This window comes from Chryseobacterium oleae (assembly GCF_900115055.1).
Taxonomy (GTDB): domain Bacteria; phylum Bacteroidota; class Bacteroidia; order Flavobacteriales; family Weeksellaceae; genus Chryseobacterium; species Chryseobacterium oleae.
Genome location: NZ_FOVD01000008.1, coordinates 1 through 227220, shown reverse-complemented (window position 1 = coordinate 227220; position 227220 = coordinate 1). Strand labels below are relative to the sequence as shown.

Here is a 227220-nt window from a genome sequence, read left to right as displayed (position 1 = left end):
CCTATAAAAACAAAAACCAAAGCAAAAAGAAATTTGCTCTGGTTTAATTATTTATTTTTGTCCTTTAATATGTATCGCTATTTCAGGACTAGTCATATTTATTTCTTTTTTTAGATTTTTTAGATTTTCCTTCGTTGTCTATATACAGACCGCACATATTTGTACAATCTTCATAAAAGGTACTTTTCATTTTACTCGTCCAAACTACTTGATCATTGACAGATTCTTCTCTATACTCTGCCTCTGGCAAGCTACCTCTTACATAAACTTCTTTTTTTAATTTAAAATAATATGATTCTCCTTTTTTTAATTTATAATTAAATTTTCCATTTTTTGAACAGAGTTTAGGCATGATAAACATGCCTTTTCCCAGTTTGCTTTTTATATAAATAAGATAACAAGGTTTTAGAGAATCTATATTTTCAACTTTTGCAATTATATTCACTTCACCCTCTTGTTGAATATTTTTATTTGTAGCAAATAAAAATAAACAGTATAAAATTATTATTGATAGTATTTTCATTGTTGTTTAGTTGTAAAGCTACCTAAAGAAGTTTTTACTCCTGTTTTAGTATTGGTCATGATTATTTCTTCAGTAATAGACTTAGGTTTATTTCCTTCACCCATATTTCTTACTCTGATATGGCTTGATACTTTCACAGTTCCGTCTCCATCATTATGTCTCGGATCTAGTTCATTAGCTTTTTTATGAGCAGCCATATATCCTTTGTCATTATTTCCAGGTGTTCCAGCTGGACTGCCTGGGCTATTAAGTATACCCATATAAGCTTCAAGACCCTCATGTAAAGTTCCAACGCCTTTTGGTAAACCTAATGCTTCATCTATCTTTTCATTAACCATTGGATTTACTACATTTGTCCCTATCATTTTTCCATTGCCGGCCATTTTACTTCCGCCATAAGCTCCTCCAGCATAGTAAGTTTCACCATCAAGTCTGTAATCACCATCAGTTTTCAAAACAACTATATTACAATTATCTTCTGTTGCTTTCAAAAATGTCGAAGATGCATCTGTTAATGTTGCTCCTTTTACGGCTTCTGCCATAACCTTACCATTTTTATCCATTGTTAAATTTAATTGACCTTCTACAGATGCTTGCAATAATTCAAGAGCCTTATCTTTATAGTCACCTGTTATAATTACGTCATTTCCTTGTCTTCCGTCAGGATCAATAAAACGTATAGGATTATTAAACGCATAATTATAAGGGCTGTGTCTAGTCATCTTCTCCGCCAACGGATCCACCACACCCCACCTTCCCAAGTCTGACATATAGAACCTCGCTCCATAATCATACATCCCCGTTTCCTGAAGTTCCTTCCCATTGTATTTATAACTGTAATACCCTCCAAGTTTGGAATTACCAAGCATGCCTTCTATATGATTGAGACCAAATGGATAATAGTTGTTGGTATCCGTCACTTCAAGAGCTCCTGCGCTGTTTTTGGCAAAACTTACTCTGGCATTTCCTAAATGATCTCTGTACTGGTAAATATAACGGTTTTCTGTGAAACTGTAAAATCCTTCTGCTGTGGGTACAAAATCCAGTTTCCATTCCGGAGTTCCTCCAAGACCGGGAAATGTTTTTCCTACATTTTCATAGGCCTGCTCTTCAAAAGCAGACTCTGTTCTGCAGCCCAGGCAGGGTTGAAGCCCTCCTCCCGTATCGATGTAGCTGTACTGGAACCCATCCAGATAATCTGTCATTCGTGTGGTGGTCACAGCTCCCCTTCCATCCATTGTACTGGTATAGATTTTTTTCAGTTTGGTTCCGTCTGCACGGTATAGATAGCTGAGATTAGAAATAAAGCTGACACCACCCGTGGTCTGCGCAATATCATAGACATTCGGTAGGTTCAGATAATTGTACGTGATCGTTTGAATGCCTTTATCTTTCATATTGATCATATTCCCGTTCAGGTCATAATCAATGGTATTGTTTCCTCCTTCATATCCTGTATCATTTAAAGAGCTTTCGATAACCTTATTCAAACGGTTTCCGGTATATTTATACTCAAGATCATCCACCTGTGTAGAAGTAGAGCCCAAAACAGGAATGGCATTTCTTTTTAAGAAGGCAATATTTCCGTTTAAATCATAGGTTAAACGTTCATCAAAATTCTTATTATGGGGATTGGTGTTCTCTGGTTCTGCGTATTCGGCATCGGTTAAACGGTTCAGTTTGTCATAGGTGTAGTTGTATCTTTTCAGATTGTTAACCGTTGACATATTCCAGTCTATTTCAGCAATATTTCCATTGAATTTCCCTAATGAAACATCGGTGTAAACAGGATCTGTATATTTTACTTTATATCCAAACAGCTTTCCATTCAGCGTAGCAGGATCATTGATCTGGGTCATCCAGCCTCTGATGTTGTATTTGTAATCGATACTTTGAAGCGGCGAACCCATACTAACTCCTCCCACTTTCTTGTTTTCAAGCTGGGAAAGCTCATTGTACTTGTTCTGAGCCAGAATTTCTTCAGGATTCCCATCTACCTGCTGCTTATGCACCAAAAGTCTGTTCTGGTGATCATAGGTGAAGTTTTCAGTGATGACTCTTTCCGTATCCGTCTCTAACCTTTTGTGTCTGGTAATAACCGTCTGCGGTGTTCCTGTAAAGTCCAGCTTAGATTCTGTTTTAGTGTAGCCACCTAAATGGTTAATGGAATGGGTACCAATTGGCCGGCCTTTGGTGTCGTAATAGGTATAATTCCTGGTCCATCCATAATCACTGGCTTCTGTATTTTTTATATAGCTGGCAGTGGGTAATCCTTTTGTACTGGTCGTTGAATTTTGGGTATTTTCCTGCAAAACACTATCTCCAAGTATCTGTGATGGAATATCTGGTGCTCCTGTAGGATAGGTATCATAATAATTAAGACTCAGAAGATTAGATACTTTGTCATATTGAGGATAGCCTTGGGCAACAGAATAGTACACGCCCATCCCGCTGTAATTCACCACAACGGAAGAGCTTCTGGTTTCATTGTTACTCCCTTTGGTATCTGCATAGTTTTGTTCTTCCAGACGGGAACTTCCCATAGCAAGGGATATTCCAGTCATGATAATTCTTCCAAACTGGTCATATTTCGTGTACAGCCAATGACCTTTCGCATTTAAATTGGCGTCCTGAGTTGCTACCAATCTGTCCTGTTTATCATACACCATAAACTCCCGGCCTTTTCCCGGTAGTTTCTTCTCAACAAGTCTTCCTCTTCCATCATAGCAGTATTGGTAGCACAATTCATCCTGCTTTACTGTATTCGCAACAAGATCACCACGGATGCTTGCCAATGGTGGAATCACAATTGCAAGTTGGTCATATTCATTGTAAACATAATACGTGTCAGCATATTCATCATTGGCAATAACTCTTCTTACCAATACGGTTTGGCCCTTTCCATTTTTGAATTCTATAGTTTCATTCAGGTCTTCATCCTTAACAGAGTTTTTGTACAATTGCCCATCGGTATACAGCCAGTTTTCTTCCAACCGGGACTTTGTTGCCCCATTTTCCCATGAGGTAACGGTGATGAACTTTTTAACCCTATCAGCTACAGTAACCACATCGTATCCAAATTTCACAGGCTTGGTGTTCCAGGCATTTCCTACCTGCTTCTGTTCAAGAATCCTGTTAATAGGAGAACTTTCCAATACTTTTTCTGCGTAGATCTTTTCTAATCCGTAAGGTGTATTGGTAGCATTAGCTAATGGTGTTGGTACAATTGCTCCATTTAGGGTTCCTGACTGTGGAACAGGTAAATAGTCTTTTAATTGTCTTCCAAACTGATCGTATTCTATATGGGTAACGACATCTCGCCCTAAAGGAGAAGCTTTTACGCTAACCACCTGTTTGGGTCTTCCAAGCAGATCAATATACTGAACGGTTTCAGAACTTTTTGTAGGCTGACCAGTCGCATTATAATCGAGATAGGTTTTAGTTTGTACATAATTTTCTGTATTGGGAAGTGGTGTAAGTTGAGCCTGTGCTGAATGAGCGAGCAGCAGCAGTCCAATTGGAATGATTATTTTTTTCATGCTTGTGTTTAGTTTTTATAATTGTATTTGTATTCTTTCACGATCCTGTATACACCATTTTTATCCAACTGTTTGACTTCTTTCAGTCGATTAGCAGGATCATAGATGTAAACTTCTCTGATTCCAGATGGAGGTATGATATTCTTAACACCAATTAATGGACTATAAGTATACGTGCTGATCTGATATCCTGATAGAGCAGAACTGGTTCTGAACACGTTTAAAGCTTCGATCAAAGCCTGTTCGGAAGTATCAGTCCCCAAATGAGCATCATTGTCTGAGGCATTGACGATATTATCAATTAACGATTGAGGAATATCTGAAAGTTTTGCACCCTCAATTTTTGCAATAGGCTGGGTTTTGCTGTAGCCCCAGATGATGGTTGTGGAAATCCCCCCCTTTGTCGTGTATTGTTGTAAGTTCCCGGTTAGTTCATCATATTTATCATATGTTAATTCAACTGATGGCAAATTCTGTAAATTATAAGAAATCACAGAACTTGGAAGCTTATTTAGCTGGTTATCATATCTGGTTTCGGTTTTAGAAAGAAGCTTTCCTGCATCAGAGATATCTTTCCTTTTGATTGTACTACTTTCAAGCGGAATACCGATCATATTAGCATTAATCAGTTTTTGATTATTTTTATCTAAGGCATACAGATAAGATGTTTCATAAACATATCCATCATTAGATGTCGTTTTTTCGTTATTTACCCTATAGTTTGTATCATTTTTGATAACTTCAGATATCGTCTCCGTTACCCCCGAATCAGAGAAGTTTTTTGATTTTATTTTCTGATTCTTTATCCATGAAGTATTCAAATAAAAATTTCCTCCTACTCCAGTTGGAGCTGACAGATACATTAGTGAATAATATTCTTTAAATCCATATTCGAAAGTTTCTTCAACAAGTTTCTTATTAGAAGAACTGTAAATTTCTTTTTTATCAATAAGTCCACTTCTCATTATGTTGAAGTGAGGCCAAAAATCTCGAATAGGATCTATAGTAGGTTGAGTTGGATACGTATCTGCCGCTTTAAAATAATATTTTGTGTAACCATTCCCGTCAGAAACTTTCACATTTTTATATACCATTACGGGGTTTATCGGATCAAGCTCATCAGTACTCCCATCTTGGGTATAATAACCGCTAGAAGCTGTTGGTTCATCAAATTTGTTATATTCATATTCTTCCATTTTCGATGGAACTGAAGGAAAATCGGTAGAATCTCCATCAAAATACTTGATATTTTTTATTCTTAATAATCTGTTTTTTGTAGGTAACAAAACAATAGTCTTAATAGGAGGTGTATCATAGTAGCGGGCAATAAAGTTGACTGGGCCGTCAAAGGGGGCTGAGGGATCGTAATTTACTAAGGAAACATAATATTCACCAGCCGGATATGTTCTTTTCAACATAGATTGGGTATTTCCATCTATTGCGTAGGGCATGTTCTCGTAAACATTCCCCGTCTTTCTATAAAAACCTAATACCCAGGGTGATGTATTCCCAAGTAGGAAAGTTGGTATATCTATGATTACTTCTGTATCTTGGGTAAGTGTAAAATAGTATTTTTTATCCGGGGCATTGAATTGGTCAAATGATACATTGGCCAAGTCTAACATCGGCGATGGATATGTCTCCACAATATTAGTAGCATAGGAAAGAACAAGGTCAAAATTATATTCAACAGTTCCTTTTGTTGGTAATTTCACTTTTTTTAGTACATCCCAAGATATTACAGGAGTCCCTTCAGAGATAGGACTTGACACTTCGGCATAGTCAAATTTAAATTTTTCGATTTCATTTTCACTCACATCTACTTGTTTAAAAGATCTTAATCTTCGATAGGGAAAGAAATCATACTCAAATCTATATTTTTTGATAAACCGATCATTATTATTTTTTAAAACAATATTATTGATACTGAATTTATCATTCTTTTTATTTAAAGATTCATCCTTATCATAATTAAACTCTATAATGCCCCTGTCTTTAATCTCTATACGTTTGATTTTATTGGTTTCTGATTCTGAAATAGCATTTCCAGTACCTAACATATATTTGATATCTTTCAGATAGACATACTTTACCAGTTCATTATTGTTCTCATCCGATATTGAAGTCAGATAAAATGTACTTCTATATTTTCGGTCACCCCTCATTGAGCCGCCTAGTGGCTGATCGTAAGCCCAAACATTCATCATAGAAATATCGTAATCTTTAAAATAATATTTAATACCTTCCTCACTGGTTATAGTAAAGGAGTCAAAAATTAAGGTAGATGTGTTATTGGTCCTGGTATATTCTACTTTTGAAGTATAAGGACTCAATTTTAAAATTTTAAAAGTATTATTTACAGTATTCCTTTCTACTCTAAATTTTCCTGACTCTCCCCCAATGTTAAAATTATATATATCATTGAATTCATTTTTAATATAATAAAACATAGATGCATCATCGAACGATTCATCAAAATCATTCATAACTTCCCTTGAAATAGCTCCTTGCCCCAATAACGACCATCCTGTTCCCACTTCCCCTGCCCAACTATCATTGGAAACATTTCCTGCATGATAATTTAGCTGTAAATTAATATTGACAAACTTACTGTTTGTAGGTACGCTAATTAAAGGATAGGAAATATTGGGAATTCCTGTCTGATAAGAGACTGGAATATTATCATATGTTGCTAATGAAGATACGGAAGGAACAGGTTGCGTAATTCCTACATTAGAACTTGGGGTTTGGCTATAACATACATTTTCAACTAAAAAAAAGATGAGTATAAAAAAGATTTTTTTCATGATTGTGTTATTTCTTGATTAGTTTGGCACTTGCCGTTTTATGAGTATCCGTTTTTATCGTAACCAGATAAGCCCCCTGAATCAGATTCTGAGTATTGATCTTCGTCACTTTATTCTTTGTTTTCAAGCTCTGAAGCTGTCTTCCTCCCATGTCATACAGAATAATATCAGCTTCTTTAAAATCAAAACCTATTTCTACGTAAGCATAATCTGAAACCGGATTCGGATAAATTTTAATGTCTTGTTTTTCGATCAGTTTATTGATCTGGCTGTCTCCAAGCTTTACAATTTTCCAGTTCTCTTTTCCAAGCTCTTCCGCACTGGTTCCTGCCAGGATGATGGAGCCATCTCTGTTTAATTTGATATCTGAAAGTCTTTCCTCTTTCTTTCGGGATTCTCCTTTTACATATTTTCTCCACGCTTCATTGCCGTCCTGATTCAGATACAGCATCCAGAACGTTTCATCATCTGTTTGTATTTTTCCTTCTGCCTGAGTATAGCCTCCTAAAAGAATTCCCTTTGAGGATTTATCATCTGCTGAATGAAGGACACTCATTCCCATTAAAATATCGCGATTCTTGAAATTGTAAGATTTTTGCCAGATTTCATCGCCTCTTTCATTTAAAGAGATCAACCATAAATCTGTTCCTTCTTCAATTCCTACCGTTTTATTCCCTGACCTTTCGGATCTGGATTCTCCACCGATTACATATCCTGCAGATGTCAACGCCAATGTTCTGATATGATCATCGCCTTTCCCCCCGTAATTCTTTTCCCATTCTACTTTTCCAGTTTTATCCAGTTTAACAATCCAGTAGTCACCTTCGCCGAAGTTTTCTGTAGACTTCGCGTTACGGGATACTGGATATGAGATTGCTGAAGACGACTTATCTGTAGAACCCGAAACCCGGATCTCGGAACTCCTCGAGTAAATTCCCAACAAGGTTCCTCCATCCCTTGTCGGAATCATTTTCTCCACTTCATCCAGGCCTTTTCCGCCCAGAACAGTTTCAGAAAGTATTTTTCCGTTTTTATCCAATCTGGAAATCCAAACGTCTTTTGATCCATAACCTTTAGATGAGTTTTGAACATTTCCGGCTACAAAGAATCCGAGGTCTGTTGTTTGAATAACAGATCGTGCTTCCTCATCAGAAGAACTTCCCAATGTTTTTTGCCAAAGCTCATCTCCGAATTCATTGATTCTGATCAGCCAGATATCAGATCCACCTTTGGAATCTTCTTTTTTATCTAATCCTTTTCCAGAATAAGAAGTTCCGGCCAGAAGAAACCCTCCTTCCTGAGTAGCTACAGAAGCTGAAAGATAATCATGGTTCTGTCCTGAGAAATATTTCTCCCAAACCTGTTCACCTTGTTGATTTAATTTAATTAAGTGAAAATCGTAACCGTTATTCTGCTTACTGCCTTCAGCCTGAAGCTTATTGCTTTGGATACTGCTTCCCGAAATAAGATATTGCTGATCAATAGTCGTGGTCACCTGGCTTAGAAAATTCTGCGTAGAAGACCTGATGTCTTTCTGCCACAATACTTCCTGGGCAGACAGCCCCAGAAGCGTGCACAAGGTCAATGCACCGGAATAGAATCTCTTCATCTATCTGTGTTTTAAGTTAATATTAGTTTTATAAATAACGCGGCAAATTTAACACTTTTTAACACATCTACAAGTCTCTTTAATAAGATTTAATGAGAAGTTTATCACTTACTAATGCATTTCCAGTTTTCCCATTACAAAAGTATCCCGGGACAGCGACAGAACGTGACGTATATAAATTTTACAGGTTGTTATTTTGCTTTACTATCAAAGAAATTAAATATCGAAAAAAAATTATAGAAAATGCTTGTCCATGACAGAACTGACAAGAAAAGAGCAGATATATAGAATCCAAATCTGGTAAAAATATTAATGTTATTATGCCCGATACGTTCCAAACAACCTATCCCAAACAGAAGTATAAAAACCAAAGTTTTTGTTTCCATCCAAATGATGCTGATTGTGAAACTTGGTTGTTCCTACAAAGAAACGGTCAAACGATGCAGGAAAGAATTCCCGGTTCAGATGGCCTATCGTTCCCCAGATAAGATTGATGAGTACATAAAGACTTATAGAAAGTATAGAAAAATCATAGCTCATTAATAATGCTAAAATCATGAATCCAAAGCCGATGGTTTCGAAAGGATGCAATACAAAAAGGCTTAGAAAATTAGTACTGACATGTTCATGATGCCTGCCATGCAAAATTTTATATACAAAAGGCAGATGAGCGGCATAATGAAAAAAGTACATCAGAAGATCCATTAAGAGAACTAGAGCAATGGTTTCCAGAACAACAGAAACCGCAGATGGATCAGGGTCAAGGATAATCCAATGGGTTTTCCATAGAAATGCTCCCAACAGCATGACTAAACTGTTACAGAAAACCGTAAGAAGGCTGAGATAGAAATCCGATTGAGTAATAGGATGGTTTTGCTGTTGCAGTATGTCTTTGCGGCATGTTTTTTCAATAAACTGATATAATCCTATTGAAAATAAACACAGAAAAACATTGGATAGAATGCTGAATATGATCCATTGCAGCCAAGAGAACTGCCAGAATATTTTTACATAATCAGAAAAATGAAACCAATCAAAATGCATACACTTGTTATCTGTCAACCTGATAAATGTATGAATTTCATAGTAAAGAATCTAATGAAGACAGAATAAATACCCCATGAAACCTTTTAAACACTTAAAACTCTGCTTGAAAATATCCTGAAAAGAGTAGTTTCACATCCATCAAAAAAACTTAAGTGAACTTCTTATTCTCAATACATTCAACTTCAAAATAACTTAAGTGTTAAAACCTTTTGCAACTGAATCGTGAGCACTTTCTTTACCACGGATTTCACGGATTACACAGTTGATTGAGCATATTTACGGTGCTCTTGTGCGTGATTTTTTTCAACTTCATTCAACTAAAATGTAGAAAGACTTTTGCTGCTTTTTTGGTTACATAAAAATCATTTCTGCCTCGTCTTCCGTCTTAATTCCCTTACGCGCAAAGTCAGCTGTTTACGCAGATCATTATGATATTGTCTGTAGTTTTTAATGCTTCTTTCCAATTGTCTTTTATTGGCCAGATAATCTTCATACAACTCTCCCAATTCCGAGATCTTCGAAATCATGTCAGAAGGCTGGATATCCGAAGCCCCGGCTGTTTTCTTCAGGAGACCGCGGTAATACTCCATCCGGTCTGTGAGGCTGCTGTGAAATTTAGGTTCTATTCCCTGCATGGCTGTTGGTTTATGTATTAAAGCTTAAAAAGACATTCACTTTCCGATGGCTGCTGAAGGCGTATCGCTTTGAAATAAAATCTTAAGACCCTTGTCCAAAACCTCCTTGCCGGCCGATTTTGAATAAATACTGTTCAGGGCAGATGAAATCAAAGTTTCTTCTGAATCTCCTAATGCAAGCAGTGGAAGCGCGGTAAATTCGTTAGCTGCAATCTGTGGAGGAATTCCGTTGCTGTAAGCTCCTTCCCCATTGGCATTAAAAACTTTATAGATCACCGGATGAAGCTGCCAGGAGATCTTTTTGGGCTTCCGTTTATCTTCCACCATAAATCCGGCCATATCTTTGCCCAGTGTCACATCACCTACCTGAACGACCTGTAGATAAGGTTTAAGATTGTTGATCACAATTTCTGATGCAGAAGCCGTACTGTTTGAACTTAAGACATAGACTTTATTCAGTCCCAGGGCGTTCGCTCGAAGGGTGTTGAAATCAAGGGCTGCAGGATCATAAGCAATCTGCTGGGCAAATGTTCTTTTTACTTCGCCTCCGTTTTTGTTTCCTTTATATACAATGAATGGTGATGTTGCTGTAATATTTGACGGAATCAGGGAACAGAGCGCCGCAGCTGAAGATACGGAACCGCCGTAATTGTAACGGAGATCCAAAATCAGTTCCTGTACTCCGGAAGCTTTGAATAAAGCGAATTTCTGATTCAGTACTGATGTCATTCCATCCGGAAAATCGTAGACGTAGAGATAGCCTGTCTTTTTCCCGTTCTTTTCAAATATTTTTGATTCCAAAGGTTGTTCAAAAGAGTATCCGTAATACACTTTGATGTTCTTTTCATCCGCAACCGATCCGTTTTTCCAGTTTCCTACCGTGAGATCTATTACGGTTTGGTCTTTAATCGATGAGGTTAGTTGTTCTGCATTTGATGCCGTAATCGCCTGGCCATTGATTTTTGTAATCATCATTCCTCTCTGCAACCCAGAATTGAACGCCGGAGAGTTTTTCATCACCAGCTTAACGGTGGTCACTATATTTCCATTGGGGAGCTGTATCACTGCATAATCAAAACCATACATATTCCGGACAGACCGCGGATAAGAAGAAGGGGCCTGAGGATCTACCGCAAATGAAAAACGGTCCTGAGGTGACAACAGGCTTTTAAAAAAATCTTTCACCGGAAGATGGTAATCCGGTTTCGCAGGCATCTGATCTGCCCAATAGTAGTACCGCCTCATGCTGTCCTGTACCCAAAGGTTGACAGATTCGGTGCTTCCTTCCGGAAAATTGGGACCGCCCTCATCATCATGGTTGCATGATAAGACCAATAGTAAAACTGCCACAAGCAGCAATAGATGAGAATAAATATGTTTCTTCATAGAGACGGGCTGGTATTACAGATAATCTGCTACATCGATATCTCCTTTGACCGTAAAGACACCATTTTCCATTTTTTCCTGAATCACGATCAGATTCGCTCCCATGTCCTGTTTTATTTTAACTTTGATGATTTCAGATCCGACATAAGGAGTGGTAGTTCCGGATTGATACAATTCAAGATAAACCGGAGCTGTATTACTGAAATAGTTATATATTTTTACCTCCGTAAAGCTCTTCTTTCCGATGTTGTCAAATTCTGCCAGCACTACTCCATTTTCTCTTCTCAGAATTCCTTTCACATGGGCTAATGGGGTTCCGGAATATTCACCCAGGTTTGGAAAAATGAATTCAAATCCTACTTTTCCCAGATTAACCTGTGGTTTTACGGCTGAAGCCTGAAGAAAAATCCCCGGAAGATTGAAAAAGTTCAGGGTTTTGTAATCGTCGATATTATTGTAGGTCATATTATAATGGGCTACCTCAGCGCCCGTTTCATTGTTGTAGATTCCAAGTCTGTCTGTTTCGCCTTCATCTAAGACAAAATCAATTCTGGTTTCTATTTTATTGGTGTAAGACGTACTTCCGTTGATGGATACCGGAGTTCCGTTCAGTCTCAGCTGAAGAATGTCCGGTTTAGAATATCCTTTGATCGTAACCTGAGCAGGTTTCTGCGATTTATCAAACGGCTGCATCACGCTGCTGTCTGCACAGGAAACCAATAGAGTAAAAAATAAAAGTGCAATGAACTTATTCATTTATATCAATTTAAATTATAACCGGACTTAGAAATATTGCCCCGCCCGTTGACTAGCGGGACAATAGGATAATTATAAAAAAACTAAGTCAGATATGTTTATGGTCAAAAAAAGTCTCTGCGGGGAAGCTTCAAATCATTTTTGACCGATTAAAGTTTTCATGTCAATTCCTGCAGAATGCTCTGTAGGTGGGTGGATAGCTGCTGTGTGATTATTTTTTAATAAACTTCAGTCTTTCCGTTGTTTTTCCGTCAGAAACTTCAGCGATGTACATTCCTGCCTGTAGTGATGCTACATTCACAGATTTGTTATAAGGTACTGAAAGCACTTTCTGTCCGGCTACACTGTAAATATTCACCTCCGTCTTATTTCCATTAAAGTCTGGATTCAGTTGAAGCTGAAGGAATTCCTTTACCGGGTTTTCCGTTATTTTAGTTAGATTTTCTTTCTTCTTTAGATCCTTAGTTCCCAAAAATGTTGAAGCATAAATCGCCATTTCATCGATGTTAATATTCTGCAGATTGTTTCCTGTCGTTTTTCTGTTAGACCATAAAGCGATGTAGATCTTTTTACCGGCAAAAGCAGAAATATCTATCAAGTTTTCTTTAAACTGAGTAAGATCAGTTGGAAAAGGGTTGCTGAGCGTTCCTGCGATAATTCTGTATGGACTTGGAATATCATTTCCACTTCCATCCACAGTCATTGCCTGAAAGTCTGCCAATGTAGGAACGGGTTTCTGAGGGGTGCTTACATAAATATACACATCACGTCCGAAATTAAGGTGTGTGGTTCTCTGTCTTCCTATATACGCTGCCAGATTGATGGTTCCGGATGCTCCTTCCAGATTGATCTGCGGAGAAATGATCCAGTCGTTTTCAGTAGCAAGGCTTGGAACTGTACCTGAAGGAACCAGACTTGTCGAATAGCGAAGCGTTCCTGAAGTTCCATACGTAAGAGCGGTACCGTTTAAATAAATATTTTGTCCCTGTACCCATCCGTTTCCGTTGTTGTTAAGGTCATGAGTAGTCCATCCCTGAAGATCAGCAGGTGTATTAAAAGAATTGCTCCATACCTGAATCTGCGCTGCTGCAGCCTGAGATACCAATACAATAGATAATAAAAATAGTTTTTTCATAATACAGATTATTAGAGATTTAAAAAAAAGCAGGGAAAGACATGGGAAGCTTCCCCTGCATTTAATGTTTTATTCTACAATAGAGAAGTCATATTTAGTCCATGTTCCCTGGAAGTTTCCGCTATTTCTAGGAGATACGTTCCATGGTCCTTCGTTGAAGAACGGCTGGCTCATCCCCCAAGATGAAGCGGTAGTTCCTGTTAATAGGTTGGCAGCAGGAATTCCTGATGTACCTGCACCTGTAACAGAAGTTGTAAATCCGTGTACCTGGATCGAGCTTAGGTTAGAAGCTGAAGTAAGTTCAGAACCTGTACCTTCTACTTTAATTCCAACAGGATATCCTGTAACTACGGCGTTGTTCAATGTTAATTTTCCGTTTCTTCTGATGTGGATACCATTTTCATAATAAGATCCTGATGGTGTACCTGTAGTATATAACACATTAGTACGAGATCCTACAATTGTCAGATTGTTGATTACCGGATTGGTGATCAATGTTGTAGCAGTACCTGTTGCGTTATTATCCAGCTCAATACCGTTAGTATCAGAAACACCACCACTTAAACTGTGGGTAGAGTTTGTATCTGCTAAAGCAAGTGCGTTGGTAATTGTTCCTGTGTACCCGTTGTCAAAGTCAAAGTTGTCATCATCTGCAGCAAAAGAAACAAGGTTAGAAGCATTTACTGTACCTCCGAAGAATTCGAAAGAGTCATCTTTACCATAAGAAACCTGGATATGATCTAAAGTAGTACCGTTTCCAACACCTCCTAAAGTAAGACCGTTGATCTCATTTCCTGAGTTAGGCGCTAAAAGATCGAATCCTGCAAATTCAATACGAACATATTTCAATGTACCTCCGTTGTGAGCTGCATCGGAACCTCCGTAATAAAAATCTGAACCTGTTAATCCTTCAATCGTCTTAGTATCAGGTGTATTGGTAGGTGCATTACCTAAAACAATCACCCCACCGAAATCTCCAGGAGCAGCCGTTGTGTTTTCGTCTCCGTCTAACAGTTTATAACTTGTAAAAATAATCGGCTGAGATTCTGTACCGGTAGCATTGATTTTACCTGTTTTAGAGATTACTAAAACTCCTGTAGCGGTATTGGATGTGTTTGGTTTTGCCTTAATGAAAGTTCCTGGCAGAATAGTTAATTTAGCACCGTTCTTCACAGTTACGATACCGTCAAGTTCTACAACACCACTCCATTCTGTATCTGAAACAATATCACCGCTTACAGTAGTTACAGGAAGAGAAGAAGCTGTAAGATACTCAGCAGAAGCAGGCTTCATTTCAAAAGGAGTAGAAGAATCTGCAAGGTTATCATTTTGACAAGCAGTAAGAGATAATGCTGCAAAAGCAATTAAAGTTAGTTTTTTCATTGTTATAATTTTTAGTAGACCCGTTCATATTATTTTTATGACCGAATTTTTAATATTTAGGAACATCCGCCTCTATATTCCTGCGATTTGGTTGTATGATTACCCTGCATTTCAGGAGGAGCTGTCCTGCCGGGTTTCCCTGCTTATCCGCTGCTGTCCGGGAAAAAATAGCAGCGGCCGGTTTTTGTCTGATCCTGTACTGCTGTGCGCATCATCAGTATTGATCCGGATCGTCTTCAGGTTTCCGAAAACCTGTGCATTACATCAATGAGCTCTTTTATTCTGTTCTTTATAATCTTTTAAAACGTATAGTTCACACTTAGTCCGAATATCCTTCCGCTGTAAGCACGGAATGTGATCTTATCGATATTCTTGTCATATTTGTCTGTAGCTCCCGGAAGAAGCTGCCACGCCTCACGATCCGTTGATATGGTACTTCCTCCAGATCCGTTGGGCACTGAATAAGAATTGAAATTGTTATAAAACTCCTTCACCCTGTTGAAAAGGTTTCTTACATTGAATTTAACTTCGAGATTTCTGTTTCTTAAGAATTTATAGGAAAGCTGGGCATCTGCTACTGCATAAGGACGCTGTATTTCCTCTCCGTTATAATCATAACCTACTGTGATATACTGATCACCCTTGGCGTTGTATAAAAAACTGGCACCAAAACGGCTTCCGTCGTAGGTCATCCCTAAATTATAGGCATAAGGAGTCTGTCCGTATAATGGTCTCTCCACTTCATATGTTTCACCGTTCTCCCCTGTTTTATACTGATCTTTAAAAGCGATTACCTTTGTAGTATTGTAGGTGAAGTTTCCACTTACAAAAAGTTTTTCCAGCAGAGATCCTTCGGCAATAAATCCGAGATTTTTCCTTACCTCCACTTCTAATCCTTTCAGCTTTGCATTCTTAGAGTTCCCATTGTACAGAAAGAGGTTTCCTTCATTTGAGAGGCGGCCTTCACGCTCAATAGGCCTGTCGATATCCTTATAATACAATCCGGCAGAAAATATTTCTCCCAGACCGGGAAACCATTCAAATTTAAAATCATAGTTATTGACTACTGATGAGGTCATTTCTGTATTATAGATCAAACCGTTGGCTACCGGATCAAAATATGGCAACCCTGTTCTTTCATTAAACTGAGGACGAATTACGGTTTTATTATAAGCCAACCTTACATTGATCTTATTGGTAGGACTGTAGGTAAAATTGACAGAGGGCATCCACTGCCATGCCTTATCATCAATAGGCGCTTTTTTAACGTTTTGATTATCCGAATCGTCCATTTGCTGAGAAATAAGGTCATACTTAAAATATTCCGCACGAACTCCCCAAACCAATCTGAATTGATTCTTCCATCTGTTGTCAAACATGACATAAAATGCATTTTGGGTTACCTTCCCTTCATACTTGTCATTTTTGTACATCGGTTTTGTTTGCCAGCCAATTCCTCCCGGAACATATTTAGAACCGTCAAACCATTGATGCAAAGAACCATACAACGACATGAATCCTTTTTCACTGCTGGGAACATCCCTGTTTTCATCCACCCTAAGAAAGAATTTCTGCTGTTGGTTGGTATTATTCTTTATCACCCCGGCGTAACCTGCTTTAATGTCGGTTTTAAAATTTCCCGTATCTAAATTCCATTTCAGGGAAGTTCCGTAGTTATAATCCGTTTCTTTATTGGCGATATATCCTCTGTAAAAATTAGATGCTGAGTTGTATACCATATGATAGGTAAGAATCTCACTCCCCACGAAATCGTATTGGCTCAGATACTGTGTGTAGTCTTTGGTATCAGATTTCACGCCTGTTCTTGCAGCAAACCAGTTGATATCTACATTTCCGATTTTGTGATTTCCTTCCAGCTTATTCTGCAAAAGCGTCTGATAAATAGGATAATTGGTATTGTCAGTATACGGTTTGTCCAGAGCTTTGATCTGTGCAGGATCATTATTGGGAATAATCCCGTTGTAGAAATAATTGTAGGATGCTTCCGCATTGGCGGCCATTCCGCTTCCTCCTGTATATTCGTTCCAGCCCGTCACTCTTGTCAGTGTATTATCATAGATATGGGTGTATGAATTACGGAAGGAAATTCTGTTTTTCCCCAGCTGTAATCCGAAATTCAACATTCCTGCCAGCGTGGAATTATAGTTATAGGAAGCTCCTTTGTTTTTAAAATTATAAAATACGATAGGATCTGTTCCATTCGCCTGCCAGTTAGGATCATAAGGTGCTGTGGTATCCAGCCAGTTTCCTCTTCCCGTATGGTCAATATCCAGTGTATTCTGCTCGTTTCTTACCGTAAACGCTCCGGCAAATCCCCACTTGTTGTTATTCTTAAGGGTAAAAGTTCTTCCCAGTGCCAACTGCAGATTGGATCCCATATCCGCTTTCGTTTTGAAGGTGCTGAAGTTGTCATTGGTAAATCTTTTCGACTGTTCAAAAAATAATGGATTGTTCCAGTCCGTTGGTTCAAGGCCTTTAGGAAAATCTCTTGTACCGTCATCATAGCCGAAATAATCATATTTTCCCTGCTTTCGGGTCAGAAATTCTTTGAACGCCGACTGATCATTATAGGAAGTTCCTACACTTACCGTTGTAAAGTTTTCATTGGGAATATCTTTGGTTCTTACTTCTACATAACCGCCTGCAAAACTGGCATTCATATCCGGCGTTGCCGTTTTGCTCACTACGATACTTTCCACCATCGATGTGGGAATAATATCAAATGAAAAGTTCTGGTTATAAGCTTCAGTACTCGGAAGATTGATTCCATCCATTGCGGCTGTATTCCAACGCTCTCCCATGGAACGTACCACTACATATTTGTTGTCGATCGTCGTAATTCCGGTTACTCTTTTCAATGTTCCTCCAACGTCATTATCAGGCGTTTTTGCAATCTGTTCGGCAGAGATTCCGTCACTCATCTGAGCTGCTTTTTTCTGTTGAGCCAATAGACCTGCCTGAGTATCTGCTTTTCGGGTGGCCGTAAGAACGACTTCTTTAATATCTGTTATTTTATCTGATGCCTGCTTCATCGCAAATGATACCGTACTGGTTTCATTGGTATTCACTGAAAGCTTTTCTACCCTCAATGGGCTGTATTTTGAAGCTTTTACAGTAAGGGTATAAACTCCAGAAGGAACATCTACAACAAAATCACCGTTGTTATCCGTTAAGATGGTCTTTTTTGCTACCGTAACTTCAGCTCCGGCAACCGGATTTCCCACCTCATCCACTATTTTTCCTGAAATTTTTCCATCTCCTGTTACCGAGATGCCGTTTCCTTCATATTTTATTGAAATCAGGTCTCCACGAAGGCGGAATGCTACCGGAAGCCCGTTTGTAATATCTTTAAGACAGTTATTTACAGAAGTATTTTCACATTTTACGCCTTTCACTTTCAGTTCCTTAATATCCATTTTAGAATAGGCCAGCCTCATTCCCGTTTTTCCGGCAAAATCTTCCAGTACCTCAATGAGAGGTCTGCTTGCCGGGACAGCGAATGATACTTTCTGGACCAGTTCCTGTGCTTCGGCTGCTACCGTAAAAAATACTGCCGCAACGGTAAGACCGCATTTCAATCTTTTCATATGTTCAAGTTCTCTTATTAAAAGTTTTATTTTGTAGGGTTAATTCTGTAGGATAATTTTATTTTTTTAAGGTGTAGATATGATCTTCTTTATGCACTTCCAGTCCCAGTATAAAGGCCAGTGCTTCCATATTTTCATCTGCTGTACCGCCTGTAAAATCTGCTGTGATTCTTTTCTCTGCCGTTTCTTTCGGGTACACAATCTTAATTTTATAGTTAGCCTGCATGACATCCGCTACTTCTTTAAATGAAACATCGTTGAAGCTCAGTGACAATAATTTTGCGTTCTGCATTCCGGATTTTTTTTCTGTGGTTAATGATAATACCGCAGCGGTATGAGGGATCCCGAAATTCGTCCATTTCTGATTAGGCTTCAGGTAAGAAACTTCTGTTCCTACTGAGGATACAGCCACTTTTCCTTCGTAAAGGTGTACAGATTTATCTTTCCCGGACTGAGAGATTTTAAAAACAGTTCCCAATACTTTGGTACTGAAACCGTCTGCACGAACAATAAACGGATGTGTTTTTGATTTCGCCACGGAAAAAATGGCATCTCCTTTCAAATCCACAATTCTCGTGGAAGCAGGGAATGACTGGTCTACCGTAAGTTCGGCCCCTTTCAGTAATGTAACTACAGAACCGTCTGCCAGAAAGACTTTCCGGTTTCCGGTTTCTGCAGTATAAGTATCCGGCTTAAAGAAAGTAGTATAGGTAAGGATTCCTCCAACTGACAACAGAAGTATCACTGCGGCAGCAGCGGTATAAGCGTATTTTTTTAATGGATAGATCGGGGTCGTTTTTACCGGTTTGATAAAATAAAGTTCCAGCGCAGACAAGACTCTTTCTTTAGATTCTTTCATATGGATCTCATCAAGATCTCTTTCTGACTGGTTTTTCCATTGACTTAATAATTCATCTTCTTTTTCTGAGATTTTTTCTTCGGAAACTTCCCTCTGCCAGAGCTTAAAAACGAAGGCGGCAGTATTTTTATATTTTTGGCTTTTCATAAAATATTTCATGGTATTCACAGATACTTCTATCTATAAGACTGTGAAAATGAAAAACTTCCCCAGGCCGTTCTTAATATTGTATTCACATTAAAACCAGCTTGTTAATAATTTTAAGCCATTTATTTATTTTCTCAACATTTGATTCACATTTAAGGGATATTTTTCAGAAATAATTAATCTTAGGATCCCCAAAGTTCATAAAAAGTTAATTTTCCTTTAGGTAATTTTGCGGTAACGATATGAAACCAACAGACTATACGATATTAAAGAAAATAAAATCAGGCGACCGTCCTGCATTCATGCTGCTTTACGAGCGGTATTGGGATAGTCTTTACCGTTTTGTTTTCACGAGAACGAGAGATAAGGAGATGTCTGAGGAACTGCTGCAGAACCTCTGGATCAAGATCCTTGAAGATACCGCTGCCATACAGACCGATGAATCAGAAAGTGCCAAAGGCTACCTGCTCCGCTATCTTCATTACAGAATTATTGATCATTATAACAGCTCTAAAAAGGTACCGTCTACCATTAGCATAGATGAGTATGATCCTACCGGTGAGATCGATATATCGGACACGGAATATTTTGAGATTCTGGAGGAAAATGAGATCTCTGCTTTATTATTGATGATCGATGAGGTCGTTTCACAGCTTCCCAGTACGGAGCAAAGTGTGTATGACATGAGAATCAGAAGAAATATGTCTGTTGACGAAACGGCAGAAGCTCTGGGAATAAGCAACAAAACCGTAAGCAATAAATTAAGCAAAGCTTTAGGGGAAATAAGGGATCAGCTGAACCCGGAATACCAGTCTTCTAAAAAACTGGTATCTATCCTAATGTTGATGGAAATTCTGACGACGTATTAATAGGATCGGTTATTCGTACACAACATAATTGACCTTATCTACGCCTGTGTTGCCTGATTTCTCATGATAAGCATATACAGTAAGTTCATAATTTCCGGGCGTATTTAACAGGTCACTTCCTTCAAACAGATTGGTAGAGACTAGTGATAAAGTAACATCTTTGATATATTGGCCGTCTTTTTTAAGAATTCCTTTGACTTCAATTTCGTCGGAGTTCCAGACACCATTTTTATCAATAACACAGCCACACATCATGACGATATTGGCCTGAAACGGAAAGGGTTTTCCTTTAATGCTGTTTAATGAAATATACTGATGGGTTCTCGGTTTCAGGATATCAATGATAAATCCTGGGATTTCTAAAATAATCCCGTCACCCAGAATATGTTTTCCGGGAATCAGCCATAGCTCGGTAGTTACAGTAGCCTGCGCCTGCTTATTATTAAATGGAGAGACTACTTCAATACTAACAAAGGTTGGTTCATTAATATCTAAAGACACAAGAAAGCCTGCCGTTTGTGGATCAGTGATGGAAGTACCCCTTGTTTTGGCTCCTTTCATGATCAGATCTGTATTTCCGGTACTTCCGGTGGTATTTCCTTCAGCTAAAATCTGCTGATTGACTTTATTCCGGACAATAATATGGGCGCCTCCCAAAGAGCTTCCGATAAATTTTGCATCTCTTGCTTTTGCCCTGATCATGATCTTGGTCTCTGCCGCAGAAACCGTCAGACCCGACATAAGAAAAGCTGCGATAAATAGGAGTGTTTTCATACAATATTGTTTTTTAAGTATTCTTTTTTAAATCTGTCATGAAAAGAGTCGTCTTTCAATCGGGCATCTATACCATCCAGATAAGCCAGAATTCCCAGGTCATTGGAAAGCACTTGTAAAATCGCTTTTTCACAACTGTCCCAGACCTGCTCCAGCTGCGGAAGCATTTTGACTGCCTTTTCTGTAAGTGAGACCATCTGTTTCCGTTTATCTGTACTATCTTTTTTGATGACCAGATAATCTTTGTCCGCCATTTTTTTTACAATAGCGACTACCGAAGGATGGGAATATCCCAAGGGCTCTGCAATATCTACAATAGACATTTCTTTATTTTTTTGAAGCAGCATAAAAATAAGATACCAGTTAGGCTCTACATCAATATTCATTTCTTTGTAAAATTTCCGGACATCATGGGACATCCGGTCGCTTATTCTTTTCAATCTACTGTCCAGCGCTTTATATCCTAATTCTTTAATAAAATCCTGATTCATTTCCTACTGATTTAATAACAAATATATAAATATAAAGTCAACTATATAGTTAACTTTATATTTATATTGAATGAGCTCGTGAAAATTTTAAGAATCTGATTGATTTAAAGCATTCTTCCTGTATTCTTTAGGCGTCATGTTTCTATATTTCTTGAAAAGCTTAGACAGATGGCTTTCATCACTGAACTGAAGTTCGTAAGCAATTTCGCTCAACCGGGCACTGCTGTATTTCAGATAGGTTTCCACCAGTTTGAGACGATAATCCAACAGATAATCCTGATAGGAAACTCCGGTATGCTGCTTAAAATATTCCCCAAAATAATTCCTTGAAATTCCAAAATGGTCAGCGATCACCTGAATTCTGGTCTTCTCCTTATCTATTACATGCTCCTGAATATAGGTAATGATTTTCATGATGGAAAAAGCTTTTCTGTTCTCCTTCAAATCAGAGGTTTCACTTTCAATGATGTTTCTGGCGATAAGATTCAGCAGAATTGAAATACAGTTCCGGATGATCAGATAGTCGTTGGTTTTATTCCTGTACTCTCTTGCAATCTGTAGGATAAGGGCTTCGGCAAAACATTCATCATCCTTATTCCGGAAAACACATCCTGCCCTTGCATGATAATTATTGCTGATATATTGAAGTTTATAAAGATTTTCGCAGCTTTCTATACGGTCGGCTTCCAGTCTTATTTTATCAATAAACTCAATCGGGCACTGTATTGCAACGAGTTCTGCATTTTCACTTTTAAATTGATACAGCTGATTTTGGGGAATAATAAACAACTTAGATTCCTTGAAAGTAATAGTCCGCTCGTCATAAGTAAGCGCTCCATGCCCGTTCAGAACATACACCAAAGAAAGGAATGTCTTCGTTTTGATTGAAATTTCTTCATGACAAATCTTGATTTCATTAACATCAATACGTTCAACGGGTAAGGTTTTCATACGCCAGTACTTATTTTTCCTCCAAAAGTACAATTTTACCAGTATAATAAGCGGGTAATTTTGTAGAAAAAAATATGAACATCTATCCCAAACGGTGGCAGGCACTCGGTTATCTGACCGCGGGCGCTTTTCTTTCGCCCCTGGATTATTTTATTGTCAATATGGCGCTTCCTTCCATGAAAAAAGCTTTCAACGCCAGTGATTACCAGCTTCAGCTGGTCGTCGCGATTTATGGATTGACTTATGCAGCTTTGGTAGTATGCGGAGGCCGACTGGGAGATCTATATGGCCGGAAGAAGATATTCATCCTCGGATTGTACATTTTTTTACTTTCTTCTCTTGCCTGTGCTTTTTCTCCTGATATTACATTTCTCATTATTGCCCGTCTCTTCCAGGGAGTTGGTGCTTCTTTTCTGGCCCCTCAGGTTCTGGCTTCCATAAGGGTTTTGTTCAGTAGTCATGAGCAGCCGAAAGCAGTCAGCCTATTCAGTTCCGTATTCGGGCTTGCCTCTGTTGCAGGGCAATTGCTGGGTGGCTTTCTGCTTCATCTTCACTGGACCACATTTTCATGGGAAATGGTATTTCTGGTGAATGTCCCTGTCACCATATTGTGTATCATTGGTATTCACTTTACCATGGACAATAATTATGAAGAAAAAAGACAAAATATTGATTTTATAGGAGCTTTCCTGCTGATTATTTCCTTATTGATGCTCATCTGCCCTATTATCTTCGGGCGAAAATACCATTGGGCATGGTGGATTTTTGCGATTCTGTTATCCGGACTTTTACTGTTGCTGGTATTTTACAGATATGAAGCTAAATCATTGCGTAAGAATAAGCCGGTACTGATAGATCCCAGTCTTTTGCAGCATCGCCCATTCGTTCTCTGTCTTCTGATTATTTTCTTTTACAATTTCACATCAGGATTGTTTATCTGCTATCCGTACTATCTGCAGCAATTTTTGCATCAAGATCCGATAGAAACAGGTTTGGCTATTATTCCCTACGGGATTGCTTTCTTCCTTGGACCGTTGCTTGTTCCGAGAATAAACCTTTCTTCAGATACCATGATCTATATAGGTTTGAGTCTACTGATTACAGGATTTTCTCTGACTTCCCTATTTATTAATTTTCAAGAAAAGCCCTCTTTTGGAACAGATATTAGTCTGTTTTTGGCAGGATTGGGCCATGGTATTATTATGCCAGTGATGATGCGGAAGGCCATTGCTTTGATCAGTAAAGAAAAAGCGGGACAGGCATCAGGTCTGATCAGTATCAGCATACAGATCGGAAGTGTAACAGGAGGAACTATTATTGGAACGGTCTTTTTCAGTGCCATAGAATATTGGGGATTTCCAAAAGCTTTTGCATTGGCTGTTTTTATGATTGGGGCGGTTCAGATTGTTGGAGTTTTCATCAATAAAACCCTGCTGAAACACAGTAAAGATTAATTCCGGGTTACGGGATTCGGGGTGAGAGAGTTTGAGAGTAAATGAGTTACTAATTCGGAATTGTTGAGCTAGAATCTGACGCTTGGCATCTTGTGTCCTGAATCTGCCAGTCACCATTCACGTGCTAGGCAAAATTCATTATTGACATTTTTAAAAGTCTCGTGTCTGAAATCTGATGTCTGGTATCTTGGTTCTTGGCTCTTGAATCTATTATTCACCTCAATCTTAATTTAAACCTTTGCGTGATATCCTGGTTCTTACCATTAATACAAAACATATATATTTAAACTTATGAACAATACAGAAAAAGTCATTAAAGAAATTAAAGAATTCCATACGGATATTGAAGCATGGTTTCGTGGAAAAGAAGATCAGAAAAGCCTTTATAAAAAGCTTTTGGATGGTTTTAATCCGGATTTCAAAATGGTGAATGGCAATAATAATACGATCACCTTAACTGCATTTTCAGAATGGCTTCCGGGGGCTTATGGCCAATTTCCGGACCGAAGCATCGTTCTTGAAAATATAGAGGTGCATATTACAGAAAGTCATGGATTAGCTTCCTATGTTGAGACTCAGACGACTGGAAGTACGGTAACACGTAGGAAATCATCGGCGGTTTTTTTGATTGACAAAGAAAGAGCATCGTGGCTTCATCTTGTTGAGAAATGGATTTGATGTTTTATTGTTGGGTGTTTTTTAGGTTTTGGCTAAAGCCTTACTAATACCGCTAAATTGAAAGCGGGCTAAAGCCCGCTCCTATTGAATATCTTAGTCTTTGTGAAAAATCTCGTCTTTGATCTTAAATGGTGTATTGGTAAATCCGAAAAAATAAATATTGTAACTCCTTATCATTAGGATTGGGCTAAAGCCAATGTGATGCCTGCAAATTAAAAGCGGGCTAAAGCCCGCTCCTATTGATGTTTACGATAAATCTGTTACCGGTTATCTGTTATCTGCAACCTAATACCTGTTTCCTGCTACCTAAAAAATTCACCCACTTATTTTATACACACACCGCTGCCCTCCAGACAAAATATGATTGATCCTTTCCACCTGATAATTTTTACCGATCAGATTTTGGAAATTAGAGAGCTCAGCGCGACAAAAACCCTGGCATTCAGTAGCGGCAGCACAGATCGGGCAGTGATTTTCGATCAGGAAATAATCATTTCCTTCTTTGGTCCATTCTGCCATGTATCCTTCTTCGCTACGGACTTTTACCAGCACATCCAGACGTTGCTCCAAAGATTCTGCTTTCACTAAAGCCTTTTCATAGCGTTCGTAGGTGTTTTTTTCTCTGTCATTAATCAGAAGATTCAAGGCATTTTCTCCAAGAAGATTTTTTACGGACCGGAGGATCTGAACCGTTACATCCGCATGAGAATCAGGAAACTGAGAAAGCCCTTTTTCTGTAAGTGTGTAGTATGTAGATGGCCGTCCCACGCCCTCACTTTTGGTGACGGATCTGATAAGACCTTCCTCGGCCAGATTCAGTAAATGCTTCCGTGCTCCTTCTTTGGTAATAGAGAGTTCTTTAGAGATTAAAAGGGATGTTGTTTCTCCTCTCATCTTTAAAAACATCAGGATACGGTCTGCTGCCGGCTTCTTCATTTGACAATATTTGAGTTGTTTTATTTGCTACAACAAATATAGTCATTTTCTATAATTTATCATTTTAGATATCAAATACATATAAATCAACCCATTGCATTCAATTCAAATGAACACATAAAACAACCAATAAGTTGTTTTATTAAAATATATGTTTACCTTTGAAACACATTAATCAAAAAAATAAAAGAAATGAACTCATTTACATTACCTCAGCTTCCTTATGCTTATGATGCACTGGAACCAATTATAGATAAAGAAACCATGACGATCCATCATCAACGCCATCACCAGGCGTATGTTGATCAATTGAATGCAGCCTTAAAAGCATCTGAAGAAACCTCTACCGATCTGGACTCCATCCTTCAGAGAATAAGCGAATACAGTCCTGCAGTAAGAAATAACGGAGGTGGTCATTACAATCACTCTTTATTCTGGGAAATTCTTTCTCCTCAGCCAAAATTAAACCCTGAAGGAAAATTGGCGGAAGCTATCAATACAACTTTTGGAAGCCTTAACGATTTCAAAGCTGAAATGAAAAAAGGAGGACTAGGACAGTTCGGATCCGGATGGGTTTGGCTATTTGTGAAATTCAATGGTTCACTGGCTATCGCCTCAACACCTAATCAGGACAATCCTATGATGGATACTCAACCTGTCAACAGAGGTTTTCCGATCCTGGGAATCGATGTTTGGGAGCATGCCTACTATCTGGCTTATCAGAATAAAAGAGCAGATTATTTAGATTCTTTCTGGTCGGTTCTCGATTGGTCGGTTGTAGAAAAAAAATATGAAGAAGCACTTTCGAAAATCAGATAAATCAAGTTTAATATGACCTGAATTCGGGTTAGGAAATTAAGATTTGGAGATTGGAAGCTGAAAGAAGGAGGCTGGAAGATACTATAAGGATGATCTTTTCTTATAGTCATCTTAAGTTCTTTTGGGCTTAATAACTTCCCTATTTCAACTTTAAATTCCTTATCTTAACAAAAGAATCAATTATGGACCAGAAAATTTTCATCAATAAAGCAGAAGCCTCAGGAATTATTGCGCTTGATCTTTTAAATTATAAACCAACTACAGAAATCGTAGAACTGGATATCAGGGACCATCTTTTTATGGGAATGATTGTGAAGGAGAAAGAATTTAAAGAATCAATTGCCGCCGTAGATTTTTCTGTGTACAATGAAAAAGCTGTAGGGATCATCTGCTCGACGGATGCTATTATTCCGCCTTGGGCGTATATGATGTTAATGGAAAAATTATCTCCATATGCTGTTTATGCAGATTTAAACAGTGGGGAAACGATTCTGCTGGATCTCTGGAAACGCCGCCTCATGTATGCAGATCTGAAATGTTATAAAAATCAGAAAGTAGTCGTAAGGGCAAGAGCCGATCATGATCCGTCACTCTATTTATTGGCAGCGGGACTCCTGAGACCTTTAGTTAAAACCTTAATGTACGGCGAGATAGGCATACCGAAAGTAATTTTTAAAAGTTAATTCTTCATGAAAGCAATTATATTTAACGGCTCACTGGAAAGAAGATCAGAATCCACATCGGGCCGGATTTCGCAATATTTCGTAGAAAAGCTTGAGCAAACAGGTTTCAGTAGTGAAATTTTCACACTGGCTGATTCAGGGATTCCTCTATTTGATGTTACACTTACTAAAACGCCGCTGGCAGTAGAGCGTATGACCCAGCTGTTTCTGGAAGCAGATATCCACTTCTGGCTTGCCCCACTCTATCATGGAAGTATTCCCGGAGTGATGAAAAACTGCCTCGACTGGCTGGAAGTTACCTCAGGACATTATCAGCCTTACCTTACGGATAAAACGGTTGGATTGGTTTGCTGGGCAGATGGGCTTCATGCGATGCAGGGCATCAATACTATGGATGTTGTTGCTAAATCTCTTCGGGCATGGCCGTTACCTTTCAGCGTTCCGGTTATCAGAACCGCATTATTTGATCCGGAAGATCCACAGAAAATATCTTCCCTGTACGCCGATAAGTTTGATAAACTAATCAGCATCGCTACCACAAAAAGGATAGAGAGGATATAATAAAACTAATAAGATAAGAACTATCAAAATTGACTGATTACAATGAAGGATGAAATTACAATTACAGTAAAAGATCAGGACGGAAATATCCATCAACTGATCTGCCCGCTGGAAATGGGCCTTAGCCTTAAAGACATCTGTAAAGCTTATGATCTGCCTATGGAAGCTATGTGCGGAGGAATGGTGATGTGTGCAACCTGTCACTGCTATATTCTGACTGAAACGGCAGTGCTACCGGAAAAAGGAGATATGGAAGAAGCCCTTTTATCGGAACTTTTCACCACCACTCCAACCAGCAGACTGGCCTGTCAGATTCAGCTCACCGCTGCAATGGATGGGCTTTCCATAGAAATTGCACAAAATTAATGCAATAAAATATAAAGAAGACTGCTTGAGCAACGATCTGATCGATGCTTAAAGCCAACTGTTTTTTTCATTTAAGTTATGTTTAGACGGAGGGATTTCCAGGGCCGTAAACCGAAGGAAATCCCTTTTTTTTCAAACCTCCTGTAAAATCAAAATATTTATGGCTATTACAATAACAGATGACTGTATCAACTGCGGAGCCTGCGAACCCGAATGCCCTAACTCAGCAATTTACGAAGGGGCCATCGACTGGCGATGGCAGGATAAAACAAAACTTTCGGGAAAAGTAGTTTTTCCGGATGGAACAAATGTAAATGCTGATGACTATCAACAGGCTTATTCAGACGACGTCTATTATATTGTACCTGGAAAATGTACCGAATGTAAAGGTTTTCATGAAGAGCCCCAGTGCAAAACAGTTTGTCCGGTAGACTGTTGTATAGACGATCCTGAGCACCGTGAAACTGACGAAATTTTACTAGATCGTCAGCAATTTTTGCACAAAGAATAGAGGTCTTTTTACAGAAGAATTTTATAACACCAACAACAAACCAATACAGTGAATATCAATTTATTAAATATTTTTATGTTAACAAAATAAATGAAAATACACTCCAATGTGTTAACAAGTTTTTAATGGTCTTTTTTTCATATACCTGGTAAAGTTCTTTTAATTGCAGTATTATTTAGAACAACTAAAAGCTTAACACAGTATGAAAAAACAACTACTCCTGATCAGTTCTCTTACTATTTTTCTGGTCAATGCACAGAATAATGATGCACTGAAAAAAGAATTTGAAAGGCAGAATAAAGAAAATACCCAAAGATTTGATTCATTTATTACAAAACAATACGGGTCACGCGAAAAGACACCAGAGGTTCAGAAAGAAATTGAAGAAAAAAGAAGCCGTTTAGGTGGTTTTCTGCCAGACGGAAAGCCATTTTTTCTTCAGACCCATGATATGGACCAAATCAAGAACTCCAACTCTGATTTTCTCCAGAACGGAACCGTAAATGGTCTGACAGGAACTTTTAATGGAGAAAATATTAAGTTTACCATTTTTGATGGTGGTGATATAGCCAATTCCGGCAGAGTATTTGCAGATCATGCATTTTTCAACAATCTTCCCAACAGAGTTAGCAACAAAGAAGCTTCTACGATGAATTATGGTGGCCATGCCACTTCCGTGGCAGGTTTCATTGGAGCAAGACCTCATATACAATCTGTAACGTTTAGTAACGGAAGTACCAGAACAATCAATTTTCAGGGAATTGCCAAGAATTCCACTATAGATTCCTACGCCTTCTTAACGACTACCTTGCCAGGGGATACTTCTTCAAGTACTGTTTTTCAAAAAATTTTAACTGCACAGCCTAAAATATCCAATCATTCTTATGGAACGAATCCCGGTTGGGACCTGCGAAATATCAATGGAGCTAATTCATGGTTATGGAATGGTTCTTTTACAAGCCCTGCCACTTCTTATGATGTTCAAGGAACCTATTATACCTCTGATCAAAATTATGATCAGATTGTATATACCAATCCCTCGTACATCATTGTAAAATCAGCTGGAAACAGCTATGGATTCGGACCTACCTATCCTGGAACTTCAGCATTTCTAAAATACTATACAAATAATAATACACCCGTTCAATTTGCAGCTACGGATACACTACCATCATCCAATTGTGCATTGGGATATGACTGCATTGGCATTGGTTCGTTAGCCAAAAACATTATTGTGGTAGGTGCTACTGATATCATAACGACCAACGACGGAAGGTATATGGCTTCGGCAGACGTCATTCATTCAAGTTACAGCAGTGCCGGACCAAGAGATGATGGAGGAATAAAACCAGACATTACCGCGGTTGGCACTGCTGTTGGCAGCGCTGTAACAGCAGAAAATCTGACCGGAAGCCAAGGGATTATGGTTAACAGCGGAACTTCGTTTTCAGGACCAGTAGTAACAGGTATTATTGGGCTTTGGACACAAATTAACAAACAGCTCTTCGGGGGTGCTGAACTTAATGCTGCCTCTGCTAAGACCTTAATGATACATTCTGCACTGGAAGCTGGAAATATCGGGCCTGATCCGCATTTTGGATGGGGATTTATTGATGCCAAAAAAGGAGCAGAATTATTGGTTGGCAAATCAAACAATTCTATTCTGTTCAATGATGAAACCCTAACCAGCGGCACACCTAATAAAAAGAGAGTTATTGCTTCCGGAAGCGAACCCCTGAAAGTAACTATTTCATGGATTGATCCTGCTTATGCAGTTCCGGCTAATCTCACCTATGAGGCAGCTCACAATGACAGAAATTCAAAATTAGTCAATGATCTGGATCTAAGAATCATTGATACTACGACCAATATGGCCTATGAACCCTGGAAATTAAACGCTTTAAGCCCTATGACTCCGGCTACAAAAGGAGATAATACAGTAGATAACGTAGAGCAGGTGATCATCCCTACACCAGTTGCCGGGCGGGAATACAGAATTGAAATCACCAATAAAGGTAGCCTGGTGAATGGTACCGGGGCCAATGCTCCGCAGAATTATTCTATTCTTACTTCAGGATATACGCAGGTTCTGAGCACAGGGGAAGCGACCAGGCAGCAAGATGATATTGCGGTGGTGCCAGCGGTGACTAAAGATATTGTTACCCTATTAAAAGCTCCGAAAAAATCAATTTATACTGTTTATGATATGTCTGGAAAAAAACTGCAAAACGGCATTATCCATAATGATCGGGAGTCTTTGGATTTGTCATCTTATGCCAAGGGCATTTATATCATTGAAATTAAAAACGATAAAATACATATTTCTAAAAAAGTGATTAAAGACTAGTGTGAAATGCTGCAGGTAATATATTTTAAAAATCTTACCTGCAGTTATTTAAAAGCCGTAAAAAGCTTTTTGCCTGTGAAACATTTTTAATGTCATCAGCTAATAATTAATAATACAATATTATGAAAGCAAAATTAAGGATCCTAGGTATTTTGTGTACCACATTAACCTGTTCAACGGCGTACGCTCAGGTCGGTATCCAGACAGAAACGCCCAAAAGAACGCTTCATGTCAACGGATCATTACAGGTCACCAACGAAGTCAACGTAGGGGGTACCGCCAACACAGCAGGTTCTGCGGGAACTTCAGGGCAGGTGCTTACTTCTAAGGGAAGCGGTGTTCCTCCTGAATGGCAGGCTACAGACGCACTGAAAGGATCTGTAGCTAACTCCATCTATATACAAGGAACTACGGCACTCAACGTACCAAGAAATACAGTGGCAGATGTACCAGGAGTAACGACAACGATAACAGTTCCGGCCGGTAAAACACAGCTAGCGTTATTCTTAATCTTAGGATATGCTCACAGAACGGTAACCCTAAATGATGCTGCTACCCAAGGAGTATTCACTCTGCTTCAAAATGGAACAAAAATTTCTTCCGCATATACTTCTTCTGTATCCTCTCCTTCCAGAATTGTTAATGTCAATCCTAATGGAACTTTTAATAGTGCACCTCCAAATACACAGGCACTAGCTAATTTACCCATTCCGGTAAGCTTTTTCAAAGCCGTTCCCCTAACTGCAGGTACCTATACCTTCAAAGTACAATACAGTTCATGGTTTGGAGATCAAACCGTCAATTATAATCCTAGCGATTATATTGGCTATAATAATGACAATGAAGCCATGCTTACTAAAATGCAGGTATTTATATTTAATAATTAATTGATACTAAAAGACTAGTGAAAGTTTAAAAAAAACAAAAATATCATAACATTAATTTTATATAACAGACAGGAGGTATTATTTTCCTTTCATCGTAAGTTTAGAATTTAATTTTTTTCATATTCCAACCTCCTGTTCTGTTTATCATTTTATAAGACTAAAAGCTTAGCGGGCCTTGATCTCATCATATATTTTCCGTGTAAAAGGAGTTGCCAGATGCAGTTCAGTTCCAAAATTCAGAACGGCACCACCTAATAATTCCAGTTCATTATTTTCTTTTCCGGAATTGACATCGAGTTGCAAAGAAGTAGGTGTTTCAAAAGGAAATGTAGCTGCTTTGTCAAATGTTTTCTGAATAATATCTTCATCCAGAACGATTCCCTTTTTATCAGCAATCGTTTTTATTTCTTTCATGATCTCTGCCGCTTCATGTCTTTGCTCATCATCCTTGCCTACAGTTCCGATAGAAGAATTATGCTTTGCTGTTACCAACCCGAAACTGGCAATGAAAATATATTTGGTCCAGATGTCCGTTAGTGAATTATCTTTAAAAACAAAGTCGATTTTACTTTCTTTCAGGAGATCAACGATCCAGTTTACATCCTCTGAAAAATGTTGCGGATCTCTACCTACGATCATCTTTCCTGTTTTTCCTTTGTGTTCTACCACTCCTTTCTCCTTAATATGGGATGCTACATAGAGACATGTAGGAAGAATAATATTATCGGGAAGTATTTTTCTTATCCTTTCGTAAATATCTGCCCCGTTCATCATAGGAAGCAATATGGTATCCTTACTGATGACATTTTTGAGCTGAAGGCAGATATTTTCCAGATCATATTCCTTTACACAAATCAACACCAAATCCGGATCTTGTACATCTGTGACATTCTGCTCTATAGCATCAGGATGTGTATGGTTTACAGAATGTTCGGGTGAAAGAAGAACTAAACCGTTTTCCTTTACTTTTTGATACGTTTCTCCTCTTGCTATAAAAGTGACTTTATAATTTTTGGAAACTTCATTTTCCTGATTGATCTTAAAACCGAAATATCCTCCTACTCCGCCCAATCCGGCCACTACAATATGTTTCTTAGTCATAAATTTATTTTTAACAAAGATGGCTTTCAAATTTGAATAGATCACTTGACAAATGCGAAGAAATTGGATTTCAGACTAAGGCTGAGATTGAGGTGGAAGATAGATTCAAGAGCCAAGAGCCAAGATACCAGACATCAGATTTCAGACACGAGATATGAGATTTTTAAAAATGTCAATGGTGATTGGTAGATTCAAGACACAAGATGCCAGACGTCAGATACTAGCTCAACAATTCCGAATCAGCAACTCATTTACTCTAAAATCCTCCGAATCTCAAAACCATACGGCTACATTTTATTGATGTCCCGTCTTATTCGGCTCAGTGAACTGTCTTTAATTCCCAGATAAGAAGCAATAACTTTCAATGGTACATGCTGGAAAATATCCGGATGTTTTTTCATCAGATTAAAATACCGCGTAGAAGCTTTCTGGCTTGCCATTTCAATCAACCGATCGTGGATGCCGTAATAATTCAGAACGAAAAGAAGTCTGCTAAATTCTCTGAATTCCGGAATGTTATGAAAATTATGCTGTACATTTTCCAGGCCTGTTTCCCAGAAAGAACAGGCCGTTATGGTTTGGTAGGTTTCTTTTGCTGGCTGTTGTCTGAAAAACGACAGAAAATCATTGACGAAGCAGGGAGCCGCATAAATATTGGTGGTAATTTCTTCATTGTCCTCATTCAGAATAAAGGAACGGACATAGCCTTTCTCCAGAAAAAATGTTCTGGTACTCACCTCATCTTTACGCAACAGAACTTCATTCGCTTTTAATTCAAAATGACTGAAGGTTTCTGTAATTTTTCCCACCACTTCTTCCTGGATGTCAAATAGAGAGTGGAAATAATGATTAATTGAGGACTTATTCATGATCATAAAGTATCGCAACAAAAATCAAAATTAAGCAAAATCCGGACACTTTCCTTTATTAATCGGTTTTATCGATAATGACCATCGAAACAATATGAGCAACCGCTTAAAAAAAATGAAGAGATTTGTATTTTCAAAGAATTCATCATTTCAAAAATTATCTATATTGAAAACTCAGCTCGTCATTGCAGTTCTTTTTCCCGGAGATATGGGAACCCAAATAGCCAAAGCACTTGTACATCATCACTTTAAAGTCATCACTGCAGGGGAAGGAAGATCGGCGCGGACCCTAGATAATATAAGAAATTCAGGAATTACGGATACCTACTGTCTTCAGGATACTGTTGAGCAGGCGGATGTTATTCTCTCGCTTACCAGTCCGGAAGGAAGTCTGAAAATGGCGGAACAGATGATTTCATGTCTGAAAACAACCCCAAACCGTCCTCTTTATGTGGATTTAAATTCCAATACGCCTGACATTGCCTTATCCATGGAAAAACTATTTTCGGCCATAGATGTTCCTTTTGTCAACGGAGCTGTAATGGGTGCTTCTAAGGATGTTCCTGATCATGCGGTTGTAGTCGTGAGCGGTATTTACAGACATCTGTTTATCAATTTATTTGCGTCCGTTTTTAAAATTAAGGATGCCGGTGAAAAAACAGAGGCTGCATCAGCGTACAAACTTTTATTTTCGATGGTGAATAAAGGAATGAATGCTCTTTTTTTTGAAACCATGACTGCCGCAGCTCATTTCGGAATTCTTGATGAACTGAATGAGAGTCTTCAGGAATTTCTTCCCGGAACCTATCAGGATCTCATTAAAACAACCCCTACCTATCCGCAACATATCATGAGAAGGATTGATGAAATGAAAGGTCTGGCTGACATGCTGAAAAGTGAAGGCCTCCCCCATATCATTGCTTCCGGAACTGCCGAAACCTTTGAAAGGGTTTCCCTGTCACGTATTTTTGAGAATGAAAGTCCTGAAGGAGTGATAGAAACCTTACAGAATTTTAAAAAATGAAATGCTTAAAATTCTTCCCAGCCTTCATTCTGTGGATCATACTTTGCAAATTCTCCGGTATCAGTAAATTCAGATGCCGTCATCCCTACTTCAAAAATGGAGCTTTCACTTAAATTCGCATTGAAATACAGCCCTTTATCCGTCAGTAAAACATTTCCAAAATCTTCGTCCGGATGACTGAAATGAAGTCCGAAATCATCTTCTTTTTCAAATTCAAATTTGTACTTTAAAAGACGTTCTTTTAACCCTGCCACCTGTTTTTCTGTAAAAGAGGCAAGATTTTCTTCACGGTCAAAAAAGCTGTCGTCATTGGCTGCCTGCTCTTTTTCTTTTGTTTCAACGGTGAATAACTGGATACTGTAGCTCATAAGGAGGATGTGATTATTAATGGGCCAATATAATACTTTTATAGGTATCCAGGCGGTCTGTTTCCCGATACATATTACAAAGGAGCAAAAGTTCATCTGTATGATACTCTTCAGCCTTTTCCCGGAGCCTTCCTGAAATATTTCCGGGAGTATCGAGAATAATATGGTCCAGGATTTTAAAAAATTCTTCCTCATTTTCAGTTCCCAGGATTCTCTTTTCAATGGTTTCGGTGGGGAGAAGAGCTTCAGGAGCCTGAATATGTCGTGCCTGCAGAAACTGATAGGCCATTCCGTAGGCATTATACCGGGCAGATTTCAGATCTTCCGCTACGGATACTGCAACAGCGACCTGCAAGGAAAGAGCCGGACTGTATTGACTTCTGTCAAATTCTCTTAAATAGGTTTCTGTACTTTCCAAAGCCTGACTATTTCGCATAAAGTCTGCATAGGAATACCCTACTCCATGTTTTGCGGCTTCTCTAGCGGATTGAATCCCGGAACCAAGCCAAAGGATTTCGGGAAGTCGGACAACATCTGTGGGCTGAGCAATAAGCCCATCATAGATTCCTTTTCTTTCTGTGATATATTGGATAATTTCTTCAAGTTTGGTTTCCTGACTGGATAAAATAACAGGTCTGTGATTATTAAGAGCGGAAACTGCATCTTTTAAACCTCCCGGCGCTTTGCCTAAACCGAGAATAAAACGGTCAGGATACAGACTACCCAGCATTTTGGCCCATTCTGCGATTTTATAGGCCGAATAATTCTTCATCATAATGCCACCCGTTCCTACTTTGATGCGTTTTGTCTTACTTAATAACACCGCAGAAAGGATCTCCGGACTTGAGCTTCCATAGGCTTCTACGCCATGATGTTCGGAATAGATGATGCTATGAAAACCTGTTTCATCTGCAAATATGGCAAGATCAATACTGTTCTTTAAGGCTTGTAAAGAACTTCCCCCTTTAATAGTTGGAGACTGATCCAGAATGCCTAATTTTAATTTCATAGCGGCTGTTTACTTTACTGTAAAACTAAAATAATTTATTGATTAAAAGGATCATATTTTTGAAGTTAATGCCGTGATCCGTGCCCTTGAATATTCGATTTGTTCTTTCTCTTTATCCTGATCAGGTTTATTTTTCAGATACAGATTATAATACGTGATGGCATTTCTGGGCTGTTTCAGGTTGAAATCATAAAGAAGTCCCAGACGGTAATAGATTGTATTGCTATTCTTAAACGTAAGCCCTCTTTTGTAAGCTTCCAAAGCATTTGAAAATTGCTCTTTCTGCTCGTAAATACCACCCAAAGCAGTATAATAAAGTGCTGTATGATTAGATATCCCTTCTTCTATAGTCTTTTTCGCATATTCAGTCGCCTTGTCATATTCCTTTAGCTCACGGTAGCTCAACGCCATATAGTACAAAGTTCCTTCATTCTGAATGCCTAGATCTTCCAGTGTTTTAAAGACAGCTGCACATTTCTGATATTCCTTCAAATAAAAATAGGCCTGTCCCATCTCATTGATCACATTGGGATCCGCTTTCTCTTTCATCAGTTTCTCGCCGGTTTCAATGACCTCTTTATATTTTCCCAGTTGATTGGCCAAAGGAAGCTTGGCTAACTGCAAAGTAAAATTACCCTCATCAGCATCTATTGCTGTCTTAAGAACATCATAGGCCTGTTGATACCGCTTCAGTTCACGATAAGCAGTAGAAAGGTCATAAGCAACATCCGGGTCTGTTCTGTTTAAGATATTGGCTTTTTTAAGGTAGGCTAATCTTGCTTCAGGAGTATCTCCAAATCCTGCCAGTTGTCTGTAAGCATTGAAATTAAGGCTGTCCAACTGGATAATGTTTAAGAGATAAGTTTTAGCTTTGGTTCCGTTTCCTCTTCTGGAATTGATATTCGCTAAACTGAATAAAACAGGAATATTATTGGGCTCAGCAGCATTTACTTTGATATAATTTTTCTCTGCTTCCTGGAGTTTTCCGGACATCATATGACAATAAGCCATTTGAGTTAATGCTTTGATATCCTTTGTATCTTCCGGATAGATGCTCTGCAGATATTGTGCAGCATCAGCATAACGCTGAGACTCATAATATTCAAGAAGTTTTTCTTTATCAATACCCTGAGCAATAAAGGTTGAAATGCCAAAAATAATAAGACAGATACAAAGCCGGATTTTCATACTTGTGATTTGTAACTAAATTATCAGTTATTTAAATATTTTCCAAATTTTAAACCCAATTATTCACATCATGAAGATTTACATTTAAAAACAGACACAAGATTTCAGACATCAGATTTCAGACGATGAATTCGTTAAATTAAATGACTACAAACAAACAACCAGCAACCCAATTCACACCCCTAAAACTCAAAACTCATCATTCATAACTTATAACTCTCTAAAACCCGTACAGAATTATTCTGTTCAATTACAGTTTTTTCGTAATTTCCTTTTTTAAAATACCGAACTGCCATTCTATGAACAATGAATTCTACTGTCAATTTATCAAGCCAGATCTATCTCTGAACAGCTTTGTAGAAAATATCGGTATGTTTCATAATCCGACAGATACAGCTAAAGAAGTCGTCGTAATGCCCGACGGAAGAGTTGATCTCTTTTTTATACGATCCGGACCTAATGATCCTTTCCAAGTTTTTCTTATCGGCCTCGAAACGGCTCCGGAACAGAGAGAAACTCCACCGGGAACCATAGCCTATGTGGTCAGTTTCAGACCTATAGCTGTTGAATATATTTTAAAAACCTCCATTGCGGATCTTCTCAATACGGCAAGAGTTCTTCCGGAAAACTTTTGGAATCTCACGGCAGAAGATCTCAAAAACCTTAAGACATTCACTAAAAAAATATCCCAAATCGTAACAGATCTTCTCCCCGAAACCGTTGATGAAAGAAAACGTAAGCTTTTCGACCTTATCTATTCATCAAACGGCGAGATGAGTGTAAAGGAACTTTCGGAACAGACTGGTTGGAGCAGCAGACAGATTAACCGTTATTTCAATCAGCAGTTTGGCCTTTCGTTAAAGGCTTATTCTACTATTCTCCGTTTCAGAGCATCATTGGAGCATATTGCTGAGGGTAAACTGTTTCCGGAACTTAATTTTGCAGATCAGACCCATTTCATTAAAGAAATCAAAAAATTTTCCGGCGTGGCTCCGAAAGAATTATCCAAAAACAAAAATGACCGATTTATACTATTATCTGTCTTGAAACAGAAATAATTTTGCATCAGTAAAACAAATTACAATGCTCATAGAAAATAAATCAATCGCTATAGTAGGCGGCGGTCCCGGAGGGTTGACGCTGGCCAGACTTTTACAGCTTAAAGGTGCTGACGTAAAAGTATATGAAAGAGACCTCAATAGAAATGCGAGAGTACAGGGCTCTCCTCTCGATATGCATGAAGGTTCGGGAATGGATGCCCTGCGAGGAGCAGACCTGCTGGAAGAATTCAAACAAAATTACCGTCCCGGTGCAGACAAAACACTGATTGTAAATGAACATGCAGAAATAATTTACAGTGACCATGAAACAAAACCTGATGAAGATTTCGGGAATCAGCATTTCCGTCCTGAAATAGACCGTGGACCGCTGAGAAATATGCTTCTCGACTCTTTACAACCTGAAACTGTGGTATGGGATAGTCATTTTCTTTCAATGGAAGCACAAAACGGAGGCTGGCTCCTGCATTTTAAAAACGGTTCTTCAGCGTATGCAGATATTTTGATTGCTGCGGATGGTGCCAATTCAAAGATCCGTCCTTACCTGACAGACCTTAAGCCTATCTATTCGGGAATTTTAATGCTGGAAGGGAATGTTTCCAACGCTGAAAAATCTGCTCCTCATGTCAAAGAACTGATTAAAGACGGGAAAATAATGGCTTTCGGAAACAATAAAAATCTTCTGTTGGGTCAGAAAGGAAGCGGTGATCTTGGATTTTATGCCAGTTTCAGAACAGATGAAAACTGGGCGAAGGAAAGCAGACTTGATTTTTCTGATCAAAAACAGATCCTGGAATGGTTTAAAAACGAATATCCTGAATGGAACAGCATCTGGTACGAGCTTTTCGAAAATGCTTCGGTTCCTTTTATTCCGCGACCTATCTATTCAATGCCATTGGATCAGACATGGGAAACTCAGCCTAATCTGACTTTGCTTGGTGATGCCGCTCATGTGATGCCGCCCTTTGCCGGAGAAGGTGCCAATATGGCGATGCTGGATGCTTTAGAACTCAGTCAGTATCTAACGTCTGATCAGTTCAGCACGTTGCAGGAAGCTATCTCCCATTATGAACATCAGATGCAAAAAAGAGCTGCCGAAGCCACCAGAGAATCTTTGGAAAACGGTGATAAGATGCATTCTGAAACCGCACTGGCTACGATGCTGGAATTTTTCACCAGTCATTAAGTTTTAACACAAAATAATCCGAAATGTTTTTGCCCGTCTCTGAATTTTCAATAATTTAAAGGATCAAAAGATCGAGTCATGGAAATCACCTCTGTACAGTCATTTATTGATTATTATGAAAAAGTGCGGGCAAGAACGCTTCGGCTCATTGAAGTTGTTCCGCCGGAGCAACTTGATTTTTCCTATAAACCGGAAAAATTTACCATCGGAGATCAGATCCGGCATATTGCTGCGATAGAAAGGTATATGTACGGGGAAACCATTTCAGGAAGAAAAAGTGCTTACCAGGGTTGCGGAAAGGAGCTGGCAGACGGCTATGACAATATCCTTGCTTTCTTTAATGAAATGCACCGACAGACGATAGAAATCATCAGCAGACTTTCTGATGAAGACCTGAACCGGAAATGTCTGACACCTCCGGGGAATGAAATTTCCATCTGGAAATGGTTAAGAGCTATGATAGAACATGAGATCCACCACAGAGGCGAACTGTATATTTATCTTAATCTACTGGATGTGAAAACTCCGCAGATCTATGGCTTTTCGGCTGAAGAGGTGCAGGATATGAGTGTGAAGTTGTAGCTACAGGTTGCTGGTTATCAGTTGCTAGTTTCCAGTTAAAGTAATGCTGTTGGTTGTTGGTTCTTAGTAAATAAGTTAGCCCGACCATTGTTTAAATGCTTAGATAAGCAGATCGTTTTTTGGATAAACGCAAGGACGCAAGGCTTTTTCAAATGTGAATATGTAAGGCGCAAGAAAATCAAAGATTTTCAGCAAGGTTCAAGGTCTCATGTCTGAAATCTGATGCCTTATATCTTAGCTTTTGGTTCTTGGTTCTCAAATCTATCATTCACCATTGACAATCTAAGTCTAAACCTTGATCGTAGCCTTGGTCTGAAATCTGATGTCTAGCATCTGGTATCTCTTTAATCATAAAAATCCAGTTCATCAAAATCCTTGATCTCCGAAAGGGTCATCAGTTTTGTGGTTTTTAGTTTTTTCCAGCTGTCTTCAAATACTTCGTCACCGCCTTCCGCGCCTTCATTCACATTGGTTTTGTCAAGCTGTTTTCCCGTTAAAAAATTAATACTGGTTGTACTGTTCACTCTTGGACCTGTATTGGAGCTGCCATCATAACCTATCAGTTCAAAATCTGAGCTTCCATATCTGAAAGTATAGGTCCAGTAGCCATATCTGCCGTGGGCATAATGAATGTACAACTTTCCTTTTTCGGCATAAACATCCAGTTCGGGTGCGTAATAAACGCCTCCTTCTTCGTTTTCTGAGGAGAAGCAGGTTTCATTTTTGGAGGCGATTTCATAACCCTGTCCTTTTTTGAAAAGAACGATAATTCCGCGGCGGTTGCGGTCGAGTTTTCCGCGATATTCGTCGGTAATGATATTAGCCGGATCTACTTTTTTGATGATGAGAATACAGTCTTCTGCCCCATCTTTATTTAAGTCTCCGAAAGATTTATCAAAAATTTTATAGCCTTCCGGTACAAATTCGGAGGGATCTTTTTTCGTTTCAACAACGGGTTCAGCTTTTTCAGAATTGGCAGCAGCTGTAGTATTTGAGAGCGTTTTATCAGGAGATTGAGGCTTTTTTTCCTCTTTTGCGCATCCGCAGATCAGGATAAGTGATAAAGGAAGCCAGGTGAATTTGAGAAAGCTAGGTATATTTTTTTTCATAAGTGATTGGGTTAGCCATAGAGACAGAACCCAAATGTAAGCATTTCAGTAAATTCCTTCAAAATACTTTTTTGAATCAGTTAAAACGAAATCCCGCCCGGAATTCTAAAGGAGCCATTCTGGTTTTCTTTTTAAATAAGGTACTGAAAGACTGGGCATGCTCAAACCCTAAGCTGTAAGCGATTTCACTTACTGACAATTCAGTTGCAGACAACTTTTCTTTGGCTTTACTGATCAGCTTTTCATGGATATGCTGCTGGGTATTCTGGCCTGTCTGAATCCGGAGAAGATCACTCAGATAATTGGGTGAAAGGTTCATGGCTTCTGCGATGAGATGTACCGTTAAAAGCCCTTTTTCTGCAGACTGTTCCTGATCAAAATAATCATTCAGAAACTTCTCAAATCTGGCCAGAAGCTGCTGATTGCCATTTTTTCGGGTAATAAACTGCCGTTCGTAGAAACGATTGGAATAATTTAGCAACAAATCAATTTGTGACAGAATAATTTCCTGGGTATGTTGATCGATATGCTGGCATTCTTTATCAATTTTATGAAGAATCTCAATCAGGTTAGTTTCTTCATCTTCAGATAAATGCAAAGCCTCATTCACTGCATAGGAAAAGAATCCGTAGCCGGAAATAGTTTGGGCTAAAGTATGTCTCAATATAAAGTCTTCATGAAAGATCAACAGATATCCTGCCCCACACTCTATGCTGTCCAAGTCGAGATACTGCACCTGATTAGGCGCAGTAAAACTCAGAACTCCTTTATCGTAATCATAATGCTGCTGACCATACCTTACTTTTCCTTTTGATTCCCGTTTCAGGGCAACACAGTAAAACCTGTTGACAAAACCTTTCCAGACTTCGTCTTCCAGAAATATGCTTTCTGACAAATTGATCACACTTACCAGCGGATGTTTGGGCTCCGGCAGCGACAGTAAACGGTGAAAAGCGGAAACAGAGTGAATGGTATTCATAGCTTATGATGTATGTTTAATCTAAAAGCCCCATGCTGAACTCATCATACGGAGCGCCTGTATCTGTTCCCAAAGGTACGATACTTTCCAGTTTCAAAATATCGGCTTCGCTCAACTGAATTCCAGCCGCTTCAATATTCTGTTCCACATATTTTCTGCGCTTGGTTCCAGGAATCGGGACGATGCCTTTACTGATGATCCAGGCCAGAGCCAGCTGTGAAGAAGTGATATTCTTTTCTGCAGCCATGTTTTCCACAGCTTTTACAAGTTCGATATTCTTATCAAAATATCCTTCCTGAAAACGTGGAATTCCTCTTCGGAAGTCATGCTCCGGAAGATCATCGATGGAACGGATCTGGCCTGACAAAAATCCACGACCTAATGGTGAATACGCTACAAAACCTATTCCCAGCTCTCTCAGTGTTGCCAAAACTCCTTTCTCCTCCGCCGTTCTTTCAAATAAAGAATATTCACTCTGTACTGCGGTAACAGGATGAACGGCATGTGCTCTTCTTACCGTTTCGGAAGATACTTCAGACAAGCCGATATATCCTATTTTCCCTTCTTTAACAAGATCGCTCATGGCACCAACGGTTTCTTCAATCGGTGTATTTTTGTCAAGGCGATGCATATAATACAAATCGATATAGTCTGTCTTTAAATTTTTAAGGGATCTTTCCACGGCTTTTTTTACGTAATCTTTTGTTCCGTTGATGGCCCAGGTTACTTTATCCGAATCATCTATTTCCCATCCGAATTTCGTTGCGATAATGTACTGATCCCGGTTAGTTCCGATTGCTTTGGCGATAAGCTGCTCATTTTTAAATGGTCCGTAAAGATCGGCGGTATCCAGAAAGTTTCCGCCTAATTCAAGGGAACGGTGGATGGTGGCAATGGCTTCGTTTTCGTCTGCTTCGCCATACATATTGGCATCTTCAAAACCGGTCATTCCCATGCAGCCCAGCCCGATATTGGGTATGATCAGACCCTGACTTCCTAATTTTACCTGATTCAATTTCATATTGTTGATTTTTATTGATACAAAATTCAGCATAAATCAGGAGGCTGATGTTTGCAGAATCACGAATCTTGTATGTAAATCACGGAATTGTATTTTTCTTAAACCTAAACCTTTTATGCTATGATCATTTACATTATTTCATCTTGAAAAGCCTATCATTTAAAACGAAAAGAACATTCCGATAAAAAGTTTTACATATATTTGAAAACAGACGGAAGCACCGATCAGCTTCCCGATGATCTTAATTCTAACGATTAAAAAATTAGACATGAAAAAAGTAACAGGAATTGGAGGTATCCTTTTCAAATCAAAAGATCCGGGCGCAATGAACGAATGGTATAAAACCCATCTTGGCCTTGAAACAAGCCCGTATGGAACCAGTTTTGAGTGGCGTGAAAGTGAAGATCCCAACAAAAAAGGGTTGACTCAATGGGCTCCTTTTGCCGAAAATACAAAATACTTCGAACCTTCTGATAAAGATTTTATGATCAACTACAGAGTGGAAAACCTTGAAGCTTTGGTAGAGGAATTGAAAAAGGAAAATGTTACAATCCTGGACAGTATTGAAACTTATGACTATGGAAAATTCCTTCACATCCTGGATCTTGAAGGCAATAAGATCCAACTGTGGGAGCCTATTGATTAGTAAGCCTATAAAAACAGAAAGAGTCCGGCAATACGCCGGACTCTTTCTTCACAAAAGGTACCATGAAATCTGTCTCCAGTTCAGGACAGGTGATTAATCTGCCTTTTCAACCTGAAGCATCTCATTTTTATTTCTTAATCAGCTTGGTGCTGTAAGTTTCAGTCTCGCTGGTAATTGAAATGATGTACACTCCTTTAACCAATGCTGCCACATTAATTTTTTGTCCTTCCAGTTTCCCTTCCAGTGCTAATCTTCCGTCTGCACTGTAAATCTTATAATCTGCTTTTCCTTTGATGTTTTTTACTTCTACATAGGTATCGGCAGGATTCGGATAAATGGACAGTTCTGATTTTGTAGTCTTGGTTTCGTTCACAGCCAGTCCGCTTGTGATCTTCACAGGAAGATCCATAACACCGCCTGCTCCACTTGCAATTTCACCACATGCACTGGCTAATGCTCCTGTTCCGTATTTAGCAACCACTCTCATTCTTAATAATTTATCTCCGGCATACGCTGTAGCAGGTACTGTGAAAATAATATCTCCATAATTGATAGATGAGGCACCTGCAGGAGAGTTTCCGGCAGTTTGTCCTACCCTTTCAGAATCTTCAAATGTTCCGTTTCTGTTATAATCTATCCATACAGAAATGTTTACAGGTCTGTTAGATCCATATCCGGGTGATGAACGTATTGTGGGCTTAAAAGTATATTGAGTGCCTTTAGTAAGGTTAACCGTTTTTGTCAGGTCCTCGCTAAGATCTTTATATGTTCTGTAGTTAGAATCATCGTAATCTACATTAGCTACCCTCACTCTTCTTATAGCAGAATAATTTGATATTCCTGAATTAAGGATACAATAATCTACTCCCGTTGTTAGACCTTTAGTTTTAAAAGCATACGTAGCAGAGAAAGTACCCGGCATGTTATTGACAACCGCTGCCACCTGTACTTCATAATTCTTTTCATCTTCCAGATTGCTCAACACTACAGAACCCGTTGGACTTGTTGTATTTTGCCAGTTGGTTTCACCCTGTTTTCTGTAATTGACAGAATAGGTATTGGCTCCAGGTACGCTGTTCCATGATATTCTGGCTGTTGTTTTGAAAACTTCCCTGCCTATAGAAGAAACTCCCGTAGGGGCTGCTGCAGCTGATGTAGGTGCTGCTCCCACATTAACGGCAGGAGATACTGCATAAAACACATTCCCCAATGCAGATATTCTAAGCTTAACCGCACCGGTAAGGTTGGCTGGCATCTGTACTGCATAGCTTCCTGTATTAGGTACTGAAGCGGCTAGATCTGTCCACGTGATCCCGTTATCTGCAGTATAATCTATTTTTACATTGGCCACATTGTAAGGCGCATTGTTTGTATTGGCAGCATCCCAATTAATGGTATTGGATGCATTGTTATACAGTAAAGTAGCCGCGGTCAATCCATTAAACTTAAATGGCCCTTCACTTCCTACTGTCAATGTTACATCTGAAGAGGAATGCATTGGGCGCTGAGGATTTTCATCCCTTACGGTCACTGCATATTTAAGTGTTCTCGGAATGTAAGAAACTGTTTCCCAGTCCTGTTTATTGGTTAATGAACCGTTCATTACCGTTTCCAGTTTAGGGAAATATCTTCTTCCGCTGGCTGTTCCTGTGTAAGATCTGGTCAAAGCGCCCTGTTCATTATACCCCCAACCGGTATCTCCGGAAATGGTAGTTCCGCCACCTACACTATCATTTTGTTCCCAGGTATACTTTATCGGATCATTCTGAGCATCTACCGCATTAGCTTCAAGATAGTAAGCTGTTCCTTTAGGGATGGTATAAGATGCAATCGGAGAAATAGCTGGTGCTGTATTATTGTCAATTTCCACTGATGTACCACATCCTGCTTTCCCTTCCATATTGGTCAGGATCTGGTCGATACTTTTATAATGGAAATACGGATTACTCACCATTTGAACATTATCGTTGGTAATTCCCGCATAGGCCATAATGGTGGTTCCTCCTCCCGGCTCCACATTGGCCCCAGAATCTTCAGAGTTGTGTGAAAACGTATGATTTCCCCCAAACTGATGTCCCATTTCATGGGCTACATAATCTATGTCGAATGAATCTCCCTGAGGAATCGCATCGGATGGAGAAGTAAATCCTGCGCCTTTATAATTTGAAGGAACTCCATCATTGTCAAGCGCTGTATCATCGCTGCATACACATCCTATACATCCTGCCATACCGCCACCGCCGGAAGCTCCAAAAAGGTGACCGATGTCAAACAGCCCGCTACCTACATTGGTGGTAAGCGTAGTCATTAATTCTCCACTCCATAAAGCGTCATCAACGCCTGGCCCTGAATCAGAATAAGGATCAGTGGCAGCGTTAGTATAAATAATTCCCGGTAAGTCCTGAACTATAAGGTGAATTCCAAAATCTTTTTCAAAGATCCCGTTCACACGGCTCATTGTATTGTTCATTGCGGCCAATGCTCCGGCCGGAGTTCCGCCATGGAACTGGGTATATTCTCCTGTAACGGAAAGTGCCAGTCTGTAGGTTCTGTATTTTGTGCTTGAAGGTCTGCTGGTAATCCCTACGTTAGAGAGATTTTTTTTTCCGTTAGCCTCCAGTGCTTTTATTTCTTTTACATCCTTTTCATCCATTCCGCATTCAAAGCCATGCTCTCCTGCTGTTTTCTTTGTTTTATAGAAAACCCCATATGTTTTTTTATCTGAGGAAATAGGTTCTATAAACTGGAATACACCATCTTTGATAATCATAGACTGCATATCTGTAGGAGATGTACTGAATCTGATGTATTTGGAAGGATCATCTATACCCGCTCCTACATAGGAACCCAGCTGGTATTTCTCAACCAGGGATTTTGCCATCACCGGATTGCTGTATACCGCAAATTTTTCGATTTTTCCTTCCGCTGTAGGCAGAGAGATAATCACAGGTTTTGCATTCTTTCCTGTTTCCACGGCATCTTTCAGAAGGTTTCTAAGGGACGTAAGATCTACTCGGTACGCCTGCTTTACTTCAACATCTTTTCTGATTTCGGATCCTTTCTGTCCTACCGGCTCCCATCTCTGGCCGTAAACAGCTGTAAATCCGACAGCTAAAACACTAACTAATAAAATTTTCTTTTTCATAAAACGGATTAATATAAATAGTTGGTTCATTAATCAAAGCAACATCAACGAATGATTATTATTAATTTAAAACAAGCCTGTCCAAATTATAGGTGTGTATTATTAATCAAATTCACTAAATCACGAAACTTCGATTAAAAAAATAAATCTATCATTATTGAATTGAAACCTTGATAAATTCACATACTACTCAGATACTTCCGGAGCATAAAGCACTTATTTACAAATGATTAAAAATCATCAAGATTTGATTGTATTTAACATAATCAATAGGATTTAAAGGAAAAGGCTTACAATAATTACGAAAAAGAAGACAAAGATTAAGAATGTCTGAAACTGAGTTAGTTTGAGAATTTCGGGATGCGAGTTGTTTTGGTTATGAGGTTTTTTCAGTTGCTGATTGACAGTTGCTGGTTGAAATACGTTGTCGATTCCTGGTTTGTAATCATTAATATTCTTAACCTTAAACCTCTCTTAATTCTCCCTCTAATTTCCAATCATTAGTTATCATAAAATAAAAAAGCTACCTGACAGAGTCGGGCAGCAATTCCTAATTTTTATTAATGAGAACAATTCAAAAATCATCCTACTCAAAATTCCTACATATTCAATTGAAAACCAAAAATTGACACTCTACTTGTATACGACCACAAAAACAAACAGCAAAAATTAAATAAAATTAAAAAAGCATATCAATTTTGGCAGTTGCCTATCATCATCGCAGTATTACAGCTTCATAAACTTTATTTTTCATGCATTAGTTTTCTAAAAACCAACGAGATACAACCTTTAAAAACGGACTTATCATTGTATTAAAAATTAATCATATTTTGATAATTAATGAAAAAAAATCACAATGTAGTACCCATGTAGTATAATATTTTTTCTATTTTCTTAATAAAAAGCGCAAATTTGAAACTACAAACAACAAGTGATGAAATTGGTTTTCAGTTATGATGGAAAAAAATATTTCGAGGGCTGTCTGATATGATCAGGCAGTTTTTTTTGTCCAAAAATGTGATGGCTAAAGAAGGAAGCGATAAGATTACGAGGTACGGTTTCGGGGTTTCAGTGTCGGAGGGTTTTAGGGTAAATAAGTTGCAGGTTGTCGGTTGCTCGTTCGGAATTGTTGAGCTAGTATCTGATGTCTGGTATCTTGAACTTTGAATCTACCAATCACCACTGACATTTCTAACCTGAACCTAAAAATCTCATGTTTAGCATCTGAAATCTGATGTCTAGTATCTTGGTTCTTGGTTCTTGAATCTATCATTCTCTCTCAAGCCTGATCTCGTCCCGCGAAACCAGAAACCCATCTCACACCAAACTATCAAAAAACTGATAGGTATCTGTCTCTGTAGGAATATTCAGTTTTTTTCTGAGTCTGTACTTTTTCTGCTGAACAGATCTCGGTTGCACAGAAGTGTAGCTGGCAATCTCTTTAGAAGTAAAATGAAGTTTCAGCATGGCACAGAAAATCAGGTCAGAATTTTCAAGATCAGGGTTTAAGGTCAGTACCTTTTCAATGAAACCAGGATAAGCTTGTCTGAAAATGTCCAGAAATGAAGGATCGTTCTTCCTTGCCAATTCTAAAACTTCTTCCTGGCTGTTGTCATGCATCTGATTTTTCAGCTGCTCTGCTTCGCGTTTAAGTATTTTTCTTTTTTCCTTCAGCTGCTTGATGGTTTTCCACAGGTACATGGCTACCAGCGACAGAATAAATACGGACACAATGCACAAAAGCAATACTTTACTTCTATGCTGCTCGGAATCTGTCTCCGTTTCGGTGATAAAACCTTCCATATCATGATTGATGGCTTCCAGCAAAGCCGTATCAGATTTATTTCTTTCTTCCGTATAAGCTTGTAAATATATAAGTGCCTTTTCTTTATCTCCCATACTCTCATACAGGGATTTGAGATCTGTATAAACATATTTGGTGTACTGGGCAAAGACATATTTTGTTTTCTTATTGATTTCCAATGCCTTCAGCAGAGATACTTCTGCTTTATCATACTGTTTGGTGATCATATAATACTCGCCAAGAACAGTATTGGCATTAAGAGCCACACCGTCTGTCCTGCCCTGCCGGTTGGATTTTTCTGCTATTGCAGAGAGATAAAACCGTGCTGAATCCATATTCTTAAATCCATACAGATATAGATCTCCAAGAGCACATTCTGCCCTTCCCGAATGATCTAATTTTCCTGCTTTATGAAAATATTCCAACGCTGGGTCGTACATCTTTTTCCGGTAAAAATAATCTCCGCGCTTGTAGTAAATTTTAAAGAGAACATCATTACGGAATTGAGAATCTTTAGTATCTTTTATATAATTCATTGCCAATGTATTATATTCAAAAGATTTGTCCAGCCGTTTAAGATGCAGCTGAAAATTACTAAAGTCATTATAGAATTTGGCTCTGTGAATATTACTTTTAGAGTATTTAAGAATTTTTTCTGCTTTATTGAAGAAAAACTCTGCTCTTTTGTAGTTTTCAAGGGGTAGATTTACATTACCGAGATTCAGGAAGCACAGTGCTTTTCCTTCTGCATAGCCAGCATTTTCAGCTTTTTGATAATAGTCTTTATTCAGTTTTACCAAAGCATCATAATCTCCGGAAAGACGCAGCTGTTCATTCTGTTTCAGTAAGGGTGTATCGAAATCCTTTTCATACCGATGGGAATCCTTACTGCACGAAAGCAGGATGAAAAGTAGTGCGAAAATAAGACAGCGTATCATGATACGTTTTTGTATAAAGTTATTTCAATCAATAAAGGTATAAAACCATTTCCCCGGCTCCAAAATAAAACAGGGGTTTTAAACAGCATCTAAAAATTCATAAATATCCCGATCTCTTTCCATATTCAGTTTTTTTCTAAGTCTATATTTTTTCTGCTGAACAGATTTATGCTGAACACAGGTATAGTTTGCTATTTCTTTGGACGTAAAGTGAAGTTTCAGCATCGCACAGAAAACCAGGTCAGAATTTTCAAGATCGGGATTCATAACGAGTATATTTTCAGTGAAACCGGGATATGCCTTTTTAAAAGTATCTAAAAATCCGGGATCGTTTTTTCTTGCCAGCTCAACCACTTCTTTCTGGGTTGTGTCATTCATCAGACTTTTCAACTTTTCAGCTTCATATTTAAGCATTTCCCTTTTATCTTTCAGCTGTCTGATGATCTTCCACAAATACATACCAATCGGAAAAATTACCAGCAAAGAAACAATGCACAGCAAAAGTACCTTATTCATATGACGTTGGGCGTCTTTTTCAACACCTGAGATAAAGTCCTCCATATCATGATTAATGGCTTTGAGAACTGCAGTATCAGACTTGTCTTTTTCCTTTGCATACGCCTGCAGATAGGAATAGGCTTTTTCTTTATCCCCTTTTTCTTCGTATAAATTTTTGAGATCTATATAGACATATTGCCTATATTTTGAGAAAATATGCTTTATCTTTTTATTAATTTCAAGAGCGTGGAGCAATACTTTTTCGGCATTATCATATTCCTTTGTCATGATATAATACTCTCCGAGAACAGTATTGGCATTCAATGAAATAGCATCAGATCTTCCGCGGGCATTAGCAGCATCGGCTGCTCTTTTAAGATAGATATGAGCTGAATCCAGTTTTCCCAGTTCATACAGATAAATATCCCCGATCGCACAGTCCGCCCGTCCCAAATCATCAAGAGTTCCTGCTTTACGAAAATAATGTATAGCATCCCGGTATTTATTTTTTTGGAGAAGATAAGCAGCCCTCTTATAATAAATCTTATACAAAACCTCCTTCTGAAAAGGAGACACAGGAATTCCCTTTATATAATTCAGAGCTTTTTCATTGTACTCAAATGCTTTATCCAGCCGTTTAAGTTCAAGCTGAAAACTACCATAATCATTATAAAATTTAGCTTTAAGGATATTACTTTTGGAAGTACTGACCATACTCTCCGCTTTATTAAAGAGAACCTGTGCGTTTTCATAATTCTGGAGAGGTATATTGACATTCGCTAAGTTGATGAAACAAAGTGCCATTCCCTCTTTATATCCTAATCTGGCTGCCTTTTTATAGTATTCTTTATTGATCCTTACCAATGAATTATAGTCACCGGAAATATGAAATTTTTCATTCTGATTCATTAAAGGAATATCAAAGTCTTTTTCATATTGGTTACGAAAACTCTTTGTGCATGACGTTAAAATAAAGAACAAAACGAAAATAAAACAGCGTGTCATGTCTATTTCTATATTTAATGTAAGAGCAATTTTTAAAGTTTAATTATCAGAAGAATCCCCGAGATGATCAAAGAACTCGTAGATATCCTGATCTCCTTCAATATTCAGTTTTTTCCTGAGCCTGTATTTTTTCTGCTGAATAGATTTATGCTGAACAAAAGTATAATCCGCTATTTCTTTGGACGTAAAATGCAATTTCAACAGGCCACAGAAAGCCAGTTCAGAATTCTCAAGATCAGGGTTAATGGTCAGTAGCCGACTGATAAACTCAGGATGCAGTTCTTTAAATTTCATGAGGAATGAAGAATCATTATTTTTAGCAAGATCCGTTACTTCCTGAAGTTTTTTCTCATATACGCGGTTTTTCAGCGTATCAGTTTCTGATTTTAGACTTTTCTTCCTGTGTTTTAAATGCTGAATATTTTTCCATACAGACATTCCCGATACAGAAAGGATAATAAGGGACAGAATGCCTATAATCCATAAATTATTTTCACGTTTATCCGATTCCTTTTTAGCTTCGGATATAAAGCTGTCTGTAGTTGTATTGATGGCTGCAAATCTGGCTTCAGCAAGTCTGCCATCTTCTTCAAGGTATTTATTGAGATAGAAATAAGCCTTTTCACTGTCTTTTTTCTTTTTGTAAAGGTCTGCAAGAGCTTTGTATACGTCTTTTATGTGAAAAGAATAGGTAAGCCTGGTTTTTATACTGAGTTCCAGTGCATTTTTCAGCATTTTCTCAGCTTCGTCGTAATGGTTGATTTCATTATTGTAATATCCGACAGTATAATAGATCCAAAGTCTTTCAATATCAGGTGTTTTATGACGGTTCATCATGTCTTCTGCCCGCAATGCATATATTCCCGCTGAGTCCAATTTATTGGTATAGAGATGATACTGGGCAATCATACAGTTGGAATATGCGGATTTCTCCAAAGCATTTCCTTTATGAAAATTTTTTAGTGAATTTCCAAACTGCCCTTTCCATGCAAAATAGGTTCCCCGGTTGATATAAATTCGCGGCATCAGCTTCTTTTTAAGTTCTGATTCCGGTGCTTTTTTCAAAGAATGGAGTGCCGAATCACTGTAGATGACCGCTTTATCATACTGCTTGAGATGGGAATAATAATGGGCGTAACTGTCATAAAATTTAGCCCTGTGAAAGCTATTTTCTGATTTCTTTAGACTTTCTCCGGCTTTATCCAGAAGGATGTGAGCTCTTTCATAGTCTCCTTCTGTAGAATTGACATTGGCCACATTGAGAAAGCAAAGTCCTTTCCCTTCTTCATAGCCCATTCTGCCTGCTTTTTTAAAATACTCACCATTCAGCTGAACGAGTGCTTCAAATTCACCTGAAGCATTCATTTCATTATTCTGTGTGATCAAAGGCTGATCAAAGTCTTCTGTATGGTTGTAGGTAGAAGTCTGGTTGCATGAAATAATAGTAAATAATATAATCATCCGTAGGGTGCGGACTATCAATTTTTTCATAGTAGGATGGTATTCATATACAATTTATCCGTTATTTTTCCAGGATTATGCCTTTCTATGCAACTTGTAGTTTTTTCAATGTTCAATGACCAGCATTAAACATATTAATGGTTTATTCGTTTTTTCGTTATAAATATACGCAAATTTAAGCTTTTAATTAAATAAAAAACAGAAAACAAAAATACTAATTAGAAGTATTCTTATTAAATATGTTAATTAAAAAAGAGAATAATTTGTTTTTTATTAAAAAGAATGATTTTATTTTAAAAATATTTTCTCAAATTTAATACATACTACGAAAAAAATAATTCAAATTTTCAATCTACATGAATATTAAATACCGTGTTCTCTTACCTCACGAAAGTAAAAATTACAAAATCATCCGGCTGGAAAGTCTGGAAAAATTTCCGGAATCATTCGGGGCTGTTTATCAGGAAGCGTTACAGATTGAAAAATTCAGAATGGAATCTGATATAGAAGATCAGACTCAGGGTAGATTCATGATGGGCGCATTTTCTGACGATGGGCTGATCGGAATCTGTGCATTTGTAAAAGAGGAAGATCATACAGGAAGTATCTATCAGATGTATGTGAAAGAGCATTTTCAGGGGAAAAATATCGGTTGGGGATTAATTCAGGCTGTGATTGGAGAAGCTGCTGAAAGATTTCCCGACATCACTATTTTCTTAGAAGTTACCGATAAAAATGAAAAAGCCTATAATCTGTACAGAAAAATAGGGTTTACAGACGTCATTGAAACCGGAGAAAAAGAAAATCCTGGCAATACCCAACTTTATCTTCACACAGCAAACAAGCCAGACTAAATGGGTCAATAAAATTAAAGTTACAAGCCTAAAGGTTACTGTTAATATCCATGGCAAGGTGTAAAATTTTGCCATGGATTCCACCCAATGTAAGGATAAAAAAAGTCCACCGAATCTCCGATTCGGTGGACTTTCAATTTATTTATCAATTATTTAAACAACAGGAGTTTCCTTTACGGTTGTTTTTTTATTTAACTGGGTTTTGTAGAACTTCAGCATGAAATTGTAAATCACCAGTTCCTGCTTTCTGTGCTGGGAAACAAGCAGTCTGTTAAAGAACATATGGATTAAGCTCCCCACATAACTGTTGCGGTCTTCCCTGCCCTTTTCACTTAAAAGATTATCAAGTGAGAAAGAATTCAGGAATGAATCAAACAGTCTGTAAACATTGGCTAATTCATTATTTTCCAAACCGATAGAACTATGAATAGCCTGTTCGGAAGACTTATATTTTGTCGCTATTACTTTTGTCAGGGCTTTGTTGGAATTAAATTCCTGATTGAACTGGCTGCTTAACTGAGTGAAAAATTCCATTTTCCCATCCAGCGTATACGCGAACTTGTCCAACAGTTTATCTATGAAAACAGTTCCTGCCAGCCATCGGTCTTCAAACCCGACTTCTTCCAGCTCCCTCAACAGAAGCATGATCATGGCACTTTCTTTACCGAAATAGGTTTCAGAGAATTCAATGCCGGCATAGTCATATCTTTCAAGTTCTCTTTTGTAGGTAGTGATCTCAAATGATTTGATGATATCCTGCTCTATGTATGTTCCCATCGCTTCACGGATATGGGCAAACAGATCGTTGTAAACTTCATAATTTTTGATGAAATACCTCAGCCTGATGTGGGTTCCGTTTTCGTTATACCGTATAAAGAAGAAGTTGTTGATCAGATCTTTTTCAAACAATTTTCCATTAAGCTCAAAAAGTTCATTTTTGAGAAGAGAATCCATCTGTTGTTCGCCCGTGTAGATATTCATGTATAAACATTCAGACAGCGGAGACAACTTGGAACGGTTGTCGGAAAGGTCTTTAAACTCAAAATTCTGTTTTTCATCCTGTATGATCACAGGAATCAGGAGTTCAGAATAAAAAGGTTTTTTATCCTTACTCATAACGTTGGAGTTTTCTGTAACCAAATCTTCAATCAGGGTAACTTTCTCCTTTTTCGTAATCATAGAAACGAAAAGGCGGATGAAAACTTCAGAAGAAAGGTCAAAAAGAAGCTTGTTGTCTCCTTCCACCAGATAAACGCTATCCGGAATTTTCCATTCTTCCTTGAATGTTTTGAATTCTGAGAAAAGGTTTTCCTCTTTTGCCTTTAAAAAGGTAAGATCGGTCTGGTTCAGATTCCAGGCAGCTTCTTTGACGATTACTCTTTCAATTTTAACACGAGGGGTAAATTTGGCAAAGGAATCGATAAAGCCCCATGAAAAACTGATCGAGCAATCCCATTGTACCTGAATCAGCGAAAGGAATCTGTAAATATGAGACAAGTTCTGCAGCTGGAAATTATGGGAATTACTCAAACGCGGAACGATGATCTTTCCGGTATTTTTATTTCTTAAAATCACCTCTTCACTTCGTATGGAAATGGTAATATCAGACAGTTTTATAGTGTTCTTGCCCGTATCTGACGGAGCCGGAATATTGATCAGGATCTCGTCTTTCAGATAGTTTTCCCTCACTACTAGATTTCCATGCCTTAAACTTGGAAGATCTACAATTTCAGCATATTCCACCGATTCATGCAGATTTTCATATTCTATTTCTACGATTTTTTCGGCCAGCTTCTGCAGTTTTTCAGAGCCGTGGGTAAATCTCCCCATATTATTGACCGCACTGGACCCGAATGCCCCATGAATAGCCGTTACCGTTTGACCCTGCTGATCTTTAAACAGCGTCATATTACAGTTCAGCGTCTGGCTGAAAACCCTTGAATAGGAAGGTTTGAATTTTGCACATTCTTCTTTCTTCAGGACAACCTCAGTTTTCCCGAATTGTAAAGCATTTTGGTATTTACTGAACAGGTATTGATCTACTTCTGTAAATCTATAATCCTTTCCGCCTCCGGTCTGAAAAAGAATTCCATCCAGAAACGGTGTGGAGATGCTGCTTACACGATCTGTAAAGATCCCCAGCTCCGGATCGATCACATGTAAAAGCGGAAGTTCCGATTCTCCGTATTTATCTTTAAATTCATCGATAAACTGAGTCAGTGAAGGATCTTTCTCTTTCCTTCTGGAATTCAGATAGGAAAGTGAAAAGAGTGTATTTTTTACATTATGAAAGACTTTGCTGCCAATCTCTGCCTCACCGTCTCTGAAGCTGGTGACATCAATATTCTGCATCTCATTCAGAAGCAGATTCTCCAGCTTTTCTGATGATCCGGCTTCTGATTCTTTGATCCCGTTTTTAAGATCACTCTGAAGCTGAATTACTTCTTCAACAATCTGCTTGACCGTTTTTTCCTTTCCTTTTATTGAAATAACTTCTCCGTTATCTTTAAATTTCTTCAATTTTTCTATGAATGCCTCTACATAATGATTGGTGGCTGGTGACGGGAAAATGTCCATCAGCAGGGCATTATTTTCAATCAGTTCATCAAGATATTCCTCTACTTCTTCCTTCTCGTAGCCTTCTTCCTGGAGCTTTGCAGACAGATCTTCAAAATAGATTCCTTGTCCGCTTTCTGAAAAGATATATTCCAGAACATCGTTGGAAGCGACTGATGACAGTCTGTAATTCATAGAATAAGGCTTGATATACAGCTCGTTATATCGTATATCGTCAGCAATCTTGAAAGCTGTTTGATTGGGATACAGAAAACTGTACTTCCACAGATTTTTGCTGCTGCTGATTTCTCTACTTAATTCATAGATGTAGCTCAGGCTTATTCTCATACGGATTTCGCTCTCCTCTATCTGCACGGAAAAGGCATCACCTCCTTCTTTCAAATCACAAACCCCATAAGTAGAAAACAGTCCGAACGGTGTCGATCTGGAGCAATAGCGTACATAATATTTTACATAGCTGAAAAACATTTTCTCCGGAAGATCTTTGGTCTCTATGGCTTTTGTAATTTCCTCAAATAAATTTTTTGTAGCATACAGAAGTGCCAGCCTGAAGTGTCCTGTAAAGGTTTTCTCTACAAATTTCAACCCTTCTGTGGCTATATCTTTAATCTCACTGATAGGTTTAAGATCATCAACAGACCCGATGGGCGTCCTGAGGATCATTTTATCTATAAATTCAATGTTCATGGTCTAGTAAAAATAGTTTTTCTAATGGGTTTTTATAGTCTTTATGGGTTAAGGCATAGAGTTGTAGCAGCAGTCCTGTGCGCCCTTCCAGAATGGTATCCTGCTCTATCCAGCCTTCACTGCCCAGCCATGTTCTCATCCCGGTTTCCGGATGGCTGCCAATGCTAAGGGTATCCTGGATCCAGAAATCTGTAGCTTTTTTAAAGGCTTCATTTCCGGTAACTCTGTACAAATAATGATACATCATAATCAATCCCGAACTGCCGTGGCATAAGAACACATCTACAACGCCTGTTTTTCCGTATTCTCTTTCCGTGGTTTTCAGGAGTATTTTTTCAGCTTCGGAAACACTTTCTTCGTTTCCCAGTGCCTTTCCGTAATGGAGCATCGCAATCCCTACACTCAGATCCCCATAGCACCAGGCCAGACGACTGCTGTCGGTGGCTATGCGTTCTCCGTCACGTACAGTGATAAAATTCGGGAAGCTTGAACCGTCGTAATCTCCCTGTACCGATCTGATGAAATTGTAGGACTTATCCAACATTTCTTTAATGATTTCCTTTTCAATACCAGCCGTATACACATTGCTGAGCAGACTTATGATACTTGGAATCCCATGAGCAAAACCAAATGAAAAGCCTTCCACTTTGCTGTAAAGTCCCTTTGAGATCCAGGCAATTTTATCTTCGTCAACTGGTACTGACAGAGATTTCAGTAGGTGAACGACCGTGATGATTCTGTCTTTTATCTTATGTTTAAAATCATCGTCCGTGCTGAAGGAATACAGCTCAAGGCATAAGAACAGAACGCCCATAAAACCATGGAGATAATCGAAATTTCTTTTTCCGGCATAGTATTCCAGAAGATCATCGGCATATTCAGGGAATTCTTCGAAAGATTCCTCTATAGGCTCATCAAAATATTCGTTTTTGGTAAGATAAAAGATCAGATAATAGATGCCTACAGAACCGGAGCATAAAGAAAACACCTTGTCTTCCTGCAACCCGTTGAGGGATTTATCCAGATAATGTTCAAATTTATCAAATGCTTCACTGTCATTAAACAGCTTATGCTTTTCAAAATAATACAGGGCCAGTCCGGGATATCCGGTGAAAATGCCCAGATCTACAATATCTTCTTTGATCTCTTTTTCACAAATTCCGATCAGTGTATTAAGTTCATCTCGTTTTTCCATGCAGCATTTTTTTTCTGATCAGATAAGCAATATAATAAATCACCAACAGCACAATAAACAGGATCATTGTTCCGAAAGCCACTTCCATGGTAGATTCGGAGTTTCTGTAGATTTCTATCAGTGAAACAGTTTCATAGTCTAAGTACATCAATAAGTTTACCGTGATAAAACTTATCAAAAAAAGGGTTATTATACGTTTGGTTTTCATAGTTTTTTGTTGATATAATTAATAGCTTCTTGCAGCTGAATGTCCTCACCTTTCATTAAAGAAGCTGAATTTTCCTGAACCAGAATATCAGGTCTGATTCCCGTTCTCTGAGTGGCACTGTAATCAGGCAGGAGTACCCCTATTCCGCTCATCCGGATCTTTGTTTTTCCGGGCAGCTTGATCACCATCACATTTCCGTTGGTTCCTGCTGTATAATCACCTAAAGTAACTGAATTTTTTATTGATTTCATAGCCAGAAGCATGCTTTCGCCCTGACTTTGGGTATATTCGTTGATCAAAATTACCACCGGTGCCGTGTATGCGTCTTTTTTAGCATCAGGAGTATGCATTTCGTTTTCTATGGTCCTCATCATTCCGGGATAAGTGACATCTGCCCGGTATAAATTCATGGTTTGAAAAGGTCTGGTATCGAAATACTTCAGAAAATCTACTGCTATTTCATTAGGATAAGCCCGCAAATCAAAAATGATGGCTCTAGCGTGTCTTATTTTCTCAAAAGAAACTCTGAAATTTCCGGAAAAGATATCATTGATCCTGATGTACCCGATATTCCTGTCTATGATTTTTGACACCGCCTTTCCGGCATTGCTTTTATACTGTTTTTCTTCAGTTTCTCTTGCGGTATTGATATGCGTTAAATGTTCCTGAATGGTCATCATTCTGTTTTGCCTTATAATCCCGAGCTGAGCTGTTTTCTTTTTGGAAAGCAACAGTAAACGGTTGATATCACGGCTTAACACAATGTCATTGGAACCTGAAGTTTTTTCTTTTAAAGTGTCCTGAACCGAAGTAATATTCTTCCCGTTAATGGTGAGTATTTCGTCACCTTTCTTGAGTGCACTCTGAACGGAATTTACAATAAAACCTTTTACAAAAGTTCTTCCGTCTATGGTTTTTAAAACAGCATTGCCAACATATTTTCCGTCGTATTCATCAGAATCTCCCATTTTGACAGCAACGTGGCTGTCTTTTAACCGGGAACCAAAGATCTGAACCGCTGCATAATACTTTTGCTCATTGTCTGCATTGATAAACAGGGGCAGTATTTCAAAAAAGACATGATTCCAGTTTTCGGAAATAGTTTGAAAATAAGGATAATAATACCGGGTAATGTTCCATAGCTTGCATAAGGAAAGGAAACGTTGTGCAGGTGTCGTTTTTGATTCGTCATAAAACAGAGAATCATCTTCAAAACTTAATTCCCCATTGTCTTCGGCTGTTACGAGTCTTTCTCCGGAATTCCGGTAAGATGCAGCAATAAAGTCTATTAAATTTCTTTTATTTTCCGGGTTAATGATTTCAGAATTTTCAATCCAGTTTTTATCCGGTAGAAAACCGATATAGGATGGATGGACGTCAGACTGATTATTTGCGGGTAATTGAAGGTCCCGGGAGATTAAAATATTTAGATCTGCCTTGCCCGTCATGATTTTCTCATATGCTTTGATAAGCGAGGCATCGGACGACCGGATGAGATCGCGGTCGGATGAATGGTATTTTATAAGACCCCAGACTTTACACAGTTCCAAAAGCTCTTTCTCTTTTCCTGCAACAGAATCGCTTTCCACACTCTGAATGGTATTGTAGAAAAGAGTCGTGCCTTCTTTGGGTGCATTTCTTTTACTGAAAAAAAAGATCCCGATCAAAACCGAAACAAGAATTCCGAAAAAAAATTTGAGTTTCATAAAATTAACAGCTAAGAAGTTCCTGGCAGTATATCCATATAAAAACACAGATGATCTGTTAATTAAAACAAATCATCTGCAGCCAATAATTAGCTATTTTTTACCACTTAGTACTGTGGAAGAAACCACACCATGTACAAGCTTTTCTGAAAGTTGTAGAACCTCCGTCAAAACACTTGTCATTAAATGTTGGTGTATCAAAATCTTTAGAAACTTCAAGATCTGCTACCCCTCCTTTTACAGAGCTCTGCTCTACCTTTGTCAACTCATTGATAACTTTCTTATCAAATTTAAGTTTTGTTAATTTTTTCATGGTTGTTAATTATTTTAATTGCAAAACAAAAATAAAAAAATATTTTACATACAAAACAAAAAATCACGAAACAGGGATGAATACAGTTTATTCCGGTTCAATACAAGTCTCTTCTTATAGGCTGTATCATAAAGTGTTCTATATCAAAAATCACCCGCTATAAGCCACAGCAAAGGGAAAAACAATAAATCGTAAAAATACTTACATAATAAAAATGACAGAATTTATTCCTGAAAAAAAATTAAAAAAAAATTAAAATCTGAACTGAAGTAAGGTGATAATCGGTTTTTTTGTCAGTTTTTCAGCTCAGCTGACTCCCATTATTTCACCGAATCCGTAGACGGGCACTCAAAAATTTCTTCAATCATGCCGGTTTTTAGTTTTGGCTTTACATGAAAAATCCGTCAAATTGTGATTTGACGGATTTGGGATCTTATTGAAATACTCTACTTAAAGAAGGATGTATTTTTACTGTGTCACCTTAATCATAGCTCTGGTAATCTGATCTTCTTTTTCTTTTGAATAGGTAGAATCAAAAGGCTGCATCACATCAAACAGATATTGATAAAAAGGGGTAATTTTCTGTACATTTTCAGATTCCTTCGTCGCTTTTTCTTTGCCCATCTGCTGCAATTCTTTGATAAAAATGTTGAATTTTTTATCGATGGGTTCTATAGATTTCACCAGGTAGGCATAGGCCTTCTCATTCTGTCCCAGTTTTTCATAGGCATCTGTAACGGCTGCTACCACCATAGAATATTCCATCGGCTTCACTCTCATCTGCCTGGCGGACTGCTTCTGAAATGTGGGAGAAAGACTTAGGTAATAATCATATTCTTCGAAAATTTCTTTCTTAAGAATTTCAGCCAGCTGAAGCCCTTTTTTCTCCTGCCCTGCTATAATATATCCTGTCACCATAGAACTCAGCGAACGCGGATCATTGTATTTTTCTGCCGGAATTTCTTTTGAAACCAAGTCTAATATCTCCAGCGCTTTTCCTTTTTGTCCGTTTAATGCCAATGCTGAAGCGGCTCTTCCTGCTGCCATTCTGTAAACCATGATATTGGATGTGGCAGCTTCATCGTAATGAATACTGAGGTCTCTAAAATTCCCCCATCTGAAGTTTTTCACTGTATTGTAAAGGGCATTCACATCTATCCTTCCCATATCACCGTCCGTATTTGGAGTTGTACGAATAGGCACCAACTTGTAGCTGAAACCTTCAAACTGCAGATATTCATCCAGATAGAAAATATTCTCGCTGTCATAGACTCCTCCTGATGAAAAGTTGATAGGACGTTTCCAGTCGAAATTAGCCAGCATATCCATCATCATCAGGTTGTTTTTGTAAAGGGTATTTCCTTTATAAGTAATCATGATCTGGTTGACGACGTTCGGAAGATCGGCTTGAGTGATAATTCCTGCCTTTAATGCATTTTCCTTATTCACCGGAAGGATGAATTTATTGACCGGAAGGATATTGTATTCCTCAAATTTTTCCTCACCAAAGTACATTTTTAAAAGATGATCTTTTTCAGGCGATTTAAATTTTAAAAAGCTCATGGCTTCTTTCAACGTCATAGAATCCTGGGTAAGGTATTTTCTAAAGGCCCCGAATTCTGTATCCGGAACACCCTGTTCTTTTAACATAGAGAAAACGCCTTCCCAATCCTCTTTTTTCATCATATAGATCTGGTCGTTCACCCCATCTCTGTAATCTTCGTGAGTCAGTTGGGTAGGAATTCCTGTTGCATTATAAGTCTTTCTTTTCACCTGATCAATATACCATGGAGTCGCTAAAAGCGTAAAGTTGACCGTTTTCACATCATCCCGGAAACGTTCTGTCTCCTGGATAGCCCACACCGGGAACGTATCGTTGTCTCCATAGATGAAGATAATATCATCTTTAGAAACTGATTTTAGGAATGAATAGGCATAATCCCTCGCCGCTGATTTTTTGCTTCGGTCATGCGGTACATAGTTCTGGAAGCCCATCATCAAAGGAACTCCCAATAATACGACACCTAAAACAAGATTAATGGAATTAGATTTTACTTTGGACTGGATCAACCATAAAATAGCACCAGCTCCAAGCCCGATCCAGATGGCAAATGCATAGAACGAACCTACCATTGCATAATCTCTTTCTCTTACTTCAAAAGGCTTAACACCCGTATAAAAAACAATACCAAAACTGGTTAAAACAAATAGTGAAAGAAGTGCGTAGAATCTTCCGAAGTCTCTGTTCAGTTGGAAGAAAAATCCGATGAGTCCTAATATCAAGGGTAAAAAGAAGAACTTCACCGTGCTGTCATTTTTAAATTTAGCCGGCATTTTGTCCTGATTTCCAAGCAAAGCATTGTCTATAAAAGAAATTCCCGAGATCCAGTTCCCTCTCGTGTTTTCCATTTTCCCTTCAAGGTCGTTCTGTCTTCCCACAAAGTTCCACATCAGATATCTTACGAAATAATACCCGTTCTGAAAGGTGATGAAATACTCCATATTCTGGGCCAGAGAAGGTTTCTGAACATTGATCAGGTTGTAAGGCTTTACTTTCAGATAATCTGCTGCTGTGATGGATTTATCTTCGTATTTAGATCTCAATTCATCAAAAATCTGTTTCGCCTGAGGATTGTCTGCTACGTCTTCATTATCGTAATTGAAGGTGAAATCCGGAGCTCCGTACATCGCAATGTAGTTGGCCATCACATCCTTATCCTGATTGAACATTCTCGGCAGTAAGCTTACCTGAGATTTACTGAAAACATAATTGAAACGGTCTCCGGTTTTTCTGTAGGTTCCGGTTTTTTCATCCTTTTCATACGTTTCGCCGGTTTTTACAGTTTTAAAACTTCCGTCTTCGTTCTTCTCCATCCCGTTGGCATCAAGGAAAGCCGTATAATTTTGGCCGTAAATGGTTGGCCAGTCACCATATTGTTCTCTGTTGTAATAGTCCAACATACCGATCGCTGTATCCGGATCATTAAGGTTCATAGGAGGATTGGCATTGGCTCTTACGGGAATGACCATCCAGCATGAGAAACCAATAACCATATACACCACTGATAAAGCAATTGTCTGGTACACATTCTTTTTAGCTTTCCTTGCATATTTAATCAGGAAATAAGAGATGACAGCCATAAGAACAAATGCAGCCACCGTTCCGGAGTGGAAAGGCAGTCCCAGTCCGTTCACAAAGAATATTTCAAGTCTTCCGAACATGGTCATGATCAGCGGGAAGATAATTTTGAAAACAATGATCAAAATTCCCAGCGTGATCGCGTTGGCCCAGATAAAGTTTTTCCAGGTGAACTTGTAATTTCTGGCATAATACACCAGACATACGGCAGGAACCGCAAGCATACACATCATGTGAACCCCAACGGAAAGGCCCAGTATAAAGAAAATAAGGATAACCCATCTTTCATTATCAGCTGCTTTGTACTCATTTTCCCATTTCGTCACGAGCCAAACCAACAGGGCGATAAACATGGAAGCCATAGAATACACCTCCCCTTCTACCGCAGAAAACCAGAATGAATCTGAGAAGGTAAAGCACAATGCGCCTACCGCTCCGGCAAAAAGAATGGAAATTTCCTGATGTTTGGTTATTTCTTCAAAGTCTTTATTTAAAAGTCTTCTTAAAAAATGGGTAATGGTCCAAAACAGAAACAGAATCGTAAATGAGCTGAACAATGAAGACATCGAATTGATCACTATGGCATAATTCTCTTCATTTCCCAGAGCAAATATACTGGCTACAGCTCCTACAATCTGGAATAAAGCCGCTCCGGGAGCATGCGTTACTTCAAGTTTTGAGGCGGAGGAAATATACTCGCCGCAGTCCCAGAAACTGAGATAATGCTCCATCGTGGAGAAATACGTAATCAGGGCAATGGTGAACATTACCCATCCTAAAACGGTGTTCCATTTTTTAAAAGACCAGTTCTTCATATACTATGTAATTTCAATACATAGTAAGACAACCCAGACAGGTGAATTATTACATTACTATTAAAAAAATTCTATTCCACTTTAAATTTTTCGTTTTTACAGTCTAAAATCAGTTTAGAATTAATGAAAAGCTGATTCCCTATCATTCCCTGCATACCAGAGGTTTTCATGAGAAGATTTTGCATCTGCGAAGTTCCCTCCACATAGGTTACTTCGGAAAGTTTCAGTTCACGGGTGCCAATTTTGATGCTTTGATCAGCGGGAGCAGAAATTACAGTCAATACATTTCCCCAGGAATTTCCTTTTTCTTCTTTAATTTTCCCGTTCGGAGTTCTGTATTTTTCCCATTCTTCTTTATTGGTAAGAAGTTCATAGCCGCTGGTTCCTGAGTCATAAAGCAGTTTTAATTTCTTGTCTCCAATTGTTCCGGGAATCAGGATTTTTCGCTTTTTAAATTCTAATGATTCAAAACCAGTTTCATCAATATTTTCGATAAATGAACAGGTTATGTTCCTGAAATCCAGAATGACAATTCTCTTTTCAAACAGATCGGTTCCAATGGTTCCAATGATAGGGTTCGTTTTAGCATCGTTAAAGTCCACAGCATGACCATAATCCAATAATTCAAAATCAGAAGCAACCTTCATATTTCCTATGCTGAACTGTATTGAAACCTGATTTTCTGCATTCTTAATCTGAATCTGATCCGGAAATTTTGCACCGATGGATTCCAGTGATTTTTTATAAAACAACGTTGTTGGAGAACCGGAATCGAGTTGCATGTAAAAGGTCTTTTCAATTCCTTTAAAACTGACGGGTACAAGAACTGCCGCGTGAGCATTCCCTTCTGTAGCCTTCCACTTCAGATTGATATGTTCTGCAATTCCTGAAACCTTCAGATTATTTTCCGGCGGAGTGAATTTTTTATCAAAATAGAAGTATCCACCCAATAATGACAACGCGATCAAAAGCGCAATTGATAACAGAATTTTCTTAAAGATTTTCATGTTGAAATTTTTCTGCAAGATTCAGCATTCTGAGCTGATTTTCCTGCAAAAAGAAGACGACATCTTTACGTCATCTTCATGCAACCCATCATAAAAAGCTGTTTTTCAACTTAATACATAAGTCACCATTTTTATTCAGGCACATTCCATTTCTGATGATAATGAGCAACTTGACACAGAGAAATGCAATTAAAAAGATGAGGAAAAGAGGTATTTTCAGGGATAATTCCTTTTGTATAAACGGACTTACAATCATTAAAACGGAAACAATAACCGCCAGAATAATCTGAATACTCACTATATTTTTCCCCAGTTCTTTATTGACAGGATCCTTGGTTTTATAGGTTAAAATCAATGGAAATATCACTCCGCCATAAGGAATGATGAGACCGGATAAAGCAACAAGATTAATCAACTTTGCCCGGTCAATGTTGGGTGTTTCTTCATTGGAGAAGATCAGAGTTTCGGGTTCTGTTTCCAAAGCCTTAGCAAGGGCTTTCAGGGTAAATCCTTTGAGAATGCTCCCCGCTTCAATCCGCTGAACCGTCCGTAAGGAAAGACCTGACCTTTCAGCAAGCTCAGCCTGGGTCATATTTTTTTTCTCCCTTAAAATTTTAACCGCATTTTTCATTTTATATGGTATGAACCGGCTTCATTCTATGAACTTCTTAATACACTTATTTCTTCTACCAGTTTCGGGTACATTGTTTGTAAATCAGCACCACCTTTTGGTTCGCGATTCATACTGCGATCCATGCCGTCGTAGTCGTTTTCAGGGTATAATTCATACACCGTATCTTTTATGATAGATTCTTCATCTTCATGGTTTTGGGCATACGCATCATCCGCAACATAAAGCAGCCCTTCCGCCCAGCATTCTCCAATATTAAAGCTGTATTTTCCACTTACAAATGACTGAATATCCGCTTTTATATCTTCAAAAAACGCCTTACCCTTTAAGATCAGCCAGCATCTGAAATAGATAAAACCATCATCCGAAAGATAATCATCAAAGACATAGACTCCATTTTCCTTCTTAAAATCACATTCAAGGATAATTGAAAGTTCTGCTATTTCAGCGGTATACAATTCACTTAGTTTTTCCTGAAGTGCTTTTTCAAAAAGGATCATTCTGTCCTTTCCAAACTTGGATAAATAATCGGTCAGGTTTTCAATATGTTCCTCAATATCATATTCGCTCCAGTGGGCTTTTTTATATTTGTTGGATTTCTCAATCGCTTCCCAAAAATAAATATCTGCCTTTTCATTATCCGAAAGTTCAACCTTCTGAGGAATGGAATCATTTTCCTGAATTTCAGTGTAGCCCTTTTTAATTTTCTGATGAATCAGCTTTTCAGATTCCAGAATACATTCTTTTTCGTCGGCATATTCTTTAACTGTTTCCCGGCCTTTGGTTCCGGTTTTCCCAAAAGATATTTTCTGTACATTTCCGGAACACTCAATATTCCAAAATTTGTCGGATAGTTCTTTCTGGTTGATAAAGTTTCTTTTCATAGGAGATTGTGGTGGTATTTTTATTAAAAGAAAGTGAAACTACGAAAAAACATCGGAACCGGAAAGGAAGAATGGCCTGATGATGGAGGTTTTTAATGAAATGTTAACCACAGATGGCACGGATTTTCACAGATGATTACGTTGATTCTTTCTGGTTTTTGGGTTGTATTTTTTTTATAAACGCAAAGTTTTAATGTAAAAATGTATAGTTTCAAAGTGGACAAAGAAAGGTGACTGCGTCACTGAATAAGCGAGTGCTTTATCCATATGCTTCATCGAATCAATTAAAATTGATTCTACTCTTTGCATTCCTAAAAATATGAAGTATGATATTCAAACTTTGTGTTAAAAATGACACTGAGGTTATTTACAGAGATTTACTGCCCATTAAGCCTTTTTAAACGCAAAGTTTTAATCTAAAAATGCATAGTTTCAAGGAAAGCAAAGAAGGGTGACTGCGTCACTGAATAAGCGAGCGTTTTATCCATATGCTTCATCGAATCAATTTTAATTAGTTTTCCTCTTTGCATTCCTAAAAATATAAAGTAGGATATTCAAACTTTGCGTTAAAAATCATGCTAAGATTATTTATAGAAATCTATTGCCCATTAAAGCATTTTTAAAACGCAAAGCTTTAATACTAAATATATAAGTTTCAAGGAAAGCAAAGAAGGGTGACTGCGTCACTGAATAAGCGAGCGTTTTATCCATATGCTTCATCGAATCAATTTTAATTAGTTTTCCTCTTTGCATTCCTAAAAATATAAAGTAGGATATTCAAACTTTGCGTTTAAAATCATGCTAAGATTATTTATAGAAATCTATTGCCCATTAAAGCATTTTTAAACGCAAAGCTTTAATACTAAATATATAAGTTTCAAGGAAGGCAAAGAAGTGTGACTGCGTCACTGAATAAGCGAACGTTTTCACACGCTTCATCGAATCAATTTTAATTGATTCTCCCCTTAGCATTCCTAATAACATACAGCATGATATTAAAACTTTGCGTTTAAAAAAGATCAAGCTATTATTCTTTTTATCTAATGAATCTCTATCTTAAAATAAGTCTAATACTAGAACTAATACGTATTATTCAATCCTCCGTCCAATGGAATACTGGTCCCGGTAAGATAAGACGAATATTCTGACGCCAGAAAAGCTGCCAGATGCCCATATTCTTCGGTTTTTCCAAGCCTTTTCATGGGAATTTTATTTTCCCTTCCTTTTTTGATTTCTTCCTGAGATTTCCCGGTCTGCTGGGACTCATGACTGATCAGATTCTGAATACGCTCCGTATCAAAATATCCGGTTAAAATATTATTAACCGTGATCTGATGTTGCGCTATTTCATTCGATAATGTTTTGGCCCATGCAATCACTGCCGAACGGATGGAATTTGAAAGGGATAAATTATTGATCGGTTCCTTTACAGACAGTGAAGACACATTGATAATACGCCCGTTCTTCTGTTGAATCATATGGGGTAAGGCGAGCAGCGTTGTTTCACAAACTGTTTTAAAAAGAAGATCAAATGCTTTCTGATAATCATCCACGCCTTTATCTACAGCCAAGCCCGGTTCCGGACCGTTGGTATTATTAACCAGAATGTCTACAGAATGACTTTCAAAATAATCAGAAATAATGGTTTTGTAGTCCTCAAAATTGGAGAAATCCGCCACGAGATACTGATGCTTCTGATCAGAATTAATGACCGGTAGTGATGCTACCACGTTCTTAAGTTTTGTTTCATTACGAGCCATTACGGTAACATTGGCTCCACATTTGGCGAGCTCCAAAGCTATTCCTAAACCGATTCCCTGCGTAGCTGCTCCTACTAAAGCATTCTTTGAAAAAAGCTGAATATTCATGAATTGATGGTATTATTGATTGATTACAGATAAATGTAGCAAAAAAGCTTTACATTCAGGTCAATGAGCCATTAATAATTGTCGGATTCTGAGCTTTAGTTACTGAGGAAGTGCAGGAGGAAGTACTCTTTCCGGTTTTGTAGATAAAGTCCGCAGGAATGCTTCCAGTTGAGCAATTTCTATATCCGTAAGATCCAGTAATCTCACAAAAGTTGATTTTTCTGAGGAAAGTGTAATGCCCTGATGAACTGTTGAGCGTTTTTGGGAATGCTCCGGATTTCCTCTGTTGTAAAACTGAATCACTTCTGTAAGTGTGGTCATAGAACCATTGTGCATCCACGGCCCTGTTCTAGAGACTTCACGCAGACCCGGCACCCGGAATTTCCCGACATCTTCAGTTTTTTTGGTCACAAGATAGCGGCCGAGATCTTCTTCTTTTGAACCTAATAAAGAAGTCCCGACATTTTCAAACTGATTATTGGAAAAGTACCCTGAACTGTGACAATTCATGCACTGCGCCTTGGTCCTGAAAAGATGCAGCCCCATCAACTCATCATCAGAATAAAGCTCTGCTTTTCCATCAATAAACTGATCAAATTTGGAGGTTCCGCTTTTTATTGTTCTTTCAAAAGCTGCTATGGCTTTGGAAATCCTGTCCTTTGATACTTTTTTATCACCAAAAGCTTTTTCAAATAATAATTCATAACCCTTGATTTTGGCTATTTTTCCAGCGGCAAGATCGATATGACCGCTCATTTCCCTTTCATCCCGGATAGGCATTTCCGACTGTTCTTCGAGAGAGGCGGCACGTCCGTCCCAGAAAAGAGGTTTTGCATATGCTACATTCAGAATACTCATGGCATTTCGGATTCCAAGCTGTCTGTCGTGCCCGAAAGAAAAGGTTCTGTTGTCGCACCATCCCAGTTCCGGATCATGGCAGGATGCACAGGCAATCTGGTTAGATTTGGAAAGTCGTGGATCGAAAAAAAGCGTTTTTCCCAGGACTGCTTTGTCTTCAGAATAGGGATTATCAGCGGGAAACTGAATGTCAGGAAGATGGCCTATTTCAGCAAAATAGGGTTTTGCATCCGGATCTAAGATGGGTTTTGGCCACTTTGAAGCATCTCCGGAGGAATATAATTTCCTCAGCTCGGCCAGAAATGAAGCTTTCTCCCGGATTTCCTTCTGAACACTGTTGCTGAAACAGTTATTCAAAAGGGAAACCGTAAGAAATGCAATTAATATCCAGCTTAGGACACTTTTCATGAGCCATGGAGTTTCCGCAAAAATAGGGAAACTGGGTGAGATGGCAGGTATCAGTTTTAGATTTCAGATTTCAGATATCAGACATGAGACACAAGACTCTTAAGTTAAGATTGAAATTGATGTTGGATGATATCAATGGTGAATTTTGCTTCGCAAGTGAATGGTGAATTTTAAAAGGCAAGATGCTAGATGTCAGACACCAGAAATGAGACTTTGATACAGAGGTCAATAGTATAGGAATGGTGGCTGAGGCACTCTAAGTCACCATCACCTATAAACCCAATTTACTCTCAAACCCTCCGACTCTCCAACCCATAAGCCGAATTCAGGTTATTTAACAACCGTTGCTTCCAGTTCTACTTTTAACGTTTCGAATAATCCGGTTACTTCCAGCATCGTTACGGCCTGCTCGATGTTATGCTTTGCAATCCATTCCTGAAGGATCGGGAAATGGGGCCAAAGCTCTTTTGTGGAAGTCGTGTAAATATTTAATCGAACAATTCCCTTACATTCATAATCTGCAGTTCTGATCACTTCTTCCAGATTGGCTATAGCCTGTTCCAGCTGGGATTTCATGTCTTTGTCGCTGGAAGTTCCGTCCTGATCAATGGCGGCCTGACCGGAACAATATAAGGTTCCTGATACGTTTTTCACTTCTACTGCCTGGGAATAGCTTCTTTCTTCCTGCCATTTCCAAGGATTTACGGTTCTTTTTTCTAATGTAGTCATTGAATTTTGTTTTCTGTTTACTTTACAAAATTGCTCAATAGGTACAATAAATCCGTGTGATCCTGATCACGATTATGAAGTGAGGAAAATCACCAATCTAAAGGGAAAGACGACTTAATGTTTCTCTGGAAACGCCCAGATAGGCGGCAAGAAGTGACTTGGGAACACGCTGGATCAGGGAAGGATATTTTTCAACCAATTGCTGATACCGCTCTTTGATTCCCACAGTCATTGATGAGATGATACGCTGCTGAGCGGAAATAAATCCCATATAGGCCTTTTCGAGAAAGAAATGTTCCAGCTGTGGAAATGCTTCACACAGTTTTCTGTAATCTTCGAGGCGGAGACAAAGCACTTCAGTATCTTCTATGCATTCCAGCGACATGGATGCTTTCGTTTGTTTATAATACGCCTGAAAATCAGTTTCCCACCAATCTTCCATCGCAAAACCTACAATATGTTCTTTTGCGGTGTCATCCGTATACACGAGCTTTAACAAACCTTTGATCACAAAATAATTACACAGCACCAGCTCCCCTTCCTGAATGAGAAACTGATGTTTTTTATATTTTTTATAGGTAAAAAATGATGAAATATGTTCAAACTCTTCATCACTCAATGGAACGATTTTCTCGATATGGATTCTTAACTTCTCAAACATACTCTATTTCTGATGTATAAAAGTAATATTTTTCTACGCATTGTTGATACACCTTGTTAATTAGGATATCTATCATATAATTCTACCATAAAAACTTCCCATCCAATAAATAGATTTTCACAGGTTCAAAAGGGACAGGTTTCAATATTTATTTACCTTTGCAAACCGCTACTTTATTATGGATACAGATGCAATTTTGTCACAGTTAACAGCACATTTCAAAGAAATTATTCCATTGGAAGAAAAAGATATTGAAATCATTATTCCTTCATTAGAAATTGTACAGCTGAAAAAAAAAGACTTTCTGCTGAGCGAAGGACAGGTTTCAAAGCATATGCGTTTCATAGTGAAAGGGAGCCTTTACGCCTATTATATTGATGAAAAAGGCCGAGAAAATACGACACAGCTGGGTATTGAAAACTGGTGGGTCAATGATCTCTACAGTTATCTGAGCGGGCAGCCTTCCAGAATGTTTATTCAGGCCAATGAAGAAACTATCGTGATAAAGATCAGCAAAGAAAATCTTGAAATGCTGTATGAAAAAGTTCCCGCCCTCTCTGATTTCTGGCGTCTGAAAATGCAAACTGCTTACGTGACCCTGCAGGAAAGGACGTTCGAGCATTCAAGGGTTGATGCGTATACCAAATACCGGAATTTTGTTTCTGCCTACCGTAATATCGAGCAGCGTTTCCCTCAGTTTATGATCGCTTCCTACCTGGGAATTACCGTTGAATACCTGAGTTATTTGCGAAAAAAACACCTCTCTGACGTTTCTTAAGATTTCTTAAGTTGATTCCGTTCTCACCTGAATAATTTTGCTCAAAGAAAAACAAACGAGTAAAATTATGAAGGCAAAATATGCAGTAGTACTGGTTCTTGCAGCGGTATCGTCCCGTCTGGATGCTCAGAAAATTTCCTATACTCCCGATATTGTTTTAGGGCACCGTTCCTATACCTATATGCACAATATCAATTATCAGCTGAACGACCGGCTGAAGATCAATAATCTTACTTTATTTGACACAGAATATAAGAAAGATAAGGATAATATCTTCTTTATCCGGAATACTTTATCGTACAGTCTCACCAAAAGTTTCAATCTGAATGCTGCTTTCGGAATGAAAAATCCCGGTGCCTTTTTCAGTGTCTACGCGCAATATAAGATTGCCGGTCCCTCCTATTCTTTTTCCTATTCTCTTGGAACTACCTATCAGAAAGGGTTTTCTCTTGAGCAGTCTATATCATTGGAATATGCTCCTTATCTGAAAGAGAACGTTCAGGGGTATTTCAGTGTGCTGGCGATCGGAAATATAGATGACAGCGGCTATCCCAGAGGGCTGCAGTTCGTCAGAATCGGCTTGAAGCAGGATAAAATGATGTATGGCATTGCCTCTAATTTTGACCAGTTTAATAATGCCAAAAAGACTCTGGAAAATATCGGAGCATTCGTGAAATATAATTTTTAGCAATACCTGACGACTGAAAGTCAGGAGCCGGAAGAGGAAGTGATTGAACATCCTTTCTGTATCCTTGTCAAGATTTAGAACCTTGACAAGGACGGGGAGAATAATAATAATAATAATAATAATAATAATAATAGCAACATGAACAGAAACATTGATTTAGGACTTTTTATCACCAGAATAGCTATCGGATTTCCCATGCTGATTTATGGAATCAGTAAACTGATACACGGAGTCGGATTTATAGAAAATATGATGGTACAGAAAGGACTTCCAGATTTCTTTGCCTATGGAGTATTTGTGGGTGAGATCATCGCACCCGTCATGATTATTTTGGGATTCAGAACCAGACTGGCGGGGATAGCTTTTGCAGCAAATTGTTTTACAGCGATTATCCTTGCACAGACCGGAAGCATATTTAAGCTTAATGAATTCGGAGGCTGGGCGCCTGAGCTTTTGGTGATTTATATGCTGGTAGGATTAAGCTTCTTTTTTACAGGAGCAGGGAAATATGCCGTTTCTACGGGAAGTAAGTGGGATTAAAAGTATTGAACAGGTCAGCAATACGGAAACCCGTAATCCAGTTCAGACAGAAGCAGTTAGATTTGTTTTACATTAAATTTTAGTACAATGAATATAACAGCAGACATTAAGCCCGGTCCAAAACCTAACAAGGAAGATGGAACACCAGACGAAAGAAGAAGGGTTACTCCTGAAAACCAGCCAAAGCATCCGGCTTTAAAACCGCACGTGCATGAACCTGGTAAAAAAAAGTAAATTCTATGAAGAGACTGTCCTATGGCAGTCTTTTTCCGTCAAAATGCAGCCTCTTCTTTAGTTATTTTTGAATTTCCATATACAGTGCTCTATAAGCTTCCACAAGCGCCTCTAAAGTAAATCCGCGGTTCAGACCGCTGGTATTGGGCAAAACCCAAACGATGGAACCACAGAAATCTTCAGGCTGTGGACCCCATGAAATCTGCTTTTTTTTGGAGAAAGCCTGGTAAGCCGCTTTACCTAGAAATACAATATATCTGGGATGAAATTCTGTTATTTTGGTTTTAAAAAATTCTAAGGAACTGTCAAATTCATCTTTTGAAAGCTCATCAGCACGGGAAGTTGCCCTTGCTACGGCGGTGGTGAGACCCAATCCGAAATCTAAAATATCTCTGTCATTCTCCGCTTCAATCTGGTAGGGTGTAAAGCCTGACTGGTGCATTACTTTCCAAAAACGGTTGCTTCTTCCTGAAAAATGATGGCCGTCTTCAACAGACTTCAATCCGGGATTAATTCCGCAAAAAATAACGGTAAGGTCTTTGGCAATGATATCTTTTAACATAAATATGATTCTATTGTTTGCATAAGTCCAAATTTTCAAAGGTTATCCTAAAAACTCATCACAGACAGCAAGATAATATTTATTTTAAAATATACCGTGATCATCTCTGTTGTCACTGATTATCAATTAAAAAAAAATTAAAAGAACAACTATGGCATGAATATTATTGTATATCTCATAAATACACCAGGATGGAAAATATGTTACAAAATATCGACCTGATCCATCGGTACCTGTCAGTCAGTATAGCAGATCAGTTTCATATCCATGTAGATTTGGAGGGTGAATATATCTTTACACAGAATATTGTTTCTAAAAAGACCATCATTGCCACTACGTTTACAGATAAAATACTGTCTGACCGTCAGTTGAAATTATTTCTATCAGCTTTGATTGTTGAAATTAATAATGGAAAATGTACGGTTGAACTTATCAGGGAAAGGATCAGACATTTTGAAGAATTACGACGAAGACCTGTCAGAAGGATTATTTAGAAAAAAATCCCTACAATGATGTAAGGATTTTTTTTATTATAATTTCAATTGATTATTTCAAATATTTAGCCACTTTATCTTCCAGGTCATCCAGATTAAACGGTTTTGCCACATAATCATCGGCCTGAGCTTCTTCAGCCAGTCTCACGATATCATTATTGGCCGTCACATAGATGACAGGAATAGATTTGAACTCATCATGACTTTTTAAAAGTTTGGTAGCTTCTACCCCGCCGATTTTTGGGATCCAGTTGTCCATAAGAATAACATCCGGCTGAAACTGGGCCACTTTTTCCAATATGTCATGAGATGTTTCTGAAATTTCGACCTGATAACCATTCTCTTCGAAAATGATGGTAATAACTTCTAAAATAGTTGTATCATCATCAAAAATCAAAATTTTCTTTGTACTCATAGTAGTTCTATTTAAATCTTTAGTTTATTTAATTTCTCTTTTACAGCTGATTGATATAGTCCGCCAAATTATCCGGTTTAATAATCAGGTCATAATCCACTTCCTGTACCGCATGTTTGGGCATATAATCTACTTCAGCGGTTTCCGGTTCCTGAATCCAGACTTTTCCTTTGTTCTTTTTAATAAATCCCAGACCCTCCACTCCATCAGCATTGGCTCCTGAAAGCAAAACGCCGACAAGGTTTTCTCCATACACTTCCGCCGCAGACTTGAAGGTCACATCAATAGAGGGGCGGGAATAATTCATCTTTTCGGAGAAATCCAGCGACATCATTTTTTTATCTTCAAATAATAAATGATAATCTGCAGGGACTATATATATTTTATTAATTTCAATTTCTGTTTTGTCATCCACCTCGATCACTTCCATGGGTACAAACTGCTGCAGTAAGGTCTGTAAAACATTGGTTGAAGATGCTTTACGGTGTACCACCAGCAATATGGGGAAACTCAATTCGGTTTTTATTTTTTTCAGCATTTCCAGAATGACCTGCAGGCTTCCTGCTGATCCTCCTATCACTACCAGTTCTGTCTTTGTGTTTTTAGGTTCCATGGTCAATGTATTAGATGTACTCTGTTTTTTTCCAGATTCGCTGGTCATCGACCTGGTGGTATACTTTATCCAGTTTTGAAAATCTCAGGGTTTCCTTTGATCCCAACGCCAGATACCCCAAATTTTCAAGGCTGTTATCAAAAAGTTTAAAAACGCGCTCCTGCAGTTCCCGGTCAAAATAGATCAGTACATTTCTGCAGATGATCAGCTGAAAACTGTTGAAAGAACTATCTGAAACCAGATTATGAGTAGATAATATCAACTTTTCCTGTAAACTTTTATCAAACTTTACACTGTCATAATTGGCCGTATAATAATCTGAAAAATCCTTTTTCCCACCGGACAACATATAGTTCTCCGAATACAGCTTCATCTGCTGCAACGGAAAAACGCCTGCCCTTGCGGTTTCCAAAACGGTAGGATTCAGGTCTGTTCCGTAGATCAGTGATTTATGGTAAAGATTGGCTTCTTTAAGCAAAATAGCCATTGAATAGGCTTCTTCACCCGTAGAACATCCCGCCACCCATATTCTGATCAGCGGATAGGTTCCTAATTGCGGCAAAATCTTTTCTCTGAGCTTTTTAAAGAACAGCGGATCCCGGAACATTTCGGTCACGTTCACCGTGATTTCTTCTACAAAACGTTTCAGGTATTCAGGATCATTGAGAACGGTATACCGCAGCTCCGCAAAACTGGTGAACCTGTCGATCAGACAAATCCTGTTGACCCTGCGTTTAAAAGAAGCCCTGCTATACTCGGAAAAATCATACCCATACATCTCATACACATCTTTTATCAAGTATTCTACCTCTTCATCTTTTACGATACTTGGTTCCAGCATTTAAGACAGTTTTTCGATGGCAATCATTAACTGGTCTACATCCACAGGTTTTGAGACATAGTCCTGAGCTCCCACATCCAGGCATTTCTGACGGTCTTCCGGCATGGCCTGAGCTGTAACGGAAATCACAGGAATCTGGCTTATAGACGGTGTGCTTCTAATCATTTTGATGGCTTCATATCCATCCATTTCAGGCATCATCATATCCATAAGGACAATGTCTATTGCCTTTTCTTTTAATATTTGAATGGCTTCCTGAGCCATTGTACAGCTTTCAATCTGATATCCTCTTGATTTCAGCGTCAGCTTCAGTGCAAATATATTACGTGGATCATCGTCCACAATCAAAATCTTCTTATTCATCATTTAACTTTCATATAACCAGACGCGCAGTAAGGACAATAACTGATCGATATCCACCGGTTTTGAGATATAATCTGAAGCACCTGCCACGATGCATTTTTCACGGTCCCCAATCATGGATTTCGCCGTCACTGCGATGATAGGAAGCCTTGTAAACATCGGCATCTTTCTGATTTCTCTTATGGTTTCATAGCCGTCCATTTCAGGCATCATCATGTCCATTAAAATTACGTCTATGTCTTTATGTTCTTTAATCTGCTCTAAGGCGTGTTTTCCATCCATTGCCACTACGACTTCCACTTTATATTTCTCCAGCGCTTTCGTCAGAGAGAAAATATTTCGGACATCATCATCGGTAATCAATATTTTTTTTCCGCTCAATACTTCTGTCAGCGATCCTAAAACTTTGTTTCTTACCGTTTCAATAGAGTTGTTTTTTTCTTCCACCAAATGTAAGAATAAACCTACTTCATCTAAAATTCTTTCGTAAGAATGAGCGGTTTTTACAACGATTGAATCTGCGTATTGCTTGATCTTAAGTTCTTCAGATTTGGATAAACTGTGTTCCGTAAAAATAATGATTGGCAGGTTTTCCAGTCCTTCGTGGCTCTTGATGGATTCAATTACCTTATATTCGCTGCTTCGTGAATCTCCGATATCTAAAATCACACAGTCGATCTGATCTGAGGTCAATGCTCTCACACTGTCTTCCACATTATTTTCTACAGATAAGGAGATATTGAAATTACTCAGATAGTATGATAAAGCTTTGGCATGCTTGGCATTATGCTCTACGATCAAAACTTTTTGTGGAGACATCAGAAGCGCGTCTTCAATTTTCTTGAAAACATCTGTCATTTTATCTAAAGCGAGCGGCTTGTTGATGAAGTCAATAGCTCCTTTCATCAAGCTTTCTTTTTCAAGCTGCAGGACAGACATCATGTGCACAGGAATATGTTTCGTCGCAGAATTGGATTTAAGCTCATCCATTACCTTCCAGCCGTCTTTTACAGGCAGCTGAACATCCAGTAAAATCGCCTGTGGATGGTACTGAACCGCTGCAGACAAGGCGTAATCTCCTCTTACGACCACAACTCCCTTATAATTGTTCATACGGGTGTATTTCAGCAGTGCTTTCGCAAAATTGATATCATCTTCTACAATTAAGATCACTTTATCCTCGGCAGTGATTCCATCGCGGTCATCATCTACATCTTCAGGAATTTCAAGGTTTTCCAAATGCAATGCTGTTGAAGCTTCCGTATCTTCCAGGATATTCTGAATTTCTTCCACATCTTCACGAATGGTCTCTACGAGATGCTGGTCGTTTTCCGGCTGAATGACTTCAGAAACTGCTGTTATAGGAATGATCAGGCTAAATTCACTTCCTTCATCCACTTTACTTTTCAGGGTCAGTTCTCCTCCGAGTAATCTGGCAATTTCACGGCTGATGGACAGTCCTAATCCGGTACCGCCAAATCTGCGTCGTGTAGAACCATCCGCCTGCTGGAATGCTTCAAAAATAATCGCCTGCTTCTCTTCCGGAATCCCGATTCCCGTATCTTTTACACTGAAAACAATGAAGTCTTTGTTTTCCGTATCTTTTCTGATGTTTAAGCTGATGCTTCCTTCTGTTGTAAATTTTATGGCATTGGATAAAAGGTTACGCAATACCTGATCTACACGAAGCCTGTCGGTTTCAATGGTTTTTTGTACCTCTTCATCCACATGAATATCAAATTTGATCTGCTTCTCCTGAATAATTGGATTAAACAGACTTCTCAGATCTCTGATGACATCATTCACGACGACATCCTGGTATTCCAGGGTCATTTTCCCGGATTCTATTTTGGCCAGATCTAAAATCTCATCAATAAGCGTCAACAGACTGCTTCCTGAGCTCTGGATCACTTTTGCAGATTCTACCTGATCTTCATTCAGATTTTCATCCGGATTTTCAGCCATCAGTCTTGAAAGAAGAAGGATAGAATTCAGGGGTGTTCTCAGTTCGTGGGACATATTGGCCAGAAACTCAGATTTATATTTGGTGCTTAAAGCCAGCTCTTCCACTTTTTTCTGAATTTCACCGTTTCTCTGGGCGATCATGTGATTTCTTTCCTCAAGAAGTCTTGAACGTTCTTCCAGTTCGGCATTGGCCTGCATCAGCTCTTCCTGCTGTACTTTCAGCTCTTCTTCGGAGGCCTGTAATTTTTGGGTCTGTGCTTCCAGTTCCGTATTCAGGTTTTCCAGTTCGGAATGCTGTACCTGCAGTTCTTCTGACTGCGCCTGTGTTTCTTCCAGTAACTGCTGCTCCTTTTCACGCCCTTTTGCTGCATTTAAAGCAATCCCGATATTTCTACTGCACTCTTCGAAATAGTCCAGTCTGTCCTGATCGAAATCTGAACCGGATCCCAATTCGAGTATGCCGATGCAGTGTCCGTCAGCATGGATCGGAAGTAATAAAATTCCGTTTATTTTTATTCTGCTGCTGGCGAAACTTGCCACAAAATCCTCTTCAAGAAGATTGTTGTACACCTGCATTTTTTCATTGGTATAGGCCTGGCCTACCATTCCTTCTCCCGGTTCGAAAGTTTTCTTCATGGTGTTTTCCAGACCAAAAGCCGTACTCAGCTTAAGGGTTCCTTCATCAAACAGATACAAAGCTCCGTTGATGCATTTCCCGTATTCCACAAGCTGGTTTAGTGAGGCGTCGGAAACTTCCTTCACTGATTTATTTCCAACTAAAGATTCGTTTAGTAAAGCAAGACCTTTCTGGCGCCAGTCGCTTTTATTAATCTTATCAAAAGACTTCTTCAGCGAGTCCGTCATGTGATTCAAGGAATCTACTAGATCTCCTAAGTCATCTTCTGAATTATCAACCACTTTCTGACTGTAATCACCATTGGCTACTCTATTTGCAATTTGCTGAATCGCACTTACACGTCTGCTTATTTCAAGGTCTTTTGCACGTAATTCACTTTCTAATTTATCTCTTCGGATAAGGTCTGCTCTCAGTTTAATATAGAAGAAAATAGTAACCACCACCGCTGCTATTGCTGAAACAATAATGAACATCACCGTAGTGCTGGATGAACGGTTGAGATCCTTATTTTTAATTTCAAGCTGAGCTTCTTCGTACTGAACGAAATCACGGACGATCTGACGGCATTTATCCATATAGCTTTTGCTCATCAGAATCTGCTGCTGCGTCATCACAACACCATTTCGTCTGTTCTGAACAAACTGCTTTAAATTCTCAACATTGCTGTTCACATTTTTTTCCAAAGCATCCAAACGATCAAGCTGTTTTCTGTCTTTAATATCTAAAGCCTTTACACGTTCAAACGCCTTTGTATACTCTCCTAAACTACGGTTATAAGGTTCCAGAAAGTTTTCCCTTCCTGTAAGCTGATAGCCTCTGTTTCCGGTTTCGGCATCGAGTAAAGCAACCAGAACATCTTTCACGGCAGTGATGGATCTTCTGCTTTGAGAAAGGCTTTCCCGGTGATCCATCTGTTTCTGGATACTCATATAAGATGCCACTGAACTGGCAATCAGGATCAGTAAAGATAATGCGACCCCAAACTGAAGGTTTCTGATTATTTTTTTCGGCATGAGATTAATTTAAAGGTAAGGTGAAATAGAATGTGGAGCCTTCTTCCAGTTTGCTGGATACTCCAATAGTTCCATGGTGCTGTTTGATAATCTCGGAACAGATAAACAGCCCGATTCCCATTCCCTGGAACTGCAGTGATGACTCTTCTACACGGTAAAATTTTCGGAATACAGCATCCTGCTTAAAGTCCGGAATTCCTATTCCAAAATCGGTGACACTTACTTTGACTTCCTGCTTTTCTTCATCTACAAATGTGGTGACAATGACCTGGTTGTTCTGAGGAGAATATTTAATGGCGTTGGTCAGGAAATTGATAAGGACCTGTTCTATGCGTATCTCATCCAAAGGAATCAGGATTTCAGGTTTTATTCCGTGTCGTTTTATTTTGACTTTATTTTCGTCATGAGTTTGTATGATGGTTTCCACCGCACTGCTGATCAGGTTTTCAAGACTGGTGGGCTTTCTGTTGATCTTCAGCTTTCCGTTTTCTATTTTGGAGACATCAAGCAGATCGGTGATCAGGGTATTCAGTTTTTCTATCTGATCCTGAACTTTGCCCATAAAGCCGGCTTCAGCGCTTTGCTTATCCAGTTTTAATTTACGGTCCAGCAGTTGAACATAGGCTTTTATACTGGTTAAAGGCGTTTTCAGTTCGTGGCTGGCAATACTCAGGAATTCATCCTTTTCTTTTTCCACTTTTTTCTGGTCGTCGATATCGGTAAAGGTTCCTACCCAGTTTTTGACTCCATTTTCATCGTTTACAGGCGTCACCCTTAAAAGGTGGTAACGGTAGTCTCCTGAATCTATATTTTTTATTCTGACTTCAAGCTCAAGCGCTCTATTCTTTTTTCTGCAACGCTCAAATTCTTCTCTGATATTGAGATCATCAGGATGAACTTCCGGAAAATCCAGATCCGACTCTGAGTACTGGTACCATTTAAGGTTCACAAATTCTATTTCTCCCTCTTCATTAAGCGTAAATGCGATTTGCGGCAGAGATTCCAGCATTAACTGAAAATGATCGATCTGCGACTTCATAGTCACCTGAGATTCTCTTCTTCCTTTGACTTCCAACTCCAGACTCTGCTGGGTCTTTTTCATGGCAAGGCTCTGCTCCTGAAGATTGTAAAACGTTTTCACCTTAAGCAGTAATATTTCGGGATCCACAGGTTTTGTGACGTAATCCTTTCCTCCTGAGGCATAACCGCGGGTGATAAATTTTTTCTCCGTATTGACTGCGGATAAAAATATAATGGGAACTTCTTTTGTTTTGCTGTAGTCGGCTAAGGTTTCAGCCACTTCAAACCCATCCATACCGGGCATCTGCACATCCAAAATAATCAATGCATAATTATTTTTTATGGCTTTTCCTAATGCTTCTTCTCCGGAATCGGCCGTATCTACCTGAAAATCTTTAGATTCCAGTAGTTTTTTCAGTGAGTAAAGATTACTTTGGTTGTCATCAACAATTAAGATCATAAGATGAATCAGTACTTGGTGGTTTGTTTATATTTAGTCCCGCCAAAAATACTCACAAAATTCCGAAAAACATTGATATTTTAATCATTTTATGGCCACATACCACACATATACACTTATAAATCAATTTTTAAAAGAAATATTTACATATATTTTATTATAACCAAAAAAAGCATTAATCCATTAGATAAATGACACTAAACAGACAGTTTATGTACCCAAAAAAACTATGATTGTGAGAATTCCAACCATTCCTGTAATAAGTCTTTGATGTCTTTTAAGGGAAAAGCAGTCGGCTGGCCATCAATTATAAAATCAGGATAAGCAATTTGTAAATCCATATGCTCCAGCACCGTTGAATCATAAGGTTCCAAGGTGGGATCGGGAATATGATCGAGATGGAAATTGATTTCCTTCAAAAGGAATTCAGTTCTGGAAATATCCAAATAACATAAAAACTGTAACAGATTATTTTCATCAACGATTCCGTTTTTTCGGACACAATCATAGCCGACATCACCGCCTGCCGTTACTTTCAGGAACTCCAGCCCGTATTGATCTTTTTTACTCATGGCTTCTTTTTATTCTGTGTTTAGTGAAAACCAATGTTTTTATTTTCTTAACCTGAGTTCGGGATAAGACATTTGCTTTTATAATGAGTTGGCTATCCGGTGAACCCTGTCAAGGTTTTGAACCTTGACAGGCTTAAATCAGTTTCTCTATTCTAGCTTCCAGCCATCTGACCGAACTGAAATTATAATGTTTGTAAAACCTTTGCAGCTTTTTCGTTTTTGGGATTGATCTCCAGAACTTTCTGGTAATTCTGTTTGGCTTTATCTTTTTGTCCGGCCTTCTGGTAAGCTTCTCCCAAACTGTCGTAAACATTTTCACTTTTAGGATACAGTGCAGCATTCACTCTAAAAATATCTATCGCTTTTGTAAAGTCTTTATTCTGCAGCATGGTGTAGCCTACTCCGTTTAGATAACCCTCTGAGAGAAGATCATTACCGGCATCTTCAGTTTTGGCTTTCTGATAAGCTTCCAGGCCTTTATCATAATTTCCGTCCAGTACCCATTCCAAAGGTGTTTTATCATCCGGTCCCATTTGTGCCTCTGTTGATCTTATTTTTCCGTTGGAAAACACCTGTACGATATCTGTTTTTCCGGTATCCTTATTTTTCACAAATTTTGCCGTCAAATCCCAGTCCCGAAATGCATATTTATTTTCCCCTACTTTAATCATTTCTACCGGAGTGTCTGTATTGGTGACTGTCATCAGCTTTCCGTTTTCACGATAGACTCTGGAAAAACCATATTTCCCGTTTTTGTAGCGTCCTACACTTTTGAAATCATCCTGATTTAAAGGCAGTATTTTCCGAACCGGCGCATTAAATAAAGGCCATTGATAGACTTCTGCCACCGAACGTACGAGTTCTTCTACAAAATCAGGTTTATTGGTATTCGTTAGTACGACAATTCCGTCACCGCTTGTTTTACTGGCTATAAACCTGCTGGAGAATCCTTCGTTCCAGCCGCCATGGTGAAAGTACATATGGCCTCTTCGGTCTTCCAGAAAGATTCCCAAACCCATAAACGGATCGATAAAAGAAGTGGTAAACTGTTCAGCAGTCTTTTGCGAAATAACCTTGCTGCTTTTCCCGCTCAGGGTATTCTGAACATCAATGACGAATTTAGCCAGATCTTCAGGTGTGGTCCATAAACCGGCGGCGGCCTGCTCCGGATAGGTATGAGATTTCCCCGAAACTCTTACTCCTTCCTGATTGTATGCCGTAGCCGCAAATTGAGACTGTGCATCGGATAAAGGCTGTGAAAAAGTACTGTTCTTCATATCCAGTGGCATGAGAACCTTTTCCTTCATAATGGTGGTAAAATCTTTTCCTTCCAAGTCTATAAGCATCTGCTGCAGAACACAATATCCACCGCCCGCATACCGGAAAGGGGTTCCCGGAACTTTATCTACGAAAACGGCAGGAGTATTCGCTGGAGTCTGTCCGTTTAAAACCTGAACTAAAGTAGGAATAGGTTTTCCGGCTTCATATCCGGGGAATCCACTTACTGTAAAACCGGCTGTATGACTGACTATATTTTTAAAAGTGACTTTTTTCTCTTTGGTGAATTCATTTTCCGGAACTTTCCAGGATTTCAGGTAGGAATTGACATCAGTATCGGGATTTATTTTTCCTGCTTCTACTTCTGTCAATGCCGCATACACACTTACCGGCTTACTCATAGATGCCGCCTGAAACAGTGTTTTGGAATTGACCGGAGTTTTAGATTCCACATCCGAAAAACCATAACTCTTCGCCCAGATCACTTTTGAGTTTTTGATAACGGCAATGCTCACTCCCGGAATATTGTAATGCTTCATTCTGGATTCCAGTGTCCACATAGGTTCCCCCTGAAAACGAACGGCGGGTATCAGTCCTGCTTCTACTTTGGCAATTTCGGTATTCAACTGGGATTTTGTTTGTGCAGATACCGGAACATACATCATTCCGATCAGGGCTGCAACGTATAAGGGAGTTTTTGGTTTCATTTTCTCTTTTGAAATTTAGTTTGTCAAAAATACTTAAGTTTTGTTACGTATAGGCCGAATTTATCCGACTTTTTTTAATCAGAAGGATATTGCTTATATGACATTCTTTATCCCTTATTCATTACATCAGCGCGTACTTTTTTCCTGTACATTCTGACATTTACTTTAAGCATCTGTTGAATAATTACTTATGCCGCTAAAATCTTTTGTCTTTATTTATGATCTTGCTTATTTTTAATCCTTATGTTTACTGATAAAACACAGCATACCAAATACTTTCTTTAAAAATAAGAAATCACAAAAATGTAACCCCATGAAGCAATTATACATCATACTGATGCTTTTAACCTGTTTTATTACGACAGATGCTCAGCAAAAGTCATTTTCAGATTATGAACATCAACTGGATACTGCTTTAAAGAATTACAGCAAAAGTCCCAACTATCAATACCTTAAGGATCTGGTAACCTATTTTAAAGCGGCTAAAAAATTAAATGCAAAACACCTTACCAAAGATGTAGTGGGTATTGCTGTATTTTTAGATAATGGGAACAGCCATCTGGATTTATTTCCTGCCGTGTACACTTATGATAACGATAAAGTAGATATTTCAGCTCTCCGGTCAAGCATTACCAAAATGCCCAGTGATGAGATGAAAGAATATGCAGATGCCTTTTTGAATAATCGGAGAGACATAGGAAAATCAAAGATCTTTCAATCATTGCTGACAGATCACCCAAAAGCTGAAAGTACTTATACTGAACTGCCAAACGAGTATAAGGTAGTGAGTCCAGCCGATGTTTCGTTTGTTCGTGGGAATGATGACTGGATGTACGCCATTAGCTTTGGAAGCGAGGGTATTATTATCTATGCTTTTAAATTAAGTTTAGCTGACGAAGAGATTTCAGGAAAAAAAGTAGTGGAAAAAATCAGACAGGAGAAAGAAGACGAGCTTACCACTTTACTAGAAAAGTATCCGTACGCCCATTATTCTGATGACCACGGAATTTATTCATACATCAAACGTCTCAGAGAAAGCACTCCCTTCAGTAAGGATAAAGAATTTTTAAAGAATACTGAAAGCTATGAACAACGAATTAAGCGGGACAGTTTGATCAACCATATTGGTATGTTCAACTATCTCTTAAAACTTAAATTCCCCAAAGAATTGCTGGAAGACGGTGCTGAGAATATTGATATCTATGGCCTTAAACACTTTTCTGCTCATACGTTAGGGGACTATTATTTTTTCAAACAGGATTACAATAAAGCCATTGAATATTACAGAAAAGCGGTTTTTGATTTTCCAAATTCAAGTGATTCCCGGGTTTGCAGGGATGTGGAAAACTCCCTTTTATCTATCTCAAAGTCATACAGACAATTGAATAAAATGAATGATGCCTATGCTTCGTTATTGGGAGCGATCTATTCCTGTGGTAATATATCAGATACAGAAGAAAAACAGTTTAATAACTATATCGCAACCGATACAGCCGATAGAGATCAGTTGAAAAAAGACATAGATCAGTCTCTCCTCACCATTAAGAACTTAAAGAATAATTATTATTCATTTACTTTCAGAAATAAGACAAGCTTTTTCTATGGAAAGGACGAATTTGTAAAAAATATAACCCGTCATATGACCACAACCCATTTTTACCAATCATTGAAATAATCATTGCATCATCGCATACTGTTTCGGGTTCATTCCCATATGTTCTTTGAAGATTTTTGAAAAATGGCTCAGGTTGGTAAAACCTAGTTTATAGCCGACTTCTGAAACGGAATATTTTTTCTCTTTCAGCAGAACAATAGCTTCTTTCATCCTGAATCCCTGATAATAGCTGAAAATACTGTCACCAAAGATCTGTTTAAATAGCCGTTTCAATTTTGTAGGGCTCATTCCTGCCTCTGCTGACAGTTTTCCGATAACAGGAGGAATGTCGAGGTTTTGAAGGACTTGATCCCTTATTTTGTAAAGAATTTCTATATCATGACTGTTTAGGGCATAGATGCGTTTTTCGTTTCGCTTTTCCAGTTCCATCAGTAGCCTGCAGATCATTTCCTCTGCTTTAATTCTCATAAAAAACAGTTCAAAAGTTTCCCCAACTGATTCTGAAATAATCTCATCTACCACTTTCTGCAAAGAAGGATAAATGAGCTGCTCAAAAAGGTAAGGTTGCGTATTTTGCAGAAGACTTTGTAAAACCGGTGATTGGTGTGGTGTGCTCAACAATTGGCTCAGATAATCTGCCTCTACTTCAATATTAATGGTAGATGTATTGGAATGGATGGAAATAATTTCATCCGTATTAATGCGGCTGGTTGCAATTAAAACGGACGGCATTCCTCCCGGATGTTTTTCAACAGACCATGATTCTGCTTTCGGGAAAATATTCTGAAACTTAAAAAATATCACTTTTCTGGCTGCATCCCGCTCCGGATTCTCCAACACCACGTCATCATTCAGCTCATAATTACTGATCAGCATCCTGATGTGTGTATTGAAAACAAATCCGGTACAATACCCACTTCCTAATCCGGAAGGGATTTCTAATCTTCTGTTCTTTAATTTTGTTCCCAGTACATGAGCCAACTTTTGAAGAATGACCGGGATGGTTTGATCCTTATTTTCCATAAAAGTCTTTTACAGCTATTTTTAAGTCTAATGTAATTATTTTATTTCTAAAATGACCTTCAATTTTGTATTGATATTAAACAACACAAAAAATTATGTTACTTAAGAATAAAAAAACAGCGATCATTGGTGCGGGACCTGCGGGTCTTACATTAGCCAGATTATTACAACAAAATGGTGCAGATGTTACCGTTTACGAAAGAGATCAAGATCCGCAAGCCAGAATTTGGGGCGGCACATTAGATCTTCATAAAGGTTCAGGTCAGGAAGCTATGAAAAACGCAGGACTGCTCGACATCTACTACGCGTTAGCATTACCAATGGGGATCATTATGACGGATGAAAAAGGAGAAACTTTGTTCACGAAAGAATCTACTCCCGAAAATCAGTATGACAATCCTGAAATCAACAGAAATGTTTTGAGGAATATGTTGTTAGAGAGCTTAACCGCTGATACTGTGGTCTGGGACAGAAAATGTACCGGACTTGAAGCCTTAGACGGACAATGGCTACTGTATTTTGAAAATGGAGTCCAGAAAACTGCAGATGTTGTCATCGGGGCCAATGGCGGAATGTCTGCCATACGATCTTTTGTTACAGACACGCAGGTCGAAGATACCGGAACCATGATCATCCAGGGAAATATTCCTGATCCGGAGCTACATACTCCTGAATTTTATGAATGGTGCGATGGAAAAAGGCTGATGGCTGCCCATAAAGGCAATTTACTGGTAGCCAATCCCAACAATAACGGAGTATTGACCTACGGTGTCATTTTTAGAAAACCCGAAGAATGGACAAATCATAACGAACATAACTTTCGGGATGCGAACCTCATCCGTACCTTTCTTTTGGAAAGATTCGCTGAATGGGATGATAGATTTAAAAAGTTATTCCTTTCCACATTATCCTTTAGCTGTCTTCCGACAAGAAAATTTCCACTGGACCGACCGTGGAAATATGACCGTCCTTTGCCTATAACGCTTATCGGAGATGCCGCTCATCTGATGCCTCCTTTTGCAGGTCAGGGCGTCAATACCGGTTTACTGGATGCATTAATCCTGTCTGAAAAACTCACTCATGAATCCTATGAATCGCTGGACGCTGCTATCAAAAGCTATGAAGCTGAAATGTTTATCTATGCCAGAGAAGCACAACTTGCCTCAAGCACAAACGAAATTGAGATGCGCCAGCCGGATTTTTCTTTTAAGCAGCTGATTCATTAGAGAAATTATAAAAAGGTAAGCGTCTTGGCGCGAAGTCTTCGACTTCGCGCCAAGACGCTCTATAAAAATTTAAAGATTACTTTTTTAAGAATATCTCAGATGCCGTGATCATATATCCATCATCTGAAAGGTCTTCCAGCAGTATATTTGGAGTAAATCCCTCTCCTACTTTGGCATATTCTTTTTTATTACGGTCTACGATATTTCCTGTTGTTAAAATAAGAAACGCTCCGTCAGAAAGCTTATATTCCTGATTTCCGGAGGTTAGTCCCATTGTATTCTGGCCGATAACTGTTGTATTCTTTTGTCCGGCAAATGCAACCGTGCAGAATTCGCCAGAGCTTGATGTTTTTTTGTTGACCATTACCACAATTGGTTTTGTAATGCGCTGAGGAATTTTTTTGATGTTAAAATGATGGGCAAGTTGCTTCCCTTCATACAGGTTTCCTTTGCTGTCGTAGTCAAAGAACGCATATTTACCTTCTGCATCTACGGTTCCAATTACGTTTTTCTTGTCCAGCATCGGTGACAGAGCAGCGAACATGGGATAAAACATGCCTCCTCCATTGTCTCTGAGATCCAGAATCCAACCTTTGGGGTTTTGTGCATTCAGCTCTTCGATTTTTTTATAAAAAGTGTTGACAAATTCATCCCATTCTGCAAAATGATAACAGGCAATCCCGGGAAGTTTGATATAAGCAATCTGGTTTTCCGTGATTTTTGTTTCAATAGCAGGGAATTCCTGTCCTGTAGCTCTGTAACCCAATGTATAGGCTTTAACCATTTCCGGCGGAAAAAAATTGGAATGGGCATCTTTCAGAGCACCGAGTATATTTTTAATCAGCGGATAAGTCTCTTTAACCGTTTGAAGATGTTCTGCTTTTTTGCGAGAATCCGTATAAAGAGAGTCCCAGTTGATCCTGTGTTTGTTGACCGATTTGGCCTTCATCAGATCAAGTGCACTGACTATATAGTTTTTTACGCTGTCAGACTGCGCATTGGTATTAATCCCTGTAAACATCAGAAAACCGGTGATCAGAAAGTAAAATCGTTTCATTATGTATTGATTCATTGGAATCTGGTAAAGATAATCTTTTTAGTAAAAAATAAGCTGTGCAGAGTCGGACTTTGCACAGCTTGCTCTTTTAACGCTCCCTTGTTATCATTATAAGCTAAACAAATCTTTTATCTACAGATTAAGTATCTAATTTTGACTTATATCTATTTTCCTAAAAATATCTTGCAGACATCTCAACACTGAACAAAATACTTCTTTAGAAACTGTTGATACACCACACATTTCAACTTCGGAATCGAATTCTAATCTGGCACATATTTCCGGATTACGCCTTTGAAGTCGCTTAGGGATTGCAAATTTTGAAGGGCCGCTGAGGAGTATAATTTATTTCCAATTTATTTGTAATAAATCACCAAATATTTCCCTTAAGTAAGAAATAAAATTTTCAGGTAAATTTACTTCTTCAATATCTATTAGTATCTCGCTATCCTGAATGATAAGTCTTAGTTTTTTATTATCAATACTTATTTCGCTACAACAATTAAAGCATGAATCACCGTTACATTCAACATATATACCATTAATTTTTGCATTTGGATCATCATTTTTACCTAATTTATACGGCTTTTGGAAAATTATATATTTTTCATAATCAAATTCATCTTCAGCAAGACCCACTAAATAATAATTGTCTTTTTTTTCAATTGATGCGTGCGCAAATTTTGCTTTAATTTCTACTTTGTACATATTTTAATGATGTTTTGGATGTAATTTTTTATTTTTACTTGTACTATCTACTACTTTCTTATTCTTTTGCCATTGAACTATCTGCATTTTACCATTGTCATCCATCCAAGTATAAGAAACAATCCCGCCTGTACCATTTGTAGCAGAACGCATTTTTCCTTTGCACGAACAGCAAGGAGGATATTGCCCAATTATATCTAAACGTTGTCCTTTAGATAATGGAATGTTTTTAGTAATTCTTGCTTCAGTATGAGTTGCAAGAGAGGATTTGGGAAAACCTAATGCTCTCTCTTCTACAGTCATTCCCCCACTTTTCATGGAACCTTTATCGATAAGCTTGCCATTTTCATCATATAAGAAAAACTTTGCTGAGTGTTGCCCTTTACCTGAACCAAAATGTAAACCTAAATTATCAACCCAGATATTGCTATCACTAACATAATTATAAAGATTAAGAATGTCGCCAGCTAACCTAATGGGATCTTGGCTTATATAATTACCACTCGTATTATCATAATACCGAAAACGGTTATAAACCAACCCTGTTTCTACATCCACATACTGTCCCTGATACAAAAACGGAACAAATTCATTATCCCCTTTTCGCAGAGAACCATATACATCCAATTCCCTTTCCCAGACAAGAATACCTTCATGATCATAAGCATGCGTTGGTGTTCCCAAATAATCGCTGATGACGCTAAACTCTTCTTCTCCAACAATTTTTCCACAAGGCACAAAGCTTCCCTCCTGATAGAGCCAAGTTATTACATTTTCTGCAGATTCAGAAGCTTCCTCTACATTATTTTCTTGATCAATACTCAGCTTTGGTGGGAATTCTCCGTCATACTGCCATTCATGTAAAGGGACATCTTCATCCCATACCCAGCGGGTCACTTTATTTTTATACTGTTTGGCAATACGCCGTCCCAGAGGATCATATGCAAAACTGACTTCTCCTCCCTGTGGCAATATCACTTTAGCAAGCATTCCGTTTCCTTTCCATTCATACTGCCAGCCGACGCCACTTCCCATCAGGCTGATTCCGTATTTATGCTCTACTGTGGAAGAGGAAATAGCTGCCCGTTGCGTACTTTTTCTGAATTCTTTAAAAATCAGGTTTCCTTCTGCATCGTAGTAATAATTATACCGTATATCGTTCAGCAGTTTTCCTCCCGGTCCATAACTTCGGTCAGTTTGATTAGGGGTTTCAAAGAGGTTACCAATAGCATCCGGAGCTTTATAAATCGTATCCGTCTCCTTACCACTTTGATAGGTACCACTTACCAGATTATCCCAGGAGTCATAATTGAAACTGGCGTTGGTTCCTGTAATTTCGTTGACTGTTTTCAGTAAACGATTCGCAGTTCCCCACGTATACCTTGTTCGGCTTTTTTCAATATTATGACTGTTGATGCTTCGACGAATGACCCGCCCTTGCTGATCATGCTCAGTAATCTGGCTGATACCACCAGTAAGATCGCGCTGTATTTCCAATCCTGTGACATCATATTGCCATTGACCTTTCCAGCTTCCGCTTTCTATTGTATCTAGCTGTCCAAAATGATTATATTGACTGGTAATACTGGCTCCCAATGAACTTTCTGTCAATAAGGAATCATTTTGCCTGTCAACTGTTTTACTAACCCAATGTTGGCCTTGCTGTTCTTTAATGATACGGCCATCTTTTCCACGCTGTATTTTTATACTGATATCCTGATTGAGTCCACCGATTAAAAATCCGTCTTTATTGTAGCTGTAGCCAGTAAATGAAAGGTCACTATGTTGTTCGGCAATGATATTTCTAATGCCGTCATAGTCATATTCTGTCCAGCGGTTGTCAGGGCGGACTACTTTTTTCACTCTGCCTATTGCATCCCGTTCGTACTGGCGGTGCAATCCGTCAAATCCCCACTCACTGATCACATCACCTACTCCGTCCAGCGCAAAGCGATATACTTCACCTTTTTCATTGCTGATGCTTTTCAGCTGCAATTCCGTATCATATCCGAATTTTACTGTACGATTGTTCTGTGTCCGGCTCAGTAAAATTCCTAAACTGCCGTATCTGAACCGTACATCATGTAAGTCATCCTTCGCATGAATGATATTGTATGAGGTGTCATATTCGAAGTAATGTTCGTTTCCGTCAGGTTCTTTTAAGTAGATCACGTTTCCGGCATCATCATATTTAAAGAACGTTAAATTTCCCCTTGGGTCACGCTCGCTTATTACATTTCCCAGTTCATCATAATCCCATTTGCTGTAAGTTTCATTGGGATAAATCATCTGCACCAGCTGATGCGACTCGTCATAGAAAAAATGAACCGCACGGTTTTTGTCATCCGTTATTTTTCTAAGGTGCATATCTTTATACTGATAATGCAGCTTTTCCCCGGAAGGAAGCTTCTTTTGAACAATCCGGTTCAATTCGTCATAGGTCCATTCTATTTCTGCACCTCCGGGACTTGTTATTTTAACTAAATTAAAAGCATCATCATATTGAAACTGACTCTGCCCGTTATTTTCGTTTTCAATTGTTTTCAGTAAACCATTTTCAGTGTACAGATATTTCTGGGTAAAACCTTCCGCATTGATTATTAATTCAAGCTCCTGATACTGATTGTATTTCTGATGAGTAACGCCCCCGTTTTCGTCTATTATTTTATAGATCAGTTTACTCTCATCATAAAAGTATTCTGATGTAAAACCTAAACTGTTTTTGGTAATGGTCTGTCCCGGATGATACTCTGTAAAATATTCCAGTACGCCGCCATCGCCCCAGGTATGGACACATTTGGCATCATCACCTGCTCCTTCGTATTCCCAGTAAAAATTCTGTCCGGTCTGATTGGTCAGCTGAACCAATAAATGCCCCTGATAACGGAAATACTTTTCTGCACCAATCACGTCTTTATTGTGCACCATATTTCCCAGATCGTCATAACTGTACTGGATATAGGTGATCTCCCGGTTTTCAGCAATGGTATACAGACGGGTAATGCGGTGATCAGAATCGGTTTCTACCTTTATGATTTTGCCTGTGCTGTCTGTTATCTTCTTTAAACATCCGTTGGAATGATAATCAAAACTTATTTCAAATCCATCTGCGGTGGCTATTGAAGAAAGCATTCGGTAGCCTTCCTGATTCAGCGCTCCGTTGAATCTGTACTGTAATTTATTGGAATCTGTTAATACATATCCTTTTTCATCTTTGCTAAAGGTGAGCTGTTCTTTTCTGTTAAAATATTTTTCGCCTAAATCGAGCAACGGAACTACGGTTTCCCGTCCGTCTGACAAACGTACTGAAGCATAATCATTCTGCAAGTCAAAAAGCCCCATATTGTAGCTGTGATGCCAGTTAAAGCCCAAAGGTCCGTTTACCTCAGCATCGCTGTAGTAAGTACGCTGCCATACAAATGGAATAGGTCCCGGCAACTCAATATCGGTGTTGGTGGAATATACTCTTCCGGTAGCGGCATCTACAGGTTCACCGAACAGGCGGCATTTTACCGGCTGTAATACTTTAGCCAGCTTAGGTTTATTAGGCTGAACTCTGTGAATGAAATCCTGTAATTTGTTGCCTGCTTTTTTCCATAATTTCCCCATTCCTTTTAAACCGAGACTCATGGCCAGCTGGAAAAGGTCAATAGTAGGCGGACCACCTGCTAAAACAGGCTTTCCGGCTGAAGTGATGATCAGCAGCATGGAAGTAGGTGCCATTAAAGCCACCTTTGGTTTTGGTTTTGTAATACGGAACGGTGCCGGAATCCCGATCAGGTTACATGATAAAGCAAGGTGAAACTGGGTGCTGCACGGTCCGCCATCTGCTAGAACGGTGCTGCTTCCCAAAAACATTTCTGAGCTTGCAATAGGTTTTACGATCGGAAACGGGATATGTAAAAAGATCCCGGGTAAATGCTGAATTCCCGTACCTGCATTGGCGACCCACTGCCCGTGAACCTGAACGGATGGCTTCATTCCATTGACGATAGCTGTACAAACGGAAGCTAAGCTTGTTGGTGGTTCAGAACCATCTGCGGGAGGAGCCGGAGGTTCGGGCAAAATGCTTGAAATGGCATTCATGATGGCACTCATGATATCGAAAACCATCCCGATATGCGGTACCGGCAACAAAGGCATTGGCGGAAAAATGGTTTCGTGGAAATCTATCCCGATCGCGAGATCAAAGTACTTTCCTACAGGCATCCCGGGCATGGCAGGAAGAATACTGGCCATATCTTTCTGCAAATGATCCAGTTTGTTTTTGGCTTCTCCAAACAATTCACCGAAGCCTCTTCGCGGGGCGGGTGATGTGGCTACTTTTCCTATTAAATCAGACATAGGTTAGTTTTTAAGTTTTGATAATTGCTTTTTCCAAACAGACTGGTCCATTTTTAACGATGCTGAATCCACTCCAGCCTGCGCCAATAAAATTTCCCAGTCATCACCTAACCAATCTGCCAACTGCAGTTTTATTTCGTTTACTTCTGCGGGTGTTTTGATCTGTCCGCCTAAATAAAGTGCCATAAAAGCTGCATGTAAAAAAGTAGACTGTCTTCTTACACTGATATCTAAATATGCTCCTGCCGCCAAAGAAAACAGTACATTTTCAAAGGCTTTCTGCACATTGTTTTTTTCGTAATAAATATGAGCGATAAGCCTGTTCGCCTCCATGATATAATAGACATCCTGACGTTCGGAGGCTTTTTCCGATAACTCCTCATAAATCAATAAAGCTGGATCCGTCTTTTTGTTTCCGTATAATAATGCGGCCTTTAAAAGCATGCATGATTTCCAGACCGGATATCCCGTAGCATCATCTTCCTGCATCGCTTTTGAGGATTCTTCCAAGGCTTTATCTGTATATTCTTCACTTTTTTTTGTATTCTGTATAGCAAAATAGGCTTGTGATGCGACCAGTAAGCCGGCTATTTTAGAAGATACCGTTCCAATCTCATCTGTGATATTCAAAAGACGTTTTACTTCTACATCTGTGCGGTTCTGCATTTTCTTGGTGGTAGAATCCATGACCACAATAACCTGTTTTCTGAATCTGGCATCCGGATCTACCGTATTATAGCTGTCACTTGCTTTGTACATCTCATTTTTAATAGCTTCTGCCATTTTGAGCTTTGGATGCAGATAGTGATAAAGCGATTCACCGTTCTTTTTACCCTGCAGTTCCACGCGTCTTTCTTCCGCAAGATCCATAGTTACGAGCCGGAGGTCATCTGGTACCGTTTCGATGACCTGCTGAAACCAGTGGGCTATATTTTTTTTGGAATGGGCCGAAAGAGGAAAATACAGACAGAAATAAAAATCTTCGCTCTGATCTGTTATACTCATCTTAAAGCGTTCCAGCTCACTAAACAGACTGGAAATATTGGGTGGAAGCTTATCATCCGGAACGAATGCTTCCCTGATCATATTATTTTCCCAAAGCGCTCTGTGAAGGTCTTTATTTTTATCCGGATGGGGTGTAAACCAGGTGAAAAATTCATTCCATAACTGTTCTTCAAATAATTCCCTGTTGCCATTATATTCCGTTTCGAAACGAAAAAAAATATCATTGGCTTCTCCCACAGGAGACTGCTCGATCTGCATAAACTTATCGATGATCTCGACATCTGCATACTGTGCCACCCAAACCGCCAGTTTCCAGGATTGTTTTTTTTCGGCAGCATACCAGAGATCACGGAGTTTATAATATTCCTGTGCTATTGAAGATGTTTCCATAGTTAAGAATTCAGTTTAACCAAACCTCCTGTAATGATCGTCTCTCCATCTCCATTCATTGAAACCTTGGCTCCACTGATGCTTGTCTCTTTTCCTGTGATCTGGACTTCTTTGCTTCCGGATGCAGTAACTGTAACTCCGCTTACGGCTGCTACATTTTCTTTCGAACTCAGTTCTACTCCCGCTTTACCGCTTCCCATAGAAACAATGGTTTCGCCTACCACATGAATATTTTTAGCATGAATCGTAATGGTTTCATCTTCAATGACAATGGATGATTTTCCGTTGTCCAAAGAAATTTTCTTACTGGCTACAGCAGAAATGGTATTGGTTCCGTCCACCGTTATGATGTTTCCGCCTGATTTATCTTTAATGGTGATTGCACCGGCATCATCAAGGCTTACGATATGTCCGCTTTTACTGCTGAGGCTTTTGATATTATTGCCCTGTCCGCCTCCGCCTCCGGCACCACCGTGAAACATTCCGCCCATGACAAAAGGACGGTCGGGATGCTGGTGAACAAAATTGACCATAATTTGGTCATCTACTTCCGGAATGGCCATAAATCCACGGTTTTTACTTACTTTATCGCTGCTTCCTCCATCGGGAGTCATGACTCGGATAAATTCTGTGGTATCGGGACCATTCTGCCAGTCGAACTGTACTTGCACCCTTCCTTGATTTAATGGATCTGTATTGGAAATAATCTTTGCAAATTGCGGTTCCGCTTTAGGATAATTAAACTGAGGTCTCGGCATAAAACCGGTATCTGCAGCAATGGCGTCAAAAGATCCTGTATAATATCCTCTTGCATCGACTTCATGTCTTACTTCCGTCATCATAAGTTTTGTAAAATAGGAGGTCTCATTGGTATCCGGTTTACGCATTTCGATGTCTGCTGTACATCCCGGGTATAAAAAGGGTACGGAAGTGGTTCCCGAAGTGGTAAATACATCCACTGAATTGCTTCCGGCGGCGCCTTTTTGGGAAACATCAATATCCATCACTTTTGAAGCCTTTATAGGCGCTATACTTAATGATGGAGTGATGAATGTCTTTTCTGAAATTTCGTAAGCACGCCTCGCAATATCTGAGGTATGGTTTATTTTGGAAGCTCCTGCAGTCAGTTTTTCGTTTTTACTGCTGTTATAACCATAAAATGAGGGTTTAACATGTTGAGCTAACATCTTAATTTTCACATCGGCTACATTGCTGCCATAAGTAAGCTTTACCGGTTTTTGCTGAGGGGGCAGTTTTCCAAAATGCAGAACTTCCCCATCATAGAAAAACTGTTCTCCATAGGCTTCTGCCATTCTTGCCAGATAATTGTAATGGGTTTCATGATACTGGGAACTGTAAGAAATATTTCCATACTGTGCGTCTACCCGGACATCAAATTTACTGGCTCCTAAACCTTCTTTAATGACCTGATACGCAATATTATTAAGACTTATTTCCTGCTTACCTCCAAAACTCTGGGTATGCGGAGCGGAATCCAGCAGAATCGTTGGGCTGTAGCCTGTAAGGATGACATTTCCCAGGCTCCCGTTATCCTGATCGAATCCTACTTCGGTAATGACTCCAACAAAGTTTCTTTCCGGACCTTCTTCTACATCTTTGTATTTGAAGACCACCGTGATTCTTTTTCCCAGAAAGCTCTGGGCTTCTTCCAGGTTATGGTTTTCGGCGCTTCCGAGGGTATCGTGGGCAAGTGTCAGATTAAATTCGTGGTGTTTAACGGCACTTTGGGTCAGCTTAAAATGCTTGAAAAATTTGATTGGTTTTCCTTCAACAAAAATTTCAAGTTTCACAACTCTGTTGATTCCTGCAACAGCACTTTCAGGGATGGCCTGGGCATTGAAGATATTAGAGGTCGGCTGCTTTGCCCATACTTTATTTTCTATAACTGTAGGAGCATTTTGTAATAAAGGCTGATTCATAAAACTCTGAGCGGTATCGCTTACCGTTTTGATCTGCGATATGGCTTTTTGTGAATCTTTATTTTTTACAACTTCCTGAATGTTGTCGGCTATATCTATTTTAGCTGAATCTATTCCCTTCTTGGGCAGATTCTTTCCTTCTTGAAACATAGTATACTTTTTTTCGGTAGTGTGGATGTGAAAAGGAATTTCTTCCTTCATAGAAATGAGACCATTCTACTCATATGAACAACCAGTACTCGGCATCGGTCCCCTTTGCAAGTACAGCTTTAATTGTTCTGAGATGGTTCTATCAGAGCTTTTCGCGAATAAACTCTGCCTTAACTACTTATTAGTAATAGCTTTCGATCAATTCGGATTTTTCCCATAAGTTTTTTCTGTGGTTTGGTTTTGAAATTTATCACATAAAAAAATCACAGGCAAATGAATTAGCCGTTTTTTAGAAAATTGTAGTAGTTCTACGATTGAAATCATGTAGAAAATACGGGATCAATATGGGACAATAAAACACTATAAACTAGCAAATTACAAATACAAAAAAATAATAGAAATGCGTTGTCTTATAGTAAATATATGAGTGCTTTCAATACCACTTTCTCTATTTGCATTTCGTTATTATCTGTTCTTTAGTCAGGTTTATTTTGTTACCGCCAGCGGACAATGTATCTACCTTATTTTGTTTAATGGGACCTGAAAAATCACAGTAATTTTCTAACCCGTTATTATCTATCATATAAAGATGATTTATTTTCCTGATGTTGGGTATGCTTATTTTTCCATTGTAATACGCATTTTCGTTCAATGCAAATAAACCGCTTACGGTTTCAAGTTTTTCCAGATTAATTTCCTTTAAAGGCAATGAGTATTCCACCGAGAAATTTTTCACATTCTTCAGATTTTTAAAATTGTCTACTCTTTCAAGGCTGGTATTGATAATCTGAATGGTTTTGGTCTTCTCTATTTTATGAAAAGCATCCAGTTTTTGTAATCCCGAATTTCCCGAAATAAAAATACTCCCAACCTCAGTTAAATGATTAAATCCTGTTATTTCAGTAAGTTTTACATCATTAAAATCATTATTTCCAAAAACCAAGTCACCACTTATGACAGCTAATTTTTCAAATGTACTGATCGTGCTTAATCCACAGCCGGATATAACAAGATCTCCGTTAACCTTTTCCAGGTTCTCCAATCCCTTGACAGACTTTAAATTTTCTAATCTGGTAATAAGCAGTCCGCCATTAATCATCCTTATACTTTTTAAAGCATCTAGATTGATTTCTTCTTTAGAATATTCCGAAGAATTTACATCACAAATATTCATACTTCCATTAATAAAAGTATAGTTGTTTTTCCCAAATTCATCAATGTCCTTCTGAGTAATTAAATTGACAGTTCCCTGATAAACTTTATCATCTTTGCCGGGAATCAGATCTATTTTCACTTTTGTCTGTTCACTTTTGTTCTGTTCTGTTTTTTGAGAACATGAAGTTTGAAAGATGATACAGGTAAGGATAATTACGAAGGATTTGATGGTCATTTTTAGAAATTAAGTTGTGAAAATTGGTGATATTATTTAATGCTGCGATTCAAAATAAGTAACTCTTTATTTTTCGTTTTCCGGTCATCCGATGAATAAAAAATAACGGCATAACTACCTTCTCCTGTTCTGTTGATACTGGAAATCACCAGATCTTTCTTGTCCATGGGTAACACCTCATTGGTCAATATATTTCTATAGCCTTTTTCATTTTTGCTGTAGAATAATTCCAACAATTTATCATTTTTTATTGTGAGCCAGCCGTTTCCGAATTCTCCGTTGAAGTTCGCTGTAAAAGTATGTTCAGCAATTTTTACAGGCTGCCAGGTATTAAAAAATTCATCACCGATATCCGCTATATCTGTAGTGGTACAGTGAAGATCCGAAGTGATGACCTCCACCGATATTTTCCCCTCTTCTTCACAAAGAATGTATGAATTCTCCTCAAAGGATAGACTTAGTATTTCCCAAAACCATTCTTTGTTGGGATTGATAAGCCTTTCACGTATTACAGCTCCCAATTCATCAATCTGTCTGTGCAACCAACCTTTTTTATCATTGGCTAATAAATGGATCTCCCCATTATTGATGAATATTTTATTATTCCTCGGAAGGTCTATTTTGATATTGTGCTTCTTTTTGATCGCATCGTTTTTAAATTCAATGGAAAGCATTTTATCCGGCTTTGTTTCCGACCAGATATCCGCCTCATGAAAAATGGAAAACTGATTGGTCGTACCTATAAATTTTCCGGTAAAAGGTCTGTTTCCCTTTGGTAATTCTGTATTATCGCGGTTAAAAACGGAAACACTGATTTCCAGTTCTTTATCGGGATGATAAGGAACAAACGAAACATAATTTTCCTGATCCGGACTTAAAAACAATGTGGGTAAAATTCCATTATCTTCTGCAAAACTTTCTGAATTTCCGTCTGTATCAATAATCGTGTAAACTAATTTATAAGTTCCTCTTTTATCATAAACGTAGTTGGCTGAAAGCGTTTTATCTCCGAAAGAAATACTTCCATGTGTAGAAACACCGGCTTCTGACACCAATGTGGTCAGTATTCCAAAATCTGTTTTTTTAATCGTTGATTGGTACGGATGTATCTGGTCTGGGGTTTTCATATTTTTGTGATGTATCTTTTTATGGCTGCTTTAGTGTGGCATAAAGATAGCATCTTTGAAATTATGATTACCTCATCCATTTTTATAGATCAGACTCAAAATTTATTGGTAAAATATTCTGAGGGTCTATAGCGTCACAAAGACAAAGAGTGCGACTGCGCCGCTGATGAAGTTATATAACCTTAGTTCGGGATAAGAAGTTAAGATTAAATCGCCTGGTGTCTAAGTTTCGGCTAAAGCCTTTTGAAATGCATATATCTTGTAGGCGGGCTGAAGCCCGCCCCTATTGAATATACAGGAACCCATCCTAAAATACCCAGCGTATCAAGCTGTTGAGTCTTAACACAAGGAAAAAAGTAGGAGGTCCAGAATTAAGGCTTTTGAAATTATCTGGATGTAAAAGGTAGTTCCTCGCCTGAATCACAAAAAACGCATCCCAAAACGCTATGAGCTACTAAATTCCCAGAAAAAGTCTGAAATCAAATATCTGAAAAATATCTTAACCCAACCTCAGTTTATGTGGATTAGAAGATCGCTTCCTCAAATCAAATTCCAATGACCTGAATGATGCTAATCATTCAATCAGAAAGAGAATCCAAAGAAGGTAAAGTAAATTTTTGCGCCGTTCAGAGGACGTGTAGTCAGAAAACCTCTCCATAAGGTTACAATTTCCTTAAAATCGTTCAGAGGTATACTGCTTACATAGCCCTGACGATCATAAAAATCTACCAGATGATTACACATGATGATATCTACTGTCGTAGTATCACTCTCAATTTCCAAGGTAGGATCCGCCAAAGCAGCATTAATATCCGGCAGCAATGAATCGTTGATTTGTGAGACTGAGTCCCAACAGATTAAAAAACAGGTTAAACAATAATGATTGGTATCTATGATTTTACTGTTTTTCTTTCCCCGGAATCCTTCCCAGCTCATTGTTTTATTTTCGAACGTAAGCGCATATTTATTGATAACATTATGATCCATCACAGGGCGTTTTTTGCTTTTGTATCTGTACAGGTTTGCATAAGAATTAATCAGCTTTTCAGCCAGCTTAAACATTCCGTGATCTGTCTTTTGCTGATGAATACATCTGAATTGATTTCAGGGGCAGGCGACAGTTTCAGTTCTACTTTCTGGCTGGAATGTTTGATGATCTCCACAATTGCATTTTTATTGATGATAAATTTACGGTTGATTTTGAAGAAAAGCTGTGGGTTCAGTTTATGGATGACATCTTTAATCGTATCATCATAAATATAGGTCTGGTTGTCCGTTGTTGTCAGAAAAAGGTATTTTCCGGAAGCGAAAAAATAGGCTGTATGGTCTTCATCAATTGATTTCAGTTTATTCCCGTCACGCACCATAAAACGTTTCATCACATCAGGGCTATCCGCCTGACGTAATGAAGACATTGATTTCAGGACAGGTTCGGGGTCGTAATTGGACCTGATGGAAATGAATTTCTGTAATGCTTTATGCAAATCCTCTTCTTCAAAGGGTTTCAGAAGGTAATCTATCGTGAAATGCCTGAATACTCTCATGGCATATTCGTCAAAAGCGGTTATGAAAATAATGGGCGTGAACAGTTCCACAGATTCAAAAATCTCCAGACTCATTCCGTCTCCGAGATGAATATCCATAAAGATAAGATCCGCTGAATGGTTTTCGAAGAAGTCTATGGCCTGTTTTTTTGAACGCAGAATCACCATCTCCGTCACAGGGACGATGCTTTGCTGGTCCAACAGGTTTCTGAGATAATTCACAGCCAGCAATTCGTCTTCTATAATGGCAATTTTCATAACATTACAAAAGTACAAAAAAACCGCTAAAACTATTACGTTCAAGCGGTTTCAGAGGTTGTTTATATGAATGCTTATAAAAGAGGGTTATTCTTCTTGGCACTCATTGGAAATTCTATGGTATATCTCACATCATTCTGCTGAAGAATATAGTCTGTACCATTCACATTATGAATGATTTTTTTCTGATCTGCTCTTCTTAAATCCATCCAGCGGTGGCCTTCCAGAGCAAATTCTCTGAACCTTTCCTCAAGAATAAAACTCATAAAATCTGAAGTGTTCATTGGGTTGATCTGGTTTTGAACGGTGATATATCCGTCAGGTGTGTATCTGTTCTTCAGGACTTTAAGGATTGCTTCTTTAGCCTCACTCAGTCTGTTCAATTTTAATAATGCCTCAGACTGTATAAAATACATCTCCGCTGTTCTGAAAGACACTCTGAAATCTGTAGTTCCTCCTTTGATCACTTTGTATTTGCTTCCGTTCTTTTCAAAATAAAGACTAAATCTTTTATCTGTTGTGGTATTATATTTTGAAGTCAGTTCCGGGGACGCATAAGATACGTTCTGCACGGCAATATTCAGGGCATTATCCAAAGCTAAAATAGATTCTACCGAAGCATAATGATTAGGCGCAGTAGGTGTTGTGTTTAGATTGCTTAATTCTCCTTTCACTGCAATCACCTGTTGTGCATAGCTTAAGGCCTTGTTCCAGTCGTTTTGATAAAGAGCGGTTCTCGCCTGAAATGCCTTCAGGGCTATCTTTGAGAATCTGTAATTGATTCCGGCCGGCTGCTTCTCCTCTACCATCAGTCCTTCTGCCTTTGCCATATCTGCATGCACCTGATCGTATACTGCCTGTACAGAAGAAGGTTTCAATACCTGCTCAAGATCAATTTCAAGGCTGATCGGCACTCCTCTGTCTGTTGCAGCTGTTGCACTGTTATAAGGCTTCCCGTACAAATTAACCAAATCAAAATATAAGTAGGCACGAAGCGCATAAGCTTCTGCCAGAATCTGATTCTTTTCAGGAGAATCTGCCATGGTCTTGCTTCCTTCGTTGATCACCTGATTCAGATAAAAGTTTACGGAATAAAAAGTTACCCATGGGAACTCAGCTGTGGCCTGATCGTTGTTTGAATCTTTCCACATCGCTATTTCGCGGTAGACATTAAATTCATTCAGGGTTTCATCTATCGTAAGCTCATCTGTTCTCAGAGCGGTCAAAGATTTGTGCACCGGATATTGAGAATAGGCTGATGTAAGCACTTTGCGGTAATCCTCTACGTTCATCGGGATAATTTTCCCTTCAGGCTGAATATCTAAAAAACGGTCACATCCGATACTGGAAAAGCTTAAGGCTGCGATCGCAATGAATGTTGTAATTTTTCTCATTTTTTTTCAAGTTTTAAAAAGAAACATTAAATCCTACTGTCACGGATTTGGCAATGGGCTGTGCATAAATATTACCATAGGTTTCCGGATCAAAATAGCCTTTGTACCCGTTACTGAACACAAACAGGTTACGTCCTTCAACACTCAGTCTCAGACTGCTGATTCCCATAGGGCTGGTAAATTCTTTAGGCAGTGTATATCCTAAACGGATGCTGCTGATTCTTACATAGCTGATCTCCTTTGCCCATACATCAAGCAGGCTGTAAGCATTGGAACGGTTGTCCGCGAACCATTTATTGGCCATCCATCCCGAATTGCTTTCCATATCGGCACTGGTGATTCCCGGAAGTGTAGTTCCTGCTTCGTAGATATCTTTGGTATAATTTCTTCCTCTGTCCAGATCCATTCCACGGTAAGAAGGAGTTCTCATTACCGTCTGTTTAAAATTGAAAGCGGCAGAAACCGTCAGATCAAAGCTGTGTATTTTGAATGTATTGATGATACCTCCGGTAAATTTTGGATCTCTGTCTCCTACATACGTGAAGAGATTTCTCAGCTCCTCGTTGGAAAGTTTAGTATCCACAAGCTGCCCCGGAAGGAAGTCTGCATATACATCGTACAGTTTGAAGAATTCTTCGGCCTTTACCTTTTCATTTCCTTTCCAGAACATCGGATTTCCGTTTTCATCCATTCCGGCTGTTTTTAAAGCAAAAACAGCATTCACAGGAAGGCCTTCTCTTGAAGGAAGCAACGCGTTGTTACGAGGCTGCTCGCTCAATACATTGCTCTTGTTGTGCGCAAAGTTGATGGTCGTATTCCATTTGAAATTTTCCTTATCGATGTTTCTTGTCGATAGCGCCAGTTCGAAACCTTTGTTGGTCAAGCTTCCCCAGTTCATCATCGTATATTCAAACCCGGTTTCGAGTGGCGTTTCTTTCATACTGATCATATCTGTTCCTTTTCTGTTGTAGATATCCGCGGTAAGATTCACACGGTTTTTCAGCATTCCCAGATCAAGACCAAAGTTAACGTTGGTTGTTTTTTCCCAACGAAGTTTATCGTTTGGAGGACTGATTACGTTAATGATATTCTCTTTATTTCCCGGAAGAATAGTAGTCTCCTTGTATTCCCCGATAAAGAACGGTGACGTGTTACGGTCTATATTTCCCTGCAGACCATAAGAAGCTCTTAGTCTAAGGTTAGAAATAGCCGTAAGGTCCTTCATGAAGTTTTCCTTCGTTACCAGCCATGAACCTGAAACAGCCCATATCGGCAGGTATTTGTATTTTTTATTCACCCCGAATAAATTGGTTCCGTCATATCTCACACTTCCGAAGAACGTATATTTCTGATCGAAAGTATAAGAAGCCGTTGCAAACATGGATGCATAGGCATTTTCAACAGGTGCCATTTCACGGTAGGTTTCATATTTCTTATCTCCGGCAAAATTTGAACTTGGGAAAACGATAGGTGTCCCGGTTCTTGTCATGCTGTTATACCCGAAAGCTCTGGTCAGTGTTGTATTGTCATTCGTTCTTCGGATTTCTGATCCGGCCATCAAATCAATTTCATGTTTTGAATTGATTTTTGTACTGTAGGCTGCCTGTAATTTCCAGTTGTACTGGAAAAATTCATTATCCCAGTTTTGTTTTACCCCTCCGGCAGGAAGGAAATAACGGAATGCTCCATCTTTATAATAACGCGTTCCTTCTTTCATTTTTCGGGTAGAATACGTATTTTCAGCGGCAAATTTTTCTGTCTTGTTGCTGTCATACTGCATCCCGAACTGAGACGTAATCTTCAGATCTTTGGTAATTTTATACTCTAAATCCAATATCCCTTTTATTGAACGGTTCTTTAGGGTATAGTTTGTATTTTCTCTTTCCTCTAAGAAGTTGAAAGGCACATAGGCATCTCTCAAACCATCGATATCCTGATCATATCTGTACGTTCCGTCTGCATTGTACGGACTCAGATAAGGATTGGCATTTCTTGAATAATTGATAGGGTTAATAGAAGCATCAGCATCCGTTACAAACGATGTACGTTCACTGTTGGTCCCGAAAATAGAGATTCCTGCATTTAACTTATCACTTAGTTTATAATTGTTTTTTAACGTCAGGTTATAACGTTCGAAACCTGTCCCGATCGTTGTTCCCTGCTCGTCATAATATCCCAAAGAGAAATAGTAGTCTGAACGGTCACTTCCTCCGGAAACACTTAATCCATACTGCTTATTAATGGCATTTCTGTACAATAATTTCCCCCAGTCTGTGCTATTGTTTCTTAAGCCATCCAACTGCTGGCGCGTCATTGAATTCAACGCGCCCAGACCTCCGCTTCTGTACGCATCCAGCTGTCCGTTTTTCGTTAGAATTCTCATCACTTCCCCTTTGTCTGCACGGTAGGTTAAATCTGCACGGCTGGCAAGCATTAATTCCATATCCACTTTTTCAGAGGCATTCAGAAGATTAAGCTTGTCAAAATCCGGGCGGGAGGTTACAAAAGTATCTGCTGAGAAATTGATTCTCATACTTCCTTTTTTTCCTTTTTTGGTAGTAATAGAGATCACCCCGTTAGCAGCTCTGGCTCCATAAATAGCAGTCGCCGCAGCATCTTTTAAAATGGTGATATCCTCAATATCATTAGGGTTTAAACCTGCAATAGAAAAATTCTGGAGCTGGTCTATATCGTCTTTATCGCTGAAGTTGGGAACGTCATTTCCCTCTAAAGGAAGACCATCCACTACCCAAAGCGGATCCTGCGGACCTGAAAGAGAAGCCGTACCTCTTATTCTGATTTTTGCAGGGCTTCCGGGAGCTCCGGTTTCGGGCGTCACCACTACTCCGGCGATCTGTCCCGCCATCATCTGGTCTACACTGGCAACACCAGCCTGGTTGATATTATCCATTTTCACCGTAGTAACGGCTGAAGTCTGCTTACGTTTTTCAATTTTCTGATATCCGGTAATGATGACCTCCTGGATTTTATTTTTGTCTGAAACCTCAGGAATCAGTCTTACCGTATAATTGGTCTGCCCTTCACTGATCTGAATTACCCTGGACTCATAGCCCGGATAACTCACCAGCACAGATTTGGTGTCTGCAGGAATTTCCAGTATAAATTTTCCGTTACTGTCGGTTACTGTTCCTACAGATACACTTTCAATAATGCCTACCAGATCTGTTTTTGTAGAAACGGACTGGGTTTCTATCTTCACCGTAGCTCCGGAAATCACTGTCGCTGTATTTCCGTCTTCTATTTTTCCGGTAATGGTTTTCTTTTCCTGGGCCAATGCTATCTGAGCCGCCAAAAGAGGTAAAAGTATTAGAGTTTTTTTCATAGCTGATTATTTATTTAAAGCCTCTTTTATTCGGATGATCAAGTCTGCATAATGAGCCCTGGAAGCTTCATCTCCTTTATTCTTACTTTTATTTAATAGGTTCAATATTTTCTGTAGTTCTGCCCTTTTGTAGGTAGTAACTTCAGATACTCTTTTCATGGATGAGTAGTTGATATTCCTCAGACCGTGGTCTTCTTCATGGAAATTACAGATCATCGGAATGTTCAGTGTATTTTCCACCTTTAAGGCTTTCACTGCCGTTTTTTCAAATAATTTATTCACGGAAACAATCAAGGCATCTACATAGTTTTTCTGCGTCATCTTTTCAAGAATCGTCAGGCTTCCTTTTTTACTGAAAACCGATCCACGAAGCTGGTCGAATAAATCTTCCACGGTGTAGATCTCTTCCTTCGAACCTGAAACTTCATTTTTCAACTGGTTTTCAATCATTCTCAGAAGTCTGTCATCCATCAGCAGGGAATAGATATTGGCATACTGCATTCCTCTTGCTAAGGTGTACGGCGTCTGCTCAAATGGCCCCATCGGGGAGTTTTTCACAGAATACGTTTTCTCAGTAATCGGGTTGAAAAACAACCACTCCGGAAGATTGATTGAGTTTTTAACCAAATAATCAACCGCTCTTTTCTGAATTTCTGCAGGTACCGCTTCATAAGCTTTTTTCTTGCTGCCGAACACTGTATTATCCAGATAAATTCCTCCTACATTCGCCATCACATGACCTGTGTACAGATCCCACTGCCCGATAGCACCCATATACAGCTTTCCTGCATCCGTGTACGTTTTTCCGTCCTCATAGGTCCACTTCAGAAGGTTGTCTGCAACGATTCTTAAGTTTTTCATTCCGTACTCGCTGGCCTTCATCGCATCATCTCCCAAATCTTCAGACTGCGAACGCGGATCGATGGTTTCCAGATAACTTTGCTGCTCGCCATAGAAATACAATGGATCATTTTCATGCTTTTCTATTAAATCTCTCAGCGCTTTTTTCTCTGATACTGCATCAGGATACCAACGGTAACCCCATTCAATAGCATGTTTATCGTAAATTCCGATCTTTGGAGTGATCGCGGTTACTCCGTCTTCCGGCTGTGCAACGTAATTGTATCGCGCATAATCCATAATGGAAGGCGCAGTACCACCCATTTTATCTGTAAACTCCTTTGAACGAAGAGATTCTACAGGAAAAGCAAAGGAAGATCCCATATTGTGTTTCAGTCCGAAAGTATGCCCCACTTCATGTGACGATACAAAACGGATCGCCTCGCCCATATGCTCGTCGCTGAATACATTTCCGCGCGCTTTTTCATCTATCGGTCCCGTCTGAATTCTCATCCATTCCTGAAGAGAAGTCATCACATTGTGCCACCAGATAATATCCGATTCAATGATTTCACCGCTTCTCGGATCTACTACAGAAGGTCCCATCGCATTCGATTTTGGGGAAGCCACGTAGGTAATCACGGAATATCTTACATCATCAATATCAAAGTCTTTATCGTTTTCATCAGGCATTTTTGCAATCACTGCATTTTTAAAGCCTGCCTTTTCAAAAGCGGCCTGCCAGTCGAAAACACCTGCAATAATCTTCTCACGCCACTGGATAGGCGTCGCAGGGTCTATATAATAAATAATCGGCTTTTTGGGTTCTACCATTTCGCCTCTCAAATACTTTTCTTTATCTTCATCTTTAGGTTCCAGACGCCATCTGGTGATGAACTGTTTTTCATCCATTTTCTGCTGACGGTCGTTGAATGCCCAATGTTTTTCACTGAAAAATCCAACTCTTGCATCTCCAATTCTCGGCTGCATCGGTTCTTTGGAAAGCAACACCAGATTGGTAGTTACGCCCAGAGTTACCGGCAGATCCACTCCTCCTTCATTCACGGATGTGGTCAGCTGGGATTTGACAACCAGGTTCTGAGGAAAGGTTTTTACGCCTTCGATGTAGGAAAGATTGGACTTCACAGATCCTCCAAGGCCTACATTAGCCAAAACATCATTAAAGCTTTTCTGATTTCCGTCAAAAATCTTATTCACTTTAATGGCTACAGACGTAGAGTCGCTGTTCTGGGCTTCAATATCAAAAACCTCAATCACAGATTCTGAAAAATTGTCTTTCACAGATTTTGTGATCACATCATTTTTAGGCGATGATACCTGCGGAACCACAGTTTTTACCCACACCTTTTTGGCTACTGCATCGCGGTGAAAGGAAATGACTTTGTTTTCGTAGTTCATTCCTTTGTTTAGTCCCGCTTCATTCACCTGCATCGGTACCTGAGACAGTTTATTAACCACCAAAAACTGACGTCCCATCAGGCTGTCCGGGATTTCAAAATACACATCGGTCTTTACCTGAATGGTGTTGAAAAGGCCTTTTTTATAAGTTCCTTTTTTAATCAGATCATCAATTTTCTTTGCTTTTTTTGATGAAGTATCTGTTTTCTCCGATTTTTCTTTATCTGTTTTTAATGTGTCTTTTTTCTGTGCCAGTACTGCCGGTGAGGCTAATGCCAGTCCTAAGTACAATGCAAGTCTGTAGTTCTTCATTACCATAGTCCGATTCATTCCAAATTATTAGATATCTCAGTTTCAGCCCGCAAAACTATACGGAAAGAAATAATATCAACAGCGTTAGGGAGTGAGAGGACGTATTTCGGGAGTGAATGGATTTCATTTTTTATTCTAATAAAGGCAAAATGCATATGAAATATTCACCATCTACGGAAATATTAACAGAATTCTTTTTAAAAAAATCATAAACCTGATTCAAATAATCAATTCCGAATTTGGCACCCTGTACATCTTCATCTGTTTTGGGCTGCCAGGTATTCTTTACAATGATTCCTTCGTCTTCCACGGTGATGAGAATGTCCAACGGATGATCTATGGTTGCAATATTGTGCTTAATAGCGTTTTCCACCACCAACTGAAGAGACAGATATGGAATCCGTTTTTCTAAACTTTTGGGATTATGGATGATCAGATCAAAGGTCAGTTCTTCATCAAACCTGCTTTTCAGAAGCTCCATATACTGCTGGATGAACTTAATTTCCTGGGCTACCGGAACGATGTTTTCCTGAGGCGGCACGATAAGATACCTGTAGATTTTAGAAAGATTCATGGTAAACCGCCGGGCATTGTCTTTATTGATCCCGATGAGCATATAAAGGGAATTCAGTGAGTTGAAAAGGAAATGCGGATTGATATTGTTTTTAAGCTGCTGAAGCTGGTGCAGGGCTTCTACCCTATGCATTTTTTCATTCTCAACCAACAGTAGATTTTTCTCAGATTGTATCTTTTCTTTTTCCTGATAAGCTATATTGGCAGCCCTCTGAAACAGGATAAAAACGGTCACGATCAGGAATAAAGCCGCCAGGAAAATATAAACGGTATACATTTTCGTATTGCTGACACTTTCATCAATCAGGAAATTGACGTGGTTGACGACTGCATACCCATCAAAATTATCCGTTTTCAAAGGCTTTACAAAACGGGTTACCTCCAGATTAAGATATTCCGAAACCCCGGTTCCTTCTGTATAGCCAGATTTTGTTGTACTGCATATGGTATCTTTGGGCTGAACATCCGTAAAATCAAAAATATTTCTTCCCAGATACTTCTTTTCAGGATGGGAAATGCAAATGCCTTCTTTGGTGAAAACATAGGCATAATTGTTCAGGCTTTTATCAATATTGGAGAAATACTCGTGAAGATCGTTGAGGCTTACCGCAGAACCGTAATACAGGATATTTTTCTTCGGCAGCACCAGTGAGTCATAACTTACCCAATAAGTGGTGTCTTTGCGTGTGGTAAGGAAATCTCTGAAATGTCCGGACCTGTTGTTTTCAATTTTGGTATACCTTGCCTCTACCGATTTCTTTGTAAGCACATCAGATAGACTACTGTTGCTTACAGATTTTCCGGAAGTGGCATCGTAGTAGGAATACCAACTGTAAGGCATTAGATTTTCTTTCCGGTTCATATTATTTAAGACGGAAGAATATTCTTTGTAGTTTTTCAAACCGTCTTTCTGAATCAGGGCACGCAACAGGTACTGGTATTCTTCTATATTTCTGAATTCTTTTTCCAGCGTTTCATATTTTTGAAAAAAGGTTTTCTTAGCAAATCCTTCATTGTTTTTCCGGCTGTCACGGGTAATGAGGAAGCTCAGAATCGCAAATGCAGCTACCGCAATGAGACAGGCCGATAAAGCCGCTATATAAATAGACTTTTGAGCTAATATGTGTTTAAAATTGGGCTTCATTCTTTTATTCTCTACTTCTTCTGTACCATTAGATTCAATGGTCAAATTTTAGAGTCTTATCATAAGACTCTTCTTATGCATCCAGCCGGATGCATTTCTTTTGGTGTGATTTTGTAAGGTGTGTGTTATATGTTCTTTTGTTTTGAAATCAAAGATTCGACGCAGTCAAACAAAAGGAACAACTTATGGTTATAGATTTATAAAACAGAACACTTTTTTAACGCAAAGTTCCATTCTCATAGTGCGTATTTTAACGATGCAAAGAGGGAATCAATTACATTGATTTGACTAAGCGGTTGTTTTATTTACCTGATTAATCAGCCGACATTTTGATCTCCAAAAATAGATCAATCTCCAAACTTGGGGAGTGAAGTAAGTACATTCAAACCTATAAAAGTCTGTTTAAAATTAATCGTCATTTTCTTAACCTCAATAAACTTTAGTTTATTTCTTAATTTCAAACATTAAGGATTTAAGCATAATGCTTATTGTTATCAATGAAGAAATCAATAAATTGATTTTTCTTTAAGTTGTTTAAGCACCTCATAACTTATGATCTTAATTTCTTAATGTTAAAAAAAACTTGCTCATCATGTTTTGAAATTGATCCTCCAAAATTTACATCCTGCATCCGTGACTTTTTTCCATAAAAAAGTTCCATTAGCCTTCTAATGGAATTCGTTTTTTTCAGCGGAGATGGTGGGTGGATTACATTCAAGCTTTTAACGCTTCTTTAAACCTTTTTTGATACCATTAAAATAGGCTGCAAATATACTACAAAATATTGAAAGCATCTTTTATAGGGTGTTATCAAAATCAAATGAATCTTAACCCAAAAATCCATTATCTTTTATATTTTCCGTCATAAAAACATCAAATTAAAATGTAAAGCTGCAATTGGATTTCAATTGCAGCTTTTACCGGATAGGTTAATCTCAGGCTAATTTTCTCAAAATTTCTTCCAGATGCAATTCGCCTTCTACGGTTTGAGCACCATTCTCCAAGCCACCTCTGATCAGTCTTTCAGCATTTGATTTAGCAAATAAAGCTTCCCAATTGGTATGTTCCAATTGAAATTCTTTTTCAAAGCCTGCCGGATATAAAGTTTCCTTAGCCGCAGCGATAACCCCTTCGGGTAAATGGGCTATGTTCTGAGCCAATCGATCTACGAACTGATCAATTTCATCATGGGCAATCGCACGATTAATCCAGCCATATTTTTCAGCAGTAACAGCATCAAACAGGTCTGCTCCTAAAATGATTTCCAAAGCACGGGATCTTCCTGCTTTGTTTTTCAGATAAACAGTCGCGCCACCTCCGGGAATAATTCCCATTAAAGCCTCACACTGTGCCAATTGACCTTTTTCTATTGAAGCAAAGCTCATATCCACCGCCGCAATAAACTCAGCACCACCGCCACGGGCAATTCCTTTGAGTTTTGCTATGGTAATTTGTGGCTGTTTTCTTATTGTTTCACCAAAAGCCTGAAAAACATTTAAATGGTGGGGAATGTCCTTTGCCAATTCATCGAAAGCATTGGGATGGTCTATCAGGCTCATATCGACATGGGCAATGAAAAAATCCGGATTTTCACTTTCAAATACAATTACTTTCACCGAGTGATCATTGGAAAAACTGGAAAGAATTGTATTGATCTCAGACATCAGCTTTACATCTAAAACATTCACCGGAGGATTGTTAATGATAATTTTGGCTACTGAATGATTGATGGAGACCTTTACCATTTCAAAATTTTGATTGTTTATCATATCTATAAATTCTATTGTATAGAAACAAAATTAGAGGTACTATTTTATATTTTTGTAAATGCTATACCTGAGTATATCGTTAGACCATTTTTATGAAACAAGAAGCTGCTTATGTATGTACCGTGAAAGACCAGGAGGATCTGAAATACCTGCAGGATACCTTATACGTGATAAGCGGAAAATGGCGGGCACAGGTGATGGTGGCCATCTATAACGGAAATCACCGGTACCGTGAAATAGCGAAAAGTATACCCGGAATTACTTTTAGAATGCTTTCCAAAGAGCTTAAAGAGATGGAAATGAATAAACTGGTATTAAGGGAACAGGACCCGGATTTCCCAAAAACGGTAACCTATAATTTGACAGAATATTGTGCATCACTTTATCCCTTGATTCAAACTATGGTAAAATGGGCAAAATCTCATCGTGAAGCCATAAAATGATTACCATGCTGTCTCTTTATTTTTCATAATCACCACAATTTAACTCTTTATAGCACATTATTGATCAACTTGAATTTTCGGATCATTTTAGCCGCTTACTGCTTTTTATTGGCATTTATTTTGAGTCCGTTTTTACATTTTTAATCAAAAATAAAAGTTGAAAATAAATCAGTAATTAATTTAAGCAAAAATGAAAAAAGCTTACATTTTATTGGCTTCACTTCTGGTAAGTTCAATAAGCTTCGGGCAGAAAAATTTCACAGATCAGACCCGCTATATCCAGACTGCAGGTTCAGCAACAAAACTAGAAGGAAAAATTCTACAGGTGAATATATTCGTCAAGCTAAAGGATGGTCCTTCTTTTTCGAAGACCCAAAAAACAGAAATTTTAAAAATACTTCCGCACTCTGAAAACTGGCTGAAAAGAGAAGCCGGCAAGTATGGAAAAAGCTTGACGATAAGTAATAAAACGTATGGGACTGATAAAGACTTCACCATAAGCTCTGATCCGGATCCTGACGCAAATAATGAAAAATGGACCGAGGAAGTTCTAAAGCAAATGGGATATGACAATCCGATGGATTTGTATGACGAACTGAAGGCTAAAGATCCTTTTGACCAGATGTATATTGTCTTTTTCATTAATGCTGAAGCACAGTCTTACTCTATGCCATGCGACAAAGATTACGAGGACGATGATGCAGCCTTTGTGGAATCTGCAGCCGTATTCAACAACTTTGAAGGAAAAATCATCACGGATAAAACCGAAGAATACGTTGTTCCTCATGAGATTCTTCATTTATTCGGAACGCTTGATCTTTACAAAGGACCTCATCAGTCTGAGGAATCACAGGAATTTGCCATTAAAACAGTCCAAAAATCTATTATGCTGGGCTCAGAAATTTTTCTTGATGAAGATGAAGAACAATGGGAACTTCCTCAGTATGAAATTGATGAGTTTAACGCTTACATTATGGGACTGCATAACAACTATAAAAAATGGTATGATGTGCTGGCGAAGAAATTTGCTAAAAGCTATAAATGATTAGCTCAATAGAACTACCGGACTTCGGTTCTGTTTTTACAAGACTGGACAGCTTATTTTTTAAGTTGTCCAATTTTTTTAATGATGAATTATAACCAGATACCTTTACACACTCCCCTTCCCGGATCTGTTTATGACGAAGACATCGCCTTAAATTGAGTGGGTCTCATATTGGTCAATTGGTAAAAATTATTGCTGAATGCAGATATATTCGAATACCCTACTTCGTAAGCAATCTCTGTCATATTCAGGTTGCTGTCTTTCATCAGTTCCATAGCCCGGATCACCCTCAACATTTTTACATACTGAATAAAGGTGATATGAAGTTTCGTTTGAAACAGTCTGGTCAAACTTCTCACGCTGATTCCCCATTGCTTCGCTGTTTCTTCTAAGGTAAGGTTTTCCGTAAGTTTATTTCGAAGCCCCTCCACAATAGCGTTAAGTCTTTGATCTTCCGTAGTGGGAAGCTGGATCGAAAACTTTTTGAGATTTTCTTTGGGCAACACATTTCTCAGTGTCGTTAAAAACTCAAATTCCCACGATCCTTCATCATAATCGCCGTGCCATTTTTCGCTGAAAGAAAGCATTTCAGCTAAAAGTTTACTCACCGGGTAAATACCCATTTCATCGTAAAAACCACCCGGACTTTTCCCAGGAAAATAGATATTGATGATATGCAGATCCTGTGTATTAAACATCAGGTTGTGGGGATAATTTTTCGGAATCCAGATATAATGATGAGCCGGAATATAGAAATCCTTTTCGTTTGTCTGCAGGTAAGCTATTCCTCCAAAAACCAATAGCAATTGAGCCTTATCGTGCTGATGGGAAGGCAAACGCTGCTCGGTTTGCTGTCGTACGACCAAAATAGAATCTGGATTCTGGTCAACACTATCAATAAGTTGCTTAAGAATTTCCATATGGCCAAATATAACAAATATTAGGCTAATTATATAAAAAGACGCTTTATCCGTATGAATAATTTTGTTGAGTAAATAATAAAGTCATTATGAAACAGAACATCACTCATCCGAATAAGAACATCCAGCCCGGAGCACAGGACCAACCTTGCCATGATACAGTATCGCACTCAGTGGAAGAATATGAGGCACATAATATCTACCGGATTGACTACTCTTATCCGTTCATGCCCATGACGGACTTAACCATTGTCTTCGATGAATTAAAAAAGATAGTGAAAAAATGGCTCTTCAATAAAAGAGAACGTAGAATCATTGATAAAAAGAAAATCCATGAAACCATATAAATTAATTCCAATTTTAGGATTTACACTGCTGTTATTCTCACAATCATTCAATGCTCAGGGTATAGAAAATGCCCGTACATTGGGTTTGGAAGACTTATGGAAGATCGCAGAAACCCATAACCGGCAGCTCAAACTATCGGATTTAAATCTTCAGCAAAGCCAATTAGAAATTCTGGAAGCCAAAGACCGCCTGCTTCCGGAACTTTCAATAATAGGAGATGTAAAGCTTAAATCTAAATTCCTCATTTACGATAACGGATTATTCTCAGCTCCGCAGGATGTGCCTGTAAAAAACTACGGCTACGGCGTAGGATACAACTTAAACTACAACCTCTTCAACGGTGGTAAGGACAGAAGAAATATCAAAATAAAGCAGGAAGAAAGAACGCATAAGCAATATGAAGCCGATCTGCAAAAAAACAACGTAAAATACAATGTTGCGGTTGCTTATTTTGATCTGTATAAGTTTTTGAACTTCCATGATTTTATTGCGGCAGAGATTGCGGCAGAGAAAAAACAACTGTCACTCATTGAAAGTTTACACAAAAACGGGATTGTCCTAAAAAGTGATGTGCTGAGAACCTCGGTGAAATTGTCACAGCTGGAATTAAGTCTTTCCGATATTGAAAAGAAAATCGCCGTTAGTACACAACGTCTCAACATCCTGATGGGTCGTGAGTATGAAGAAAAGCTTGAGATTCCCTATCAAAGCAGTTTTGAAATGGATCCCATTACAGAATCTCATTACGAAGATTACGTAGATATAGCCCTCAATCAATCACCAGAATATAAGATGGTGAATAGCGACATCCGATTAAGTGAGATGAATATCAAACAAATTAAAGCGACTCTGATGCCTAAAGTTTCCCTGTACTCCAATTATAATTATACCTATCCGCAGATTTCATTTTATCCTTACTCGAATGATTTATGGGGATTTGGCCAGACAGGAATTATGGTGCAGTTTTCTGTTGATAATCTATACAAAAGCAAACATACGATTGCCCGCGCACAGGTCGCCAACAGTCAGGCCAAAGAAAAAGCCAATATCAAAAAGGATGAAATTTCTATTCAGGTAAAAGAAGCCTATTTACAAGAGCAACAGGCATCGGAAAGCGTAGAAACGGCAGAAAAAAACATCACTAAAACTACCGAAACCGTTCGTGTCATCCGGAACAGCTATCTCAATCAGGAATCCCTTCTGACGGATCTTCTGGAAGCAGAAAATGCTTTACTGGAAGCAAAATTTAATCTAACCACTGCACAAACCAATTTAAAACTCAGTCATATCCGGCTACTGGCTATCGCAGGAATTATTTAATACAAAAATTATGAACAAAAACAGGACAGATAAAATAATTGTGATCCTTACTCAATGGTTCGGAATCGCTTTATTGGCAGCAATCATCATTTGGGGAATCCTCTATTTCTTAAAAGGACACCGCTATGAACAAACCAATGATGCTCAGGTAGACGCGTATTTATCACCCGTAAACGCAAAAGTGGGCGGCTACATCCGCAAAATTTATTACAAAGACAATCAGCAGGTTCAAAAAGGTGATACCCTTGTGGTTATAGAACTCGATGAGTACGGACTGAAAAGAGATGCCGCCTCAGCAGAACTGATGGGTTCGCATGCCAAATTGCCTATTCTGGTTGCTAATGAAGAAACGCAAATCAAGAGCATTGAAGTCATCAAAGCCCAGCTTTCAGGGGCAAAAGCGAAACTGAACCAGCAGCAAAGAGAATTCGACCGGTATAAAAATCTATTGGCTGATGAATCTACCACACCTCAAAAATTCGAGAACATCAGTACATCACTGGCTATTACACAGTCGGATTATGATCAGACAAAAGCTTCTTTACACGTCGCCGAATCCAGGCTCAATGATCTCCGGGCACAGCGTCAGGCCATAGGGGCAGAAATAAAAATCAAGAAAGCCCTGCTCGGACGTCAGGAACTGGACATTAAATATACCGTCATTACAGCTCCTTTCAACGGGCAGATCGGTAAAAAGGCCATTCAGGAAGGCCAATTAATACAGCCGGGACAAACGTTGGCATTTTTAGTAAACAACGCTGAAGAAAAATGGGTGATGGCGAACTTCAAGGAAACACAGGTGGGTCATTTCAAGACCGGACAACCGGTATCCATAACCATAGATGCTTTTCCAAACGAAAAATTCAGCGGAGTCATCGAATCGCTTTCCCCTACTACAGGTTCCCGTTATTCATTGTTGCCACCGGATAATGCCACCGGTAACTTTGTAAAAATCACACAACGTATTCCCGTCAGAATAAAGCTTACCGATAAACCTGAAAAATTGGTCAGACTCGCTGCAGGAATGAATGCTAATGTAGACGTTTTAAAAGATTAATCATGCAAGCACATCAAATTCCGGTTTTCAAACCATGGGTATCCGAATGGATGGCAAGATCTGTAATATTTGCCATTCTCATGACCTGCCTTTTTAGCTTTTCTCTGTATAGCAGTCCTGTAACGGTCATGGGCTTTTATGGGGTACAGCCTACCGATGTTCAATATGGCATGGTGGTTATCTATGGCTCAACCGTGGCTTTTTTAGCTCTGGACTTTCGGATTGTAAAGTATTTTGCACCAAGAAAATATCTGGTGACGGCACTTGCTATCAATGCGGTATGTTCTGTCGTTTGTTTTTATTCCAAAGACTGGACTCTATTTGTGATTTGTCAGTTTGTACAGGGAGTTACCTGTGCATTAATGTCAGGTATTGTTCTGCAGCTCACTTTTCCAAGGCTGGAGTCTACCCGTGCCCGGGTGATTGGGTACAGTCTGCTTTATGGAAGTATACAGATTTCGGTTCCTTTCTATTCTATCTTTTCCAGTGCCGTACTTTATTTTTATGACTTCAACTGGCTGTTTTTGGGTTCCGGTATCATGCTCATCCTTCTGACATTAATTGTACTGCTGACGATGAATGGCAAAGCAAGGTTTACAAAAAAAATACCGCTTTATCAGGTGGATTGGGTGGGCTATCTGTTCTATGCCTCTTTTATTTTGATTTTAGGATACATCCTGATCTACGGGCGGCAATCGGGCTGGTTTGACAGTCCGTTAATCGTTCTGCTCTTCCTTGGTAATTTCATCGTCTTTACACTGTTTGTTATGAGAGAATCGAGGCTTAAACGCCCCCTGATCAACTTACAGATTTTCAGGGTGAAGAATTTCGTCATCGGCCTGCTGCTGCTTTTTACGTTTTACATTTTCAAAGGAAGTACCGGGCTTGCGTATGGGTATCTTGAAATCATTTTGGGTAATGATCCTATCAGTACGATTCCCATCTGGATAGCAGTCATTACCGGAACCGTACTGAGTATGCTGGTTACCTCCCGGTTTGTCCTAATGGGATTTAACCTGATCAGGATCATTATAGTCGGTTTTGGCTGTATGGCGTTATACTATGCCTATATGATCCTTTTTGTGTCGGTACAGGGAGAAACCAATGATTTCATTCTACCTATGTTTATTTATGGAGTTGCAACGGGCATTTTATTTGTCCCTATTGTTTCATTCACCAGCTCCGCAGCACCGCCAAAGATTGCGTTCAATGCTTCACTTATCGGAATATTGGCGAGGTTCACAGGTTTTACAGCCAGTATGGCTCTTAATAACGAGATTCAATTGTTCTCCAAATCTGCAGTCCGGGAAAAGCTTCGGGAAACAGTAACGGAAACCAACGCGCAATTGCCTGCTACTTTACTGGATATTCAAAACCAATATATCAATGCCGGCAACGATATCTATACGGCAAAAGGCGCTTCAAAAGAATATTTTAATCAAATGGTAGGACAGCAGATATTCGCTCGCGCTACCCGGGATTATTATGACCTGATGCTCGTTGGTGTGGTGTGTGTTATTCTGATACTGCTATTACTTCCACAAATTCAGAATGTGGTGCTTAGATTGAGAAAAGGAAATATACCTTATTAGGAATATAAGTGGATCAGTTTTGTTAAAGATTTTATTTCTTTAATTCCATTTGAATCGTGTCCTTGTAGAAAATCATTTTCCATTGCATTGAGTTATTCCTGAAATTGTTAATGTGAACAGGAATTGTGTCTGGTTTTTTCGGGTTCTTTTCGTAGGATATCACCTTAAAATTCTGTTCTTTATCATCGTGATGATATTTCATAAACAGTGAAGTACTATCCACATACATGTAGGGATTCGGACAATAATACATTTTTCCTCTTTCTTCAATATAAATTGTTTTCCAGGCCAAAGTATCCTGTTGCCATTGATTGTCTTTCAACAGTTTTCCATTGCGTATCATGGATGTGACTTTCCATTTTCCAAAATATTTTTTTGAACGGTGCACATCATAATTATAGTAAATAACAAACAATAAAGGAATTAGAATACATAACACACGAGCGATGGAGCGTGAAAAATTATTACCAATGGATGGCAGTCTGCTTTTGTGTTGATTAAAGAAGTTTATGATATCAACTTTTTGCTGTAAAAACAGATGAACTAAGCCCAATGTTATCAGGATCGATGTAAATAAGGTAATGGGTCCGATACTATAAAAAACATTAATCAAAACAATGTTCAGCATGACAGGTAAAAGTATGATAATGCCTAATAAAGTGGTACGTTTGAATAACAAAAGAATAGCACCAATTATTTGAAAAAAGGCCAAAATCACTGCAAGTCCGTAAGAAAATCCATAATATTTCCAGGTTAATTCCGGCCCCGTTAATACGCTTGATAAAGAATCATTTATATGATACGAATAATTAAAGTTGACTTCAAATATTTTTTGAAAGCCAAAATCCAACAGTAGAAACGCCATCCAATACCGCAGCAATATTGAAAACCAGGAAATATATGGTATAGAATTAAATGTTCCTTTATTTTCTTTTCTGTGCCAATAAATAGAAAAACCAATTGAGAATAGTATGGCCAATCCTAATGCAAGAAATCCTACAGGAAATATAAACTGCGAAATTTTATAAGGTAAAAGAGGTAGAATTATAAAAAGAGCAGTATTTGCAGCCCCAACAATGGCTAAAAACGATAATGAAAATTTCGAAAACCATTTTGTATTATTTATCACTTCGGCTGAATTCATAGTTTTTTCTAAAATTAATATTCTTTGGTTACTGTTTTTACAAAATGACGCCTAGCAATATTTTCCACGAAACAAAAGATATAAAAACCTCGTAAAAAAAAATACTTATATCCACATTTCGTGACATTTGTCGCTAAGATAAATATTTATTTATGAATTAGGTACTTTAAAAAAAAACTTTCATGGATACCAAAGATTATGAGTAGGAGCTCTAAAAAAATATATGAATTAATAGGCAATCAAAACCCGAATAAAATTACCCTTATCTAAAATGGGAAATAAGTCAGTGACCAGCCTTTTGCTGGGTCCTTCTGTATAAAAGCAGAAGACCAGAAAATACAAATGATAAAAATTAATGATTTCTACTCTTTACAAACCTTTCAAAAGGAAGTTATAATCAGTAATTTTTGAAAATTTATAATTAATTATTTTCTAATAATTTCGAAAGTTTTAGAGCCTGTAGGCTTGTGTAATATTACTCCCCAACTGGTTACCCTTCCTTTGGGCGTTTTACTTATCAAAGCAGTCCAGTTTCTGTACTTGCCATTTGAGATAAGTAATGTTACTAATCTGCCATTTCCATAGATTTTCATTTCATAATTATCAAAAGGCTGCATATTTCCAGGGCATAGTTTCAACATTTTTTCTTTATTGTTTTGATAATCAATTTTTGAATCTTTTGGTGTGGTATAGGTAACAATGTCCAATTCCTTGTCTTCCTTTTTACACAATTGAAGAAACTCATCAATTTTCCCGTTATTGAGCAAATCTTTTAGATTAGAAAAATATTCAACTACCTCCTTTTGCAAGACGTCTTTATCGATTTTTTTCAAATCTTCGCTTTCACTCCAACCTTTTACCTGATATGGCAAATCTTTAACATCTACCTCCCAAACCTGTTCCCAAAAAGGGACCTTTTCTTTAGGAGCCTGAAGCTTCAGCTCGCTTTTAGCATAGTCTATTTCATTTGAATAGCCCAAAGAAGCATTTTTGTCGGGAACAATTTTGGAAAAATAAATGTGCCATCTTGCGGTTTCGTTAAAAATAATGTCTTTTGGCTGTACCATTTTATCAGGGGAATCTTCTCTGGGAAGAAACCTGATTTTTAAGATATGTTTTCCATTGCCTAACAAGTAAGGATTTAACTCTGTGGTATTGCTGATGTTATTTCCGTAGTAGAAATCAATAAGTATATCATCCAAATATAGTTCGTAAGGAGATTGTGCATTAACGTGTGCTATGTAGCTTATTTTTTCTATTGCTGATTGAGTACTTCTCTTCCTATCTATTTTTTCTGAGCTGTTGTTAATCTTATTTTGTAATTTTTGTTGGCAATGACAAAACATCATAACTATTGAGAATACAGCTAAACTCATTTTCTTATAATATTTACTATCCATAGATCTTAAGAATTTAGTATTGAGAATCTTTGATCAGCCTCTTCTTCCAGCTTCCTATAAATCTTTTTGAGTTTTATATTTTACTCTGAATTTTAATCTGACTTTTAGCGTTCAGGCATTAAACTTCAGCAAAGCCGAATATCTATTATGTGTTAATCTAGACTCAAATTCGGTATCTTCTCCAAATTGTTTTCAATAATTAAAATGAATCATAGCCAAAATAGCCTGTCTGCATGGCCAACAATGCCTTTCTCGTTTCATTTTAAAAATTTCCAGTTTGAAGGCGGCTTTACTGCAGAGCCACCTTGATTTTACTGGCAAGAAACTGACGTGCAATCTTGATCATTGTCGCAAAAAGCCTTTGCATAAGCTCCTGCCGAGCTGTACCCGGAACCCAATGGATTGGTTACAACCCCTGTTTCAGAATGTCCATCTTTAAAACGATAGGTACAAATAGCTGTTTCTCCGCTACCGGTACCAAAATCTAATCCACTACCCATTACCTGTTTAAGTTCCTCTCTTGAAAGCATACCCCGTGCCTTTGAGGCAATTGATTCTAAAGTTAAGTTTTTCATTGTTTGATGTTTAAAATTATTTATGAATTATCGCCCTTTTCACGCAAGGACAATTTAAGCGACCCAGTAAACGCTGGATTACGTATTTTTTGTTCTTTGGAAGAGCATCTATCATTAGCCTACTAAATATAACAATTTCAACACTGCAAAAACACTTTTCAAAGCACTTTAAAGCAACTCTTTAATCTTCATGAATATTTTTAATAACGATTTATTTTTTATAGACCAAAAATAAAAATCCCTTATATGTTATTGCATTTTATAAACACTCTGCATCAGAAAATACACCTTTGAATAGTGCTTAAAATGATCTGACTTATACAGGAACAGGTCATTTTTTTATTCAACCAAACATTTCTGCAACATAAGTGAACCTCTAACGGGGTATAATAAAGGTTCGGAAAACATTACAGGAAATATTTAAAAGGCTTTTAATTAACTATTTACCAATAGCAATTATTTTAAATTATGATTCACATTTTGCAGATTTGGAGCAAAATATGAGTGAATTTAAGTGAATTTTATAAATCTCAATAAGGTTAAGGCTTGGTGTATTGCTTATCCGGACCAGAACATTCATTCTGTCTCAAATGGGCTTCTCCAAGAATAGTATCAATAGCTTCAAATCTTCCGTATTCATGCCTTACAATAAAGACTTCCACAGTGGTTTTCGTTTAAACAAATGTCTGTTTTCCTGTAAATATTCTTCCATAATACGTGGTTTTCTTGACATTAAGCCGGTAATATTGTCCCCTTCCGGTTCAGGAATTTTTATGGCCAGCTCATCAAGTTCCACAATATGGTTAGCCAGCCATACGGGTAATTTCGCTCTGTTGATTAACTGGTTAAACAATTCATCTGGTGTTACATTTACATATTCAATGGTGCGCCCGGTTACATGAGATAATTTTGCTGCCATTTCTATATGGTTAATGGCTTGTGGACCTGTAAGAACCACAGATTTTTCTTGTATTTCTTCGGGTGTCAACAAGTAATTTACCGCTATATCAGCTACATCACGACAATCGATATAATTTCTTCGTGCTGTGCCAAGTGCTCCGTAAATTTTCCCAAAGTACTGAATGGTAAAAGTATTTCGTTCCCAATTTTGCATAAAAGAATGTGGCCTAAGGCAGCAAAATTCATCCATATTCTGCCAAAGATGCTCATCTATTCTCCTATGCCATTGACTCACCTCTACCTTTGCAGGCATCGTAACTATGGGAGCCGATAACTTGACTATTCGTCTTACCCCATTTTGCCTCGCAGCATCAATAATATTAATTTCATGTTCTACCTGGCTGGGACCAGTTGCTGTTAAAAGAAACAAAACATCCGCCCCTTTGCAAACTTCTTTAAGCTGGTTAATAGAATTTAGATCGGCACTTACATAGGCTATATTCGATGGGCCTTTATCCAGTGGTACCGGATAAGGTCTTTCAGGGTTTCGAAGAACACCTCTTACCATACAATCCCGACCCTTGAGCTCCTGCATCACAGCAGTTCCAACGGTACCTGTACATCCAAAAACAACGATAACCGGTTTCATTTTTTTCATTGAAATAAATTGATTCTTTTAGTAAGGATTAAACGTTTATTATCCCTATCCTTCATGGGTATTCTATTTAGTTTATTCTTCATTTCTTCTAAGTTTGAGATGTTTCTGTTGATGAGTTTTTATGAATAAATGATTTAGCTGTTACGTTTGATCACAAGGTCGCGAATGATAAGTATGGTAGCCCCCAAAAAGATGGAGAGTAAAATATTAAACCGTTCGTGCTGCCAATTAAATAGCCATATACATAAGGTCCCTAAACCCATCATCAGTACAATGATCACCAAAGATCTGATCAGCTTGTTTCGCACTAATATTCGTTGCGACTCAAACCGCCAAAGCAAGATAAAACTGCAAAGTGTTGACAATAAAGAAGACAAACCAATGCTGCTGTAACTGGCCGTCATAAGATTGTTGTTCTGGAGCAGAAAACCAGATATAAAAGACATTAAAGTGGGAAAAATATAAGCAGGCAGAGCTGCAGTAATCAGGGCCCGAAAATTAAAAGCTGACTGAAGAGAATGGGTACTGTTCATAAGATTGCAATTGGATATTGATTATGAAAATCGGTTTTGATTCACTTAATTTTCAGGCGTTGGCAATACCTGGTACAGTGTATGGTCACGAAACTGAAAATGATTGTTTTCATTATTTTTATTTGTTTATTTTCTGCCGATACGATAGGTAATAGTAACTTTCCCATAAGCCATATTGGAGGCAGAAAAATCATTGACTGTCTTTTGATGGGTATCGAACAATTCATAACGATTTAAAAGTCCCATTCCGGCTTGCGCTTGCAGCCAAATTCCACCCACTAAGCGTTGGTGAACCTGAAGGCCTCCATGAATGGTAGAAAACTGAGCGTAATCGACTTCTTTAAGATGATCGTCTTTATAATTTTTCAGGTTGAAACGTGTCCAATCGATCGATCCGGCCAAACCTATTTGTGTATTCGGGCTTAGGCTGTAAAGCACGTTTAATCTCGGCCAATAAAACTGGGCTAACCATTTTTTATCTGTACTTTGGTAATCAATTGATATCCCCGGGGTAACCAAAGTTTCTCCAAAAGAATGTAAAACATGAACTCCGAGTCCGACTTCAAGATTCGACTCCCTCCCGAATTTCTTTGACAATCCGACTATTCCATCCAGAATTAAATCATCAAAAGAAACCGATTTCTTAAAGTCGGATGCAATAGTGGGCATAGCTATTCCTAAAATCGACCATTTTTCGGAAAGTGGGTGCTTAATTATAATGACTGATTTTATCTCGTGAATTCTTTCAATACGATTGGCGTCCTGTATAGAATTTCTGTCATAATTAAAATCCATCATCCGATAGTTCAAATTACTAAAAACACTTGTTTTACCAATTTCGAAAGGAGGTATTCCTAACCATGCGTCATAAGTATTGAGTTGGAACTTATTTTCTGACAGGAAACTTTCTGAAGGTACATCTTTAAAGCTAACTTTATGATGAGCCGTGACGGCAATACCGGCGATATCCTGAATAATCTGACCGTGGCTTTTGTTTGAGAGGAAGAAAGCCGAAACAATTACACAAAGGCAGGATCTTTTGATAATACTTATGTGTTTAAAGGGAAAAATCATTTCACCCTTTTTCCTGATGGCATTTCTTACAGTAATCAATGTTTTCATTTTCTTTGAATTTTAGTAATACAAAGGTGGTTTGAAAACAAGAAATGCTTTAAAACTAAATCACTCTTTACTCGGACAAATCCTGCATAAAGGTCATTCTGTATTCTGAAGGGGTTACTCCACTTATCTTCTTAAACAGGCGTCCAAAATAGCTTGGATCACCATAATTAAGTTCGAAAGCTATTTCGGAAATACTCTTGGTTAAATCCTGTAAAAGTAATTGACTTTGTAAAATGCTTACTTTATTAATCCATTCTTTTGGACTCTCTCCAATTGTTTCTTTAATGCACCTATGAAGATAATTTTCAGAAACAGATAGTTCAGCAGCGTAAAACAAAATCGTTTTATGTTCAATATAATGTTTATATACCAATTCTTTAAAATTGAAAGTAATTTCAGCATTTCGGTTGACTGCTTTCTTCAGTTCGCTTCCTGAACTGAAAATTTTCTGAAGCCCAGCCTGCAGAAGTGAATAGCAAATGTCTAAGTTTGCATTTTGAGAATAAATCTCAGTACTCAAAAGTTCAAATAGAGAGGTTAGCCAGATGCTATTTTCTTGTGGCAAATGAATGATATTATTAACTGAAAACAGCTTGATGAGCTCCTGCTTTGATAGGATTTGGTTAAGCGTCTGGTCTTCAAATAAAATAATATGACCGGTCGCATCCGGGCTCACTTCCTTTAGTGAGGTGACATTTCCCTGTCTTACCAATAAGATTTCGTGTTCTTTCATTGATATTAAATCTGCATCTACCTGCTGTTTTGCATTGCCTTTGGTAACATGAACAATGAAATTGTACTGAGGCCTGTGTAAAGGTGTAGGTACTTTAATAAAGCCTGATGTTTTTCCAATATCATGAATCTGGACCGCTGTTTTCAATATTGGGAAATCAGTCGACATTTCAGGCATATAATGTCCCCTGAAATCTGTTGGAGTTATTCTTTTTATTTTAACCACTTTACAAAACTAGCAACAAATATAATAACATCCATAAATTTCCTTATTAAGATTTCTTATTAATGGAAACAATAACTTAGCAATCAATCCATTGTCAGTCCGCTTTGCAGGCTTATATTCATTTAATTAAAATATTAGTTATTATCGATGGTATTTCATACATTTAGTCTGCTGATAGCATATAAAGCGAAAAATAATAAGCACATTAATCGATAAGGTCAAAAAATCAAGTACTATATGGAAGCAGATAAAAACTTGCAAATCCGTCCAGATTTATTTTACAAAGTTGATATTGCGGTAATCGGAGCAGGACAGGCAGGATTGTCGGCAGCGTATCACCTTAGAAAAAGCGGAATAGAACCAGGAAAGGGGTTTGTGGTTTTGGATGATGAGTTTGGTTCAGGTGGAGCCTGGCAGCATAGATGGGACTCTCTGACGCTAAGTAATGTTAATGGTATTAATGATCTTCCCGGAATGGCATTTGCCGATGCTGTTGATACGATGGATACTTCATTACAGGCAAATCTGGCTCTTCCAAAATATTACGAACAATACGAAAAGCAGTTTGATCTTCCTGTCATTCGTCCCGTACGGGTAAGTGAAGTTACGGATCGAAATGGACGGTTTATGATTCATACCAATGGCGTTCAGTTCACTGCCCGTGGTTTGATTAATGCCACAGGTACATGGAAAACACCCAATTGTCCAAAATATCCCGGATGGGACAAGTTTCTCGGCAGACAGCTGCACACCGGTGAATATAAGGGTGCCCAAGAATTTATAGGAAAGCATGTTATCATTGTTGGAGGCGGGATCTCCGCCATTCAGTTGCTTGGTGAAATTTCAAAAGTTACTACAACGACCTGGGTAACCCGGCGACCTGTAGATTTTAAAAAAGAGGAATTTAGTATTGAACTGCGGAGAGAGGCTGTTGCATCAGTCGAAAAAAGAGTTCGCGAGGGCTTACCTCCAAGTTCGGTTGTTTCGGTAACGGGGATCCACGTTACACCAGCTATTGAAGAAATGTTACTTAATGGCGTTTTAGACAGAAAACCTATGTTTGAAGAAATTACTGAAAACGGGGTGCGATGGGAAGATGGAACGACCATTGATGCTGACGTTATTTTTTGGAATACCGGCTTTCGTCATTCTCTGGATCATCTGGCTGCATTACATCTTTTAAATGATAAAGGAGGAATTGAAATGTCAGGAAGACTGGCCACACAGGTCAGCAAGGATCCAAGAATTCATTTAATTGGGTACGGCCCGTCTGCCTCTACCATCGGGGCTAATCGTGCTGGTGGGGCAGCTGTAAAAGAGTTAATTGAATTTCTTAAATTATAAATGATTGGAGTTGCTCAATAAAATTTCATTCACAAAAAAACCTGCAATTAATTAAAATTGCAGGTTTAAAAAGTTTTTTAAGCATTTTTTGAGTTTTACTCTTGCTTTTCAGCGGAGAGAGAGGGATTCGAACCCCCGGACCTGTTACAGTCAATAGTTTTCAAGACTATCGCAATCGACCACTCTGCCATCTCTCCTGAATAACGGCTATACCGTTGTTTTCAGTGGTGCAAATATAAAACGATTTTATATTTCTGCAAAACTTTTCCCTGATAAATTTTAACGAAACTTAATAATAGGCTTAAAATCAGGGGAATTATTTTTCAGCGATTTGCTGAAACAATCTCCCTATCTTCGGTTCCTGAACTAAAACTGTAGTCTCAAAATACCTTTGGAGTTTTTGTTTTGCTTAAAGTCCCTTCACTTCTTCCCTATCTACTATAGAAATAAAGCTGTTTTTCAGAAGATCCGCAGGATATACAAACTGATCTCCGTTTTCTCCCTTCACCACAATGGCTCCCTGTTCATCATTCAGGCATTTGTCCAGCTGGGTTTGCATTTCGTTCAGTTTTCCCTCCTTTACGTCAATGGTGTAGGTTCCTGTGACGTGTTTTATTTTTATGATTTTTTTGTGCATGTTGTTTTGGATTGGGGATAAATTTAGGGATTTTAACTAGAATTACTGATAATGAATTTTAAATGTAACCAAGATTGCTATTTATGTAATTACACTTTAGCTAATAATGAAAGTTTTAGGAAGTATAAGAAGAAAATAAACATTATATGCATATAACAAATGAGTAAATAATATTTTACAGAAAAAGGTGGTCTTCAATTACTAGAAAAAATAAATGAGAAAATTAAAGAATTTCGTGATAGATTATGAGAGCCCCTTAATTAGGACTCCAATTTATAATGGTTTATATTAAGTTCTGCTTTGTATAAATGAATTTATAAATTGGTCTGATGGTACTCTTGAAAAGCCCGTTGAAGATGCTTTTTTATTTATGAAATTTTTAAAACTTAATACACTAGTAATTTCCTCAACATTATACAATTTACAGTATTCTTTATAACTCTCGACCATAAACTCTTTCAAACTTTGTGTTCCTGGGCTTGAATTTCTATAAGTTATTTTATCGCTGGTTGTGATTTGCGGTTCATTTCGAATTAATTTTATATCAGATTGAAGTTCATTAATTTTTTCTAATATAAAATCTTCTTTTGAAACTTCTTTTGAATCCAATTTAGCGACTGTAATTTGTCCAAAATCTTTAAGATACATAGAGTGTTTTTCATCCTTAGATTTTTCAAATGTGGCCAATAGCTTTTTCTCTAACAACATTTTAAAAGTCAAGATCTTATGAAATCTTAAATCCCTTGGATAAATTAAATGCTCAATAGGACTAGTATCAAAAGAATAAGACGTTTGATCATCTTTAATAATTACTGTTGCTTTATCAAATGCTAAACGTAAGCCTAGCTCAAACATTACATTAGGATTTTTAGCACTAACATCACAAATAATAATGTCACTTCCGTATACATTCTGAATGATTCGTTTATGAATAATTCCAATATCTTCAGCCTCACTTACTAATTTTGTTTCGAACCCGGCAGCCTCAGCTACTTCTGTTATTATGGATAATACTTCTTCCCAATGTCCGGGTGTACAGCCATCAATTTCAGAAATAGGCATTACAATTCCACAAGTTGGACGACGTTCGGGTTTTGATCCTTCAGACACAGGAGTGGTTACAATTTCTTTTTTTTGATTATCATTTTTCATGGTTAGGATTTGAAACCAAAAATAATAAAAAAAATCATTTCACATAAATTTCAACTTACTATTCCAGCAGAGGAATAAACATATTATAGAAATCATGTACTTTTAAATTTCATACACTATTTCACATTTTACAACTTCCACTCCCTACAGACCACACATTTTTTCTATATTTGTAAAAACACACACCCACTCTATGGAAAAGCTAAGAACTCTAAGAAAGCAAAGAGGCTATACGCAGGAATATATGTCCAATATTATCGCTACTGATGTATCCAATTACAGCCGTAAAGAAAGCGGTGATGTGAGAATATTTGATGATGAGTGGGAGAAGCTGGCTAATGCCTTGGACGTAAAGGTAGAAGACATTAAAGAAGAGAAACCGGGTAATACCGTCAATTTCAATGACTCGTCAACCAATTCAGGAACTGCAATTCTTAATAACCATTACAACATCCCGGATTATATCTTAGAAAATCAGCAGGAATATATCAACCTCCTGAAACAACAGATAGAAGCCCTAACCGCTGAAAATAAGAAATTAAAATCCAGAAAATAGATCTGCACAACAGAACTCATTATAAAATAAAACTGCTCCATTGGAAGCAGTTTTTTGTTTTTTAGACCTCCGCCCCCTTCCATAACCGTTGGCAGCCCCTTACCTAAGTCCCTCTACCCCCTTACCCAAGGGGGTATCTCCCCTTCCATAAGTGGGTAAAACCCGTTCATCAACCGGGTCCAGGTCGTTCAGTAACGGCCTAAAGACACTTACAAAGAGCCTGCAGCCACTTCAGGAACCGGATAGAGCCCGTTTACAGACCATCAAAAGGCAGTTTAGAGCTGCCTGAAGGCTAAAACCTTCAAAACGGACGTCACAATCTGCGTCATCTGAGAAATCTGCGGGAGATCAAAAAAACATTAGGTTTTGGCTAAAGCCGGATGAAATTTTACTTCTGTTTAAACGGGCTAAAGCCCGTTCCTATTGCATATAATTTGAATACAATAAGCGGTTACCATTCCCATAAAACCGTTGAAAAATGTATATAAACTCTACAATAGTTCAGAAATTTCATTTTTTCATGAATTAATTATTGACAACATATTTAGAATTACGATTACGGCAAACAGAGAAAAAAAATATTATTCTTGAATTTAAAATATTTATAGTTGATTATTAGTCACATACTGCTATCTCTGAAATATATAAAATACTAATAATGAACACTTTAATACGTAAAAAAGCAATTAAAACCCCTCTATTTTATTTATTTTTGCAAAAAAACCAAATGAAGAAAATAATTTTACTATTAACATTGCTTACAGTCAATGTCATCTATTCCCAACTTTTAAAGGATATTTCATTTGCTTCCAATGGAATACATCATTTGCCCACAGGAACTTTCTTAACAGGCAATTTAACCGACACCAACAGCAGTGTTTTCTATCGGTCTTTCGACTCTAATACCCATCAATTGGTTATTTCTAAAGCGACAAGCTATACAGGACCTTTAGATCCTACCTTTGGGACCAATGGAAAAATTTTCTTAGATTACCAGTTGGATGATCTTATTGGCTTTTTAAGACATTCCGATAACAAATTGACATTGCTTTGCAAAAAAATGGATCCTGCCACCAACAGCCCTTCTCATTTTGATGTTATCAGAATCCTTCCAAACGGACAACCGGATCCGTCATTTGGTAACGGAGGAACAAAAATCCTAGCCCATCCTGTCCTGTTTACCGATCTCTATGAGCAGGATAATAAAATACTGGTCGCCGGAGAGGGATATTATCCGAATGGTTCATCAGATTCCCAACTCCATCTGTTTAGATTAAACAATGATGGAACTGAGGATACCAGTTTTGGAAATAGCGGAGAACTTACAATTGCCAGTATTCCCGGCTATATTTTATTGGATCAACAGTCCAGCATTATGTGTTTCTATGCCTATACTATAAAAAAGTACAATTCAAACGGACAGGTTATGACCAGCTTCGGCAATAATGGAGAGGTGGCCGTAAATCCTCCCTTAGCGATAAGTAAGGCCTTTATAGACAGCAATAATAAAATAGCATGCATAGACATGGTAGACACGGGCTCCGGTTTTGGTACCGTAAAAAGAATAAACGCAGACGGGAGCATAGACCCTGCCTTCAATTATAATCCCCCTGCTGGAGCGATGCTTTTTGATCTTTACGAAAAAAACGGCCAATATTATGTTGCCGGAAATGTAAATGCCAATGGTGGACATACCTATTATATATCTAAACTTGATCAAAGCGGAACTGTGGATCCTTCAGTTGGAAACTTTGTAGAAAATGATCCTAATTTGCAAAACCATTCTATCGTCAGCATAAAGGTTTTTGATAACAGCATCCTTGTATATGGTGGAGAAGGTATGTATAACGGAGCGTTTGAGGTTGTAAAATATCTACTTAATAGCTCCTCTACTTTATCCGCTAGTGAAGTTACCCAGAATAAAGAAATACAAATAGAAAATCCGGTAAAAGACCAATTAGTCATTACATCAAAAGAAAAGATGAGCACAATTGATATTTATTCTTCAACCGGAATATGGGTAAAAAAACTCACTCATGAGTCTGCCGATGTCTCCAATCTCGCGAGTGGAATTTATATTATAAAAATTAACTTCCAAAATGGAAAAAACAAAACCTTTAAGATCATAAAAAAATAAATCTGTAACAACCGATGATTACGACAAAACGGCTTCCCCTTGAAGCAGTTTTTTTATGGTGCTAAACCACCCCGTCAAGAATTCTTTGAATTTTCACCACCCCTCCAATGCAGGGGAATGATGATCCCCACGAATTAAAGTTCGGTTAAAACTTCAAATAACTAAAATGTTAAAAAAGCTTTTGTGACTTTTGTGGTTGATTTTTTATCGTTTCTCACAGTTTATATTAAGCTTTTAAAACATTAAGATTAATGAAGGTAATAAGGTGAGTTAAGAAAAAATCAAATGATTTTTTTTTTAGCTGTATACCTTAAAGCGAAGCTCAAACTTAATATTCTTAAAAACTTCATGATCCTTAATGGTTCAAAAAATGCGTGCCTATTTAGTCACAAAAGTTTTAATGCATTTAAACACTTTAGGCCACTTTAGTTTTAAAAGTTTTATCATCCTGAAAATACAAAGTCCACATAAGAAGAAAATCGTAGATTTTCATAAAAACTTAAGTGTACTTTCTATGCGTAATGTATTTACTTTAAAATAGCTAAAGTGTTCAAAAAACTTTTGTGACTTTTGTGGTTGATATTTTTTACCACAGAATACACAGATTTACACAGATGTTTGAGGATATTATCCGCTATGAAAATATTTTATTTTTGAGAACTTATGTGATCTTCATATTTTCAAAGTATTTAAACTTCAAGGAATTAAAGTGTTTAAAAAACTTTTGTGACTTTTGTGGTAAAAAATACAGGTTACAGTAAAATAAAAAAGCGCACCCACCGGGTACGCTTTGTATTGTAAAAGCTGAATATTAATGTAATTCAGCAAGATATTTCTCTGCATCCATAGCCGCCATACATCCGCTTCCTGCAGCAGTGATTGCTTGTCTGTAGATATGATCCTGAACATCTCCAGCTGCAAATACACCCGGAAGATTGGTTCTTGTAGATCCTTTTTCAGTAAGGATATATCCGTTTTCATCAAGATCGATTTGTCCAACGAAGATATCTGTATTCGGCTTGTGACCGATGGCGATGAAGATACCGTCTACATCTACCGAAGATTTCTCCTGAGTCTGGTTGTTGATGATCATCGCTCTTTCAACAAGGCTGTTCTCCCCTTCAATCCCTATTAATTCATGGTTGAATTTCACTTCGATATTCGGTGTATTTTCTACTCTGTGGATCATCGCTTTAGAAGCTCTGAACACATCTTTTCTTACCAGCATTGTTACTTTTTTCGTAAGCTTTGCAAGATAAGTCGCTTCTTCTGCCGCTGTATCTCCTGCTCCTACTACTACCACGTCTTTTCCTCTGTAGAAGAATCCGTCGCACGTAGCACATGCGGAAACACCACCTCCTGCATATTTCTTCTCATCATCAAGGCCTAGGTATTTTGCGGTAGCTCCTGTAGAGATAATGACCGTTTTGGCCAGGATTTCCTTATTTCCTGCGTATAATTTGTGAACACCGCCTTCTTCTTTGGAGAATTCAGCTTTAGTGATCATTTCGTAATGAACTTTAGTCTCGAATCTTTCCGCCTGCTTCTGCAGATCCATCATCATTTCAGGTCCTGTAATCCCTGCCGGATATCCTGGAAAGTTATCAACCTCCGTAGTTGTGGTTAATTGTCCGCCCGGCTCCAAACCTGTGTATAATTCTGGTTTCAAGTCTGCTCTTGCCGCATAAATAGCCGCTGTAAAGCCAGAAGGCCCGGATCCAACGATCACACAATCTAAAATGTTTTGTTCCATAATTTACTTTGTTCAAAAAGATTTTAATTCAGGGTGCTAATTTCGTAATTTTTACTGTTTTATTAAAGTATTTTTAATGATACTTGTCAATATGAAATATGTAGACTGTCGATTGGGTGGTATGTGGTTGAGTGTGGGAGGGTTTCGGAGTTGGAGAGTCGGAGAGTTTGAGGGTTTTAGAGTAAATGAGTTTGGGAAGCGTTGCTGGTTTCTGGTTCTTAGTGGTAAGATACTTTGGATGTGGAGTGCGGGTTTCGGGATACGCGTTTTTTTGGTTTGAGAGGCTGTTAGTTGTTGCAGGTTCATAGTAATTACGTTAATGAATTCAGCGTCTGATATCTGATGTCTTGCATCCTATCTGTTGACTAAAATCGAAAGACTACAATTTCAACCTTCGGCACAATCCAATCCCTAATCCCTAATCCCTAATCCCTAATCCCTACAACCTGCTACCTAACATCTGCTACCTAAAATCCACCATCCACTTCACCAGCTCATTCCCCTCCACGATATTCCAGGAGTGCGGATGTTTTGTTCCGTTGGCTCGGATACCGCGGTCTTTGGTTTGGATCAGTTCTGCCTGTGTATTTCCTGCTTTCAGTAATGTCTGATGGGCTTTTTCCAGTACGTAGGCGTTAAGTTCTTCGTAGGTTCTGTTCTTTTTTGCGAGCTGCCATTTCAGATCAGGTTCGCAGTACAGTCTTGTTTTAATATGTTTAAGATATTGGATATTGCCTTCATCGGGAGATGCAGACATTAAATAGGGTGACAACGTTTTATATTTTTCACGGCTCGTATCCGGTTTTCCTATTTCTTTTTCCAGAAGCTCCGTCAGGTACCTTCCCTCTTCTACAGCTTCGGGATCTGCATTTTTGGCTACATCTTTTTTGGCGTTATCATAGAGCTTTTCAAGATCGATGGGAGAATCTACTACCATCAGCCCTTTGGGTTGTAGAGGATCCTGATTTTTAATGAGGAAAGCCGTCATCAGAAGGGCCACATTTCCTCCACCGGAAAAACCTCCGATGTATATATTATCGGGCGAAATTTTGTTACGTTTAAAAATTCTGTGTAAAGTTTTTGCGTACTTCTGCTTTTCAGATTCCGTTAAAAATAATTTCTGATTATAGTCTAAAAGAATCGTGGTGACACCTTTCTTGTCGATGCCTTTTAAAAATCCGGCTTCCGTTTTTGTATGTTCTATATTACAGGGAAAACAGGGAAATAAAATAAGAACCGCTTTTTGATCCGGAGCAACAGTTAATTCATAATGATTGCCTTCTATCGTCTGTCCAAAAGTATTCTGAGCTGCAAAAACCATCAAAAACACAGACAAAACAATCAGGAAAACACTTTTTCTCATACCCACAAAAAATAAAACCCTAAAACACTCCCACTATAAAACGCTCCCACACTCATACTCTCCAACTCCCTACACTTTCATCTTAATCTTATCCACATTAATAATCTTATACACCAATTCCTTGATCAGCTCAGCCTCTCCCATATTCACCGCTCCAAGACCTTTTCCTTTCATGTCAAATTCTCTTAAGATAGAAATGACTCTGGTAGCATGCTTTAAAGGATATAATCTTGCGCTTTCCGCATAGTCTTTGATGAAATAGGGATTAACGCCCATTTGTGAAGCAATAGCCTGTGGAGGCTGTCCGGCCATCGTTTGATAAATGATCACATTAGAAAAATAGCTGTACAGATTCGCCAGCATCATCACAAAAGGATTGTTCTTTGGATTTTTGCCCATAAAATGAGCGATCCTGAAGGCAGCATCGGCATTTTTGGTTCCTAAAGCTTTCTGAAGCTCAAAAACATTGTATTCTTTGCTGATCCCGATATGGTTTTCTACGATCGTTCCATCCAGCATTTCGCCATCTTTGAGGATGATCTTCAGTTTGTTAAGTTCGTTGGCAATTCTTGAAAGGTCGTTTCCGAGATATTCTGCCAGTAGATTGGAAATATTCGGAGCAATTTTGATTTCCAGTTGGGCACATTCATCAGCAATCCATTTTGGAAGATTGCTGTCCCTTACAGATTCGCTTAAGAAAAGCGCTTTGGCTTTATCAAGTGCTTTTGCTGCCTTTTTTCTACTGTCCAGCTTCTTATGCTTATGCGCAAAAACAAGCACTGTAGAAGGAACCGGATTCTCCACATAGGTTTCCAAAACGCGGTTTTCATCCTCATTAAATTTCAGATCCTGAGCTTCCTTGACAATGATCACCTGCCTGTCGCCCATCATCGGGAATTGTCTCGCAAGGGAAAGGATCTCCTGATAGGATGTATCTTTTCCGTACACTACAGTCTGGTTAAAAGCCTTTTCATCTTCCTCCAGAAAGTCGTGTTCAAGCACTTTTACGGCAGCATCAATAAAGTAAGGTTCTTCTCCGTGGAAAAAATAAATAGGTAAAACTTCTTTATTTTTAATATTTTTGAGGATTAAATCTAATTCTTTCATCTTATTAATGGAACTTCCAAAACTGAATTTTCAGGAAACTTTTGATTTTAAATTCAAGAAAGACAAAGATAAGTTTTTTATTTATGACTTAGTCCGCAAAACTTACCTTCTGCTCACTCCTGAAGAATGGGTACGCCAGCACTGGATCCACTATTATCTTACGGTAAAAGGTTATTCTCCATCTGCCCTGATCACAGAGAAAAAGATCCTTTTGAACGGCCTTACCAAAAGAATCGACCTTCTGGTAACGGAAAAAACCGAACCCGTAATCCTGATCGAATGCAAAGCCCCGCAAATCAAACTGACGGAGAAAACATTTGAACAGACGGCGAGGTACAACTCCATCGTAGGAGCGAAAGAAATCATCCTGACGAATGGGCTGCATCACATCAATGCTTATTATGAAAATGAGCAGTACCAATTCTATAAACCTGAATAAACTGCTGATTTTTTTTAACCACAAAAGGCACAAAAGTTTTTAAACACTTAAATTATTTTAAAGTAAATACATTGCGCACAAAAAGACCACTTAAGTTTTATGAAAATCTCTGATTTTCTGCTTATGTGCTCTTATTATTTTCAGGATAGTAAAACTTCGAAAACTAAAGTGTTCTAAAGTGTTTAAAATTAAAATATTTTGTGACTTTTGTGGTTAAATAAAAGTTTAATTTCCCACTTATATGAACCTAGTGTTTCCAGAATAAGAATCTTTTAAAATTTAAGTATTCTAAAGACTCTTTGTATCAAAAGTTTTGCGACTTTTGTAGTCAAATACAATTAAAAAAGTTTTAAAAACATTTATGGAAATTAAAAATATCATCTTCGATTTTGGCGGCGTTTTAATGGATTGGGATCCGAGGTATTTTTTCAAAGATTATTTCAAGGACGATGAGAAAATGGAGTATTTTCTGGAAAACATTGCCCAATCGGAATGGAACGAGCAGCAGGATAAGGGAAGAAGTTTGGCAGAAGGCACCGATATTCAGGTGAAAAAATTCCCGGAATGGGAAAAAGAACTCAGAGCGTATTACGATAACTGGACGGTGATGCTGAAAAGTGATATTCCACAAAATGTAGAGATCTTAAGACGTTTAAAAAACACTGATTATCAATTGTTCGGCTTGACCAACTGGTCTGAGGAAACTTTCCCCTATGCACTGGAAAACTACGACTTCTTTCAAATATTTAATGGAAAAATTGTAGTTTCAGGAACAGAAAAACTGATCAAACCGGATCCAAAAATCTGGCATATACTCATGGAAAGATACAGTATTCAGGCAGGTGAATCTGTTTTCATTGATGATAACCCAAGGAATATTGAGATGGCTAAGACTTTAGGCTTTACCACCATCAAAATCAATCCTGATACGGATCTTGAACATGAACTGACCAACCTGGGAATTAAATTCTAACCTTCTTCAGCTTTATAATTTATAATCCTCATCATAATTTATTTTCAGTAATTTAGTTGAGGATTTTTTATGTCCGCGAATATTCAAAGTATACATTAAATATTACCATATGATACGCACCCTTCTATTAACAGCCTGTGTCATGAGCACAGGAACCGTTTTCAGCCAGAAACTTAAAACCATTTCTTATCAGGACGGTTCACAGAAACTGAATGGCCTGGTGACTTCCAACGCAGGGAAAAAACTTCCGGGAGTGCTGATCCTTCCCGCGTGGAAAGGTATTGATGACGAAGCCAAAACTGCTGCTGCCGAACTTGAAAAACAAGGGTATATTGCTTTCATTGCCGATATTTACGGTGAAGGAAATATCCCGGCAGATAATGCTTCTGCAGGTAAAACGTCAGGATATTACAAACAAAATTATGATGCTTATCAGAAACGTATTTCTTTAGCATTGGAACAATTGAAAAAAAATGGAGCTATTTCTGATAAAATTGCCGTGATTGGCTACTGTTTCGGTGGAACAGGTGCCCTGGAATCTGCCAGAGGAAGCCTTCCGGTGGCGGGTGTTGTATCCATTCATGGAAGTATCGGAAAAGATCAGGCCCGAAAAAACGGACCTATTGCCACGAAAATTTTAGTTGAAAACCCTGCGGATGATAAAGGCGTAACTCCTGAGGATTACAATAATTTAATCAAAGAAATGAATGAAGGAAATGCCGACTGGCAGATCATCACATATGCCCATTCCAAGCATACATTCACCGATCCGAAGTCACCGGATTACAATGAAGTCATGGCTAAAAGAGCCTGGAATCATACGGTGATGTTTTTGAAAGAGATTTTAAAATGATGGGATGATGCGATGATGTGATGATTGGGAAACGTTTGCCAATATTCAACCTCGTTTAACAAAAAATGCTTCGACTTCGCTCAGCATGACAGTGAGAAAATACAGTTAGTATTAACTTTGTCATGCTGAGCGAAGTCGAAGCATTTATATTTTGATCTTAAATCTGCTACAGGTAAGCCAATCAGTTAAAGACTTCTTTACATTTTAGGTTTTTTCCGCTAAAACACTCAAACCCTCCGATTCTCAAACTCTACAACACTCAAACCCCGTCTTCCCTATTCACCAGTTCCATAGAAAACGCAGGAAGACAGATGGCAATATAATCGCATGGTTCTGAAAACGGGTTGCTGTAGCGGACCCTTGCTCCTTTCTCGATCAGGATGCTCTGCCCTTTTTCCAGGACTACGATTTCGCCGTCTATTTCAAACTGCTTCTTTCCGGAAATGATCAGGGTGAATTCATCAAATTCCGGCGTCTGATGCGGCTCACTCCAATCCGGTGGTGCCACCATGTGAGCGATGGACACATTTGAATTTCCTGTGGAGTTTCCCCAATGTTCTTCTATTAGTTTTCCGTCTGTGGTAGGCACTACAAACGGTGATTTCTGGATTTTGTATTTTTTCATGAGTGATCTTCTCTTTTTATTTCATACACGAAATTGGTTCTTGTAGGTTCTGCAAAATAAGCCACTTCCTCTTCACCAATCTTCTGCCCGCCAATTCTTTCCAGCGCAGTCTGGGAACGGATATTCTCTTTGCCTATGTGAAAATATACTTTATCTACAAACTGGAAAATATAATCGAGCATCATTTTTTTCACTTTAGGATTGATTCCCTTTCCCCAGGATTTCGTTCCGTAGAAAGTATAGCCGATGAAAATACGGTTTTCAGCTTCGTCATAATTATAAAAACGCGTGCTTCCCAGAATATCGCCGGAGGATTTCTCTATGATTTTAAAAGCACCTTCGCTTTCCATAGCTCCTTTAAAAAAGCTTTCAAAAACTTCTCTCTGATAGCGGTTTTTATTGGGATGCTGTTCCCAAACCCGTGGATCGGAAGCCACTTCATATAAAGACTCAAAATCCCCTTGCTGTAAGGGGATTAATTGATATTCTTCACTGTCTAAAACAGGTTGTATTGAAAATTTCATTGTTTAGCCTTTAGCTTTTGCTGCGTCTGCTTCAATTTTTTTGATTTCTTTCAGCTTATCTGAAATTTTGATTACCGCATCAGGTTTTGCCGGTTTTAAAGCCACCTCAGCCTGAGCCATATCCCACTTAATCACTAAGTTTCCAGAATTTTCATCTGTAGGATTAAGGGTAATTTCAAACCATTCCTGCTTGTCTGCCAGTTTATTCACAGGGACCATAACATCTACAACATCCTGCTTTGGATCATAGGTATAAGCACCCCACTGCTGGAAGTCTTTATTCAATATTACTTTCCATTCTTTTTCTGTAGGAACGATGAAAAGACCATACGTTCCAGCTGGAACCATTTTCCCTCCGAAATTCACAGACTGTCCGAATGTGATTTTAGTAGATGAGTTCGCGCCAGCTCTCCAAACCTGTCCGTAAGGAACCAGTTCTCCGAAGATCTTACGCCCTTTCACTCCCGGTCTTCCATAGTCAATGCTGATCTTAGACATTGAAAACTGCTGCTCTACCTTCTGACGCGGACTTGCAGCCGGTACAGAATAATCCTGAGCAAAACTTAAAGCCGAAGCTGATATGCAAAGTGCAAATAGTAACTTTTTCACGTGTAAATTTTTGCCTAAATTTACAAAAATCAAAACAAAACAGCCTTCTCTACTTCCAATAATTTTTTCTTTCTCCTGATTCCTCCTGTATAGCCCACCCGCTATCCGTTTGAACCGATAACCCGGTAACAGGGTATTACAATAGCTATTGATATTGATTACAAATTCTTCAAAATACTGTCTGCCTGACGGACATGCCTTTGATTATGATAAATCACAAAACGAAAAGTATCTCCCAATTTAATTTTGATCAGTTTTGAAATGCTGACGCTGGTTTTTATTGTATTTAAATTGGCACTTGCTGCTTTTTCCAGCAAATCTAAAAACTGACTTTGCTGTCTGATAAATTTCTCGACTACCCTTTTATCCAGCTGACTGTTGATGGGATCCATGCCTTTCAAAGTTTTCATTTTGTTTAATTTGTCTTTAGGCTGCATTGATTTTGCAAAATAATTACCCAGAAATCCAGGTTTAAAAACAGGTGCAGGAGACGTTTTCGAAGAAGAAATCCTCTGATTGATTTCCGGGATATAGAAATCTCCGTAACGGTTGAGATGTTCAAGGCATTCCAGAACGCTCCAGCTGCCCTCCGACATTCTGGAATTGAGTTTTTCATCCGTTTCCTGCAGAAGGTTTTCTGCATATTTCAAATGGGTCTGAGTAAGACTCTTCAATTCATCCAACAATTGTGGTGTAGACATTTTCATTGATGATTTTTATGCAAATTTCGGGATCATTTTCCTCTTAAATCTTGACTGAACTCAAGATTTTTTAAGCCGTGATAAAGTTTCCGGAGACATTCTGAGGTAATTGGCGATATACTTATTCGGGACTTCCTGAAAGAGTTTCGGGCTTCTTTTTAAGACTCTTTCAAAGCGTTCTTTGGGTGAATTCGTCAACAGATCTTTTTCCCTTTCGAGCTGTTGCAGGACAAGATCTTCCAAAATTGAGATCCAAAACTTAAGATGCTCCTCACTAGACTGAATAAATGCATAGAAATCCTTTTTTGAAGCCACTTTTACAGTTGTTTTTTTGATCGCTTGAATATAAAAGTCCGAAGGTTTTCCCGACAGAAACGAATCCATAGAAACAACAATATTTCCGGTATACCCGAAACGGATGATCCTTTCTTCATTTTCATCCATTATAAAAATCCGGACGCTGCCATTTTCCACAAAATAAATATCGGTATCGGTACTCCCTGAGATCTTCAGAAATTCATTCCGTTTGAATTCCCTTTTTTCCCAGTGCAGTCCGCCATTAAGCAGTTTTTGAATCATTTGACATTAATGTTTGCTGTTCCAAAGATAATAGGTAATTTTAAAATTCCGGATTTTAACCACTAATCACTTCATCATGTTCAAAAAAACAAGTCTTATCTTACTGTTTTCTACGGTCTTTTTCAGTGTACAGGCACAGCAGACCATTCCTTTCAGACTCACCAAACATAATAATATCATCGTAAAAACTTTAGTCAATAAAAAAGATTCTCTGGATCTGATGTTTCAGATCGCGATGGAAGACGCCGCAATTTCTCCGGAAAAACAGCGAAAAGCAGATCATATTGTTTTTGACAAAGATGAAATCAGTGAAAATAATACCGTACAAATTGGAAAGCTGACATTGAATAACGTCCGTTTTACAGACAATCAAATGGCTGGCCATGAGGCTGACGGAAAGATCGGAACCGTCCTGTTTGGAGGAAAAGCATTTAAAATAGATTACGACCACAATCAGTTTATTGTCTATGATCAAGCACCTGATGTGAAAGACTATCAACCTATTGTGACCCTATATGATCATGAAGGTTTTTATATTGTAGCTGACAACGTTATTGACGGTGACAAACAGCAGGAAGCTTATTTTGTACTTCAGTCCGGATACTCAGGAGGATTGTTGTACAGTAACGATTTTGCTGCAGAAAAAGAACTGGATAAAAAACTGAAGATCACAGGCGAAAAAACCTTAAAAAACTCCAGTGGGAAAAGCATCATCACCAAACAGGGGATACTTCCTTTCTTAAAAGTAGGAAACAGTGTTTTAAAAGATGTCTCAGCCGGATTTTTTATCGGTGATCTGAAAAAACAAACGGTTAATTACTTTGGTGCAGACCTTTTGCGAAGATTCAACTGGGTCTTTGATGCAGACAGAAAAACGGCGTATATCAAGCCGAGTAAATATTTTTCAGAACCTTATTATATCATAAAATAATTAAAACGTGCAACATTCTAAACACTATTCACTTTTTCAGGTAAGACCCATGATGAAATTCAGTACAGCCTTAGTCCTTTTATTTTTACAACTGGTTATGATGGGTTGTAAAAAAGAGGTCAGTAAACCGGCATCCAATTCAACAGGCATCACCAATGATTCTGTAAAAATGACGAAGACAACCGATGAAATAGACTATAATCATTTCAATATTTACAATGTCTCTCTTGTACAGCGTAATGAGCTGATGGATGTTTTTATTTCCGTATCAGATATCTATACAGATTCTCATGCGATCCCTTCAGACTTCATCAAAAATCAGAAAAATATTCCTTTTGAAAAGCTTCAGTATGTAGAACTTGATGCTGAGTACAGAAAGAAAATGCTCACCGGTATGCATCTTACGGAGAATGATTCTCTGTATCTTTTCAATTATGAGTTCAATAAACTGCAAAAAACTCCTCTCAACAAGTTAAAAGCGGTAGCTTATCTTACGCCATATGCTCCCGAAGGAGAAGAAGTTGACGCTGGCTCTTATATGATTGGGTTCCAGATCGAAACTCAAAAAGACATGGATATTTTTGACCGTTATTCGAACGCTATTGCCTATTTCGGAAATAAAGATCCATTTGTTCAAAATAAGATCAAACCTATGCAGTGGGAAAAATCAGCCACAGAGGTTTCAAAAAAATATTTCTCCGGTTCATCATTGAAATACGGAAATACTTTTCAATTTAAGGATAACGACCTCACCTATTATCTTCAGGATTTTCTTGAAGGCGATATCGTGCAGGAACGTCAACTCGCAGTGATTAACAACCGTAACCAAAAAATCTTTGAAAAAACGATCACCACTGGTGGCGATGGTGCAGAATTCACTCCACTGAATGGAATAGACACAGACGGAGCCAATAAATTCCAATGGACCGGCAATCTTTTCAAGGGAAAACCTCCTGTGGTATTTGGATTTGTTTCCCAATCTTTTGGTTGTCCTTCTATTACATTTTTAGATAAAGGACACAAAGATCTTACCATCAACTGTGACAACAGGCATTAGGCAAGAACTGAGCCTGATTCTTCTATAGAAATAAAAGAGCAAATCTGTGAATCTTCAGGTTTGCTCTTTCAATATAGATGGATTTCTAAGTTGTTTTCCAGCATGGAGTCTGAAAAATAGTTGTACTTTAAGTCACTGATTAACCAATGCCCATGAAACAAAATGTCTTTCTTTTTATACTCTGTACTTTCATTAATGTACTGATCGCCAATTTTGCATTAGTGATCATGGCTGCAGATTTATCTCTGATCTATCCTGTTCTTATATCATCAGGGATCTTTTTAATGTGCAGTGCTGTATTTTACAGAATACATATCCATCCCGGAATCTTAGGAAAATGGAAACTGGCTGGTACTGCTATCGGTTTAAGTCTTTCAGTCTTACTGCTTGCCTGCATTCTTACTTCAATAGCTACCCGCATGGCCACGGACGGAATCATCATTGCGGGATTAAAAGGAATTATTCCCCTCTTTGTATTTGCAATCGTTTTTGCCTCTCCTTTCTGGGTGATTTCTGCAGTATTCAATTTTGTCTGTCTTAGATTCGTAAAACCAAAAATTAATTAGGATCAAAAAAACCGTTTAAAAAGGTTTAAACTTCCCTATTGTTTTTAAATCTCCAATAAAAAAGGGCAGATTGAATACGTCCTCAATCTACCCTAAACTTAATGAGTTTTTATAAGATTAATCAATTATTTAATCTTAGGATACAGACTGTTCTTTAAGTTTATAAAATAATCCTCCGACTCTTTAAAATCATTACTCTTCATGAATTTAAGAACGACATTCAGATAAGTCTCGGAAGGAGTAAAATTAGATCCTGCTTTCTCTGAAAACCTTTTGTATTCTTCTTCAAGCAGCTGCGGATTCTTAGACAGTTTTTTAATATCTGTTCTGAAACCTTTAAAGATGAATTTCAAAGCATCGTAATTTCCAGGATAAGAAACCGTTCCGTGGACTTCACTTTCAAAGAAATGATGTTTATAATTCAATGAGCCGTTTTTCTCAACAATTCCTTTAAATTCTTCAATCGCCTGAGTCATCTCGGAATTCCAGTTTTTGTTCTGTTCTTCATTGTTAGCCTGAGAAACGTACAGGAATTTGTGGGCCGGAAATGTTTTGTTTTTTTCCAGATAGCTTTTTGTCTTGGAAATCAAAACCTTATTGTCCCACCATAAACTGGGATCATTCGCTACATAAGCATTGAAATATTCCGGATGGGTAAGCAGAACATTCACGGCAAAAAGTCCTCCGAAAGAATGCCCTACTAGAATGGAATAATCCTGCGTCCTGTAGTTTTTACTAATGAAAGGTTTCAACTCTTCCTGTATGAATCTGACAAAATTTTCACTTTCGCCACTGTCTCCGAAAAGAATGACATTCGGATTTACCGGGCTTTTCTTCTGTGATTTTGTAGGCGTAAGATCTCTGGTTCTTTCCGTGTTTTTGATACCGACAACAATACATTCCGGCATATCTGCATAAGGCGGTCTGGCCAGAAAATCGCTCATTCCTGTGTAATATTCGAAATTGATTTCTCCATCCAGAAGATAGATCACCGGATATTTTGCAGGGCTGATGCTGCTGTCGTTATAGGTTTTCGGAAGATGGATCCAAATCTCTCTTTTTTCATTGAGAATCGCTGAGGATATGGCCTGTTTTTCCCCGATGTTTATTTTTTCCTGCGCCATTGCTGACAAACTGCAAAGAAGGAATAGGTTCAATAATAAAAATTTAAGCCGGCTGTTCATGATGTTCTTTTCTATGTTGATGAATATTTTTAACTTCTGTTGATTTTTTCGGTGATTTTTTGCGTCTGCCCCACCAGATCAGAAAGCCCGTCACCGGAAGGCTTGTACAGATAATTCCGATCACAAAGGTGAAGATCTTCCCAAACATACCACCCCAATATCCTACATGCAGATCAAAGTTCATATGTTCAATTACTTCATGCATAATGACTTCTTTCGGATACTGGATTTCCTCTCCGGTATATTTATTGGCTTCCATGCTTTTACCGCTGGCAAGGCTTTTCAAACCGATAAATTTTGCCGTAACGACATTGTACACTGTAGCAGAATCATTCCTTGGAATACTCATTCTGAACTGTCTGGCTTCCGGAAATTTTTTGAAATTCTTATCTACGAAATCTGCGTAAGACAGCGTTTTTTTCTCAGGATCAAACTTAGGTTCATATTGTTCAGCAATTTCATGAGCATCAGCGATTCCGCCAAAGGCTTCCTGAGTAAGATCTGTCAAAATTTTGTAGGCCATAATCAATCCTGTAATCGTAATAAATACAGCCGGTAACAATGAATAGAATCCGAACACATTATGAAAATCATAGTTTTTCCTGCGCCATTTGGTTCCTGATTTTATTTTAAAGGCTGCTGTTCTGGTTGTCTTGTTCCACTTTTTCGGCCACCAGAGAATAAGTCCGCCAATCAGTTGAACAAAAAATATAATGGAAGCCACTCCGACTACCGTTTTCCCGAATTTTCCGGCCAGAAGCTGAGCATGGATATGCGCCACGATATAGAAAAATTCATAGCTCTTCGTAGAGCCTGTAATTTTCCCGGTGTAAGGATCAAGATAATGATAGGCAAATACCCCTCTTGGTCCGCGACCTTTTGGTTTTCCTGCTTTGGGAACATTTTTATCTTTGGGTGGTTTCGTAGCCGAGGCTACCCTGAACGTTCTGTCCGCCTCTTTATAGGTATCAAAATAAAATGCTTTTCTGTCCGGAACCTGCTGATGAAATTTCGCCAGCAGTTCTTCCGGTGACATTTTTTTTGTATTGGCCTGAGCCTGTACATATTTGGCGCTTCCTCCGCATAGATCAATGATTTCATCACAAAAGACGAACATCGTTCCTGAAAGGGTTACTACCAGGACAATAATCCCAGAAACCAGTCCCAGCCAGAGATGGAGCCATCCTGTAATTTTTTTCGTGAGGGATTTTCCCTGCTTTTTCTTTTTATCTGTTGTTTTCTTTTCCATATCTATCAATACAGCAGAGCGGCAACGAAGTACCGCTCTTATTTTTGTTTTATTAAGGTTAGAATTTAAAGGCAAAGTTGGCAAGAATCTCTCTCGGCTTCTGAGGCTGGCCGTAGAAATTCCAGTACGTATCGTTCAGTGCGTTATTCATCTTCACCCCGATTCTGTATCTCTTTTTATCATAGAAAACAGTGGCTCCTACAGTGGTATAAGCAGGTGCCAGGAAATGATTGGTGATATTGATATAGGTTTTGTCTACAAAATTAAATCCGGCCCCGAATCCAAGGCCTTCATAGGAGCCGTCCATGATCTTGTAGCTGGTCCAGAGATTGGCAACATGCTTTGGTGTCCACGCGATTCTTTTTCCATTATTCACGCCTCGGTCGTCGTATTTGTTGTCATTGTATCCGTATCCGGCAACGATATTCCAGCCTTTGAAAGGATTGACGATAACGTCCATTTCAAATCCCTGATTTTTGATCTTTCCGTCCTGCATACTGCCCAAACCACCCGGCACAGCAATGAGTCTGTTGTTCACATTCATATTGTAATAGGTAATGGTGGAAAGTAGTTTTTTATGAAACAGATCAAGTTTAAATCCACCTTCAAACTGGTTCCCCTGCTCAGGTTCCCAGCTTGTAAGAACTCCATCCTGGTTGAGAGACGGTGCGAAATTTTTAAACCCATTGACGTAGTTCGCGAAAAATGAGATTTCATTTTTTACAATTTCATACACCAAACCGAATTTTGGTGAAAACTGTGTCTGACTGTAATTTCCGGTTCCTTTTACTCCATTGGTTTTGAGATCATCATTTTTATAGTTGTCCATTCTTAAACTCGCCATTACCAGTAAATTGTCTGTGATATTGAGGACATTGGACGCATAAACGCTGAAAGTACTGAAATGGCTGATTTCGTAATTAGTCGGTTTTACTTTACTGGTAGGATCGTTGGGAATTCTTTCAAGATTTTCAACCAGACTTCTGGAGATCGGCTGCCAGGCAGAGGCTTCGTCCAGCTTAATAATATCATAAGGAGCAAACACAGAACCCACGGTATCTGTAGCATTTCTTTTGAACATTCCGTACTGATTTTTGGTGCTTTGCTGATAATAATCCAGCCCCACAACCAGTCTGTTTCTCAGATTCCCAATCTTAAAATCTCCGATAAAATTCTGCTGAATATTATCCGTAGTCACTTTATAGCTGTCAAAAGGACGAATTCCACGACTTACCGTATTATTGTCAAGATAGCTTAAAACTAGAAATATAGATCCGTTTTCATTAGCTTCTCCTCTTTGATACGAAGTTCTGGAAGTCCACTGATCATTGAATTTATGGGTCACCTCAGCCATCGTGACGAAGTTGGTTCTTTTCGAGCCGATATCATTGCTGGTAAATGATCTGTCGTGAGCTCCTGTAAGGTCTGTCATGGAGCCGATCGTTAATTTTTCTGACTGTCTCACGTAAGCATTCAGTGTTTTTTCCGGTGCATGGAATTCAGTATCCAAAGTCACCGTTGTTTTATCACTCACTTTATACAGAATGCTTCCTGAGAAAAACAGTCCTTTATTGTAGCCTGCATCCTGAAAAGAATCTTGAGAATAGGCTGCTACATTAAATCTTGCTAATGCTGTTTTTTCCTTATTCAAAGGGGTATTCACATCAGCGGTGATCCTGTTCATTCCCCAGCTTCCCGTCGTGTAGCCGATGATTCCCCCGAAATTTTCCTGAGGTTTTTTAGTAACAATATTCACGATACCTCCATAATTGGCCAGAGTTCCGCCGAAAAGAGTTCCTGAAGGTCCTTTGATCACTTCCACCCTCTCTACATTGGCAATTTCCGACTGTACTCTTGGGTTCTGAAGCAGTCCGTTTCTGAAGTTGGCAGAAGAGCTGAAACCTCTTAGAAAAATGTCGTTTCCACTGTCGTTCACGCTGTTACTCACCACCACTCCCGGTGCGGAAGCCATTGCCGTATTAAAATCAACGGCGTTCATCTCGCTGATGATTTCTTTCGGGACAATGTTGTACACGGTAGGATTTTCAAGGTTTTCGAGAGGAAGTCTCGCTACAGATTCAGATTTTTTGGTTCTGTAATTGTGGGTTCCCTGAAGTGACACGGACTGAATTTCAGAAACTTTGATGGTATCCGTTTCCTGGGCACTCAGCATCGTTGCCGCCAGAAAGGATGCAGAAATAATTATTCTTTTCATTGTATAAGTAAGTTAGTTCCGCAAAATTATCTTATTTTTATTAATTCTAAATAAAAACTGATAGATATCATAAAAATTAACTTCTTATAAAATACGATGAATAGAGGGGCTGAGGATGAGGCTAAGATTGGCGTTAATTAGATTAGAAGTTTTTCTGAAGAAATTCAAAGACTTTATCGAAATGCTGATACGGTTCTGAATGGCTTCCTTTGAACGGTAGGTGTTCATAACGGTATTTGAAATGATTGTTTTTCAATCTTAGAATGATTTTTTCAGACATTTCTGATGAAGGGCAGATTTCGTCCTCAGTGCCGGACATCAGGAGAATTGGAGCCTTGATCTGTTCCACTTTGATAAAGGACTTCTGTTCAGATTCCTTGTCCTGCAGCATCGCTTCAAAGGCTTTTCTTATTTTCCGTTCCATCATAAAAGGGACTGCTGCTTCATTCACCGGAACAAAAGGAAGTTCTTTCCCGCCAAAAGTCCAGCTCGAAGTCGAAAAATGGTCCGTGTTTCCGGGAAAAACGGCATGGCTTGCCGATAGTCCAATGATACATGAGATATCAGGATAATAACTTCCCAGAAGTAAAGCAAGATCCGCTCCTCTTGAACCACCTATCACTGCCACTTTTTCTGTGTGGACTTTCTGTTTTGAAAGATTTATAGCATTATACACATCCTGAATTTCAATCTTTTCAAGCAGTTTTGGAGAATTCTTTGATCCGAAATAAGCCAGCGCAAGGAATGCATATCCTTTATCTAAGAACTGATCTCTTACCGTTTTCCAGTGCTTTGATGCCCATGCATTTCCTCCTTCAGATCCTCCGAGTCCAACAACAAGACCCTTTATATTTTTGGAAGGCTGATACAAAATGGCATCTGTATTCTTTGATTGAATGGTATCCTGAGCTTTAGCCAATGAGCATACAAACGTCAGGAGGCAGAAAATCTTAAATAATAGTTTCATTGTTTTTTTTAACAAAAATATCTCAGCGAATCCTGATAATTTTTGCTCTAGATCAAAAACTACTTTTCTGCCCGCAATCTGCTGAGCGTAGACTGGGTAATTCCGAGATAAGATGCCGTCATTCCCAGCGGAATTCTGTGATAAATTCCTTTATAAACCGTCAGAAAATGTTCATACTTTTCTTTAGCAGTGGTGAATCTCTGAGATGTAATCCGTTCCATAAGGTGCCCGAATACACTTCCCATAGATAATCTTGCATACCGTTCCATTTCAGGGAAATGATCAAATAAATAGCCCAGATCATTTATTTTGAGGCAGAAGGTTTCTGTTTTTTCGAGACAATCGATGGAATAGATATCTTTTATGCGTCCTATAAAACTTTTGGGGGAATTGACCCATTCGTTTTCACTGGAGAAATATTCGCTGATCTCTGTTCCGTCCTTCAGATAGTAGGTTCTGGTCAATCCGCTGAGAATAAAATAGCTTTTGGTGCAGATTTTATCAGCATCGTGTAAAAGTTCCCCCTTTTCAAAAGTCTGAAGGGATAATCTGTCCTGCAATTCTTTTTTTAAAGTCTCGCTGAGCTTTATGTATTGGCTGAAGTGATGTAGAACGGGGTCAAATTCTGAGGGCATGGTGGTTGCTTTTTGTAAAGATATTTAAAATAAGATAGCGCCTTCCAACTCAAGTAACTTTTGTTTTCTCCATATTCCTCCGGCATATCCTACCAGCTCACCATCTGAGCCTATCACACGGTGACACGGAATAATAATGGCAATTTTATTAATACCATTGGCTGTTCCTACGGCGCGTACAGCTTTGGGATTCCCCAAAAATTCAGACTGCTGTTTGTAGGTACGGGTTTCACCTTTGGGTATTTCTGTTAAAAGTTGCCACACTTTTTTCTGAAAATCTGTTCCTGTGATATAAAGAGGCACCTCAAACGTTGTTCTTTTTCCTTCAAAATATTCATTCAGCTCGTTTTCCAGCTGCTCGAAATGCTTATTTTCACCCTGAACGATTTCGGCATTCATTACTTTAGACAAATGGGCCAACTGGCGGTCTATATTTTTCCGGTCTGTAAATTCGAGAAGGCAGATTCCTTCCTCACATGAGCAGGCAAACATAGGTCCTAATGGGGTCTCAATTCTTTTCAGATCAATAATGGTCCGGCGGCCTGTATTCTTAGGTGTGGTACCAATGACTTCTTTAAAACGTTCATTGAAACCGCTTAAACTTTCATAGCCTGAATCCAATGCCACTTCGATGATACTTTCACCATTTTTTATTTTTTTAAATGCTTTATTCATTCTGAATTCTCTCTGAAAAGTATGAAAGGTCATCCCATGATTTTTCAGAAACCATCGCCTGATCGTTACCGGTTCAATATGTCTTTCCAGAAGATCTGCGTCTTTGATCTTTAGTGATTCATTCTGCTGCAGTTCATCCAGCAAATCCTGAATGTAGCGGGGTGTTTCATTCAATTTTTCAAGCGGTTTGCATATTTTACAGGGTCTGTAGCCATTTTCTATTGCTTTTTCGGTATTGACAAAGAATTCTACGTTCCCTCTTTTGGGTTTTCTGGCCGTACAGGTGGGCCGGCAAAATATACCCGTGGTTTTTACAGCCATCCAGTAAATGCCTTCAAATGAGGAATCTTTTTCTAAAGATGCCTGATACATTCTTTCTTCTGTAAGTTTCATGCTATCTAAAAAATAGGAGAAAAACTTCCGGCTTCTCCAATGGCTTTTAATGCGGTTTCCAATTGACTATAAATATACCCATTTAAGAAATTTCCTGATGAAATTCTTTTAACCCCTAACCTTTTAAGGGTTTGAAAATCCGGAAGTTCCGGCATACACATCACACTGAACGGAAGTTTTGAAGTATTAATAACATTCTCAATGTCCTGTACTTCGGTAATGCATGGAACGAAAATTCCGTCTGCACCTACTCTTTCGATGATTTCCATCCGGTCAAGTGTTTCCTGTATTGTATTGTCTACTCCCAGAAGAAATGGATCTATTCTTACATTGATGAAAATATCTATATTCTGTTCTTTAAGCTGGAGAATGACTGCATTTAATTTTTCATAGAAATCACGCGTACTCAATAGTTTTCTGGTTCCGTCAATGATCACACTGTCTTCGATATTGATTCCAACTACGCCTGCCTTGGCCAGTCTGGAAATATTTAAAACAATTTCCTCCACTGTTTTTCCATAACCTCCTTCCAAATCTACGGACAAAGGAATGTTGACGGATTTCAAAATTCTTTCAACGATATAGAAGTATTCATCAAAACTCATGTTTTCGCCATCCTCATATCCCAGACTAAAGGCTACCGCAGAACTTGAAGTGGCTACTGCCTGGTAGCCCAATTTTTCATATGCTCTCGCACTTTGTACATTCCAAACGTTTCCTATTAATAACGGATCATCCTGCTTATGTAGTTTTCTGAATTTATGAATTGCTGTCATTTTAATTTTTTATAAAAGTAATACAGATCCTGTTTCTGTACAACCGAAAAACGGACAAGTATTTTTTATGTCTCTATGAAAAAACCCGTAATAAAACTCACGGGGTTTGAAAATTATATTCTTTTTTCCTTTTCAGAAAATCGGATGGTTTCATTGGTTATCGGATGTTTTACCTGAAATCCTCGTCATTTCCCTAATTTTTTTATAATTGATTTTGCCCAGGTGCTATACATTGGGTTTCTCATATCATCTTTCCAGTTAGAGCCATTGCAAAGAATAACCAGACCGCTTTTAGTAGGCATATGTAAAAACAGAGAAGCGCACCAGCCGTCGTTTTCACCTGTATGTCCCACAGTTTGAAGATTCTCAAAATTAAAGAATCTGTATCCAAGACCGCTTTCTCCTTCACTGGAACCAGGCTGGACAGGTTGCTCCATCAGCCGTATCGTTTCCGGTTTTAAAACGTTATTCAATTCTTTTGGATCTGCAGTGATGGATAATTCTGCGAAATGAGCTAAGTCCAAAATGGTCGTTTGTAATCCTGCAGCAGCCTGTTCTGTAAATATTCTGTTTTTTATAGGTTTTCCCAAAGTATCATAAGCAGTGGCAGAATTGGCTTTCATTTCTTCTGTCCAGTCATAATTACTGTGATGTAATCCCAGAGGTTTAAAAACATGTTGTCTCATGTATTCAGCAAAGTTTTCTTTGGTTCTTTCTTCAAGTAAGAGCTGTGCAAGGGTGTACCCACCCCCTGAATATTTCCATTTTGTTCCAGGTTCCATGATAATGCTTACACTTTCCCGGTTTCGTTTTGTTTTTCCTGATAAAGACTCTTCCAGTGACAGCAGTTTAGCTCCTTGTTCAGAGCCTCCATATCCATGTACAGAAAGTCCGGCGGTATGGCTTAAGATTCGTCTAAGCGTAACTTTTGATACATCAAATGAAGACTGTGGTAATTTCCAGCGGCTTAGATACTGATTAACCGGATCATCCAATTGAATCAATCTTTTTTCTGTCAGTTGCATAAAGCCCCATGCAGCGACTAATTTTGAAACAGAGCCTACATTAAAAATGGTCTGAGTGGTCACGGGCTTTTTGCTAGCTACATCAGCATACCCGATACATTGCGTCCATGCAATTTTCCCGTCTTTAATAACGGCAACAGCCACGCCAGGTACATTACTTTTCTGCGTATATTCCAAGCCAAGCTTTTGAATTTCTGCATACAGCGAATCTGTTTTTTCAGAAACAACGACATTGGGCTCAGCAGTACTATGTTTTGAGGAAGCACAGGAAAAAAGAATTCCCATACATGCCATACTGTACAAGAAATTAGATTTGATATGTCTCATGAAGGCTTTATTTTATTAATCTTAAAACGATTTTCAATGTCGTTACAATTTTCGTTAGTATGATAAACTTATGCAATGTACAAATTTCCGTAATCGGCTGTTAATTAAAATTTTCATGAAACAAAAACCCCGCAAGAAAACTTGCGGGGTTTAAAAATATATTATCTGAATCCGAAATTACATCGTCTCCATTTTGAAACTCATGCTTTCAATTACTTTCAGGATGGCTTCTACTGTGTCCATGGAAGTTAAACAAGGAACGCCGTTTTCCACACTCATTCTTCTGATCTGGAATCCGTCTCTTTCTACCTGCTTTCCTTTGGTCATGGTATTGACTACATACTGTACTTTTCCTTTCTGAATCAGGTCGATAAGATTGACATCATCTTCCCCGATTTTGTATCCTATTTTACAAGGAATCCCTTTTTCTTCAAAGAATTTCGCGGTTCCTTCCGTTGCCCAGATTCTGAAACCAACTTCGTGGAATCTTGCAGCAAGGTCTGCCGCTTCCTGCTTGTGCTTATCTGCTACCGTGAACAAAATTGAACCATGCATCGGAACTTTTCTTCCTGCTGCGATTAATCCTTTGTAAAGAGCTTTTTCCAGGGTTGTATCTTTCCCCATTACTTCTCCTGTAGACTTCATTTCTGGTCCCAGGGAGATATCTACTTTCGTCAGTTTTGAGAAAGAGAATACCGGAACTTTTACAAAGACTCCTTCTTTATTCGGAACCAATCCGTTTTTGTATCCTAAATCTGTCAGTTTCTGGCCTAAAATCGCTTTTGTTGCTAAGTTCGCCATCGGAACTTCTGTGATTTTGGATAAGAACGGAACTGTTCTTGATGAACGTGGATTCACTTCAATCACGTATACATTTCCTTCGAAAAGAACGTACTGGATGTTCATTAAACCGATCACATTCAATCCTTTGGCCAGTCTCTGGGTATAATCTACCAAAGTATCGATTTCCTCCTGTGAAACATTCTGAGGTGGATACACTGCAATAGAGTCTCCGGAGTGAACTCCCGCTCTTTCGATGTGTTCCATGATTCCTGGAATAATAACCGTTTCACCATCGCAGATGGCATCTACTTCCACTTCTTTTCCGGTAATATAACGGTCTACCAAAACCGGATGCTCCGGGCTTGCATCTACCGCAAATTCCATGTAATGAGCCAATTCGCTTTCTGTATACACAATTTCCATTGCTCTTCCTCCTAAAACATAACTTGGACGAACCAAAACCGGATAACCGATCTCGTTAGCAATTTTTATCGCTTCTTCTTTTGAAGTTGAAGTTTTTCCTAAAGGCTGAGGAATTCCCATTTCCTGAAGAGCTTTTTCAAACTTATCTCTGTTTTCAGCTCTGTCTAGGTCTTCCAGGGAAGTTCCCAGAATTTTTACTCCGTAGCTAGCCAGTTTATCTGCTAAGTTAATCGCAGTCTGTCCTCCGAACTGAACTACCACTCCCATAGGTTTTTCAAGATCAATAATGCTCATTACATCTTCCTCCGTTAAAGGCTCGAAGTATAATTTATCTGAAATTGAGAAATCCGTAGAAACTGTTTCAGGGTTATTGTTGATGATAATCGCTTCGTAACCTAATTCTTTGATGGCCCAAACCGAGTGAACTGTTGCATAGTCAAACTCTACTCCCTGTCCGATTCTGATAGGTCCTGAACCCAGAACAATTACTTTTTCTTTATCGGTTACGACACTTTCATTTTCTTCTTCATAAGTTCCGTAGAAATAAGGAGTTTCACTTTCAAATTCCGCTGCACACGTGTCTACCATTTTGTAAACCGGTATCACTCCATTTTCTTTTCTGAAATTATAAACCTCTCTCTGGGAAGATCCCCATAAGTGAGCGATATTCTGATCTGAGAATCCTAATTTTTTAGCCTGAATTAAAGTCTCTTTATCGAATTTATTGGCTGCAATTTCTTTTTCAAAATCAACTAGTTTCTTTAATTTCCAGATGAAGAATTTATCAATTTTACTCCATTCTACAATTTGCTCCCAATCGTAACCTCTTCTTAAAGCATCACAAATAATGAACAGTCTTTCGTCATCACAAACTCTGATTCTTCTTTCGATATCTTCGTCCGTTAAAGCGGCAGCCTGTTTTGTTTTTAATCCCAAATGTCTTAAACCGGTTTCTAAAGAACGAACGGCTTTCTGTAAAGATTCCTCGAAGTTTCTTCCGATGGCCATTACTTCTCCGGTTGCTTTCATCTGTGTAGACAATCTTCTGTCTGCAGTTTCGAATTTATCGAACGGGAATCTTGGGAATTTCGTTACCACATAGTCAAGAGCAGGCTCGAAACATGCGTAAGTTTTTCCTGTTACCGGATTCATAATCTCGTCAAGCGTTAAACCTACCGCAATCTTCGCTGCAATTTTTGCGATCGGATATCCTGTCGCTTTACTTGCCAATGCTGATGAACGGGAAACTCTAGGGTTTACCTCGATGATATAGTAGTTGAATGAATGCGGGTCTAAAGCCAGCTGTACATTACATCCTCCTTCAATTCCCAGGGCTCTGATGATCTTTAGGGAAGCATTTCTCAATAACTGATACTCTCTGTCAGAAAGTGTCTGAGAAGGTGCCACTACGATAGAATCCCCTGTGTGAACTCCTACCGGGTCTATATTTTCCATGTTACAAACCACAATCGCATTGTCGTTCGCATCACGCATTACTTCGTATTCAATTTCTTTGAAACCTGCAATGGATCTCTCGATAAGACACTGCGTCACCGGACTGTATTTTAATCCTAATTCAGCGATCTCCTTCAATTCAGCTTCCGTAGAGGCGATACCTCCTCCTGTTCCTCCCATTGTAAAGGCAGGACGAACAATCACCGGATATCCGATTTCTTCAGCAAAACGGATTGCTCCTTCTACTGTAGTTACGATATCTGATTCAGGAACCGGTTCGTTAAGCTCTCTCATCAGTTCACGGAAAAGATCTCTGTCTTCAGCTCTGTTGATCGCAGAAAGTGTAGTTCCTAAAACCTCCACTTTGCATTCTTCAAGAATTCCTGATTTTTCCAGTTCTACCGCCATATTCAGACCTGTCTGACCTCCAAGCGTCGGTAGCAAAGCATCCGGACGTTCTTTTCTGATGATGTGGCTTACAAACTGAAGTGAAATCGGCTCGATATATACTTTATCTGCGATTTCTACATCCGTCATAATAGTCGCAGGGTTTGAGTTGATCAAAATCACCTTGTAGCCTTCTTCTCTCAAAGACAGACAAGCCTGCGTTCCTGCGTAATCAAATTCAGCTGCCTGCCCGATGATGATGGGCCCTGAACCGATTACTAAAATTGTTTTTATATCTGTACGTTTTGCCATTTTTCTTTTTATTGTAGAGTCAAGATTCTAGAGCCAAGAGCCAAGATTCCAGACTTTTATTTTAAATTATTTTTAAACGAATAAATCATTCTCTGAATTTCAGAAACTTCACTTAGTAAAACATTTATTTTTTCTTCCGGTAAGAGATTTAATTCCCTAACCAAGATCAGCTGTGTCTGCAGTTCAAAAGCTGAACCCAGAGCAACTGCCAGAAAATGATTAAACTCTTTACTTCCATTTCTACCAGAACCTTCCGCGATATTCGAAGGAATAGAAACTGCTGATCTTTTAATTTGAGAAATCAAACCATACTTTTCATCGTTACTGATCTCCTGACAGATAATGTAAACATTTTTTGCCAGTACTATAGATTTTTGCCAGAAAAGTAATTTCTCAAAATTGTGCATCTGTAGTCTATTAATCTTAATTCTTACGTCTTGGTTCTTGTGTCTTGATTCTTGGTTCTTATTTTTTAAATTCCTCCATCAAATCAATGAACTCATCAAACAAATAGTTCGCATCTTCAGGACCTGGGCTTGCTTCCGGGTGGTACTGAACGGAGAAGCATGGGTGGATCTTGTGTTTCAGACCTTCGTTGGTTCTGTCGTTTAGGGCGATGTGAGTTTCTACAAGGTCTGTGTTTTTAAGACTTTCCTGATCTACTGCATAACCGTGGTTTTGAGAAGTGATAGACACTTTGTTTTTCTCAAGATCCAGTACCGGGTGATTTCCTCCTCTGTGTCCGAACTTCAGTTTGAATGTTTTTGCGCCACAAGCCAGACCGATCAGCTGATGTCCCAGACAGATTCCGAAAATCGGAACTTTCCCTAGTAGTCCGCGGATCATTTCTAATGCCTTAGGGTTGTCTTCCGGGTCACCAGGACCGTTTGAAAGCATAATTCCATCCGGATCCATTAACAGAATTTCTTCTGCAGTGGTGTCGTGGGAAACTACAGTGATGTCGCAGTTTCTTTGAGACAGCTCTCTGATAATTCCTAATTTGGAACCAAAATCTACCAAAACGACTTTCAGTCCTCTTCCCGGATTGGCGTAAGCTGTTTTTGTAGAAACAGTTTCCACCTGATTGATTGGGAAGTTGGTTCCTTTTAATTCTGTAACCACTTCGTTTTCGTCAGCCTCAACGTTTACAATTTTCCCTTTCACAACTCCTGAATTACGTAGAATTCTTGTCAGTCTTCTGGTGTCGATTCCGGAAATTCCTGAAAGGTTTTTCTTTTTAAATAATTCTTCTAAAGTCATCTGAGTACGGAAATTGGAAGGAAGATCGCAAAGTTCTTTTACGATAAGTCCTTTAATAGCCGGCTCGATACTTTCATAATCATCACGGTTAATACCATAATTTCCGATAAGCGGATAGGTCATGCAAACAATCTGACCACAGTATGACGGATCGGAGATCAACTCCTGATACCCTGTCATTCCGGTATTGAAAACTACTTCTCCGGCAGTTTCCAATTCTGCTCCGAAACCTTCTCCATGAAACACTTCACCGGACTCCAGTATTAATTTTTTCTTCATTTTTAAAAATTAGATATTAGATTTAAGAAGTTAGAAGTTAGACTTCCTCGTTCTGTTTTATTTTTTTCTTTTTAACCAACCCCACCAAGTGGGAAATTTTTGTATGTCCAGGACCCGGAACCCGAATCTCAGAACCCATGACCTATTTAAAGGTATATCCTTCTTTTTCCAATGCTTCTTTCAGGATGGCCATTCTTGCGAAGACTCCGTTCTGCATCTGTTTGAAAACTCTTGAACGGTCGCATTCCACCAGGTCTGTATCTATTTCAACGCCTCTGTTGATGGGCGCGGGATGCATGATGATCGCTCCGTTTTTCATTACTTTTTCTCTTTCTTTCGTCAAACCGTATTTTCTGTGGTATTCAGAAGCGGTGTAACTCATTTTTGCATCGTGTCTTTCGTGCTGAATTCTCAACAGCATCAGAACATCTACTTCAGCGATCAGCTGATCAACCGGTAAATAGGTTCCGTTAATTAAAGCGCCTTCGTCAAACCAATGTTCAGGTCCTGAGAAATATACTTTAGCGCCTAATCTTCTCAATGCTTCAGCATTTGAATTCGCTACACGGCTGTGTTTTACATCTCCTACTATTCCTATCTTTAATCCTTCAAATTTTCCGAACTCCTGATAGATGGTCATCAGATCCAGCATACACTGGGAAGGATGGTTTCCTGTTCCGTCTCCTCCGTTGATCATCGGAATTTTGATATTGCTCAGTTCTTCAAAATATCTGTCCTTCTTATCTCTGATCACGACCAGATTCACACCCAGGCTTTCAATGGTTTTTACAGTATCATAAAGACTCTCCCCTTTGTTTACAGAACTGTGGGAAGCATCAAAAGGGACTACCTGCAGACCCAGTTTTCTTTCTGCGATGTCAAAACTTGTCTTTGTTCTTGTGCTGTCTTCAAAGAAAAGATTTGAGCAGAAAATTTCTCCTTCAATTTTTGCAGTTTTTCCGTTGGCAAAAGCCAGTGCTTCGGTCAGTATACTGTTGATTCTCTCGGTGCTTAGTTCTGTAATTGTAAACATAATTCTTATTTTTTGAGCATAAAAAAAGCGAAGACAGGATCTTCGCTTAATAACAATAAATATCGTAAAGGGCGCTTTCGCCCGGTAAATCTAATGATATAAATACTCTTTTATTCATTAGGTGCAAAGATATAATATTTTTACGAATCTACAAAACCAAATTTCTAAAAAAATTTAAACCTGTAATCTTTCCTTATTTTCATTTTTAATTGATATTTTTGTTAAAACTCAATTCTCCCTATGGATTTAAAAGACAAAATGATTCTCAGCATTATTCAGGAAGACTCTACGCTATCTGTAAAAGAAATTTCAGAAAGGATAGGTCTTACGTTTACTCCTACCTATGAAAGGATTAAGCAGCTGGAGAAACATGGCATCATTGAGAAATATGTGGGTCTTTTGAACCGTGAAAAACTGGGTCTGAATATCGTGGTCTACTGTAATGTCCGTCTTAAGGAGCAGTCTCAAAAGGTACTGGAAACCTTTGAGAAAAACATTATGAAACATGATGAAGTTCAGGAAATTATCAGCCTTTCCGGTGAGTATGACTATATGCTTAAGATCATTGCAAAGGATATTAATTCTTATAATGATTTCGCAGTGAATGTGATCTCAAACATTCCTAATATTGGCCAGTATCACAGTTCTATTGTGCTTCACGAGGTTAAAAAATCAACTAAGTTTAAAATTGATCTTGAATAATTTCATTTAAACTAATAGATGCTTCGACTTCGCTCAGCATGACATTTCTAATACTAAACGTCATTGTGTCGCGACATCATGCTGAGCATAAACTATCGGTTTACAAACGAAGTTTACGGAGCATCAAGATAGTACTAACCCAATAATTTATTCTTCAGCTTATTAAACTGATATTCTATCTTGTCCAGACATAGATTTCCTATGCTTCCCTGATGACTGTGGTCTAAGTTTCCAACTTCGAACTCAAATTCATTATTTTCAATCTCCTGCCCTACTTTTACATAAGCGTCACGGAATGAACTTCCTTTTTTCACTTCTTCATTGATTTTCTCTACACTGAAAAGATATTTATACTTCTCATCTTCCAGAATTCCATCTTTCACCTGAATATTCGGAAGGGTATAACTTAATATCTCCAGACATTCTTTTAACGAATCGATAGCCGGAAAAAGGATTTCCTTCGTTAGCTGAACGTCTCTGTGGTAACCAGACGGTAAATTATTGGTCAATAAGATAAGTTCATTTGGTAAAGACTGAATTCTGTTGCATCGTGCACGAACCAGCTCGAAAATATCCGGGTTCTTTTTATGAGGCATAATGCTGCTTCCTGTCGTGAATTCCTTCGGAAAGCTTATAAAATCGAAGTTCTGGCTTAAATACAGGCAGACGTCATAGGCAAATTTCCCAAGAGTTCCCGCCAAAGTAGCCATTGCCATAGACAGCATTTTCTCAGATTTACCACGGGTCATCTGCGCATACACCGAATTATAGTTCATCGACTGAAATCCTAGGTTGTAAGTCGTACTTTCTCGGTCAATAGGGAAAGAAGAACCATATCCTGCCGCTGAACCCAAAGGATTTTTATTGATGATATTCTTCACCGAAAACAACAGTTCAACATCATCTAACAATGCTTCCGCATAGGCTCCAAACCATAATCCAAACGATGATGGCATGGCAATCTGAAGATGGGTATAACCGGGAAGCAATTTATTCTTGTGCTGATCAGCCAGTTGGATTAAAATCTGGAAAAACTCATCCGTCAAAGCTGTAATCTCACGGATCTCGTCCAGCAAATAAAGTTTAATATCCAGTAAAACCTGATCATTACGGGATCTTGCGGTATGAATTTTCTTTCCGGTATCGCCTAATTTTTCAATCAGTATCGCTTCTATCTGAGAATGGATATCTTCTGCTTCTTTATCAATCTCAAAGTTTCCGTTCTCAATATCTTTTAAAATATCTGTCAAAACAGAAAGCATCTGTTCTGATTCTTCACCGGAGATAATTCCGGTTTCTGCCAACATCTGACAGTGTGCCATGGAACCTTTAACATCATATTTTGCTAAACGTTCGTCAAAGTCAAGATCTTTCCCGACTGTAAATGTGTTGACTAATATATTGGTGGCCAGGTTATCCTTTTGCCATATTTTTTTCATAATAATATTCTTTACAATATTTAATTCGTTTCAACCTGCTCAGCAAAGCCTCTTTAACTATAAAAAAACATCTCCGCATTGAAAAGTCTTCGTTTTTAATTGTCTTTTTGCATAAATCCTTATTAAAAACTGAACTTTGATTGACCTGCTGAGCGTGGTTAAAACATTTATTCTTTTAGATATTAGATGTTAGAAATTAGATGTTAGTATTACGGTGTATGTATCAATTTCCGGTGTCTAACTTCTGATTTCTAGCCTCTAACTTCTCTCTATAAAACTTTTTCCAAGATCCTGATATAGATCTCAATTCCTTCCTCAATCTCTTTGATATAGATGTATTCATCTGCCGTATGGGAGCGCCTACTATCGCCGGGACCTATCTTAACGGATGTACATGGAATAATGGCCTGGTCGGATGATGTTGGTGAACCGTAAGTGGTCCTTCCTATTTCCAGACCTGCCTGTACAAAAGGATGATCCATTTCTATTTTTGAGGAATTTAACCTGAAAGACCTGGCCGTTAATGAAGATTTCATCTGCGACTGAATGATTTCAAAAGCTTCCTGATTGGAATATTCATCGGTAACCCTTACATCCAGAGTGAACGTACAGGCTTCCGGGACTACATTGTGCTGAACACCTGCATGAATTCCTGACAGCGTCACTTTAACTTCCCCTAAATAATCTGAAACCTTCGGAAATCTGAAATTCAGAATATGCTGAAGGTCTTCCATACATTTTACAATAGAATTATCGTCGTTCGGATGAGCAGCGTGAGAAGGAGTTCCTTTCATTTCCCCGTCTATTACCAACAGTCCTTTTTCCGCGATCGCCAGATTCATCTGCGTGGGTTCTCCTACAATGGCAAGTCCGATGTCCGGAAGCTGTGGAAATAAGGCCTCAATTCCATCAAATCCTGAAATCTCCTCCTCTGCCGTCAACGCTATCACTAAATTATATTTTAAATCTTCTTTCTCATAAAAATGTAAAAAAACCTGGGCCATAGACACCAGAGAAGCTCCGGCATCATTACTTCCCAATCCGTACAGTTTTCCGTTCTGCTCAACCGGAAGAAAAGGATCCAGTGTGTAGGCTTTATTCGGTCTTACCGTATCATGATGGGTATTCAGTAAAATGGACGGCTTCAATACGTCAAAGTTTTTATTGACCGCCCAGATGTTGTTTTTAAAACGTTTCGCAGGAATATGATGCTTCTTGAAAAAGTTCTCAATTTCTACAGACGTATTGTATTCATCTTTACTGAATGAAGGAATTGCAATCAGTTTCTTAAGCAATTCAACTGCATGAGCCACTAGCTCTTCCTTACTATAAACAGATTTCAGTTCCTCCATGATGGCTTTCTATATGATTTTTTAATTGGGTTTCTTTAATTAAGAATACCTTGTTTACATTATTTTTTACAGCTCCAAGAGCATTTTCAAGTTTGGGCAAAATTCCCTTGTGAAGTTTTCCGGCTTCTTTTAAAACAGAAAACTCTTCTTCTGACACCTTTTTTATAACTGATCCGGGATCTTCAACATTTTCCAAAACCCCCTCTTTATCAAAACAATACAATAATTCCACATCATATTTTGAAGATAAAGCCTGAGCCATGACCGAAGCAATCGTGTCTGCGTTGGTATTAAAAAGGTTTCCTTTTTTGTCATGGGTAATCGCTGAGAAAACAGGAACAAGTTTAAGTTTAATCAACTTTGAGATCAATTTTCTGTTCACGCTTTCTTTCTCAATATCTCCTACAAACCCGAAATCTATTTCGGGATGTTCTCTTTTTTTGGCTTTAATCAAATTCGCATCAGCTCCGGAAAAACCTATTGCTTTGCATTTTTTCTGCTGAAGTTTTGCGACAATATTTTTATTGATTCCTCCCGCATACACCATCGCTACAATATCCAGCGTCTCTTTATCCGTGATTCTTCGTCCGTTGATCATTTTTTGTTCAACGCCTAATTTATCAGCCAGCGTAGTTGCTAATTTTCCACCACCATGAACCAAAATTTTCTTTTCCTTTATTTCAGAAAACTGCTCTAAAAATTGGTCAAGCAGCTCCGGATCGTCGATCAGGGCTCCTCCTATTTTTATGATGTATAATTTTTCTTTCATTTTGGTTTGATTAACTGATAGGACTGCGTCCTATCTTGGGTTAAATCGTTCCGTTGGAACTCTTTATGAATTTATTTCATCTAGAATTTCGCTGAAGACGGCTTGTGCAGAGAAAATTCTGTTTTTGGCCTGCTGATAGATGATGGAGTTTTTTCCATCCATTACCTCATCGCTCAATTCTACATTACGACGGACTGGAAGACAATGCATTACTTTCGCATCGTTGGTGTTCTCTAGCTTTTCTCCGGTCAGCATCCAGCTTTCTTTTACTTCCGGCATGGCTGCATAGTCATCGAAAGAGGACCAGTTTTTTACATAGATAAAATCTGCATCCTGTAAAGCTTCCTCCTGATTGTGGATTACTTTGATGTCTTTTGTAAATTTTTTATCCAGATCATAGCCTTCAGGATTGGCGATGACAAAATCTACATCCATCTCCTGCATCCATTCTGCAAAGGAATTTCCTACGGCCTGAGCAATCGGTTTAATGTGTGGCGCCCAGGTCAGCACTACTTTCGGCTTACGTTCTTCTTTCCAGTTTTCTGTAATGGTAATGCAGTCTGCCAGACTTTGAAGCGGGTGTCGCGTTGCGGATTCCAGAGAAATCACAGGTACTTTGGCGTGCTGCTCAAACTGACTCAGGATACTTTCGTTAACATCGTCTTCCTTAGATTTCATGCCCGCGAAACAACGTACTGCAATGATGTCACAATATTGATTTAATACCTCTATGGCATCTTTGATATGTTCAACGGTATCGCCATTCATTACGGCTCCGTCTGCAAATTCCAGATTCCAGGCTTCCTGTGCTGCATTTAAAGTCAAGACATTCAATCCTAAGTTCTGAGCAGCAATCTGGCTGCTTAAACGGGTTCTCAAACTTGAATTTAAAAACACAAGACCTATTGTTTTCCCCTTTCCTTTTTCCGGTTCGGAATTGGGGTTTTCTTTAATTTGTAAAGCTTTCTTTATGATTTCCTGTAAGTTTTTTACGTCGCTTACAGAGGTAAATTTTTTCATTTGATGAATTTTTTAATTAATTGTGATAATCTTAACCACAAGAGTTTTTTTGTTTAAACACTTTAGAACACATAAGTAAGCTTAAAATGATTATGTATATTTAAGTTCACATAAGATGAAAATCAAAGACTTTCAGAAAACTCAAGTGTTCTTCTTAAGCGATTAGTAGTTTCTTTACCATTACTAAAGTGCTTATATCTTTTGTAACTTTTGTGGTTTAAATCTTATCTAAAACTACTTTTAAAGCACCGACAAAAAGATCTGTTTCTTCTTTGCCGATATTAAGAGCCGGAAGGATCCTTAATACACTTTTATCATTGGAATTTCCTGTAAAAATGTGATGATCGTACAACAGACTTTTCCTCACTTCTGAGCAGTCCTGATCCAACTCTACTCCAATCATTAACCCTTTCCTTCGAATGGATTTAATATGGGGAAAGTCTTTAATTTCGTTTTCAATATAATCACCCATTTGCTGAGCATTGGCCGTAAGATTTTCCTCCTTCATCACATCCAGAACAGCGATGGCTGCTGCACAGGCCAAGTGATTTCCTCCGAAAGTCGTTCCCAATAAACCATTACTTGCCTCAAACTTTGGATGAATCAAAACACCTCCGATCGGGAAACCATTTCCCATTCCTTTCGCTGTCGTGATCATATCCGGTTCGATTCCAAATTCCTGATGGGCAAAGAAATATCCGCTTCTTCCGTATCCTGACTGAACTTCGTCAAGAATCAATGTTGCATCATATTTTTCACACAGTTCTTTAATTTTGGATAAAAACTCTAGGGTCGGGATCATAATTCCGCCTACCCCTTGAATTCCTTCAATGATAACAGATGAAATTTCACTTCCCTCAGTTTCAAAGATCTCTTCAAGCTGTTGGATATCATTCCATTCAGACTTAATAAATCTTTCAGAAAAATTAACGGGAGCAACAATTTTTGGATTATCTGTCACAGAAACCGCCGCAGAAGTTCTTCCGTGAAATGATCCTGAGAAATAGAGCACTTTACTTTTTCCGTTATGGAAAGACGCAAGCTTCAATGCATTTTCATTCGCTTCAGCTCCTGAATTGCACAGAAAAAGGTTGTAGTCTTCATAGCCTGAAAGTTTTCCTAATTTATCTGCCAGCTCAGTCTGCAATTCATTCTGAACCGAGTTTGAGTAGAAAGATATTTTCTCCAGCTGCTCTTTCAATTGAGTCTGATAATGCGGATGATTGTGTCCGATGGAAATCACTGCGTGACCGCCATAGAAATCAAGATATTTTTCTCCTTTGTCGTCCCAAAGGAAAGAACCTTGGGCTTTTACCGGATTTATGTTGAATAATGGATATACGTTGAATAAATTCATTTTTTTTGTTTTAATTAATTTCTTTTGTCTTGAAATCGAAGATTCGACGTAGTCAAACAAAAGAAACAAAAGTTCAAGACCTGGAAACTTTCGCTAAAAATTATTTCTATTCTCTAAAAATTCTAAAACTTGCGCGAATTCGGCATTTGTTTTTCGGTTCAACATTTTTGTCGCGCTTCAAACAGTAGAATTTTCTTAACGTTCATAGAATTAATTTTCTTAACGCTCCATTTTCCTAAGTCGAATATTTCAGTTTTTCAATTCACAATTGACCATTCGCTTTTTTAAAATGCCATAGGTTTTAAGTTCAGTCCCAGGTTTTCTTCCCAGCCCATCGCTATATTCATGTTTTGCACCGCCTGTCCGGAAGCCCCCTTTAACAAATTGTCAATCGCTGAGTGAATGACCGCTACATTTCCACTCTTTTCTATATGAATCACACAGCGATTGGTATTGACAACCTGCTTTAAATCAATTGCATTTTCGCTTACCTTGACAAAAGGCTCCCCTTCATAAAAATCCTGATACAACTGAACGATATCTGAAAGTACTAAATCTGTTTTCACTGTAGAACTTGTAAAAATTCCTCTTGCAAAATCGCCTCTCCATGGAACAAAATTCAGACTGATATCTTTATGATTAAACGAAACTAACTGTTGTAAAATCTCCTCCACATGCTGATGCGTCAGCGTTTTGTATGCCGAAATATTATCATTCCTCCAGGTGAAATGCGTCGTTGCCTGTAAAGATTGGCCTGCACCCGTAGAACCTGTAATCCCCGTCGTGTACACTTCATTCAACAAACCTTTTTCCGCTAATGGAAGAAGCGCCAGCTGAATCGCCGTTGCAAAACATCCCGGGTTAGCAATACTTCTTGAACCTTTCAGATTTTTTTTATTGATTTCAGGTAGTCCGTAGATAAAATTTCTGTTTCCCAAACTTCCATCCAAACGGAAATCATTTCCAAGATCAATGACTAAAGTCTCATCTTTTACAGGGTTTTTAGTAAGCCAGTTCTGACTTTCCTTATGAGGGAGACACAGAAATAAAATATCCACGTCTTCCGGTTGATCCGTTAAAACCTGCTCACAAACTGCCGTTAAATCCGGGTACAAATCTGAAATCTTTGTCCCCGAATTGGAACGGCTATATAAAAAACTCAATGACACATTGGGATGAAAAGCCAGCACACGGACCAATTCGCTTCCTGTGTAGCCGTTGGCGCCTACAATTCCTGCTTTTTTCATATTTTTAATGATATGATGATGATAATTGATAGGACTGCATCCTACCTTTGGGTAAATCGTTTTTATTGATAGATAGGACTGCGTCCTATCCTGGGGTAAATCGTTCCGTTGGAACTCTTTAATTATAAATCTTATTTAAAGTTCTTTATTTAGGGCTTCTTAACAGAAGCTTTTATTTTGAATTGATCTGGTGGTAGATGTTTAAGGAATTGCTTACAATTTTTGTATATCCTTTTACATCTTCTCCTGTCCAGGCTCTGTTGGCTTCACCGTAACTTCCGAATTTATCTGACATCAGATCGTGCTTGGATTCAATTCCGTTTAACACAAACCTGTATGGATGAAGGGTTACAAATACTTTTCCACTGACTGTTTCCTGAGAATCAGTTAAGAAGGATTCAATATTTCTCATCACAGGATCCAGGAATAATGCTTCATGAAGCCAGTTTCCATACCAGTCGGAAAGCTGGGACTTCATCATATGCTGATATTTTGAAAGCGTATGTTTTTCCAATAAATGGTGCGCTTTAATGATCACTGATGCCGCCGCTGCCTCAAATCCTACTCTTCCTTTAATTCCAACGATGGTATCTCCAACGTGAATATCACGACCGATTCCGTAAGCAGAAGCCAGTTCTTCAATTTTTTGAATCGCCTTTACGGAATGTTCAAAATTTTCTCCGTTTACCGCTACAACCTCACCGTTTTTAAATTCAATTTCCAATTCTGAAGGCTGGGTTTCTTTAATTTGTGATGGAAAAGCTTCTTCCGGAAGAGAATTTCTCGATGTTAACGTTTCTTTTCCTCCCACAGATGTTCCCCACAGTCCTTTATTTACAGAATACTGTGCTTTATGGAACTCCATTTCATACCCATGGCTTTTCAGGAATTCAATTTCTTCCTCACGGGACAGGCTCATATCACGGATTGGCGTAATGATCTCCACTTCCGGACACATCACCTGGAAAATCAAATCGAAACGAACCTGATCATTTCCAGCTCCCGTACTTCCGTGAGCAATAGCATCTGCACCGGTTTCAATGGCATATTTTGCAATTTCCTGCGCCTGAACCGTACGCTCAGCGCTTACAGACAAGGGGTAGGTATTGTTTTTCAGCACATTTCCGAAGATCAGATACTTTACACAAGAATTGTAATAATCTTCCTGAGCATCAACGCACCTGTACTCTTTCACCCCCAGATTGAAGGCTTTTTTCTCCAGTTCTTTTTCTTCTTCTTTAGAAAAACCTCCGGTATTTACAGTCACTGCATACACTTCATATCCCAGTGTTTCACTAAGATATTTAGCACAGTAAGAGGTATCCAAACCTCCGCTAAACGCTAAGACGACTTTCTTTTTCTCCATTGTAATCATCAATTTCGGACTGCTGAATTTCAGTCCCATTTACATTATTATTATTTTCAGGAACGAAAAGCATCGCTGTACACAGACAGTTTTTACGTTCCTTTTTCATTAAAATTTCATAGTTCACACAGTTCTTACAACCGCTCCAAAATTCCTCATCCTGAGTCAGTTCAGAATAGATCACCGGCTTATAGCCCAGATCACTGTTAATTTTCATAACGGCAAGTCCTGTGGTCAATCCAAATACTTTCGCATTGGGATATTTTTCTCTAGATAACTGGAAAACTTTATTCTTAATCAAAGTGGCCACTCCTCTGTTCCTGTAATTCGGAGATACAATCAGTCCCGAATTGGCTACAAACTGACCGTGCGACCACGTCTCAATGTAACAGAATCCTACCCATTCGCCATTTTCAGTGGCAACCACAGCGTTACCTTCTGAAATCTTTTTCGTTAAGTATTCGATGGAACGTTTTGCGATCCCCGTTCCTCTGCGCTGTGCTGAATCATACATTTCCTGCTGTATTTCACTCACATACATGAGATGTTCGCATGAGGAAATTTCTATTTCCATTTATTTATCTGATTTTTTTGGCAAATTTAAAGCATAATAACTTTAAAAACCAAATTAAAAAGATATTTTTTTTGATTTAAAGAAATAAACAGGTAATTTTATCTTTACAATAAAATGTAACTTTGCTAAATTATTATATATTTGCTAAAAACATATAGCTATGGAAAATAAGTGCCCAAAATGTAATGGCAGCACCATTGTAAAAAGCGGGATTATTAAAGAAAAACAGCGTTTTCTCTGTAAAGACTGCAACTATTATTTTACCGTCAAAAAAATAGGGAAACAGATCGACGACTATTACGTAACCAAGGCGCTGCAGCTCTATCTTGAAGGCTTAAGCTTTAGAGAAATAGAGCGTATTATTGGGGTTTCTCACGTCACGATCAGTTCATGGATCAAGAAATACAACATCACAAGACCACCCCATTCAGAATTCCATCCGGTTTATAAAATTCTAAAACAGAATGAATTAATTGAATACATTGCCCAGGAAGACAACATCAAAAACTCAGGTCTTATCATTACTCAGTTTGCGGATAAGTATATGCTGATTAAGTGGGAGAGATTTAAGAAGTAGAGAAGATTCAAGAGCCAGGAATTAAGATACAAGACATCAGATTTCAGATTTCAGACATAGGAATGGTGGCTTCGAGGACTCAGCCACCAGACACCACGTCGTTAGCCAAGATTCAATCCACAATAACCTTCAGACCCATTCACTCTTCAACACTCAGACTCTCCAACTCAAAACCCGAAATTCTATCTAAAAACCAGTCGGTTACAACAAAACTATACCATTACCACAAATATATATTAAATTTTTATAACTAAATTATTAATTACAATTTGGCTTTCACAAAAAACAACGCCAAAAATTGATAATTTATGAAGAAATTACTTTCATTTATTGGATTAGCCCTAATAAGCAGTTCTTTATATTCACAGGGTTCTCCTGATTACGGAGGCGGACTAAAATTAAACCTCAATCAGCAGGGAGATAAGTACATCAGATTTATTTTATGGGACCAGTTCTGGCTCAGGAATACCCAAATGAATCCGGGAAGTATGGTAGGTGGAGAAGCCACCGACAATTCCTGGAGTCTGGGAAACAGAAGATTACGTGCTTTAATGTATGCCCAAATTTCTAAAAGATACATGATTCTAGCTCACTTTGGGATCAATAACCAGACCTTCATCAACGGCGGAGCTACAGGCACCACAGGAACAGGAGGTTATGGAAACGGAAAGAAACCACAGTTATTTTTTCATGACGCATGGAATGAGTATGCAGTTATTTTACCTGGAGAAGCGGGAAAATTCAGTTTATCTTTAGGGGCAGGACTTCATTACTACATGGGACTTTCCCGAATGACAATGGCTTCAACGTTGAATTTCCTTACCATAGACTCCCCTATTTTCTCATGGCCATTAATTGATAACTCAGACCAATTTGCCAGACAGCTCGGAATGTTCGCTAAAGGAAAATACGGAAAACTGGAATACCGTTTCAGTTTAAACAAACCTTTTGCGACAGATCTGGCTCCGGTTAATGTTACAGACCCTTCCCGAGCTGCAGCCGTTGACAATAATGGAAATCCAAGCTTTTCAAAAGCGGGTTATGTTGAATATCAATTCCTTGATGAAGAATCCAATACACTTCCTTTCAAAGTGGGTTCGTATTTAGGAACAAAGAAAGTCTTCAATGTAGGCGCAGGTTTTTATCATCAGGCAGACGGAACCAGAACTTCCATTAATTCCAATATTGAAAAACATGATATTACCCTTTTAGCCGTGGATGCATTTGCAGATATTCCTTTGGGAAATGCCAAGCACAAGATGGCCGTTTCTGCTTATGCCGGATATTATAACTACAATTTCGGGCCTAACTACATAAGAAATCTGGGAACGATGAATATTGCAGCCAATGATCCGAATTTTGCGGGAAACAGAGCCATCGCAGGTCCCGGAAACTTACAACCTATGATCGGAACAGGAAATGTAGTGTATGCTCAGGCAGGCTTACTTCTTCCGAATCAGGCAGAAAAACCGAAGATCAGAATACAGCCTTTCGCAGCGTATACACACAAGAGCTTTGAAGCATTCGACAAATCATCTTCACAGTTTGATGTGGGTGCCAACTGGTTCATAGACGGACATCACGCAAAAATCACTACCCAATACTCCACAAGACCTGTTTACACCAGTCCTACGGAAAGCCCTTCTTCAAAAGGCGAATTCATTGTACAGTTTCAAATTTACCTTTAAACACGGGATGAACTCAATATCTTAATTCTTTAACATCAAAATCAATCAACATGAGCGAAAATCACCACGAAAACTACGAGAATATGACCGAACGGCAGAAGAACCGCACCATCTGGAGCGTGATCACCGCCTCATCACTCGGTACTCTGATAGAATGGTATGACTTTTATATTTTTGGAAGTTTAGCGATCGTTTTAGCGACCAAATTTTTCCCTGCTGATAATCCTACTGCCGCATTTTTATCTACACTGGCTACGTTTGCAGCCGGATTTGTGGTAAGGCCTTTCGGAGCTTTGTTCTTCGGAAGATTGGGTGATATTATCGGAAGAAAATACACTTTCCTTGTCACGTTACTGATCATGGGATTCTCCACTTTCCTGATTGGCTGTATTCCCGGATACGAAACCATCGGATTTATGGCACCGGTTTTAGTTTTAATCTTAAGACTTTTACAGGGTTTGGCTCTGGGAGGAGAATACGGAGGTGCTGCGACTTATGTTGCAGAATATGCACAGCCACACAGAAGAGGCTACTGGACTTCATGGATTCAGACTACAGCTACTGCAGGACTTTTCATTTCATTAATTGTGATTCTAATCACTAAAAACACATTATCCGCAGCAGAATTTGATTCCTGGGGATGGAGAGTTCCGTTCTGGATTTCTATTTTAATGGTGGGCGTTTCTTATTTCATCAGAAAAAACATGAAAGAATCTCCGCTTTTTGCTAAGGCTAAAAGTGAAGGGAAAACTTCTAAAAATCCTTTAAAAGAAAGTTTCGGCAATAAATTCAATTTCAAATTCGTCCTATTAGCGCTATTCGGTGCTGCAATGGGTCAGGGTGTTATCTGGTATACCGGACAATTTTACGCTATGAGTTTCCTTCAGAAAGTTATGAATATAGATTCGATGCAGGTGGATTATCTAATGGCTACTGCCCTGTTAATGGGAACTCCGTTCTTCGTATTTTTCGGCTGGCTCTCAGATAAAATCGGACGAAAAGCAATTATGATGACCGGTATGCTGGTGGCCATTTTAGCCTACAGACCCATTTATGACAGCATGTATAAAAGTGTCAACATAGAAGCTAAAACGGTTGTAAACGACGGGATCAAAGAGACAAGAACCGCTGCCATTCACAAAGACATTGCATCGGATAGCTTAATTACATTCCATAAAGAAACGACGTTTACAGATGGAACCTTCATGAAGAAAGACAGCATCGTACACTGGTCTGCAGCCGGTCCTGTCATGAAAGATGGAAAAGCGGAAGAGCCAAAAATTACAAAATCTATTACATTGAATAATGATACAAGATGGTATCTGGTTTTTCTGGTCTTCATTCAGGTGATTTTTGTAACTATGGTGTACGGTCCTATTGCTGCTTTCCTTGTTGAAATGTTCCCGGTAAGGATTCGCTACACTTCAATGTCACTCCCTTATCATATCGGAAACGGGGTATTCGGAGGACTTCTTCCGGCGGTGGCCACTTATCTGGTGACTCAGGGGAAAGATGCAGGACATCCCACATGGTATCTGGAAGGGCTTTGGTATCCGATTGGAGTTGCCGCAGTCTGTTTAATCATCGGATTGTTTTATCTTAAAAATAAGAATAATAATATTCATGATTAAACACCGAATCACTTAATTTTTTACTAATTTTAAAACTACTAAAATGAACGGACTAAAAAAAATATTAGGTATACTCTGGATTGCAGTGGCACTGGTGGTGGGATATTTCGGGACTACGGTTCTGGGGATTCCAAAAATCACGTCAGGAAAGCAGGAAGATCTGGTATTCGGGATCATCATCTTATTTGTACTGATGCCGATCATCTCGGGCGGACTGGCTATTTTCGGATACTATTCGCTGATAGGAGAATATTCAGACGACAAGATTTAAGTTTATAAACGATTAATGATAATTGATGGGTGATAGTTACTCATCAATTATCTTTTATCAATCCTCATTTATGAAGAAAAGACACGAACAAAAACTGATTATCCTAAGCATCGGACTGATGATGGCTTTCAGCATCCCTATTTCACTGCTTTTCAACAGTGAAAAAGATGTTTTTGGCTACCCGATGATTCTGATTTACCTGTTCGCGGTCTGGATGATCTCTATCATTATTTCTTTTGTAATCGTAAAAAAGTATGATGAGTAGTTTCGCGTTATTTGTTGTTGTTTTACTCTATCTCGCCCTTTTGTTCTTAGTTGCCCACCTGGCAGAGAAGAAGAAGAGCAAGCGATGGATCAACAATCCCTACATCTACGCGCTGTCTCTGGCGGTGTACTGCACAGCCTGGACCTACTACGGAAGCATAGGTGTTGCCGCTACCAGCGGACTGAATTACCTGCCGATCTACATTGGCCCCATCATGATCATTCCTGCATGGATCTACATCAACACGAAGATTGTAAGAATTTCCAGAATCAACAAAATCAGCAGCCTTGCCGATTTCATTTCTTTGCGGTACGGAAACAGCAGAAGCTTCAGTGCGATCATTACGATCGTCTGTCTATTAGCCATCGTTCCCTACATTGGACTTCAGATCAAAGCGATTTCTGAAACATTCCACTTGGTGACTGAAACTTCAATGTCCAGCAATATACTGACTGACAACGCGACGTTTGTGGTTGTTTTAATCGCCTTATTCTCATCCTATTACGGAACGAGATATGTAGATGCCTCAGAAAAACGTCTGGGTATTATTTCCGCCATTGCCCTGGAGAGTTTTTTAAAGCTTTTCTTCATCATTATTCTGGGTATTTTTGTTATTTACTTTGTATTCGACGGCTTTTCCGATATTTATGAAAAGGCCAGCAAATTTGAAGATTTTAAAGAAAAAAATACATTCAACGGCATTGAGGGAGCTATGAACTGGATGGTTTTATGCATGATTTCTGCCACAGCCATCTGCATTCTGCCGAGACAGTTTCACACCGCGATTATTGAGAACAGACAAGAGAAACACATCAGAACAGCGATCTGGTTTTTTCCTTTGTATTTATTGATTTTCACCATATTTATCTTCCCGATTGCCTGGGGAGGAAGGCTTATTTTTGACGGAGAAAAAGTAAATCCGGAGTTCTACTCTATTCTGATTCCGCAATATTTTGACAATACTTTAATCACTGTTTTTGTATTTCTGGGCGGATTGAGTTCATGCATTTCCATGATCATTATTTCGGCCATCACTTTATCCATCATGCTTTCCAATAACCTCATCATTCCTTATGGTTTGTTGGGGAAATTCAAATCCGACAACGAGGTTCGAAATACAAGAAACATCACGAACATCCGGAAATTCAGCATTTTCGCTTTGATCATCATGGCTTTTGTTTTCTATAAATATTTTATTCTGAAAACATCGCTGGATTCTGTGGGGCTTATCTCATTTGTTGTAATTGCACAGCTGGCGCCATCCTTTTTCGGAGCGATATTCTGGAGAAGGGGAAGTTACAAAGGGGCGGTAACGGGGCTTCTTGCAGGATTGGCGATCTGTTATTTCGGATTAATTATTCCGCAGTATTATTTCTCTTACAACCCAGAACTAAAAGGTTTTATCCGGGAAACTTATAATGCTTTCGGATTTTTCCATATTTCTTTTTTAAGCAGGATTCCTGAAATATTTTTCTGGTCCATTTTCACCAATACAGCCTTGTTTACCATTATTTCGGTAAGTGTTAAAGGAAACTACCGGGAAAGAAATTTTGCAGAATTATATGTGGATATTGATAAGCATATCTTAAATCATGAGAATGCTTTTGTATGGCGCGGAACCGCTTACGTATCAGACATCAGGAATATTCTGGAAAGATTTTTAGGCAAGAATAAAACGGAACAGGCCTTAAGGATCTTTAATTTAAAATATAATATTGACTCTAAAACGGAAACGGCAGATTCAAGGTTTATCAAATTTTCTGAAAACCTCCTCGCAGGAAGAATTGGGACTGCATCCGCAAAAATTCTGATCGAGGGTGTGACCAAAGAAGATAAAATATCTTTAAAGGAAGTTTTAAATATTTTAGAGGAATCTAAAGAAAATATTACACTCAATAAAAAGCTCACGGAACAGTCTGAAGAATTGCAGAAACTTTCTGATGACCTGAGGACAGCTAACGAGAACCTAATCGTGAAAGACCGTCAGAAAGATGACTTTCTTGATTCTGTTGCCCACGAATTAAGAACCCCGATCACCGCCATCCGTTCGGCAGGAGAAATTTTAGCGGACGATGATGATATTCCAACAGATATCAAACAGGAATTTTTAAACAATATCATCACGGAATCTGACAGGCTGAGCGAGATCATCAACGATATTCTTTACCTTGACAAACTGGAACACGGGGAAATCGCCCTGAACATCAAAGAAAATAATATTCTTGAAACCTACAAAAAAGCTTTAAATCCTCTACTCCATCTGATACAGCAGAAAAATATTCATTTAAGTGAAGTGAATCTCCTGAATCATCCTACATTTGAACACGACGAGGCGAGAATGATCCAGCTTTTCCAGAATATCCTCGGAAACGCTTTAAAATTTACCGATGATCAGGGAACCATACAAACCAAATTATCAGAAAAAGAAAATTATCTGATCATCAGCATTTTTAACACCGGAAGACATATCCCGGAAGAAGACCTGGAGATGATCTTTGATAAATTTTATCAGTCGAAAAACCAGAATATTTTAAAACCTACAGGAAGCGGACTCGGACTGGCTATTTCAAAAAAAATCGTTCAGGCTCACAGTGGAACCATACAGGCAGAAAACAGCGGGCTGGGCGTCACTTTTACGATACGCATTCCTTACAACAGACTACAAGAGATTATAAATGAAGTTGAACAAAACCAATAACCATCTATGAGAAAGATCATTATTGCCGATGACGAACACAAAATATTAATGTCGCTGGAATACAGCTTTAAGAAAAACGGCTACGACGTTTATATCGCAAGAGACGGAACCGAAGTTCTGGACTTCCTGAAAACTATGGTTCCCGATGTGATCCTTCTGGACATCATGATGCCCAATCTGGACGGATACAGCACCCTGGAAGCCATCAAAAAAGATGAAAGAATGAATGACACAAAAGTCATTTTTCTGAGCGCAAAAAACAACCCGAAAGATATTGAAAAAGGTCTCAAAATGGGCGCTGATGCGTATGTAACGAAGCCTTATTCCATTAAGAAGCTGATGCAGCAGATTGAGGAGATGTTTGGGTAGGGAGATTTTAGATTCCAGACATCAGATTTCAGACATCAGATTTCAGACTTGAGACATCCTTGGCAAGGTTTAAAACCTTGCCAAGGATAGAAAATTCAGACTTACAACTGAAATGTGAAACAGTAGATTGAAAACAAAACGCTGACCTATCGTCTGTCCGCAAAACAAAAAAACATGAAACACAAAAATTAATATGGACGCAGATATTCTGTTTAAACAAAGCATAGAAGACAAAGAAAATTTCTGGAAGGAACAGGCCAAAGAAATACAGTGGTTTGAGTTTCCGGAACAGATTCTTTCTAAAGATAAAAATGATTATCCGCAGTGGTACGCGGACGGAAAACTCAATATGTGTTATCTCTGTATTGATCAGCATATTGAAGACGGTTTTGGAGATCAGATTGCCATTGTCTATGATTCTCCGGTTACAGACCAGAAGAAAACCTACACTTTTAGTCAAGCCAAAGAAGAGATCTCAAAATTGGCAGGAGGACTGGTTTCATTAGGCCTTCAAAAAGGAGATACAGCCGTTATCTATATGCCAATGATTCCGCAAACACTTTTTGCGATGCTGGCCTGTGCAAGAATCGGAGTGATTCACAATGTGGTTTTCGGAGGTTTTGCCCCGAATGAACTGGTCGTACGAATTGATGACTGCAAACCCAAAGCATTGATCACCGCTACAGCCGGTGTAGAAATAGCCAGAAGAATTCCTTACTTACCCCTCGTTGAAAAAGCCATTGAACTGGCGCAGGACAAAGTGGACAACATAATTGTTTACAACAGAAAACTGGTAGACAATCAGGATGAAATGTTCGAAGGACTGATTGATTATGAAGAACTGGTTCAAAAATCAGAGCCCGCAGACTGCGTTTCCGTGGAATCTATCCATCCATTGTATTTACTTTACACCTCAGGAACTACAGGAAAACCGAAAGGAATTGCACGGGACACCGGAGGTTATGCCACATCGCTGAAGTTTTCCATGAAATATATTTACGGAGTTGAACCCGGAGAAACCTATTGGGCAGCTTCAGATTTCGGTTGGGCGGTAGGTCACAGTTTCAGTGTCTACGGACCGCTTATCAACCGGAATACAACGATTATTTTTGAAGGAAAACCCATCATGACACCTGATGCAGGTACGTTCTGGAGAATTATTTCAGAATACAAAGTATCTACGATGTTTACAGCACCGACAGCCATCAGAGCGATAAAAAAAGAAGATCCGAATGGTGAGTTGGTTAAAAAATACGATCTGTCCCATTTCAAAAAACAGTTTCTGGCCGGAGAACGATGTGATGTAGCGACTTTAGACTGGTTTGCAGAGCACATTGGAGTTCCCGCGATAGATCATTGGTGGCAGACCGAATCCGGATGGCCTATGCTGGGATTGATGACTTTCGATGATCAATATAAAATTAAAAGAGCTTCCGCCGGAAAACCTATTCCGGGATATGACATCAAGATCTTTGATGAGAACGGATATGAACTTGATGCCCATCAGGAAGGCTATTTAATTATCAAACTTCCCCTTCCTCCCGGAGCACTTTTGGGCATCTGGAATGACAATGAGCGTTTTCAAAGCAGCTACCTTTCGCAGTATAAAGGGTATTATTTCTCGGGAGACGGCGCTATTCGCGATGAAGACGGCTATATTTTCATTACCGGAAGAGTGGATGATGTGATCAATGTTGCAGGACACCGACTTTCTACGTCGGAAATGGAAGAGATAGTTTCATCACATTCCGATGTTGCAGAATGCGCTGTCGTGGGAATTGATGATGAACTGAGAGGACAGGTTCCTTTTGCTACTGTTGTTTTGAAAAACGGAACAGCAATCTCTGAAGAAGAAGTGGAAAAAGATATCATCAGAATGGTTCGGGAAAAAATCGGGGCTGTGGCTTTTTTAAAAAACGCTATGGTTGTCAAACGCTTACCAAAAACACGTTCCGGAAAGATCTTAAGGAAACTGATAAGAACGCTGCTGGATGGAAAAGATTTTCAGATTCCGTCTACTATTGATGATGAAAAAATCATTGAGGAAATTCAGGAAAAAATCAATGACTATAGGGCTTAAGCGATAAATTAAACATATATTTAATATTAATAAAATTCAAATTTCAAAAAAAAACGAAGGGATATGAGAAATTACTTAATTGAAGATCTGCCGCATTATTTTGAAGAGTACAAAAAGTCTATTAAAAACCCGAAGAAATTCTGGGACAAAATAGCTGATCAAAATTTTGTGTGGTACCAAAGATGGAGCAAGGTGGTTAAGTATGATATGAATGAAGCCAAAATCACATGGTTTAAGAATGCTAAATTAAATATCACCAAAAACTGTATAGACAGACATTTGGCCGTAAGAGGTGAAAAGACAGCCATCATCTGGGAACCCAACGACCCGAAAGAGGAAGCACAGCACATTTCCTACAATGAACTGTACAACCGTGTCAACAAAACTGCCAATGTTTTACGCGAAATGGGGATTGAAAAAGGCGACAGAGTCTGCATCTATCTCCCCATGATTCCTGAACTGGCCGTTACAATGCTGGCCTGCGCCAAGCTGGGAGCTGTACATTCTGTGATCTTTGCAGGATTTTCCGCTTCTGCCGTGGCTTCAAGAGTCAATGACTGTAATGCCAAAATGATCATCACATCAGATGGAAGCTACAGAGGAAATAAAGTGCTGGATCTGAAAACGATCGTAGACGAAGCATTGGAAAAAACACCAAGCGTAGACTCTGTTCTGGTGGTGAAAAGAACACACAACGAGATTAAAATGAAAGAAGGCAGAGATCACTGGATGGCTGATCTGTATGAAAAAGCCTCCGCTGATTTCGTGACCGTTATCATGGATGCAGAAGATCCTCTTTTCATCCTATATACTTCAGGCTCTACCGGAAAACCGAAAGGCATGCTTCATACCTCTGCCGGTTATATGGTGTACACGGCCTATACGTTTAAAAATGTATTCAATTATAAAGAAAACGATATTTACTGGTGTACCGCAGATATCGGATGGATCACTGGACATTCCTACATTTTATACGGACCGCTTCTCAACGGGGCAACCACCGTTATTTTCGAAGGTGTACCTACCTATCCTGAACCGGACCGTTTCTGGGAAGTCATAGAAAAACATAAGATCACGCAATTCTATACTGCTCCTACCGCCATCCGTTCATTAGCTAAAGAAAGCACGGAATGGGTAGACAAACACGACCTGAGCACGCTGAAAGTGATCGGTTCCGTAGGTGAGCCCATCAATGAAGAAGCATGGCACTGGTTCAATGACCATGTCGGAAAGAAAAAATGTCCGGTGGTTGATACCTGGTGGCAGACAGAAACAGGAGGCATCATGATCTCCCCGCTTCCATTTGTTACTCCAACCAAGCCAACCTACGCTACGCTTCCACTTCCGGGAATCCAGCCTGTTTTGATGGATGATAAACGCAATGAAATTACAGGAAACCAGGTAACCGGAAATCTCTGCATCCGTTTTCCATGGCCGGGAATTGCAAGAACGATCTGGGGCGATCACCAAAGATATAAGGAAACCTATTTCAGTGCTTTCCCAGGGAAATATTTCACTGGTGACGGTGCATTGAGGGATGAAGTCGGATATTACAGAATTACAGGCCGCGTAGATGATGTGATCATTGTTTCCGGACATAATCTTGGAACCGCTCCTATTGAAGACAGTATCAATGAGCATCCTGCCGTTGCAGAATCTGCAATCGTTGGCTATCCTCATGATATCAAAGGAAATGCTTTGTATGGCTTCGTGATCTTAAAAGAAACCGGAGAAGGCCGTGATAAAGAAAACCTTAAGAAAGAGATCAATCAGCTGATCTCAGACCAAATAGGCCCTATTGCGAAGCTTGATAAGATCCAGTTTGTTTCAGGACTGCCGAAAACACGTTCAGGGAAAATTATGCGTAGAATTCTGAGAAAAATTGCAGAAGGAGATTTCAGTAATTTCGGAGATATTTCTACCCTGTTGAACCCGGAAATAGTGGAAGAAATCAAAAATGAAAGTATCAGTTAAATAAATTGATCTAAACACCATAAAGTAAATGCGCAGAAAAACCTCTGCGCATTTATTATTTTTAACTTGAATCCAGATTAAGAAAATTAAGATTAATCAAGTTTTTTAACGCAAAGCTTCATCTTGTTAACGTTCAGTTTTGAGGAAGGCAAAGACCGTGACTCCGTCACTGATGAAGCTACTGATATAAAACATCCGCTTAATCGAATCGATCTGAGATCGATTCCGTCTTTGCAACCTTTAAACTATGCATAATTATTGTAAACCTTTGCGTTAAAAAAGCTGATCACATCCCCAGTTTTTGAAATTGATCCGGTATATAGATCTAAAAGGCAGTTCTAAGATTCCTCCTGTAGCTTTCAACAACTTCCCTCTTCGCACTTCCAGCTTCCTTACTCACCTTCTTACTTTATTATTTTAATCGACTGTCTTCCCAGATTAGAATGCACATCAAGAAGATAATTTCCTTTTGGATAATTGAAATCCAGAGAGTATTTTTTCAATCCTTTAGCGCTGATATCGTCTTTCAGAATATTTTTAATGAACTTTCCGGAAGCTTCATACAATCCCACAACAATATGATCAGTATGCACATAATACACATTGAGGTTCAGTTTATCTTTTACAGGATTCGGAGCAACTTCTACTTTCAGCTTTCTTTCCTGACTTTCTCCAGGATTTTCCTTAACATCCAAAGTTCCTCTCGTCATCTTATAAATATTGGATCCGGCAGCAAAAGCAAGATTATTGTTGACAAAAAAGATTCTGTTCAGAGAACCGCCAACTCCGGTATTCATCCAGGTATTTCCACCGTCTAAAGTTTCATAAAATCCTGTACTGTGGCCGCCCATCCAGCCATGGGTTTCCGATACGAAACCAACAGCCTGTACATAGGGATCCGGAAAATCTTTTGTTTCCCACGTAAATCCTCCGTTCACAGATTTCAGAAGTTTCCCAGCGTTGGTAGCTTCAGATTCGATAGCGCAGAAAATCTTATTATTCTCCAGAAGCTGCATTTTCCAGACAAATTCACTGGCGATATTGCTGTTGTAAATTTTTGTCCAGCTTGCCCCGCCATCAAGCGTTTTTAGGATCACAGCTCCGTCATTGTCGTTTCCTGAAACAAAGCCTACATTTTCGTTAATGAAAGTAATTTCCACCAAAGCATTTGCATAGGCAGACATATCGATATACTCCCAAGTATTGCCGCTGTCTGTAGATTTTATAATATAGGCCGGAGAAAACCATGCACCACAGCCATAAACGGTAGAAGTTCCCACACAGTCCAAACCACAGATAGCCTCGGGATAAGGTGAAATATTATTTACTTTTTGCCATGATTCTCCACCATCAACCGTTTTATAGAAACTGTTGTTCAAAGTTCCCAGAAAGCCTACATTTTCGTTAAGGAATTCTATATTCCGGTAATATTGATTGGCAGGTCCGGTCACCGCCTTCTGTACCCAGGTATTTCCTCCGTTTGTCGTTTTAAAAACAGCTCCGTTTCCTCCGCGTGCCGCCCAGCCCAGATTTTCATTCAGAAAAAACACATCATCATATCTTCCGGTTCCGTTAGAAGGTGGATATGAAAAAGCAGTCCAGCTGTACTGCGCCTGCATCAACGAAGACAGCAAGGAAAAAATAAATAAAATTTTTCTCATGGTAGATTAATTTTTTAGAAAAAAACAAATTTGAATTATTTAAAGCAGATGTACAATATAATGACAGAATTAACGAAAAAATTAAATAAATTGATTAAAATTATTATTTTTGGAAATGATGAAATACATACTGTCAATAACCTCTATGGCCCTGCTCTTCTCGTGTAGCAAAGAGAGAAGAGACGAAAAAAAAATTGCAACAATTTTCGAAACTCATCCCTGCTATGAAAACTTTGTGGTCAATGACAGCTTACCTCCAATAACATCTTTTCCCGACACTGCGGCTTTCAGAGAAAAAATAAAGAAGGAAAACCTCCGTTCATTTTACGTTTCTGACCTGAATAACGATGGCCAGGACGACTATGTTGTCAATATCAAACCAAAAAAAGGATACAAAGGAAGAGAGACCATTCTCGATGTTTTCCCCCTTAACTTATGTGATGAGATGGGAAATATTGCCATCGTTCTAAGTCAGAAATCCGGCAAATACAAAATATTCAATCCCTATAGAGAGACCCATGAAGAACCTATCGCCGTAAAACTTTCTCCAGACGGAAAATTCATTCATGTTCTAAAGCCAAAATACGATTCATCAAAAAATTATGATTCTGTAAACTTCTATGATACTGATGTATTGATTATTAAAAACAATATGGCTACAGAATATATCAAAGCTCCCAATAAACATAAAATTAACAACGTAAGAATACAGTTTGCAGAAAAATTTGTCATGACACTGGATTTTAAGGAGAAAAAAATGTATCTGGATGATACGTGGCTTAATGATCTAGATGCTGATAAAACCTACTTTAAGAAAATATCGAAAGAAGATGAAGCCCAGCTTCAGACCCTTCTGAATGATATGGACTTTACTCAAATTGATAATTCAGAAAACACCCCTATAAAACGTACCGGCGATTATTTCCTGGACATCAACTACGATTCGGACCAACATAAAGAAATCACGAATTATGGTAAAAACGGGGGATTGCGAACAGTCAATTTTTATGACCAGATCCTCCTTTATCTTTATCAGTTTGGCTGGACGGAACTTGAGTATATGAATGATTAAGAAAAACATTCCATTTGAATACTGTTAATTTTAAACACCCGTTCAATAGACATTCCTAATAATTTTAACATTATATTATAGATAAAATAATAAACATTAAGTTTTATTACATTTACACTAGTTATATTGAAAAATATTTATTATCTTTAAGTACAATTTAAAAACCATTGCTTATGTCAAATATATTAGCTGGATTATTTGCACATCACAGCGATTACAAAAAGCTTGAAGCCGATCTGGAAAATTCAGGATTTGAAAATTCAGATTACATAGTATATCTTAATGGCTCTGAAACCTCTCAGTACCTGGCGAGTGTTGCGGTAAAAGATAATAACCAAACTGATGGCGCCCGGAATATTTTCAGCCAAAATTCAGTACTGAAGACCTATTTATTCGAGAATATGGGTATTGGGCAGGCGAACTATGATAATCTCAAAAGATTTATCGATGCCAGAAACAGAGCCGACATCCATAACAGCCCCGATGTGAAAATAAAGGCATCAAGCAGCGGCATGGATTCAGAAGTGAAATTCTGACAAAAACATAAAATCTAATAACCGGAAATCCGCGGAGCGTTCTGCGGATTTTTTATGCGTGAAAAGTTTAAAAAATTTCGTATTTTCGTTTAAATATAGGCATTAGCACAAATGAGTTACGATTTAGAACAGGAAAATAAAGAGATCCTTGCCCGGTATAAGGATCTGATTTCTAATACATACAGAACTCTGGATGAGGAAAATAACAAGCTCATCCGGAAAGCATTCGATATTGCATTGGATGCTCACAAGGATCAAAGGAGAAAATCCGGCGAACCTTACATCTACCACCCCATTGCCGTTGCTAAAATTGTAGCAACCGAGATTGGTCTGGGAGCTACTTCCATTGCCTGTGCCCTGCTGCACGACGTAGTAGAGGATTCGGACTACACCTATGAAGATCTGAAAAAGATTTTTGGAGAAAAGATCGCCAATATTGTGAACGGGCTCACGAAGATCTCGATCATGAACCATCAGAACATTTCGGTACAGTCTGAAAATTACAGAAAACTTTTACTGACCCTTTCAGAAGATTTCAGAGTGATTCTGATCAAAATTGCCGACCGTCTTCACAATATGCGAACGCTTGAAAGCATGGCTCCGGATAAGCAGAAAAAAATTGCTTCGGAGACTGTGTATATTTACGCTCCCATGGCGCACCGTCTGGGTCTGTACAATATCAAATCCGAGCTTGAAGATCTTTCATTAAAATATAACAATCCCGAAGTTTACAACGAGATCACGGAGAAATTGGAATCCGCCAAAGAAAACCGTGAACGATATATTGAGGAGTTTAAAACCGAAGTTTCGGAAAGATTAAAAGAAGAAGGTTTAAACTTTAATATCAAAGGCCGCGCAAAAGCCATTTCCTCCATTTACAGGAAAATGCTGAAGCAAGGGGTTTCTTTCGAGGAAGTTTTTGACAATTATGCGATCAGGATTATTTACAAATCGGATGCAAAAAATGAAAAATTTCTTGCCTGGAAGATCTACTCTATCGTAACCGACGTTTATCACAGTAACCCTTCAAGAATGAGGGACTGGATCACTCAGCCGCGTTCCACAGGATACGAAAGTCTCCATTTAACGGTTCTTGGTCCGGATAAGAAATGGATCGAAGTACAGATCCGTTCGGAAAGGATGAATGAGATCGCAGAAAAAGGGGTTGCCGCACACTACAAATACAAAGAAGGCTATAAACAGAGCTCCGAAGACCGTAATTTCGAAAGATGGGTAACGGAAATCCGTGAAGTTCTTGAGCAGCAGCAAAACCTTTCTACGTCTGAACTTTTAGATAATATTAAACTTAATTTATATTCTAAGGAAGTATTTGTATTTACGCCAAAAGGGGAAATTAAAATCCTTCCCACCAATGCTACGGCGCTGGATTTTGCTTTTTCCGTTCACTCTGACCTTGGGATGAAATGTCTTGGAGCGAAGATCAACGGAAAGCTTGTTCCTATTTCCTATGTGCTTCAAAATGGTGATCAGATCGATATTCTGTCTTCTCAAAACCAGAAACCGAAGTCTGACTGGCTGGAATTTGTGGTTACGTCCAAAGCGAAATCCAAGATCAAAAGTTATCTGAATTCTCAGAAAAACCAGCTGGTAGAAGAAGGAAAAGAAATCCTTCAGAGAAAACTGCGTCATGCGAAGATCAATTTTAATGATGAAGAGGTCAACAAACTTCAGAAATTCTTCAATTTAAAAACCTCTCAGGAACTTTTCCTTAAATTTCAAAGCAACGAACTGGATGTCAGCAGCCTGAGAAAATATATTGAAAGTAAAAACGTATTCAACAATTTACTTTCAAGATTCAGAAAATCACCACCGAAAAACGTGCACTATGAGGAGCCGAAAGAGCAGAACCTCGACATGATCATTTTCGGAAAAGATGAAGAAAAACTGAATTATAGCTATGCGAAATGCTGTACGGTAATTCCCGGAGATAAAATTTTCGGATTTATTACTATTTCAGACGGTATTAAAGTTCACAGTGACAACTGTCCGAATGCCATCAACCTGAGAGCTCAGTACGACTACCGTGTGATCCCTGCCAAATGGGTGAATGCGGAAAGCTTCAAGAACAGAGTGAAGATCGAAATTGAAGGTCTGGACAGAATGGGAATGATCAACGATATTACCACCGTGATCAGCGGAAGTATGGGAATGGATATGAAAAGTATGTCCATAGAATCCAACAACGGCATTTTTACCGGGAACATCAATCTCGAAGTGAAAAATAAAGGTCAGTTGGAAGAAACATTTAAAAAACTTAAAAATATTGACGGAGTTTCAAGAGTGAGACGAGTACAATCATAGGCATGAATTTATCTCTATATTTTAAAAAATTTTTCAGCAGTAATCAGGCATCAGGAATTATCCTTATTTTTTGTGTACTGGTTTCATTATTAATCGCTAATTCGTCTGCCGGTGAAGGTTTCCAGAATTTTTTAGACAAAGAAGTAGGTACTTCATTGTTCCATCTTACCTATCCGGTCAGCATCTGGATCAATGACGGCCTTATGGCTGTTTTCTTCCTGCTGGTAGGACTGGAAATCAAAAGGGAAATGGTGGAAGGAGAACTTTCTTCTTTTAAAAACGCTTCACTGCCCATTTTTGCGGCTGTAGGCGGAATGCTGGTTCCTGCGGTGATTTACACGTTTTTCAATGCCGGAACGGATTACAGCAGTGGCTGGGGAATTCCTATGGCGACTGACATCGCTTTCTCACTGGCGATCATTTCAATGCTTGGGAAAAAAATCCCCAATTCAATTAAAATATTCCTTGCTGCACTGGCCATTGTAGATGATCTGGGTGCGATTCTGGTGATTGCTGTTTTTTATACAGAACAGATCCACTGGACGTATCTGTTATTGTCTTTTGGAACAGCGGCTTTATTATTTTTACTAAACTTTTTAAAGGTTACACGCCTTGTTTTTTATATTATTCCGGGATTGTTTTTATGGTACTTCCTGCATCATTCAGGGATTCATGCGACCATAGCAGGTGTTTTATTAGCCTTCTCCATTCCTACGAATGTTTCGAATGTAGACATTTCTCCTCTTGAAAAACTAGAGCATAAGCTTCATTTTCCGGTAAGCTTTCTGATCATGCCGATATTCGCCTTAACGAATACCAACATTGCGTTTACCAGTGAAATGGTAGCAGGAGTTACGAGTACGTTAGGGATGGGAATTATCTGTGGATTGATTTTAGGAAAACTGATCGGGATCAATCTGTTCTCGTTTATTGCGATTAAACTAAAACTCAGCTCCCTGCCTCAAAACAGTACGTGGCCACAAATGGCTGGTGTAGGGCTGCTGGCGGGAATAGGATTTACGATGTCTATTTTTATTGCCCTTCTTTCCTTTAAAGATGATATACCGATTCAGGATGAGGCTAAATTTGCCATTCTGATCGCATCTTTTCTAGCGGCCGTTTTAGGATTCGTGATCTTAAGTATGAGTTCGAAGGAAGATGAGAATGTGGTGGAGAATTAATCTTTTTTCCTCTCTTCCAGCTTTCTCCGGTGTTCTTCGTCGCTTTCCAAATTCGGCTCTGTAATGGCTGCATGGTAACGAACTGCTTCTCTTTTAATTTCATCGGAAAGCAGTTTTTCTATCCTCAGTTTTCTCAGGGCCATATTCAGTTCATTCCCGAACAGGAGAAGATATACGTTTACATTCACCCAAACCATTAGAAGGATCATACTTCCAATTGATCCGTAAAGAACGTTGTAACGGGCAATATCTTTAACGTAGATGGCAAATATAAAAGTAGTCAGGACAAACAGAACTGTCGTTAAAATAGCTCCGGGAACCGCCTGTCTGAATCTGGCAATCTTTACTGTTCCTAACCAATAGAAAAGGGTGAGAAGAATGAAGTAGAAAAGCGGAAAAGAAACAAATCCAATGATTTTGGAAAGGTTATTCACCAGCCACGAAACATCATAAGCCGGCGTAAAAAGTTTCATAACAACTTCCACATAATACACCCCGAAAAGCGCCAGAAATACAATGGTAATAAAACCAATTGTGATAAAGAAGGAAAGAATAAATTCCTTTACATCCGTGAGTTTTTCGTCTGAATTCTCGTTAAATCCATTGATGAGTGAAAATGTTCCGTTCGTTGCAAAAACCAATGCCAGTACGATCGTCAGATTGCTGATCCCTTTCATATTCGGGATGATATTGGTTTCTATATATCCTCTTACATCGCCTTCCATATTGGATGGAAAGACGTTGTGCATCAAGACTTCAAAAATATAAAACTGAAGCTTGTCATAATGCGGCATATACGGCAAAACCGAAAGTAAAAAGAGTAAAAAGGGAAACAAACTGATGGTAAAACTCCAGGAAATGGCCGCCGCTTTTCTCCCGATATTCCCTTTGAAAATTCCGGAAATATAGATCTGAAACATCTGCCAAAGCGATATTCCGAGAACAGGAATATGTATGTCGTCAAAAAACTCTTGAATTTTCAAGATAAATCTGGGAATTTTAATACTCATCTATTTGGTGTATTTCACTTCGTAAAGCAACGGATTTATCTCCTTTAACAGAGAAACATCTGCTGTTTCACATAAGTCTTTGTACAAATATAAACATTTTCCTTATCCTTCCTATAACGCTGATATTGATTGATGCGCATCAATCGTACGGAATACCTGTGCTCCTTTCATTCCCGGAAAGGATATGTTATTTGAAAAATAATGTAAGTCCTAAAATTCTTTCATCTGTTCAATAAAAGTTTTACCCGAAATTTCATGCATTAAACTGCCGCAAATGATGATCCATATGTTTGTAGACAAAAATCCCGATCTCTTCCCTTTTCATCTTTCCAAAAAAATCGTGGATAAAATCTGGATTTGAATAATTTTCATAGGCTACAATTTGTCGCATCCATCGCTGTTTTTCGTATTCCTCGTCACCGTTCGTTTCTTTTATGGCAAAGCTCCCTGCAGGCATATTTTTCTTGATCGGGGTTTCATCTTTTACAAGACCTTTTAATGCCATTTTCCCAAACAGCCAGCCTAAAAACTCCTGCTTGTAGGTGTGATAGCTTTTTCCCATCATCCAGTCATTCCAGATTGTACAGTGTCTCATCATCTGGAAAAGATTCATTTTTCCCCATTGGGCAGTATTCTTCTGTGAAAGTGCATCAATTCTTGTGATCAGCTCTTCTCGTGTATTTTGGTCAAATATTGTTTTCATAACCGATTCTTTTTGTAAAGGTATCATGGTTTCTAAAAAATCACTGTACGTAAAAACGACATCCGACAGTGTATTTTGTGCCAAAATTTTATATAACTTTATCATCAAATCCGTACAGCGATGAAACATATTTCAATCATTATTTATGACAGTGTCCTATCAATAGCCGTATCCAATACCGCCGCTCTACTGATGAGCGCCAATGAATCTGCTGTAAGAAAGGGAATTGACATTCCATTTGAGATAGATCTGATAGGCGTACAGAATAAAACCCTACAATCTCACCTTCCTCTGCAGTTTTGCTGTACGAAAATGATCTCTGAGAATTTTAACACCGATGTTGTTATCATTCCACCCATGAGCACGGACCTCACAGATATTGATTCTCTGCTGTCCAAAAACGATGTTCTCATCAACTGGATCAAAACAAAATACCACGAAAAAGTACAGCTGATCAGTCTGTGTACAGGAGCTTATTTCCTTGCAGCATCCGGCTTACTGGATCATATGCCGGCTACCTCACACTGGGGTGCCATGGAAGATCTGCAAAAAAGATATCCGCTTATTGATTTCAAACCTGATCATGTGGTGACCCATTCAAAAGCAATCATCACAGGCGGCGGTGGTTTTTCTTCATTAAATGCGATGCTGTATTTTATTGAACAGAATTCCAGCAAAGAAATATCTGTCGAACTGAGTAAACTCTATGCATTGGATTACGGACGGACTTCACAAAATATCTTCAATGTTTTCTCAGGGCAGCGGCTTCATGACGATGATCGAATTCATAAGGCACAGAGTTACATCGAGAAAACATTTAAAACAGATATCACCGTTGAGCAGATTGCAGGAGAGGTCAATATGAGCAGACGGAATTTTATCCGCCGGTTTAAAAATGCAACCCGTTTAAATCCGATTGAATATATACAAAGGGTAAAAGTAGAAGCAGCGAAAAAGGCATTTGAAACCGGAGATGCTAATATTGCAGATGTTACCTACAGCATGGGCTACAATGATTTAAAAACATTCAGAACGGTTTTTAAAAAGATCACCGGATTAACGCCGGTTGATTACAGGAATAAATTTAAGGGGCAGGAGATTAGCTATTGAAAGATTGAAGGTAATGAAAGATTTAAAAATTTAAAAACTCTGGAGTAGACCGTGCCTTACTATATTTTTAGGGTTTATGGCTTCAGTCCTTTTTTTTAAAAATGGTATCTTTGCCTTTTGAAACCCTTTATACATGCGAATCAGCTTACTTTGTATCGGAAAAACAGATGACAAGGAGATCACTTCTTTGATCAGCTATTATCTGACCCGGCTTCCCAAACACTGGAACTTCGAAATCACAGAAATTCCTGATGTAAAAAATGCAAAAAACCTTTCTCCTGATCTTTTGAAGAAGGAAGAATCTAAGCTGTTCCTGAATTATATTGATAAAAACGACCTCGTCATCATCCTTGATGAAAAGGGAAAACAGTTCACCAGCCGTGAATTTGCCCAGAAAATTGATACCTGGATGAATTCTTCGGTTAAAAAGGTTCATATTCTGATTGGAGGTGCTTATGGTTTTTCCGAGGAAATATATAACAGAGCTAACGAAAAAATGTCATTATCTAAAATGACATTTACGCATCAGATGATCCGTTTATTTATTGTGGAGCAGCTTTACCGTGCGGACCAGATCCTTCAGGGTAAGCCTTATCATAATGATTAAAAATTTCAACTCTGTGTTTATAATGATATTCTCTCGCAGATTGAGCCGATAGAACAGATTATCATTTTACGCTTATTTAAACATTAAGATCAATGAAGGATGTAAGCTTATTTAAGAAAAAATCAAATAATTTTTTATGCTGTATGCCTTAAAGCTAATCTAAAACTTAATATTTTTAAAAGCTTAACAGAAATCTTAATGGTTCGAATTTTTCTCATCATTGATATACATAAAGCAGATGATCAAAAGTAAAAAATCTGCATCATCAGATTAATCTGCGTGAGATTTACTTCTCTTTATAAATTGTATAATAATAGTTATCTAAACTTTTAAACCGATCTGTCTTTTCGCTTCGCCAATTACAAAAGCAACGGAATTAGCAATATTAAAGCTTCGGATCAGTTTTGACATCGGAATGGTGAGATGATTCCCGAAATGATCCAGAACGTCTTTACTTAAACCTACACTTTCCTTACCGAACACCAGCCAGTCGCCATCCTGAAATTCATTTTCCAGATAGGATTTTTCAGCATGTGAGCTCATTAAGAAAACTCGGGAAGGATCCGGAATACTATTGATCCACTCCTCCACATTGGCATATTCTGAAACATCGAGATGCACCCAATAATCCAAACCGGACCGTTTCAGATTTTTATCATTGATGACAAATCCAAAGGGGTGAACCAGATGTAATTTACTTTCTGTCCCTACACATAATCGTCCTATGTTACCTGTATTGTTGGGTATTTCGGGTTCTACAAGAACAATATTCAACATCTATATATCTTTCTTTATTGGGTTTAAAAATAGTCGAAACTATTTATTTACTGAGCTTCCGTTAACTTATTTGGGTTTTACAACGCACTTAGCATAGTAATCTGCTAAAATAGCCTTTTCATAGCCTAAATTGACTGCACGGTCAAGGTTTTCACAGGCTTCCTTAGGTTTTGCCGTATCAAATAAAACCAATGCTTTGGTTACGTAAGAATGAGCAAATTTCGGGTCAATGGAAATAGCTTTATTCACATCCGTAAGGGCTTCTTTAGACTTTTTCATTTTGAAATAAACGTCTGCTCTTCCATTATAGAGAAGTGATTCCGGTTTTTCAGAGATCAGCTGATTGTAATCTTTTAAAGCGCCGTCCAGATCTCCGTTATTTTTCTTCAGATTTGCCAGTCCTGTTTTGGCGTAAATATTATCGGGAGCAAAGGTTAAAATTTGCTTCAAATCATTTAAAGCAAGGTCTTTTTTCCCCTGGCTATCATAGATTTTGGAACGGGTAAGGTAGAATTCAGGATTCTCAGCATCGATGGTGAGACCTTTAGCAATGTATTCCAGTGCTTTGGTTTTGTTTCCTTTCTGGCTGTTCAATGAAGCAAGATTGGCATACACCGGTGCCGATAAAGGATTAGCCTTTAAAGCTGAATCATACGACCTCAAAGCCAGTGTAGTTTTCCCCAGCCTTCTTTGGGCTGTTCCCAGACTGTTGTAATATTCAGACTGGTATTTCTGAATCTGCTCTTTCTCTGCCAGTTTGGTGTATTGTTCTTCAGCGCATTTATAGTCTGCTTTTTTGAAGCATTCTTCGGCTGTTTTTTTGTCCTGTGCGTAAAGGCTGAATGAGGCGCATAAGAATGCGGTTAGTAATAAAGTTTTTTTCATGAAGTTATAGTTTGTTTGTTGATGACTTTTTTGGCGAGTACTCCAAATATCACTCCCAATAAAGATCCAACAAACGCCCCCACCAAAATATCTATCGGGAAATGAACTCCTAAATATATTCGGCTATAAGAAACTACTACAGCCCATACAAATATAGCATATGGAAACCAATTGAGCTTCTTTTTCAATAAAATACTTAAATAAGCTGCCAGAAAGAAGGTATTGGACGCATGGGCAGAATAAAACCCGTACTGTCCGCCGCACTTCACAATCCTCATATAATGTTCCAGACTCGGATCATGGCAGGGCCGCAGCCTGGCCACACCATATTTGAAAACACTAGCCAGCTGATCTGAAACCGTAGCTCCAAGTGCAATGAATATAAGAATGAAAACTAAAGACTTTAGTTTATAATTTTTGTATAAAAAGTAAAGAAATATAATATAAAGCGGTACCCAGATCCATGTGCTGGAAATCAGCATCCACAGCTGGTCGAAGGAAGTATCGCCCAAATTATTAAGGTATAGAAAAACCTTTTTGTCCTCCTGAATGATTTCCTCCATGAATTATCTGCTTACAGGCCCTTCGTAGGTTTCGTCGTCGGCAGGCTTTAGTTTAGGAGGTTCATTAGTCGTCGAAGGTTCCGTTACGATATCTTTTTCAATATCCTTCATGGGATTGAAGTCTTTTGCCGCATCTTTTACCTTCTCTATTTCACGCTTGATCTCGGAAACCGGATTATCAGTTTCTTTCATGATCTCAGTTTTAATGTCTTCCACTGCACCGCGCATTTTTCTAACGCCTGCCCCTAAGTCACGCGCTATCTGAGGAAGTTTATCCGGACCGAATAATACAACAATCGCCACTGCGATCAATGCCATTTCTCCAATGCTTAATTCCATGGGGTAAAATTACGAAAGTTTATACTATTTATTTACAGTAAACTAAAATTTTAAACAAATTTTAAGATTTTGGGGTGAGGTGTGGGTTTCGGACTGCCTGTTCAAGGGTTTTGAGTTGGAGAGTTTATGAGTTTGAGGGTTTGAGGGTTTGAGAGTTTGAGGGTCTTAGTGTAAATGGGGTTTATAGGTGATGGTGGCTTCGGGTGCCTCAGCCACCATTTGGAATATCACTTATTCACTGGAATATTCAATCAGGAGTGCAATATCTGGCGATTGAGGCACTCGAAGCCACCATTCCTATATCTGAAATCTCACGTTTATTAAAAATTCACCATTCACTTGTGAAGCAAAATTCACCATTGACATCAATATTAAAGTCTCATGTCTGACATCTAGCATCTTTGCTTTAAAATTCACCATTCACTTGCGAAGCAAAATTCACCATTGACATCAGTATCAAAGTCTCATGTCTCGTGTCTGACATCTGACATCTAGCATCTTGCTCCTCCCCTTAACCTCCCCACAACTTTCAGTTAACAAATATTTAATTCAAACAAACGGGAGTTATCAATTATTTCATTATATTTATTACACACAAAATCATTAAATATTTACTATGAAAAAACTTGTTACTACTTTCAAGCTTTTTGCCGTGATATCGGTACTTACGCTTACTGCCTGTCAGGATGAAAACAGTGAAATCATGCAGGAACCTGTTGCCTCTAAGGTATCAGCTGCTGATCTGAAAAAGGAAATTACCCCCGGATTAAAGGTTGTTCCGGAGAATGTTCAGACACAGATTAATGATTCCAAGAAAAATCTTGAGCAATATCTGAACAATGACCTGCAAATCACAGGAATCACTGTTTTAGGAAAACTGTCAACTCAAAAAGGGATAGACATTTCTCAGGAATTAATTTCTGACAGAGATCAGTTTACAGCAGAAGGAAACATTCTGGCTCCGGAAACTGTAAAAGTGGGGAAAATAGGGACACTATTCTCCGGAGATCAATTGGCTGAGGCTGAAAAAGGACTTAAAGAAGCAGCTTCAGAGCAAATCAAAACCGGTACTGACGTTCTTGAAATTTCATGGAATCATAAAGGAGAGCAGTTCACTTCTCTTTGTTTCTATAATGAGTCGGGTATTGTCTGGGATAATGTATTTGCCGGACTTGTGATGATGGATGCCAGAGGAACTACTGAGGTTTCTCCTGCCGATGCTCAGGCGAAGGTGGCTTCAAAATGGTTCAAAGAATGGTGGACTGCAAAATGGCTTTGGGGTTCTAAGAGAGGAGAAATCGGGTATCAGATCACGATCTATTATTCCGGTTCTACGGTTTCTAATGTAGACGTGAGTGACTGGGGTAATATCAGCTTAGGAAAAGCAAAAAGTGAAAGTAAGGTTACGAAGAGAACCGGTGCCTACGGACAATGTAGATATGCACTTGGATTATGTACTCCTACAGGTTCTTTAAGCTTTAATTCAAGTAATTTCTCTGTATCATTTTCCGGATTGGGAAGCAATGTAGTAAGCAACGGAACAAAATCACTTTATCCGTAAAAAATTCTGAACACATTATTATATTTTTCAATAGAAGACGGGGAAGCTGTAATGGCTTCCCTGTTTTATTGATGTATAAAAAAATATGGGTAAGATAATGGTTTAATTAAATAATCTTACTGCCGCAAATACCCCGTAATTCTGTTTACTTTCTTTAAAAGGTCCATAACTGTCAAAATTGGCTCCGGCACCAAAAGTGATGGTTTTATAACTTACTCCCGCTCTAAGCATCAGGTAACTCCGGGCATGTTCACCGTCTTTTATCGTCTCGGAATACAGCCCCTGGATTCGGGAATATCCTTTCCAGTTTTCATTGATTTTAGGCTTGTACTCCATCATGACAAAACCTTCGGCAATGCTGCTTTTGGAAAACCCTATAAACCTTGGATTAACAATCAGTAAGAAATCATTAAAATTTTTAGAATACATGAAGCCGGCAGTCGGTCGAAGGCCTGTATTAGGGGTGTAGTGAGAACCTCCTACCAGACGAAGATTTTTGAGAACCTCAAAGGTAAGATTAGCCTGGATCATGGCATCTTTGGAATTGTTCTCATTCCATTTCGAAGAAATATTGGCCACACTGAAGAAACCCAGCCTTTTGCTTCCTTCAAATGCTTTATTTACCGTCATCTGTGAAGCAAATCCTCTATTTCCGGTTAAGCCTTCAAATGACACAGGCGGATTGGAAGCCGGGATACGGGTCTGGGAATTAAATAGCAGCGGAAACAGTCCTGCTGCAAAAATAATTATTTTTTTCATGTTTTAACCGTGATCAATTATATCCGCAAAATTCCGGATTACAGGAGAAAATGGTTAGAACAGATAAATCGATTATCAGGACAAATCAATCCCTTTCCGGTAATCCGAAGGGCTCATCCCGCTGTGTTTTTTGAAAAATCGTGAAAAGTAGGAAACATCGTCAACGCCTAAAGCAAAGGCAATTTCCGAGACAGAAAGATGGGGCAGTGATAACAGGGCTTTTGCTTCCATCAATAAAGATTCGTTGATAATTTCTGAAGCCGTTTTGCCTGTTGTAATTTTCACCGTTTTATTGAGATGATTGGGAGAAACACTGAGCAGATCCGCATATTCCTTCACCGAATGTAAATGCTGAATCTGGCCTGTGATCAACTTCCGGAAACGAAAAACCAACGTTTCATTCACTGAAAGATCATGGCGCGGAAGCTTTTCTATAAAATGCCGGATTTCTCCCAACAGAGTAAAAAGATACAAACGGATAAGGTCCAGATTCCGGTTCTGCTGATACAGAGATTCCATCTGCTGAAGGATCACAAAAATCCGCTCACGGTGTTCCTGATCAAGATACAAGGTGGGATCATAGATAATATCAGCATGGTTCAGTATATCCTGCAGATACCTTAAACCAGGGCCGTCTGCAATAAAGTCATTGGAAAAGTGACAGTAGAATCCTTCCACATCGGAGGTGTTATGGATAAATGTCCGGATCTTATGCGGAGGAAGGAGCATGATCATCCCTTCCTTCACATCAAACAGGCTTGAACATACCATTTTTTCTACACTCCCCTTTCTGATGAATATAAAATCATTGACCGTTTTCCGATGCGGCTGAGAAGGCGTTTTGGCGTCCTTAAGTACGTGGAGAGGCTCTATGAAAAATTCATTCAGTTCTCTTTTTGCCATGCTCTTTTCTTCCCAATCTATATCCAGGATGGTTTTGAAATCATCAGGTTTATATTGGGGAATACGGCTCATACGATCTGTTTAGTTTAAAATAATTAGAGTTTTTTGATCAGTCTTTTGTCTTTTTTCTTAAAGGCATAATAGGTCATTACAACGCTTATTGCCATTAAAATAAATGCCAGAAAGAACGGTGCTCCTGAAAACTCAAAAGGCGCTTCATCATGGGTAAAGAAGTAAAACAGATTGGTCATCAATGGCGGTCCTACGATGGAAGTGGCACTCATTAAACTGGTCAGTGCACCCTGAAGTTCACCCTGTTCATTGGATGGAACACTTTTCGTGATCACCGACTGAAGCGCAGGTCCACAGATCCCTCCCAAACAGTAAGGAACCAGGAAGGCAAACATCATCCAACCTTCTGTAGCAAAAGTAAACAGAAGCATTCCCAATGCATAGAGCGCCAATCCGTAATAAATACTTTTCTCTTCGCCCAGTTTCGGCGTTGTCCAGCGTATCAGAACACCCTGTACTAAACCTACCAAAAGTCCTACTACACCCAGTGAAATTCCAACCATCCTTTCTGTCCAGTTAAATTTATACATGGTGAAGAAGCTCCAGTTGCTCTGTACAGCGTGACCAGCAATATAAATTAAAATAAGCGCAAAGATCAATCCTGAAATCTCCGGGTGCTTACCTAAAAATTTAAATGAACCGATAGGATTCGCCCGTTTCCAGTCGAACTCTCTTCTTTTGTCTTTATCTAAACTCTCAGGAAGAACAAAATACCCATAAAGGAAATTTAACAGACATAATCCTGCTGCCGCATAGAAAGGTACTCTCGCTCCATAATGCCCAAGGACTCCTCCTAATACCGGTCCGATAATAAATCCAAGACCGAATGCCGCTCCGATAAGTCCAAAGTTTTTAGCTCTGTCCTCATCTGTAGAAATATCCGCAATATAGGCACTCGCCGTTGTCACACTGGCTCCGGTGATCCCGGCAATAACTCTTCCGAGAAAGAGCCACCAAATGGTTGGGGCAAGCGCAAGAAAAATATAATCTACCGCAAAACCGAAAAGTGAGATCAGAATAATAGGTCTCCTTCCGTATTTGTCACTCAGGTTTCCTACGACCGGAGAAAAGATAAACTGAGTAAATGCATAGGCAAAACCAAGCCAGCCACCATATTTGGCAGCTTCACTGATGTCGGCATGAATAAGTTCCTCAATTAATTTGGGAACAACAGGAATAATGATTCCCCATCCTGTGATGTCGATGAGCAGAGTAATAAATATAAAGCCAATGGCTGCTTTTTTCCTTGAGTTTTCCATAGTGGTGCAAAATTAATCAAATCTGAAATATAATGGTTCTAAATTGTGGGGTTTAGTTGGGAATCAGGAGTCAAGATACTAGATTCTAGACATCAGACATCAGATTTTAGATTTCAGATTTGGACTCGTAAATATAAATTCAAACTTTGAACTTTACATATTAATTTTTTAAATACAAATCTCGGAACCCGGAAGCCCTCAAATCTCACATAAAAAAAGACCGCTTCTTTCGAAACGGTCTTTACTTATTTATTGTAGTTGGTCTTATTTTGAAGCAAGTACCTCTTTTGTACTTGTCGTTTTGCCGTGTACCTCGTCTTCTTTTCCTGTCTTAAGGAAGTCATACGCGATAGCCGATGCAATAAAGATAGATGAATAGGTACCGAATCCAATACCGATTAACATCGCAAACATAAATCCTCTTAAGTTATCTCCACCGAAGATAAAGATCGCTAAGATCACAAGAATGGTTGTGAATGAAGTGTTGAACGTTCTACCCAATGTACTTGAGATCGAGTCATCAAATAATCCAGCTAATGTTAACGCTTTCTTCTCTCTTAAATATTCTCTAATTCTATCGAAGATAATAACGGTATCATTGATTGAATACCCCAGTACCGTAAGGATCGCTGCAACGAAATCCTGATTGATCTCCATGTTGAAAGGCATAAATTTGTGAAGCAATGAATAAGCTCCTAAAATAATTACCGCATCATGGAATAGTGCCACAACAGCACCCAAAGAGAATTGCCATTTTCTAAATCTTAATAGGATATAGATGAAGATCCCCGCCAAAGCAGCTACTACCGCAAGAATACCGTGAGTTTTGATATCATCTGCAACCGTAGGTCCTACTTTTTCAGAAGAGATAATTCCTGCATGTTCTTTATCTGCAGATTTGAAATCGTGCAATGTAGTGTTAGCCGGTAAGCTTGTTTTTAATCCTTCGAATAATTTCTGCTCTACCGTTTGGTCAGCTTTTAAAGATTCGTCCTCAATAAGGTAATCTGTAGAGATTTTCAACTGCTTATCGTTTCCGAAAGTCTTAGCCTCCACAGAAGAGTTTTTACCATCTTCAGTTTTGAATACTTTTACAAGGTTCTGTTCGATATCTTCAGCGTTTACAGCTTTATCGAATCTTACCACATAGTTTCTACCTCCTGTAAAGTCGATACCGTATTTGAATCCGTGGATCGCAATAGATGCTACACAAACTACAGTTAAGATACCTGAAACAATGTAAGCATATTTTCTCTTTCCGATGAAATCGATCCATGTATTTCTGAATAGGTTCTTCGTAGGAGCTGTCCATACAGAAAGGTGTTTTCCTTTGTTCAGTCTTGAGAAGATCATTACTCTTGAAAGTAATACAGACGTAAAGAATGTCATTAGGATACCAATTCCCAGTGTCAAAGCAAATCCTTTAATAGGTCCTGTTCCGAATAAGAAAAGTACACCAGCCGTCAATAGCGTCGTTAAGTGACCATCGACAATCGCACTTAATGCATGTTTGAAACCATCTTTATAAGCTTCTAAAATGCTCTTCCCTGCGAATAGTTCTTCTTTCGTTCGTTCGTAAATAATTACGTTCGTATCCACCGCCATGGCCATCGTCAGTACAATACCCGCGATACCTGGAAGCGTAAGTGTAAAGTCTCCGGAATCCATAATTCCGAAAATATAGAATAAGTTGACAATCATTGCAATTACCGCGTACACCCCTGCACCACCGTAATAGAAAATGATATAAACAATGATAATTAAAAATGCGATAGCAAATGAAATAACCCCTGCATTAATAGACTCCTGTCCTAATGATGGTCCTACTACGGTAGCCTGAACTACTTTTGCTCCTGCAGGTAATTTACCCGCTCCTAACACGTCTACCAGTTCTTTAGCTTCCTCCTGAGAGAAGTTACCCGAGATCTGAGTTCTACCGTTAGGAATAGCACCCACAACGTTTGGCGCAGTATAAACTCTGCCATCCAATGTAACCGCTACCGGCTTACCTACGTTTTTCTCAGTTAATGTTTTCCACTCTTTAGCACCTTTAGAATCCATCTGCATGTCTACTACGACTCTGCTCAACTCATCATAGCCGATGCTTGCCGTTTCAACAGCACCGTCTACAGGAGCTTTCTGGTTGATGTTACCTCTGATGGCATACAATACTAAACTTTCAGTATCTGTACCTTCAGGTTTGTAACCCCACATGAACTGTGTATATTTAATGTTAGCTGGACGTAATGACTGACCTACTTTACTGCTTAAAATTTTGTTTACAGCAGCTGTATCAGAAAGTTTTACACTTGCAACACCGTTTGATCTTAATTTGTCAAGGTTTAAAAGATTCATGAAGTTGATGTTCTTCGCAACTCCCATAGAATCACCCTTGATTGCCACCATTGTAGTCAATGTCTGGAAATATGGAGCGATTTCAGGAACCTGCTGTACTTCCCAGAACTGAAGTTTTGCGGAAGTCTGAAGCATTTTCTTCACTTTGTCGATATCCTTCATACCAGGCATTTCAACAGAAATTCTAGCCGTACCAGGTACTCTCTGAACGTTGGGTTGCACAGCACCCATTTTGTCGATTCTGGTTCTGATTACTTCGAAAGCTGTACCTACAGAAAGATCAATTCTTCTCTTGATGATACTTTTTACCTGATCATCAGAAGTATTGTACTTGATTTCTGATAAATTGGTATTCCCGAAAAGTTCAGGATCAGCAAGCTTAAGGTTCGTCCCTTTTGCTTTGTTGATCGCTTCAAACTGATCAAAGAAGTTATCAATATAAGATTTTGTAGAATTCTTCTGAACTTCATCTGTCTTGTTTAAAGCCTCGATAAGAACAGGATTGGTAGAATAATTCGTTAAATCATTCACCAGGTCTCTTTGGTTAATTTCCAAAAGAACGTTGATCCCACCTTTCAAGTCAAGACCAAGTTTCATTTCCTTGTCTTTGGCTTTAGTGTAATAAAGTTTTGTGAATCCCAGGTTCAAAGTATCTTTAGAAAGTCTTGTGATTTCTTTCTGATACTTTTCCGGATTGTCTCCTGCAACAGCAGTCGCCTGCCTTTCAATTTTGCTGGCGTACCAAGTTGGTAATAGCTCATTTAAGCAAATTAACCCTAGTACAATAGCAACAATTGTAATAAGTCCTTTTCCTTGCATTTTGTTATAACTACGTTAAATTAAGTCGGCAAATATAATGATTTTATTATTATTTTATGAATTTTTTAACAGCAGAAATGGTTTATTTTCAGATATATCGGGGTTTTAATTTCTATTTAAGATTTAATAATTTTTCTTCCTTATCGTAATGAAATTTTCAAATTCCGATTGGTATAAAATTTTCATTCACTTATCAATACACTAAATATCAAAATATTATGAAAAAACTATTTTTTACCTTTTGCATCATTTCTTCTTTAATTGCTAATTCTCAAAGCATTAATTTAGTAGAATTTGCGTCCGGGCTTACCAGTCCCGTTGAGATTACGAATGCCAATGACACCCGCCTGTTCGTCGTACAACAGGACGGAATCATCAAGATCATCCAGCCCAACGGAACGATCAACAGTGCTGATTTTATGAACATCAGCTCCAAGGTTCTTTATGGAGGAGAACGGGGACTTCTGGGTCTTGCTTTCCATCCCCAATATGCAACCAACGGATATTTCTTTGTGTATTATAACAACACAGCAGGAAATATTATCGTTGCGAGATATTCAGTCAATCCTACAAATCCCGACCTCGCAGATCCTACGACTGAAAAGATTCTTCTGAATATTCCAAAACCTTTTGACAACCACAATGGCGGAAGTATTCATTTTGCACCCGACGGAAATCTTTGGGTAGTAACAGGAGATGGTGGAAGCGGCGGTGATCCTAACAATAATTCCCAAAACATCAATTCACTTCTGGGAAAAATGTTAAGAATAGACGTGAATGCCACAGGACCATATAATATTCCTCCCGGAAATCCTTTTGCAGGAACTTTAGTTACAGGAGCTGACGAAATCTGGTCTTACGGACTTAGAAATGCATGGAAATTTTCATTTGACACCACCACAGGAAATGTTATGATTGCTGATGTTGGTCAGGGACAAATTGAAGAAATTAATAGAATGCCGATCACACAGGCAGGAATCAATTACGGATGGCGCTGCTATGAAGGTAACAATGCTTATAATACCGCAGGATGTGCAGCCATGTCTACCATGACATTCCCAGTAGCAGTGTACAATCACTCCGGTGGCAAATGTTCTATCACCGGTGGTTATGTGTACAGAGGAACTCAATATCCTGCACTTCAGGGGAAATATATCTTTGCCGATTACTGTTCTACCCAGATCGGAATATTGAATGCGGATAATTCTATCGTTTGGGGACCTGCCAGTTCAGGAAATAATTTTTCTACGTTCGGGCAGAATTCCCAGAAAGAACTGTTTGTAGCAGCTGTGACCAGCGGAAAAATATTTAAAATCACTACCGGAACTTTAGGAACAGGTGAAACTTCTGAATTCAATCCTATAAGTATTCATCCTAATCCGGCTTCTGAGAAAGTATTCATTGAAGGACTTACAGATAAAAACAGCACTGTAGACCTGACCAGTACAGAAGGAAAAATCGTTTTAGAGAAAGCTAAAATTGAAAATGACGGCAGTATTGATATTACAGGAATTCCTCCGGGAGCTTATTACCTGATGATAAAATCGGGAGATATGAAATCCTACAGCCAGAAACTGATCATTAAATAGTCTGATTAAGAGTTGAGAGTTATTGATTTTGAGAATATTGTCAGTTGTTGGTTGCTAGTTAGCAGTAATTAAGTTAATAAATTCAGCGTATGATGTCTGAAATCTGATATCTTGATTCTTTATTCTCAATTAAACAAAAATTCTAAGCCTCAATATTTTTTATTGGGGCTTTTTTAAAATAAAGAAACCCTGTTGCCAAAAATACTGGAATCAGTAAAACAACTCTTTCAAGATTCGATAATCTTTCCATTTCATTTTCAAAAAGAGTATTCTGAAAAAAGCCTACAAGCACAACTGAAATCACAAAGATTAAAATTTCAAACCAGGAGAGACGTTCATCCGAAATTTCTATATCGGAAAACCTATTGCTTAACACCCAAAATCCTAGAAAAAGAATCATAAAAGGAAATGCCCATATCCTGAACGTATCCCATGCTATGGCGTGAAGCAGAAGCGGAAATAAAGATACAGCGACCAGAAGTATAAGAATATATTTATTGACTTTTCTGAACTGCCTGCCTGCAAGATAGATCATAAACAAAATGGGAAGGCCGAATTTTATCGTATTTTTAGACAGAAACATTCTTTCAGCAAAAAATGGGCTCTGCTCTTTGAGATAGGTTCCAAAACTTTCTGTATAGGCTGAGGAAATCATCACTGCAACTTTTCGGCTTATAAAACCTGTATGCTCAAGATAATGAAGGATAAGCTGATCATTTTCCTTCCCATACAATTCCTGATAAAAAGATACGGAAAGCGTAGCTACTACGGGTAACAACAGGAACAGACCTGCTTTTTTAAATAGTTCCGATGAAAAAACCAATGTTTTACCGGGCATTTCATACACCAGAAGCGCAAAGAGACAGACAGGAACCATCAGAAAAAATGATATCTCATGGATTATTACTGCAAATACGGTCAGCAGCGAAGCCAGAAAAACTTTTTTATTCCTGATTAAATAAACCGCCAGTATCGTCAGAAGGAAGATCAAATGATCAAGATACCCAATAAGATGTGCCGAGAGCACAACATATTGCGAAAGAAAAAAGACCAGATAGAACAAAACTTTCCTGATGCTGTATTTCTGCAGGGTATTACGGACGGAAATAATGATTAATGCCACATACAGAAGCAATAAAATACCTCCGGACAGGATCTGGATGTGAAGTATGCTTTTCTCAAAAAAGAAACCGAAAATTTCCCCGGCCAGTCCTCTTTTTATAAATCCGAACCGGTAATCCATCAGCCAGTGGGCTTCAGACCATTCGTTAGGAAGCCTTATGGTCTTGATGACACTAAAGGCCAGGGTGTAAACATATAGAAAAACAATCAGAAACTTCCGGTTCATATTCTATTTCTATATGGTCATAGAGAAAATTCTCGTTTCAGGTTTGTTTCTCATCATTCTGAGGTCAAATACCATCGCCACGTTTCTCGTAAATGCTCTTCCTTTTTCCGTGATCTTAATCTGATTATCGTAAATCTCCACCAATTCATCCTTCTCCATTTCTTCCAACATATCAAATGCATTCTCAAGTTCAGGGAACGAATTTTTATCTGTAAAGGTGGTTTCAAGCTGGCACATCAGATTCAGAATATGTCTTCTCACGGTAAGATCTTCCTGATCCAGAATATGACCTTTCACTACCGGAATATGGCCTTCTTCAACCATCTTCTGATATTCTTCCACCGTTTTCACATTCTGGGCAAAAGCATACCAGGAATCTGAAATGGCAGACATTCCAAGGCCAACCATCAATTGGGTATTGCTTGAAGTATAGCCCATAAAGTTCCTGTGCAGTTTTTTCTGAATAAGAGATTGATACAGATCATCATGTTCCAGAGAAAAATGATCCATTCCTACTTCAATATATCCTAAATCCTGAAGTAGTTTTTTACCGTCTTCATATAAACGGCGTTTTTCTTCACCGCTTGGAAGGTCGTTTTCGTCGAAACCTCTCTGCCCCACTCCTTTTACCCACGGAACGTGTGCATAGGAATAGAACGCCAATCTATCCGGCTTCAGCTCCATTGTTTTTCTGATCGTATGCTCCATAGCCTCCCATGATTGATGTGGAAGCCCGAATACCAGATCATGACTGATTCCGCTGTACCCTATTTCCTTAGCCCATTCCGTTACATTTTTCACATTTTCAAAGGGCTGAATTCTGTTGATCGCTTTCTGAACTTTAGGATCATAATCCTGAACTCCAAAACTCACTCGTCTGAATCCAAGGTCATATAAGGTCTGAAGATGGTCTCTGGTTGTATTATTCGGGTGTCCTTCAAAAGAAAACTCAGGATGTTCTGCAATTTCCACCGATTCAAAAATCCCTTCCAATAAGGTTTTTAAGTTTTTAGGTGAAAAAAATGTAGGCGTACCGCCTCCGAGATGAAGTTCTTTCAATTTCGGTTTCTCTTCAAAAAGCTCAAGATAGAGTTTCCACTCTTTCAAAACACTTTCTAAATATGGAATTTCAACGCTATGCTGTTTGGTAATACGCTTATGACACGCACAGAACGTACACAGTGCCTCGCAGAAAGGCAGGTGAATATAAATAGAAATTCCCTCCTCTGCATTGCTCTCATGAAAAGACCTGATCACCGTCTCCCTCCACTTTTCGGGCGAAAATGTTGATTCGTCCCAGTAAGGAACAGTGGGATAAGACGTGTAACGTGGTCCGGGAATATTATACTTATCTATTAAAGAATTCATTTCAAAATTTAAAATATTATCAGATCATGAAATTAAGACTAAATCAATTTCATCCTGCAAAATTAACCATTAGTTATGAATTTTAAACCATGAAATATATTAGGCTGTATTTTATAATGAGTCTAAATACGGTGGTTACTGGAATTTCTCCAAGAATGATAAATTCTATATCTAAGATTTAAATTTTAATTCAAAGGTCTTACACCTGAATAGTTATTATGATTTAAGCCAGAAAACAATCAAAAAAAAATATTTAATTCTGATAAATAATCCTAAAATTAAGTAGCTAACTATTGAAAAAATTATGTTTATAAAAAATAACAACACCTAATAATATTAACACATTACGATAATAATTTAATGATATTCAATTACTTAAAACTAAAAATGTTAATATATTTTCCCGAAAATATTATTTTTTGTTAACAAGAAAATAACGCTATAAAAGTTGAAATTATTGCAATTGTTCCTAGTTTCGCTCAATTAAAATTAAAATCTCCCTCAAAAACACAAGTAATATTTAAATAAATAAGTAATGAAAAAAAGATTATTTTTGATAATTCCTGTTTTATTTTCAGCAGGTCTTTATTCTCAAATTGGAATCAACAATCAAATTCCTAAAGCTACTCTGGATATTACCGCAAAAAAGACAGACGGAACAACCGCTGAAGGGCTTATTCCTCCACGTCTTACCGGAAACCAGATAAAAGCTGCCGACAACCTGTACGGAGCTGATCAGAAAGGCACTATTATCTATGCTACAGCCCCTGTAGGAGTGACAAGTACCAAAACAGCCAATATCAGTTCCGAAGGGTATTATTACTTTGACGGAAACATCTGGCAAAAAATAGTATCCTCAACTACTGTTACCAACTGGGGGCTCAATGGTAATACAGGAACTACAGCCAGTACATCTGCCATAGGAACGGATGCCAATAACAATTTTATCGGAACTAAAGATACCAATGATCTGGTGCTGGTATCCAATAAAAAAGAGGTAATGCGTATGAACACCAACCAGCAGGTATTGTTAGGTACCCTTACTGTACCTGCAGGCGGCACATCCGCTAAAGTGATTATAAATAACGGAACAACCGCGGGAGCTATACAGATTAAGGATGGCACTCAAAAGGAAGGTAAGTTTCTAGGCTCCGATGACAACGGAACAGCAACCTGGAAAGATGTGAGTAAAAGCTTAAGCGTAACAACTATCGTAGATCCTAATGTTTTAGGATATGTTCCAAGTAATACCTCTACTGCTGCCACAAGTGCTCCTGCTTCTCTCGCACTAGGAACCACTACCGCCACGCTGCAAGGAATCACAACCTTCAACGGGCACAGCTATGCAGCTTATAGCACTGCTGCTGCTATTACCTGGTATCAGGCGTATACTGCATCCAAAAATATGGGTGGATACCTTGCCTCTTTCACTTCAGATAATGAATGGAAACATGTAGAAGGTCAGCTGCTGACTCCTAAAGCCATATTTAATACCAATGGGGGATGGATAGGCTTTTGTAAGTTCGACTGGCTGGCTGGAACAGCTCTTACTCCTAACCCTGAAATGAAATGGATTACCGGCGAACAGCCTCTTCATGATTACTCATATGGCGGCACAACAGCCGTGAGAAAACAAAACTGGTTTTCCCCATCTCAGCCTGACAACTCTTCAAACAGTGAAGGGTTTGTCCATTTCCAGTCTAAAAATGCTAATCTGACCGTCACTTTCAACTCTTACACGACTACCCATCCCTGGAATGATGTCCCATCAAATACTGGATCAATAACTACCGGCGGAGGATTTATTGTAGAATTCCAACAATAAACAAAAAATTATAGGGTACTGAAAGAACTTTAATAGTCACAAAAAATAATAAGATCAGGTAATTTCTTCGAATTACCTGATCTTATTATTTAGATGACTTAAGTTGTATGTAATTAGTTAAATTTTAATTTCATCACAGAAATCCTGTCTTTTCCTGTGAAAACAACTGTATTTCCATTGACCCAACTGCAAACAAAGAATCCTTTTTCATCAGAAATTTTCTTCCATGTTTTCCCGGAATCAGAAGAATAGCTGATGTGCTGATCTCCTACTGAAATCATTTCCTTACCCATAGAGCCGGGTTTAATTTTTACACACGTAGTGTAGCCTGCATTCTGTCCGGATGCCTGAATCTGCCAGCTTTCGCCACCATCATTGGTCGTAGCAATATTATTGATATTGGCGTCCTGTTTGGTATAATCTCCGCCTACTGCAACTCCAAAGCTGTCATCATAAAAATCTATTGAATACATTCCCTGCGAAGATTCTCCCTGAATAAAAGGCGTGTTGAATGTTTCAATTTCTTCCGTTTTAAAATTTAATCTTAAAATTCGTGAAGATTTCCCTCCTGTGGCAACCCACAGATATTTTTTTGTGGAAGCGATATTGGTATTACTTGCTGCAAATGCGGCTTCACCACTATTCAACTGTAGCTTGTTTTTGAACATCCCCCATTGACCATCTCTGTAGACGGCCAGCTTGAGCATATTATCCTTATCTGCATCACTGAAGGTATAGGCCAGCTTATTATTTACAAAATGAAGAGCATCATAAAAAGCAGTTTTCACCGTATCTGTAAACACAGTTTCCGATTTTAGACTTTTTTTATCAATCTTAAAAAAATAAGCAGGACTCTCAATATTGATTGCATAAAAAGAGTTTTTATCCTGCGCCAGCGTTCTGAACTGAAGCTTCTTTTCAGATAATCTGATCTGTTTCTGATTTTTGACATTCTTCAGATCAACAAACCCGAACTTAGAATCTGTTCCACTGTACCAGACTTTTCCGCCATCAACTTCCAGAGCACGGATGCTTATTTTATCATTAAGAATTGTCTCAAAACTTTCGATGTGTTGAGAAAATGTAAAAATTCCCAGAAAGGAAAATACAATGAGGATGAGCTTTTTCATATAAGACAAAAATAAAAAATCCGCAGTAATCTGCGGATTTTGATTGTATGTTTTTTAATCTAAATCATGTTTTTCCAAAGGCTCCTGTTCTGCTTTGAAAGTTTCTCCATACCCTCCGTTCTGAAGTTTAGAGTGCTTTTTACTGTACAGGAAGTATACAAAGAATCCAATGATCAGCCATGCGAAAGAATACATCTGTGCTTCTTTGCTCAGGTTAAAGATCAGATAAACGTTAATCGCGATACCTAAACAGGCAATAAGCGGTAAAGCCGGAACTTTAAAGTTCCTCTGTAAAGCAGGTTCTTTTACTCTCAATACCCAAACTGCTACACACACCATGGTAAACGCGAACAGGGTTCCGAAACTGGTCATGTGTGCAAGATCATTAATAGGAGTAAGCGAAGCTACAATAGCAATCACAACGCCTAAAATAAGAAGGTTTTTTGTAGGAACTCCTGTTTTAGGGTTTACTTTTGAAAAAGTAGCAGGGATCAATCCGTCTTTAGACATTCCTAAGAAAATTCTTGATTGTCCCATGATCATTACCATCAATACGGAAATTAATCCTACAGTGGCAGCAATGGTGATAATGTATCCTGCCCACGCGTATCCTGCAATATCAAATGCATACGCTACAGGAGCTTTAATAGCATCCGGATATTTTCCAAGCGGATTAAAGTCTGTATAATGCATCATTCCCGTTAACACTAAAGAAACTAGGATATATAAAAGTGTACAGATGATCAGCGAAGCGATGATAGCAAACGGTACGTCTTTTTTAGGATTAATAGCTTCTCCCGCCTGAGTGGAAACAGCATCGAAACCTACATAAGCAAAGAAAATAGCAGAGGCTCCGGCCACTACTCCGGCAATACCGTAAGCAGAATGCGAGACCCCGTTTTCTGTAATGGTTGTTGGCTCAGGAATGAAAGGAATCCAGTTTTTAAATGGCTCAGCAGAGTTTAAAATAATAAAAGCTCCTGCAATGATCACGAAGATGATAGCGGAAACCTTAAGTACTACGATGAAATTATTAGCTTTAGCAGCTCCTTTTGTTCCTCTTACAAGGATTGAGATCACGAAGAAAACAATCAGAAACGCAGGTAGGTTCATAGAGAAACCTGAATTTCCTGCTGCAATATAAGTCTGCGGATCTGTGGTAAGGTAAGCAGGAAGATGCAGTCCGAACATTTTGAGGAGTTTCGCAAAATATCCCGACCAGGAGACGGCGACGGTCATAGATCCCATAGCGTATTCCAGTATCAGCCCCCATCCTATGATCCAGGCGAAGATTTCTCCTACCGTTCCATAAGCGTAAGCGTAAGCTGATCCTTCTACAGGAAGAATGGAAGCAAATTCTGCATAACATAAAGCTGCAAATACGCAGGCTATTCCTGCGATGACAAATGAAAGTGCCAGTGCGGGCCCGGCATTATAATAAGCACCCGTTCCCGTAAGTACAAAAATTCCTCCTCCAATGATTGCCCCGATTCCGATAGCAGTAAGGCTCCATTTTCCCAGAACGCGTTTCAGCTGGCTCTTTTTGATATCAGCTTCATAAGCGCTCATTGGCTTCTTAACCCAAATTTTAGACATGTTTTTTTATTTAATTAAAGATTTACGAAAATATAAAAATTTTACAAACCTTAACGTTTATTGATAAACTTTCGTGATTTATTTTAAACAAACGTATTTAAAAAACTGATTTACACATTATTTAATTTATTTTCAAAAGTGTTAATTTTTGTTTATTTTTGATCGCATGAATTTATATGATCTTTTTGTAAAGCCGTATGAAAGCTACAGTACTGCACAAATCCTGCTTGAAGCCTCTGGTACGGTTTTCGGAATTTTGAGCGTGTATTTTTCAATTAAAAAGAATATTTGGGTCTACCCTACAGGGATCATCTCTACGCTGATCTACGTCTATATTCTTTTCAATTTCGGGCTGCTTGGTGACTGTATGATCAATGTGTATTATACGGCGATGAGTGTTTATGGATGGATCTTATGGTCCAAAAACTCTAAAGACCATGTTCACGTAGATGTTTCCTGGGCTACCAATAAAGAAAGAATGTTCGCAGGCGTTCTTTTTATATTAAGTCTCGCACTGGTAACACTGATCTATTATCACAAACCTTATATAGATAATCAGTTTTCTATGCAGGGTACGAATTTAGGATTGTATCATCTTGACTGGGCGAATTGGCTGGACGTGATCACGACTTCTATATTTTTAGTGGGGATGTGGTTTATGGCCAGACAGCGCATTGAGAACTGGATTTTCTGGATCATCGGAGATTTTATTTGTATCCCAATGATGATTTTTAAGGAGCTTGGTATCACTTCGGTTCAATATTTGGTATTTACTATAATGGCTATCTTAGGATACGTCAATTGGAAAAAAAGTTTAAAAGAAAAAAGTACAATAAAGTCATGAAAAATTTACTTAAAATAGCATTCAGTATCGTTGCTATTAGTACTCTGACATCATGTTTGGCTTATTCAGACGGATATGCAAACAATGGTGGTTACGGAGACCCATATTATAACAACGGAAATTATTATGCTCCGTCCGGTTATTACGGAAACGGCGGTTATTATGGAAATGACGGCTACTATTATAGAAATGACGTCAATTATTATTATGATAGTGGTGTTCCTTATTATTACTATAATTCAGGGAACAGCAGAAGAAAAGTTTATGTAGAAAGAAGATCCAATTCCAATATAACTTCCCAAAGACCGAACAACGGATTCAGAGGAGAGCCTACAGGCAGCGGAAACAGTAACAGCAATGGAAACGGATTCAGAAATCCAAACAGCAGTTACAATAACGGTAACAACAACCAAAGACCACAAAGCAACAACGGAGGCTTCAGAAATCAAACGGGCGGAACTTACCAGAACAATCAGGGAAGACAGAATAATCAGAACACTGGCGGTTTCAGAAACTCACAACCGAGTAACCAAAACCAAAACCAGAACAGCACCAGAACGGAATCTTCCGGCGGGTTCAGAGGAAGCTCAAGCTCCCAGAACAACACTCAGCAAAACAGCGGTACAACGAGACAGCAGTCTAGCGGAGGTGGATTTAGATAAAACGATTATAAATAAGAAAACGAACAGCTAACACTGTTCGTTTTTCATTTTAAATATATTAATTTTGCTCGTTAATTTTACACTAAATAATATGGAATTTTATAAATATCAGGGAACTGGAAATGATTTTGTGATGGTAGACAACCGTGACCTGCAGTTCCCCAAAGAAAAAGATCTTATTGAAAAACTATGTGACAGACGTTTCGGAATCGGGGCAGATGGTCTTATCCTTCTGGAGAATGAAGGCGACTACGATTTCAAAATGGTCTACTATAATTCTGACGGCGGCGAAAGTACGATGTGCGGAAACGGCGGAAGATGTCTTGTGGCCTTTGCTTTCTTCCTGGATATTTTTGAAGATAAATGTAAGTTCATTGCTACTGATGGAGAACATGAAGCTGAGATTCATAACGGGATCATCAAATTAAAGATGATTGATGTAGATACAATTTCCGAAGACGGAGAAGACACCGTGATGAATACCGGCTCACCCCATTATGTAAGATATGTGGAGGATCTGGTGAATTACAATGTTTTTGCAGAAGGAAACGGCATCAGAAATTCAGAAAAATATAAAGAAAAAGGCATCAATGTGAATTTTGTTGAAAAATTTAATGATGATGAAATTTTTGTAAGAACCTATGAACGAGGCGTTGAGGACGAAACTTTCAGTTGCGGAACAGGAGTTACAGCTTCTGCTTTAACTTTTTTACAAAAACACAATCTAATCTCTGTAAAAGTTAAAACTTTAGGTGGCGATCTTAAAGTTCATGCTGAAAAAAACGGAAATTCCTTTCAGAATATCTGGTTGGAAGGTCCGGCAAAGCAGGTTTTTAGAGGTAAAATAGATCTTATTTAAAAACAAACTTTTAATCAACTTTTTAATAATGAAAAAAACTGTTCTCGTTATCGCTCTTATCGTTTTTGGAGCGGCAGGATTTTTTGGTTTGAGATTTTATAATAAATATTACGGCAACAACGTAGAAAAGGATGGCTATGTCTTAATTCCCCATAAAGCGGATTTTAAGCAGATCCTTGACTCCGTGGGCCCGTATGTAAAAGATAAAGAAGCTTTCGAGGCTGTGGCCAAAGATAAAGATCTTGATCAGTATTTCAAGCCGGGGCGTTACCATTTCCAACCGGGAGCAGGCAACACCAACCTTGTGAATATGATCAAGGCCGGAAATCAGGCTGAAAACAGCTTCAGAATCGGAGATTTCGGGGATATGTATCAGATGATCGGGAAGGTAACGAAAAAAACGGAACTTGATTCTTTACACTTCGTGAATGATCTGAATCAGATAGCCGTAGAAAAAGGATACAATAATGCAGAGGATTTAAAGAAATACTTCTTCATCGATACTTATAATTTCTTCTGGACGGTAAGTCCGAGAGAGTTTTTCAAAAAATTCGATGAGCAGTACAATGAGTTCTGGACGAGCGACAGAAAGAATCAGGAACAGCAGTCGGGTCTGAGCAGAGATCAGATCTATGCTTTGGCATCCATTGTTTATAAAGAATCGGGAGGAAAAAAAGATGAAATGAAAACGATTGCAGGATTATACCTGAACCGTTACAGAAAAGGAATGAAGCTTCAATCTGATCCAACGGTGATTTATGCCATCAACAAGCAGACTAATTTTAAGGAACAGATCAAGCGTGTATTTTACAAGCACCTGTCTACTCCATCGCCTTATAATACTTATGCTAATAAAGGAATTCCTCCGGGACCTATTTGTGTAGTAGACAAAAACTCTGTAGATGCCGTATTAAATGCAGAAAACAACAATTATATATTTATGTGTGCAGATCCGGCGAGGTTCGGCTATCATAAATTTACAGCCAGCGCAGAAGAGCATGCGATCAATGCAAAAGCGTATCAGGACTGGCTGAATTCAAAAAATATAAAATAGAAAACTAATTTAACTTTTATTTAACAATACGATAATTAACTTTTAACACTTACATACGACTTATACATCTATAAATAATACATAAATTATAATATTTTGAAAATCAACCCAATTAATGATTTCACAATGTTATAAGTTATACTTTCACGATTTTACACAAACAATACCTTATGAATCAGACGGAAATTGTCAACATTTTCACCAAAAAAACGCTAGCACTTACTTTTGTACTTTCGGCAGCTGCAATGGCATTTGCCCAGGATAAAGCAGGCGTTACGGGAATGATTGTCAACAAAAACAACCAGCCGGTTCCTTATGCTTCTGTGACGTTCAGCAACAAAGTGAACAAAGCATTAAGCGATGCTGTACTTACCGACGAAAAAGGACAGTACAAACTGGAATTAGCTCCTGGAAACTATGATATCACCGTAGAAGCCATCGACTACAAGAAGAGCACTATTACTAAAAATATTGCAGGCGCAGGAAACATCGGTGCTTTATCTATACAACCGGAAGCAACCACCAGCCTGGATGGTAAAACACAGGAAATCCAGGGAGTAGTCATTACTGCAGCCTCTACAAAACCTTATAAAGTAGAACTTGACAAAAGAACTTACGACCCGTCTCAGGATATTGTAAGTAAAGGAGGAAATCTTCAGGATGTCCTTTCTAACGTTCCTTCTGTTTCTGTGGATACTGACGGTACTGTTTCGATGAGAGGAAGTTCGAATGTAAGATTTCTGATCAACGGAAAACCATCTGCCCTTCTTGGAATAGATGATGGGGCCAATGCACTTCAGAGTATTCCTGCAGATCAGATCGACAGAATTGAAGTGATCACGAATCCTTCTTCTAAATTTGAGGCAAGTGGTACAGCGGGTATTTTGAATATTATTTTAAAGAAAACCAAGAAGACCGGTTTCAATGGTAGTGTTATCGGAACTTTGGGATATCTTCCTCAAACCAATCTGAACGCCAACCTTAACTGGAGAAAAGGAAACTTTACATGGTTTCTAAATGGCGGAGGTGGTTACAGAGAATCTAAAAATACCAGTAGAAACGATGATTATTTTAACAATGCCGTATTAAATGATGATCTGATACAAAGAAATACGAACTCTGAAACTAAAAGTAAAAACAACAACTATAACGCTTCTGCAGGTATCGTTTATGACATTTCTGAAAAAACCTCAGTAAATGCATCCGGAACCGTAAGAACTTTTGACAGTGAAAATTTTGGAAATATTGATTATCTCTATACTCCTTTTAAAAATGCTTTTTATACATCAAACAGAAGTACTTTCGGAACCAACAACAACCTGGCTTTTCAAGGTGATTTTGGTTTAGATCATAAATTTGATGATAAAGGACAAAATTTATCATTATCATTAAGTGTACAGAGAAGCCGATCATACAACGATACCAATATTGATGATACTATTGATAATTTGAAAGATATCATTAATCAACATACCACTAACAGATCTGTTATTGGTAAGGCTGATTATGAGTTGCCTATTGGTGAATATTCAAAATTAGAAGCAGGATACAGAATTGATATCAATACCAATGATTATAGCAATGATGTTCGTGAGAGCACTACAACAAAGCCGTTAGATTTTCTTAAGCCATACACTTATGATGCAACATATAAGGAGACTTTTAATGCTTTTTATTTGCAATTCAAAAGTAAAATCGGAAAATTAGGGTATCAGGTAGGTGTAAGAGATGAATTGTCGAATGTAGATATTAATTACGTAAGCCTTGACCCCAAGAAAAATGTACCTGCAACTAATAAAAATTACAATAACTTATTCCCAAGCGTATATTTAAGTTATGAATTCGCTAAGGATAATCAGTTGCTATTAAACTACACAAGAAGAATAGACCGCCCAAGATCATTCTTTATGATTCCTAACCCGAGTTATAATGATAACCAAAATATTTTTGACGGAAACATTGATCTTAACCCATCATACGTAGACTCTTTTGAATTTGGGTACAGCATTTCAAAAAAGAAATTTACGATTAACCCTACGCTATATTACAGACATCAGACTGATGACACAAAAATGCTAGTGTACAATATTTTGGCTACAGATGAAAATGGAGTTATTGCTACTCCAAAGCGTATAGAATCTCATACAAAACCTATTAACCTGGGTACGGATGACCGTTTCGGTTTAGATTTAAACTTCAACTGGGATGCAACAAGCTGGTTGAAATTCTTAGGAAATGTAGATGTTTTTGGTTACAATACAAAAGGAAGCACGCTATATGACACCTTTGATAAAAATGGTAGTCCTATTCAGGCTGTTGCTGATTTTAATGGTAAAGGTTTTTCAACAAGAGCAAGACTTTCTTCAACCATTAAAGTTGATAAAACATTTAGTTTCCAGCTACAGGGATTCTACAGAGGGGGCCAGAAAACGGCTTATCAGGATAGAAAAGACATGTATGCCATCAGTCTTGGTGCTTCTAAAACCATTTGGAAAGGGGATGGAACTTTAGCATTTAATGTTCAGGATATTTTTAACACAAGAGCAATGAGGTCTACAACATATACAGCCAATAGCGTAAGAGATTCTTATATGCAGTGGCAACCGAGACAGTTCTCAGTTTCTCTGACCTACAGATTCAAACAGGGTGAGAAAGTAGAACAGCCTAAAAGGAAAAAAGATATCAACTCCAATGCATCTGGCGACGACCAACAAGGGCCAATGTAATCTTATTACCCATAAAAAAATCCCGAAAAATATTTTTCGGGATTTTTTTTATTTTACAGTTTCAGTCTGTTCGAATTTTTCTTTTTCAGCTTCGTAGATTCTTCTTCTAAGGTCGCTGGTGGAAAACCTGTGATCTCTTTTGTTGTAAAAGATCTCAATTCCTTTCTCTTCACAATACCTTTTACCGGTAAAGTCTCTGTCCATATAATCATCACCAATGATCCTTACATCGATCACAAAAGACTTTAAAATATCCTGCAGATCTTCTTCTGTATAATACGGAATGATCTCGTCTACGGCATTGACGGCCTTTAACTGGATGTATCTTTCTACAATGGTCTGGCTCGGCTTGTTTTTATTCGGACGGTCGTGAGACGGATCGATCTGAAGCCCTACAATTAAATAATCGCACACTGTTTTAGCTTCTTCAAGCATTTTGATGTGTCCCGCATGAAGCAGGTCAAATGAGGAAAATGTAATACCTATTTTTTGTGTTTTCATACTAATTTCAATTAAAATTCCGTGACAGTCACCATTTCTTTACCTTTAAAAAAGTGAAGACTGAAGGAAAAGATTTTGTAATTTGTTTTATAATCTGTTTTTAAGTTCTTCTTTTAAACGGTCTGAGCATCCAGATAAAGCTGCCATTTCCAGACTGTTCTCAAGGACTCCTCCAATGAGGTCTCCGATTTCCAGTGAAGCTCTTTTTCAGCTTTGCGGACATCGGCATAAGCCACCGTAATATCACCTTCTCTTCTTGCACAGATCTGGTAAGGAACCTTCACATCATTAGCCGTTTCGAAAGCTTTCACCACTTCCAGTACCGATACTCCTTTTCCTGTTCCCAGGTTAAAAATATCAATCACGGTTTCATCATTACTCTGCATCAGCTTTTTCAGGGCGCTTACATGAGCCTTGGCAAGATCCACAACATAAATATAATCACGCACCGGAGTTCCGTCTTCCGTATCATAATCATCGCCCCAGATATTCAGTTTCTCACGGATTCCTGCCGCAGTCTGCATCACGTAAGGAACCAGGTTGTTGGGAACTCCCATTGGAAGTTCGCCCAGTTTCCCTGAAGGATGAGCTCCAATCGGGTTAAAATACCTTAGAAGGGAGATTTTTCTGTTGTATGCTTTCGCAAAATCCGTTAAAATCTGTTCTCCCATCTGCTTGGTCTTTCCGTAAACACTTTCCGGAAGCTTCAGCGGTGTATTCTCATCAATCGGCATCTTTTCCGCCTGTCCGTACACAGTACAGGAAGAACTGAATATAAAATTAGAGAGGCCTCTTTCTTTAAATTCCTGAAGAATATTAATCAGCGTGAATAAATTATTTTCATAATAATCCACCGGCTTTACCTGGCTCTCTCCTACTGCTTTGGAAGCTGCAAAATTGATACATCCTTCGATCTGATGGGCATCAAAAACCTGCGTAAGGAGTTCTCTGCGTCTTAAATCGAAAGGATAAAAAAACGGCTTTTTGCCCGTAATCTCTTCGATATTCTTTAAAATAAATCTTTCTGAGTTGGATAAATCGTCTACAATAACCACTTCAAAACCATCGTTAAGAAGCTCAACTACTGTATGGGAACCGATGTATCCGAGCCCGCCCGTAACAAGTACTGCCATTTTTTTGTTATATTTTTTTTAATCTGTGTGTTTTCCTATGTTTTCAATATTTTCATATTGTATTTGTTTATGTTTAAACTTGTTTATAAGTATAATTAAAAACAAAACAGTACAAATAAGTCCGGTAACTATTAAATATTCTGATAATGAAGTATCGTTCTCATTGTTACCTAAAGCTGGTATTACTATTAATGATAGAAATATCATAACAAAAAAAACATAGAGTATATTCAGGATTCTTATACTTTTTGATGAACCTGCTATAACCATTATCAGACTAATACAGCTTAACGAACAAATTAGTAAACCCAATGTAAGTGCAAAATATTCTTCGAAGGAAGTAGTACTGTCTTCACTTTCAAAAAGGTTATACATATCAAAAGTTCCAAAACCAAATACTAAAAGCATAAGAAAGTTGAATATTATAACAACAGCTTTTACTATTTTATGTTTGAAAACCCTCTTTTTCATTCTACTTCATAAACTCAATCACGGCATCCGTAATATACTTCAGCTGCTCTTCGTCTAATTCAGTATGCATTGGCAGGGAAATTACCTGATCAAGAAGCTTGTCCGTATTCACAAAGTCTGCATCATTGCTTTCCTGGTAATATGCTTTCTGCTTTCTCAATGCTACAGGATAATAAATCATAGCCGGAATTTCTTTCTCTGTAAGGAACTTCTGAAGCTCGTTACGTTTTCCGTTCAGAATTCTTAGTGTATACTGGTGGAATACGTGGGTAGAGTTTTCTGATCTTTTTGGAGTAAGGACCTCTTCAAGATCTGCAAAAGCTTCGTCATAATAATCTGCTGCTCTTCTTCTTGCTTCGTTGTAAGAATCCAAATGAGGAAGTTTCTTTCTTAAAACCGCAGCCTGAATGCTGTCCAGTCTTGAATTCACCCCTACCTCATCATGGTAATACCTTTCGTACATTCCATGGTTTACAATTCCTCTTAAACGGTGTGCCAGTTCATCATTGTTGGTGGTAATGGCACCTCCGTCTCCATAGCATCCAAGATTTTTAGAAGGGAAAAATGAAGTCGTTCCCACAGTCGCCATGGTTCCCGCATACTTCTGGGTTCCGTCTGAGAATGTATACTCTGAACCTATTGCCTGAGCATTGTCTTCAATCACAAACAGGTTGTGTTCCTCTGCAATTTTAAGGATTTCCTCCATATTCGCACACTGTCCGAAAATATGTACAGGAATGATCGCTTTGGTTCTAGGCGTAATCGCTTTTTTAATTTCTTCTGTAGAGATTGTGAATGTATCGTAATCTACATCTACCAGCACTGATTTCAGTTTAAGCAAATGAATAACTTCTACTGTAGCGGCAAAAGTAAAATCGGCTGTGATCACTTCATCACCTTCTTTCAGGTCCAAAGCCATCAGCGCGATCTGTAAAGCATCCGTTCCGTTTGCACACGGGATCACATGCTTTACATCTAAATAAGATTCCAATTCATTCTGGAAAGACTTTACCTCAGGGCCGTTGATAAAAGCCGCAGAATCCATTACATTTAAAACTGCATTGTCTACATCATTCTTTATTTTGTAATACTGACTTTGCAAGTCAACCATCTGAATTTTTTTCATAAATAAATATTTGTGTAAAAATAAGGAATTTAAAATCCTATCAAAAATTTTATTGATTTTGTTTTATCTTTATACAAAATAACTTCATGAAAAAACTTTTACTCTTTTGTCTTTTAACGGGTTACTCCGCCGTAAATGCGCAGACAGAGCTTGTTTTTGTTTATTTTTCAGGCAAACCGAACAAAGCTGCTTTTTACGCCAATCCGCTTTCAGAACTGACTCAAAAATCCCTTAGCAGACGTACTTCGCTGGGTATTCCGCTCAATGATCAGGATGCTCCCATCGAACAGTCCTATATTCAGAACCTTCAGAATCTTGGTTTTACTGTTACCGATTATTCCAAATGGCTCAATGGTGCGGCGGTCAACGCCACTCCCGCACAGATCACCATTTTGCAGGCACAACCTTATGTATCATCAGTAGGCCGTTTTGCTAAAACTCATCCTACCGTTACCAAAATAGCGGGCAACGACAAATGGAATATGTCTTCTGCCAGCCAAAAAAACCTTACCGTTTTTGATTATGGCTCAGGCTCCGCACAAATCGACCAGATCAACGTGAGACCGCTTCATTTAGCAGGATTTACAGGAACAGGAATTTCGATTGCCGTTATCGATGCCGGATTTCCCTTTGTGAATACAGGATCTGCTTTTGAAAGAATACGTACCAATAATCAGATCAAAGCGGTGTATGATTTTGTGACCAAAACAAATAATGTCTACGATACTTCCATCAGTAATCATGGATCTGCTGTTCTGGGAGCTATAGGAGGTTATATTAAAGATATTTTTGTAGGATCCGCTCCCGATGCCGATTTTTATCTTTACCGAAGTGAAAATGCAGTGGGTGAAATTCCGGAAGAGGAATTGTACTGGATAGAAGCAGCTGAAGAAGCAGACAGAAAGGGCGTTGATATGATCACCTCTTCTCTTGGATACAATACTTTTGATGACACCCGATACAGCTATACCTATTCCGATATGAACGGGACAACTTCCTTCATTGCAAGAGCCGCTGAAATAGCCGTTAATAAAGGAATATTTGTTCTTTCGGCCGCAGGAAATTCCGGTGTGCAACCATGGCACTACCTTCTGACTCCGGCTGACAATGCTAAAGTTTTCACAATAGGTTCAGTAGATTCTGCAGGAAATTCATCTGGATTTTCATCATATGGCCCGAACTCCTTAGGTGCAGTAAAACCTGATGCAAGCGCAAGGGGAACAACTTCTGCAACGGTTACTAACAGCACATTGACTTCCGTTAATGGAACTTCCATTGCCACTCCAATAGCTGCAGGTGGTGTAGCGTGTTTCATGCAGGCATTTCCTTCTATGAACAGAGATCAGATGAGAACAAAACTGAGACAGACCGCTTCTCTCTATCCGGCTCATACAGACCAGATGGGCTATGGTATCCTGAACTTTGGAAATGTTTATAATCAGACGTTGAATACTTCTGAAATCGTAAAAAAAGAAAAATTTGCCATCTTCCCGAATCCTGTAAAAAATATTCTGAATATTGCTTCTGAAGGGGACATACAATCCCTGGAAGTCTATGATAATTTAGGAAAACTGATTAGAAAAAATACCGGACTCAAATCTATAAAAGTGGAAGATTTCCCGAAAGGAACCTATTATCTGAAAATTCAGACGAAGGACCAGGTTTTCTATGAGAAATTTCTAAAAGAATAATTTTTTTTAAACACAAATAACACGAATATTTTAGCGCAAATTTCACGAATTTTCATGCGTAATTATGTGTTCTAAAAATAGAATTTCTCGCAGATTCAGCTGATAATGCAGATTTAATTACCACAAACATCTGTGCCAATCCGTGCAATCTGTGATTAATTTTACTTTATAATTCAACAGTAAAAAAATATTCAATAGGAACGGGCTTTAGCCCGTTTCACTTTTAATAAACAATCAAATGGCTTCAGCCAAAACCTAAAACCGTATCACAAAATCATTGTGTTCATAGGTGAATCCATTTGTATAATTTAGGTTTAAAACAAAAAAACGCCTCTCAATCGAAAGGCGTTGTTATCATCAATTAAGCTGAGTTTCTGCTCGCATTAATATTTCCAAATAACGATCTGGTCACCAGCTTTTCATAAGCTTCCTTATTTCCTTCTCCTTTCTGGATTTTCATCAGGGCATACTGCTGAATACTCAACAGTGGAAGCACAATCTTCTCACGAATCTTCACCGATTTTCTGGACAGCGGATCTTCCTCCTGCAACATTTTGAATCCGGTCAGTTCAAGCATAATATCTCTTGAAAGTGTGTATTCATCAAACAATATATTCCAGAATGCGCCGAACTTTGGATTGTTTTTAATGTAATAAGTCAGCGGGAAATAGGATTTGTTCATACTCATCATCGAGTTCAGCACTAAGGTTTTAAAGAAATCTGAACCTTTATACAGCTCTTTTACCTCATCAAGCCTTCCTTGTTCTTTCATCTGCTGCATGGCAAATCCGAATCCGAAAAATCCCGGAACATTCTGCTTCAGTTGCGACCATGATCCCACGAACGGAATCGCTCTAAGATCTTCAAATTTCAACTCACTGCCGTTTCCTCTTTTGGACGGGCGGCTTCCGATATTTGTTTTACCATAATATTCCAGGGTACTCATTTCCTGAAGATACGGGACAAACATAGGGTGAGCTTTCAGATCTGAGTATTTTTTATAACTGATATCAGCCAGCTCTGCAATCAGTTTTCTTTCTTTTTCTGTAAGGTCTTTTTTAGAATTTTTAAAGACATCATTTTCCACTCCGGCAGTTAGAAGCTGCTCAAAATTGTATTTGGCCTGTTCTTTAATTCCGAAAATGCTGGTAATCGTCTGTCCTTGTATTGTCAGCTCAATTTTATTGTTGGCAATGGTGTTTCCTTGTGAAGCGTAGAAATCGTGTGTTTTCCCTCCTCCTCTTGCCGGTGGACCGCCTCTGCCGTCAAAGAATACGACTTTTATTCCATTTTGAACGGAAAGTTTAGTTAAGACCTCTTTAGCTTTATAAATTTCCCAATTCGCCTTCAGATATCCACCATCTTTTGTTCCGTCTGAGAAACCGAGCATAATCGTCTGTTGGTTTCCTCTGCTTTCAAGATGCTTTTTATACACCGGATTCTGATAAAGCTCGTTCATTACATGTTCAGAATTGGCCAAACCTTCCATCGTTTCAAAAAGGGGAACGATATCCATCTTAATCTCTTCATCCTGATAACCGCAGATTTTGAAAAATGCATAGACATTCATGACATCTTTTACAGCATCGGAATTGGAAATAATATAACGGTTCATTCCTCTGTGACCGTTCAGATCCTGAATCTCGGAAACCTGTGAAACAGTCAGTAAGGTATCTTTAACGATATCTTCAAACTGGTCTGCATCTACCTTTTCACCAAGCTGAATAAGTTTATTGAATTTTTCTTCTTCAGAAGCTTCTGCACTTCCATATACTTTTGCAAAAACCTCATCAATTACCTTCTGATGAATTCTGCTGTCCTGACGGACATCCAGCGTTGCAAAGTGAGTTCCGAAAATTTTCACACGGTCTCTGAAATTGGCTAAAAGATCTAAGAACAGAGAATTGTGCTCATTCACCAGAATTTTTTCTGCTTCATCCGTTTTTTTCAGGATATCATCCGCTGTGATTATCTTTCCGTTAAATATAGCACCATACAAATCGTCACTCAATTCCGTCAATACCTCTGAAACGCCCCTGAAACTAAGTCTTCTTCTGATAAATTTCAAATGACTGTAGTAAGATTTCAAAATCGCGGAACGAAGCTCCTCTGCTACTCTTTTCGTAACATCGGCCGTCACAAACGGATTTCCGTCTCTGTCTCCACCCGGCCAGAAACCAAGTTGAATAATATCTTCATGCAGATGGAAATGTCCGTTTCCAAAAGTCTTTCTGATCTTCGTAAACAATTCTCCGATCGTATCATAATACACATATCTTAAATAGGAAATGATACTAAGCGCCTCATCTATTGGAGTAGGTTTTTCTTTATTGACAAAAGGAGTTTTTCCCAACTGCTGTAAAAGCATATCGATCTGCGTCACGGAGTCACTGGTAATCGCTCCACGCAGGTCCTGGATAATTCTCTGTACCGAGCTTGGATAAAACTGAGTCGGGTGTGCTGTAAACACCACTTTAACGGTGAAATCTTTCAGCTTTTCCCGCACTTTTTCAAGCTTATGATCCTGAAATGAACGTTCAAAAAGATTGGTCACCGTTCCGCTGTCACTTTCGGAGTGAAGATTGGGGAACGCAGCATCTTCAATACTGTCAAATAAAACCACCTGTCTTTCGATGTACTGGATGATCTTAAAGAGTAGTTCAAGTTTCTGCTCTTCCGTTTGAAGATCGGTATGGTTTTTAAAGAATTCTTCGACAATACCCTCAGGGGTTTTGCCTTCTTCATATCCGTTTCGGCTTTCCTCATAAAGGAACGGAAGAAGCATCCCGATATTGGTCATTTTATCATAAGGCAGGCTCATAAATAATGAATTGTAGATATGGAACTTATTCTCCACGATCTGCCTGAATTTTTCTGCTCGTTGGTCGTGTATCATATAACAAATGTAATGGATTTTGGTTTTAAATGAATTGACAAATGACAAAAAAACGGAGTTCTCCGGAACAAATATTTTAATATTCTTCCTTGGAATTAATTCAATAACTTTATTTGAAACTATTTACCATGAAAGAAGACTCTATAACCGATCCTTTTTATCTTCAGATACAAAAGGAAATAAAAAGGATGGCAAGAAAAGCTGATCACTATATTTGGATGTTTTATATGATCCGAATTACTCAAATTGTTTTGGCAGGAATCATCACCGTTTTGGCAGGAATATCAGAAATTGAAGAGCTCAGTAAACCTAAAACTATTTTAATTCTTGGAGCTGTAACCACCGCAGTTACGGCATTTGACACTTTATTTCAAGTGGATAATAAGAAAAACACGTATAAACTTGTTTTATTCGAGCTCAGAGCTATCAGGGCTGAGATTGTCTATCAATTTATGAAAGAAGGAAACATTGATAATGAATTTAGGGCAACATTTTTGGGAAGATATCAAAAGGCTACTTCTTATGCAAGAGACCTCATCAATACAGATGCCGATAATTGAGAAAGATTAAAAAAATAATATTCCCTACGGACATCCTGCCAATTGAATTTAACATATATCCTTACGAAAACTTAAACCATAAATGAAATTTGGAATTATTTTTATCCAATATCATAACAATTTTGAATACAAACAGTTTAATGATTAATTTTACTTTTCACAGAAATTAATCCAATGAAAAATATATTGATCTTTTTTTTAATAGCTTTCACTTTAACAGCTTGTGGTGAAGACTGTTATAATGCTCCTCAAACGGTAGCTTTTAAGTTTGTGAATGCCGATGATGAAAATCTCATCACGAACGGAACCCTTACTGTGTATTCTATTAAAGATGAAAATCAGGTTGGAATACAATTAACCAAAACATCTGAAGACATGGTCATTTTAGAAAATGTGGGAGCTTATAACGGTACAAAAAATTATTCTTTCACTTCTAATGTTAAAGCTTTTAATTTTTCGATACAATCCTCTGAGTTTAAAGGTGGCTGTGATGGCTATCAGATCAATAAATTAACGTTTACGGGTATAAATATTGACGTAACGGATGAAAAAGGATATTATAAAATTGTACTGCAGTAGAGAGTTTTAGGTAGCAGGTGGCAGATATTAGGTAGTCGGTTGTTGTTATTAGGGATTGTGCAGAAGGTTGAAATTATAGTCCTTTGATTTTAGTCAAGAGCTAAGAAACAATATGCCAGATATCAGATATCAGACAATAACTCATTAACTTAATTACTACGAACCTCATATACTCTCCAACCCTAAAAACGCTCAAACTCTCTCACCCCAAAACTTGAACTCCTGTCTCTCAAACATCCATTTAAAATAAGAAATCTTCATCCATTTTCGTAAATTTGCCCAAAGCACTTCCTTTATGAAAATCATCGCCTTCGCTTTCCTGATCTTATCCAGTCTGTTTTTTGCACAGACCACGGTTCCCGATGATTACAGAAAGATTCCGGATATTCTGGATACAACGGAATATTTATATCCGTTTATTGTTCCCGATAAAGACTATGGCTACTGGAGAATCCTTACCAATGACACTGATCCTGAAAAAGCGGTGATCTATGAAAGCCAGATGCCGGATTTTATGACCATCAATGAGCCTCTTCCTGAAAAAGGTTTTTTCCAGAAATGTATGGGTAACCGATGTTTTTCATACATTCTTGCCTGCAAAAAGGAAAGATCCGTTTATTTTTCCAGTGAACAACAGTTGAGGGATTTTATCGGAACAATTGATAATCTTCCGGAAGCTATTTTATTGGCTCAAACGTATGGTTTTTCCGTAGACACAGGTGATAAAGCAGGCAGCTCATATAAAATTGAGGACAGACATATTAATCTATACCTTTCAAAGTCTAAAGGCTGCCCGGAAATCAGAGAATCTTTCTTTATAAAAATCAACAGAAAGAACGGTAAACTGGAATCTAAAAATAATGGGGTTTATTTTAAAAGTGACAACTGTAATACTTCTTTTCAAACCGATTCCAAATAAAAGAGCTGCTTCAAAAGATAAAAAATTCAGCCATTAACCATGTGATAAGTTTGTTTATTAGGATAACGCTCTTAAAAAAGTTAAAATATCTTTGGAATATTAATCATTGGAAAAAGCAATAGGAAAAA

189 protein-coding genes and 1 tRNA gene are annotated in these 227220 nt (G+C 38.5%); 66 read left to right on the top strand and 124 right to left on the bottom strand.

All coding sequences use genetic code 11. From position 1 onward, the window contains the following. Positions 1-88 precede the first annotated feature (88 nt). The 12 genes from BM143_RS20830 to BM143_RS20775 all read right to left on the bottom strand — a co-directional run bounded on the left by BM143_RS20830 (position 89) and on the right by BM143_RS20775 (position 19434). Positions 89-523, bottom strand: a complete 435-nt coding sequence (locus tag BM143_RS20830) for a hypothetical protein (RefSeq protein WP_090026981.1) — start codon at positions 521-523, stop codon at positions 89-91. Continuing rightward, entirely contained in the window at positions 520-4062 is a 3543-nt protein-coding gene (locus tag BM143_RS20825; protein WP_090026980.1) for a DUF6443 domain-containing protein, read from the bottom strand. The genes BM143_RS20830 and BM143_RS20825 overlap by 4 nt, the downstream gene beginning before the upstream one ends. Before the next feature lie 8 nt (positions 4063-4070). Continuing rightward, positions 4071-6869 carry a hypothetical protein gene (locus tag BM143_RS20820; RefSeq protein ID WP_090026978.1) on the bottom strand — a complete coding sequence of 933 codons (2799 nt, stop codon included), beginning with the start codon at positions 6867-6869 and terminating at the stop codon, positions 4071-4073. Between the two features lie 7 nt (positions 6870-6876). Next, a complete protein-coding gene (locus BM143_RS20815; protein WP_090026976.1) occupies positions 6877-8478 on the bottom strand; it encodes a T9SS type A sorting domain-containing protein in 1602 nt (533 codons plus the stop codon). A gap of 318 nt (positions 8479-8796) precedes the next feature. After that, complete coding sequence (locus BM143_RS20810; protein WP_090026974.1) at positions 8797-9522, bottom strand: sterol desaturase family protein; 726 nt, start codon at positions 9520-9522, stop codon at positions 8797-8799. 365 nt (positions 9523-9887) lie between these two features. Beyond that, the gene (locus BM143_RS20805) at positions 9888-10160 is read right to left on the bottom strand and encodes a hypothetical protein (protein WP_090026972.1); all 273 of its coding nucleotides are present in this window, start codon (positions 10158-10160) and stop codon (positions 9888-9890) included. 36 nt (positions 10161-10196) lie between these two features. Further along, entirely contained in the window at positions 10197-11546 is a 1350-nt protein-coding gene (locus BM143_RS20800; RefSeq protein WP_090026970.1) for a S41 family peptidase, read from the bottom strand. Between the two features lie 15 nt (positions 11547-11561). After that, on the bottom strand, positions 11562-12302 hold the full coding sequence (locus BM143_RS20795; RefSeq protein ID WP_228430912.1) for a hypothetical protein: 741 nt from the start codon (positions 12300-12302) through the stop codon (positions 11562-11564). A gap of 211 nt (positions 12303-12513) precedes the next feature. Next, the gene (locus BM143_RS20790; RefSeq protein WP_090026968.1) at positions 12514-13437 is read right to left on the bottom strand and encodes a T9SS-dependent choice-of-anchor J family protein; all 924 of its coding nucleotides are present in this window, start codon (positions 13435-13437) and stop codon (positions 12514-12516) included. Positions 13438-13506: 69 nt separating this feature from the next. Continuing rightward, complete coding sequence (locus BM143_RS20785) at positions 13507-14820, bottom strand: hypothetical protein (protein ID WP_090026966.1); 1314 nt, start codon at positions 14818-14820, stop codon at positions 13507-13509. Between the two features lie 299 nt (positions 14821-15119). Further along, positions 15120-18428 (bottom strand): TonB-dependent receptor, encoded by a 3309-nt coding sequence (locus BM143_RS20780; RefSeq protein WP_090026964.1) that lies wholly within the window; start codon positions 18426-18428, stop codon positions 15120-15122. Positions 18429-18486: 58 nt separating this feature from the next. Continuing rightward, positions 18487-19434 carry a FecR family protein gene (locus BM143_RS20775; RefSeq protein ID WP_228430910.1) on the bottom strand — a complete coding sequence of 316 codons (948 nt, stop codon included), beginning with the start codon at positions 19432-19434 and terminating at the stop codon, positions 18487-18489. 242 nt (positions 19435-19676) lie between these two features. Between BM143_RS20775 and BM143_RS20770 the strand changes: the two genes are divergently transcribed. Further along, complete coding sequence (locus BM143_RS20770; protein WP_090026961.1) at positions 19677-20303, top strand: RNA polymerase sigma factor; 627 nt, start codon at positions 19677-19679, stop codon at positions 20301-20303. A 9-nt stretch (positions 20304-20312) separates the two neighbouring features. Here BM143_RS20770 and BM143_RS20765 read toward each other — a convergent pair whose 3' ends face one another. The 3 genes from BM143_RS20765 to BM143_RS20755 all read right to left on the bottom strand — a co-directional run bounded on the left by BM143_RS20765 (position 20313) and on the right by BM143_RS20755 (position 22519). Further along, positions 20313-21077, bottom strand: a complete 765-nt coding sequence (locus BM143_RS20765) for a hypothetical protein (RefSeq protein WP_090026960.1) — start codon at positions 21075-21077, stop codon at positions 20313-20315. Then, the gene (locus tag BM143_RS20760; protein WP_090026958.1) at positions 21074-21568 is read right to left on the bottom strand and encodes a MarR family winged helix-turn-helix transcriptional regulator; all 495 of its coding nucleotides are present in this window, start codon (positions 21566-21568) and stop codon (positions 21074-21076) included. The genes BM143_RS20765 and BM143_RS20760 overlap by 4 nt, the downstream gene beginning before the upstream one ends. A gap of 87 nt (positions 21569-21655) precedes the next feature. Beyond that, complete coding sequence (locus BM143_RS20755; RefSeq protein WP_090026956.1) at positions 21656-22519, bottom strand: AraC family transcriptional regulator; 864 nt, start codon at positions 22517-22519, stop codon at positions 21656-21658. A gap of 74 nt (positions 22520-22593) precedes the next feature. Here BM143_RS20755 and BM143_RS20750 point away from each other — a divergent pair, with 74 nt between their 5' ends. After that, complete coding sequence (locus BM143_RS20750; protein ID WP_090026955.1) at positions 22594-23973, top strand: MFS transporter; 1380 nt, start codon at positions 22594-22596, stop codon at positions 23971-23973. Between the two features lie 291 nt (positions 23974-24264). Beyond that, positions 24265-24651, top strand: a complete 387-nt coding sequence (locus BM143_RS20745) for a hypothetical protein (RefSeq protein WP_090026953.1) — start codon at positions 24265-24267, stop codon at positions 24649-24651. Positions 24652-24966: 315 nt separating this feature from the next. Here BM143_RS20745 and BM143_RS20740 read toward each other — a convergent pair whose 3' ends face one another. Further along, on the bottom strand, positions 24967-25587 hold the full coding sequence (locus BM143_RS20740; RefSeq protein ID WP_047454133.1) for a helix-turn-helix transcriptional regulator: 621 nt from the start codon (positions 25585-25587) through the stop codon (positions 24967-24969). Between the two features lie 192 nt (positions 25588-25779). On the opposite strand from BM143_RS20740, the gene BM143_RS20735 reads away from it, so the two are divergent. The 7 genes from BM143_RS20735 (at position 25780) to BM143_RS20705 (ending at position 31761) form a co-directional block, all read left to right on the top strand. Continuing rightward, positions 25780-26406: a superoxide dismutase gene (locus tag BM143_RS20735; RefSeq protein WP_090026951.1), complete on the top strand. Its 627-nt coding sequence runs from the start codon at positions 25780-25782 to the stop codon at positions 26404-26406. Positions 26407-26588: 182 nt separating this feature from the next. After that, positions 26589-27089 carry a DUF2480 family protein gene (locus tag BM143_RS20730; protein WP_090026950.1) on the top strand — a complete coding sequence of 167 codons (501 nt, stop codon included), beginning with the start codon at positions 26589-26591 and terminating at the stop codon, positions 27087-27089. Positions 27090-27095: 6 nt separating this feature from the next. Next, on the top strand, positions 27096-27650 hold the full coding sequence (locus tag BM143_RS20725) for an NADPH-dependent FMN reductase (protein WP_090026948.1): 555 nt from the start codon (positions 27096-27098) through the stop codon (positions 27648-27650). A gap of 42 nt (positions 27651-27692) precedes the next feature. Next, on the top strand, positions 27693-28016 hold the full coding sequence (locus BM143_RS20720; protein ID WP_090026946.1) for a 2Fe-2S iron-sulfur cluster-binding protein: 324 nt from the start codon (positions 27693-27695) through the stop codon (positions 28014-28016). A gap of 160 nt (positions 28017-28176) precedes the next feature. After that, positions 28177-28527, top strand: a complete 351-nt coding sequence (locus BM143_RS20715) for a 4Fe-4S dicluster domain-containing protein (RefSeq protein WP_090026945.1) — start codon at positions 28177-28179, stop codon at positions 28525-28527. A gap of 202 nt (positions 28528-28729) precedes the next feature. Beyond that, on the top strand, positions 28730-30874 hold the full coding sequence (locus BM143_RS20710) for a S8 family peptidase (protein ID WP_090026943.1): 2145 nt from the start codon (positions 28730-28732) through the stop codon (positions 30872-30874). A gap of 122 nt (positions 30875-30996) precedes the next feature. Continuing rightward, on the top strand, positions 30997-31761 hold the full coding sequence (locus tag BM143_RS20705) for a hypothetical protein (protein ID WP_090026942.1): 765 nt from the start codon (positions 30997-30999) through the stop codon (positions 31759-31761). Between the two features lie 165 nt (positions 31762-31926). Here the strand turns inward: BM143_RS20705 and BM143_RS20700 are convergent, their stop codons facing one another. Next, entirely contained in the window at positions 31927-32862 is a 936-nt protein-coding gene (locus BM143_RS20700; protein WP_090026940.1) for a ketopantoate reductase family protein, read from the bottom strand. Positions 32863-33149: 287 nt separating this feature from the next. Continuing rightward, positions 33150-33731: a Crp/Fnr family transcriptional regulator gene (locus tag BM143_RS20695; protein ID WP_090027006.1), complete on the bottom strand. Its 582-nt coding sequence runs from the start codon at positions 33729-33731 to the stop codon at positions 33150-33152. Positions 33732-33846: 115 nt separating this feature from the next. On the opposite strand from BM143_RS20695, the gene BM143_RS20690 reads away from it, so the two are divergent. Continuing rightward, positions 33847-34755, top strand: a complete 909-nt coding sequence (locus tag BM143_RS20690) for an NAD(P)-dependent oxidoreductase (protein WP_167375326.1) — start codon at positions 33847-33849, stop codon at positions 34753-34755. A 5-nt stretch (positions 34756-34760) separates the two neighbouring features. Here BM143_RS20690 and BM143_RS20685 read toward each other — a convergent pair whose 3' ends face one another. Genes BM143_RS20685 through BM143_RS20675 form a run of 3 tightly spaced genes read right to left on the bottom strand, consistent with a single transcriptional unit; the run spans position 34761 to position 37320 of the window. Further along, positions 34761-35123 (bottom strand): hypothetical protein, encoded by a 363-nt coding sequence (locus BM143_RS20685; RefSeq protein ID WP_090026937.1) that lies wholly within the window; start codon positions 35121-35123, stop codon positions 34761-34763. A gap of 16 nt (positions 35124-35139) precedes the next feature. After that, a complete protein-coding gene (locus tag BM143_RS20680) occupies positions 35140-36132 on the bottom strand; it encodes an MsnO8 family LLM class oxidoreductase (protein ID WP_090026936.1) in 993 nt (330 codons plus the stop codon). A gap of 51 nt (positions 36133-36183) precedes the next feature. Beyond that, positions 36184-37320: a tetratricopeptide repeat protein gene (locus BM143_RS20675; RefSeq protein WP_090026934.1), complete on the bottom strand. Its 1137-nt coding sequence runs from the start codon at positions 37318-37320 to the stop codon at positions 36184-36186. Between the two features lie 299 nt (positions 37321-37619). Here BM143_RS20675 and BM143_RS20670 point away from each other — a divergent pair, with 299 nt between their 5' ends. From BM143_RS20670 to BM143_RS20660, 3 genes are all read left to right on the top strand, one after another. Further along, entirely contained in the window at positions 37620-38378 is a 759-nt protein-coding gene (locus tag BM143_RS20670; RefSeq protein WP_090026933.1) for a helix-turn-helix domain-containing protein, read from the top strand. Positions 38379-38403: 25 nt separating this feature from the next. Next, complete coding sequence (locus BM143_RS20665) at positions 38404-39564, top strand: FAD-dependent oxidoreductase (protein ID WP_090026931.1); 1161 nt, start codon at positions 38404-38406, stop codon at positions 39562-39564. A 78-nt stretch (positions 39565-39642) separates the two neighbouring features. Next, entirely contained in the window at positions 39643-40146 is a 504-nt protein-coding gene (locus tag BM143_RS20660) for a DinB family protein (protein WP_090026929.1), read from the top strand. A 344-nt stretch (positions 40147-40490) separates the two neighbouring features. Here BM143_RS20660 and BM143_RS20655 read toward each other — a convergent pair whose 3' ends face one another. The 3 genes from BM143_RS20655 to BM143_RS20645 form a co-directional block, all read right to left on the bottom strand. Next, positions 40491-41255: a hypothetical protein gene (locus BM143_RS20655; protein ID WP_090026927.1), complete on the bottom strand. Its 765-nt coding sequence runs from the start codon at positions 41253-41255 to the stop codon at positions 40491-40493. A gap of 76 nt (positions 41256-41331) precedes the next feature. Next, the gene (locus BM143_RS20650) at positions 41332-42234 is read right to left on the bottom strand and encodes a helix-turn-helix domain-containing protein (protein WP_090026926.1); all 903 of its coding nucleotides are present in this window, start codon (positions 42232-42234) and stop codon (positions 41332-41334) included. 16 nt (positions 42235-42250) lie between these two features. Continuing rightward, complete coding sequence (locus BM143_RS20645) at positions 42251-43255, bottom strand: aldo/keto reductase (RefSeq protein WP_090027004.1); 1005 nt, start codon at positions 43253-43255, stop codon at positions 42251-42253. A 268-nt stretch (positions 43256-43523) separates the two neighbouring features. On the opposite strand from BM143_RS20645, the gene BM143_RS20640 reads away from it, so the two are divergent. After that, on the top strand, positions 43524-43901 hold the full coding sequence (locus tag BM143_RS20640) for a VOC family protein (RefSeq protein WP_090027001.1): 378 nt from the start codon (positions 43524-43526) through the stop codon (positions 43899-43901). 127 nt (positions 43902-44028) lie between these two features. Here the strand turns inward: BM143_RS20640 and BM143_RS20635 are convergent, their stop codons facing one another. From BM143_RS20635 to BM143_RS20620, 4 genes are all read right to left on the bottom strand, one after another. Further along, the gene (locus BM143_RS20635) at positions 44029-47046 is read right to left on the bottom strand and encodes a reprolysin-like metallopeptidase (protein ID WP_167375325.1); all 3018 of its coding nucleotides are present in this window, start codon (positions 47044-47046) and stop codon (positions 44029-44031) included. A 1317-nt stretch (positions 47047-48363) separates the two neighbouring features. Further along, positions 48364-49788 (bottom strand): tetratricopeptide repeat protein, encoded by a 1425-nt coding sequence (locus BM143_RS20630; protein ID WP_090026923.1) that lies wholly within the window; start codon positions 49786-49788, stop codon positions 48364-48366. Between the two features lie 78 nt (positions 49789-49866). After that, on the bottom strand, positions 49867-51195 hold the full coding sequence (locus tag BM143_RS20625) for a tetratricopeptide repeat protein (protein WP_090026921.1): 1329 nt from the start codon (positions 51193-51195) through the stop codon (positions 49867-49869). 135 nt (positions 51196-51330) lie between these two features. Continuing rightward, positions 51331-52782, bottom strand: a complete 1452-nt coding sequence (locus tag BM143_RS20620) for a tetratricopeptide repeat protein (protein WP_139222087.1) — start codon at positions 52780-52782, stop codon at positions 51331-51333. Positions 52783-53108: 326 nt separating this feature from the next. Between BM143_RS20620 and BM143_RS20615 the strand changes: the two genes are divergently transcribed. After that, on the top strand, positions 53109-53606 hold the full coding sequence (locus BM143_RS20615) for a GNAT family N-acetyltransferase (protein ID WP_090026918.1): 498 nt from the start codon (positions 53109-53111) through the stop codon (positions 53604-53606). Between the two features lie 153 nt (positions 53607-53759). Here BM143_RS20615 and BM143_RS20610 read toward each other — a convergent pair whose 3' ends face one another. From BM143_RS20610 to BM143_RS20555, 13 genes are all read right to left on the bottom strand, one after another. Next, positions 53760-56870 carry a lantibiotic dehydratase gene (locus BM143_RS20610; protein ID WP_090026916.1) on the bottom strand — a complete coding sequence of 1037 codons (3111 nt, stop codon included), beginning with the start codon at positions 56868-56870 and terminating at the stop codon, positions 53760-53762. Then, the gene (locus BM143_RS20605; RefSeq protein WP_090026914.1) at positions 56860-58065 is read right to left on the bottom strand and encodes a lanthionine synthetase C family protein; all 1206 of its coding nucleotides are present in this window, start codon (positions 58063-58065) and stop codon (positions 56860-56862) included. Before BM143_RS20605 ends, BM143_RS20610 begins: the two co-directional genes overlap by 11 nt. Continuing rightward, positions 58049-58213 carry a hypothetical protein gene (locus tag BM143_RS24060; protein ID WP_165571910.1) on the bottom strand — a complete coding sequence of 55 codons (165 nt, stop codon included), beginning with the start codon at positions 58211-58213 and terminating at the stop codon, positions 58049-58051. The genes BM143_RS20605 and BM143_RS24060 overlap by 17 nt, the downstream gene beginning before the upstream one ends. A gap of 56 nt (positions 58214-58269) precedes the next feature. Continuing rightward, entirely contained in the window at positions 58270-59979 is a 1710-nt protein-coding gene (locus BM143_RS20600) for a S41 family peptidase (RefSeq protein WP_139222086.1), read from the bottom strand. 100 nt (positions 59980-60079) lie between these two features. After that, on the bottom strand, positions 60080-60292 hold the full coding sequence (locus tag BM143_RS20595; RefSeq protein WP_090026910.1) for a hypothetical protein: 213 nt from the start codon (positions 60290-60292) through the stop codon (positions 60080-60082). Between the two features lie 468 nt (positions 60293-60760). Beyond that, positions 60761-64246 carry a protein O-mannosyl-transferase family gene (locus tag BM143_RS20590; RefSeq protein ID WP_090026908.1) on the bottom strand — a complete coding sequence of 1162 codons (3486 nt, stop codon included), beginning with the start codon at positions 64244-64246 and terminating at the stop codon, positions 60761-60763. Between the two features lie 71 nt (positions 64247-64317). Further along, positions 64318-65253: a hypothetical protein gene (locus BM143_RS20585; RefSeq protein WP_090026999.1), complete on the bottom strand. Its 936-nt coding sequence runs from the start codon at positions 65251-65253 to the stop codon at positions 64318-64320. An 88-nt stretch (positions 65254-65341) separates the two neighbouring features. Further along, positions 65342-65884: a helix-turn-helix domain-containing protein gene (locus BM143_RS20580; RefSeq protein WP_090026907.1), complete on the bottom strand. Its 543-nt coding sequence runs from the start codon at positions 65882-65884 to the stop codon at positions 65342-65344. 26 nt (positions 65885-65910) lie between these two features. Continuing rightward, entirely contained in the window at positions 65911-66768 is an 858-nt protein-coding gene (locus tag BM143_RS20575; protein WP_090026905.1) for a DUF4240 domain-containing protein, read from the bottom strand. A gap of 1079 nt (positions 66769-67847) precedes the next feature. Then, a complete protein-coding gene (locus tag BM143_RS20570; protein WP_090026904.1) occupies positions 67848-68636 on the bottom strand; it encodes an SDR family oxidoreductase in 789 nt (262 codons plus the stop codon). A gap of 99 nt (positions 68637-68735) precedes the next feature. Then, positions 68736-69902 (bottom strand): cytochrome-c peroxidase, encoded by a 1167-nt coding sequence (locus BM143_RS20565; protein ID WP_090026902.1) that lies wholly within the window; start codon positions 69900-69902, stop codon positions 68736-68738. 330 nt (positions 69903-70232) lie between these two features. Next, on the bottom strand, positions 70233-70631 hold the full coding sequence (locus BM143_RS20560) for a RidA family protein (RefSeq protein WP_090026901.1): 399 nt from the start codon (positions 70629-70631) through the stop codon (positions 70233-70235). Positions 70632-70728: 97 nt separating this feature from the next. After that, the gene (locus tag BM143_RS20555) at positions 70729-71292 is read right to left on the bottom strand and encodes a Crp/Fnr family transcriptional regulator (RefSeq protein ID WP_090026899.1); all 564 of its coding nucleotides are present in this window, start codon (positions 71290-71292) and stop codon (positions 70729-70731) included. 178 nt (positions 71293-71470) lie between these two features. Here BM143_RS20555 and BM143_RS20550 point away from each other — a divergent pair, with 178 nt between their 5' ends. The 4 genes from BM143_RS20550 to BM143_RS24055 all read left to right on the top strand — a co-directional run bounded on the left by BM143_RS20550 (position 71471) and on the right by BM143_RS24055 (position 73532). Beyond that, the gene (locus BM143_RS20550) at positions 71471-72070 is read left to right on the top strand and encodes a Crp/Fnr family transcriptional regulator (protein WP_090026897.1); all 600 of its coding nucleotides are present in this window, start codon (positions 71471-71473) and stop codon (positions 72068-72070) included. Between the two features lie 67 nt (positions 72071-72137). After that, positions 72138-72758, top strand: a complete 621-nt coding sequence (locus BM143_RS20545; protein WP_090026895.1) for a hypothetical protein — start codon at positions 72138-72140, stop codon at positions 72756-72758. 138 nt (positions 72759-72896) lie between these two features. Continuing rightward, a complete protein-coding gene (locus BM143_RS20540; protein ID WP_090026893.1) occupies positions 72897-73298 on the top strand; it encodes a DoxX family protein in 402 nt (133 codons plus the stop codon). Positions 73299-73385: 87 nt separating this feature from the next. Next, positions 73386-73532, top strand: a complete 147-nt coding sequence (locus BM143_RS24055; protein ID WP_167375324.1) for a hypothetical protein — start codon at positions 73386-73388, stop codon at positions 73530-73532. Positions 73533-73593: 61 nt separating this feature from the next. Here the strand turns inward: BM143_RS24055 and mug are convergent, their stop codons facing one another. Beyond that, complete coding sequence (gene mug, locus BM143_RS20535; RefSeq protein WP_090026891.1) at positions 73594-74094, bottom strand: G/U mismatch-specific DNA glycosylase; 501 nt, start codon at positions 74092-74094, stop codon at positions 73594-73596. A gap of 191 nt (positions 74095-74285) precedes the next feature. Here mug and BM143_RS20530 point away from each other — a divergent pair, with 191 nt between their 5' ends. Continuing rightward, the gene (locus BM143_RS20530) at positions 74286-74588 is read left to right on the top strand and encodes a hypothetical protein (RefSeq protein WP_090026890.1); all 303 of its coding nucleotides are present in this window, start codon (positions 74286-74288) and stop codon (positions 74586-74588) included. A 52-nt stretch (positions 74589-74640) separates the two neighbouring features. Here BM143_RS20530 and BM143_RS20525 read toward each other — a convergent pair whose 3' ends face one another. The 8 genes from BM143_RS20525 to BM143_RS20490 all read right to left on the bottom strand — a co-directional run bounded on the left by BM143_RS20525 (position 74641) and on the right by BM143_RS20490 (position 84472). Next, on the bottom strand, positions 74641-75003 hold the full coding sequence (locus BM143_RS20525; RefSeq protein ID WP_047456049.1) for a response regulator: 363 nt from the start codon (positions 75001-75003) through the stop codon (positions 74641-74643). A gap of 40 nt (positions 75004-75043) precedes the next feature. Next, complete coding sequence (locus BM143_RS20520; protein WP_090026997.1) at positions 75044-75616, bottom strand: chemotaxis protein CheB; 573 nt, start codon at positions 75614-75616, stop codon at positions 75044-75046. 10 nt (positions 75617-75626) lie between these two features. Next, the gene (locus tag BM143_RS20515) at positions 75627-76457 is read right to left on the bottom strand and encodes a CheR family methyltransferase (protein WP_090026888.1); all 831 of its coding nucleotides are present in this window, start codon (positions 76455-76457) and stop codon (positions 75627-75629) included. Continuing rightward, positions 76458-76823 (bottom strand): response regulator, encoded by a 366-nt coding sequence (locus BM143_RS20510; RefSeq protein WP_047456047.1) that lies wholly within the window; start codon positions 76821-76823, stop codon positions 76458-76460. Further along, positions 76824-80435: a response regulator gene (locus BM143_RS20505; RefSeq protein WP_090026886.1), complete on the bottom strand. Its 3612-nt coding sequence runs from the start codon at positions 80433-80435 to the stop codon at positions 76824-76826. 4 nt (positions 80436-80439) lie between these two features. Beyond that, on the bottom strand, positions 80440-81915 hold the full coding sequence (locus BM143_RS20500) for an ATP-binding response regulator (protein ID WP_090026884.1): 1476 nt from the start codon (positions 81913-81915) through the stop codon (positions 80440-80442). A 227-nt stretch (positions 81916-82142) separates the two neighbouring features. Beyond that, positions 82143-82487 carry a hypothetical protein gene (locus tag BM143_RS20495; protein ID WP_090026883.1) on the bottom strand — a complete coding sequence of 115 codons (345 nt, stop codon included), beginning with the start codon at positions 82485-82487 and terminating at the stop codon, positions 82143-82145. A gap of 182 nt (positions 82488-82669) precedes the next feature. Further along, complete coding sequence (locus tag BM143_RS20490) at positions 82670-84472, bottom strand: serine hydrolase domain-containing protein (protein ID WP_090026881.1); 1803 nt, start codon at positions 84470-84472, stop codon at positions 82670-82672. A gap of 313 nt (positions 84473-84785) precedes the next feature. Between BM143_RS20490 and BM143_RS20485 the strand changes: the two genes are divergently transcribed. Next, the gene (locus BM143_RS20485; RefSeq protein WP_090026880.1) at positions 84786-86147 is read left to right on the top strand and encodes a tetratricopeptide repeat protein; all 1362 of its coding nucleotides are present in this window, start codon (positions 84786-84788) and stop codon (positions 86145-86147) included. Here BM143_RS20485 and BM143_RS20480 read toward each other — a convergent pair whose 3' ends face one another. Further along, positions 86148-87110 carry a helix-turn-helix domain-containing protein gene (locus tag BM143_RS20480; RefSeq protein WP_090026878.1) on the bottom strand — a complete coding sequence of 321 codons (963 nt, stop codon included), beginning with the start codon at positions 87108-87110 and terminating at the stop codon, positions 86148-86150. Positions 87111-87205: 95 nt separating this feature from the next. Here BM143_RS20480 and BM143_RS20475 point away from each other — a divergent pair, with 95 nt between their 5' ends. Next, positions 87206-88336, top strand: a complete 1131-nt coding sequence (locus BM143_RS20475) for an FAD-dependent oxidoreductase (protein ID WP_090026876.1) — start codon at positions 87206-87208, stop codon at positions 88334-88336. Between the two features lie 76 nt (positions 88337-88412). Here BM143_RS20475 and BM143_RS20470 read toward each other — a convergent pair whose 3' ends face one another. The 14 genes from BM143_RS20470 to BM143_RS20405 form a co-directional block, all read right to left on the bottom strand. Continuing rightward, entirely contained in the window at positions 88413-89393 is a 981-nt protein-coding gene (locus BM143_RS20470; protein WP_167375323.1) for a S41 family peptidase, read from the bottom strand. 345 nt (positions 89394-89738) lie between these two features. Then, positions 89739-90101 carry an Imm10 family immunity protein gene (locus tag BM143_RS20465; protein WP_034729613.1) on the bottom strand — a complete coding sequence of 121 codons (363 nt, stop codon included), beginning with the start codon at positions 90099-90101 and terminating at the stop codon, positions 89739-89741. 3 nt (positions 90102-90104) lie between these two features. Continuing rightward, positions 90105-94445 (bottom strand): DUF6531 domain-containing protein, encoded by a 4341-nt coding sequence (locus BM143_RS20460; protein ID WP_090026874.1) that lies wholly within the window; start codon positions 94443-94445, stop codon positions 90105-90107. 3 nt (positions 94446-94448) lie between these two features. Continuing rightward, the gene (locus BM143_RS20455) at positions 94449-95840 is read right to left on the bottom strand and encodes a hypothetical protein (protein ID WP_090026873.1); all 1392 of its coding nucleotides are present in this window, start codon (positions 95838-95840) and stop codon (positions 94449-94451) included. 2 nt (positions 95841-95842) lie between these two features. Next, complete coding sequence (locus BM143_RS20450) at positions 95843-97930, bottom strand: type VI secretion system Vgr family protein (RefSeq protein WP_090026995.1); 2088 nt, start codon at positions 97928-97930, stop codon at positions 95843-95845. A 448-nt stretch (positions 97931-98378) separates the two neighbouring features. Then, positions 98379-99320 carry a hypothetical protein gene (locus BM143_RS20445; RefSeq protein WP_090026872.1) on the bottom strand — a complete coding sequence of 314 codons (942 nt, stop codon included), beginning with the start codon at positions 99318-99320 and terminating at the stop codon, positions 98379-98381. Between the two features lie 32 nt (positions 99321-99352). Beyond that, a complete protein-coding gene (locus tag BM143_RS20440; RefSeq protein ID WP_090026871.1) occupies positions 99353-100447 on the bottom strand; it encodes a hypothetical protein in 1095 nt (364 codons plus the stop codon). A gap of 582 nt (positions 100448-101029) precedes the next feature. Next, complete coding sequence (locus BM143_RS20435) at positions 101030-101434, bottom strand: hypothetical protein (RefSeq protein ID WP_139222085.1); 405 nt, start codon at positions 101432-101434, stop codon at positions 101030-101032. Positions 101435-101484: 50 nt separating this feature from the next. Then, positions 101485-102249, bottom strand: a complete 765-nt coding sequence (locus BM143_RS20430) for a LytR/AlgR family response regulator transcription factor (RefSeq protein ID WP_090026867.1) — start codon at positions 102247-102249, stop codon at positions 101485-101487. 74 nt (positions 102250-102323) lie between these two features. Continuing rightward, positions 102324-103643 carry a RagB/SusD family nutrient uptake outer membrane protein gene (locus BM143_RS20425; RefSeq protein ID WP_090026866.1) on the bottom strand — a complete coding sequence of 440 codons (1320 nt, stop codon included), beginning with the start codon at positions 103641-103643 and terminating at the stop codon, positions 102324-102326. Between the two features lie 13 nt (positions 103644-103656). After that, a complete protein-coding gene (locus tag BM143_RS20420) occupies positions 103657-106986 on the bottom strand; it encodes a SusC/RagA family TonB-linked outer membrane protein (RefSeq protein ID WP_090026864.1) in 3330 nt (1109 codons plus the stop codon). 6 nt (positions 106987-106992) lie between these two features. Further along, complete coding sequence (locus BM143_RS20415) at positions 106993-109575, bottom strand: zinc-dependent metalloprotease (protein WP_090026862.1); 2583 nt, start codon at positions 109573-109575, stop codon at positions 106993-106995. A gap of 112 nt (positions 109576-109687) precedes the next feature. Beyond that, entirely contained in the window at positions 109688-111319 is a 1632-nt protein-coding gene (locus BM143_RS20410) for a histidine kinase (RefSeq protein ID WP_228430908.1), read from the bottom strand. Positions 111320-112209: 890 nt separating this feature from the next. Further along, positions 112210-113043: an enoyl-CoA hydratase/isomerase family protein gene (locus tag BM143_RS20405; RefSeq protein ID WP_090026861.1), complete on the bottom strand. Its 834-nt coding sequence runs from the start codon at positions 113041-113043 to the stop codon at positions 112210-112212. Between the two features lie 92 nt (positions 113044-113135). Between BM143_RS20405 and BM143_RS20400 the strand changes: the two genes are divergently transcribed. Both BM143_RS20400 and BM143_RS20395 read left to right on the top strand, forming a co-directional pair. Further along, positions 113136-113486 carry a winged helix-turn-helix transcriptional regulator gene (locus BM143_RS20400; RefSeq protein ID WP_090026859.1) on the top strand — a complete coding sequence of 117 codons (351 nt, stop codon included), beginning with the start codon at positions 113136-113138 and terminating at the stop codon, positions 113484-113486. A gap of 190 nt (positions 113487-113676) precedes the next feature. Beyond that, the gene (locus BM143_RS20395; RefSeq protein ID WP_090026857.1) at positions 113677-114531 is read left to right on the top strand and encodes a hypothetical protein; all 855 of its coding nucleotides are present in this window, start codon (positions 113677-113679) and stop codon (positions 114529-114531) included. 131 nt (positions 114532-114662) lie between these two features. Here the strand turns inward: BM143_RS20395 and BM143_RS20390 are convergent, their stop codons facing one another. Further along, positions 114663-115451 carry a helix-turn-helix domain-containing protein gene (locus BM143_RS20390; RefSeq protein WP_090026856.1) on the bottom strand — a complete coding sequence of 263 codons (789 nt, stop codon included), beginning with the start codon at positions 115449-115451 and terminating at the stop codon, positions 114663-114665. 89 nt (positions 115452-115540) lie between these two features. On the opposite strand from BM143_RS20390, the gene BM143_RS20385 reads away from it, so the two are divergent. Genes BM143_RS20385 through BM143_RS20370 form a run of 4 tightly spaced genes read left to right on the top strand, consistent with a single transcriptional unit; the run spans position 115541 to position 119768 of the window. Continuing rightward, complete coding sequence (locus BM143_RS20385; protein ID WP_090026854.1) at positions 115541-115798, top strand: hypothetical protein; 258 nt, start codon at positions 115541-115543, stop codon at positions 115796-115798. Next, entirely contained in the window at positions 115785-117119 is a 1335-nt protein-coding gene (locus BM143_RS20380; protein ID WP_090026852.1) for a TolC family protein, read from the top strand. Before BM143_RS20385 ends, BM143_RS20380 begins: the two co-directional genes overlap by 14 nt. 10 nt (positions 117120-117129) lie before the next feature. Beyond that, positions 117130-118176, top strand: a complete 1047-nt coding sequence (locus tag BM143_RS20375; RefSeq protein WP_090026850.1) for an HlyD family secretion protein — start codon at positions 117130-117132, stop codon at positions 118174-118176. A gap of 2 nt (positions 118177-118178) precedes the next feature. Beyond that, positions 118179-119768, top strand: a complete 1590-nt coding sequence (locus BM143_RS20370) for an MFS transporter (protein WP_090026849.1) — start codon at positions 118179-118181, stop codon at positions 119766-119768. Between the two features lie 31 nt (positions 119769-119799). Here the strand turns inward: BM143_RS20370 and BM143_RS20365 are convergent, their stop codons facing one another. The 7 genes from BM143_RS20365 to BM143_RS20335 all read right to left on the bottom strand — a co-directional run bounded on the left by BM143_RS20365 (position 119800) and on the right by BM143_RS20335 (position 127001). Next, positions 119800-120912, bottom strand: a complete 1113-nt coding sequence (locus BM143_RS20365; RefSeq protein WP_090026846.1) for an ABC transporter ATP-binding protein — start codon at positions 120910-120912, stop codon at positions 119800-119802. 425 nt (positions 120913-121337) lie between these two features. Then, complete coding sequence (locus BM143_RS20360; protein ID WP_139222084.1) at positions 121338-122312, bottom strand: hypothetical protein; 975 nt, start codon at positions 122310-122312, stop codon at positions 121338-121340. A gap of 311 nt (positions 122313-122623) precedes the next feature. Beyond that, on the bottom strand, positions 122624-122887 hold the full coding sequence (locus BM143_RS20355) for a hypothetical protein (protein ID WP_090026841.1): 264 nt from the start codon (positions 122885-122887) through the stop codon (positions 122624-122626). A gap of 539 nt (positions 122888-123426) precedes the next feature. Next, the gene (locus tag BM143_RS24255; protein WP_262484258.1) at positions 123427-123549 is read right to left on the bottom strand and encodes a hypothetical protein; all 123 of its coding nucleotides are present in this window, start codon (positions 123547-123549) and stop codon (positions 123427-123429) included. Continuing rightward, on the bottom strand, positions 123531-124445 hold the full coding sequence (locus BM143_RS20350) for an NmrA family NAD(P)-binding protein (RefSeq protein WP_090026839.1): 915 nt from the start codon (positions 124443-124445) through the stop codon (positions 123531-123533). The genes BM143_RS24255 and BM143_RS20350 overlap by 19 nt, the downstream gene beginning before the upstream one ends. Before the next feature lie 659 nt (positions 124446-125104). Beyond that, positions 125105-126100 (bottom strand): DUF6268 family outer membrane beta-barrel protein, encoded by a 996-nt coding sequence (locus BM143_RS20340; RefSeq protein WP_090026835.1) that lies wholly within the window; start codon positions 126098-126100, stop codon positions 125105-125107. A gap of 67 nt (positions 126101-126167) precedes the next feature. Continuing rightward, positions 126168-127001, bottom strand: coding sequence for a helix-turn-helix domain-containing protein (locus BM143_RS20335; RefSeq protein ID WP_228430906.1), 834 nt, complete (start codon positions 126999-127001; stop codon positions 126168-126170). Positions 127002-127313: 312 nt separating this feature from the next. On the opposite strand from BM143_RS20335, the gene BM143_RS20330 reads away from it, so the two are divergent. Continuing rightward, positions 127314-128402 carry an NAD(P)-binding domain-containing protein gene (locus BM143_RS20330; RefSeq protein WP_228430904.1) on the top strand — a complete coding sequence of 363 codons (1089 nt, stop codon included), beginning with the start codon at positions 127314-127316 and terminating at the stop codon, positions 128400-128402. 112 nt (positions 128403-128514) lie between these two features. On the opposite strand, the gene BM143_RS20325 is transcribed toward BM143_RS20330, so the two are convergent. The 3 genes from BM143_RS20325 to BM143_RS20315 all read right to left on the bottom strand — a co-directional run bounded on the left by BM143_RS20325 (position 128515) and on the right by BM143_RS20315 (position 130191). Beyond that, positions 128515-128599: transfer RNA gene (locus tag BM143_RS20325), tRNA-Ser, on the bottom strand. Positions 128600-128811: 212 nt separating this feature from the next. Beyond that, complete coding sequence (locus BM143_RS20320) at positions 128812-129039, bottom strand: glyceraldehyde-3-phosphate dehydrogenase (protein WP_090026831.1); 228 nt, start codon at positions 129037-129039, stop codon at positions 128812-128814. A 288-nt stretch (positions 129040-129327) separates the two neighbouring features. Beyond that, positions 129328-130191, bottom strand: a complete 864-nt coding sequence (locus tag BM143_RS20315) for a hypothetical protein (RefSeq protein WP_090026829.1) — start codon at positions 130189-130191, stop codon at positions 129328-129330. A gap of 193 nt (positions 130192-130384) precedes the next feature. Here BM143_RS20315 and BM143_RS20310 point away from each other — a divergent pair, with 193 nt between their 5' ends. After that, positions 130385-130747: a helix-turn-helix domain-containing protein gene (locus BM143_RS20310; protein ID WP_034729525.1), complete on the top strand. Its 363-nt coding sequence runs from the start codon at positions 130385-130387 to the stop codon at positions 130745-130747. A 727-nt stretch (positions 130748-131474) separates the two neighbouring features. Continuing rightward, positions 131475-132884, top strand: a complete 1410-nt coding sequence (locus BM143_RS20305) for a T9SS type A sorting domain-containing protein (protein ID WP_167375322.1) — start codon at positions 131475-131477, stop codon at positions 132882-132884. 811 nt (positions 132885-133695) lie between these two features. Here BM143_RS20305 and trxB read toward each other — a convergent pair. The 3 genes from trxB to holA all read right to left on the bottom strand — a co-directional run bounded on the left by trxB (position 133696) and on the right by holA (position 137107). Next, a complete protein-coding gene (gene trxB, locus BM143_RS20300) occupies positions 133696-134637 on the bottom strand; it encodes a thioredoxin-disulfide reductase (protein ID WP_034731014.1) in 942 nt (313 codons plus the stop codon). A 463-nt stretch (positions 134638-135100) separates the two neighbouring features. Continuing rightward, complete coding sequence (locus tag BM143_RS20290; RefSeq protein WP_090026823.1) at positions 135101-136000, bottom strand: alpha/beta hydrolase family protein; 900 nt, start codon at positions 135998-136000, stop codon at positions 135101-135103. 69 nt (positions 136001-136069) lie between these two features. Further along, a complete protein-coding gene (gene holA / locus BM143_RS20285) occupies positions 136070-137107 on the bottom strand; it encodes a DNA polymerase III subunit delta (protein ID WP_090026821.1) in 1038 nt (345 codons plus the stop codon). 7 nt (positions 137108-137114) lie between these two features. Here holA and BM143_RS20280 point away from each other — a divergent pair, with 7 nt between their 5' ends. The 3 genes from BM143_RS20280 (at position 137115) to BM143_RS20270 (ending at position 139372) form a co-directional block, all read left to right on the top strand. Then, a complete protein-coding gene (locus BM143_RS20280; protein ID WP_090026819.1) occupies positions 137115-137546 on the top strand; it encodes a type I restriction enzyme HsdR N-terminal domain-containing protein in 432 nt (143 codons plus the stop codon). A gap of 361 nt (positions 137547-137907) precedes the next feature. Further along, entirely contained in the window at positions 137908-138519 is a 612-nt protein-coding gene (locus BM143_RS20275) for an HAD family hydrolase (RefSeq protein ID WP_090026817.1), read from the top strand. A 109-nt stretch (positions 138520-138628) separates the two neighbouring features. Further along, a complete protein-coding gene (locus BM143_RS20270) occupies positions 138629-139372 on the top strand; it encodes a dienelactone hydrolase family protein (RefSeq protein ID WP_090026814.1) in 744 nt (247 codons plus the stop codon). A 259-nt stretch (positions 139373-139631) separates the two neighbouring features. Here the strand turns inward: BM143_RS20270 and BM143_RS20265 are convergent, their stop codons facing one another. From BM143_RS20265 to BM143_RS20245, 5 genes are all read right to left on the bottom strand, one after another. After that, positions 139632-139997 carry a cupin domain-containing protein gene (locus BM143_RS20265; protein WP_090026812.1) on the bottom strand — a complete coding sequence of 122 codons (366 nt, stop codon included), beginning with the start codon at positions 139995-139997 and terminating at the stop codon, positions 139632-139634. After that, positions 139994-140521, bottom strand: coding sequence for a GNAT family N-acetyltransferase (locus BM143_RS20260; protein WP_090026810.1), 528 nt, complete (start codon positions 140519-140521; stop codon positions 139994-139996). Before BM143_RS20260 ends, BM143_RS20265 begins: the two co-directional genes overlap by 4 nt. A 3-nt stretch (positions 140522-140524) precedes the next feature. Then, positions 140525-141130, bottom strand: a complete 606-nt coding sequence (locus BM143_RS20255; RefSeq protein WP_034731184.1) for a DUF2911 domain-containing protein — start codon at positions 141128-141130, stop codon at positions 140525-140527. 158 nt (positions 141131-141288) lie between these two features. Then, positions 141289-141837, bottom strand: coding sequence for a DinB family protein (locus BM143_RS20250; protein ID WP_185116560.1), 549 nt, complete (start codon positions 141835-141837; stop codon positions 141289-141291). Between the two features lie 54 nt (positions 141838-141891). Next, positions 141892-142410, bottom strand: a complete 519-nt coding sequence (locus BM143_RS20245) for a Crp/Fnr family transcriptional regulator (protein WP_090026806.1) — start codon at positions 142408-142410, stop codon at positions 141892-141894. Between the two features lie 76 nt (positions 142411-142486). Between BM143_RS20245 and BM143_RS20240 the strand changes: the two genes are divergently transcribed. From BM143_RS20240 to BM143_RS20230, 3 genes are all read left to right on the top strand, one after another. Beyond that, entirely contained in the window at positions 142487-143341 is an 855-nt protein-coding gene (locus BM143_RS20240) for a hypothetical protein (RefSeq protein WP_090026804.1), read from the top strand. Between the two features lie 7 nt (positions 143342-143348). Further along, positions 143349-144398, top strand: a complete 1050-nt coding sequence (locus tag BM143_RS20235) for a hypothetical protein (protein ID WP_139222083.1) — start codon at positions 143349-143351, stop codon at positions 144396-144398. Between the two features lie 152 nt (positions 144399-144550). Then, positions 144551-144964: a hypothetical protein gene (locus BM143_RS20230; RefSeq protein WP_139222082.1), complete on the top strand. Its 414-nt coding sequence runs from the start codon at positions 144551-144553 to the stop codon at positions 144962-144964. Positions 144965-145089: 125 nt separating this feature from the next. Here the strand turns inward: BM143_RS20230 and BM143_RS20225 are convergent, their stop codons facing one another. The 12 genes from BM143_RS20225 to BM143_RS20170 form a co-directional block, all read right to left on the bottom strand. Further along, positions 145090-146121, bottom strand: coding sequence for an alpha/beta hydrolase (locus BM143_RS20225; protein ID WP_167375321.1), 1032 nt, complete (start codon positions 146119-146121; stop codon positions 145090-145092). 10 nt (positions 146122-146131) lie between these two features. Continuing rightward, a complete protein-coding gene (locus BM143_RS20220) occupies positions 146132-147397 on the bottom strand; it encodes a PepSY-associated TM helix domain-containing protein (protein WP_090026795.1) in 1266 nt (421 codons plus the stop codon). 58 nt (positions 147398-147455) lie between these two features. Further along, the gene (locus tag BM143_RS20215; protein ID WP_090026793.1) at positions 147456-149612 is read right to left on the bottom strand and encodes a TonB-dependent siderophore receptor; all 2157 of its coding nucleotides are present in this window, start codon (positions 149610-149612) and stop codon (positions 147456-147458) included. Between the two features lie 142 nt (positions 149613-149754). After that, a complete protein-coding gene (locus BM143_RS20210) occupies positions 149755-150579 on the bottom strand; it encodes an acyl-CoA thioester hydrolase/BAAT C-terminal domain-containing protein (RefSeq protein ID WP_090026791.1) in 825 nt (274 codons plus the stop codon). Positions 150580-150638: 59 nt separating this feature from the next. Continuing rightward, positions 150639-151214: a Crp/Fnr family transcriptional regulator gene (locus BM143_RS20205; protein WP_090026789.1), complete on the bottom strand. Its 576-nt coding sequence runs from the start codon at positions 151212-151214 to the stop codon at positions 150639-150641. Positions 151215-151238: 24 nt separating this feature from the next. Next, the gene (locus BM143_RS20200; RefSeq protein WP_090026787.1) at positions 151239-152282 is read right to left on the bottom strand and encodes a bifunctional transcriptional activator/DNA repair enzyme AdaA; all 1044 of its coding nucleotides are present in this window, start codon (positions 152280-152282) and stop codon (positions 151239-151241) included. A 5-nt stretch (positions 152283-152287) separates the two neighbouring features. Then, positions 152288-153058 (bottom strand): isocitrate lyase/PEP mutase family protein, encoded by a 771-nt coding sequence (locus BM143_RS20195; RefSeq protein ID WP_090026785.1) that lies wholly within the window; start codon positions 153056-153058, stop codon positions 152288-152290. A 185-nt stretch (positions 153059-153243) separates the two neighbouring features. Continuing rightward, entirely contained in the window at positions 153244-154410 is a 1167-nt protein-coding gene (locus BM143_RS20190) for a serine hydrolase domain-containing protein (RefSeq protein WP_090026784.1), read from the bottom strand. Positions 154411-154587: 177 nt separating this feature from the next. Beyond that, positions 154588-157770 carry a carbamoyl-phosphate synthase large subunit gene (gene carB / locus BM143_RS20185; RefSeq protein WP_072923060.1) on the bottom strand — a complete coding sequence of 1061 codons (3183 nt, stop codon included), beginning with the start codon at positions 157768-157770 and terminating at the stop codon, positions 154588-154590. A 56-nt stretch (positions 157771-157826) separates the two neighbouring features. Continuing rightward, the gene (locus tag BM143_RS20180; RefSeq protein ID WP_090026782.1) at positions 157827-158177 is read right to left on the bottom strand and encodes a four helix bundle protein; all 351 of its coding nucleotides are present in this window, start codon (positions 158175-158177) and stop codon (positions 157827-157829) included. 58 nt (positions 158178-158235) lie between these two features. Next, complete coding sequence (locus BM143_RS20175) at positions 158236-159309, bottom strand: carbamoyl phosphate synthase small subunit (RefSeq protein ID WP_090026780.1); 1074 nt, start codon at positions 159307-159309, stop codon at positions 158236-158238. Between the two features lie 142 nt (positions 159310-159451). Further along, positions 159452-160342 carry an aspartate carbamoyltransferase catalytic subunit gene (locus BM143_RS20170; RefSeq protein WP_090026779.1) on the bottom strand — a complete coding sequence of 297 codons (891 nt, stop codon included), beginning with the start codon at positions 160340-160342 and terminating at the stop codon, positions 159452-159454. 240 nt (positions 160343-160582) lie between these two features. Between BM143_RS20170 and BM143_RS20165 the strand changes: the two genes are divergently transcribed. Continuing rightward, positions 160583-161044 (top strand): Lrp/AsnC family transcriptional regulator, encoded by a 462-nt coding sequence (locus BM143_RS20165; RefSeq protein ID WP_034731090.1) that lies wholly within the window; start codon positions 160583-160585, stop codon positions 161042-161044. A gap of 134 nt (positions 161045-161178) precedes the next feature. On the opposite strand, the gene argH is transcribed toward BM143_RS20165, so the two are convergent. The 8 genes from argH to BM143_RS20125 all read right to left on the bottom strand — a co-directional run bounded on the left by argH (position 161179) and on the right by BM143_RS20125 (position 170168). After that, complete coding sequence (gene argH, locus BM143_RS20160) at positions 161179-162483, bottom strand: argininosuccinate lyase (protein ID WP_090026777.1); 1305 nt, start codon at positions 162481-162483, stop codon at positions 161179-161181. A 269-nt stretch (positions 162484-162752) separates the two neighbouring features. Then, a complete protein-coding gene (locus BM143_RS20155; RefSeq protein ID WP_090026775.1) occupies positions 162753-163835 on the bottom strand; it encodes a M20 family metallo-hydrolase in 1083 nt (360 codons plus the stop codon). Next, entirely contained in the window at positions 163810-164604 is a 795-nt protein-coding gene (argB, locus tag BM143_RS20150) for an acetylglutamate kinase (protein ID WP_090026772.1), read from the bottom strand. Before argB ends, BM143_RS20155 begins: the two co-directional genes overlap by 26 nt. A gap of 63 nt (positions 164605-164667) precedes the next feature. Then, the gene (locus tag BM143_RS20145; RefSeq protein ID WP_090026770.1) at positions 164668-165624 is read right to left on the bottom strand and encodes a Rossmann-fold NAD(P)-binding domain-containing protein; all 957 of its coding nucleotides are present in this window, start codon (positions 165622-165624) and stop codon (positions 164668-164670) included. 217 nt (positions 165625-165841) lie between these two features. Beyond that, positions 165842-166981 carry an aspartate aminotransferase family protein gene (locus BM143_RS20140; RefSeq protein WP_090026991.1) on the bottom strand — a complete coding sequence of 380 codons (1140 nt, stop codon included), beginning with the start codon at positions 166979-166981 and terminating at the stop codon, positions 165842-165844. A gap of 284 nt (positions 166982-167265) precedes the next feature. Continuing rightward, positions 167266-168228, bottom strand: a complete 963-nt coding sequence (gene argC, locus BM143_RS20135; protein WP_090026768.1) for an N-acetyl-gamma-glutamyl-phosphate reductase — start codon at positions 168226-168228, stop codon at positions 167266-167268. Between the two features lie 172 nt (positions 168229-168400). Further along, positions 168401-169594, bottom strand: coding sequence for an argininosuccinate synthase (gene argG, locus BM143_RS20130; protein WP_090026990.1), 1194 nt, complete (start codon positions 169592-169594; stop codon positions 168401-168403). Beyond that, complete coding sequence (locus BM143_RS20125; RefSeq protein ID WP_090026766.1) at positions 169563-170168, bottom strand: GNAT family N-acetyltransferase; 606 nt, start codon at positions 170166-170168, stop codon at positions 169563-169565. Before BM143_RS20125 ends, argG begins: the two co-directional genes overlap by 32 nt. A 160-nt stretch (positions 170169-170328) precedes the next feature. Here BM143_RS20125 and BM143_RS20120 point away from each other — a divergent pair, with 160 nt between their 5' ends. The 9 genes from BM143_RS20120 (at position 170329) to acs (ending at position 181721) form a co-directional block, all read left to right on the top strand. Further along, the gene (locus BM143_RS20120; RefSeq protein WP_090026764.1) at positions 170329-170745 is read left to right on the top strand and encodes an IS1/IS1595 family N-terminal zinc-binding domain-containing protein; all 417 of its coding nucleotides are present in this window, start codon (positions 170329-170331) and stop codon (positions 170743-170745) included. A 308-nt stretch (positions 170746-171053) separates the two neighbouring features. Then, the gene (locus tag BM143_RS20115) at positions 171054-172433 is read left to right on the top strand and encodes a porin (protein WP_090026761.1); all 1380 of its coding nucleotides are present in this window, start codon (positions 171054-171056) and stop codon (positions 172431-172433) included. 50 nt (positions 172434-172483) lie between these two features. Continuing rightward, positions 172484-174064 (top strand): MFS transporter, encoded by a 1581-nt coding sequence (locus BM143_RS20110; protein WP_090026759.1) that lies wholly within the window; start codon positions 172484-172486, stop codon positions 174062-174064. Between the two features lie 43 nt (positions 174065-174107). Continuing rightward, positions 174108-174335, top strand: a complete 228-nt coding sequence (locus tag BM143_RS20105; RefSeq protein WP_047455982.1) for a DUF6814 family protein — start codon at positions 174108-174110, stop codon at positions 174333-174335. Between the two features lie 70 nt (positions 174336-174405). Continuing rightward, complete coding sequence (locus BM143_RS20100) at positions 174406-174600, top strand: hypothetical protein (RefSeq protein ID WP_034731116.1); 195 nt, start codon at positions 174406-174408, stop codon at positions 174598-174600. Further along, complete coding sequence (locus tag BM143_RS20095) at positions 174593-177298, top strand: ATP-binding protein (protein ID WP_167375327.1); 2706 nt, start codon at positions 174593-174595, stop codon at positions 177296-177298. The genes BM143_RS20100 and BM143_RS20095 overlap by 8 nt, the downstream gene beginning before the upstream one ends. A gap of 6 nt (positions 177299-177304) precedes the next feature. Next, complete coding sequence (locus tag BM143_RS20090; protein WP_047455980.1) at positions 177305-177667, top strand: response regulator transcription factor; 363 nt, start codon at positions 177305-177307, stop codon at positions 177665-177667. Positions 177668-177860: 193 nt separating this feature from the next. After that, on the top strand, positions 177861-179747 hold the full coding sequence (locus BM143_RS20085) for an AMP-binding protein (RefSeq protein WP_090026755.1): 1887 nt from the start codon (positions 177861-177863) through the stop codon (positions 179745-179747). 63 nt (positions 179748-179810) lie between these two features. Beyond that, positions 179811-181721, top strand: coding sequence for an acetate--CoA ligase (acs, locus tag BM143_RS20080; RefSeq protein ID WP_090026753.1), 1911 nt, complete (start codon positions 179811-179813; stop codon positions 181719-181721). A 404-nt stretch (positions 181722-182125) separates the two neighbouring features. Here the strand turns inward: acs and BM143_RS20075 are convergent, their stop codons facing one another. Continuing rightward, the gene (locus tag BM143_RS20075) at positions 182126-183382 is read right to left on the bottom strand and encodes a photosystem II stability/assembly factor-like protein (RefSeq protein ID WP_090026751.1); all 1257 of its coding nucleotides are present in this window, start codon (positions 183380-183382) and stop codon (positions 182126-182128) included. Between the two features lie 115 nt (positions 183383-183497). On the opposite strand from BM143_RS20075, the gene BM143_RS20070 reads away from it, so the two are divergent. From BM143_RS20070 to nhaA, 4 genes are all read left to right on the top strand, one after another. After that, the gene (locus BM143_RS20070; protein ID WP_139222081.1) at positions 183498-184454 is read left to right on the top strand and encodes a hypothetical protein; all 957 of its coding nucleotides are present in this window, start codon (positions 183498-183500) and stop codon (positions 184452-184454) included. A gap of 173 nt (positions 184455-184627) precedes the next feature. Then, entirely contained in the window at positions 184628-184990 is a 363-nt protein-coding gene (locus BM143_RS20065; protein ID WP_090026747.1) for a hypothetical protein, read from the top strand. Positions 184991-185101: 111 nt separating this feature from the next. Next, entirely contained in the window at positions 185102-187312 is a 2211-nt protein-coding gene (locus BM143_RS20060; RefSeq protein WP_034731136.1) for a RelA/SpoT family protein, read from the top strand. A gap of 2 nt (positions 187313-187314) precedes the next feature. After that, positions 187315-188493, top strand: coding sequence for a Na+/H+ antiporter NhaA (gene nhaA / locus BM143_RS20055; protein ID WP_090026745.1), 1179 nt, complete (start codon positions 187315-187317; stop codon positions 188491-188493). Here nhaA and BM143_RS20050 read toward each other — a convergent pair. After that, positions 188490-189503: a YihY/virulence factor BrkB family protein gene (locus BM143_RS20050; protein WP_090026743.1), complete on the bottom strand. Its 1014-nt coding sequence runs from the start codon at positions 189501-189503 to the stop codon at positions 188490-188492. The genes nhaA and BM143_RS20050 overlap by 4 nt on opposite strands. A gap of 253 nt (positions 189504-189756) precedes the next feature. After that, complete coding sequence (locus BM143_RS20045) at positions 189757-190206, bottom strand: DUF1569 domain-containing protein (RefSeq protein WP_090026987.1); 450 nt, start codon at positions 190204-190206, stop codon at positions 189757-189759. Positions 190207-190326: 120 nt separating this feature from the next. On the opposite strand from BM143_RS20045, the gene BM143_RS20040 reads away from it, so the two are divergent. Further along, complete coding sequence (locus tag BM143_RS20040) at positions 190327-191316, top strand: GlxA family transcriptional regulator (RefSeq protein WP_090026740.1); 990 nt, start codon at positions 190327-190329, stop codon at positions 191314-191316. A 133-nt stretch (positions 191317-191449) separates the two neighbouring features. Beyond that, positions 191450-191923 (top strand): 23S rRNA (pseudouridine(1915)-N(3))-methyltransferase RlmH, encoded by a 474-nt coding sequence (locus BM143_RS20035; protein WP_047455971.1) that lies wholly within the window; start codon positions 191450-191452, stop codon positions 191921-191923. Between the two features lie 321 nt (positions 191924-192244). Here BM143_RS20035 and BM143_RS20030 read toward each other — a convergent pair whose 3' ends face one another. From BM143_RS20030 to BM143_RS20015, 4 genes are all read right to left on the bottom strand, one after another. After that, positions 192245-192700 (bottom strand): tRNA (cytidine(34)-2'-O)-methyltransferase, encoded by a 456-nt coding sequence (locus BM143_RS20030; RefSeq protein WP_090026738.1) that lies wholly within the window; start codon positions 192698-192700, stop codon positions 192245-192247. 66 nt (positions 192701-192766) lie between these two features. Next, complete coding sequence (locus BM143_RS20025; protein ID WP_090026736.1) at positions 192767-193585, bottom strand: tetratricopeptide repeat protein; 819 nt, start codon at positions 193583-193585, stop codon at positions 192767-192769. Next, positions 193582-194148, bottom strand: coding sequence for a phosphatase PAP2 family protein (locus BM143_RS20020; RefSeq protein ID WP_047455964.1), 567 nt, complete (start codon positions 194146-194148; stop codon positions 193582-193584). The genes BM143_RS20025 and BM143_RS20020 overlap by 4 nt, the downstream gene beginning before the upstream one ends. Before the next feature lie 3 nt (positions 194149-194151). Continuing rightward, positions 194152-194487 carry a Sec-independent protein translocase subunit TatA/TatB gene (locus tag BM143_RS20015; protein ID WP_034731181.1) on the bottom strand — a complete coding sequence of 112 codons (336 nt, stop codon included), beginning with the start codon at positions 194485-194487 and terminating at the stop codon, positions 194152-194154. A gap of 616 nt (positions 194488-195103) precedes the next feature. Here BM143_RS20015 and BM143_RS20010 point away from each other — a divergent pair. Continuing rightward, positions 195104-196048, top strand: coding sequence for a hypothetical protein (locus BM143_RS20010; protein WP_090026734.1), 945 nt, complete (start codon positions 195104-195106; stop codon positions 196046-196048). 102 nt (positions 196049-196150) lie between these two features. On the opposite strand, the gene BM143_RS20005 is transcribed toward BM143_RS20010, so the two are convergent. From BM143_RS20005 to secD, 4 genes are all read right to left on the bottom strand, one after another. Continuing rightward, a complete protein-coding gene (locus BM143_RS20005; RefSeq protein WP_228430902.1) occupies positions 196151-196807 on the bottom strand; it encodes a hypothetical protein in 657 nt (218 codons plus the stop codon). Positions 196808-196882: 75 nt separating this feature from the next. Continuing rightward, positions 196883-197782: a helix-turn-helix domain-containing protein gene (locus BM143_RS20000; RefSeq protein ID WP_090026732.1), complete on the bottom strand. Its 900-nt coding sequence runs from the start codon at positions 197780-197782 to the stop codon at positions 196883-196885. 23 nt (positions 197783-197805) lie between these two features. Next, positions 197806-199041: a TCR/Tet family MFS transporter gene (locus tag BM143_RS19995; RefSeq protein ID WP_090026730.1), complete on the bottom strand. Its 1236-nt coding sequence runs from the start codon at positions 199039-199041 to the stop codon at positions 197806-197808. A gap of 264 nt (positions 199042-199305) precedes the next feature. Beyond that, positions 199306-202215 carry a protein translocase subunit SecD gene (gene secD, locus BM143_RS19990; RefSeq protein ID WP_090026728.1) on the bottom strand — a complete coding sequence of 970 codons (2910 nt, stop codon included), beginning with the start codon at positions 202213-202215 and terminating at the stop codon, positions 199306-199308. A gap of 218 nt (positions 202216-202433) precedes the next feature. On the opposite strand from secD, the gene BM143_RS19985 reads away from it, so the two are divergent. Further along, positions 202434-203804 (top strand): PQQ-dependent sugar dehydrogenase, encoded by a 1371-nt coding sequence (locus tag BM143_RS19985; RefSeq protein ID WP_090026726.1) that lies wholly within the window; start codon positions 202434-202436, stop codon positions 203802-203804. Positions 203805-203946: 142 nt separating this feature from the next. On the opposite strand, the gene BM143_RS19980 is transcribed toward BM143_RS19985, so the two are convergent. Both BM143_RS19980 and hemN read right to left on the bottom strand, forming a co-directional pair. Beyond that, positions 203947-205152: a glycosyltransferase family protein gene (locus BM143_RS19980; protein WP_090026724.1), complete on the bottom strand. Its 1206-nt coding sequence runs from the start codon at positions 205150-205152 to the stop codon at positions 203947-203949. A 9-nt stretch (positions 205153-205161) separates the two neighbouring features. After that, entirely contained in the window at positions 205162-206520 is a 1359-nt protein-coding gene (gene hemN / locus BM143_RS19975; protein WP_090026722.1) for an oxygen-independent coproporphyrinogen III oxidase, read from the bottom strand. Between the two features lie 535 nt (positions 206521-207055). On the opposite strand from hemN, the gene BM143_RS19970 reads away from it, so the two are divergent. Beyond that, positions 207056-208345 carry a C-type lectin-like domain-containing protein gene (locus BM143_RS19970; RefSeq protein ID WP_090026720.1) on the top strand — a complete coding sequence of 430 codons (1290 nt, stop codon included), beginning with the start codon at positions 207056-207058 and terminating at the stop codon, positions 208343-208345. A 113-nt stretch (positions 208346-208458) separates the two neighbouring features. On the opposite strand, the gene BM143_RS19965 is transcribed toward BM143_RS19970, so the two are convergent. Together BM143_RS19965 and BM143_RS19960 are read right to left on the bottom strand one after the other, a co-directional pair. Beyond that, the gene (locus tag BM143_RS19965) at positions 208459-209475 is read right to left on the bottom strand and encodes a WD40/YVTN/BNR-like repeat-containing protein (protein WP_090026717.1); all 1017 of its coding nucleotides are present in this window, start codon (positions 209473-209475) and stop codon (positions 208459-208461) included. Positions 209476-209529: 54 nt separating this feature from the next. After that, the gene (locus tag BM143_RS19960; RefSeq protein ID WP_034726200.1) at positions 209530-211071 is read right to left on the bottom strand and encodes an APC family permease; all 1542 of its coding nucleotides are present in this window, start codon (positions 211069-211071) and stop codon (positions 209530-209532) included. A gap of 166 nt (positions 211072-211237) precedes the next feature. On the opposite strand from BM143_RS19960, the gene pnuC reads away from it, so the two are divergent. The 5 genes from pnuC to BM143_RS19935 all read left to right on the top strand — a co-directional run bounded on the left by pnuC (position 211238) and on the right by BM143_RS19935 (position 217216). Then, positions 211238-211915: a nicotinamide riboside transporter PnuC gene (gene pnuC, locus BM143_RS19955; RefSeq protein ID WP_090026715.1), complete on the top strand. Its 678-nt coding sequence runs from the start codon at positions 211238-211240 to the stop codon at positions 211913-211915. Next, entirely contained in the window at positions 211912-212577 is a 666-nt protein-coding gene (locus tag BM143_RS19950; protein WP_090026983.1) for a hypothetical protein, read from the top strand. The genes pnuC and BM143_RS19950 overlap by 4 nt, the downstream gene beginning before the upstream one ends. A 91-nt stretch (positions 212578-212668) precedes the next feature. Further along, a complete protein-coding gene (gene dapF / locus BM143_RS19945) occupies positions 212669-213436 on the top strand; it encodes a diaminopimelate epimerase (RefSeq protein ID WP_090026713.1) in 768 nt (255 codons plus the stop codon). A 28-nt stretch (positions 213437-213464) separates the two neighbouring features. After that, on the top strand, positions 213465-214490 hold the full coding sequence (gene mltG / locus BM143_RS19940; RefSeq protein ID WP_090026711.1) for an endolytic transglycosylase MltG: 1026 nt from the start codon (positions 213465-213467) through the stop codon (positions 214488-214490). Between the two features lie 170 nt (positions 214491-214660). Further along, positions 214661-217216, top strand: a complete 2556-nt coding sequence (locus BM143_RS19935; RefSeq protein ID WP_090026709.1) for a TonB-dependent receptor — start codon at positions 214661-214663, stop codon at positions 217214-217216. Between the two features lie 48 nt (positions 217217-217264). On the opposite strand, the gene BM143_RS19930 is transcribed toward BM143_RS19935, so the two are convergent. The 4 genes from BM143_RS19930 to BM143_RS19915 all read right to left on the bottom strand — a co-directional run bounded on the left by BM143_RS19930 (position 217265) and on the right by BM143_RS19915 (position 220447). After that, the gene (locus BM143_RS19930) at positions 217265-217717 is read right to left on the bottom strand and encodes an adenylyltransferase/cytidyltransferase family protein (protein WP_047448080.1); all 453 of its coding nucleotides are present in this window, start codon (positions 217715-217717) and stop codon (positions 217265-217267) included. Positions 217718-217830: 113 nt separating this feature from the next. Beyond that, positions 217831-218850 carry a UDP-glucose 4-epimerase GalE gene (gene galE, locus BM143_RS19925; RefSeq protein ID WP_090026707.1) on the bottom strand — a complete coding sequence of 340 codons (1020 nt, stop codon included), beginning with the start codon at positions 218848-218850 and terminating at the stop codon, positions 217831-217833. 18 nt (positions 218851-218868) lie between these two features. Beyond that, complete coding sequence (locus tag BM143_RS19920; RefSeq protein ID WP_090026706.1) at positions 218869-219321, bottom strand: hypothetical protein; 453 nt, start codon at positions 219319-219321, stop codon at positions 218869-218871. 1 nt (position 219322) lies between these two features. Then, complete coding sequence (locus BM143_RS19915; protein WP_090026704.1) at positions 219323-220447, bottom strand: DegT/DnrJ/EryC1/StrS family aminotransferase; 1125 nt, start codon at positions 220445-220447, stop codon at positions 219323-219325. Positions 220448-220533: 86 nt separating this feature from the next. Here BM143_RS19915 and BM143_RS19910 point away from each other — a divergent pair, with 86 nt between their 5' ends. Continuing rightward, complete coding sequence (locus BM143_RS19910; RefSeq protein WP_090026701.1) at positions 220534-222138, top strand: S8/S53 family peptidase; 1605 nt, start codon at positions 220534-220536, stop codon at positions 222136-222138. A gap of 361 nt (positions 222139-222499) precedes the next feature. On the opposite strand, the gene BM143_RS19905 is transcribed toward BM143_RS19910, so the two are convergent. Next, positions 222500-225034, bottom strand: a complete 2535-nt coding sequence (locus BM143_RS19905) for a phosphoenolpyruvate carboxylase (RefSeq protein WP_090026699.1) — start codon at positions 225032-225034, stop codon at positions 222500-222502. A gap of 128 nt (positions 225035-225162) precedes the next feature. Between BM143_RS19905 and BM143_RS19900 the strand changes: the two genes are divergently transcribed. The 3 genes from BM143_RS19900 (at position 225163) to BM143_RS19890 (ending at position 227092) form a co-directional block, all read left to right on the top strand. Next, a complete protein-coding gene (locus tag BM143_RS19900; RefSeq protein ID WP_090026697.1) occupies positions 225163-225594 on the top strand; it encodes an SLATT domain-containing protein in 432 nt (143 codons plus the stop codon). 174 nt (positions 225595-225768) lie between these two features. Next, complete coding sequence (locus tag BM143_RS19895; protein WP_090026696.1) at positions 225769-226173, top strand: putative periplasmic lipoprotein; 405 nt, start codon at positions 225769-225771, stop codon at positions 226171-226173. Positions 226174-226468: 295 nt separating this feature from the next. Continuing rightward, positions 226469-227092, top strand: coding sequence for a hypothetical protein (locus BM143_RS19890; RefSeq protein WP_090026693.1), 624 nt, complete (start codon positions 226469-226471; stop codon positions 227090-227092). Positions 227093-227220 lie beyond the last annotated feature (128 nt).

Bases quoted from the DNA above. Each gene is read 5' to 3' on its own strand.
- BM143_RS20830 (WP_090026981.1), bottom strand. From the start codon at position 523: ATGAAAATACTATCAATAATAATTTTATACTGTTTATTTTTATTTGCT.
- BM143_RS20825 (WP_090026980.1), bottom strand. From the start codon at position 4,062: ATGAAAAAAATAATCATTCCAATTGGACTGCTGCTGCTCGCTCATTCA.
- BM143_RS20820 (WP_090026978.1), bottom strand. From the start codon at position 6,869: ATGAAAAAAATCTTTTTTATACTCATCTTTTTTTTAGTTGAAAATGTA.
- BM143_RS20815 (WP_090026976.1), bottom strand. From the start codon at position 8,478: ATGAAGAGATTCTATTCCGGTGCATTGACCTTGTGCACGCTTCTGGGG.
- BM143_RS20810 (WP_090026974.1), bottom strand. From the start codon at position 9,522: ATGCATTTTGATTGGTTTCATTTTTCTGATTATGTAAAAATATTCTGG.
- BM143_RS20805 (WP_090026972.1), bottom strand. From the start codon at position 10,160: ATGCAGGGAATAGAACCTAAATTTCACAGCAGCCTCACAGACCGGATG.
- BM143_RS20800 (WP_090026970.1), bottom strand. From the start codon at position 11,546: ATGAAGAAACATATTTATTCTCATCTATTGCTGCTTGTGGCAGTTTTA.
- BM143_RS20795 (WP_228430912.1), bottom strand. From the start codon at position 12,302: ATGAATAAGTTCATTGCACTTTTATTTTTTACTCTATTGGTTTCCTGT.
- BM143_RS20790 (WP_090026968.1), bottom strand. From the start codon at position 13,437: ATGAAAAAACTATTTTTATTATCTATTGTATTGGTATCTCAGGCTGCA.
- BM143_RS20785 (WP_090026966.1), bottom strand. From the start codon at position 14,820: ATGAAAAAACTAACTTTAATTGCTTTTGCAGCATTATCTCTTACTGCT.
- BM143_RS20780 (WP_090026964.1), bottom strand. From the start codon at position 18,428: ATGAAAAGATTGAAATGCGGTCTTACCGTTGCGGCAGTATTTTTTACG.
- BM143_RS20775 (WP_228430910.1), bottom strand. From the start codon at position 19,434: ATGAAAAGCCAAAAATATAAAAATACTGCCGCCTTCGTTTTTAAGCTC.
- BM143_RS20770 (WP_090026961.1), top strand. From the start codon at position 19,677: ATGAAACCAACAGACTATACGATATTAAAGAAAATAAAATCAGGCGAC.
- BM143_RS20765 (WP_090026960.1), bottom strand. From the start codon at position 21,077: ATGAAAACACTCCTATTTATCGCAGCTTTTCTTATGTCGGGTCTGACG.
- BM143_RS20760 (WP_090026958.1), bottom strand. From the start codon at position 21,568: ATGAATCAGGATTTTATTAAAGAATTAGGATATAAAGCGCTGGACAGT.
- BM143_RS20755 (WP_090026956.1), bottom strand. From the start codon at position 22,519: ATGAAAACCTTACCCGTTGAACGTATTGATGTTAATGAAATCAAGATT.
- BM143_RS20750 (WP_090026955.1), top strand. From the start codon at position 22,594: ATGAACATCTATCCCAAACGGTGGCAGGCACTCGGTTATCTGACCGCG.
- BM143_RS20745 (WP_090026953.1), top strand. From the start codon at position 24,265: ATGAACAATACAGAAAAAGTCATTAAAGAAATTAAAGAATTCCATACG.
- BM143_RS20740 (WP_047454133.1), bottom strand. From the start codon at position 25,587: ATGAAGAAGCCGGCAGCAGACCGTATCCTGATGTTTTTAAAGATGAGA.
- BM143_RS20735 (WP_090026951.1), top strand. From the start codon at position 25,780: ATGAACTCATTTACATTACCTCAGCTTCCTTATGCTTATGATGCACTG.
- BM143_RS20730 (WP_090026950.1), top strand. From the start codon at position 26,589: ATGGACCAGAAAATTTTCATCAATAAAGCAGAAGCCTCAGGAATTATT.
- BM143_RS20725 (WP_090026948.1), top strand. From the start codon at position 27,096: ATGAAAGCAATTATATTTAACGGCTCACTGGAAAGAAGATCAGAATCC.
- BM143_RS20720 (WP_090026946.1), top strand. From the start codon at position 27,693: ATGAAGGATGAAATTACAATTACAGTAAAAGATCAGGACGGAAATATC.
- BM143_RS20715 (WP_090026945.1), top strand. From the start codon at position 28,177: ATGGCTATTACAATAACAGATGACTGTATCAACTGCGGAGCCTGCGAA.
- BM143_RS20710 (WP_090026943.1), top strand. From the start codon at position 28,730: ATGAAAAAACAACTACTCCTGATCAGTTCTCTTACTATTTTTCTGGTC.
- BM143_RS20705 (WP_090026942.1), top strand. From the start codon at position 30,997: ATGAAAGCAAAATTAAGGATCCTAGGTATTTTGTGTACCACATTAACC.
- BM143_RS20700 (WP_090026940.1), bottom strand. From the start codon at position 32,862: ATGACTAAGAAACATATTGTAGTGGCCGGATTGGGCGGAGTAGGAGGA.
- BM143_RS20695 (WP_090027006.1), bottom strand. From the start codon at position 33,731: ATGAATAAGTCCTCAATTAATCATTATTTCCACTCTCTATTTGACATC.
- BM143_RS20690 (WP_167375326.1), top strand. From the start codon at position 33,847: ATGAAGAGATTTGTATTTTCAAAGAATTCATCATTTCAAAAATTATCT.
- BM143_RS20685 (WP_090026937.1), bottom strand. From the start codon at position 35,123: ATGAGCTACAGTATCCAGTTATTCACCGTTGAAACAAAAGAAAAAGAG.
- BM143_RS20680 (WP_090026936.1), bottom strand. From the start codon at position 36,132: ATGAAATTAAAATTAGGCATTCTGGATCAGTCTCCAACTATTAAAGGG.
- BM143_RS20675 (WP_090026934.1), bottom strand. From the start codon at position 37,320: ATGAAAATCCGGCTTTGTATCTGTCTTATTATTTTTGGCATTTCAACC.
- BM143_RS20670 (WP_090026933.1), top strand. From the start codon at position 37,620: ATGAACAATGAATTCTACTGTCAATTTATCAAGCCAGATCTATCTCTG.
- BM143_RS20665 (WP_090026931.1), top strand. From the start codon at position 38,404: ATGCTCATAGAAAATAAATCAATCGCTATAGTAGGCGGCGGTCCCGGA.
- BM143_RS20660 (WP_090026929.1), top strand. From the start codon at position 39,643: ATGGAAATCACCTCTGTACAGTCATTTATTGATTATTATGAAAAAGTG.
- BM143_RS20655 (WP_090026927.1), bottom strand. From the start codon at position 41,255: ATGAAAAAAAATATACCTAGCTTTCTCAAATTCACCTGGCTTCCTTTA.
- BM143_RS20650 (WP_090026926.1), bottom strand. From the start codon at position 42,234: ATGAATACCATTCACTCTGTTTCCGCTTTTCACCGTTTACTGTCGCTG.
- BM143_RS20645 (WP_090027004.1), bottom strand. From the start codon at position 43,255: ATGAAATTGAATCAGGTAAAATTAGGAAGTCAGGGTCTGATCATACCC.
- BM143_RS20640 (WP_090027001.1), top strand. From the start codon at position 43,524: ATGAAAAAAGTAACAGGAATTGGAGGTATCCTTTTCAAATCAAAAGAT.
- BM143_RS20635 (WP_167375325.1), bottom strand. From the start codon at position 47,046: ATGAAAAAGAAAATTTTATTAGTTAGTGTTTTAGCTGTCGGATTTACA.
- BM143_RS20630 (WP_090026923.1), bottom strand. From the start codon at position 49,788: ATGATACGCTGTCTTATTTTCGCACTACTTTTCATCCTGCTTTCGTGC.
- BM143_RS20625 (WP_090026921.1), bottom strand. From the start codon at position 51,195: ATGAATCAGAATGAAAAATTTCATATTTCCGGTGACTATAATTCATTG.
- BM143_RS20620 (WP_139222087.1), bottom strand. From the start codon at position 52,782: ATGAAAAAATTGATAGTCCGCACCCTACGGATGATTATATTATTTACT.
- BM143_RS20615 (WP_090026918.1), top strand. From the start codon at position 53,109: ATGAATATTAAATACCGTGTTCTCTTACCTCACGAAAGTAAAAATTAC.
- BM143_RS20610 (WP_090026916.1), bottom strand. From the start codon at position 56,870: ATGAACATTGAATTTATAGATAAAATGATCCTCAGGACGCCCATCGGG.
- BM143_RS20605 (WP_090026914.1), bottom strand. From the start codon at position 58,065: ATGGAAAAACGAGATGAACTTAATACACTGATCGGAATTTGTGAAAAA.
- BM143_RS24060 (WP_165571910.1), bottom strand. From the start codon at position 58,213: ATGTACTTAGACTATGAAACTGTTTCACTGATAGAAATCTACAGAAAC.
- BM143_RS20600 (WP_139222086.1), bottom strand. From the start codon at position 59,979: ATGAAACTCAAATTTTTTTTCGGAATTCTTGTTTCGGTTTTGATCGGG.
- BM143_RS20595 (WP_090026910.1), bottom strand. From the start codon at position 60,292: ATGAAAAAATTAACAAAACTTAAATTTGATAAGAAAGTTATCAATGAG.
- BM143_RS20590 (WP_090026908.1), bottom strand. From the start codon at position 64,246: ATGAAGAACTGGTCTTTTAAAAAATGGAACACCGTTTTAGGATGGGTA.
- BM143_RS20585 (WP_090026999.1), bottom strand. From the start codon at position 65,253: ATGAAAATCTTTAAGAAAATTCTGTTATCAATTGCGCTTTTGATCGCG.
- BM143_RS20580 (WP_090026907.1), bottom strand. From the start codon at position 65,884: ATGAAAAATGCGGTTAAAATTTTAAGGGAGAAAAAAAATATGACCCAG.
- BM143_RS20575 (WP_090026905.1), bottom strand. From the start codon at position 66,768: ATGAAAAGAAACTTTATCAACCAGAAAGAACTATCCGACAAATTTTGG.
- BM143_RS20570 (WP_090026904.1), bottom strand. From the start codon at position 68,636: ATGAATATTCAGCTTTTTTCAAAGAATGCTTTAGTAGGAGCAGCTACG.
- BM143_RS20565 (WP_090026902.1), bottom strand. From the start codon at position 69,902: ATGAAAAGTGTCCTAAGCTGGATATTAATTGCATTTCTTACGGTTTCC.
- BM143_RS20560 (WP_090026901.1), bottom strand. From the start codon at position 70,631: ATGACTACATTAGAAAAAAGAACCGTAAATCCTTGGAAATGGCAGGAA.
- BM143_RS20555 (WP_090026899.1), bottom strand. From the start codon at position 71,292: ATGTTTGAGAAGTTAAGAATCCATATCGAGAAAATCGTTCCATTGAGT.
- BM143_RS20550 (WP_090026897.1), top strand. From the start codon at position 71,471: ATGGATACAGATGCAATTTTGTCACAGTTAACAGCACATTTCAAAGAA.
- BM143_RS20545 (WP_090026895.1), top strand. From the start codon at position 72,138: ATGAAGGCAAAATATGCAGTAGTACTGGTTCTTGCAGCGGTATCGTCC.
- BM143_RS20540 (WP_090026893.1), top strand. From the start codon at position 72,897: ATGAACAGAAACATTGATTTAGGACTTTTTATCACCAGAATAGCTATC.
- BM143_RS24055 (WP_167375324.1), top strand. From the start codon at position 73,386: ATGAATATAACAGCAGACATTAAGCCCGGTCCAAAACCTAACAAGGAA.
- mug (WP_090026891.1), bottom strand. From the start codon at position 74,094: ATGTTAAAAGATATCATTGCCAAAGACCTTACCGTTATTTTTTGCGGA.
- BM143_RS20530 (WP_090026890.1), top strand. From the start codon at position 74,286: ATGGAAAATATGTTACAAAATATCGACCTGATCCATCGGTACCTGTCA.
- BM143_RS20525 (WP_047456049.1), bottom strand. From the start codon at position 75,003: ATGAGTACAAAGAAAATTTTGATTTTTGATGATGATACAACTATTTTA.
- BM143_RS20520 (WP_090026997.1), bottom strand. From the start codon at position 75,616: ATGGAACCTAAAAACACAAAGACAGAACTGGTAGTGATAGGAGGATCA.
- BM143_RS20515 (WP_090026888.1), bottom strand. From the start codon at position 76,457: ATGCTGGAACCAAGTATCGTAAAAGATGAAGAGGTAGAATACTTGATA.
- BM143_RS20510 (WP_047456047.1), bottom strand. From the start codon at position 76,823: ATGATGAATAAGAAGATTTTGATTGTGGACGATGATCCACGTAATATA.
- BM143_RS20505 (WP_090026886.1), bottom strand. From the start codon at position 80,435: ATGCCGAAAAAAATAATCAGAAACCTTCAGTTTGGGGTCGCATTATCT.
- BM143_RS20500 (WP_090026884.1), bottom strand. From the start codon at position 81,915: ATGATCTTAATTGTTGATGACAACCAAAGTAATCTTTACTCACTGAAA.
- BM143_RS20495 (WP_090026883.1), bottom strand. From the start codon at position 82,487: ATGAGTAAAAAAGATCAATACGGGCTGGAGTTCCTGAAAGTAACGGCA.
- BM143_RS20490 (WP_090026881.1), bottom strand. From the start codon at position 84,472: ATGAAACCAAAAACTCCCTTATACGTTGCAGCCCTGATCGGAATGATG.
- BM143_RS20485 (WP_090026880.1), top strand. From the start codon at position 84,786: ATGAAGCAATTATACATCATACTGATGCTTTTAACCTGTTTTATTACG.
- BM143_RS20480 (WP_090026878.1), bottom strand. From the start codon at position 87,110: ATGGAAAATAAGGATCAAACCATCCCGGTCATTCTTCAAAAGTTGGCT.
- BM143_RS20475 (WP_090026876.1), top strand. From the start codon at position 87,206: ATGTTACTTAAGAATAAAAAAACAGCGATCATTGGTGCGGGACCTGCG.
- BM143_RS20470 (WP_167375323.1), bottom strand. From the start codon at position 89,393: ATGAAACGATTTTACTTTCTGATCACCGGTTTTCTGATGTTTACAGGG.
- BM143_RS20465 (WP_034729613.1), bottom strand. From the start codon at position 90,101: ATGTACAAAGTAGAAATTAAAGCAAAATTTGCGCACGCATCAATTGAA.
- BM143_RS20460 (WP_090026874.1), bottom strand. From the start codon at position 94,445: ATGTCTGATTTAATAGGAAAAGTAGCCACATCACCCGCCCCGCGAAGA.
- BM143_RS20455 (WP_090026873.1), bottom strand. From the start codon at position 95,840: ATGGAAACATCTTCAATAGCACAGGAATATTATAAACTCCGTGATCTC.
- BM143_RS20450 (WP_090026995.1), bottom strand. From the start codon at position 97,930: ATGTTTCAAGAAGGAAAGAATCTGCCCAAGAAGGGAATAGATTCAGCT.
- BM143_RS20445 (WP_090026872.1), bottom strand. From the start codon at position 99,320: ATGACCATCAAATCCTTCGTAATTATCCTTACCTGTATCATCTTTCAA.
- BM143_RS20440 (WP_090026871.1), bottom strand. From the start codon at position 100,447: ATGAAAACCCCAGACCAGATACATCCGTACCAATCAACGATTAAAAAA.
- BM143_RS20435 (WP_139222085.1), bottom strand. From the start codon at position 101,434: ATGGATCATAATGTTATCAATAAATATGCGCTTACGTTCGAAAATAAA.
- BM143_RS20430 (WP_090026867.1), bottom strand. From the start codon at position 102,249: ATGAAAATTGCCATTATAGAAGACGAATTGCTGGCTGTGAATTATCTC.
- BM143_RS20425 (WP_090026866.1), bottom strand. From the start codon at position 103,643: ATGAGAAAAATTACAACATTCATTGCGATCGCAGCCTTAAGCTTTTCC.
- BM143_RS20420 (WP_090026864.1), bottom strand. From the start codon at position 106,986: ATGAAAAAAACTCTAATACTTTTACCTCTTTTGGCGGCTCAGATAGCA.
- BM143_RS20415 (WP_090026862.1), bottom strand. From the start codon at position 109,575: ATGAATCGGACTATGGTAATGAAGAACTACAGACTTGCATTGTACTTA.
- BM143_RS20405 (WP_090026861.1), bottom strand. From the start codon at position 113,043: ATGATAAACAATCAAAATTTTGAAATGGTAAAGGTCTCCATCAATCAT.
- BM143_RS20400 (WP_090026859.1), top strand. From the start codon at position 113,136: ATGAAACAAGAAGCTGCTTATGTATGTACCGTGAAAGACCAGGAGGAT.
- BM143_RS20395 (WP_090026857.1), top strand. From the start codon at position 113,677: ATGAAAAAAGCTTACATTTTATTGGCTTCACTTCTGGTAAGTTCAATA.
- BM143_RS20390 (WP_090026856.1), bottom strand. From the start codon at position 115,451: ATGGAAATTCTTAAGCAACTTATTGATAGTGTTGACCAGAATCCAGAT.
- BM143_RS20385 (WP_090026854.1), top strand. From the start codon at position 115,541: ATGAAACAGAACATCACTCATCCGAATAAGAACATCCAGCCCGGAGCA.
- BM143_RS20380 (WP_090026852.1), top strand. From the start codon at position 115,785: ATGAAACCATATAAATTAATTCCAATTTTAGGATTTACACTGCTGTTA.
- BM143_RS20375 (WP_090026850.1), top strand. From the start codon at position 117,130: ATGAACAAAAACAGGACAGATAAAATAATTGTGATCCTTACTCAATGG.
- BM143_RS20370 (WP_090026849.1), top strand. From the start codon at position 118,179: ATGCAAGCACATCAAATTCCGGTTTTCAAACCATGGGTATCCGAATGG.
- BM143_RS20365 (WP_090026846.1), bottom strand. From the start codon at position 120,912: ATGAATTCAGCCGAAGTGATAAATAATACAAAATGGTTTTCGAAATTT.
- BM143_RS20360 (WP_139222084.1), bottom strand. From the start codon at position 122,312: ATGGATAGTAAATATTATAAGAAAATGAGTTTAGCTGTATTCTCAATA.
- BM143_RS20355 (WP_090026841.1), bottom strand. From the start codon at position 122,887: ATGAAAAACTTAACTTTAGAATCAATTGCCTCAAAGGCACGGGGTATG.
- BM143_RS20350 (WP_090026839.1), bottom strand. From the start codon at position 124,445: ATGAAAAAAATGAAACCGGTTATCGTTGTTTTTGGATGTACAGGTACC.
- BM143_RS20340 (WP_090026835.1), bottom strand. From the start codon at position 126,100: ATGAAAACATTGATTACTGTAAGAAATGCCATCAGGAAAAAGGGTGAA.
- BM143_RS20335 (WP_228430906.1), bottom strand. From the start codon at position 127,001: ATGTCGACTGATTTCCCAATATTGAAAACAGCGGTCCAGATTCATGAT.
- BM143_RS20320 (WP_090026831.1), bottom strand. From the start codon at position 129,039: ATGCACAAAAAAATCATAAAAATAAAACACGTCACAGGAACCTACACC.
- BM143_RS20315 (WP_090026829.1), bottom strand. From the start codon at position 130,191: ATGAAAAATGATAATCAAAAAAAAGAAATTGTAACCACTCCTGTGTCT.
- BM143_RS20310 (WP_034729525.1), top strand. From the start codon at position 130,385: ATGGAAAAGCTAAGAACTCTAAGAAAGCAAAGAGGCTATACGCAGGAA.
- BM143_RS20305 (WP_167375322.1), top strand. From the start codon at position 131,475: ATGAAGAAAATAATTTTACTATTAACATTGCTTACAGTCAATGTCATC.
- trxB (WP_034731014.1), bottom strand. From the start codon at position 134,637: ATGGAACAAAACATTTTAGATTGTGTGATCGTTGGATCCGGGCCTTCT.
- BM143_RS20290 (WP_090026823.1), bottom strand. From the start codon at position 136,000: ATGAGAAAAAGTGTTTTCCTGATTGTTTTGTCTGTGTTTTTGATGGTT.
- holA (WP_090026821.1), bottom strand. From the start codon at position 137,107: ATGAAAGAATTAGATTTAATCCTCAAAAATATTAAAAATAAAGAAGTT.
- BM143_RS20280 (WP_090026819.1), top strand. From the start codon at position 137,115: ATGGAACTTCCAAAACTGAATTTTCAGGAAACTTTTGATTTTAAATTC.
- BM143_RS20275 (WP_090026817.1), top strand. From the start codon at position 137,908: ATGGAAATTAAAAATATCATCTTCGATTTTGGCGGCGTTTTAATGGAT.
- BM143_RS20270 (WP_090026814.1), top strand. From the start codon at position 138,629: ATGATACGCACCCTTCTATTAACAGCCTGTGTCATGAGCACAGGAACC.
- BM143_RS20265 (WP_090026812.1), bottom strand. From the start codon at position 139,997: ATGAAAAAATACAAAATCCAGAAATCACCGTTTGTAGTGCCTACCACA.
- BM143_RS20260 (WP_090026810.1), bottom strand. From the start codon at position 140,521: ATGAAATTTTCAATACAACCTGTTTTAGACAGTGAAGAATATCAATTA.
- BM143_RS20250 (WP_185116560.1), bottom strand. From the start codon at position 141,837: ATGAAAATGTCTACACCACAATTGTTGGATGAATTGAAGAGTCTTACT.
- BM143_RS20245 (WP_090026806.1), bottom strand. From the start codon at position 142,410: ATGATTCAAAAACTGCTTAATGGCGGACTGCACTGGGAAAAAAGGGAA.
- BM143_RS20240 (WP_090026804.1), top strand. From the start codon at position 142,487: ATGTTCAAAAAAACAAGTCTTATCTTACTGTTTTCTACGGTCTTTTTC.
- BM143_RS20230 (WP_139222082.1), top strand. From the start codon at position 144,551: ATGAAACAAAATGTCTTTCTTTTTATACTCTGTACTTTCATTAATGTA.
- BM143_RS20220 (WP_090026795.1), bottom strand. From the start codon at position 147,397: ATGGAAAAGAAAACAACAGATAAAAAGAAAAAGCAGGGAAAATCCCTC.
- BM143_RS20215 (WP_090026793.1), bottom strand. From the start codon at position 149,612: ATGAAAAGAATAATTATTTCTGCATCCTTTCTGGCGGCAACGATGCTG.
- BM143_RS20210 (WP_090026791.1), bottom strand. From the start codon at position 150,579: ATGAAACTATTATTTAAGATTTTCTGCCTCCTGACGTTTGTATGCTCA.
- BM143_RS20205 (WP_090026789.1), bottom strand. From the start codon at position 151,214: ATGCCCTCAGAATTTGACCCCGTTCTACATCACTTCAGCCAATACATA.
- BM143_RS20200 (WP_090026787.1), bottom strand. From the start codon at position 152,282: ATGAAACTTACAGAAGAAAGAATGTATCAGGCATCTTTAGAAAAAGAT.
- BM143_RS20195 (WP_090026785.1), bottom strand. From the start codon at position 153,058: ATGACAGCAATTCATAAATTCAGAAAACTACATAAGCAGGATGATCCG.
- BM143_RS20190 (WP_090026784.1), bottom strand. From the start codon at position 154,410: ATGAGACATATCAAATCTAATTTCTTGTACAGTATGGCATGTATGGGA.
- carB (WP_072923060.1), bottom strand. From the start codon at position 157,770: ATGGCAAAACGTACAGATATAAAAACAATTTTAGTAATCGGTTCAGGG.
- BM143_RS20180 (WP_090026782.1), bottom strand. From the start codon at position 158,177: ATGCACAATTTTGAGAAATTACTTTTCTGGCAAAAATCTATAGTACTG.
- BM143_RS20175 (WP_090026780.1), bottom strand. From the start codon at position 159,309: ATGAAGAAAAAATTAATACTGGAGTCCGGTGAAGTGTTTCATGGAGAA.
- BM143_RS20170 (WP_090026779.1), bottom strand. From the start codon at position 160,342: ATGTTTACAATTACAGAACTAAGCACCGAGAGAATCAACAGTATACTG.
- BM143_RS20165 (WP_034731090.1), top strand. From the start codon at position 160,583: ATGGATTTAAAAGACAAAATGATTCTCAGCATTATTCAGGAAGACTCT.
- argH (WP_090026777.1), bottom strand. From the start codon at position 162,483: ATGAAAAAAATATGGCAAAAGGATAACCTGGCCACCAATATATTAGTC.
- BM143_RS20155 (WP_090026775.1), bottom strand. From the start codon at position 163,835: ATGGAGGAACTGAAATCTGTTTATAGTAAGGAAGAGCTAGTGGCTCAT.
- argB (WP_090026772.1), bottom strand. From the start codon at position 164,604: ATGAAAGAAAAATTATACATCATAAAAATAGGAGGAGCCCTGATCGAC.
- BM143_RS20145 (WP_090026770.1), bottom strand. From the start codon at position 165,624: ATGAAAAAATTTACCTCTGTAAGCGACGTAAAAAACTTACAGGAAATC.
- BM143_RS20140 (WP_090026991.1), bottom strand. From the start codon at position 166,981: ATGAATTTATTCAACGTATATCCATTATTCAACATAAATCCGGTAAAA.
- argC (WP_090026768.1), bottom strand. From the start codon at position 168,228: ATGAAAAAAGCAGGAATTGTAGGCGCCAACGGCTACACAGGAAGCGAA.
- argG (WP_090026990.1), bottom strand. From the start codon at position 169,594: ATGGAGAAAAAGAAAGTCGTCTTAGCGTTTAGCGGAGGTTTGGATACC.
- BM143_RS20125 (WP_090026766.1), bottom strand. From the start codon at position 170,168: ATGGAAATAGAAATTTCCTCATGCGAACATCTCATGTATGTGAGTGAA.
- BM143_RS20120 (WP_090026764.1), top strand. From the start codon at position 170,329: ATGGAAAATAAGTGCCCAAAATGTAATGGCAGCACCATTGTAAAAAGC.
- BM143_RS20115 (WP_090026761.1), top strand. From the start codon at position 171,054: ATGAAGAAATTACTTTCATTTATTGGATTAGCCCTAATAAGCAGTTCT.
- BM143_RS20110 (WP_090026759.1), top strand. From the start codon at position 172,484: ATGAGCGAAAATCACCACGAAAACTACGAGAATATGACCGAACGGCAG.
- BM143_RS20105 (WP_047455982.1), top strand. From the start codon at position 174,108: ATGAACGGACTAAAAAAAATATTAGGTATACTCTGGATTGCAGTGGCA.
- BM143_RS20100 (WP_034731116.1), top strand. From the start codon at position 174,406: ATGAAGAAAAGACACGAACAAAAACTGATTATCCTAAGCATCGGACTG.
- BM143_RS20095 (WP_167375327.1), top strand. From the start codon at position 174,593: ATGAGTAGTTTCGCGTTATTTGTTGTTGTTTTACTCTATCTCGCCCTT.
- BM143_RS20090 (WP_047455980.1), top strand. From the start codon at position 177,305: ATGAGAAAGATCATTATTGCCGATGACGAACACAAAATATTAATGTCG.
- BM143_RS20085 (WP_090026755.1), top strand. From the start codon at position 177,861: ATGGACGCAGATATTCTGTTTAAACAAAGCATAGAAGACAAAGAAAAT.
- acs (WP_090026753.1), top strand. From the start codon at position 179,811: ATGAGAAATTACTTAATTGAAGATCTGCCGCATTATTTTGAAGAGTAC.
- BM143_RS20075 (WP_090026751.1), bottom strand. From the start codon at position 183,382: ATGAGAAAAATTTTATTTATTTTTTCCTTGCTGTCTTCGTTGATGCAG.
- BM143_RS20070 (WP_139222081.1), top strand. From the start codon at position 183,498: ATGATGAAATACATACTGTCAATAACCTCTATGGCCCTGCTCTTCTCG.
- BM143_RS20065 (WP_090026747.1), top strand. From the start codon at position 184,628: ATGTCAAATATATTAGCTGGATTATTTGCACATCACAGCGATTACAAA.
- BM143_RS20060 (WP_034731136.1), top strand. From the start codon at position 185,102: ATGAGTTACGATTTAGAACAGGAAAATAAAGAGATCCTTGCCCGGTAT.
- nhaA (WP_090026745.1), top strand. From the start codon at position 187,315: ATGAATTTATCTCTATATTTTAAAAAATTTTTCAGCAGTAATCAGGCA.
- BM143_RS20050 (WP_090026743.1), bottom strand. From the start codon at position 189,503: ATGAGTATTAAAATTCCCAGATTTATCTTGAAAATTCAAGAGTTTTTT.
- BM143_RS20045 (WP_090026987.1), bottom strand. From the start codon at position 190,206: ATGAAAACAATATTTGACCAAAATACACGAGAAGAGCTGATCACAAGA.
- BM143_RS20040 (WP_090026740.1), top strand. From the start codon at position 190,327: ATGAAACATATTTCAATCATTATTTATGACAGTGTCCTATCAATAGCC.
- BM143_RS20035 (WP_047455971.1), top strand. From the start codon at position 191,450: ATGCGAATCAGCTTACTTTGTATCGGAAAAACAGATGACAAGGAGATC.
- BM143_RS20030 (WP_090026738.1), bottom strand. From the start codon at position 192,700: ATGTTGAATATTGTTCTTGTAGAACCCGAAATACCCAACAATACAGGT.
- BM143_RS20025 (WP_090026736.1), bottom strand. From the start codon at position 193,585: ATGAAAAAAACTTTATTACTAACCGCATTCTTATGCGCCTCATTCAGC.
- BM143_RS20020 (WP_047455964.1), bottom strand. From the start codon at position 194,148: ATGGAGGAAATCATTCAGGAGGACAAAAAGGTTTTTCTATACCTTAAT.
- BM143_RS20015 (WP_034731181.1), bottom strand. From the start codon at position 194,487: ATGGAATTAAGCATTGGAGAAATGGCATTGATCGCAGTGGCGATTGTT.
- BM143_RS20010 (WP_090026734.1), top strand. From the start codon at position 195,104: ATGAAAAAACTTGTTACTACTTTCAAGCTTTTTGCCGTGATATCGGTA.
- BM143_RS20005 (WP_228430902.1), bottom strand. From the start codon at position 196,807: ATGAAAAAAATAATTATTTTTGCAGCAGGACTGTTTCCGCTGCTATTT.
- BM143_RS20000 (WP_090026732.1), bottom strand. From the start codon at position 197,782: ATGAGCCGTATTCCCCAATATAAACCTGATGATTTCAAAACCATCCTG.
- BM143_RS19995 (WP_090026730.1), bottom strand. From the start codon at position 199,041: ATGGAAAACTCAAGGAAAAAAGCAGCCATTGGCTTTATATTTATTACT.
- secD (WP_090026728.1), bottom strand. From the start codon at position 202,215: ATGCAAGGAAAAGGACTTATTACAATTGTTGCTATTGTACTAGGGTTA.
- BM143_RS19985 (WP_090026726.1), top strand. From the start codon at position 202,434: ATGAAAAAACTATTTTTTACCTTTTGCATCATTTCTTCTTTAATTGCT.
- BM143_RS19980 (WP_090026724.1), bottom strand. From the start codon at position 205,152: ATGAACCGGAAGTTTCTGATTGTTTTTCTATATGTTTACACCCTGGCC.
- hemN (WP_090026722.1), bottom strand. From the start codon at position 206,520: ATGAATTCTTTAATAGATAAGTATAATATTCCCGGACCACGTTACACG.
- BM143_RS19970 (WP_090026720.1), top strand. From the start codon at position 207,056: ATGAAAAAAAGATTATTTTTGATAATTCCTGTTTTATTTTCAGCAGGT.
- BM143_RS19965 (WP_090026717.1), bottom strand. From the start codon at position 209,475: ATGAAAAAGCTCATCCTCATTGTATTTTCCTTTCTGGGAATTTTTACA.
- BM143_RS19960 (WP_034726200.1), bottom strand. From the start codon at position 211,071: ATGTCTAAAATTTGGGTTAAGAAGCCAATGAGCGCTTATGAAGCTGAT.
- pnuC (WP_090026715.1), top strand. From the start codon at position 211,238: ATGAATTTATATGATCTTTTTGTAAAGCCGTATGAAAGCTACAGTACT.
- BM143_RS19950 (WP_090026983.1), top strand. From the start codon at position 211,912: ATGAAAAATTTACTTAAAATAGCATTCAGTATCGTTGCTATTAGTACT.
- dapF (WP_090026713.1), top strand. From the start codon at position 212,669: ATGGAATTTTATAAATATCAGGGAACTGGAAATGATTTTGTGATGGTA.
- mltG (WP_090026711.1), top strand. From the start codon at position 213,465: ATGAAAAAAACTGTTCTCGTTATCGCTCTTATCGTTTTTGGAGCGGCA.
- BM143_RS19935 (WP_090026709.1), top strand. From the start codon at position 214,661: ATGAATCAGACGGAAATTGTCAACATTTTCACCAAAAAAACGCTAGCA.
- BM143_RS19930 (WP_047448080.1), bottom strand. From the start codon at position 217,717: ATGAAAACACAAAAAATAGGTATTACATTTTCCTCATTTGACCTGCTT.
- galE (WP_090026707.1), bottom strand. From the start codon at position 218,850: ATGGCAGTACTTGTTACGGGCGGGCTCGGATACATCGGTTCCCATACA.
- BM143_RS19920 (WP_090026706.1), bottom strand. From the start codon at position 219,321: ATGAAAAAGAGGGTTTTCAAACATAAAATAGTAAAAGCTGTTGTTATA.
- BM143_RS19915 (WP_090026704.1), bottom strand. From the start codon at position 220,447: ATGAAAAAAATTCAGATGGTTGACTTGCAAAGTCAGTATTACAAAATA.
- BM143_RS19910 (WP_090026701.1), top strand. From the start codon at position 220,534: ATGAAAAAACTTTTACTCTTTTGTCTTTTAACGGGTTACTCCGCCGTA.
- BM143_RS19905 (WP_090026699.1), bottom strand. From the start codon at position 225,034: ATGATACACGACCAACGAGCAGAAAAATTCAGGCAGATCGTGGAGAAT.
- BM143_RS19900 (WP_090026697.1), top strand. From the start codon at position 225,163: ATGAAAGAAGACTCTATAACCGATCCTTTTTATCTTCAGATACAAAAG.
- BM143_RS19895 (WP_090026696.1), top strand. From the start codon at position 225,769: ATGAAAAATATATTGATCTTTTTTTTAATAGCTTTCACTTTAACAGCT.
- BM143_RS19890 (WP_090026693.1), top strand. From the start codon at position 226,469: ATGAAAATCATCGCCTTCGCTTTCCTGATCTTATCCAGTCTGTTTTTT.